This window comes from Clostridium sp. UBA871, from assembly GCF_002295255.1.
Classification (GTDB): Bacteria; Bacillota; Clostridia; order Clostridiales; family Clostridiaceae; genus Clostridium_J; species Clostridium_J sulfidigenes.
Genome location: NZ_DBFV01000002.1, coordinates 1 through 230686, shown reverse-complemented (window position 1 = coordinate 230686; position 230686 = coordinate 1). Strand labels below are relative to the sequence as shown.

The following is a 230686-nucleotide window of genomic DNA, read 5'->3' as shown; positions in this document are numbered from 1 at the left end:
TATGCATACATAACACCATCAATGCCCATTTTAAAACCGTTAATCCATCGATACCCAATATATTATATCCAATATACAATGTATCTATTGGATGATATAAATTCTCCCTAAAACAAACTATTACGGCTATAAGTAAAATTATATGTATAACTTGATCAAATATATATACCATCCATGATTTAATATACTTCTTTACTTTATTCTTTTTACATGCAGTATGAAATATTTTTAAATATCCCTTATATAAATAATATTTTACTACATCGATCAATAAATGAGCTAAGCATAATAATAGTATTAATCCTGTTATCTTATAACTTTTCTTAAACAAAAGTAAAATTAAAATAAATGGAATGCTATAGAATACTGAATGCTTAAATACGCCACCTATTTTTTCCTTCTTTAGCTCTGACATTTCATCATCTTGCAAATAATAATCCCCAACCACATGTGCTATCAAGCACAGTACAATAAATTTAATCTGCATATTTATATTCTCCCCACACTTCCATCAAAACTCTATTCAAACTATGTTTTACATAAATATAATTATAATATCCTGAGCTCTTTAATCTCCTTTGTACGCTTGATTGAACTAAATTTAATTCATTAGCAATTTCCCTTTGAGTTTTATTTGAAAACATTATTTTTTCAATAAGCTCTCTTTGCTTATCTGTCCACTTCTCTTCTATAAAGTAACATAAGCATAAATTATTATTAATTAAACTAACTATATCAGTTTTATAAATCGAACTAACCCCTATATCTGTATTATATTGTGATTTACTGTTTGTTTTATTTAATATTTTAATCTCCTCTATCATTTTTCTAGCATAATGATATGCTGGACCGTCAGCCCCTAATGCCATCTCTTTATTTATATTAGTATAAATATTACCAATCCCAACTCCAAATCTAATTTTTATAGGATACATTTTAAACTTAATTTTATCAATAATATCAAATAAATGAATAGGATTACTTAATAAACCTTGAAATTCATCTCCTAATGTAATAATAAATTTTGCAGCAATGTTTCTTTCATATTCAATATTTATATCTTTTAATATATGATTTAATTTTTCCTGAGCTTCATTTCTATTTAATATCTTTTTTGACTCAACTATATCACCTATAATTGCAAAGTACATGCTTATTACCTCATAATTTCTTAAATATTTCTTTAATTTTAACATTTATTAGATACTTTTTCAATGATGATGCATTTACAATAGCATCATCCCTTTTGATGCACTCATAATAGCATCATCACCTTTGATGCACTTATAATAGCATTATTACTTTTGATGTACTTATATTATATTCTACATTTTTCCTTTTTGGGTCCACCAATTTTACTTATTCAATATTTTAAAATTTAAAAAATGAGGTGTAAAATAACACCTCACCTAACAACATAACTTTAAATATGCATTATACAATCTTCGTCGTCCCACTTTTGTACCTTTATGACAGAACAATAAGCAAAAAAATTAATCAAGATTGTATATAGCTTTGATATCTCTTTTTCCACCTATCAATATTTTCTCCACTTTATCTAACCATTCTGTTCTAGTTAACTCTTTATCATTAGACATTAATAACTCATTTCTCAATTTTAAAATTTTATTATTAATTTCTCTAATGTGTTTCTCCTTATCAGTATTTATCAATTTTAATCTTGCTATCTCATTGTCTATTGATTGAATTTTCACTTCAAGTTCTTTTATTTTTCTTTCAATAACATCTTGCATACTTTCAGATGATGAGATGAAATTCTCAATCAAACTTTCTAACTTAGATTTTAACTTTTCTAATTCAGTTTCTTGCTCTTGAATTTTAAATATTATATTAGAATTAGCATTTTCATCTAACCTATCTAATTCTTCTTGTAAGCTTATGATTTTAAGTTGAATCTGCAATTGTATATTCTTGTAATATACTTTTCTTTGTTGTTCTATATAGTTGTTTAGCATTTCTATATTAATGTTTTCACCATTACAATATTTTTTAGTATATTTCTTCTTATGTGAACAAATCAAATAATGAAGTTGATTTGCTTTATCTGACACTTTAGTTTCAACACATCTAACATATGATGCTCCACATTTAGCACATTTGAGTTTGCCTCTGGTATCATATACTGCAGCATTCTGGCCTCTATTACCTACTCTACATCTGTATGCTAAAGCTTTTTGCACTTGTTCCCATAGTTCCTCTGACACTAATGGGTCTATCCTGTTATTCTGCTGAATAACCCAATCTTCTTTTCTAACATACTTAGTTTTACTTTCAGTAAAAAGGTTGACATTATTAAATTTATTGCGGACATTATAACCTTTATATTTAGGATTAGTTATAAGAGTTTTTATAGTGCTATCTGTCCATAGATTATTTTTCTTAGTCCTGTATCCCATTTGATTAGTTAACTTAGCAGTCATTTTTAGTCCATTCTTTAATGATGTATTAAAGATAAATTCAACAACTTTTGCTTCTTCTTCATTCTTTATTAGTGAATTGGTTGCCCTATCAAAATCCCACCCAAATATGGAGTTATTTCTTATCTTATTTTGAAGAATAGTAGTTTTATTACCTCTCTTGGTTCTTACAGATGTTTCTTTAACTTCATTCTCTGCCATTGCAAAGAACATCTGCAATAGAATCATATCGTTAATATTACTACTATCTTTTTGAACATCAAGAAACTTAACGTTAACCCTTTTATAGTTCCATAGTACTCTTAAAATATCTACAATGGCAATATTTCTAGCAAATCTTGAAGTATTAATAACTACTATCTCATTAAATAGTGGTTGTCTTTCAGCATCAACTTCAAAAACCATTCTACCGTCTTTTAAGTCCTTTGCATTGAGTCCAGTATCATACATAAGTTGCTGAAAACCAGCTCTTTTAAAACTTGTTCCCGTACCCGTATCAGAATACATTAATATCTCTCTATCTTTGTACTGCGCTTCTAGTAGTACCCTTTGCTGTTCTAAAGATTTTTGTTGGTCTGCTTTATCTGTTGAAACTCTTACATAACAAGCAATCTTATTCATTATGCTACCTCTCTTAACTCTCTTAAAATTTTATTTAAGATATTAAGCTGATAAGCATCTTGAATAACTTTTATTGCTTTTTGAACAGTCGATTTAATATCATTATAGCAGTTGCCACAAATTATTAAAACTCCGTCATGGTAAATTTTAATTTTATCTTCAACTCTTATATCAATCATAATAAAAACACCTCATGTACTTTTAATTATGTTATATAAACACATTTCCAAAAGTACACTTGGTGCTAAAAAGTTTTTAAATAATCCATTTTATATGCTATAATTTAATTAGTAATCACTTGGATATTTATTAGATAAGTATCCTATAAGTTGTTTACTATGTTCTGAAAGCTCTCCAGTGTTTTCGTCTATGGGGATAGGGAATAGCACTGGTGAAGCTTTTTCTTTTGTTTTATGAGAATATTTTCTTTGAACATAAACATATCCTTTTTCTTCTAAACCAGTCATAAGTTTTCTTAATGTTGGTTTACTTATTGTTAATTCTTCGCATATCGTAGTTTGATTCTGAAAACATTTGTCTCCAAACCCTTGAAGGTAAATAAAGAAAGCTTTTTCTTGGATATTTAACTCTGTATTCCTCATAAAAGCATTGAAAACTGGAGTATAAAAGTTCTCTTTTGTATATTCTTTCTTTTTCTTATAAAGCGCAAAATCTGATATATTTTTTTCCACATTAACCCTCCTTTCACATAGTTTCAAATACCATGTAATGTAGTATTTATAATATAATTATAACAAAAACTGGAATCGGTGTAAACTAAGGTATGAAACATCTTTTCTAACGTATAAAATATTTTTTTATACCAGTGAATTTCTGTTTACATGGTATAAAACAGAGTTTTTAAGGTTAATAACAGATTTTCAAGATAAAAATACAACTATAAAACTACAATATTAAAATTACAAAACTATAACTCCAAAAGAAAAGATAGGGTATATCTACCCTATCCATCTATTCCTATCGCTGTGTTAATAGTGTCTTCAATACATTTAATCCTTTGAGCATCTGTTTCATCAACATAAATAAAAGTAGCAGTATCCCACACATTTAGTAGTAACTCTATTAATCTTTTTCTACTCAGCCTTTCCACTGCCTTTTGTACTTCTTCATTCCAAAATTGTTCCTTCATTTAAAATCACTCCTATAATTTTATATATGCTTATGTTATATAAATTAATTTTAGAAAGTTCACCTTTAAATAAAATTTTTATTTTAATTAATTTATATGTGATTATGATATATTTATCTTAGTTAATCAATAGCAAGGAGTATATAAAATGAAATTATTATTTGATAAAAATATACAAAAAGATAGTGAGATTGATAGAGGCATCCTTCTTTCACTAGGTAAAAAAAAGATAAAGAAAGTACCCAATCCTTATCATATAGGTTCAAACGTAAATGTAATATATATCTATAGCCTTGTAGATTCAGATATACCTTATCCTAAGAAACCTGGAAAAACATTATATATTGGTGAAGCTAGAAGAGCAGATGCCACAGGAATAAGATTTTCTCAGCACATTTCTCATGATGAGTTTGAAGGATTAAATAGTAACGTCAACTACTCCCTAAATTCCTATTATTGGAACGGTTGTAAAATAAACCTTAAGGTTTATGATATTGGTAACATCGCAGATTCTCAAAGAAGAGATTATGAATCTTTTTTAATTAAATGTCATGTAAAAAAATATGGGTCAACTCCTATTGCTCAAGGTACTAGTGGTGCGAACTATAAAGTTACCCGCATAAATGAATTAGATGAGACTGAAACTAACTCCATATTTTAGCATCCCTATTCTAACTTTAATATTGTAATAAACTACAAAAGTAACCAATTGTATTGTTTATATATATAATAATGTTTTTTCTTTATAATATATAAAATATATATTATTTATATATTCAATACAAAAGGTTACTTTTTGTGTATCAAAATTATTTAATTGCTTTAATGTACTACTATATAGAGCTTTATATAATAAAAATATAAATACTAAATGATTCTAAAATTTTTTAATAAATATTATGTACTATATATACAATTGTATATATATAAATTATAGGTTAATAAAACATATCAAAAGGAGTATGATATTATGCAACAAAATGAAATGATACAATTACAAAGAGTTTTTAACATCCAAATTGCTAGTAAGCTACTATCAGAAGGATTTAAACTTTATGACACACACCCTAATAGAAAAAATACCCAAGTAACAGTTTTTAGATTTTATGATAGTAACAAACTTCAAAATAGATTAAATGAATTAAGAGTACCATATAAAAAAGTAGCTAACTAAAAAATAGTTACTTTTTTCTTTTATATCAACGAAACAAATTTTATAGTAAAAGGAGCGTTTTATATGTCAACAATTTTAGAATCAAAAAAATATAAAAAAAAAGAACTACATATATTGTTTAACTACCAATCCCCTATAAAAAGTACAGGAACTAGGAAAGCATTTGAAAGAAAATTATCAGAATGCTGTAAGTGGAATATTGATGACTGTAACACAACAGAAATCAATGTAATTGAAGTTTATAAACAGCCATTAGAAACAAAATTTGAACATGGTAACAAAGGTAATAAGAATGCAGAAGGTTGGAATGAAAATTCTAATTCTAAATTTGTCGGAGCAGTACTTGTAAATAAGATTTCTTTTTTTAATCAACTTGAAAAAAAAGATTTTCTTACTGTTAAAACTCTATCAGAAAGATGTGGTTTTAAAACTGATAACTTAGAAACTGCAAATAGCATTTATACCGAAATAAGAAGAAATATTGAAAAGCTACAAATACTTAATCTTATTAAAGTTGAAAAAAGATACAATGCTTACACGAATAAGAATTTTGCACTGATTTCAAAGGAAGAATTTAAAGTCTTTAAAGAAATTTCCCAAAAGGTATGGAATAATTTACGCATACCACAAACTAAGAAGTTTAAGAGCTTTTATCAATTTAAATCCTTAATTAATGATGCTTACGTCGAGAGCATTTTTTTAGAAGAACTAGCAAAGGAAACATCAATAGAATTTGTATTTGAAAGTTATAAACTTGAAACTATTGAAAATGAAGAGAACGAAGAAAGATTAGCAGAACTTGCTGACATTCTTTTAGATGATATACCTATACAAGAAAAAATATATAATTATATTGATGAAAAAGAAGATTATTTCAAATCGAAGTTTAAAGAAAAACAGAAACAAGAACAACATAAACCAACTGGATTTGGAAATGGATTTATATACTTTACGCAAAAAATGTACCAAGAAGTTTATGCAGCTACAAATAATGTATCTGTTTTTTAATGTCAAAAATAGGAGGAATTTAATATGTCGGTAAATAAATGCAACAAATTAGTATACTTCAACTTAAATAATGAAGAAGAAGCAGAAATACTTGAATATTTCAGAGATAAGAACTTCAGTAAATGGGTTAAAAGAAAAGCAGAAGAAGAACTTAAATTAAAAAAGGAGCAAAAACAATATGACAGATAAAGAAAGAATAAAACATATAGACACTATATTAAAGCAAATTAAAGAAAATGGTTTTGCACAATGTGTAAATATATACGAAAACAATCCATCTATCGGCTTATTATATTACAGTAGTATTGATATAAAAAGCCTTAAATCTTTAAAGAAAAAACTAATAAGTTTTCAAAACCTAGATAAGCTCCACCAAACTAAAATTGCAATTGGCAAACTTTCAGATAAAAGGTTAGAGGTAGACAAGCCTAAAAAAGTAGTATTAAAACATATAGATTTAAACTCCATAATCTAATAATAAAAAAACTTAATTTATTATGTACAATTTACAACACAATGTATATATAAATTATAACTAATTGGAACAGTTGATAAAATATGCTTTAATGCACTTTTTACCTTTAGATTCCAATTCTTTATTCATTCTCATGAATTTCTTTTTTCAATACTTTCTTTGTAGAGGGGTTTACTATCTCCCCTCTACCTATCTTTTTTAAAGCTTTTTATAAAATAAATTAATAAATTTTAGGGGTGAAAACAAATGTATATAGATAGGCAATACTTGAAAAATACAGTTTTGAAAGTATCACAAGAAAAAAATATAATTAATGCTACGAAAAAAATTCAGCAAATGTGCGGAGTTCCCTGGTACGTTATTTATGACTTCACTAGGAAGGCAACTCCAAACGAAGAATCACTTTTGAAAATAATAAAATGCCTTAATATAGATACAGTTAAACTATTTGTAATAAATTAATGTACAATGTTACACATTGTATATATAAATATAAGTAAAATAAATTAAAAATCTTTATTATGCTCAAAGTACAGATTCCTTGGGTTTATTTTATTGTAAAAATTGTAGCTACGTTAACGACGAACATAGCTATTTTTTTATGTCCATTTTTACTTTTTCATTTTTAATAAGTAGCAACTAGGATTGATTTCGAATCTTAGTTGCTACTTTTTTTATTATGAAAAAATTTAACTATTAAATAAAAAAAATATTTTATTTTAGGAGGTCTCTTACATGACTAAGAAACAACTTTTAGAAAAGAAAAATGAAATTATCGAGAAGATGGAAGCTATCTTAAATTCTGCTGACATAGAAAAAAGAGCTATTTCAGATGCAGAAGAGCTTACTTATACATCTTTAGAAAAAGAATTAAGAGAACTAAACACAATACTTGCTGAAACAGAAAAGCAAGAAAACATAGGAGGTAACGATATGGAAAAGAGAGAATTTGCACAACAACTATTACAAGGTGAAGTTAGATCTGATTCAACAACTCATTCTAATGCAATCCCAGCTAATATAGCTAATGAGATAGTTGAAAAGCTATATGAAGTATCTAATGTTGTTTCTAATGCACAAATGGTACAAGCTAACGGAGATTTAGAATTCCTTGTAGAAAAGGAAGATGGTTTTGCACAAGTACTAGGCGAAACTGATGAAATAACACCAGTTGATTTGAAAGCTTTTGATAAAGTAGTACTAAAAGATAAGAGAATTGGTGACTTAGTTCTTGTATCTAAACGTTTACTAATGAATGCTCCTGCTGTTGGTATTGACTACATAGTTAATACTTTGGCTAAAAGAGTGGGAAGAACTCTAGAAAAAGAGATATTTCAAGCTGATGGTACTGCAACTCATTTAACAAGTGGGTTATTAAAGGGTGATATTGTTAATTTATCTGTTGTTGATTCAATATCAATTGACGATTTACAAAAACTAATCTTAGAAATGAACCCAGTTCTATTAAATGGTGCTAAATTCTATATGAGCAGAGAAACATTTAATAAGGTTGCACTACTAAAAGATGCAGATGGTAAGTTCTATGTAACTAGAGATATGATAAATGACAAACCTAGCTATAAAGTTCTAGGTATTGAGATTGAAATTACTCCATCAGTTGAAGGTTTATCAGTTGTATTGGCTAATGTAAATTCAGCAATAAAAATGAAGTTAGCTGAAAATACTTCCATTCAAGTATTAACTGAAAAATATGCAACTTCAGGACAAATAGGTGTATTAGCTGAATTCTATGGTGATGTTGCACTAGTTAATAGACAAGCTGTAAGGGTTTTAAAATAACCTTTAATTGATAATGATAATTAATCTTGGGTAAGTAATAGCTTACCCAATTTTTTTTAGCAAATTTTAAGGAGGACTTATATGGGATTTTTAAAACAAAAACCAGAAGTGGAAGAACGTTCATTTAAAATGGCGTTAAGTCAGATGTTTGCTACTTCTAACATCTACATTAATGATTCTATAATAGAAAAAATTCCATCTGTTGCAGAAAATATTAATCTTATAGCTGGTACAGTATCACAGATGCCAATATATTTATATGACGAAAATAACTCATTACAAGTAACTAGGAAGAACTCTGATTACAGAGAATTTCTTCTTAACAATGAAAACTCTGAATTTGAAACATCATATAACTGGAAATATAACTTAGTAAGAGATTTACTTCTATATGGTAAAAGCTATTCTTATATTGATAGAAAGGGTTCTAAAATAATCGGACTTCATAGAGTAGAACCTAAGACAGTAACTAAAAAGGAATACGTTGATGATAAAGGCATTATTAAAGATATAGAAATTCACTATACTCTAAATAATAAAGCTTGTATTGCAAATATTTTTGATTTCCTAGTTGTCGAGAAAGGCAATGGAATATTAAATTCAACTAATCTTTTGGAACTATTAATGGAATATGACAGCACAGTTAAAACAGCTCTAAAAAATGTAGTAATTCCAAGTGGAATTTTAACTACAAGTGGTAGGCTTACTCAAGTTGCAATAGATAAACTTAAAACAAGTTGGCAATCCATGTATCAAGGTGGCACTAATGCAGGTAAAACTGTAATTTTAGAAGAAGGTCTTTCATACAAGAATTTAGAAATATCCGTTGAGAAGTTACAACTTCCACAGCTTAAGGCAAATTTTGTTGAAGATGTTGAAAGGCTATTTAATATGCACAACATAGATTCAGATGAAAAATTCTTAAAAAGAGTTTTATCGCCAATCGTATGTTGCCTAGAAAATGCACTAGATAAACATGTCTTGCTAGAAAAAGAAAAAAAACAAAACTACTACTTTAGATTCAATACAAAAGAACTATTAAGACCATCAGTAGTAGAGCAAGCTAATGCAGTGGTACAGCTTGTTAAGGGTGGTCTTTTGACTATTAATGAAGGTAGAGCATATATGGACGAGAAACCTTTCTTTAATGAGGACAATGATAAGTTATTATTATCATTAGGAAATTGTTTAGCAAATAAAGATATGGACATTCAGATATTAAATCTAGGACAAACCATTGATAGTAAAGGGCAGAATATAGCAAAAAATAGTAATATAGATACAGCTACTAATAACTCAAATGCTGAATAGCAGCAGTATCTATATTTTTTATTTGTAAACTTATGCAAGGATAGTAGTGATAGCATATAGTTGTATCTAGTAAGTGTATTGTAATAGTTTATTACTAAAAGTAATTAATATTACTAATTACTTTTATGATACATTTTCTAATAGCTATTGCTACCATCAATAACACTATTATGCCTTCTAGGATATCTAATAATATTTAATAATATAAACTATTAATTACCTTGAAATTATTCATTAGAGTTCATCTTGGTTAATCTTAGATATACTCTAAGATTAATTAAACTATTGCCTTAGAGAGCTTTTAATTGTGATAAAAAAATGGTTTTAAGTTTAATTAATTATTTATATTTACATAAACTAAATAGGTTTAGAATCTAAAATACTACTAGGAACAATTAATGGTAAATGATATAGAACTAACAACTATACTGATACATGACTGGTATAGCCCCTATCAAAACAATACTTTAGATACAAATACAGTAACACAATAACCAGTTTCCGTATTTAAAAAGTACCCAATTGAATATTTTTTTTATGGGCAAATCAGCTAAAAGATAAGCTTATATAAAAATAGTTTATATTTATATTTTATCAAACCTGTTTACAAAGTAAACTACTTTATATGAAAGGGATTGAAAACATGGAAAGACAATACACAACTAATAAAATTGAAATCAGAGAATTAGGCCAAGGCTATCAGCTCGAAATTCTTGTTAATGATTATAGAGATAGCAAATTATTAAATGGCAAGAACGGACAATTTATTGAAAATGTACCACAGGAAACTTGGATAAAAGCTATTGAAGGAAATAATGATATTCAGTTACTTGTTGACCACTCTCCCTATGTCAATGTAGCTGAATCAATAAAATTTGAAGTTAGAAAAGAGGGGGTTTATGCAATTACTACATTAACCGATAAAGCTAAAAATCTATATAATAGCATTAAAGAAAATGGGACAAGTGGTATTTCCTTTGGATTTACAGCCATTAAGGACACTTGGAATGGCATCAAAAGAACCATTAATGAAATGCATCTATTTGAAATTTCTATATTAATGACTAAGCAACCTGCTTATAGCGGTGGATATGCCGAAATAAGAAATATAGAAGTACCTTATAATAATCTTGAAACTCTAAAAAGAAAATTAGACTTTTACAAACTAATATAACAAAGAATTCCTTAATATATCTATATCCACATAAAAAAATATTATCAACCAGTAAGGAGTTTACTTTAAGATTACTTTCATTCTGATAATATATTGTATAAGAAGCATAATAAGCATTAAATAATAAAGAAAGTATCAGGTTGTTTTCAAAATAAAAATCTACCTAATACTTTCCCTTACTAATTTCATATACATGTATCAAAAGAACTCTTATCAATAAAAACAATAATATTTTATAACCGAATATTTATCGAGTTATAAAATTACAAAGATTTATCTGATTATAATTTTACAATACATATTTGCTTGCAACAAAGCTTAAACTTCTATATGCTTAATAATTCGTTGTTTATTTTATTAATTGCTTTAGATTGAAGATTATAAGCTTCTGTTCTTTTTAAATTGGCATTTAAGACCAAATCATTGATTATTTTAAACTTTTCCCTATCTTTTATTACTGGTATATTTATTTCTGAAACATGAGTTGTATCTATTTCATCAACTACAGAACCATAAGTAAATTTCTTTATAAATTCTAGTCCATAATCTGTATCTAGAAAAGCATATATATATCCTACAACAGAATCATCAGCAGGAATTACCCTTATTACATGCTCATTAACAACCCAATTCTCCCAATGCTTTGGTGCTAAAGTCACCTTCCCTATTGTACCACTTCTAGTTATAAGCACCATATTTTCCCTTATTTCAAGCTCATCAGATATACGTTTGCCATGCTTATTTGTAGATAAAAACTTATCTGAATTAGGAGCTAATTCATATATCTGCTTTCCTCCAAAAAATAGAGTGCCTTGCCCCTCTTCGACATAAACTCTTTTAAATCTCCCTGGCAACGTAATATTCTTAGATAATCTTTTATCTCCAAGCTTAATAATTTCACACTTTTCTTTATTAATATTATTAATAATGTTTTGATTTACTGGTATATGATATGATGAATCAAATCTAATATTAAGTGTATTTAATGAAACTTGAAAGCAATTTACTTCACTCTCAAATTTTAAATCCTCACTTATATCATTAAGTTCTAATTCTTTAATTAGAATCCGCTTAGCTAACTCAATCATTTCATTTGATTCATCTCTACATTTAAAAGAATTCACTATCAATTCATTTATTTTATTCTTAAACTCAATATCTGCATTGGGTATTATTACTTCTTTCAAATGTTCTGGTTCTACGTGTGACACTACTGAGCCATACTGATTATTTCTAATTAATGCTAGCCCTACTTTAGTTTTCATAAATGCATATACATACCCTAAATCTATATCATCTTTAAATTTTATTCTTATTACATCATCTGAAAATATCTTATTTTTTAATGTTTCTGAAACTATAGTACAATTTCCTATTGTTCCAGATCTAGTTAATAGTAAGGTTTTTTCTTTTAACTTTAATTCTTCTAAATTACATTTTGTTTTAGATGATATAAATTTACTCGGTTTAGGATTTATCTCATTAATCTGTGATGGCAAATAGAATTCTTCTCCATATTCTTTTTCAACATATATCCTCTTAAACCTATTAGGATAAAAAGCCTCTTCTATTAAGCCATCTTCACCTAATAATCTTACATAACCTAAGCTATTATTTTGTACTATTTCATAAGCATGCTTTGCTTCTATACTAAATACTCCAGCATCTACTCTAAAATCTTTTTCTATTATTTCATTAATCTTTATAGTACACCATTTTAACTTTTCCTCGGGAAGAACCATTGTAATATCATCTGAATTTAAGGGAACATTATTACTTACCATACTATCCCTTCTTTCCTCTTCCATATACTGAATACATTTGCTACATCTTCTGTTTGGTCATCAATAACCTTTTTTAACGAAACTGTCTCTCCTTCAGCTGTATTTTCTTCATATGGAATTAATAGTTCGTTACCGTATTTATCCCTCTTAAATAGTATTGAGCCTCTCTTATCATGACCTATTCTATCTACCATCGCCATAAAAATATTATAGTTTCTGATATTACCTGATTCTAATTCTTCATCTTTCTCAGCTTTAGTCTTCTTTCTAACTATTAAAACAGAACATTGAGTTCCATTTTTAGGTTGGAACGTATCTGCATGTAAATCAATACTCGCAATTAAATAGGTTTTATTAAGTAACCATTCTCTTATATACCCCAAGCTTGGTGAATTTAATATGGCATCAGGTAAAACAATCCCCATTCTACCACCTGGTTTTAATAATTGACAGCATCTTTCTATAAAAAGCTGCTCTGGCGGAACAGAACTTTGAAATCTATCGGTCTTTTCCCATCTACCATCTTGTTTTTCCCATATATGAGCTAAATCGTATTGTTCTAAAATACTCCTATCTTTTATAGGAATTTTGCTTCCAAATGGGGGATTCGTCACAATTACGTCGAAAAACTCTATACTACTTGCATTTCTTAAATCTAATTTATTTATTCCTAATGCCTCAGATAGTTTAGTTTTAAACTCATTCGTCCATTCGTGTGGAGGTAGTAGCGAATCCGTTCTTAAAATATTTCCACTCCCATCATTATTCATTACCATGTTCATTTTAGTTGCCTTAACCAAGTCTGGATTTATATCAAATCCAAAAAGATTATTCTTTGCTATTTCAGATATTCTTTCTTGAAAAATTCTTGTTTCATCATATCCCCAATCATTTTTGTCTTTTCCGTATTCTAAAATTATATCATGCTCTAATTTTTTTATAACATGATTCATTGCTGTTACTAAAAAACCACCTGTTCCACAAGATGAATCCAATATTTTTTCGTTGTCTTTTGGGTTTATCATTTCAACAGTCATTTTCATAACATTTCTAGGGGTAAAAAATTCCCCCCTATCACCTCTAAGATTTGAACCTACTAACTCCTCATATGCCTTTCCTTTTATATCTATATGAGTATTTAACAAACTATACTTTTGTAGTTCACTAACTATATAGGCTAAACTTCTAGGCATTAAACTTATTTCATCATTTACATCAAATATCTTTCCATATTTTCTTTTAACTTTCTCAAAGATTTTATCTATTCTATTTTTAACTGTTAATTGCCCATCTATATTATTTCTTTCCTTAGAAGTTGCATAAAACTCTAATTGGTGCGGAATGTTTCTTTCATCTTCTATTTTACAGAATATTACCTTCAAGAATTCAAAAAATGCCGGTTGTTTCTGCATTCCATCATTTATATATATATAATTATGACATGTTTTGAACACAAATAGTAAATTATCTTCTACTGCATTCTTTAATTTTCCTCTTTTGGGTCTGTCAACATCATCTACTGAACCGTCTGCTGAAGGAATATCATTATAACTTTCAAATATTATAGTACCCCTTTCATCTATGCTCTTTTTTAGTACTTCTTTATACTTACCATTCGTCCACATTCCCCATTCACAGTTAGAGCATACTGACATATATGATTTAAGTTGCTCTATACCATCTTTTTTACTAGATGGTTCTACAGTTTCCTTCTTGCATTCTATAATTAGCTTGATATTTTCTTGCTGCCTGCTATCACTGTCACTTGAAAATATGACTATATCAGCTCTTGGTTTATTACTACCAAGTTTTAATGTAAATTCTACAGCTATATTTTTTTTATTGTATTTATGCTCATTAACTAATCTTTTCTCTACATTTTGTCTTACATATTCTTCAGGTGTATCGTTTCTAAATTTGCCATCTATATAATCACTTATCTTACCTTCTGGTATTGTAGTAGTCCCTAAATTATTCATACTTCCTCCTAAATAGACATATTATTATTACACTACATTATACCATTTTTATTAATTCTGTCACAATCCTTATTTTTACTACAATATTACCAGGCATTAGTGTTATTTCTTAAAATAATAAGCCTAGGCAACACATTACTTATTGCCTAGACTTATATCTAAATCTCTTAATATTTTAATTATGTCTCAACACTTTATCATTTAAGCTATATTTACACGTTATTTATTGTGTGGTTCTTTATCGAGTAGTAATTCAAATTTATAAAAAACTTACTTATGTTATGATTAACCGTTACTAGCAATAATTTTTACTGAATAACTTTATTTAATGTATTCAATTGAATAAGGTGTGTATGAAATAATACTATCAAATCTTATTCAACTTATTTAGTTTATCCAGTTAAATCACCACTTATCAGCCATTAAGTATTTTCCATTTCCTGTATGTTCAACTAACAAACCATCGCATTCCCAATCTATCATCATGCTTTCATAATCAATATAATTTTCTAGGTGTGATGGAATTTCTATAATATCATAATCATTTACATAATCTTCGAAAGCACTTACTTTACTATCGCTTTCTATAACTGTGTAAAATTTTCCTTGTTCAAGTATTTCTATAACTTCACTTTCACCAAAACATTGTAACAGAATACCAACATCTTCAATCCTTGTTTTATATTCTTCTGATATCATAAATAATGAGTGTAAATTATCAATCTTAAAATCATAAGGGTAATCCAGTACTCCAATTTCATAATCATTCATTCCATGATTTGTGGCTTCAAAGATTGCATCTTCTAATTCATCTAGATTTGTAACCGTACAGTAGGTAGTTTGATATGTTCCTAGATTGTAAATATATATTTTAAACATATTGGTAACCCTCCTTGAACTTTATTAAATCATTCCAATTCGGCTCTAATCCATACTGCTTGCATATTTCAAAGTATCTTCTTAATATTTTAATATTCATAATTGTTTCCTCCTTGATTATCATTTCAAGGAATGCTAAAATATAGTTGCGAAGTATATTGGGTGCATTCCTTAGTGAATGTGCCTTTTATTTTTTATAATTATCTTTTGCATATAAATCTTCTTATAAATCTAATTTTAAATTGTCGGCTAAGAAATAATACCCCCTTCCATTATGTTCAACTCTTCCTTGAATCCACCTATTTTTTATCTTTACTGATATTGGGCATCAACAAGATAATTCATTGTTTTATAGAAATGTTTATTTAATTGGTATATTTACATTATATCAAAACTGGTAAAATAAGTAAATAACTTGTCGAAAATAGTCAAAAAAATAAAAGAGATAGCTAACTCTATCTCTTAAACTGCATTTACTTTGTCTCTTTTACCATTTTCTATAACTATATTCATTATTGCAATCCACTCATTAACTGTATTAACTATATTACCTAACCCTGTTAATGTCATACCTGTAACCGAATTAATAAAATAAATATCTAAGAAAGGAAATGAAATATCATTAAATGTAATTCTTAATCCAAACTTCTTAATATATTCTTTTTGATTAATATTATCAAAGATTGAAAACTTATCTTCTACAAGCTTTATCTTACTATCTTTAACTAACTCACATTTTATAACATCATTATATTCAAACTGTCTATGTATTATATTACTCGGATTATCCTTCTTAACTGACATATAGTGAATCTTTTTATTCACATCATCAACAACAAACTTTGAACTTCCATCATAATCCGGTATATCTATGAATTTCGTTACTGCTAATCCGTTTTTATTAATGTATTCATCAAATATTACATTAGATTCTTTTCTTGACTTCTTCTTTGCTCTAGACAATACTATCGGACACATTACAATACAAAGTAAAACAAACAACACAACATACATTACCATATACTCCAATACCTTTATCTATTTTGATTTCATTCTATATTATACCATTTATCCAACATTCTCACCACCTTATACATATTCTGTTTTTATTTTATTAAAACAAAGAGCACCATAATAAATATGATGCTCTTTAATGTAAAATCGACTGTTTCAATTCTGTCATTACACTATTTTTGTTGTCCAATCCTCACAGTTCCATATATCTGTTACTACATCTTTATAAAACTCTGGTTCATGGCAAACTAGTAATATAGTTCCTTTATATTCTTGTAATGCTCTCTTTAATTCATCCTTTGCTTCTACATCTAAGTGATTGGTAGGCTCGTCAAGGATTAGTATATTTGTTTCCCTATTTATAAGTTTTGCAAGTCTTACCTTGGCAGCTTCTCCTCCTGATAGTACCATAACCATACTTTCTATATGCTTAGTAGTTAAGCCACACTTAGCTAAGGCGGCACGGACTTCGTATTGAGTGCAGCTAGGGAATTCCTTCCAGTATTCTTCTATACAAGTATTTTTATTTCCTGATGCACCTTCTTGCTCAAAGTATCCTATTTGTTGATAGTCACCTAGGGTAACTTCTCCACTTATAGGTTTTATGTCTCCCATAAGGCTCTTAAGTAGAGTTGTTTTTCCAAGTCCATTGGCTCCTACAAGGGCAATCTTTTGTCCTCTTTCCATAGAAATATTAAGAGGCTTTGTTAATGGACTATCATATCCTATAACCAAGTCCTTAGTTTCAAAAATAACCTTACCTGATGCTCTTCCTGTTTTGAAGTTAAATGTTGGCTTTGGCTTTTCCTTAGAAAGCTCTATTCTATCTATTTTATCCAACTTCTTCTGCCTTGATTTAGCCATGTTAGATGTAGCAACATTGGCTTTATTTCTTGCAACAAAATCTTCAAGTTTTGCAATTTCAGCTTGTTGCCTTTCATATGCTCTTTCAAGCTGTTCTTTTTTTGCTTCATATATTCTCTTAAACTCTTCATAGTCTCCTACATATCTACTTAACTTTCTATCTTCCACATGGTATATAAGATTAATTACAGAATTTAAGAAAGGAATATCATGAGATATTAGAATAAATGCATTTTCATAGCTTTGTAGATATCTCTTCAGCCACTCTATATGTGCTTCATCTAAATAGTTTGTAGGCTCGTCTAGAAGTAATATGTCTGGAGTTTCAAGTAGAAGCTTTGCAAGTAAAACCTTAGTTCTTTGGCCTCCACTTAAAGCCGTTACATCTTTATCTAGCCCTACATCTAAAAGTCCTAATCCCTTAGCAACTTCTTCAACCTTTGCATCTATAACATAAAACCCGTTATTATCTAGCATATCTTGAATAATAGCAGTTCTTTCTAATGCCTTATTCATTTGTTCTTCGTCCATTTCACCCATTTTCCCATAAAGTTCATTCATTTCAGTCTCTAAATCAAATAGGTATTTAAATGCATCTCTTAGTACATCTCTTATAGTTAATCCTTGTTCTAAAGCTGCATGTTGATCCATATATCCTACCCTCACATTATTAGACCAAATTACTTGGCCTTCATCAGGCATAAGTTTACTAGTTATTATATTCATAAAAGTAGATTTACCCTCACCATTAGCTCCAATTAAACCTACATGTTCCCCTTTTAATAATCTAAAGGATACATCTTCAAATATTGCTCTATCCCCAAAACCATGACTTATATTTTTAACTGTAAGTATACTCATACATTTTCCTCCTATATCCTTCTGACTATCACCATTAAATGGTATGCGTTAAAAAAATTCAAACCAAGAATATTATACTTTACTGCCAAAGATTTTTCTATGGTAAAAATTAAATAATTTATTTGCAAAATCCTCTCTATAAATTTATACTATAAGAGGTCTAAATAAAGTTTAGGAAATTTAATTTTTATATAGAACAATTTTAAATTTGACAATATAAATTATTATTAATAATTTATTGTTTTGATAATAGGAGGATGTAAATGGCTTGTAAATTCTATCTACTAAAGGGAAAAGGAAAAAGTGTGGAGAATGGTCACCTTTGGGTTTACTCTACTGATATAGAAGAATATGATGGTGAATATGAAAATGGAGACATTGTAGAAGTATATAATTGCAGAGAGGAATTCATCGGAAAAGGTTATATTAATGATGTTTCTAAAATTACTATAAGAATTATGACTAGAGATATCAATGAAGAAATTGATGAAGAATTTTTTAGAAAAAGACTTAGAGCTGCATGGGAATACAGAAAAAAGATAATAGATACTTCTAGCTGTAGGTTTTTGTTTGGAGAAGCTGATTTTGTACCTGGACTTATAATTGATAAATTAGAAGATTACTACGTTATTCAATCTCTAGCTCTAGGCATTGATAAATATAAAGATATCATTGTAAAAATTCTAGTAGAAGAATATGGTGCTAAAGGTATTTATGAGAGAAGTGACGCTAAGGTTAGAATCCTTGAAGGCATGGAACAGATTAAAGGCTTTTTAACCGAACCCTTTGATACTATGATTCAGATAGTTGAAAATGGCGTTAAGTACTATGTTGATGTTGAAAATGGGCAAAAGACAGGATTTTTCTTAGATCAAAAGGAAAATAGAGCTGCTATACATAAGCTTTGCAAAGATGCCACTGTGCTAGACTGCTTTACTCACACTGGTTCCTTCGCATTAAATGCTGGTGTTGCTGGTGCTAAATCAGTATTAGGAGTAGATATATCAGAGCATGCAGTAGAATTCTGTAGACGTAATGCAGAGCTTAATAATCTACAAGATGTAGTTAAATTTGAATGTCACAACGCCTTTGATGTACTTCGTGAGTGGTCTGATGAAGGCAGAAAATATGATGTGGTTATCCTTGACCCACCAGCCTTTACCAAATCTCGTTCTACTATAAAAAGTGCTACAAGAGGATATAAAGAAATAAACCTTCGAGGAATGAAATTAGTTAATAAAGGTGGTTATTTTATAACATGTTCATGTTCTCACTTTATGAATCCTGAACTGTTTAGAGATACCATTGCCAGTGCAGCTAAAGATGCAAGGGTTACCCTAAGACAAGTAGAATTTAGAACTCAAGCTCCTGATCATCCAATTCTTTGGAATAGTGATGAATCATACTACTTAAAATTTTATATCTTCCAAGTGGTTTAATTATTTATAAAGAGCTATATAATTTATAATCTTATTTGATTTATAAATTATATAGCTCTTATATTTAAATCTTCTTTACTCTTTCTTTTGACTTTGTTTTACTAGTTGGTTAGCATATACACTAGCCCCAGTAACTAAAACACCCTGAATTATTGCATCAGCACTAAAACTGTGCATAACTCCCATAGATAACAGTATGCCTACAGGAAGCAAAATTACTGGTATATATTTATCATTTATCTTCTCTATTCCTTTTAAAATCATACCAATTATATATAGCACTGGTATTAGTATCAATGCATTCTCTGTAATATAACTAAAGAATTCCATAAATATTCCCCCTTTATATATTTTATTCATTTTATTCTTACATGAGTACATTATTTTATATAAATTCAATAAAATTTTAGTTATTTACTACTAGGTATACTTATGCATATCACTTATGATTTCACTTATTTTTACATATTGTAATTTTATTCTTTGATTTTCTTAAATTATAAGGATAATGAGATATAAATTTGTTGTACAGTTTTTATTGAATGTTAGTTCTAAAAGTGTAACAATAATAATATAGTAATATTTTGTAAAAGGTGATGTTATGAAAGGCTTATCCATTCTAAGATTTGTTCAGATTGTTTTTTGTTTCCCTATAATAATATTGTTTGCTACCTCTAAAATGAATGGTATTGAGCAAATTATTTTCATAGCTCTCTTTACCTTATATACTGTAGTATATGAAGTTATATTTTTAACTTTAGCTAAAAGAAAAAGAACTGCTAAAAGCAGCAGTTCTTAAAATAGATTTCTAAGCCTCAGTAGGAGTAAAACTCCCTCTGAAGCTTAGAAATCTGTTCATTAATATATCTTTATTTCTCCATCCTTGTATTCTGGAACTATATTTATTAAATCCTTTGAAAGGCAATATCTTAAATCTTCATTATACCTGAGATCCTTCATCCTTTTATAATGAAGTGCATCTTTTACAAAACTTATTATACTAGGATTATTTATATATACATATTCTGAAGTTTTTGCTATATCTGTTAAGGTGCAATGGTTTTTCATTATATCTCTTAAACAGTTGATTATATACCCACTTGTTATAAAGTCATCCATAGAGAACTCTCCATCGGTTCCTGCATTTACAAAGGTTACATCCTTATTTAACTTAGCTAATTTTTCTGCTACTACTCTTCCATTTATTAAAGCACCTATAAATATCTTCTCTGCTTCCTCACTATTTTTAATAGCTCTAGTCCCATTTGTGGTAGTCATTATAAGACTCTTACCTTTTACTATATCCTCAATGTAGTCTAAAGGTGAATTGGAGAAATCAAATTTATCTATTTTTATTCCCCCTCTTTCTCCTCCTAAAAGATATTTATTTTTATCTTTACTTGCAATATCTATAGCTTCTTCTATCTCTTTTACAGGAATTATTTTATCACAACCATTATTTAATGCTGTAACCATTACTGAAGTTGCTCTTAAGACATCAATAACAACCACTATCCTATCTTTAAATTTTTCTGGCTTAATATGTTGTGCAGATATAACTACATCAATATTCATGTACTATTCCCCCCTGATTATACATTTAATTAAATCAATCTTCTTTATAATATTTTCCTTGATATAGGTCTTCAGTGACTAACTTATTATCTATGGCGTTTAAGACTTCCCACTTTTTCAAACTCCACATAGGACCTACTAATAAATTTCTTGGAGCATCTCCTGTAAGTCTATGAATTACTATATCCTGTGGTAACATTGTTATAGCCTTAGTTACAAGTTCAATATATTCATCCATTTCTAGTAATGTAATCTTGCCTTCATCTAACAGCTTTTCTAGCCTTGTATTTTTCATTACATGAAGAAGGTGAATCTTAACTCCTTTTATGGGAAGCTTAGAAATATACTTAACGGTTTTTAACATATCCTCTTTACTTTCTCCTGGAAGTCCAAAGATTATATGTGCCACCACATCTATTTTCCTTTTATGTAGTTCCTCCACTGCTTTTTTAAATATTTCTAACTTATAGCCTCTATTTATAAGGGTAGCTGTAGTATCATTGCTAGTTTGAAGTCCAAGTTCTACCCAAGTATATACCCTTTTTGAATAGTCTTCTAATAATTCTAACACATCTTCTTCTAAACAATCTGGTCTTGTAGCAATGGCAAGTCCAACCACATCCTCTTGTGTTAATGCTTCATCATATTTTTTCTTTAATACTTCTACAGGCGCATAGGTATTTGTATAAGCCTGAAAATAAGCTATATACTTACCATCTTTCCACTTTTTATTCATCATTTCCTTTATATTAACAAACTGCTCAGTTATAGATGATAACCTATCTCCAGCAAAATCTCCTGAGCCACTCTCAGAGCAGAATATACACCCACCTTTTGATAATTTTCCATCTCTATTAGGACATGTAAATCCACCATCTAATGATATTTTAAAAGTTTTTTGTCCATTAAACTTTTTTCTTAAAAAATAATTTAAATTATGATATCTCTTTCCATTAAAATCTTTTCTCATTTCTAATCTTCCTATCCTATTCTTCTGTTATCTATTTTAAATATATCCATATAGTAATCTTCTATATTCAATTATAGTTTAACTCTTTTATCTTTCAAAATCCACTAAGACATCTTCAAAAAATAAACAACTCAGAATGCTTGTCTATTTTGTGTTATACTTCTCATCTTTGACTTATTATTTATTTTCAGATACCTAAATGAAAATTTACTAACAATACTTTAAAAAGTTTTCCACATATTAATAGTTTTCCACATATTCTTGTGTGGACTTCAATATAAATATACAAGCTATCATAATTTGGGGGGATAACTTTGAAGAATCTTAAATTAATTTTTCAAGCTGCCACTGTTTTTATTGGCACCATTGTAGGAGCAGGCCTTGCTTCTGGTCAAGAAATAACTCAATTTTTTTCTACCTATGGGTTTTCAAGTTTTTATGGACTTCTACTCTGTGCAGTATTTTACATAATAATAAGTTCCATTATAGTGTCTATAAGTTTAAAATATGACTTAAATTCTTATACTGATTTTATAACCCTTGTAAGCCCTGGTTTCTTTGGAAAAATAACAGATTATCTTACTAGCTTCTTTTTAATCTCAGGAGCTGCTATAATTCTTGCAGGTAGTGGTGCTTTACTTTATCAACACTTTGGAATTCCAAGACTTGTTGGAGTGTTTGTAATGGCTGGAATTGCACTTATTACCTTATTAAATGACACTAAGGGCCTAATAGCTATTAATTCCATAATAGTACCTAGCCTTACTACTATAATTATTACTATATTTGTCCTTTATCTTCTCTTTTCAAAGGATACTATATCTATGGACTATATGAAACAAGTACCAGTATACAAAAACCTTATTATAGATAAACAGTGGATTATATCATCACTTCTCTATGCAGGATTTAACATGTTATCCTGTAGTGGAGTTCTTGTTCCCATTAGTAAAGAAATCAAAAATAAACGCCTTATTATTTCTGGATTAACCATTGGGGCTCTTGTCCTTACTCTACTTGCTTTCTTAATTAATTCAATGTTAATGGCAAATATACCTGAAATCTTTAAATATGAAATTCCACTACTCTTTGTAGCTAGTAAGTTTATCTCTTTAATGCAAATTCTTCTTTTATGTATTATTTGGTGTGAGATGTTTTCTACAGAAGTTTCAGATATATATAGTGTTGGTAAGACCCTTGAAAATAAATACAACATCCCTTATAAGAGAGGTGTTATACTCATTCTTTTAATAGCCCTTCCTATATCTCAAATAGGCTTTAAACAGCTTATAACTTTCTTATATCCCGGTTTCGGAATAGTTAGCTTAGTATTTATAGCTCAATGCATTGGGTTCTACTTTAAAATGAATAAGGTAAAAAAATAATTAAAACTTATATAGGCTACTTCACTTTTTGCTCCTCTTTAATTATACTGATGTTATATAAGATGAACACTACTATGTTAGTAGTGTTTATTTACTTTCAAATATAAATATAGTATTTGCTATGTTTACTATGTAAGGAGATAATTAATTATGAAAGATTTGACTGCTCTCAATAATTGTAATATATGCCCTCGTAATTGCGGTATAAATCGAAACTCTGCAAAGGTAGGCTTTTGTAAAAGTGGAGCTAAAGTAAAAGTTGCTAAGGCCTATGGTCATATGTGGGAAGAGCCCTGTGTGTCTGGCACTAATGGTTCTGGTACAGTTTTCTTTTCAAATTGTAACCTTAGATGTGTATTTTGCCAAAATCATGATATTAGTCAGTCTGACATAGGTAAGGAAGTTTCTATAGAAAGATTAAATGAAATATTTTTAGAGCAACAAGCTAAAGGATACCATAATATAAACTTAGTTAACCCTACTCACTATATACCTCAAATAATAATTGCTTTGGATAAAGCTAAAGAAAATGGACTTAATATCCCTGTAGTTTATAATTCCAATGGCTATGAAAACGTAGAGAGCATTAAAGCTCTTAAAGGATACATAGACGTATATATTCCTGATTTAAAGTATTTTAATGATAAATATGCAATAAAGTATTCTTCTGCTCCTAACTATTTCACCATAGCGTCAAAGGTTATTGAGGAAATGGTGGATCAAGTAGGTATTCCAATATTTAATGATGAAGAAATTTTAATTAGAGGTGTTATTATAAGACATCTAATGCTCCCTGGACTTTTATTCGATTCAAAAAAAATAGTAGATTACATATATAAAACCTTTGGAGATTCAGTATACTTAAGCCTAATGAATCAGTATACACCTATGTTTAAAGCAGCAGAATATGATGAAATTAATAAACCTCTTAACCCTAGTCATTATGACTCTTTAATAGATTACTGTATAGATTTAGGCTTTAAAAATGCCTTTATCCAAGAATGTGGATCTAACTCAACAGTTTATGTCCCAGATTTCAATCTGCAAGGGATTTAAAACTCTAATATTATAAAGCTCTTTAACCGTAATAAAACTAAACAAATAAAAAGCATTCTTAGGTAAAATCTCATGAACTTTACCTTAAGAATGCTTTTATCATTAATTATACATCTAGTGTACTTCTAAAATATTCTGTAATTCTTTGAACCTCACCTATAGCTTCTGTAAGTTTAATCATTTCATCAGTATAGGTATTTACACTGGCACTAACTTCTTGAGATGATGCAGAATTTTCTTCTGCAATAGCTGCTAATGATTCCACATTGTCATACATTCCTTCTATAGCTTTAACTTCTCTACCTAAATCATTGATTGTAGTAATCATTGATTCTGATACTTTATCAACAGCAGTAGTCGTACCCGCACTTATATCTCTAATTCTTTCTAATCCATCAGTTTGTTTTTCAAGGGCTACATACTGTTCATCTATGCTATCTACAGTATATTTAATATCCTCTGCAAATTCTTTAAGATTTAAATTAATTTCTTCAACAGCATCTTTAGTTTGTTCTGCAAGCTTTCTTACCTCTTCTGCAACAACAGCAAAACCTCTACCATGTTCTCCAGCTCTAGCTGCTTCTATAGAAGCATTTAATGCTAAAAGATTTGTCATGTCGGAAATTTGAGCTACTATTGATACTATATTAGTAATATCACTAGCTTTATTGTTTAACTTTATTCCAGTTTCTTTTACTTCTTGGAACTTGTCTAATGTTTTTTGAATATTATTACTTACAGTCTTTATCTCATCAAACCCAGCAGTAATTTTCGTTATAGTATCTTCCATAGCTAATTTATTTTCATTTTCACTGTTTACTAAGTTATTTAAAGCTCTAATATTATCATTCAATCCTGATGCTACTCTTTCTGTATTGTTGGCTTGGTCCACACTAGTTTCTGACATTTGTTCTACTACTGTAGATATTTCTTTAGATGAGCCTTCCATTACATTTGAAATAGCTTTAACCTTATTAAGATATTCTACCATCTCACTAACATTAGCATCAAACTCTGTCATATCCATTGAAGATATATTAGTTCCTGATTTTATAACTTCATATAATCCTTCAAGCTCATCCTTGGTGCTAATAACATCATATGACCTTTCCTTATCTTCTTTTAATCCAGTGATAGCTTTAACAGGTCTTAATAATAAATATGTACCTATAAAGGTTACTACTGTAGCTACAGCTGTAATTTCTAAAGCTGGAACTATACTTTTAACTCCAAGTATTAATGTTGATCCAATAAGAGTTAATATAAAAGTAAATATGGATGCCTTAACTGATAATGATTTTACAAATCCAAGTGATAAGATTTTATTAAATCCATAACTTTTTTTGCTATTTATTTCTTTTTCAAAAGTCACTTCCACTTTCATCACATCTCCAGACTTTTCTAAAATTTCATACTCTAATTGTTCATTAAAATATTCAAAAGTTCCTTCAAGCATACCTAAGAAATAATCAAACATCTTTCTTTTAGATGAATAAGTCATCACCGCTTTTCTTTTAGATGTCTGAACAATATCTACTGCTGGAGGCTTAGCTCCTGAAATTTTCTTAGTTATTGCTATATGTATATCATTTAGTGATTTTAAAAATTCATATGCACTTCTCTTTTTAAAGTATACTGGATATACATTAACAAAGGATTGTATATTGTCTTTTCCTATATCATTCCATAATTTCTCTTTAGTTAAACCTCTAGCTTCTGATAGCTTTGAAATAAACTTAGCTATTACTTTGTCGTCTACTTCTTCTAGTGGAGAAAATATCTTATTTGTCTCCCATCCAGCATGGTTCATAGCTTCATTTACTTGTGAATCATTATAAAGTTTTCTACAAGTATTTAGCCATATTGATACAACTGTGCCCTTCATAATTAATACCCCTCTTTTCTATGGCTATAGTATATTAGCACTGATTTGGCAATTCAAAATAGAATCTTACACCTCTTTTGGTATTTTCAACTCCACATTTACCTTGGTGCAAATCTACTATATTTTTAACAATTGATAGTCCAAGTCCTGTACCACTATCTTTCCTATTTCTTGACTTATCTATCTTATAAAATTTATCCCATATCTTATCAATTTCTTCCTTATTAATAAGCTCACCTGTATTTTCAAAAGATAACTTAGTCATATTCCCCCGTGGGTACATTTTAACAAATATACTTCCCTCACAGGGAGTATGCCTTATTGCATTCGTAAGAAAATTGGTTATTACTTGTTCTATCTTAAATGCATCCCCATAAATTTGTTTCTCATATAGATTCAAATCTATTTTTACATTCTTATTATCGATACTATGATGTAATTTCTTTACAACATTTTTCACTAAATTATCAATAAAAAATAATTCTTTATTAAGGATTACCTTTCCACTTTCCAAAGATGATATTTGAAGCATATCTCTAACTAAATTACTCATCTTATCAGATTCTTCTATAATTACATTTAATGATGAATTCATATTGTCTTCTAAAAATACGCCATCCTTAATACCTTCTGCATATCCTTTTATTAAAGTAATAGGGGTTTTTAATTCATGAGATACATCTGCTATAAATTCTTTTCTCATAATCTCAATTTCTCTTTCTCTGTGGATATCATTTTGTAGTTTTCTATTAACTTCTTTTAATGAATTTAAAGAATTATCCAAGTTTTGTCCTAAAAAATTTAATGTTTCCCCAAGGTTTCCAATTTCATCTTCATATACCATAGTGCATCTCTGACTAAAATCCAAATTACTCATTCTTACAGCCACTTTATTTATTTCTCTTAATGGCTTTGTAATAAATTTCGAATAAATTAATGCTAATATAACTATTACTACTATAGCCCCTAAGTAAAAATACTTATAAAATATCCCTATAACCCCCATGGCTTCTTTTACATATTGTAAAGATGTAAATCCTACTATTATGTTATTCTCATGTAGAAGTGCAGAAGCTAAATATTTAGTGTTCTCGCTGTTCTTAAATGAAATAGTTACCTGTTTTTTATTAATCATCTCGTTTAATAGTTCCGGATCTGTCTTTATAGTTTTAATAACATAATTAAAAATTTCTGTATTTTTACTATCTATAGTTTCTGAGTCAGTTTTAAAGGTCACTATAATATTATTTTCTGTGTTTACCACTCCTATAGATGTGTTATAATTATTCTCAAACTTCTTAATACTCTCTATTATTTCCCTTTCATCCTTTGGATTACTTAGAGTATCCCTAAACTTTATCACATTGCTTTTAATATCATTTTCCTTTTTATCATTATATATCTTTTCAAACAATATTCTCTGACTTAAAAGAGTAATAGTCAAAAATGCTATAAACACCACAGTAGTTACAACAAACATTTTCAATGTAATGCTTCTTTCTATATTTCCCTTTATCTTTTTATAATAATTAATTATTTTATTCATACTAAACCTCTATCTTATAGCCAAAGCCTCTTACTGTTACTATCACTTTATTCATGTGCTTTAGCTTCTCTCTAAGTCTCTTAATCGTAGTATCAACCACACGTATATCTCCTTCAAAATCATAACCCCATATTTTTGTAAGAATTTGCTCTCTAGTAAGAACTATATTTTTATTTTTCAGGAAATATATAAGCAAAGAAAATTCTGTTGGTGAAAGATTAATTTCTTCATCACTTACCATAACTCTATGACCTTCTTCATCTATATAAAGATTCCCTATCACAATTCCCGTACTTTTATCTATACTACTTCCATAGCTCCTCTTTATTAACGCTTTAATTTTAGCTACTAAAACCTTTGGACTAAAGGGCTTTGTTTCATAATTATCTGCACCAAATCCCAATGCTAAAAGCTTATCTTCTTCCTCTTCCTTTGCACTAAGCATTATTACTGGTATATTCCATCTATTTCTTATAACCTTTAATGTCTCAAATCCATCCAAAACAGGCATCATTATATCTAGTACCACTAAATTTACTGATTCATTCTCTATAATCTCAATAGCTTCTTTACCATTAGAGCTATGTAATGTTATAAACCCTTCCTTTTTTAAATAAGCTTCCAACAAGTTTCTAATATTCTCTTCATCATCAACTAATAATACCTTTATATTATCCATATCCGTAACTCCTTGTATTTCTCTTCTTAATAATAATTATACCTTATTTTATACTCTATAATTATTTACTTGAATATTTTATTAAAATATTTTTTGCATGTTGTTTTTATACGCAAAAATGAACTCCGAGATAACTTCGAAGTTCATTAATAGATTATATACTCAATTTTTAGGATATTTAATTCTAGGTAAATCCGTTGCATCTTTATATGGCCAATGTGGAATAAAGTATGAATATTCAATTTCTTCCTCATGAACACTTCTTAATTCTGCGATTTTAGTTACTCCTGTATATATAGCCGAAATCTTATACCATGTAGCATAATCTACTTCACCTGTCTGCGGAAGACCAAATACCTGTTGAAATACTTTTACTTGATTGGCAGTTGTAGAACCATACTTTCCATCAATAGCCACTTTAGGTATTAGAGGATAATTTTGTGCTATTCTATTTAAAAAGGTTTGAGTGGTTCTAACTGGCTCTCCACTGGCTCCCTGTCGTAAAGTAAAACCTGGATATGACCTTGGACTTCCAGAAACCTTTTCAGCTCTTTCAAGAACTATATCACTTCCATAGAAATTTCTTAATATATCATATGGAATCCATCCTTGAGCCCCTAAATCCTTACTGCCCCATTGAGTAAGCCATCCTGGACACTGAACATTTCTACCATCACAGTATTGCGTAAGTAAAGGTTGTTTAGCTCCCGACCTCTTTACATAGGTAGCAAATAACTCATCTACTATCCTACTTATGTTATCAAATATGTTTCTTCCGTAAACAAAAGCTTGATCATAGGCTGTAGAATTTGTTACGTCAAAATTAAACCCCTTACTTCTATACCATTCTGTGTATATTCTATTTAAAGTAAATGAAATGATACAGTATACATTAGCTCTTATAGTTGCCTCTGGCCAAGTTGCATAAATTTCACAGCTGGCTACATTTTTTATATAGTCTGTATATGGAACAGTATAATTTGGTGCTGCTGTATTAGTTGGTGCCCCTGCATGTACGATTATAAACTCTGGTACAACTGGCTCTGGCAAAACTACAAAACCACTTGGTGGAGGTGGCAAAGCTTTATTAGGGTCCTCAGGTATCTTAGGTGGAAAATCACCAAATTGAACATTAGGTGGAATCTCTATAACCCTGACTACCTGTACATCTTCATCCTCTGTGATCTCTCTATTAAGACTTGTTGGAATCAGATTACATATCTGTAACGCTGTTTGTCGCGGCAACACTTGGCATCCTCTTATATTTATTTCATCAAAGCCTTCTGCCGTTACATCTATATCATAAAGGGCATAAGGTATAAGGGTATTATCTGGATTTAATGACCTTTCTATTTCTGGAGTTTCTAATTCTATAGTCTCCGTTTGTCCCTCTGGATTAGTAGTTAGGGTAGTAACTTGCTCTCTAGTTTCTCCATCTGTTCTTGATACCGTAATATTGGCATTACTTATTGGTATAGCTGTATTTACTCTATACACTTGAACCTGCAACCTACCTATGTCTGCCATAAATTTCTCCTTAAAATAATACTTCAATATATATATTATGATGACTATCATAGAAAAGTTACATATTCTTTATAGTAAAATTGTAATTTATTCCTACCTTGAAGCTACTTCATTATTCCATACCCTAAGAGCTCCTGCAAGACATAAAGTACCATATCCCCAACTATTATTAGGATACTGTACATCTACTCTACTTCTATTGGCTCCTTTTAATAAAAAGTATTTTACTCTTTCTCCATACAAATAAGGATCATTTCCTTCTATAATTCCAAATTCCATTAAAAGTCCACATGCCCCTGCCACCTGAGGTGTAGCCATTGATGTTCCTGACCGTGGCTCAAATCCACCTCCCGGAGTAGATGATTCTATATTTTCTCCAGGTGCCACTAAATCAGGTTTTACAGGGTTTAATTCAGCATTTCCTCTTCCAGAGAATGGTGATATAGTAGAGTTTATAAAATTATAACTACCAACGGTTATTACATCTGGTACAGTTCCCGGTATACCTAATGTATTAGCAGTACTAGGTCCTAAGAACCTTGTAGCAATATTTAATCCTTCTGCAATAGGTAACCACATATCATAGCTTCCTAGAACATTTTCATTAGTAGTCATGTTCATAGTCCATATTCCACTAGCTATGGTTTCTTCTCCTACCCCTGAAAGTACAATTATTATTTCGCCATCTATACTAAAAGGTGTTGGCCCTGTATTGAATACAAAATACTCAGTATTACCTATTCTTCCTTGATTTAATGCATTAGTTAATCTTAATTCACCACTACTAGTTCCACTTGGTGATATAAGATTTAAGTTAATATCCTTTAAAAATGATTTAAATAATTGTATTATTAATATTCTCTCATCTATTCCAACATTAAATCGTATTTCTTGTGCTCTACCCAGTTCACCACCAACATGGTGTGCTCTATCCCCTTCATTTCCTGCTGCTACAACTATGTTAACTCTTTGCACTGTAGAAACTATACCTATATATTGCTCTAACAAACTATTTCCAGTATGTGCTCCATCATTCGTGCTAAAACTTATGTTTATAACCAGGGGCTTATTTAATTCATAAGCTTTATCAATTAAGAATTTAATCCCTCTCATTAACTGGGTACTTTTTGCTCCCTGTCCTCCTATCTCTCTTGTCATTTTAACCATGGCTATAGAACTTCTAGGAGCTACCCCATAAAATCTCCTTGGTATATTCCCTCCAGCACATGCTATACCAGCCACATGAGTACCATGACCTGCTCTATCAACGTGAGGTACTAATGAGTATGGGTCTGGACTTCTTAAAGCTGCATTTATCTCTTCTCTTGTATAAATCCTTCTATTTTCATATAAATCATAAATAAAATCAATCCTTGTATCTCCATTGTCAAGTCTAAATGATTGATTTACATAATCTATTCCAGAATCTATGAATCCTATAAGTACCCCTTCTCCCTCTAATCCATAGTTAGTATTTACTTCTGTTATACATGAAGCTCTATTACTAGGTTCAAAGGATAAATATAAATTTTTAGGTAACTCTATATAGTTGATTTCTCTTATTCCTACTAGCTTTTCAACATCGCCTCTTGGTATAGTTATAATTCCATAACCGAAATCTAAATCTTCAAAGGTACCTCCAATAGCATTTATTTTCTCTTCCATTACCTCTGGAGTCCCACTATAAAGTATAATTAATTCAATGTTAGTTTCTTCAACATCTCCAATTCCATATCCATATATAATCTCATTTCTTATACTCTCTGGTACATTTATAAGTAAATTTAATAATCCATCAGCCTTTTGCACACCCATACCTCCAAATTCTTATATAGTTATAGTATGAATGTATATTAAAAATGTTATTAAATAGATTATAGTTGAACTTCTAATCTATTTAACTTTGCAATAACCTTTACCTCTTTAGGATGAGCTGTTTCTGTACGAACCATATTTTTATTACTTATTATTAAAACTTTATTACTATCTAGCTTCTTTAACTGTCTTATCACTCTTTCTCCATTTACATCCATGAGATATATCTTATTATTTTCTATTTCAGAAGTTAGGTTAGCAAATGCTAAATCTCCTTGACAAATTCTAAATCCTAATAAATCATCGTTTTCAATTTTAATATATAGCACCTTATCCTGAGCATATCCTTCTATTTTATTTGATATAACAGGTAACTCTTTTTTTCCTATAGGCTTGTTTAAATCATAGCTATAAATTCCTACAGACTTAAGAACAGAACTAAATGCATCATTCCATACTTCATTTATAGTTTCTTTTACTTTATTACCCTTCGCTACATTATGTGTCTTTAAATTACTTTCTGAAGATTTTCTTTCTTCATAAGCTATATTATCAAACAGCGTAGTCATTTCTGCAAGATCTCCACCTAAAACCTTACCTACTCTTTCTATAAACTTTTCTTCTACAACTTTTCTTCCATTCTCAACATCATTTATATAGTTTTCTGATACTCCAAGCTTCTTAGCAAGTTGCTTTTGAGTCATTCCCTTAGCATTTCTTCCTTGTTTAATTCTTTCTCCAACAGTACTCATTCTTAATTATCCTCCCTGTATCTCCTTAATCTAAATAGAAATCCTCTAGTCCTAGAGGATTTCTAAATTATTAGACTTAAAAATTATTTTTGATAATATTGTCTCTCTTTTACTAAATGATCTATCAATTCATGAAGAGTCATTTTAACAGAATTGGGTGTAGTAGACGCTAATATTGGTTTTGCACCTAAAACTTCTCTAACCTTTTTAACAGCTTGTTGAAGATAAACACCTAAAAATCCATTAAATATAATAACTTTTTCTTCAGGTAGTTTAGTCTCACTATCTGATAAGCTCTCTTCTTTTAATATATGCTCTAAAGTATATTCTCCCATATTTTCATTTATTGATACACATGGTTTTATACATATATCTTTGAATTTTATATTTAGTTTATCTATCTCTTCATCATTAAGCCCATAAGCTATGATTAATCTATCTTTAAGTATATTCATATTAAATACCTTCCATTATAATTTTTCTGGTTCTCCGTAGTTTACATCAAAAGTTTCTACAGTTACAGATTTTATAACTTGATCTTCATATGGTCTATCTCTTCTATCTGTTTGAGAGCTTACTATTTCATCTGCTACATCTTGACCGTCTATTAATTTACCAAAGGCAGCATAGCTTCCATCTAGGTGTGGTGCATCTGCAACCATTATAAAAAATTGAGAACCCGCTGAATCTGGATGTTGAGCTCTAGCCATTGATAAAACACCCTTAGTATGTTTTAAATCATTTTTAAATCCATTTCCACTAAATTCTCCTTTAATTGAATATCCTGGTCCGCCCATTCCTGATTTTTCTGGACAACCGCCCTGAATCATAAAACCTGGTATTACTCTATGGAAAATTAATTCATCATAAAATCCCTTATAAGCTAAGTCTATGAAGTTTTTTACTGTATTGGGAGCTATTTCAGGATATAATTCCGCCTTCATTATTTTTCCGTTTTCCATTTCAAAAGTTACTATTGGATTCATACATCTTCCTCTTTTCTTTCTTTATATTATTTATTCTTTAATTATTTTTATGTAATTTATTATACTGATGATAAACAGAGTTATTTGCTGTTTTTATCTGCATCAAGCAACTTATATGACAATTCTATTAAATTTTTATCATCTTTAGAATTATATATTTTAACAGTACCTTGTTCATTATTAGTATTTAATAAACCTTTTTGATCTAACTTACGCTTCAATTGTTTTACTGTTCCTAAACTACCATCTATAATAGCAACATCATCATTTATAACATTCACTAATGCTTCTTTAATAAATGGATAATGAGTACATCCAAGAACCACAGAGGACACTCTCTCTTTAGGTACATCTTTAAACCTATTTCTTAAATACCCCTCTACAACTTCACCCTTAATATTTCCACCTTCAATAATTTCCACCAGACCATCACATGGCATTGAAATAATGTCAGAAGCCTTATTATATCTTTCTCTTAGTTTACTAAATTTATTCTCAGATAAAGTCATTGGTGTAGCCATTATTACTATTATTCCGTTACCATAATTCTCTACTGCCGGCTTTAAAGCTGGCTCTATTCCAATTATGGGGATTTCTTTATAAATCCTTCTTAATTCATCGATTGCAATACTAGTAGCAGTATTACATGCCACTACTATAGCTTTCACATTCATAGAAATAAGCTTATCTACCATATTAAAGGTTAACTTTCTAACTTCCTCTGGAGTTTTCACTCCATAGGGTGCATTTAAAGAATCTCCTATATATATGTAGTTTTCTTTAGGTAGTAGCTTCACTGCTTCCTTTAGGACACTAATACCTCCAACCCCTGAATCAAAAAATCCTATACTAAAATTAGTTTTGTCCATACTTCATTACACCACACTACTTAGTTTTTAGATATTTCTTCATATATCCTATAACTATAATACTACAGCTAAAAGATTATTAAAAGTATGAGACATGCATTATGTAAAAATATAGTTAAAAAAGAGCATTGTTTATGACTAATTTAGGTCATCTTACAATACCCTTTCTTTAATTAATTTTACAGTATTCTCACTATTGTATTACTTCCTTAATCTTTTCTTTAATATACTCTATTATTTCTATATCTCCAATAGTTGCTTTACCATCCATTAAATCAATCTTTATTCTAAAGAAATTTATAACTAACTTATTTCCTGAGATTATATATTCATCAGAATGTAATGGTGAGAAAATAACTTCTACTTCATCATAATTATGTTTATTTTCTACCTTCTGAAATTCACTTGCTAATGAATCTAAATTTAATACTTTTAGTGGTGCTGCCATTGCATGTGTAAATTCTAAGTCTTCCATCATCCACATATTGTTATTCCAGAACTTCTTTTCTTTTTTAGTCCCATCAAAAGGCTCTCTATTTTTTATAGCGCTTAAAGCACGTCTTACAGATTCTCCATTAAATTCATCATCATAAGCAACAGTTAATCCTGGCATTTTTGCTACATCATAGAAAAATGATTCTGCAATGTTATCCTTTTCAGATGCTGCTTGCCAATAATAAAGCATTGCTTCTACTGCTTCTAAATTTAATCTCACTCTACTTAACATAAAATCTCTCCCTCTCATAATCAGATTAAACCAAACTTCACAGATAATTATACACCATGGCTTAGTAAGTTTCTACGGTTTACATTTTTCTTATTTGCATTACCTAAATGGCTTTTTAATCATATATTATATTAAACTCTTATAATTCAATAAGAATTCATTTTCAAGCGAGGTGAATTTCATGAAAAATGCATCAGTAAAAATCACTTTAAAGCTATTTATCTGTGGTGTGTTGTGGAGTATTCTAACTTTAGCTATAGCAGGGATATTTACACCACTAACTAACTTTTTTTTTAAAGATATTATATTTGTAGAAGGCTTAATCATGTTATTAATGTCTATTACATCAGCTATAAACAGTAAATCTTTAGGTATGTCCTATTATATTTTAAATGAAATATATTCTAAATATATGGACAATAAAGCTTTTACAAAAGATAACATTTTTAATACCCTTAATAATATAAATTTCCATCTTTTCTTAAATTGGATTTCTATAGCTATAGGTGGCTTTATAGACATTCTGTTGATCTTTATTTTATAAGTATTATTGAGACTATAAAATAAAAAGGTAGAGTAAACTTAAATAAATTATTTACTCTACCTGTATTTATAAAAAATTTGTTACTATTTTAAGACTTACATAGGTGTTAGCTAGTAGACTTAATTAACCCTACAGCCTTCCCAATAATATAAGCATTATCCTCTTTAATCTCTATAGGATAGTATTTATCATTTTCTGGCATTAATACTGCCTTATTTCCTTTTAACCATAGCCTCTTAAGGGTAGCTTCTCCATCTATACTTACAGCAACTATCTCATTATGATTTGCCATAGTTTGCTTATTTATAACTATATAATCTCCATCTTCAATATTAGCATTAATCATACTATCCCCTTTAACCTTTAATATAAAAGGTTGTTGTACACCTTTAAGCCAATATATAGGAACATTAAATTGACCTTCTATTTCATCATTAATAGAAATAGGTTGCCCCGCAGCAATCTCATTGTACACTGGAACTTTATTTATTTCCTTATCTCCGATTATCTCACTAGTAGTGTTATGGTTTAAAATAACTTCATTATAACTACTAGTATCTATGGCAAAATCATGAGATATATTATGTTTTAAATCTACATATTTATAGGTTTCAATATATTCATTGTTTTTGACCATTTCATCTTCCTTCAACTCTTTATTAATTTGTTCTTCGATAGTTTGTTCTATAACTTTTTTAGTCACTTTTTTCTTTGATACTTTACTGCAATTAATAATCTTATATTTATTACTATCAAAAATAGTAACATCCTTATTTTGTTTAAAGTATTGGAGCCAAGGTTTTGGTGTGTCAATAGGATTAATATTTTTCACCAAAATAAAGTTACTATAAGTAAAATCTTTTAAAAGTCCACGAATAAATTTTACTTCTTCAATGGTTAACTGTTCTACATTATCTATTATTATATGTGCATACTTTAAATCTTTAAGCTTATGTATATTATCATAAACAATTTTAAACTCATCTATATAATCAATTAGTCCATTTTCATCCATGTAGTTACAATACCATAAATATAATTTATAAATAGCTTCTCTACTATTAGAATTCTTCCGTAATGAAAACCCTCTTTTTTTCCTATTTAAATTTTGATATTCTTCAACGGAGCTTATATTCAAATGTTTTATATAGAAAATTTCATCGAATAAAAAATCTATATTTTTTGTTAATATAACTTTATTTATTCTTCTTTCCTTCTGTCGCAATTCTCCAATTCCTTCTAAAATGAAAGCCTTTGTCACATCCTTATTGCAAAACCTTTTACCTTTCAACGGGTTGCTTGATGTTATATACTGGAAACATTTATTTATTAATTGTTTTTTACTGCAGATCTCAACATTATTATTTAAATATGTAAAGAACGTATTATTTCTATTTACATCTAGTTTTACCTCTTCTAAAGTATCCCCTAAAACCTCATTAGATATAAACAATATATTTTCATTTTCTCTAATGCAATAATTATCTTGTAAAAATATAGCTCTTGATAAAGCTGCTCTAGTTTTCCCTATACCTTCTTTGCCATTGATTATAAAAAATCTATGCTTCTTATCCTCTTTGAATTTACTTAAAGCCTGTTTAATATCCATAAAGTCACCTCCATTCACTGTCTATTCCACTAAAATATATAATTAATATATCTTCTTTTACTACATTTATAATATACCTCATATTATATCATAAACTCTCATATTCTTCCTAAAAAAATAGTAGGTCATCCCTACTTGTTAGACTAAAATGTAATAATGAGTTATAATGTTAAATAATAACATGTATTGGAAGTGATATATTGTCTAAAATCAAACTTAACTATATTAAAGAAGACTCTAAACGAGATAATGAAAGGGTACGTAACTTCAAGTCTATTAGACGGTTATTTGATATCAGACCTAAAACTGAATATTTTCTAGATGAACAAAGTTTCAATGATTTAGATATGAATAGAGTTTATGAAAATTTCGATAGAACCTATAGTAGTGCAGGAGAATCTGCTTTATATTCTATGATAAGGAATATTATTATAGATGAAAAAGAACTTAACAGAAGAAATAATATAATTAGCTTCTTTAAGGATAATGAAGATAAAAAATGCCAGGTTCAAATGCATTTTTTTAATATGGGATTCGATAATAAAGACTGTTTTATAGAAATGCTAGAAACATATCTTAAAGTTAATAAGAGTAAATATTACCTATATACTTTCTTAGGTAAATTTCTTCCTATATTAATAATACTTATATCTATAATGACCAAAAATCCTAAGTATATGTTTGGTTTTGCTATAATTTTATGGGTTAATGCATTTATAAATATGGCTGAAGCTAAAAATATTAAAGATAAAGGATTATTATACCTACGAAAAATAATTGTTGCTGCAAAAAAGTTGAAAAATCTTAATATTTCCGAACTTAAGGACTATAAATTGCAAATAACCAATATCCTAAACAATATAAAATCTATAGATAGGGGAACTAGACTTGTTGGATTTACCACCATGTTTGAAGGTTTCTTTGAGTTCATCTCTGTACCACTTTTATTAGAAGAAGCCGCTTACTATAAACTTAGTAGTGAACTTAAGGAGAAAAAGAATTACCTCTTAGACTTGTATTACATAATTGGAGAAATTGAAGCTTTAGCATCTGTAGCAAGCTACCAAAGTGGGCTTGATACACCATATACTAAACCAAAATTTTATCAGGAACTAAAGTTAAATATTTCTGAAGGAATTCATCCCCTTGTTAAGAATCCTGTTGCAAATTCCATTAATATTAATAAACATGGTATCATTCTTACTGGTACAAATATGTCTGGAAAATCAACTTTCTTAAGGATGCTAGGAATTAACATAGTATTTGCACAAAGTTTCAATTTTGTACTAGCTGAAAATTACGAAGCTAGCTTTTTCAATGTTGTATCTTCAATTAGTCCAAGCGATGATGTAAATGCAGGAAAAAGTTATTACATGGCAGAGGCTGAATCCATCCTTAGAATTATAAAAGCTACTGAAAAGCCTCTTCCTATTTTCTGTGCCATAGATGAAATTTTTAGAGGTACAAACCCTGTAGAAAGAATTGCTTCTTCCGCTGAAATTCTAAAATATATTAACTCTAAAAAAGCAATTTCTATAGTTGCTACCCATGATAGGGAACTAGCTGATATTCTTAAAGATTACTATGATTTCTTTTATTTCAGTGAAGATGTAAATAATAGCGAAGGACTTTCCTTTGACTACAAATTGAAACAAGGCGTATCTCAAACAAAAAATGCAATAAAACTTTTAAAATATATTGGATATCCAGATGAAATTATAGAAAATTCCTTTGAAAGAGCAAAACATATAGAAGGTTTTATATAACAATAAAACATGGGAGGACTCTAAAAAGTGACCTCCCATAAAATTTACCTTACTTTATATTTTATGTATATGCTTATTTAATAATTGTAAATCTGCTTATCTTGTCATCTTTCTAACTAAAGTAGATGTCAAAATTCCTATCATTATAATTCCTATAAGTATTTCTACGCTGCTTAGTATAACCCCCATTATATTATATGGCAATAAATCACCATATCCTACTGTAGAAAATGTAACTAAACTAAAGTGAATACAATAAATTATATTTTTAAATAGCATTTTAACAGAAAAATCACCTGCTAATCCACTAATTCCAATTACTCCGCTGGAGCAGTTTATACCAGTAATCATGTATAATAAAGCAAATATCAAAATTATAATTAAAGATAACATAAAGCTTCTATAAGGCTTTTCGCCATAACCACATACTATATTGGCTACAGAAGAATAAAATTTCTTTCTACCTTTAAGCGTCCTATGAAAAGCTAACTTACTTTGATAAAAACACCTACCATATCTTCCGCCTACATGATTTCTTAAATATTGTTCACCAAAATCCATGTAACTAAAACTAATGTTTAGATAATTACAATTACATATGCAATTACTTGATTCTTTATTATTTCTACAGGTATTATTTTTTTTCATATCCTTATAGTTGAATTTTCCTATATAAGAACCATAATTAAGCTTAGTATAAGATTTCTCATTAATAAACTTTATATCCATGGTTCCTTCCATATCTTTTATTATGCAGTCCATTAAATTACAATTATCTATAAATCTAACCTCATCATAACTATTTCTTACAAAATTACAACCTTTCATAAAGCTATTTTTAAAATCAACCTTATATAATGAACATTCCTTTATATATAAAGATGAAAAATTACAATTATTAATATATATTTTGTCTAAAATACAATTATTAAACTCCAAAAAATTTCTTAAATTTATCTTTCCTCTAATAAATCTACAATTTATGAACTTACAATTAATAAATATAACATTTGAAAAGAAATTATTTTCAAAATTCATATTTTTAAATTCACAATTACTATAACTTACATCCTCTAACTTAATATTAATATAATCTAATTTCGTATTCCCATTAAGTTTTAAATTTTCATAATTAAATTTTAAGATTTTATCGTAATCAACGTATTTACTACATTTCACAGTATAATAACTACTCATATATACTCCCACCACAATTTTAATAGTATTATTTTATGGAAATGTATTTATTATATTCTCTAAGATAATAATAAATGTATTAATAATTAATACAATGTTAAAAATATTCTATTATCTATCTAATTTTCATGATATAATTATTCTGTCGATATATATACTTTCTTGGGATACTTGCTCAAATACTTTATTCCAAGTCAATTAAATATATTTTAAAATCAAGTATAGATATGTTAGGTGATTTGTATGAATGATAAATATGTACTCTCCTGCCAAAGAAATAAATTTATATATGTGTTAGTGAATTTAGCTTTAGGCATAGTTATGTCCTTTAACTCTATCACAGTTTTTGCTACGCCATCAAGTGATACTGATCAATCCCTTTTAAAGTATAAAGAGGTATTAATTTTATCTTCTCAAAGTGAAAATGAACTCTGGGAATCTTATCTCCTCGATAATCTCAAAACTTCACTAACTTCAAGCGACTTAAATATTCATACACGAACAGAATTCCTATCTATAACAAATGATGACAAATCCTATTTAGATAAGCAAGCTGACCTTTGGTCATTAAAATATGAAAATACTAAATTTGATTTAATTGTTACTCTTGATGATGAATCTTTAAATTTTGTAGGAAATTATTACAATACTCCCATGTTTAAAAATGTACCTGTGGTATATGGCGGTATTAATGATGTTAGCAAGCTGTCTTCCTATCCATTTAATAATTTTACTGGAGTAATGGAACCAGTTAATGTCCGTACCCTAGTTGATTTGATTTTACATACAAATCCAAATACTTCTGAAATAAATATTTTATTGGATAATACTATAGAATCTAAGTATATAGAAAACCAAGTAAGAGATACTATTCCCTATTATACTAATGTGTTAAGATTTAATTTTATAAAAAGCGATTATATTGATGATTTATGCTATAAATTATCTCAATACCCTAGCAATACACCTTCAATAATTGTTGGTAATTTCAAAGATACTTCCAACATTATAATTTCACCTAAGAACACAACACATATTATAAAAAACTATTCTAATGGTCAATTATATACTTTTAAGGAAACTTATGTTGGAAATGGAGCTATCGGTGGACATATATTATATGCAAAAAATCACAGCAAAATCATTTATGAAACTGCTATTCGTGTACTAAATGGTACAAAACCAAATGATATCCCAAGTATATACGATCCTGGTAGTACCTTGTTATTTGATGCATCAGAAGTAACAACAAATAATATATCTCGTTCTTCTCTTCCCGAGAATGTTGTATTTATAAATGATAGTTGGATAAATAAAGGCGTATCTCTAGGTATAGTATTTCTTTTACTTCTAATTTTGCTAGTATGCATGATAATGTTAGCTATTCAAACAATCCAAAAAACAAATAATGCAAAAAATATGATTGCTGCAAAGAAAAGATATGATGAACTTCTGATAAGTGATAAAATTAAAACTGAATTTTTAGCTAACTTTTCTCATGAAATACGTACTTTGCTTAATGTTATACTATCTGGGTTACAACTTTTAGATATATATAAAGATAACGGCAAACTTACTTTTGCTAATAAAGATGATGAAGTTAAACTAATATATATACGTCAAAATGGATTTCGACTACTTAAGCTTATAAATAATCTAATTGATATGACAAAAATTGATTCTGGGTTTTATCATGTAGAATTTGAAGTTAAGAATATAGTAGAAGTAGTAGAAGATATCACTATGTCTGTACTTGAATATGCATCTGCTAGAGGAATTTCCATAGTATTTGATACTAACGAAGAAGAGGTTTATATGCCACTAGATTCTGAAAAACTAGATAGAATTATATTAAATCTTCTTTCAAATGCTATTAAATTTACCCCTAAAGGAGGATGTATATACGTAACTTTAAAATGTTTAAAACACTCCATATCTGTTTCAGTAAAGGATACTGGAATTGGAATTCCTAAAGATAAGCAAAGAAGCATCTTTGAAAGATTTACTCAAGTTAAAAATGAAAAATCTAAAAGTGAAGAGGGTAGTGGTATAGGTCTCTCTTTGGTAAAATCTCTAGTAGAACTTTTAGATGGTTCCATTATCCTTAAAAGTGAACCAAACAAAGGTTGTGAATTTATATTTACTCTTCCTATAAAGGGAGTTGATAGGGCCGCTTTAGATGTGGAAAATCATATATCACAAAATATTACTAATAATAGCGAGAAACTCATGGTAGAATTTTCTGACATAGACTCTAACATAAACATATAATAATATCATAGATTAAAAAACTCAGTTAACGTAATTATCATTACATTAACTGAGTTTATTTAATTTCAATAATATTTCAAATTACCTTACTCTATTTATAACATCTTGCACTGCAGAAGGATTTATACCTCCTCCTATCTCGTATACTAAGGATGCTTGTTTTGTACTTAAAACCTGTTTTTGATTGTTACTTAGTTCAGTGTCTACAAGCACTATGGGTGTCTTTAATTTTGCCGCTAATGGACCTGATGTTAATGCATCTGCTAATACGTCTCCCTTAGTAACACTAATCCCAGATTGAACTGAGTTAGTATAAAACTTTTTAATCACAGCTGCATTTGTATCATATCTATTAATACCTGCAACTCTATTTCCACTTACATTTGAAGATGTTATGGAATTCACCTTAGATATTACAGAATCACCTATAATCCCTGTACCACCTATAAAATATGCATTTTGAAGTTTCTCTCCTTTTAACCATTCAAAAGAAGAATCTTTTAAAGAATTGGTTTCTGATAAAATTATTGGTTGTCTCTCTTCTCCAGCCTTTGCTGATATAGATAGGGCATCTGCTTCTCCATATCCATAACATATATAAGCTTTATTTGTATCAATTATAGTATCTAATCTTTTTGCTACTAAAAGAGATGTGTCATATCTAGTTGAACCACCTAATCTTTCAACTGTTATGCTAGATTTTATACTTTTGATTTCATTAATTAGCTTATCATAAAGTACTCCTTTTCCACCAATTAAAATTACTTTGGATGGATTTAATCTCTTTAATTCAGTTTTTGTACTTTCAGGTAAAGTGTCCGCACTTGATAAAAGTATTGGAGCTCCATAAGCCGATGCTAATGGAGTTGCTACAAGACCATCAGCATTTGCATAACCATTTACTAATAGCACAGTATTTGCGCTACTCCAACCTTCTTTACTTACCTTTACTGATGTTTCATATCTATTTAAACCCTTAAGTTGTTTATGTGTAACTTTATTTAACTGTTTTAATTTTGACTGAAGTGTACTATTTTCAGATATAAATTTTGCTCTAAAATATATATTTCCATCTACTTCTGAATTAGCTCTACTATAATTTACTTGTTTTTCTATTTGATTAGCTACCTCAGTTTTAGAAACATCATGTCCAATATAAAGTTTAACATTAGTTCCTTTAACTTGCTTTGCCCACCAATCTACAAGGGTTCCATAAGGAGCTGCACTATTTTCAAAAGTCCAATATATTTGTGGATTTATATAGTCAACCCATCCATTCTTTATCCATGCTACAGAATCACAATATATATCATAGTAGCTTTGTCCACCATTTGTAGCTGAACCAGCCGGATCACTAGATGCATTTTTCCATATTCCTCTTGGACTTACTCCAAAGGATACTGATGAGTTTATACTATTAATTTTAGTATATACCTTCTGAATTAATGTATTGACATTAGCACGTCTCCAGTCATCTTTATTAATTCCATTACCATACTTACTGTAGCTAGTATCATCATTAAAAGATTTACTTGGATAGAAGTAATCATCAAAATGGATTCCATCTACCTTGTAATTTTTCACTACTTCAGCTACAGTTTCTACTAAATAATTTACCACCTGTGGATTGCCTGGATCATAATATAATGCATTGTTATAAGCTATAGCCCAGCTAGGGTTCTTCCTAGCCATATTATTTGATGCTAATGCATTTACGTCTGTACCAGAAGTCGTTATTCTATAGGGATTAAACCAAGCATGAAACTCCATTCCTCTTTTATGAGTTTCTTCAATCATAAATGCTAATGGGTCATATCCTGGATTCTTGCCTTGAGTTCCAGTAAGTATGTCAGACCAAGGATTAAGACTAGAATTATACAAAGCATCTCCCTTAGGTCTTACTTGTACTATAACACTATTTAATCCTGTTGCTTGTAGCTTGTCCAATAGTGTTATAAACTCTTGTTTTTGTTGAGCCTGATTATTTCTAGAACCAACAGTTGGCCAATCAAGGTTCCAAACAGTGCTAATCCATGCGCCTCTCATCTCTTTAGTATCTGCAAAAGCAGTTGTGTTCATAACAGCAAATACTAAAAACATGCCTAGTAAACCAGTTAATATCTTTTTCATACTTCCTCCTTTATTCTTATATACAGTTTTTATACTTGTCCATATATTATTATTAACGCCTTTATACTCTTAAAGTTTATATTAATTCCTAAAAAGTAACAGATAATTCATATATAAACAGCTTATGTATATAACATTAGACTTTATAAAAAATACTACCTCTTAATTTTAAAATTAAGAGGTAGTGTTTTTATTTTATTTTAAAAGAACTTTTTAAAGCTACTATTCTGTTAAATACAGGTTTATTCTCTGTAGAATATTTAAAATCCACATTAAAATATCCATGTCTAAAGAATTGGAAGCTTTCACCTAGTTTTACGCCCCTCATATTATCTTCAACATAACCCAGTAATACTTCTAAGGAATTTGGATTAACACATTCTAGAAAAGTTTTGTTTTCATCAATTTCTTCATCTTTTATTAAAGGTTCATATAATCTAAATTCTGCTGGTATAGCAGAGCTAGCATCTACCCAATGTATTGTACCCTTAACTTTTCTACCTGTAAATCCTGTTCCACTCTTAGTTTCCTTGTCATAAGTACAATGAATCTCAACAACCTTTCCAGATTCATCTTTTATAAAATCATTACACTTTATAAAGTATGCTCCCTTAAGTCTAACTTCATTTCCCGGAAATAGTCTGAAGTATTTTTTAGGTGGCTCTTCCATAAAATCTTCTTCTTCAATATATATTTCTCTAGAGAATTGTACCATTCTTTTTCCCATGGATGGGTCATCTTGATTATTTTCAATCTCTAACATTTCAACTTCACCCTCAGGGTAGTTAGTTATAACCACCTTTAAAGGCCTGATAACTCCCATGGTTCTTGGTGCTTTAGTACTTAAATCTTCTCTAATAAAATGTTCTAATAATTGTTCATCTACAGTACTATCATTTTTTGCTACCCCAATTTCTCTACAGAAGTTTCTTATAGCCTCAGGAGTATAACCACGTCTTCTTAATCCAGCTATAGTTGGCATTCTTGGATCATCCCATCCATCAGCAATACCTTCATCTACTAAAGCTTTAAGTTTTCTTTTACTCATTACTGTATTAGTAATATTTAATCTTGCAAATTCTATTTGTCTCGGAGTACTTTCCATTTCACACGCTTCTACTACCCAATCATAAAGTGGTCTATGATCCTCAAATTCTAAAGTACAGATTGAGTGAGTTATGCCTTCAATAGCATCTTCTAGGGGATGTGCAAAATCATACATTGGATATACACACCATTTATCTCCTGTATTATGATGTGCTGTATGAGATATACGATATATTATAGGATCCCTCATATTTATATTTGGAGAGCTTATATCAATTTTAGCTCTTAAAACCTTCTCACCATCCTTAAACTCACCTTTTCTCATACGATCAAACAAGTCTAAGTTTTCTTCAACGGTTCTATTTCTGTAAGGGCTTTCTTTTCCTGGTTCTTTTAAACTACCTCTATATTCTCTTATTTCATCAGGAGTTAAATCACATACAAAAGCTAATCCTTTTTTAATTAAGAGTACTGCCCTATTATACATTTCCTCAAAATAATCTGATGCAAAGTATAAATCATCCCAGTCAAATCCAAGCCATTTTATATCTTCTTTTATAGATTCAACATATTCAGTATCCTCTTTAGTAGGATTTGTATCGTCAAATCTTAAGTTTGTCTTTCCATTAAACTCATCTGCTAACTCAAAGTTTAAAACTATAGATTTTGCATGTCCTATATGTAAATATCCATTTGGTTCTGGTGGAAAACGAGTAATTATATTGTCATGTTTCTTGCTCTGTAAGTCATCCACCACTATTCTTTTAATAAAATTTGAAGATGTATTTCCTATATTTTCTCCCATAATAATCACTTCCTCTTATTATATTTTATTTAGGTTATTATCAAATAATTTAATATAATGGCATTCATATACCTTCATTATCGAAACATAATTCATATTATCAATAAATTATCTAATTATTTTGACTTACACAACCTTAAATATATCATAATTTGCACTTTTTTTCTATTATCTTTAAAATTATAGTACAATAACTTCTATTTTAAACTATAACCTATTATTCCTTATTGCAACTAGGCTTATACCTATACAAGTAAAGAAGAAAGTGATTCCTTATACATTACATATTGAAGATGTAATGCTCTAGTTAAAGCCACATATAGCAACTTTTTATCTAAGACTTCATTCCTATACATATCTTCATCACAATTATAAACAATGGTTGCGTCAAACTCTAACCCCTTGGTCATATAGCTAGGTATAAGTAAATTATCTATATCTAATTTACTTTGACTCTCTTCTATCAGTTCCCATTTATATTTGGACTCCTTCTTAAGCCTTTTATGTAATTCCTTGCATTCAGTATAGGTTTTGCAAATTATAGCTACAGTTTTTTTATTCTTACTATATATTTCTTCTAATAAAGAATCAATAACTCTTATTTCTTCATCTTCTTTAGCATTAATAACCCTAGGTTCATCTCCATGTCTTAATATAGGAAGAGCTGGTTTTATATTTAACTTTTGCTTTTCTAATACCCTGTTTGCAAACTCTATTATTTCTACTGTAGACCTATAGCTTTGGGATAAAGTTATATAAGTGGCATCTTCGCTAAATACCTTTTCTACTAAGCTTTCCCATGAGTTAATTCCTTTATAATTATAGATTCCTTGCCCTAAATCCCCAACTATAGTCATGGAGTTATTCTTCGATATTTCTTTTAATACATTAAATTGCATAAGACTATAATCTTGTGCTTCATCAATGACAGTATGAATATAATTCTCTCCTACTACTCCTTCTAACTTCAATTGTAAGTATGTTAATGCCGTTAAATCATCGCAGTCTATATTTTTAGTGGCAATATTATTATTTATTTCATCTCTCATATAGTCAGCTAACTTTTTAGGTAAGCAATTATCTGTTACAGATGAAAATGCTTCTTCATCATTATATAGATTTATATAACTATCTACTACACTTATCTTCTTCCAACTACCAAAGAACTCCTTTAATGCCTTACTCCCTTTAGTTTTTAGTCCTGCTATAAGCTCATCTCGTTCATCATAGGTTTTAATTATCTCTTTTCTCTTATCTTCCTCTGATATGTCTTTTCTATCCTTTATATCTTTTATCTTAAAAAAGTATATATCTTCTATCTTTTCTTTAATTTCTTCTATTCGGTTTTTCAACTTACCTTTAAAGTATTTATTTATTTCATCTTTTCTTTTGTTAATAGGTAAATTTTCTAAATCCTTTATATATAGTCTTTTTATTTCCTTTGCTGAAAATAAAATGTATTCATCTACTAATATATCCTCTACTTCAGAACTCTTTCTTTCTAAATATTTTATAAACCTATCCATAATGGTTTTATAGGTCATTGTCCCTTTTATCTTGCTAGATGCAGTAATGTATTTAATTTCTTCCTCATCCTTACATTCCATTATATGTGCAAGCTTTTTATCCTTAGTTATTATTTTATATTTAATGTTTAAAATTGCACTGCAAAGTTCCTCAAAGGTTGACTGTTTTACATTACTAACTCCTAAGTTTGGTAATATATCTGATATATAGTCTAAAAATAATTGGTTTGGTGCAACTACTAGTATGTTTCTATTGTTCATTTCATCTCCATAGGTATACACTAGGTAGGCTAATCTATGTAATGCTACAGTAGTCTTTCCTGACCCTGCGGAACCTTGAATAATTATTGGTTTATTTTTATAGGCTCTAATAATTTCATTTTGTTCCCTCTGAATTGTATTTACTACATCCTTAAGCTTTTTACTCATATTTTCTTCTAGATTTATCTTTAAAAACTCATCTACTAGTTCTTCTCCATCTTCTGATACTGGAACTATTAACTCATTTACTCCCTCATCAAAGATATTTACTATTTTTCCATCTTTAACTTGGAATTTCCTTTTTAATAATAGGTCTCCTTGAATTTCTCCCATGGGGGCAGTATAAGATGCTGCTCCAAAAGTTCCACTATAATATAAATTGGCAAGAGGTGCTCTCCAATCAATGACAACCTCTTCGTTTTTAACTTCATCTATAAGTCCAAACTTACCAATATAAAAGCTTTCTACATCTCTTATCTTTTCCTTGAAATCAATTCTTGCAAAGTATGGATTATCTTTACTTTCATTATACTTATGCAAATCTTTATTTGCGAAGTCTTGAATATTTTGGGCTAAAATTAGCTCTGTACTAAAAGTACCCCTTGAAGATTTTTTAAGAGTTGCTACTTTCTTTTCATACTCTTCACACTTTTTCTCAGTGTTTAAAAGTTGTTCTTCTATCCATTCCTTAGTACTACTGAATTTCATTTCTTCCTTCAAAGTCTCTTCTCTATTAATTGTCATTGTTTTTCACCTCTCACTTCTTATATTTTTGAAAAAATATAGAGGAAAAACCCCTTGGATTCTCCCTCTTTGCTTATAATGTAATATTTTTTGCATTAATCGTATAATTTTCTAAGAGCTTATCATATCATAATGAAATATTTCTTTGTTTATGAGTTGCCTATATATTATACATTAAATTTTTACAAATTCATAGAAGTTTTTAAATATTTGTTATCTATTTAAGTTTAAATGTCTTAGGTGCTAATTTATAAACTAATGTTAATGCTATAATCATATATATTACAGTGAATATGATTACTCCTATACTAAACATATAGGAAGAGCTATCAATTCCTGAACACATATAACAAACTACATACATTACTGTATTAATTCCTCTGAATAGTGGACTTTTAACCTCTAAGTTAGCAGTATATGGCTGAATTATATAATATATGGCTAAATGATGTATAGAAAAAAAGCAAGCCAAGGCTATTATACTTAAAAATAAATAACTTAATTCTAATATTGCCTTAGGGTCTCCAGATGCTATTAGTATGAAAATTATACAACAGCAAATTACTAAAGCAGGAAGAATATTAAAAACAACTACCCTTTTTAACCTAGATTTAAAATTAGAAAATATAGCTTCTCTTTGTCTATAGTACCCATATCTAAGTAAGCTTATATCACAATTAAAAAACATAGCCTTACAAATTCTTTCTGTAGTAGATAAAAAGTACATTACAAATATCCAACTAGAAGTTTTATTCTTGAAAAAATCTATAATACCCCCTTTATCACTTGGTTTCCACAATACAAATCCAATGGCAACTATTGTTACTATAAGGCTTCCTATAATTATATATTTTGAAGACTTTGATAAAAGTTTTTTGTATCTTTTGAAAAATATAGCATTAAGATATTCATAGCCTTGCTTATTTTCATAGATATTGGAATTCAAGTCTTCTACTTTTATCTTCTTCTCGTTTATTTCTACATCTTTAAACTGAACATCTTTTACTAATTTCTGTTTCTCTAAAATATTATCCTTAGTGCATATAATTTTACTAATATCCTTAAACCTTTTGTATTTAAAGATATATCTAAGAGATAAAACTGACAATAAAAATAATAGGATAATAATCCTGTAATCATATATCCACCTATGAAGTCCTATATTAACATGAAAAAATAAAGGAACATAGGCTAGTAAAGGACAAATAATCACCAATGTCCCAATAAATATATCCATATTTGATATCATCTTGTTAAACCTACTAAATACAAATAAATGTATAAACTCCCATATGAACCTAATGAGTATAAACTCAAAGGTCAAAATTAATCCCTTTACTGGAGAAAACAGTACCATCATCACGGGAGTAAAATGTATAAAAGCTAAAATTCTGGTATAAACCATTTCACTTATAAAGTACTTTTTAGCATCCACCCTCATTAATCTTATCATGTTGAAAGGTTTTTCATCTCGTGGCATTAAAGTAGTATTTATAATGGGTCCTAGAATAAAGCTTAAAATAAAAAATATTTGAAGAGCTACTTCCTGTAAATTTCCGCTTTCCTTTGAGAGGTACAGAGCAGGAAGTGCTATCATCACACCAATATAAACAGCTTTTTTAATAAAGCCAAATAAAAAAGACATTATTTCAAATATAATTCCAAGAGTAATTTTAGCCTTTGTTTTACTGTAAAAACTCTCTGGAACTTTTTTACCTATTAGCGGAATCCTCTTGATGAAATATATGAATGTATTTGCACCTTGTACAAAGGAGAATTTGTATGTATTAGTAAAAGTTCTAATCATAATTGTCCTCCTTTAAAATTTCCATGATGCTTTCCTCAAACTTTCCACTTCTTATAACTTCACTTGGAACTTGCTCTAATATTCCATGATTAAGAACTACTATTTCATCACATAAATCCATGGCAAGTTGTAATATATGAGTTGAAAATATAATTATATGCTCACTCTTTATTTCCTTTAATAAATTTTTAATTTCTAGTGCCACAATTACATCAAAAGAACTTAATGGTTCATCTAATAAAATTACCGGCGGTCTACTTATTAAAAAGCATAACATCTGGAGCTTGTTCTTCATTCCGTGAGAATAGGTTTTAATTAATCTATGACTATCGACCCTAGATATTTTTATAATATTTAAATATTCCTCTACGGTCTTAATATCATTAATCTTATCCTTATTTATATCTATATAGAATTTAACAAACTCATAACCTGTTAAAAACTCTGGTAATACTGGATCTGCAAAAACAAATCCTATATTAGAATAATCTAACTCTCCTTCATTACCCAATCCATTCTCTAAGATGACTTCCCCTGAATCTTTGCTTAGCTCTCCACTTATACAATTAAATAAAGTAGTTTTACCTGCACCATTTCTTCCTAATAGGCCATATATCTTTCCTTTTTCAAAGGTAAAAGATGCTCCTTTTAACACCACTTTATTTTCAAAACTTTTTTGTATATCCTTTAATATTAACTCCACTTTTCTCCCCCTAATCTTCTCAAACCCGCATGGGCAGAACAACTATATAAATATGAAAAAATTTTCCTATAAAAATATTTATATAGGAAAATTTTTTCATATATCCTATTAACTATTAAATCACATATTTTACAAATTATCTATTTAAAATTGTAGGTTATTATGAAATAATAGGATAAAGGTTATTCTTATATTATAATTTTCTAAGTAATAACTTAGAATCAAGAATAAATGTTAACTAAGCTCGTTTATGAACATTTTACTTTTAAGGAGTTGTATTAAATGGAGAATTTAGAGAAATTTCGAAACTTTATGAAATCTAGCTTTTCAACAGAAGAGGATGAAGGGGAATATGAGTTATCTGATCAACAAAAAAAATTACCTCAACCACCTTTACAAAAACCATATGATGAAAATGATAAAACTATAGACTTGCCTGAGGTAACAGATAAAATTTTAGTTAGATCTAATATCCTAGACATTATAAATCAAAGGGAAAGTCATCGTAAATTTACTGATGATAATCTAAGCTTAGAGGAGCTATCCTTTCTTCTTTGGTGTACACAAGGTGTAAAAAAAGTTACTGCTAATAACTATGCAACCCTTAGAACCGTACCTTCTGGTGGTGCTCGTCATCCCTTTGAGACATACTTAGTAATAAATCACATTAAGGGCATTAAGAAGGGCTTATACAGATACCTTCCCTTACGCCATAAATTACTTCTTATATTAGAAGATTCTACTTTATCATCTCAACTTTCTGATATAGCTTGTGAACAAACCTTTGTTGGCGATAGTGCCGTAACCTTTATATGGAGTTGTATTCCCTATAGAGGCGAATGGAGATATCTAGATGCTGCCCATAAAGTTATGCTACTTGATGCAGGTCATGTATGTCAAAACCTTTATCTTGCTTGCCAAGCCATAGATTGTGGTACCTGTGCTGTAGGAGCCTATGACCAAAAGCTTATAGATAAATTTCTTGGATTAGATGGCGAAAATGAGTTTGTAGTTTATGTAGCTCCCGTTGGTAAAGTAAGTAAATAGTTCAAAAATAGTATACCATATTTAACAAAGTCTAAAGGATAGCTTAAGTAAAATTTAAGGTGTCCTTTTTATATAAATCAACCATAATTATTAATCATAATTGACATTTATAAGGTGGCATTAATACTTTCTTTCTACATATAAAATGTATCACAATTTAGTATATTGAAATAATTCTATATTTTCTTTTAATATATTCAAAGATATTTAAATAAAATTCAACTTATATTTGACATAAAATTATTATGATGATAACATTTATTAGTACTAATAAGATTTAAACTGTATTTAAATACATATTTATTATGAAATATTAATTAATTCAGCTTATCTCTCTAGGATCATTATTCACATGAATTTATATATTAATTACCCATTTTAATTTAAAATGGCTAATTTTTCTGCTTGATATATCATAATATTTTTTGTATCATATACAAGGTTAATACATAGGACAAATCCAATTGAGGTATAGGTTAAACCCTTCACTTCAATTGTTAAATAAAATTAAATAAGAATATATAGGGGGACTTTATTATGAACAATCTTATCTATGTTTGTATAGTTGCTGGATTGCTTGCTTTAATCTCTGCCTTTTTACTACTATCAAAAATTAATAAAAGTAGTGAAGGTACAGATAGAATGAAAGAAATCGCTTCAGCTATCAGTGAAGGTGCTACTGCTTTCTTAAAGGCAGAGTACAAAGTATTAATCATTTTCTGTGCTATTATTTTTGTATTAATTGGTGTAGGAATAGGTAGCTGGGTTACAGCTGTTTGCTTCTTAGTTGGAGCATTATTCTCAACTCTAGCAGGTTATGTTGGTATGCATACAGCTACTAAAGCCAATGTAAGAACTGCTGAAGGTGCTAGAACATCTGGTATGAGTAAAGCACTTTCAATTGCATTCTCTGGTGGAGCTGTTATGGGTCTGTGTGTTGTAGGTCTTGGACTACTAGGAGTAAGTGTAGTTTACTTTTTTACAAATAATATAGAAGTACTTACTGGATTTAGTTTAGGAGCTTCTACTCTAGCTCTTTTTGGACGTGTTGGTGGTGGAATATATACTAAGGCTGCTGACGTTGGAGCTGACCTTGTTGGTAAGGTTGAAGCTGGTATACCTGAAGATGATCCACGTAACCCAGCAGTAATCGCTGATAACGTTGGTGATAACGTTGGTGATGTTGCTGGTATGGGTGCAGACTTATTTGAATCATACGTTGGTTCTATCATATCTGCTATTACACTAGGTGTAGTTGCTTTTGGATTAAAGGGAGCTATTTTCCCACTTATAATATCTGCAGCAGGAATTTTCTGTTCTATAATAGGTATTGTGCTTGTAAATAATAGCAAAAGCCAAAATCCACATAAAGCTTTAAATAGTGGAACTTACTTAGCTAGTATATTAGTTGTTATATCTTCTGCTGTACTTAGTAAAAAATTCTTTGGAGATTTCTTACCATTCTTCGCAATAATTTCTGGAATTATAGTTGGTTTATTAATTGGTAAGTTAACAGAAGTATACACTTCAAGTGATTATAGATCAGTTAAGAAAATTGCTGAACAATCTGAAACTGGTTCTGCAACAACAATAATATCTGGACTTGCTGTTGGAATGGAATCTACAGCTCTACCTATAATATTAATTGCTATTGCTATACTAGTTGCTTATTCATTCTCTGGATTATACGGTATTGCTCTTGCAGCTGTTGGAATGTTATCAACTACTGGTATTACTGTAGCAGTTGATGCTTATGGTCCAATTGCTGACAATGCTGGTGGTATTGCAGAAATGTCAGGACTTGATTCATCAGTTCGTAAGATTACAGATAAATTAGACTCTGTTGGTAACACTACAGCTGCTATGGGTAAAGGCTTTGCTATTGGTTCTGCAGCTCTTACTGCATTAGCATTATTCGCTTCTTACTCTCAAGCTGTTGGATTAACTACTATAGACTGTTTAAATCCTAAAGTAATTGTTGGATTATTAGTTGGAGGTATGCTTCCATTCCTATTCTCAGCATTTACAATGGAATCTGTTGGTAAAACAGCTAACAAAATGATTGTTGAAGTTCGTAATCAATTTAAAACCATTCCTGGAATTCTAGAAGGTACTGGAAAACCTGATTATAAAAGATGCGTTGAAATTTCAACAGCTGCAGCATTAAAAGAAATGATGCTTCCTGGAGTTATGGCTGTAGCTATGCCACTAGTAATTGGTATCTTACTTGGTACTGAAGCTTTAGGTGGACTTTTAGTAGGTTCTCTTGTTTCTGGAGTTATGCTTGCTATCTTCATGTCTAACTCTGGTGGTGCATGGGATAACGCTAAGAAGTACATTGAAGAAGGTACTCATGGTGGTAAAGGTAGCGATGCTCATAAAGCCGCTGTTGTTGGAGATACTGTTGGAGATCCATTTAAGGATACATCTGGTCCATCAATCAACATATTAATAAAACTTATGACTATTGTTTCTTTAGTTTTTGCTTCTCTATTTGTTTCAATAGGTGGACTTTTATAGAAATCTAATTATAAGTTAAAATATTAAACCTCTTATTCTAGAATTATAATTCTAAAATAAGAGGTTTCCTTTTATATAGTATTTATCTCACATGTAATTACTATGTAATCTTTTAGTAAATCAATTAAGCACCTTAATTTTTAATCTAAAAATTCTCCATCATATTCTTCTAAGAAAGAATGTTTTTGTCCATCCTTTTGCCAACCTAAAATTGCATCCATATTAACATTTTCAGCAGCCTTAAATATAGATTTATCCACATCTTTAAAATTCTTTTTCATTTCTTTTATCATATCCTTTATTTCATGTCTCTTGTTACCAATCTTCTTTGCTGCTACCATGCATGCACAGTTAAGAGGCCATATACCACTACTTTGTATAAAGTTTTCTATGTAGCTTTCCTCAACATAATAAAGAGGACGTATAAGCTCTAACCCTTTAAAGTTAGTTGCTTTAAGCTTGGGAAGCATAGTTTTAAAAGTTCCTCCATAAAGCACATTAAGCATTGTAGTTTCAATAACATCATTAAAGTGATGTCCTAATGCTAGCTTATTGCATCCAAGCCTTTCAGCTTCAGAATATAATGCGCCCCTTCTCATCCTAGCACACATATAACAGGGATAATCCTTTGCAATCTCATCTATAATGTCAAATATTTTTGAATCAAAGGTATGTATTGGTATATTTAAATAATTACAATTATCCAATAAAAGCTCTTTAATCTGTGGATGATATCCTGGGTCCATAGCAATAAATTCTAATTCAAAATTTACTTGCCCATGACGTTTTAACTCTTGAAATAACTTAGCCATTATTATACTATCCTTACCTCCAGATATTCCAACAGCTATCTTATCTCCTTCTTCTACTAATTTGTATTCTCTAATAGCCTTAATAAATTTAGACCATACTGATTTTCTATATTTTTTAATTAAACTTCTTTCTATTTCTTCTAATGGCTTTCTCTCATTAAAAGGGACTAATATTTCACAACCTTCTCCTGCTACACCACTCATTTATTTCACCTCGTATATTTTTTAATATATGTACTTTACATATTTCTAATATTAAGTTTATACTTTTACACTATAAACTTACTTTGATATTATAGCACCTTTATAAATTTTTGTCTTGGTACTTCAATTAAATTAAATACCTATGTCTAGGTATAATACAAATATTAGTCAGCTTAAATTTTCATTTTATAAATACATTTTTTCAAATATTAAACTTGTAACTACTTTTAATACTATAGAATACTATAAATAGATAAACAATTTTTAGGAGCTGTAAGTTTATTAATGGGTAACATAAATATGTATAGGCAGGCTAACCCATGTAAAGACGCCTACCTTAGTGAAGATTATATAAGTCTATTTGTTCAATATGATAGAGATCTTGTTAGTGAACTTAATGACATAGAATACGCCTGTGCTTTTAGAGTATCTGATATAGACTATATTGTGTCTGTAAGAACTATTAATTATGATGATTTTATCCGCAACTTTAAGGATAAATTCACCATAGATGTTAGTTTTCCTTATACTTTATCAGCTGTACAACCAATAGATGCTGCTAATATAACACAATTTCATGGAGAAACATTTTTAAATCTTACAGGAAAAGGTACAATAGCTACAATTATAGATACTGGAATAGATTATTTAAACCCTCAATTTCAATATCCTAATGGTACTACAAGAATTGTGGCAATATGGGACCAAACCATTGAAAGTAATGTAGCTAATAATGACCCTATAGCCTTTTTTGGTACTATTTATAGTCGTGAAGATATTAATAGAGCTATTCAGACATCTATTCAAGGTGGAAATCCATATGACATAGTTCCTTCAAGAGATAATTTAGGTCATGGCACAAATATGGCTGGTTTAGTTGGGGCAAGAGGATTGAATGGCGTAATAGGGGGTGCTCCTGACTGTGAATTTCTAATTATAAAGCTTAAAGAAGCTAAAACTAGCAATCTTAAGTTGGTAGGAGTTAATAATAGAAGAAGTACTCCAATTTTTGAAGGTATCGATATTTATCTTGCCACAAGATTTACTATAAATTATAATGATGTAAACTTATTAAAACCTATGAGTATTTTATTATCTACTGGAACAAATTGGGGTGGTCACGAAGGTTTAACTTCCATAGAACAGGATATCGATTTTTTTTCAACTAGAAAGGGTCTCGTGTTCGTAACTAATACTGGAAATCAAGGTGCTAGTTTAACTCACGTCTCTGGTAGGTTTTTAAAAAGCAATTCTCTAGAGATTATAGAGTTTATTGTAGGCTTAAATGAAGATAACTTAGTTCTTATGCTCTGGATTCAAAGGCCCGATAGAATATCTATAGCTATAATTTCTCCTAGTGGAGAAATCGCCGAACCAGTGCAACCTGAACTAGTAGGTACAGAGTTTGAACAAGTTAACCTAATCCTTGAAAGCAGTGTAATTAATATAGCCTTTACAAGTGCTGAATTTGCTAGTGGAAATGAAGCTGTATATATAACTATAACAAATCCTAAAGATGGACTTTGGCAACTACGGCTTAAGGGAGACTATATAGTTAATGGTGTCTACAATATGTGGCTACCTCAAAGGCCTCTTATACAGTTAACTACTAGGGTAATTAATCCTAGCCCTTATACTACATTGCAAGCCCCTGCTAACGCAAGAAAATCTATAACAACATCCTTCTACGATCAAAATAATAACACCATAGCTGTAGAATCTGGTAGAGGCTTTACTGCCGACAATAGAATTAAGCCTAATTTAACTACTGGTGGTGTTATGGCCTTAACTACTGGACTTAATAATGAAACCATTTTACTTACAGGAGGTTCAGTGGCTGGCGCAGTACTCTGTGGTGCTACTCTTCTTCTGCTAGAGTGGGGAATTGCCCTTGGAAATGACCCTAATATATATGGACCTACTGTTATTTCTTATTTCACCAGAGGTACTAGCAAAAGATCAGGTGATATATATCCTAATCCTCAATGGGGATATGGAATGTTAAATCTTCAGGGCTCCTTTGAAAATCTTAGATCATCTTCCCTGATTAGAAGTTCTAATAAATTCATTACCCCAGGAGAAAATCACCTTCCATTTAACTTTTCTATAAGAATTCCCAAACAATTATATAGAAAAATAGATGAGCTATATAAGGAGGATGTGTAATTTATGGATATTAAGAATTTAAGGGAGACAACTCCACAAATAGATATTCCATTGCAATACAGTAGATTTACAGTTTACTATAGTGGAGATATAACTAGTGCTACTGCTTCTATTCCTCAAATCAACGTTGTAATTCTAACTCCATATTTGGCAGTTATATTTGTAGAGCCCGGATATGAAAATTTACTTGTAACTATACCTAATATTAATATAATTGAACCTTTCAATTACTATATACTTACACAACTATCACCCTTAGAAACTTCTAACATAATTCAATTCACTGAAGGCAACCCAATAGATTTAACTGGTACTGGGGTAATAGTAGGTACCATAGATACGGGTATCGATTACTTAAATGTAGAATTTACTAGAGAAGACGAAACCTCTAGAATATTATCTATTTGGGATCAAACTGATAACACCGGAACCGCACCTTCTGGAATTAATTATGGCAGTGTATATTCACAAGAACAGATAAATGCAGCTATAAAATTAAATAGGGAGGGTGGCGATCCCTACTCCATAGTTCCAAGAATAGACACTAATGGGCATGGAACTCAGTGTGCAGGTATAATTGGAGCTAGAGGTTACGGTGAAATTAAGGGTGCAGCACCTAACTGTGATTTTATAGTAGTTAAACTACTGCCGACAAGAGAGTTAACAACTGCAATAGACCCGTCACTACCTAACATTCCAATTTATCGTAGTCCTGATATATCTACAGCTATTCTTTATCTCTTACAGCAACGTTATATATACCAAAAACCCATGGTAATATTTTTACCTATAAGTAGTAATCAAGGCGCTCACAATGGTACCAGTACTCTTGAAGAGCTCATTGACTACTACTCCTTTTCCTCTAATGTCTCCTTTGCTGTAGGCACTGGTAACCAGGGTAACTCAGAAACTCACGCCTCTGGTTACATTAATAACACTGGTGAAACTTCATCTGTTGAATTTTCTGTAGACCCAAATCAGAAAGATTTAAATATATCTATATGGTGCACCTATCCAGATAAAATATCTTTGGGGCTAACATCTCCTAGTGGGCAAGTAATTTCTAGAGTTCCTGTAAAAATTGGTCTAACTACAACTCTTAATTTTTTATATGAAAATACCACTACTAGATTAATTTACTATTTCCCTGAAATTATATCTGGAAATCAGCTAATCTTCTTGTCATTTTCTAATATTGCCGCTGGTATATGGACTATAAATCTGTTTGGTGATTATATAGTAAATGGATCTTTTAACGTTTGGCTTGATCAAAGGCCTTTATCCAAGCCTGGTACAGCACTACTAAATCCTGATAATTTTACAACCCTTACCATACCTTCTACTAGTAATCTAGCTATTACTACTGCATTTTATAATCAAAATACTAATACTATAGGTTCAAATTCTGGAGTTGGATTCACAGCAAATAATAAAATAAAACCTGACTTAACTTGTGGTGGAATAAATGTATCGACTACAGGCTTAAACAATACCATCACAACTATTTCAGGTTCCAGTGCAGCCACTGCAGTATTAGCTGGTGCTATAGCTCTATTTTATCAATGGGGTATAACTGATGGAAATATTCCTGTATTATCTTCTGAAAGTATAAAAACTTTTTTAATTAGAGGAACTAGAAAAAGACCTAATGAGTCCTATCCTAATCAATTTTGGGGTTATGGTATTCTTGATATGCGAGGAGTCTTTGATGCTATTAGGGGTATTTACGCTCAACAGGATCAACTAGCCCCTCCTATAGTTATAGAGCCAAGGCCTGTTAGTCTTTCAAGATACTGCGATGATAATATTGAAACATATCTGCCTTATGATTTATTTAGAAGACTAAACTATACCAAGGAGTTTTTATTTTAATTGTAACTACTTTATATTACTTAGAGTAATATAGATAGATAAACATTTTTGGGAGATGTAATGTTATTTCTTATTTTACAAGAGGTACTAGCAAAAGATCAGGTGATATATATCCTAATCCTCAATGGGGCTATGGAATATTAAATCTTCAAGGTTCTTTTGAAAATCTTAGATCATCTTCTTTGATTAAAAGTTGTAATAAATTTATTGCCACAAGAAAAACCCACTTTCCATTTAATTTTTCAATAATAGTTCCTAATCAATTATATAAAAGAATAGATGATATGTAAGGAGGATGTGTATTTATGAACCTTAATGATTTAAGGGAAACAACTCCACAAGTAGATATTCCATTACAGTATAATAGATATATAGTTTACTATAGTGGAGATATAATTAGTGCTACTGCTTCCATTCCTCAAATCAGCGTTGTAGTACTAACCCCATATATGGCAGCTGTATTTATAGCTCCCGGATATGAAAATTTACTTATAACTATACCTAATATTAATATAATTGAACCTCCCAACGACTATATACTTACACAATTATCACCTTTACAAACTTCTAATATAATCCAATTTACTGAAGGTAATCCTATAGATTTAACTGGTACTGGGGTAATTGTGGGTACCATAGATACAGGTATAGATTATTTAAATGTAGAATTTACTAGAGAAGATGGTACCTCTAGAATATTATCTATTTGGGATCAAACTGACAATAATGGAACCGCACCACCTGGAATTAATTATGGTAGCATATATTCACAAGAACAAATAAATGCAGCTATTAACTTAAATAGGGAGGGTGGTGATCCCTATTCCATAGTTCCAAGGATAGACACTAATGGGCATGGAACTCAGTGTGCAGGTATAATTGGAGCTAGAGGTTATGGTGAAATTAAAGGTGCAGCACCTAACTGTGATTTTATAGTAGTTAAACTAAGGCCTATAAGAGAGTTAACAGATATAACAGATCCGTCACTACCTGGCATTCCAATTTATCGTAATACTGATATGGCTACAGCTATGCTTTATCTCTTACAACAGCGTTATATACACCAAAAACCCATGGTAATATTTTTACCACTTAGTAGTAATCTAGGAGCTCATGATGGCACTAGTGCTCTTGAAGAGCTCATTGACTACTACTCTTTTTCTTCTACCGTCTCCTTTGCCATAGGCACTGGTAACCAGGGCAACTCTGAAACTCACACCTCTGGTTACATTAATAATACTGGTGAAACTTCATCTGTTGAATTTTCTGTAGACCCAAATCAAAATGATTTAAATATAGCCCTATGGTGTGCCTATCCAGATAAAATATCTTTAGGGATAACTTCTCCTAGTGGTCAAGTAATTTCTAGGGTTCCTGTTAAAATTGGTCTAACTACAACCCTTAATTTTTTATATGAAAATACCACTACTAGATTAGTTTACTATTTCCCTGAAATTATATCTGGCAATCAGCTAATCTTCTTGTCATTTTCTAATATTGCCGCTGGTATATGGACTATAAATCTGTTCGGTGATTATATAGTAAACGGTTCTTATAACGTTTGGATTGATCAAAGGCCTTTATCTAAGCCTGGTACAGCACTACTAAATCCTAATAATTTTACAACCCTTACCATACCTTCTACTAGTAATCTAGCTATTACTACTGCATTTTATAATCAAAATACCAATACTCTAGGCTCAAATTCTGGAGTTGGATTCACAGCAAGTAATAAAATCAAACCTGACTTAACTTGTGGTGGAATAAATGTGTTAACTACAGGATTAAACAATACCACCACAACCATCTCAGGTTCCAGTGCAGCCACAGCAGTATTAGCTGGTGCTATAACCCTATTTTATCAATGGGGTATAACCGATGGAAATATTCCTATATTGTCTTCTGAAAGTATAAAAACCTTTTTAATTAGAGGAACACGAAAAAGGCCTAATGAGGCATATCCCAACGAATTTTGGGGCTATGGTATTCTTGATATGGTTGGAGTGTTTGATGCTATTAGGGGTATTTACGCTCAACAAGATCAAATGGCATCCCCCATAGTTATAGAACCTAGGCCTGTTAGTCCTTCAAGATACTTTGATGATAATGTAGAAACTTTTCTACCAATAAGTCTATTGAGTAGATTAAAGTATAATGAGTAGGCTCAAATTAATAAAATACTTAGTGTCCATCACTTTTTATTTCCCAGTGAATAACAAAGGTTAGTATAGCTCTAAGTAATATTATTGCAGCTAATATGTACATCTCATCAAAATTTCTTACTATTACAGTTTTTAAAATCTCTGCAGCCAATTTAAACTCAAGTGCAAGTGCTAATGCTTGTGCAAAATCTACCTTTATAGAACAATTAATTGGTTTAAATAAGCTTAGAATATATCTATAAAAGGCCTTCATTCCAGCTACTAGAATTACTGTAGTTCCCATTAATTCTAACAATGAAATAACTCTAGGTATTATTATTGCCGTAATAATATGTTCCAATGTTAAAAACCCCCTTATGAATTTGCTATTACTTGTATATTATTATATTTATAGTGACTTGTCCATTTATTAATAACTAGTTATGTAACTGTTTGCTATTAACTTGAAAATTTTAGCCCTAGACTCATATAGATTTCTCTATATAGGTCTAGAGCTATTTTTATTTTAAAATATATGGCTTTTTATTAACTTCATATCACCTATTAAAACATATTCACCTAAATATGCTGGTATTAGAAAACTTTCCAAAATAGATATGTCAATAAATTTTCTAAGTCCTTCATCAACAAAGCTAATTTTACCTTTACCTTCTACACAGGTAAATACAAAAAACTTGTTTTTATCACTAGTTTCACTATAGCTTCCTTTTATATTGTATATATCTATATTAAATTTTTCTGAATTCATATGATTTTGTATTACTAAATCATTGTTTATACATAGCCTCTTAGGTGTACCATTAAAATTAACTACATCCAACGCTTTGTCAATATGAAGTTTTCTTCCTCGGTTATAATCATAAACTCTATAGGTAATATCACTATTTTGTTGTATTTCTGCTAGTAATATGCCTTTTCCTATGGAATGAAGTAATCCAGGTTCTATTATAAATAATTCTCCAGGCTTAACTGATATTTTATTCATGCAATCTTCCACAGTATCATTCTTACAACTTCTTTTGAATTCTTCCTTTGTACATCCTGTTGTACCAACAATTATTTCTGCGCCCTCTTCGCAATCTATAATATACCAAGCCTCAACCTTACCATTATCATTTTCTACTCTATGAGCATACTCATCATTGGGATGTACCTGCACAGATAGATTCTCATTAGAATTTATAATCTTTATAAGTAGTGGAAAATCCCTATCTGTAAATTTATCTATATATATCTTATCTCCTAAAATTAAGTTTTTATATTCCTTAATTATCTCAATAAGTGCTTTTCCTTTATATTTTCCATTACTAATAATACTCATTCCATTTTTATGACAGGCAATTTCCCAGCTTTCTCCTATGTTTCCTTTAGGAAGATTTATTCTATAATCTTCTAGCTTTCTTCCTCCCCAAATTTTTTCATAATATAAATTTTCAAATTTAATAGGATACATATTGCCCTCTAATATAAATGTTTATATTTTAAGGTATGCTATGTATCCTAATAAGGTTAATTAAATATTTTTAATAATGAACTCTTATAAGCCAAAATTTAATATTTTTATCACTCCAACCCAAATCCCAAGGCACATCATTTCTATCAGTATTATGACAAGTAACTAAAGCATAACCTCTAGAATCTGCATTGGTTACAGTAGATATATGTTTAATATCACCTTTTTTCTCATAAGCAACAAAATCTCCTGGCATAAGTTGATAGGAAGCTTTATATACCTTATCATAGGTTCCATGAGCTATTACTGAAGCTCTTCCACTATATACCCAATAACTCTTAAATTTATCCGCATTTACCCAAGATGCTGTAGCTTCTCCTTTAGAATAATTCCATGATGAATTTTTCTTAAATTTACCACCCTCATGCAATATCTGTGAAGCAAAGTTAGCACAATCTCCACCTTCAGGATTAAAATTTCTATAATCTTTATTGTATTTATAACCAAATTCTTCTTCAGTAGCTGCTCCACAATATTTATTGGCATATTCTACAGATGCTTTCCTTCTTTCATCTAAATTTGAGAAATCTTTAGGTTCTTGAGCTAAAATAAATTCTTTTACATCATCTACTTTTATTTTTTCTAAATTTAAAGAATCTGCAAAGGGATCTGTATACCACTCCTTATTTATTAAGAAATTGTCCCCTTTATTTATTAAAGTAAGTACATGATAAGTCCCTATCCTAGCTGCATTAACCTCTTCTAGTCTATCTTCATAAACATACCTATATTCTGTAGAACATGTAAAGTTAACTTTGAATCCATTATCCTTTTCACTTATACGATTTACAACTACCTTAGGAAGTATTTCTGTAATTTTAACCCCTTGTTTCTGTTCCCAATTGTGAAGATAAATCATCTTTTTCTCTTCATTTTCATAGGCCCATGTACCATACTTAGTTCCCATATCATAAACGGACTTAATGCTTTCTTCTTCTCCAGTTACGATGGCTCTATTACGCTTTGCAATAGTTTCTTCAATGAAGTTCTTAATTTCTAGTTTTACTTCTTCATCTACATCTTCAGCATTAGCTCTAGAAAAAAAAATATTTGCAATAATAATAGCTAGTAATATTCCAAATATCAACTTCCATGTAAGTATCTTTTTTATGGATCTTATAATGTTCATAAAGGTCCTCCTCATTTTAGCTCTTTAGTTAATTATTAATTTAAAGTTCCTTCAATAATATTAATATAATTATCTATTTTTATATCTCTTGGTACTTCACCAAACCAATCCATATCTTTGTTGAAGGTTTCTCCAAAGTATTTTGCCTTTATTAACACCTCTGGTCTATATTCAAAATGAAGAATATCAAAATGACCCCATTTTCCACCCCATACAAAGTTATTTTTTTCAAAAGTATCTACTAATTCCTTAGGATAAGATAACATCCTCTTTTCTCCAGCATCTCTAGATGCCCACTTCCAATAGTCACTAGGATTACTATTGATATCAATAGCTATTCCATAGGCATGAGGACTCAGCTTTCCTGTACCTGATATAACTCTATAATTAAAAGTTCCATTAATAGGATTTAAAAGAGATGATACAGCTCCATTTCCTAATGATAATTGTTTTAACTCCTCCATAGCCTTCTTTAAACTTTCTGCAGCTCCATTATTTTTATTGAATTGATAGTTTTTATAAGGTGCAGGAACACTTATAAGGTTAGATGATACTTCTCTTTCACTACCTCCATAAACTTCATTTAAAAGATTATAATTTCTAAATCTACCTGGATCTCTATTTATATCTAAAAGCTTATCAGGCATAGTAAGAGGATAAATATCTTCTAGTATATCTTGAAGGTCTGCATTATCCATTTTTCCGTTAAAATCCTTAGATTGTTTATCATCATAGAGTATTTTCTTTCCTGAATCTGTTATTATAAATACCTTTCCTTCTTCACTTTTTTCAACTCCAGTTATGAACTCCGGATATGCCATCATTAAAGTTAGAATATCTTGTTTCATTGTAGTATTATAATTAATTTCATTATTCTCTTCTATATCATCTGCAAATACTTTCATATTATTAATGAAAGTAACTAATATAGTTAAAATTATAATTCCATATAAAAAAAACTTTTTCATATATATCCTCCTAGCAAAGAACCTAACACAAAAACGACTTACGGTCTTATTTAAAATAAAAAATAGGCTAAAAATATCCTTTAGCCTATTTTGTGTAAATATACAATTATTTATGACTGGTAAATTAATGAGTTTTTTTTAATAAATTATCCTTATTATTTTTTTCAAATTCTAAAAGCTTACTTTTTATATCCATATGATTTCCTGCATATCCTACTAATTTTCCACTTTTTCCAATTACTCTGTGACATGGAATTATTATAGGAAATTCATTTGCTCTATTGGCCCCACCTATAGCTCTTACACCTTTAGGATTTCCAATTGCTATAGCAATATCGCTGTAACTTCTAGTTTCTCCATAGGGTATATTTATAAGCTCCTGCCAAACTTTATTTCTAAATTCTGTAGTCCTTACTGACAATGGTAAGTTAAAATCTTCCCTTTCACCATTAAAATATTCCTTTAATTGAGTTATAGCCCCTAAGCACCTCTCTTTATTATGTTCTAAACTTCCCTTATTAAGGTTATGGTATTCTTCCCATCCATCTTGAAAAAGCTCTATCTTCACAACGCCCTTTTCATCCATAACCACATATATAGTTCCTATAATAGAGTCAAAGTAATCATACCACATAAAATTCCCTCACTTTCGTTATAAACAGAATTCCTAGCTTCTTTGAAGCTTTACTAACAGAATATTCTTAGTGTCAGTATTTTTGATACTTAGAAATCATTGTCCTTTAGGTAAAATCGTTATCCAGGACTAGTCGTCATCAGATAAAATTAAAAGATGTTAATATATATATTAACATCTTTTCAATTACTTTATAACATGTTTTATATTATTATAGTCCTGATTGTAATCTGATTTCTTCTTCTACTTCGGTTTCTATGAGGCATAAATCTAATCTAGAGTTTATATACTCAGTTTTTAATTTCATATAGTTGCCCCAGGTACATATACTACAATCTAAAACATCTATAAGCTCATCTATTAAGCAACCAACTTCCTGTGCTCTTTTAAGGGCATCTTTAATATCCCTTTTGTTAGCAATGGTAATACAGTTCACGCTGCTTGCTGTATCAACTAAGATTTTATAGGAACCTATAAGTCTACATAATTGATCTATAGTAAAACCTAGATCTCTTCCATAACTTTCAATAATTCTTCTCTGTGCCATAAACTCCTACCTTAAAAATGCTTCATTGTAAATATATTATTCCAACCTATAAATTATTATTCTAAATCTCTATTATTTTTAAAATATATTTACTATCCTACTCTATATTCTTCTTTAAGTTTCTAGTAGCCACCACATCTACTCCAGTGCCTAGAATGTCCTTCACTATGATATCTCCCATAGAAATTGGAGCCTCTATTTCTATAGAATTTAATACTTCCATAGCTTTAAAATTTAACTCTTTAGGAATAGGTGTTTTTGTTTTTACTGGTATAACAGGGAGCTCACCATCTTTAACTTTTACTGTGGTAGTTATAACTCTTACAGGATTAGTTACTTCATTTATCCCGTAAATTTCACCTCTTTTGCAAGTGTTTCCTGTAACCTCTTTTGTTTCAGTATTTACCTTTAAATGACATCCCATAGGACAACTTATACAAATTAATTCTTTTATCATATTATTCACCATCCTCTAGAGAAATTGTTATATCTCCTGTAATCTTTTCTAATTGAGTTTTATTAAGTAAAATCTTTTCCATTTCCGATGGTGCTAAGTGATTTCTTTTAAAGCTAGAGATTATATCCTCACCACATCTAACCACAATCCTCTTATTATGATATATATTATTTACCCTCATAAATATGGTTAATTTATCTTCTACAGCCTCTACATTTAATCTTTGGGGAACAGTATAATTAATTCTTTCACCATTTATTATATTTACATAATTCCCCTTGTCATCTTTACCTTTAATATATTTGGCAGCACAAAATCCAGCATGTTTAGATTCTGCACTAACAAAGTCTACTAAATCATGAACATGTACTACATTTCCACAGGCAAATATTCCTTCTACAGAAGTTTCCATGCTTTCATTCACTATAAGTCCATTTGTTCTTCTATCCTTATCAATACCAGCCTTAGAAGATAACTCATTTTCTGGTATTAGTCCTACAGATAATAATAAAGTATCGCAATGAAACTCAATTTCAGAACCTTTTATTGGCTTTTTGTTTTCATCTACTTTAGCAATTACCACTTTTTCTAATCTCTTTCTTCCTACAACTTTAGTTACGGTATGTGATAAATAAAGTGGGATATCATAATCATTTAGGCACTGAACAATATTTCTATTAAGTCCGTTAGAATAAGGCATAAGCTCTACTACAGCCTTAACCTTTGCACCTTCTAAAGTCATTCTTCTTGCCATAATAAGACCTATATCACCTGATCCTAGAATCACAACTTCCTTTCCTGGCATATATCCTTCCATATTGATATATCTTTGAGCAGCTCCTGCTGTAAACACTCCTGAAGGTCTATCCCCTGGCATATTTATAGCTCCTCTAGTTCTTTCTCTACATCCCATAGCAAGAATGATAGCTTTTCCCTTTAGTATTAAATATCCATCTTCCTCATTTATCATATGAATCTCTTTATTTTCTTTTATTTCTAATACCATGGTATTAAGTTTAACTTCAACCCTAGTATCACTTATCATATGGATAAATCTTTCAGCATATTCAGGCCCTGTAAGCTCTTCTTTAAAAGTATGAAGTCCAAAGCCATTATGAATACATTGATTTAGTATTCCTCCAAGCTCTCTATCTCTCTCTACTATTAATATTTTCTCTACTCCATTATTATAAGCTTCATAAGCTGCTGCAAGTCCCGCTGGACCTCCACCTATTACTATTAAATCATACATAAATGTTTCCTCCTACTTAGTTCTTCCAATTAAAATATATGAGCCATCGCTTTCTTGAACTATATCTTCCATTGGAACATTTAACTCTCTTGCAATTATTTCTTGAACTCTAGGACCACAGAAGCCACCTTGGCATCTTCCCATACCTGGTCTACACCTTCTCTTTACTCCATCTAGGGTTACTTTTCCAAAGGATCTCTTTATACTATCTATAATTTCACCTTCTGTTATACTTTCACATCTACAGATTATCTTTCCATATCGACTATCCTTTTTTATAAGTTCTGCCTTTTTTTCACTGGATAATTCCATGAAGTTAATTTGCTTTCTAGTATTTTTAAAATTGTCTTTTAACTCAGCCTTAAGTCCGGAATTTTTTAGAATTTCTACCACATCTAAAGCTACCGCTGGTGCAGAAGACAATCCTGGTGATTTCATTCCTGCCACATCTATAAAGCCTTTAACGTCCTTAGCTTCTCCTACAATAAAATCTCCACAATCTGGATTTGCTCTAAGTCCTGCAAAATTTCTTATACTCTCTCTATAATTAATTTTATCTGTGGTTCTCACAGCAGTATTTTTAATAAACTCTAAGTTTTCAGCTGTAGTTGCAACATTATCTTTATCCTCTACACTTTCTGCATCTGGACCTACTAACAAATTTCCATGAACTGTAGGTGTCACTAATATACCCTTTCCAAATTTTGAAGGACATTGAAATATGGTGTGACTAACTACATCACCTTGGCTCTTGTCCATAACAAAATATTCTCCCTTGATAGGATTTATCTTAAAGGTTTCTTTACAAACTAAATTGTGTATTTTATCAGCATAGACTCCTGATGCATTAATAACATATTTGCTTTCTATAACTTCACCTTCAGCTGTATTTATAATAAAATGTTCTTTCTTTTCTATACCAATTACTTGTCTATTTAATTTAACCTCTCCACCATTTTCTGCTCCATTTTCCACAAGAGCTATTGTATATTCAAAGGGACCAACAATTCCTCCTGTTGGTGCATATAGTGCACCCACAACCTTATCACTTAAATTAACCTCTTTTTCCAGGACTTCCTCTCTATTTAAAATTTGTAGTCCCTTAACACCAATTTTATTTCCATTGTCATATAATTCTTTTATAGTTTCCATATCTTCTTCATCAAATCCAATTACTAAAGAGCCATTTCTTTTAAAAGGTACTGATAACTCATTACAAATTTCTTCAAACATTTCATTACCCTTAAGGTTATACTTTGCCATTAAAGTTCCTACCTTAGGATCATAGCCTGCATGGACAATGGCTGAATTTGCCTTGGTTGTCCCCATGGAAACATCATTTTCCTTATCTATTATTGCTACCTTTAAATCATATCTCATAAGCTCTCTAAATATCGAAGCTCCAATTACTCCAGCACCTATTATAGCTATATCATACATTAAAATTTCCTCCTTTAATCACAAAAAAGACAAGCCAAAATAAGGATATAACTCCTTATTTTGTGCTTGTCTCTAAATCTCTTATCAGCACTAATATTTCATTTACACTTATAGTATATCACTTTTTTAAAAAAGTGTCCATGAAACTGCTCTTTAGTTATTAAACTTAAAGGTCAAATCTATTTTTTATATAACATTTCTACGTGAGGAATATCATCTTCTAAGTACTCCTCTGATACTTGTTTAAACCCAAGACTTCCATAAAATCCTTTTATATAAACTTGACCAGATAATCTAATTTCAGTAGAATTAAGTTTCTCTTCTATAAACTTAATAGCTTCTAACATGATTTTTCTACTTAGACCTTTATTTCTATGAGTCTCCTTAACTAATACCCTTCCAATAGATATCTCATCATAAGAGATTCCCTTATTAACTATTCGCAAGTATCCTACTACTTCATTTCCTTCTTCTACATACAAGTGATATGAATTATAGTCCTTATTATCACAATCTTGATAAATACAAGTTTGTTCTACTACGAATACTTCATTCCTTACCCTTAAAATCTTATACAACTCTTCTGTGGTTAATTCATTAAATTTCTTTATTTTAATTTCCATAGCCTACCTCCATAAAATAAATTTAACTAATCTTCTTCCCATTGTCTAGTCCTTGCTACAGCCTTTTCCCATCCAGCATAAAGTTTTTCTGAAGTCTCTTTATCGCAGTTTGGCGTGTAAGTCTTACTAGCAAACCACTTCTCTGCAATTTCTTCTTTACTCTTCCAAAAACCTACTGCAAGACCAGCTAAATATGCAGCCCCTAAGGCCGTAGTTTCAGATATTATTGGTCTAGTAACTTCTTGACATATAATATCTGACTGGAATTGCATCAAAAATCCATTTCTACTTGCTCCTCCATCTACTTTTAGCTTTTCAATTCTATAGCCAGCATCCTCAGACATGGCATCAATAACAGCCTTTGATTGATAGGCTATAGACTCTAAGGCAGCTCTTATAATATGATTTCTATTAGCTCCACGGGTTAATCCAAAGATAGCTCCCCTTGCATACATGTCCCAGTATGGTGCTCCAAGTCCTACAAAAGCAGGAACTACATATACTCCCCCATTATCCTCTACCTTATTAGCAAAGTACTCGGTATCCACAGCATCAGTTATCATTCTTAATTCATCTCGAAGCCATTGGATAACTGCTCCTCCAACAAATACAGAACCTTCAAGAGCATACTGAACCTTTCCATCTATTCCTATGGCAATAGTAGTTATTAATCCATTTTTACTTCTAATTATCTCATCACCTGTATTCATTAATAAGAAGCATCCTGTACCATAAGTATTTTTAGCACTTCCCTTTTCAAAACACGCCTGACCAAATAAAGCTGCCTGTTGATCTCCTGCTATTCCAGCTATAGGAACTCTAATTCCTCCATTTCCACCTAAGTTAGTGTGACCATATACCTCTGAGGAATTTTTAACTTCAGGTAACATAGATTTAGGAATCTGTAATATATCTAATATTGTTTCATCCCACTTTAATTCCTTAATGTTATATAGCATAGTCCTTGAAGCATTAGTATAATCTGTAACATGAACTCTCCCATTAGTAAGCTTCCATACTAGCCAAGTATCTACAGTTCCAAATAAAAGGTCTCCTCTTTCAGCCTTTTCTCTAGCTCCATCTACATTATCTAAAATCCATTTAATCTTTGTTCCGGAAAAATATGCATCAATTAATAATCCTGTATTTTCTTTTATATATTCACTAAAACCTTGATTTACTAACTCATCACATATATGAGCTGTTCTTCTACATTGCCATACAATTGCATTATATATTGGCATCCCTGTGTTTTTATCCCATACAATAGTAGTTTCTCTCTGATTAGTTATTCCAATAGCAGCTACATCTTTTTGTGATATATTACACTTTGCCATAACCTCTTGAAGCATAGAGTACTGACTACTCCATATCTCCATAGGATCATGTTCTACCCATCCTTCTTTAGGATATATTTGTGTAAATTCCTTTTGACTCACCCCTAATATGTTTTGTTCCTTATCAAAAATTATAGCTCTAGAACTTGTAGTTCCTTGATCTAATGCAATTATATAATCTGCCATTTTAATCCTCCATCCATAAATTACTTAAATATCTATGTTTAAACAGAATTCTTTGCTTCAGAGGGAGTCTTTACTCCCTCTGAAGCTTAGAAATCGTTATCCAGGGACGTAACAGCTCTTTACTCCCACTTTGAAGAAGGTGGGAGTATTAGAGCTGGTAGTCATCGGATAAAATCATTCTTATAAATAATAAAAAGGCACATAAAACTAGCATTCTAGTCTTATGTAGCCTCTCTCATCACTCTTAGCCTACATAGCCCAAATTTCCTCTTTTGTAGTAGATACACAGGTTGCTCCTGATTTTAAAGCTGTAATTATTTCTTCCTTACTTTCAATAAGTCCTCCAGCGACTATAGGTTTATTAGACTTTTCTGCAAGTTTTTCTATAACCTTTGGTATAACCCCTGGTAATATCTCTATAGCATCACAGGCCTCTCCTAGATGCTTTATTGCATTATTTAGTGAAAGAGTATCAAAGATAAATACTCTCTGTATTGCTAATAAGTCATAAGCCTTGGCATATTTAATTACCTGAGGTTTTGTACTTATTACGCCTTTAAACTGAGTTTCTTTCTTTAAGTACTTTATTCCAACTTCTCTATTAGTAATACCATCTACTAAATCAATATGAACTATACCTATCTTATTTTTAGAATTTATCTTTTCACTTATTTCTTTAATATTAAGTATATCGCCAAATAGGACAAATATTACCTGAACATCTGAATCTAGTACTATATCTAGTTCACTCTCATTCTTAACTGCTGCTATTATAGGATTTTCCTCTAATAACTTTATTAAATCCATACTTAACTCCCTTTCGGAACTGTTTTAACATGTTTTTTTAATTATTACATGTTTAAATTTTTTTGTCAATTCAGCTAAAATTTTATTTTGATAACCTCAGAAATTATAATTAAAGTCATCATCACTTAATTATATTCATCATTAAGTGGTTCTGTTGCTTTAGAGTTTCTTATACAAACGATATATTGAAAAAAATCTAACATGCTTGCTTCTAGCTCTTTACCATCAATACTATTAAACATTGGTGTTTCTGAAAAAGGTGTATTCTCACCCGTTAATTTATAAATATTTAAATTGCCTTCCAATAAATTATTAGTTTCCTTGATTTGTGGATAAACAACATGGAGCTCATTGGTGGTATAGCCACCATCTCCTGATTTAGCCATTCTCTCACAACTATCATAATTATATATCACTGTCAAAATCTTATCTTTAAATATTGAGTCATCAGAATTTAAATATGCAGCAAACCACATCTTATCTTTTTCTTTACTTTGAAATGTATGGTTAAGTCCCCACTGTCCATAATATTTCCCCTTAGGTAATTCCTTTTGAAGAGTTTGAAAATTTTCATATATCATTTTATCTCTAGTATTATTCCAATCCACTTGATCTTCAATATGATTATCTATATTCACTTTATTTAATATGTTCAAATTTGCAAGGTTAAAACCAGTAAAGTTTTCTCCAAGATACTCTCTATACATATCTTCCTTATTTTCTATATCCTTTTGCAATTCCTTTGAATATTGAGCAAAAGTTTCATCAAATTTATCTAAATCATTAAATGTACTTTTAATCCTATCTATTACTGCTTTTACTTCTTCAGGAGCTTCCTTTTCTGGTAAAATATCTACTATAAACCTATAGGCATTAATTGGTTGATGTTCTATATCCACACCTATAACCTCTATTCTACTCTCTTTAGGTAGAGTATTATTATACTCATATAATTTCTTCCAATGGTTATAACCATCTTTATTCCATCCAAATGTTCCTTTTAGTGGCTTATATATATCTTCTAATATTTTTATATCCCCAGTATCTAAATACTTATTTATAAAATAAGCATCGCTATAGGGAAGTTCACATAAATAGTATTTAAAATCTGTTTTTTCTTTAAAATATTTTAAGAATTTCATGTTTAATTGTTCATTAGTCTTAGTGCCATGAAGCTCTGCAGTAAAAAAGATTTCCTTTCCCTCTATATCTGAATCCATAATGTCTAAATCTTTAAATTCACTTTCATCTTCTAAATCTATAGCACTATAGTTTTCTTTTAAATACTCTTGCATGATTTTTCTATTCTCAGGTGATTGTTCTAAACTTTTATCAGAGAATTCAATTGAACGCTCCTCTTTCTTACATCCAGTTAATAATATACCTAGTATTAAGAAAATTGACAGTAATCTTAGACTAATCCTTTTCATAAAATTTTCTACCCCTTCAGTATAACAATTTAATAAGTAATATAATCGTTAATAAACGTATACATTTTAAGCTTAATAGGTTGTTAGGATAAATAATTATACCTTGCCTACTAACACTGGCCAATAATCTAATAGAGCATGTACTAAAATAGGAACTATCAAAGAATTACTCTTTTTATATAATAAAACAAATATTGCCCCAACCGCAGTGTATCCTCCAAAAGTTGATATAATAGCACTGAAAGATTGAATACCTGAATAATTATTTAGAATAATTGGAAGAGTAGCATGCATAGCACCCCACATCATACCACTAATTATGACAGCTAAATAGGTAGGTAGCTCTTTATCTAATTCTGTAAATAAGTATCCCCTAAAAATAAACTCTTCTACAAATCCTATAGTAATTAGAAAAAATAATGGTTTATATATACCTGCTAGTGAGAAATCACCTTTAATAAAAAATATTCCTATATAAATTGCAAATAAAATACAAGCAACTATTTTGCCATTTCTCGTTGTTCCAGTTATATTTAGTGATTGTTTTTTTCTAAGCATAATTGATATAATAATTATTACAATAAGTAAGTTAGCTAGAAAATCACCTAATAATTGTATCCCAACATTTGATATAGTGATGTTTTTAACACCTATAAGTAAATCATTATTATAGAAGTATTTTACTAGGAAAAAGAAATACACCATATATATACCTATAAGAGTTATGGGATATATAATTTTTTTATTAATTTTCATCTAAAGTCTCCCCTTTTTATGTATTTTATAATTTAAGTTGGCTTAATTCCAGTGTTGTCAGTTAAAAATAGCACATAAATTTAAGTTACAGCTTAAGTTGAATTTTTACCATGACATGACTTAAATTTATATGAGATTCAATTATTAGATCTAAATTGCTAAACCCCACCTCAGTTTATTATGGATTTTAAATTATCAACTTTTATAAACTTAAATATGTTTTTAATTAAAAAGTATAATTTTTATAAATTAAGTATATGACTTCCATATAAGAATAGTCAAGGCATCCTCTCATTAACTTCCCTTTGCAATTTTTTCTTATACCCCTTCTCTTATTCTTAGCTTCTCGTCTTCCACATTTCTGGCATCCCACTCCATTTGAACCTTTTATACAACTAGGATTAAGCCTTTTAGATAAAAACTACATTGTAATGTGTATATCTTTTTTATTAGTAACCCATCAATCTCAAAGACCATAGGCTACACCTTTAGATATATGTTATGTTATTTTTTCAATAATAGTAATAAATAACTCTCACTAAAATATATTTATCCCCATATTATATATGGTAAAAATTTTTAAGGAGATATGCTATGGAAGCTAAGAATATATATAAAGCAGATTTACCTTATCCAGAAATAGATTGCACGGATAAAAATAAATCTTATGTACACCTAATACAACTTAACTATGCTGGTGCTATTTCAGAACTAACTTCTGTAAATCAATATATATATCACAGCCTAGCTATGTCTGAAAAATTTGAAGATGTATCCCATTGCTTAAAGGCTATAGCTATGGTAGAACTGGAGCACCTAGAAATCTTGGGGAAACTTATCATAGCTCTTGGTGGAAATCCTAGATTTGAAATTAATAAAGGACATTGGTCACCTAAATTTATTGAATATGGCTCAAATCTAGCCTCCATGCTTCGTGAAGATATAGACGGTGAAAAAGCTACCATTAGACAATATAAAGAAACTATAAAATTAATTAAAGATGAAAAAGTTAGGGAAATACTTGAAAGAATAGTAAAGGACGAGGAAGTTCACATTAAAACTTTAGTTTCACTTTATAATGAGGTCTGTAGAAGAAGGTAGGCTACTGCTCTGAATTAAAAAGAGCCTATTATAGAATGTATATAATCACTCTGTAATAGGTTCTTTTTCATTAATCAAAATACTCTTCTTTTTAATTTCAGCTTATGCTAACCCTATTGCTAGAAAAACAAAATATAGTAATATCAAAACAATTGTATTATTACCAATAAAAATATCCAAGATACTTACTATTATGCAATATAATCTACCATAATTAAATATTTTTTTGGATATCTCCTCATGTTTTTTCTTACTTATATTTTTATATCCATTTCTGTACAACAATTTAACAATTTTTGTAGACATATAAAAAATATTACACCAAAAATTATAAGAAATATTTTAATTCCTATAACCATTTTATTCCTCAGTCTAAAATAATATTAATTTCTATTCATTTTCATTAGAATAATATTTGCAAAATAATTAATGTATTTTGCAAATATCAATGAAGTACCTACTGAAAATAATGCAATACCAATAATCAATGTAATCTGTTTATCTCCTCCAATAAACCCTACAACAATACCAATTATGCCCAATAATATAAGTATTATTGAATAAATCATATATTTTTTAATGCTAGCCTCTTTTACTGCTTCTTTACTTTTAATTCTCAAAATAATAAAATGCGCAATACCACTAAGTGCTATATATAATATTAACATAATTGGCCACGACCATTGAAATTGTATTGCAATACCAACAGATATTATTCCTGGAAGTAATGCTTCAAATATAACTCTGATTACTTTCATGCTATCTCTCCTAGATTCTATAGTGTAAAATTGTTAAAATTTAGAGTTGCGTTTGGAAATAATGGGTTGCTGAATGTCTTATTAATCCCTGAATTTTTACTCTACATCCATTAATTAAAAATGCGAATATACATTTCCCAAAACTTCTGGAAAAGCACCTACTGTTTATTTCTTTATTACTGCTTTAGATATTTAGCAAATGCATCTATACTACACATAGTTTTGATTATTCCATTGAATAATTAGGGTAAAATTATATACGAACTTATAAGGGTGGAAATCAAAGAAAAAACAAGCATTGAAAGTACTAAAATTAGCTTTTTCCTAATATTCAATTTTGTTTTCTTTATCTTATATTTGTTCTTCTTATATTTAAAAAACTCTGGCAGACTAAGTATTATCAGTAATGTTATGTATGTTTGAACACCTAATACCCTAGCTTTCCATGGAGTAAAAATACAATTTTTAAGATAGCCAAAAATAGTCAAAGATAAAAAACAAATAAAGCAAAATAAATATACAATTGACATTATATTTTTAAAATACAATACTTCATTGAAATCATCCTTATTAATATTATCACTATCTCATAAGTGTATTGAAAACATAAGTTCATAAAAACAGTAGAAGGTAAAAAAACAAGTTAAAATTACAGTAAATCCTGATAAATAATTCATATTATGATTTTCCTCCTCCACTTAATCTAATATAAATGAGTCTTTAAAATCACTAAAAGTCTTACCATACATGTAGTAATTTATATTACCAAAACATTATCTTATTCTTTATTACTAGAATATATTACATATGTTATCCCTAGTGACATCCCCAATGCAATTGAAAAGCTTTTAAGAAAATCTACTCCCCCTGACTTAAATAAATAGTCAGAGCCTATACCAATAATAAAAAAAATCACTAATAACTTCATAAACACAATAATTTTTTCTTTCACAATTTTATACTCCATTTCATACATAATATTTACTATACTAACTATTTTATTGTTTATAGCTCTATAAATGAAATAAAATATCTATTACCTCTTTAATAATGCCACAACGGCAACTTCTATAAATTCCAATTCCTAACGCTATGGCTCCAACTATTGTTAAAGTTATTCCTAAAGTAGCACTTACCCCATCTTGAAATGCAAAATAAAAACATCCTATTCCTATGAATATAAACACTAAACAAGCCAGTACTTTTTTCATAATACATACCTCACAAATAAATATATGATTTCACTTATAATATATAAACTCCTTAGATTAACTAAATTTATGAAATTATCATAATGTAATAATAATATTATAAGACATGGGGTTATATATTATATGAATAAAAAAAGTCAGAAAAGAACTAGACTTAAATACTAATATTTAATAAATAAAAACATTCAAAAAACCCACAAACTCCCACGGTGCCAACAACTAGTTAACTAGTTAAAAAGTTATATAGTTACCTAGGATCATATTTAACTAGTTTCATAGTTTAAAATATGACTAGTTTCCTATATAAAATTTCGTATATTTAAATAGTTTAATTTTCTTTAATCTTCTCTCGTTGTACGAAAAATGAAGATATTATACTTGTTAACATTCCAACTACAAAAATACCAACGAGTACTCCTGGTACTGGCTTCTTGAATACAACAAATAATAACATTATTATCAATACTGTTATTTCTATAGAAAGACCTAACCACATTACTTTTTTCATTATCTTTTTTCCTCCTTTCAATGGCTAAACTACTAAAATTAAGTTTTTCCTAATGTTAAATTTTGTTTTCTTCATCTTATTTTTTATTATCTATACCTAAACAAATAACCCAAAATATTATATACAAAACTGTGAAAAGCCCTATTATTGTAGTACGCATAGTATCTGTAAATGCAGAATTTGAACATATATAAGCCAACACACTATTTCCAAATACTACTACAACTAAATGCTCTGTACTATCTGTTTTCTTACCATTTTTTAAATGCTTTTTTTTATAGAAAATTTGTGATAATAATACAATAATATATGGGATTAACATGATTATTACTAAATCCATGCTTATAACTCCTTTATACATAATTTTAATCATTATAAAACATAAAGCAGAGAAAACGGATTTCTTGTAAGTTTCAAATTAAACAATCCTTGACCTCTGACATATCTAGCTAAACTACTAAATCTATCTCCACTTAAAGGGTATTGATTTTTATATCCACATTGTAACCTATAATCAGTTTATTTTATAGAAAAATGCACAAAATGGTATATTCTGTGCATGAAATTCCAATTAAATAACAAAATTGGTGAACAAATAATCTTATTCTGCTACGTAGTCTTCAACAGCTTGAATTATAACTTCTCCCTTTATAGATAATGGAGCTATTACACATATGTCCTTCCTAAAAATAATTTGATAGTTTTCAAATTCGTATATCTTATTACCATTTTCTTCATTTACTAGTTCTAAATGTTTAGTCATATCTTTTAATGATGTTTTACCCTTTTGAAATGCATCTTTTATTTCTATTCGATTTGCAAAAAAATCAATAAAGTATGCTTCTTCTAATTTATAGGTATATATCTTATAATCATCATACTCCCCAATAAAATCGATACTTTCATTCTCTTCTATACTTATACATAGATTATTGCTTACTGCTTTATTATTATACTGCTGATGATATGCCGAGGTTAGTATTATAACTAATCCTGCAAATAGCAATGCACATATAACTGCTATTGCAATCAATAACTTAACCATGGTTGAATATTTTTTCTTACATTTTTTAAAATAATGTACTTCCTTGGTATTGTTTTGCTTCTCTTTATCTGTAACAGACATAGGTTTTATCATTTGCTGAAATTCTTTATTACAATCTTTACACTCTTTTAGATGCTCTTCTATATCTTTACATGTTTCATCACTTGTCAAATCATCAACATAACTTGGCAATAAATCTTTTACTATATAGCAATCTAATTTCATTTTGTTAGCTCTCCTTCCATTAACTTCTTTTTCCCCCTATAGAACATTACCCTTGCATAGTTCTCTGATTTCCCTATTATTTCACCTATTTCTGCAAAAGATAGATCACTAGAAATTCGTAAATAAATAACCTCTTTCATATTATCATCTAATTCCCGCAATTTCTTATAAAAGGCTAACTTATCAAATTTATTCATAACCTCATAATTTAGATCATAAGAATCCATTATATCTATTTTTATTTCTTCCATTGAAATAGTTTCACATTTCTTATTCTTTTCAAGGTGTTTGTACCAAACATGTTTAGCAATCTGACAAAGCCATACAGAAGGCTTACAATCCCCACGATATTTATTAATAGTTTTCATAGCCTGATAAAAAGTTTCCTGTGTTAGCTCTTCTGCTAAATTATCATCATGTATCATAGATAATAAATAGTAATACACCTTTTTCCCATGGCTTTTATAGTACACTTCTATATCCTCCACATTTTCACCTCCTATTAGTAAGTCCGTAAAATATTAATTTCGTTACAAAAAAATTAGACGATAAATTCTAGTTCCTACTTTATCGTCTAATCTTTTACTTATAAGGATTATAAACTTACTGCTAATTAACCTTAATATCACTACTTTTTACCTTCATAGAGTTTTGTTCCTGGTAAGATTACCTTAAAACAGTCTTCTGCTCTAGAGTTTATAAAGGTCACATTTTTTTTGAAAGGCTTTTTTATCCTTCCAAATCCACCTTCATTGTTTAAAAATCTTTTATTTTCATCTAGTGTTACTAGTTTTTCATAAAGCCACATATTTCTTCTATTATAGTTAATTCTTTTTCCTGTGGAATTGTTCTGTATCATTTGTCCTGGGCTATTAACTATTGTACTATTTCTAGATATCACCACTTCTATAACTCTATCTATGGAAGAATACTCCCTATAAAGCACTGCATTGTTTATTGCCTCAACTATAGCTCCTATAGGATAATTCTTAGGTAATATTTTTCTTAATATATCTTCGCTTTTATCTATCATAGATAAGAGATTACCTTGTACAACATTTACTCGGTCTTTTCCCTTACCTAAATTATTAGTTATTCTAATCATGTTTTGAGGTATGCAAAGGCTATTGTTATCAGAAAATACTAAAAGACCACCCAAGGTACATTTCTCTTCTCCAGTATCCTTATCTGTATATGATATTCCTGCACTTCTCATAAGAAATTTTTCATTAGAGCTATTAATAACTATACCTTTTTTATGAAAATAGTTTTTTACTATTTCCATATTTATAAGATTTATATCACTTCTCACCACTTGAGAAGTTTCAATAAAAAAGTCTAAATTCTCCTCAAAGGCTTCTACTAGTTCCTGTTTTCTCATAGTATCAGTGGTAGAGCCTCTTCTGATATAAAATGCTCCATTCTCCTTAAGTTGATATGGCTTTTGTTCTCCATCATATATTGTAATTATACAAATCCTTTTTTTACTTATATTATACTCATCTACAGAGATTGGGATTGGTGGCTCACATCTAGAAGATATTATTTGTTGTACTTGTTCTTCTGTGAAAACTTCACTTTCATCTAAGCCTATTAACTCTTTTGTTTTATCCTCAATACCTACAACTATATATCCTCTTCCACCCTTTGAATTAGCAATGGCACAAACATCCTTAGCTAGTTCCTTTTTACCACTTTCAAAATCTAAGGAAAGCTTTTGTTTAAAATCTAACTTTAATCCTTCTTGCCGTTTTATGATAGACAGTATTTTCTTAATATCCATGATCTCACCTCAATTCTCTATATTAATATAATATTAAAAAGGATCCATATATGACTTTATAAACAGATAAGATTTAAGGAATATATCTATTAATACTAACGCTTATGGAGCTTAATTTTAATTATATCCTTTATAATATTAATAGCCTTCTCCTTACTATCATTATTATCTATAGTAATATGAGCATATTTTTTATAGAGCTTATACCTTTCTTTATGTAAGTCATATATCTTTTCTTTTCCTTCTTTTAAAAGAGGTCTATTTGATATATCTAAAGTTTCTATTATTTTTTCTGGTTTTCTGTCTATAAATATTATACATCCACTTTTCCCTAAAGCATCCATGTTATCTTTTCTCTTTATAACGCCACCCCCTGTAGCTATAAGAGTATTTTCTAGTTTAGAAACCTGTTTAACTGCTTCTGTTTCCCTATCTCTAAAGTATTCTTCACTAATGTTAAACATTTCCTTTATGGTCATATTGTTTTTTTCTTCTATATATTCATCTAAGTCAATAAAATTTATTTCTTCATCGTTACTAATTATATTACCTAGACATGTTTTTCCACATCCTGAAAGACCTATTAATATGATATTATTCAAAACTCTTCTCCCTTCTAGAATACCTATATATTATTCTACTGAAGCATCATATCTAAAATAGCAATGGCAGTGACACACTCCACCACTGGCACTGCTCTTTGTACTATACAAGGATCATGTCTTCCCTTAATTTCTAAAATATCATCAGTTTTCGTATCCATATTTACAGTTTTCTGTGGTAAAGCTATAGATGGCGTTGGTTTAAATGCTACTGAAAATGTAACTGGCATTCCACTAGTAATTCCACCTAGAATCCCCCCATTATTATTAGAATAGGTTTTTATGTCCTCACCTTCAATATAGTACTGGTCATTTGCCTCACTACCTCTTAGTGTTGAGATGTTAAATCCTTCTCCAAACTCTACTCCCTTAACTGCTGGAATAGAAAAAAGCATATGGGATAATACACTTTCTACTGAGTGAAACATTGGACTTCCAAGTCCTACTGGTAGGTTAATAACAGCTCCTTCTATAACACCGCCAATAGAATCTCCTAAAGCTTTAACCGCTAAAATTTCTTTTTTCATTTCTTCGGAAATAATCTTATTTAATGTAGGAAATCTATCCTTCCTCAATTCTTGTAATAATTCTTTTCTTATATTTACTTTGTCAAAGCCATGATCTTTTATCTTTCCAATAGACTTTATATGTGCACCTATATACACATCATATTCCTTTAAAATATCCTTACATATTGCTCCTGCAAAGACTAAAAGAGCTGTGAGCCTACCAGAAAAATGTCCACCACCTCTATAGTCATTATATCCTTCATATTTAATCATAGCTGGGTAATCACAGTGGCCTGGCCTTAGCTTTACCTTAAGCTCTGAATAATCCCTAGATTTAGTATTATTATTTTCAATTATGGCTGATAGTGGTGCCCCTGTAGTTCTTTCTTCAAAAATTCCACTTAAAACCTTAGGTATGTCTTTTTCTACTCTAGAAGTAGACAATGAATCTTGACCTGGTGCTCGTCTTCTCATTTCTTCATTAACAAAATCAAAATTTATCCTATGCCCTGCTGGTAATCCATCAATTATAACTCCTATGGCATCACCATGGGATTCTCCAAAAACTGATACTTTTATTTTATTCCCTATAATTGAACTCATTACCTTCACCCCCTAATTTAAAATAATCCTTAAAGAAATTAGGATAAGACTTCTCTACGGCACTAGGATTATTTATGATTACATCACCCTTAGCTCTTGTGGCTGCTATGGCCAAGGCCATTACTATTCTATGATCATTGTGAGAATCAACTTCTCCACCCTTTAATTCATTAACACCTGATATTATTAAAGAATCTTCTAACTCTATTATATTTGCTCCTAGTTTATTTAACTCTTTAGTTATAGCATATAGTCTATCACACTCTTTAATTCTTAGTCTTTTAACATTTACTATTTTAGTTTCACCCTCTGAAAGGCTAGCAAGTACCGTAAGAACTGGAACTAAATCGGGACAATTAGAGGCATCTATTTCTATGCCCTTAGTCTTAGAAGGGTTTACTTTTATACCTTCTTCACTTTCTTCCATATTACATCCCATAGCTTCTAAAATATCTAATATGACCTTATCTCCTTGAAGAGAATCCTTATTTAGACCAGAACATACTATAGAAGAACCTAATGCCCCTGCTATTAAAAAGAAGGCTCCCTGAGAATAATCTCCCTCTACATAATAGTTTCTACTATTATATTTTTGCGCTCCTCTAATATTAAACTCTTCATAATTATTATTTTCTATCTCTATGCCAAAATCCTTTAAAATATCTAAAGTAAGATCTATATATCCCTTAGATTCTAGTTTTGTAGTTATCTGAATTCTAGAATTACCCTCTAAAATGGGAAGAGAAAACAGTAGCCCTGTTATAAATTGTGAGCTTATATCTCCCCTTACTCTATATGTACCACTAGTAAGTTTTCCGCTTACCTTCAAAGGTAAACCGTCCTCTTCCCTTGAATATTTTATACCCTTTTCTTCAAAGATTTCATAATATGGTTCTAGTGGTCTTGAAATTAACTTTCCTTCTCCATGAAATATATAGTCACCATCTTTGGTTAAAGCTAGTGGAATTAGAAATCTTAGAGTTGAGCCAGATTCTCTGCATCTTAAATCTAGTTTCTTTTCATAGGAAAACATCTTTCTTCCATCAATATATAAGTTTTGATCTTCAATATTAACAACTGCTCCAAGCTCCTTCATTATCTCCATAGTAGCTTCAATATCCTTAGAAAGTTGTATATTATCCACCCTAGATATCCCTCTACTTAGAGCAGCTGCAATTATCCCCCTATGCCCTAAACTTTTAGAAGAAGGAACAACTATATTCCCTTTAAGTAACTTGGGTTTTATTATAATTTTATCCATAGCTTTTCCTCCTAAATAAATTTTTCTAATTCTTCATGAGTAACCTTATGAAGAAAAACCTTACCTATGTCTTCAATAAGAATAAGGTTTATAAAATCTCCTATTGTCTTTTTATCTACTGAAATAGCATCAATAATATCTTCCCTGGTCTTTACTTGGAAATCATAGGGCAAGTTAAATTTATCTAGTAGACTTTTTATTCTGTTAGCAACTCCATCCTTACATATATTTAACTCCTCACATCTAAGGGCTATAGAGTACATCCCTATAGCTACAGCTTCTCCATGAGAAACACCCTTATAATTTTCAAGCTTTTCTATAGCATGGCCTATGGTGTGACCAAAATTTAAAATCATTCTCTCTCCTTTGTCCTTTTCATCCTGCTCTACTACCTGTTTTTTTATACTACAGCATTTATATATTATATCTTCTATATATTCAAATAAAGCTTCATAGCTTTCTATACTTTCAAACTTTTCAAAGAGCTCATTCTCCTTTATTAATCCATATTTTATAGCTTCACCTAATCCATCATTTACATATCTCTTTTCTAAGGTTTTAAGCACCTGAGGATCAATATATACTGCCCTAGGATGATAAAAATTACCTATTAAGTTTTTTCCCCTAGGTAAATCTATAGCAACCTTACCTCCTATAGATGAATCGATTTGGGCAAGTAGTGATGTTGGAACTTGAACAAATGGAATTCCCCTTAAAAGAGTAGCTGCGCAAAAGCCTGCTAAATCTCCAATGACTCCTCCCCCTAAAGCTATAATTAAATTTCCCCTATTTAGCTTAAAATCTAAAAGTTCATTATATAGCTTCATTAAAGATTCTATTGATTTACTCCTTTCACCAGGTTTCAAAACCACCTTTAAAACTTTAAAATCATTATCCTCTAAAGACTTTTTAACTATATCTCCATAAAATTTATCTACATTTTCATCAGTAATTAAAGCTATTTTATTTCCTTCATATATCTTTGAAATCTCTTCACCTATACTGTTTATAATTCCTGATTTAATGAGAATTTCATATTGATTATTGAGAAGGTTTATTTGTAAATTTCTCATAATTATCTTCCTTAAATCCCACTAATACTTTATCTCCATCTATAAGTATAGGTCTCTTTACTAACATTCCATTAGTAGAAAGAAGTTCTATGGCTTCATCCTTTGACATGTCTTTAATCTTATCCTTTAAATTCATTTCCTTATAAAGCTTTCCTGAGGTATTGAAGAATTTCTTAATCTCAAGTCCACTTTTGTCAAGCCATAAAGCTAACTCTTCCTTCGTTGGGTTATTCTCCACTATATGTCTATCCTGAAATTCTATGTTATTTTCAACAAGAAATTTTTTTGCCTTAATGCATGTAGTACACTTTGGATACTGAATAAATAATATGCTCATATATGTTCTCTCCTTTTATTTTAAATAGTTACTTACTGTTATTATAAAATATTTATTACTAATTATTATACATTAATGAATTATATTTTCACATATGAATTCATTAATAGAAACCTATGTATTAAATTACTCCTTTTATATTATATATATTGTGAATTAATATATATAGTGTAAAATATAATATAATGTTACATATACATTACTGTGTATATTTTATAATTTTAATTGGGGGATTCTTATGAAATTTTTTAACACACATTCCGTTATGATTGAGGAAGCAAAAAAAGCTAAACTGAAACACAATCCATTTCTCAACTTACTTATATCCTTAGTTCTTATTTTAGTAAGTCAATTTATACTTGTGATTCCTATGGCAATAATAGGTTTTATAAGTGTGATTAAATCCAATGGATTATCTATGACCATAGATAATGAAACTTTAACTCTTATAAATTTATTTGGTACTGGATTTTTAATTATACTCTGTATTTTATATTGCAAGTTTAGTGAAAAAAGAAATCTTCGCTCCATGGGGTTAATAAAAAAAGGTGCTTTTAAAGAATATGTCATTGGATTAATAGTAGGGCTTGTTATGTTTAGTGCTGTTGTATTGATTCTAATGATTTCTGGACACTTATCCTTTGTTAAGGTTACTCTGTCTTCTCTTCCTCTAATTATTATTTTCTTTATTGGTTTTATGATACAAGGTGCCAGTGAAGAATTTCTATGTAGAGGCTTTTTATTAACTTCAATTGCTGCTAAAAATGGAATTATTCTCGGTATTATTTTGAACTCCTGTTTATTTGGGTTTCTCCACATTTTTAATTCAGGATTTTCTATACTACCAATGATTAATATTATTTTAGTTGGTATATTCTTTTCCGTTTATGCCTATCGTACAGATAATATTATTGGAGTATGTGCAATTCATACCATGTGGAACTTTGCTCAAGGTAATATATATGGAATTCTTGTTAGTGGAATGAACATAGGACCTTCTATTTTGAAAGTTAATAGTTTTAGTGACTCTTTACTATCTGGTGGTAACTTCGGAGCTGAGGGTGGTCTTGCTTGTACAATTGTATTAATTATATCTACATTGCTTGTGGTATTTATTCCCAAAAAATCTATTTCTACATCACCAAGTGAATCATATTAAATTATATTATATTATAAGGAGGCTTTTATGGAGACTTTATTTGCTTTTATTCCTATGCTAATTATTTTACCCATAATTTTATTGTTTTGGGGTTTAGGTATTTATGCACTGGTACTTATCATTAAAGCTTTAAAAATTTATATTAATAAAAACTCATAATGTATCTAAATTATAGAAGACCATATCATAACTATGAAATGGTCTTCTAATTTTTTATTCTTGAGTTGATAACTTCTTATAGTTATTATATCTTTCCATAGCATCTGCTTCTGTCTTTGCAAATAATTCCTCTGCTACTTCTGGAAATACCTTGGCTAAAGATGCATATCTAACCTCACCTAATAAGTAGTCTTTAAAGCTTCCATTTGGTGCTTTTGAATCTAAGGAGAATGGATTCTTAGTTCCTTTTAAATCTGGATTATATCTATATAAAGTCCAATATCCACACTCTACTGCTCTCTTCTGTTCTTCTTGTGAATAAGACATTCCAGCTTTAATACCATGATTAATACATGTAGAGTAAGCTATTATTAATGATGGTCCATCATAAGCTTCAGCTTCTGAAATAGCTTTTATAGTCTGATTTTTATCTGCTCCCATGGATACTTGAGCTACATATACATAACCATAGCTCATAGCCATCATTCCTAAATCCTTCTTCTTAGTTCGTTTTCCTGATGCTGCAAACTTAGCTACCGCAGCCGTTGGAGTTGATTTTGATGATTGACCTCCTGTATTAGAATAAACTTCTGTATCAAAGACTAATACATTTACATTTTCTCCTGATGCCAATACATGGTCAAGGCCACCATATCCTATATCATAAGCCCATCCATCTCCTCCAAATAGCCATTGAGATCTCTTAACAAAGAATTCTTTATCTTCTAGTATCTTCTTAGCTATTTCACTATTTTCTTTCTGAAGAACTTGGGTTAACTTAGTTGCTCTATCTCTTGTACCTTCACTCTTATCTATGTTATCTAACCAATCCTGTAACACAGGCTTAGCTACCTCTGAGATATTGCCACTTAGAGCTTCTCTTATATTCTGTGCAATTCTTTCTCTTATGGTTTTAACAGCCATAAACATTCCAAAACCATACTCAGCATTATCTTCAAAGAGTGAGTTAGCCCATGCTGGTCCATAGCCTTCTTTATTAGGTCTATAGGCTGTTGAAGGTCCTCCAGCTGCCCAAATTGATGAACAACCAGTAGCATTAGCTACCATCATTCTATCTCCAAATAATTGAGTTACAAGTTTAGCATATGGAGTTTCTCCACATCCTGCACATGCACCTGAGAATTCAAGGAGAGGTTGCTCAAATTGACTACCCTTCACAGTATTTTTGTTCAATGGATTCTTCTTGTTTGCAACTTTTTCTACAACATAATTCCAGACTTCTATTTGATCATGTTGGCTATCCTGTGGTTTCATAACTAAGGCTTTTTCTTTAGCTGGACAAACCTCTGCACAGTTTCCACATCCAGTGCAATCTAAAGGCGTAACTCCTATATGGAAAAACATTGGAGCTTCTGTTTTAAGACCCTTGGCTTCTAGCAACTTCATATCCTTTGGAGCATTTTCTTTTTCTTTTTCATCTAATAGAAAGGCTCTAATAGTGGCATGTGGACATACATATGAACATTGGTTACATTGAATACAGTTCTCTGAAATCCACTGTGGTACATTTACTGCTATTCCTCTCTTCTCAAAGGCAGTAGTACCTGCCATGAAGGTACCATCATCTACTCCCTCTCTAACCAATGTAGAAACTGGAATATCATCTCCTTCCATCCTATTCATTGGTTCTACAATATCCTTAATAAATGCAGGATAATCCTTCATTATATCTAACTTATCATCCTTAGCATCCTTCCATTTACTTGAAACTTCTATTTTAGCTATAGAATTTATTCCTGAATCAATGGCAGCATGGTTCATATTTACAACTTTTTCACCCTTCTTACCATAGGAAGTTATAACTGCTTCTTTTAAATATTTTACTGCATCTTCAATAGGTATGATATCTGCTATCTTAAAGAAGGCAGCTTGCATTATCATATTTATTCTTCCACCTAACCCAATTTCTTGGGCTATTTTAACTGCATTTATGATGTAGAGCTCTATATTATTTTCTGATATATATCTTTTTAAGTCAGCTGGTAATCTATCTTCCAAATCTTTTTCTGTCCATTGAGTATTTAAAAGGAATTTTCCACCCTTCTTTAATCCTTGTAATAAGTTATAGCTATATACGTAGGATTGGTTATGGCAAGCAACAAAATCTGCCTTGTCAATGGTATAGTGAGATTTAATTGGTTTATTACCAAATCTTAAGTGAGAAACAGTTATTCCACCTGATTTCTTAGAATCATAAGAGAAATATCCTTGAGCATACATATCTGTATGATCTCCAATAATCTTTATAGCACTCTTATTAGCTCCAACGGTACCGTCAGAACCTAATCCCCAGAACTTACACGAGGTTGTGCCTTCTGGCGTAGCATCTATATCCTCCTTTGGCATTAGTGATGAGTTTGTAACATCATCAATTATTCCTATGGTAAATCTATCCTTAGGTTTATCTTCTTTAAGATTTTCAAATACGGCAGCTATATGAGCTGGAATCGGATCCTTTGAACCAAGTCCAAATCTTCCACCTACTACTAATGGAGCATTTGCTTTTCCAAATAGTGCTCTTACTACATCTAGATAAAGAGGTTCCCCTATAGAACCTGGCTCCTTAGTTCTATCAAGTACTGCTATCTTCTTAACTGTACTTGGCATAGCTTTTATAAACTTCTCTATAGAGAAAGGTCTATAAAGTCTTACTTTTACAAGTCCTACCTTTTCTCCCTTATCTCTTAGATAATCTATAGTTTCCTCAACTACTTCAGATACAGAACCCATTGATATGATTATCCTATCCGCATCCGGTGCTCCATAGTAATCAAAACAGTGATATTCTCTTCCTGTTAGTTTTGTTATTTCACTCATATAATTTTCTACTACAGTAGGTATATCTTCATAGTATCTATTAAGTGATTCACACATTTGAAAATACAAATCAGGATTTTGAGCAGTTCCCCTTGTAACTGGATGATCTGGATTTAAAGCATTTTTTCTAAACTCATCAATAGCATTATAGTCTACTAGTTTTGCAAGTTCCTCCTGCTCTATAACCTCAACCTTTTGTATTTCATGGGAAATTCTAAAGCCATCAAAGAAACTAAGAAATGGCATTCTAGCCTTTATAGCACTTAAATGTGCTACTGCTGCTAAATCCATAACCTCCTGAACAGAGCCTTCTGCAAGCATTGCAAATCCTGTTTGTCTTGTAGCCATAACATCTTGATGGTCACCAAATATACTTAAGGATGACGTAGTAAGAGCTCTAGCTGCAACATGTATAACTCCAGGTAATCTTTCTCCTACCATCCTATACATGTTAGGTATCATAAGTAATAGACCTTGTGATGCTGTATATGTAGATGATAGAGCTCCTGCTTGTAAGGAACCATGTAATGCTCCTGCTGCCCCTGCCTCAGATTGCATCTCTACTACTTTAACAGGATGACCAAATATATTTTTTCTCCCCTTAGCGGCCCATTCATCTACTAGCTCAGCCATAGGTGTAGATGGTGTAATTGGGAATATAGCAGCTACTTCTGTAAATGCATAGGATATATGTGCTGCTGCTGTATTACCATCCATAGTCTTCATTTTTCTCATGTTATTACCTCTTTTCTTACAGTTTAAATATATTGATATGAAGGTATTGAGACATATATCTAATGCCTCAATAGCCTTTTGTTACTTTGCTCTAAGTTATAAATCTTTAATTTTTACTCTTATACCATTTATATGTTGAGCTAAATAAGTGGATATTATGTATAGCATTAAAATTTATTAAAGACTTATTACTTAACTATAAGAAAATGAGGCATTCACAAAACAGAGCTATCTATTTTGTAAAAGCCTCATTGGTAAAACTATATAATTTTTAATACTCTATATTGTAGGTTCAACACTATTCATGGACCAACCATCATTTCTTACGTCATGTATATCTATAAACTCATCCTTCTCTTCTATAGCCTTAAGCCTCTTTACTACTCCATAAGGCTCCTTTAAAGATAATTTATATCCTCTGCCTGATATTATCCATAAAGTTCTATAACCTTTTGGAGTAACCTTTAAGTTATCTTCACCTTTACCATCAGTAAAGTATATAAGTAAGTTAGTGTCAGTGTTATTTATATATTCAAATACAGGAGTAAACTGTGTTCCTCCCCCTTTAGTAACCCTTTCTCTTATATCCTTTACAGACTTAACCCTATATGTTCTTCTAATATTGCTATCACACTCTATTATAGTAACTTCACTATTATAATTTTTTACTATTGAAAGTACTTCTTTCATAGCTTGCATAAACTCAGCATCACTTATACTTCCACTTATATCTATAGCTACAGCAATTTTAGCCCTATGACCTCTTAACTCCCCTTTTAAATCTAATCTATTAGGTTGTCTTCGACTTCTTCTTGTTACAGTTTTCTTCTTACTACTCTCTAAGGTTCCCATTATTTTTTTTAAATAAATATTCCATGGGATTTCATTTTCACTTCCCTTTAAAGTGTTTAGCATAGCTTCTATCTCTATTGGAAGCTTTCCTTTACTAGAAAGCTCTGCAAATTTCTCCGTAAAAGACTTCAGAGTTTTATCATCTATATCATCAGATTCATCCCAGGTATCATGAGTCTTTTTAGGATCATATTCATCCTTAGTATCACCTTTAGAATCATCCTCTTCTCCTTCTTTGTCCTCTTCTAACAAATCCAATTCTCCTTGAATTTCTCTCACATAGTACTCCATAGAATTATATGGTTCTAACTTCAAATTATATTTTGTATTTACCCACTCTAAGGTAGTTGCATAGGCAGGTAAGAAATTAACATATTGATTTGCAACTATGTCCATAGCCATATTAACAGCTAAGGTACTGTATTTTTTTCTTAATTCCTTTGCCCTTACTAAATGTAATGCTAAAATATGATGTATTTCATGTTTTATAGTCCCTTGCATCTGACTCAAATTAAGTTGTAAAAATATAAAAGGATTAAAATAAACAATATATTTAGCTCCCTTAAAACTTATGGCTGTAGGTGTAGCTATATCATATCTTATTTCTCTTTTTACCTGAAATAAAAAGTATCCATAGAAATTTTCCTTATCTTCCATCATGGCTAGATTTACTCTATCTACTAGTCTATAAAACTCCAACTTTAAGTCTTCTGGCATATCTACTACAAATTTTTCGCCATCTCTTCTGGCTTTAAACATCTCTCCACCATTAACTATATTAGTTACCCTATTATAAAGCTCAACCCTTAATTCTTCAAAATTCTTACTCATGCCTATCTACCCTTTTATCTCAGTATAAGTTGCAAAGTAATTCTCTACAAAGTCTTCATTTTCTAATATGAAATTATATATTTTTTTTTGACTTTCTCTCATATCCTGCATAATTCCAATCATCAAATCTACTGGATAAAAGCTAAGAAACTCTACAAATCTATCTATAACTCTCTTTATAGCTGCTACTTCTAGCTCTTCAACTTTGCTGCTAATATAATTTATCATATTACTTCCTGTTAAATATAATCTAGTGTGGCTCTCATTGGATATCCTAATTTTAACCTGCTCTGATAAAACTTCTTCTTCAAATACTTCTTCTGGAGAAATTAAAGCAGTATTATCCGACTCCATAAAATCCATAAGTTGCTCTGCAATAATTCTTCCAAGATTCCCCCTTAAAACATTTAAAAATACTCTTCTTGGTATACTATCTTTATTTTCTTTATATAACTTATAACTTTTAGACACTCTTTCAAAGCTTCGTGGGGTAGCCCTTATATCATCTTCGTTAATACTGTGTAGATGCTCTGGAAAAGTAGATATGAATTCTATTACTTTTCTATCAACTTTATTTTCCGAAGCCCATTTAATCCAACCCTTTGCATCACTTTCCATGTTAAGCCAAACAAATCGATTTTCTTGGGCAGCATCCATATCTACTACTTGATAATCAAAGTCTGAGCCGTATTTACTGGATGGATTCATTGCAGCTAATATCTTTACTTTATAATGAAGCTTATATCCATTTATCTCTCTATTTAATATCAAATTCATAAGCTCTTGTTGTACACTATGCTCACACCTATTTATTTCATCTATAAATAAAAGTACATCTTTACCTTCTAAAATAAGATTATCTATTTCTCTAAGCTTTGTATGAATAGCATAGATAGTTGTCTTTTTACTTACTACTCTTCCATGTTCATCTTTAATAGTATATTCTTCCACTGTAGGGAGTCCACCTATTTCACCCTCCTTTAAAAGGTTTCCATCTATAACAACTAAACTCCATTCTCTTTGTCTCGCCAAAGTCTTTGCAAGAGCAGTCTTGCCTATTCCACTCTCTCCTACAATAAGAGGTACTTCATTAGTTTCTATTACAAGCTCTACACTTTTTAATGTATCATTAAAGTTCATTTGCATTATCCTCCTACATAATCTTTAGCTTTTCATCTATAGCAACTCTTTTTGCTCTACTACTTCCATACTTATGAATAAATATAATCTTATCCATAGAAATATTATTATACTTTTTATTTATACTTTCACAATTGATAAAATTTCTTACATATCTCTCTTCTATATCTTCACTAGATAATCTTTCTTTTAATACTCCTTCGAGCTCTTCTATAGAAATATCTTTTATAAGATACTTAATTACTAGTATATTTTCTTTTAAAAATTTTATCATCTTTTCTTTATCTAGATTATGAACAAACTTAATAGCAGCTTCATTATTTCTAATGGCAGATATCTCAGCTTTTTCACTAGGATTGTTAATATACCTTAGGGCATCATAGCTAATATTTACAGCCACTAGCTGCACCTCTTCACAAGGATTTTCTATATACTTAATGGAATCATAATTTTTCTCAATAGCCAACCTCTGAAGATAACAGCTAGGATTCTTTATATACTGAATAGCCCATCCCTTTTGTTCAATCCCTAGATTTACTAGTTCTTCACTAGGAGCATCTATATATTTTAAAGTATTCCAGCTTTCCTTTACTGCATACTCTTTCATTTCTAAGGTAGGCTCATCTATAAATTCAATAGCATTTATATTACTCTTCAATGCTTTTATATTCATTTCCTCTGTTGGATTTTTTATGTACTGTAGAGACATTCCATCCTTCTCTACGGCCAAAAGCTTCATTTCTTCTGTTGGGTTCTTTATAGTTTTTATAATAATTGGATTCCTCTTTACCATTTCTATAGCTCTATTATAATCCATAACCATATTCCTCCTAGGTTCATAGCACACATAAGACTTATAAAATCTTATAACTGCATAACCTTCACTAAACAATAACTTTATTAAGTAATAATAATTCTCCATTTAATTATATCATTTTATAGTATATTTAAAAGCGCTTTTTTCAATAACTTTATTATAATTTCTTCAAGGTATATATGATTATTATCAAAAAATGAATATCAAAATTAATTGATATCCATTTTCTATGTTTTTAAATATGTATTTCAACAGAAAGCATATCGTCGTCTGTTTCTATTAAAATATTGCCTTTATTACCACTCACTATTTTTTGAACATTATGTAGTCCATAGCCCCTACTAGAACCCTTAGTTGAATATCCTTCTTTAAACATTGAGGATATATTTATTTTATTCATATCTTTTACAGTGTTTTTTATAGTGATAACATATCTACCGTTGGTAGAATAATCTTCATCTATATATATCTCAACTAATTTATTTGGACTCTCCTTAGCTGCTTCTATAGCGTTATTTAGTAAATTAGTTAATATAATTACCATATCTGATTGACTAATCTTTATATTATTCAAGCTATTTTTAATGTTACACTTTATGCTTACATCGGCTTTTTCTGCTTCACAAATTTTACTATAAATAAGAGCTCTTAAAATTATATTATCTATTGCCATTAGCTTTGTTAAAGTATCTTTATAAGTTATATCTTCTATATACTTCTTTATTACTTTATTAACTTCATCATAATTTCCCACCTGAAGAGTTGAGTATATCACATTTAAATGATTTTTATATTCATGTTCACTAGCCCTTAACTTCTCAATATACTCATTTAAAATCAAATTATATTTATTTTGAATTTCTAATATTTCATTTTCCTTCATAATTTTATATATATCCCTACACAAAATCATGGTTATTACAATGAATACTAACAATGCTGAAAATAATCCAATTCTTAATCCACTGCCTATAAAATGACTATCATTTATAAATATTAATATAGTTAATATTAGAAATAAATTAACTATTCCTGTTATGATAATTTTAGTACTTATCTTAGGTATAGTTGAAATATTCACCTTAATATATTTAGTAAAGTAATATATAGTACCTAAGGTAATTGTAAATACACCCACTAATGTTAAGGTTAAATTTATACTCTCTGTATTAATATCTAATATACCTACTATAATTCCAACAATACTTTCTGCTATCATTAAAACTAATAACGATATAGTTATCTTTATTAGTGATTTATAAAAAGTGTCATTATGTAAAAATTTATTTATGAATGCATATATTATAGTTAAAGCTCCTATAGTAACTACTGGTATTTTTATAACAATACCAAAAACATATGCTAATATAATAGAAATTAAAACATTTTTAATATTAATTTTATCAAATAAAATATTGCAAATCATACCTAATGTAAACAACTCTAAAAAATTATTTATACTCATTTTCATACCCTAAAATTTCAAATACTTTTTCACAGTAACTTATAGATAAGTCAATAATGTCGCTGATGTTAACAAAATGTACTTTCCATAACTTAGTATACATCTTGTCTATTCTTTTTATATATTTAGTGTTTACAATAAAGGATTTATGACATTGTACTATACTATTTGATTCAATCATACTTAAAAGCTTCCCTAGAGATAATTTTGCATAAATTACTCCATTCTTAACTGTTACAATTTTGCACTTCCTTGGTATATACTCAGCAAAAACTATATCATCATGATAGAGTTTATAGGTTATTTTATTTTCTATAGTTATCATACTATACTTTCGATTGTCATTTTTTTTAACATTTTCTTTCATAAACACATCTATGATTCTTTTAATATCTTTTTTACTATAGGGCTTTATTAAGAAATCATAGCAGTGTATATTTTTAAATGCATCTACCATCTGATAACCTTGACTTGTTATAAATACTATTCCTTTTAATTCACAGCCTTCCATAGCTCTAATTTTTTTAGCTATATCTATCCCAGATCCATCTGGTAAGTTAATGTCAATAAAGAATAAGTCAACATTTTTTTCACTAATGACTTTTAATGACTCTTTAAATGAATGTGCCGTTAGGAGCTCCACATTATTATAACTTTCTTTAATTAGGTTAGACAAATTATCACTTTGAATAATATCATCTTCTATTAACAATAATTGCATCTTCATCACCCCTAACAATTATAGCACATTTTAGATAATTATTACTTTCTTTTTTCTCTTAATTCTAATGGTAATTCAACTTCTCCCCAAAAGAATATAGAAGAAGATTTCAGTGCTGCTTCTCCTACTCCTATACTAGCATTAGTTAATACACCACTCATAAGTTTTCTTAAGTCGAATTTTTTCATTAAATTTTTCATTACAGATTTCCCCCTGTTATTCATATAATATTCATAAATCATATATGTTCCAAATAATAATACAAGATTTATGTACACAGAATCATTTACTACTCTTACTAAAGTATATGTAAATAAATATATGAAGCTTGTCTTTAATTTTAATTTTAAAATTACCTTAGGATCTTCTATTGCTTTAATCTTAGTTCTATATTTAGCAGTAAAAATTGTAGCTATAACAGATACTAATATTAAAACTCTTATGAATCTTGGTATTATTATTATAGAAGATAAAAAATACATACTTAAATATATTCCTGTAGTCTTTATAAAGCATCTTGCAAAGCTTTTACAATGCCCACCTCCAAGTTTAGTTCTAACCCCTAAAATTAATACTGTAATTATGAAAAATTCAGGTAATCTTTTAAGCATAATAGATATTAAAAGTATTATAAAGAATTTGATCCCTTCACTTATAAAAATCTCTACCCCATATCTAATTCTATCAAGATAATATATATCTTCTATATTAGATTCTGTGGCAATAAAATTCACAATTTTTTTTACTAAAATACTAATCATAAAATCCCTTCTTAATTTCAAGTTTTAACAAAATTATACACCATTGCTATATGTTTTATTTTGAATTTTCATGAAATTACTTATTTCATACCTAAAATTCCTTATTTTTCACACTTAAACTTTATTTTACATTAATTCTTAACTTACATGTTCGATATTTAACCTTTCGTTCCAAAAACCACACTACAAGATTATTTTAAGCTATAATCATACATGAATAACACACTTATATAGAGGTGGTTTAATTACAACACCAGTAAAATATTAATAGAAATAATAATCTCAAATTCCTTTCATTAATATATATAAAGCACCTCTATATTCATTTTATACTAAACTTATATTTATATTTATATTTATATTTATATTTAGAATCTTTTATTGTGAGGTGCTTCTGATGAAATCTATCAGAAAAGATTTAAAATTAGATTTGATAGCTTCTATTATAGCTATATTGATTTTCTTATTTTCAGTACCTAGATTAATAAAGACATCTGACCCTACTACCATTGCATTTTTAGGTATTTGTGTATTACTACTCCTTATATGTAACTTGCGTAAAATTCATAGTAATAATTAGGTTATTATTATAATAGATTGTATTCAATAGTTTAACTTAATATATGTAATTAACCAATTTAATTGTAATTGTGACTATAAAGTGTAAAGTCAATGTCCCCTATATAAAAAAGAAAACACAGTAAAGTTTCTAATCTTTTAGCACTTTACCGTGTTTTCCTTTTGTTGATAAATAAAAATAATGAAGCTTTAAATTTAATATATTAGTTTAATAATTAATTACTTTTGAATAAAATATTTTTTTAATAGTCTTTACTACAGAATCACTTTCATTATCTCCTATGATTTGTGAATTATTTTCTTTAACTGTAATAGATGCATTTTCTACTACATATCCTTCATCTGCTACTTCAAGCATAGAACTATCCTGTTCTACACCAGCAAATACAACTACTTTCTCACTTTTAATCATCTCTCTTAACTTTATCAAAGCGCTTCCTCTAGATGTTTTACCACTATACACTTTTAAAATATAGTAATCTTCGTTATATCTTTCATATATAACCTTGATGTTTTTATAATCCCTACATCCTTTAAGCCTATTATGTAGTATTTCTATTTTATCTATCTTGTTAATAACCATGATGCAAATTACGTCTAGCCCTTGTGGTAGTTTACTATATATATAATTTTTCAATGGAAGTACTTTCTCTAAATTATAAAATCTCTTTTCTTCTTCATTAGTAAAATTACCATAATAAATGTGCATCACATTATTAATTATAGTATGAGTAAAGGTATTTATAGATAACTCATCACATATATTTAAGATTCGTTCAGCTATTTCATTATTTATTCCTTCATGGTAAACATAGCTTTTCTTATTAAAATCATATATTGCTGCTCCATTCATTGTAATTACTGGTAACTTAATATCCATACTACTAACTATAGGTGCTACAGTTTCTGGAGTTTTATCTATTACTAATGTCACTAGTGCTCCTTCTTCTATCATTTCCTTTAGTTTTACCTTAGTATAAGCACTAACTTGATTTTTAGAATCCATTAAAGTATTCGTTAGTGTACTTACAAACAAAATTTTGGTATTTCTCTTCTTAGGTAACCTCATAGCATTGACCCCTAACGCTATAAAAATCCCAATTAAAGTGTCTATAATCCTATTAATAGTAAATGCATAAGGAACTACATCATCTCCATGATTTATAGCCACACTTAAAAATACTACACAACTAATATAGGATGCTGTTTGTCTTTCAAGTAATATAGTAGTATATATTAAAGGTATGATAGCTACAGATGTTAATAGATATCTTAGTTGTGGCATAGATTCAGGTATAAATCTTCTTTCTAATAATAACACTATCACTCCAAAGGCACCTCCAATTAAAGTCCCAATGGTACGATTTAAACCAACCTGCTTAGTACTCTCCACACCTTGTTGCATGCATAAAATTGCCGCTATTGCTGAATAGAATGGCATTCCTGTGCCTCTTACTAAATATATTAAAAAACATATAAAGACTGCCACTGCTGATTTTATAATCCTCATTCCTATCCTTGGCATTAAAATCCCCTTCTTTAACTAATAATTTATAATACATTATATCATGAGTATTTATAACTTTTTATATTTAAACGTATTCTAATTTTACATATAAATATTCAAATATTCTTTAAAATCTAATGAATTTTAGTTATTCTGAAGTTTATATACATAATTAATATTGACATTCATCATGTTTTCCATATATAATTATTCCAATTATATGGAATTTGTTGTCATTACCTTTATAAAATAAGTATAAATATAGGATTTTAAGGGGGAGAAACTCATGCTTGAATTTTTTAAACTCATACCTATAATTATTATGATTATATTTCTTTGTCTGGGAATTGGTGTCTTTCTACTTATTAATAAGATATTTAAATGATGTATTTATCTAAGTTTTGATTTGACTTTTATAATGAATAAAGTTATATCTTATAAGATAATATAAATATATAAACTTAATAGGAGGTTCATAAATGAATAGCTTAAATTCTAAAGAATACCTTTTAAAACTAATTGATACTACGGATTTACTTTTATGCTTCTTTACTGGAAAATGTTTTTGAGGAAATGATGACCTGCTTTGTAAAGTAGATGACTTGCTTACTAATTATCCTAAGGTTAAATCTATAAAAATTAGTATTGATGAATTTCCTTCCTTGTGTGCAGAATTTTCAGTTTTTACAGCACCTACAATTTTACTTTTTACTCAAGGAAAAGAAACCCTAAGAGAATCTAGATTCATTGTCATGAATGAGTTAGATAAAAATATAAATAGATATTATAGTTTAATATTTTAATAATATTCTTTTCAACCTTTTAGTAATTTATATAATAACTAAAAGGTATTTTTTATATCTTCACTTAAAATAATTATTAAAATTATTTTATATTTGTATAAACTTCCTTGACTCTATAGTCCCTATAGGGTTTAACCTTTGAAATATAAAATATTGAATTTAGGAGATGATTTTATGAATAAAGAATATTTAAATGATACTATCAAATTATTATGTGAACGTGCAAGTTGCCGAAGCTTTCTAGACAAGAAAATTCCTGATGAACTATTGAATGAGATTATATCTTGCGGCTTACATGCTGCTACTGGAGGAAATCTTCAACCTTACTCTATAATAAAGATAACTGATGATAATACTAAGGAACGTTTAGTTAATGAATGCGATATGCAATCACTAGTTAAAAATGCACCTGTTAATCTTCTATTCTGTATTGACTGGAGAAGAATTCAACGTTGGTGTGAAGCCTCTGATGCTCCTTTTGTAGCTACCAAGAGTTATAGACATTTTTGGATTGCTCTTCAAGATACAATAATATGTGCTCAAAATATTTGTACTGCTGCTGATTCTATAGGTTTAGGCTCTGTATATATAGGCACAGTAGAAAGTTGTTTTATGGAATTAAAATCTATATTTAATATTCCAGAAGGCGTATTCCCTGTAGTTCTTTTAAGTATTGGATATCCAAATCAACCTTTAATTCCTGCTCCAAAGTTAGGCATAGAAGCCATAGTTCATGAGGAAAGCTATAAAGACTTAACTATAGACACTTTAGTAAAACTACAAAATGAAAAATACAATTCTAAAAAATTTCCCCTTAGTCCAACTAATATGGCATCAATGAAAGAAGTGACTTTAGATATAGGTGGCGAAGATTACAGTAATAAGATTATTACATCTATAGAACAGCAAGGTTATATTAATATGGCCCAAAGATACTTTGGTCTTCACTATAAAGCAAATTGGTCTTGTATAGGAAATAAGAATTTTATAGAAGCTCTTAAGGCATATGGATTTACATGGATTATGGGAGAGGACTTTCCTACTGGTGACAAATAAATTTTAAAATTAAAGGATATAATTAGTCAATAAACTACCAATTATATCCTTTAAATATTTCACGATAATTACTATTTCAATAATAGCTGAATCTGTCTCACCCATTCTTCATTATTATCAGATATGTTTGGCCCTATAATTAATTCTTCTATACCGATTCCTTGTAATTCCATTTTAGAAGATTTTATATATTTTAATAAGCTATCATAACTTTCTTTTAAACTGTCCCGACTACCTATATGGTCAATGACTCCATAAACCCCTTCTTTTAATGTGTATTTATTCTTAGAATCATTTAGCTTTTCTTCTTTGCTAAGAGCCAGATAACTTTTAAGATGAGTTTCTCCTTTATCATTAATATTTATTAACCTTGACGGCTTAAACATAACTTCTACACTAATACTACAATTTCTATCAAAACTTACCAAAGACCTTATTACATTATCTATAGTGCTATTTTCATTTACGTCTATTAAATATCCTTCCCTTCTTTCTAATACCATAATTCTCGGCTCTGTAGAATAATTTCCTTCCCTTAAATCATTTATATTTTTTAATTGCTCTTCTACATAACAAGAAACTTTTTTTAAGTTCTCTATGTTTTCATCAATTACATTTTTCAAATTATTAAACAATTTTTCTGTTTCACATATATCTCCACTTAAAACCTTCATAATTTCACTAAGAGATAATCCCGTAGACTGTAATGCTTTTATTTTCCACAATCTCTGACTAGAAGTACTATCATAATATCGATAACCTGACTTAGAATCTACTTCTACAGGAACTAATAATCCAATATTATGGTAGTATCTTAAAGTTTGTATGTTTATATTATGTAGTTTAGCCATTTCACCTATACTAAATTTCACTTCGTTTTCACCTCATATATTAAATAAAATTAAATTATAACCTTATAAGAAAATAGGAGACATATTACTGCCTCCCATTGTTAACACTGCTCTAAAATAATAGTTCTACTCCGGAATCCAAGCCTCTCATAAAACTTAAGTACATCCTCATTTCCTACAGCTACTCCAATTATTTTTTTATTAACCTTGTTATCATCTAGCCATTTAATGGCTCTTTTAATAAGTTCATCACCAATCCCATACGTCCTATATTCAGGCTCTATATATAAAGAACTAACTTCTCCTACAAGACCACTATTTATTGTAGAAATACAATATCCCACATATATTTTTTTATCTTTGTCCCTAACTAGATTAATATTTATATTGTCCTTCTTGTAAATAAGGAATCCATTACTTCTTTCCTTAAATGAGAGCTTCTCATATTTTTCTTTAAAATTTATAGATTTATTTTTATGATGATTATTAAGCTTATCCCACAGTGGACTTACATATTCTAATAGTTCCTTTGAGCCTGAAATAATTTCAATATTTAGCATTTTAGACACCCTCTTTAACTATAATAAATATCTATTTTTTCAAATAAAACTCCATAACATTTTTAACCATAGCTGTTGGTATTCCACTACCGCCTCTACCCTTTACATCTTCTATTATCATAGATATGGCAATTTTAGAATCATCTGTGTTTACAGCTACAAACCATCCATTTTCTTTACCCGATTCATCTTTTTGATCTTTCTTTATCTCTGAAGTTCCAGTTTTACCAGCTATATTAAATCCATTTACTTTTGCAGTGGTAGCTGTTCCATCTGCATCATTTATTACAGCTGAGAAAGCATCTACTAAAGCTGGTACTTTTTCTGCCTTTATAGCATTTTTCAATACTTTTGCTTCTGGATTTTTTCCAATGTTAAGTCTTGGCTGCATTATATCTCCATTGTTTCCTAATGCACTATATGATAATGCAATATCTAATGGTGACATAAGCACCTCACCTTGACCATATCCTGTGTCAGCAAGAAGTATTTCTTTACTTAAAGTATTATCATTACTAATTTGAGAAGTTTCCATTGGGAAATCAAAAGTTATCTCTTCTCCAATACCAAAGTTTTTAGCTCCACTTATAAAGGCATCTGCTCCTATATTCAATGCTACTCTTGCAAAATAAATATTATCCGAGTATTTTGTAGCTTCTTTTAAGTTTATAGCCTTACCAGGATCTTTTACTCTCGTAACCTTATATCCACCCCATGATGAATTATTTTGCCAATCTAATCCCTTAATATCCATAGTTTCTCCTGGATTAAGTGCGCCTGCATCCAATCCTATAGCCGCTGTAACTAGCTTCATTGTAGAGCCTGGTGCGTATACATTATTAAACCTATTGTCAAACTGCTGGCCATCAAGCTTTTTCCACTGCTCACTTAAGGATTTTGTTTTATATGTTACAAATATATTTGGATCATAGGAAGGTGAACTTACCATAGCTAAAACTTCTCCAGTTTTAGGGTCTACTGCAGTAGATGCTCCCTTCTCACCTTTCATTTCACTATATATCTTACTTTGAAGCTCTGGGTCTATTGATAGTTTTATATCCTGACCATTCTTTGCTTCTGTTTTAGCTAAAGTTATTTTTTCTTCTCCCTTTTCAATGTATATTTCTCCACCATCTTGGCCCCTTAATATATCTTCATAAACCTTCTCAAGACCAGCTTTTCCAAGGAGACTTATTTGTGAATAACCCTTATCTTTATTATTTTCTATTTCTTCTGCTGTAATGGCTCCCACATATCCTATTAGATTTCCAAAAGCTTCTCCTCCGGTGTAAACTCTGGAGTTTTTATTGTTTATTTGAACTCCTTCAATAGTGGAAAGCTTATTTAACTTTTCAGAATCAGATTGAAGTACAGATACTATTGGTACAAAATAATCTGGGTTAGTATTAGCTGCTAGCTGTTCTTCTATATATGACTCACTTATGTCTAATATAGTTGCCATAGCTGTTATTTTTTCTGACTTTTTATTTTCAAATTTACTTGGATGAATTCCTACAGACTTTACTATATCATCTTGTGCTAAAAAGTTCCCATTTCTATCTAATATACTTCCACGTTTAGAGTAATAATCTTCTACCCTCACTTTATCATCTGGTTTTTCCATTTGAGGAAATATTAAACTCTCATTCCACTTTACTTTATACCCATCCTCTTCTTTAACTAAAGTTGCTTTATAATCTTTGATATCTACCTTTCCTGCCACTGTATCCATAGTCATAGTAAATGGTATTTCTAATGACTTTTTATCTCTTTCCTTTTCTCCTACTATTTGAATATCCATATTACTAGCTACAATAGCACTATATATATTAGTGTATCTTTCTAAAAATTCTTCCTCGTTTATATATGCTTTTGATTCCACTGAAAGCATATTATACATACTTTTAAAATCTTGCTTAATCCAAGCATTTTTATAAATGTTAAAGGCATCCTTTATTTCATCTTTCTTAGAGCAACCTGTAAATAAAGATATACCTATAATTATAGTTCCAATAATTAAGCTTAGTTTCTTTAAATTATTTTTCATTACTATCCTCCTTATAAAATGTATTTTCTTACTGGGTACTTCACAGTTTAAATACAAGCTTATCTATTCTACTCAATAAATAAACTACTACATCTATTGTAAGTTTATATATACTTTTATTCAATGAATTTTCTTAAAAATAAAAGTGAATCTTTTACAAATTTTTTAAAATATTAATGTATAATTAAAATAGAAAGGATTGGTGAAATCATGATAGATATTGAAAATGAAAGCAAAATTTATCTTCAACGTGAAGAAAGAACTAAATGGTTCCAAGAAGCTAGATTTGGAATGTTTATACACTGGGGATTATATAGTATACCTGCTGCAGGTGAATGGATTATGACTAACCGACAGATGACTGTTGAAGAATATAAACCATACTTTGCTGAATTTAATCCAACCAAATATAACCCTAGACAATGGGCCAAACTTGCAAAGAAAGCCGGCATGAAGTATGCAGTTATGACTGCTAAACATCACGATGGTTTTTGCTTATTTGATAGTTCTTATACTGACTATAAATCTACTAATACAAAAGCTGGAAGAGATTTAATTAAAGAATACATAGATGCTTTCAGAACAGAAGATATTAAAATTGGTCTTTATTACTCACTTCTTGATTGGCATCATGAAGACTATCCAGCCTATGGTGATAGGCACCATCCAATGAGAAATAACAAAGCCTTTAAAAATAAAATTCATAACTTCGATAATTATGTTAAGTATTTTCATAATCAAGTTAAGGAATTAGTTACTGGCTACGGTAAAATTGATATAATGTGGTTTGACTTTTCTTATGATAATATGACCGGTGAAAAATGGAAAGCTACTGAACTAGTAGATATGATAAGGAAATATCAACCTGATATAATTATTGATAACAGATTAGATGATAAAAAAAGTATTAAAAAAGCTAACCTTTCTACTTATACCGGTGACTTTGACTCACCAGAACAAATTATTCCTCCAAGGGGCGTACTTAATGAAAATAGAAATCCTGTACCTTGGGAAGCTTGTATTACGCTCAATAATAATTGGGGCTATGCTTCTATGGACAAAGATTATAAATCTTCAAAACAAATAATTAGGAGCTTAGTTGAATGTGTTAGCAAAAATGGTAATATGATTTTAAATGTAGGACCTAATGCAAAGGGTGAAATTCCCAAAGAATCTGCAGTGATTCTAGGAGAAATAGGAGAATGGCTTGCAGATAATGGAGATAGTATCTATGGTTGTAAAGGTAGCTACCTACCAAAACCAGAATGGGGAAGATATACCCAAAAGGGGAATTTACTTTATGCTCATATTTATGATAGAGGAATCGGTCACACTAATCTGAACAATCTAATGGGCAAAATAAAAAAAGCTAGATTGCTTAAAGACTGTTCTGAAATTAAAGTAGAGTTTCCATGGATGGCAGAAGAATTTGAAGCTGATGCCTTTATACACTTGCCTAGTGCAATTCTTCCTGATGAAAAAGATACAGTAGTAGAGTTAGAACTACTATAAGCTCTATTAAAGTTCAATCTTAACTCATGAAAAAACCCCTTTAGTTAAAATCTAAAGAGGTTTTTATCCATAATTTTTCCTATAACTAACTTTGTATGAATATTTACTATAGTTATTAAACTTTTGCTGCACTATTCTAAACTTTGTAATAAATTATCTAAATTACGTTTAAGCTCCTTTGCTTCATCATTAGATATATTCAATTTGCAAAATACTTCTCCTGGCACATCTAAAATCTCACTTTTTAGCTTTAAGCCAGCTTCTGTTAACTCTATTATGACTACTCTATCATCATTTACGTCTCTATGTCTTGTAATTATCCCCATAGATTCTAATTTTTTTAATAATGGAGTTAAAGTACCTGAGTCTAAGTGTAGTCTTTTACCAATGTCCTTAACTGTCATCTTTTCTTCTTCCCATAACACTAACATAGCTAAGTATTGTGTATAAGTAAGATTATGCTTATCAAGAATGGATTTATACAACTTTATTACCTCTCTAGATGCTGCATATAGAGAAAAGCATATTTGATTTTCTAGTTTAATACATTCACAATTCTTCATATAAATTCTCCATTTCACAGAATGACTTATTAAAATTAATTCTTAATAAACCACATTGTTTGAGATTATTTTACAATTTTAAAATTTATATGTCAATACAACAAATAATTTGAATAACATTATAAATAATTCATACAAATATCTCTTATTTTACTTTTCCTTTGAATCTACATAGGAAACTGCTGATAATGCAGCCACATTTCCTTCCCCTGCAGACTTTATATATTGATAAGGTCTTCCTACTATATCTCCTGCTGCGAAACAACCTTTTAAGTTCGTTTGCATTAGCCTATCAACCTCTACATGATTGTCTACGATTTTTAATCCCGGAACTAATTGACCTGGAGATATGCTATCTCTTAGTATAAATAAACCATCAGTATTAATTTCTTTATTCTTTAAAACTAGCTTTTCCACTTTACCTTCACCAATTATTTCTACTGGTATATCATTTACTACTTCTATAGATGAATGAACATTTACAAACTCTTTATACATAGGAATATAATATACCTTTGATGCTAAAGTAGCAATAAAGTTTGCCTCTTCCTCTTCTTTTTTACTATAGGCTATTATTGTAACTACTTTATTTCTATAAAGTGGTGCATCACAGGTAGCGCAATATCCAACACCCTTACCTAGAAGTTTTTCTTCACCATGGAATAGTTTACCATATTGAATTCCTGTAGCTAATATTACTGATGTTGCTTCATAGGTTTTATCATTTACCATTAAAGCAAAGTAATCTCCCATAGCATATATATTATTTATTTTTTCTTCTGTTATTTTTATATCCATAGCTCTTAAGTGATTGATAAAGGCTTGTTGTATCTCTTTACCACTTTTACCATGGAAACCTAAATAATTATTAATTTCATTAGCTTTTACTAATTTATTTGAAAGTTCATCATTACCAAATATGATAAAATTCTTATTTCTTATTTTTGCATTTAAAGCGGCTGATATTCCTGCTGGTCCACTACCAACTATTGCAATATCATATCTTTCACTCATAGCTTTATCCTCCAAATTTACAGATTAAAAATATAGGAGTAACCTCCTATATTTTTATTATATATAAGCTTCTACAATTTCTTTTATTCTCTCTTTTGGTACAAACCCTACTGTAGTATTTACATTTTTTCCATCTTTAAATACTATTATTGTAGGAATGGATGCTACACTATATTGCATTGATATGTCTGGGCATTGATCCACATCAACTTTTATAAATTTAACCTTGCCTTCCATTTCAGTTGATAATTCTTCAAATATTGGAGCTAACATTTTACAAGGTCCACACCATGTTGCGAAAAAGTCTACTACTACAACACCATCTTTTATTTCATTATTAAATTCAGCTGAATTAACTATCTTTGCCATCTTTTATTCCTCCTAAAATCAATTTACCAAAATATTATTTATCTAAATTAAATTTTGTTCAATTTAATTTGTTAATACTAATTTACATGTTTATATATTAAATGTCAAGTCATTTTAAAAATATTTTTATATAATTACATAATGAAATCTTATGTTTTAAAATTTAATAATAGTAAACCCTCTAATTATATTATTTCATACTTAAATAGGTTTTATTTATTATAATAATATTTTTATTATGAAGTTTTTAACATCTATTTTAATATCTAATAAAAATATATCTCATTTCAAGAAAATATAATTATCTTAAAATGAGATAAAAGTATCAACTTTTCTGTGATATTTACAACATGACTAATAATCTTATAATCCTATTAAAAGTCCTGCAATAGTTGCACTTAAAAGGTTCGCTAAAGTGCCTGCAACCACAGCTTTTAATCCTAATTTTGCAACTTCATGCTTTCTCTTTGGTGCCATTCCTCCAATTCCACCGATTAAAATAGCAATGGAAGATATGTTTGCAAAACCACATAGTGAAAAAGTCATTATAGCTGCAGTTTTTTGCGAAAGGTCACCTATTATAGGTCCTAGTTTACTAAAGGCAACAAATTCATTTAAAATTATCTTTTGTCCTAGAAGAGCTCCAGCCGTTAAAGCCTCATTCCAAGGAACTCCTATAATTGCAACCACTGGTGAGAATATGTATCCAAATATCATTTCTAATCTTAATCCATCTATTCCAATAAGTCCACCAATAAATCCTATTATTCCATTTACTAAAGCTATAAGAGAAATAAATGCAAGTAACATGGCACCTATGTTTAGCGCTAAACCTAACCCTTCTGATGCTCCCTTCGATGCTGCATCTACCACGTTAACTGAACCATCTTTTCCTAATTCAATTTTATCTTCTAAGGCTTTTGCATCACTTTCTGGAAATATCATTTTAGCCATTATCAGTCCTGCTGGAGCAGCCATAAAGCTTGCTGAGATAAGATATTCTAGTGGAATCCCCATAAGTGAATACCCAACTAAAACAGAACCTGAAACTGAAGCTACACCTCCAACCATTACAGTAAATAATTCTGATGTAGACAGTTTATTGATATATGGTTTTATTAAAAGAGGTGACTCTGTTTGCGATAAAAATATATTTGCAGCTGCTGATAAAGTTTCAAGTTTAGACGTTCCTAGGAGTCTTGCTAAAGCCCCACCTATTATCTTTACAATAAATTGCATTATCCCAAAGTAGTATAATACAGAAACTAAAGATGAAATAAATATAATAACAGTTAATACCTGAAAAGCAAAAACCATTCCTCCATTAGTAGGTATAGCTGCTCCAAACAAAAAATTTATTCCTTCATTTGCATACCCGATAATTGAAGTTGCCATTGTGGCTACCTTCTGTAAGGCTTTCTTCCCAACAGCTGACTTTAAAACTATAACTGCAAAACACAATTGAATTAAAAATCCTATAATAATAGTTCTCCAGTTTATTTTCTTTTTATTATTTGACAGTAAGAATGCTACTATAAAAATAAATATAATACCTATAATGCTATTTAATATGTCCATTGAATCACCTTTATCCTTTGTAATTTTTCTATTATATTGTTATCTTCAATATAATCTACTATTCATTTGTAAAAATATTTAATAATTAACCTCCTACAAAATAAATTAAAAAATAGTTCGCATTAGAACACTCCATTTCCTCCGCAAACTATTTTATGTTGAATCATTAAAGATGTCAATTTATCTTATGGGATAATTAATTTATTTAATAGGTAAGAATATTGAAAATACAGTTCCCTGTTTTTTTGATTTTACTTTAATATATCCACCTTGTTTTGAAATAATTTCCCTTGTTAAATAAAGTCCTATACCAATACCTTCAACATCGCCAACATTCTTTCCTCTATAAAACCTACTAAATATTTTAGGTAGTTCTTCTTCACTAATCCCTATACCATTATCCTCAATATCTATCCTTGCAAATATTTCATAACTTTGTATAGAAATATTAATTACTCCGTTTTCTTTTGTGTACTTTACTGCATTCTCTAGAATGTTAAATACACTCTCTATAGTCCAGTTTCTATCATGTAAAATTGTAACTTTTTCCTTTTCATTAAGCTCTAAAATTATATTTTTAAATTGTGCCTTTTTGCGTATTTGACCTATTGCTAATAATATAGTTTCATTTAAGCTTTCATAACATGGCTTTAACTGAATTACACCACTTTCTAACCTAGACATTTTAATCATACTTTCTACTAAAAAACTTAGCTCATTTAAAGAAACCATAATTGTTTCTTGAAAATCTCTTCTCTCTTCTTCTGTCAAATTATCATATTGAAGAAACTCACCATACATCTTTAAATTTGTTAATGGTGTTTTTAGTTGATGCGCTATATCAGAAATTAATGACTTTATTTCATTCTTATCATCTTCTATTTGCTTATTTTGAGCTTTCAAAATTCTAGTTAACTTAATAGTTTGAGATTGAAGCTTTGAGAAAATTGAATCTTCAACTATAGAAAACACTTCTTTTTCCTTCATATCAGTCATTATGGCTAACATATCCGAAAGTTTTATAATTATTTCTATCATATAACTTTTAAATAGTCCTTCATACATATAAAATCCTAAAATAATTATTATTGAAAAAATAGTTGAGATAATAGTTACGTTTAAATTTTTTACTGAAAAAGTTATAAATGCAGTAAATGCTGAACAAATTAATATAATTAATATTTGAATCATATTTTTCATCTTATAAAAATTACTTTTCATATGCTACTCTCCAAACATATAGCCAATACCAAAAACAGTAATAATATACCTAGGGTTTTTAGAATCTTTTTCTATTTTCTTGCGTATACGTCTTACATTTACACTTAAAGTATTTTCATCTACAAAATTACCATTAACATCCCAAAGCTTTTCTAGAAGCATTTCCTTAGTCATCACCTTACCTTTATTTCTAACAAGTAGTTCTAAAAGCTTATATTCAGTACTAGTTAAATTAATTTCATTTTTTCTTTCAAAAACAGATTTTCTATTAAAATCTACTTTTAAATCTTCATACTGAAAAGTATCTTTAGTTTCTGCTGACTGTCTTCTTAATATGGCATTAATTTTATGCTTTAATATTTCCAAGGAAAAGGGCTTTGTTAAATAATCATCACAACCACTTTCAAAACCTTTAACCATATCCTCCTCTGTATCATTGGCAGTTAAAAATACAATAGGAAAGTTGACACTACCCCTAATATCATCACATAGCTTCAGTCCACTGCCATCAGACAAATTTATATCAAGCAATAAAAAGTCAATATCTTTATTTAAAATTAAATTCTTGCCTTCCTCTTTTGTATAAGCCGAGAGTATATTATATCCCTCTTTTCTTAATGCAAAGGTAACACCCCTATTAAGAATTTTATCATCTTCAATTATTAGAATTGTCCTCATCATACCACCTCTTTTTTCCATTATAACAAAAGTGGCAGATTGTATAAATCTGCCACCTAAAATTAATTTTCTGTTTCTCTTATACGTTCTATTACACTTTTCTTTGAAGATGTTTCAAATACAACGCCAGGTGTAATTAAGCATACTAAAAATATAAATACTACTAAAGTTAATAGTGGCACTGTAGGAAATACAAACTCTGCATAATCTGCAATTTTCTTTGTTAACTCTGCTATTCCGTATATAATTCCTATTCCCAAAGTGAAAATAAATAAAGTAGTTATACTTGCATAATATGCTCCTTCAAAAGTAAGCATCTTTTTAATTTGTTTCTTAGTCATACCCACGCTTTCCATCACCGCAAATTCCTTTAGTCTAACATTAACTCCTGTAATCATTACATTTATAAAGTTTAAAATTCCAATTAATATAAGAATACCAGAAATTCCTCCCCCAAGTATCTTCATTACCATTGATGTACTACTAAATTCTTCTCTAATATCACTTTTGGATTCTAACCATAAACCACGATTGTTAGTTAATGTCTTTAATTCTTGTTTAATTTCAGATTCATATGCATCCTCAACATTTATTTGTAATAAGTAATATACTGCATCTTTATCTAATTTCTCCATAGCTGAATTACTAATATAAATTGTTGGTGCACCCACTACTCCACCTAAGCCATAAGGTAAGTCTCCATTAGCATCACTGATAATTTGTGCTTTATATCTAGCAGTAACCCCTGTATCTTTATCTTTCAGATTGAAATTTTTACCTTTTAATTCAGTATAAAGTGACTTATCCTTTCCATCATAAAATCTTGGCTGAATTAAAGCTAAGCTCCCTTTTTTAAATTCTTCTATATCTATTTTATAATCAGCATATTCATTGTATCTCTCTATAATTTCATCATCTATTCCAAGAATCCAACTAGAATATATATTAGGTTCTTCTTTAATTTTATTTAAAAATGCGTTTAATTCTTCTTGAGATATTCCTCTTTTTATATGTTCTTCTTCAATTAAAGGTAAAAAGAAGTTATTAGTCATGTCTAACTCACCCATACTTACTTTTGTTATAGCTACATTTTTAATTCCTTGCAAACTTTTAATATTATCTACTAAATGTTTATCTAACTTCTCCTTATCAGTATTAATATTTTGAATTTCAAAATCATTTTTATTATACCTATTTATAAAATTATCTACCCCAAGGCTATCTAGAAATGTGTTGATACTGAGAAAAGTTATAATACCCATGAATAATGAAAGAAATACAACTATCGCACGTTTTTTATCACGGAAAACGTTATACCAAGCCATTTTATAAAGCTTTCCTCCATTAGTTGATTTTCTACTTTTCTTTTGTTTCTTTACCTTTGTTCCAGAATATCTTAAAGCTTCCGTTGGCGAAATACTACTAGCAACTTTAGCTGGCTTATTACAACTTAGTATTACTGTTAATAGTGCAAATAGTGCCGCTCCAACAAAAATTAGAGGATTAAAGGATATATTAGCTGGCATTGCGCTTTCATTGTATCTTCCATTCTTAAGAGCACCCATAGCTATTGGTACAATAAAAAAAGAAAATATAGCTCCTAGTATTAAGCCTACAGGAATACCCATTCTAGATAATCTTAAAATTTGCCCCTTAACGATTTTCTTTATTTGTCGTGGTGATGTTCCTATAGTTTTCATAAGTCCATAAAAATTAATATCCTTGATTACGGATATATACATAACATTGTAAATAAGTAAGTATCCACTTAGCACTATAAATAATGCTATTATTATTATTGTAATTACAGTTGCAATTGCAGCACTTGATGATTCTTCACTTATATCATAGCTATATTGGAACTCTTGTCCTTGTTTACACTGAATTTTAGAACTTAAAATATCCGGTGCATTATCCTTTTCACTACTCTTTAAAGTCATAAGAGCAATTCCATCATTCTCCAAGGATAGATTGTTTTTGTTTATAAATTCTTCTGAAACCATTAAATATCCTGTATCTTGAACAATATCATAGTTAGTATAATACCCGCTTAACAAAAATTCCGACTCTTTTGCCCCACCCTTTGTTTCATAGGAAACCTTTATTTTGTCCCCTATTTTAGCATCTTTTAAATTCAAAAATTCTAATGCTTTTGTAGATGCCATGATCTGATTTTCTTCATTAGGATATTCTCCTTCAATATCGCTTATACAAGGAGTTATTTGGTTTTCCCAATCTACTTTATCATGATATTCCATATTTATTTTTGTTTTATTCTTCTCTAAAGAATCTGCCTTAACCCTACCTACATTAATTTCATATCCTAAACTTTTAAATATATCTAGTTTCTTTAATTTTTCATATTGGTCATTTGTTGCTCCTTTTAAAGTTGTAGTAGCCGTTGTACCTTGCATACGTAAATTTAGCACCCTATAGTTTTTAGCGAAACTAATGCCTATACTAAAAACTGTGGAAATCATAAAGGTAGTTAAAATTATAGCAGCAATTGCAAATATATTTCTTGTTTTATTAGTTTTAAGAGATCTCTTAGTTATTCTCTTAACTACTTCCTTATTGTTATTTTCAAACATCATTACTTATCACCTCTTACTACTTCCTTACCATCTTCTATTCTAATAATTCTGTCAGCAAGCTGTGCAATCTCTTCATTATGGGTAATCATAACCATGGTTTGATTAAACTTATTACTAGTCATCTTTAAAAGTCCAATAACATCCATACTTGTTTTACTATCAAGATTTCCTGTTGGTTCATCTGCTAATATTATTGCTGGCTTTGTTGCCAATGCCCTTGCAATTGCAACTCTCTGCTGCTGTCCTCCAGATAAGTTATTAGGCATATTAGTAAGTTTTTCTTTTAAACCCAACGTATCAATAATTGAGTCTACATATTCCTTATCAATCTTTACTCCATCTAACTCTATAGTGAGAACTATATTTTCATAAACATTTAAAATTGGAACTAGATTATAGTTTTGAAATATAAATCCTATATTTCTTCTCCTGAAAATTGTAAGTTCTTCATCCTTCATATCACTTAATTTCTTTTCTAATATATAAACATCACCACTAGTAGGTCTATCTAGTCCCCCTAGCATATTAAGCAACGTGGACTTACCACTGCCTGATGTGCCTATTATCGCTATGAATTCCCCTTCATTTATATCTATACTTACATCATCTAGTGCTTTAACTATATTGGGTTCCTCTCCATAAATTTTGATTAATTTATCTGCTCTTAACATACTCATATTTAATCACTCCATAATAATTATTTCCTATATATTGTATATTAGCATTAACTTCTTACAACCTTCTTACAAAATAGTATTTTTTATCTATGTTTATTTTATATTTTTATGGAAAACATAGTATTATAATTTTAATTTTTACGGAGGTTAATTGAGATCATATGAGAATACCAAATCATATTGGAATAATTCCTGACGGCAACAGACGCTGGGCTTTACTTAATAATCTAACCAAAGATAAAGGATATGAACATGGCATAAATCCTGGTCTTGAAGTATTTAAACTTTGCCAAAAAGAAAATATAAAAGAGTTAACATTTTACGGTTTTACTATAGACAATACCAAACGTCCCTCTGAGCAAAAGCTTGCTTTTATACAAGCTTGTATTGATTCTGTCATGCTTTTAACAAAGGAGGATTGCGAAATCTTGGTTATTGGAAATACTGAATCAAGTGCTTTTCCTAAGGCTTTAATTCCCTTTACAACTAGAAAAAAATTTGGTAATGGTGGTATTAAGGTAAACTTTCTAATCCATTATGGATGGGAGTGGGACTTAAATCTATTAAAAGAATCCAAATCCTCTAATAAACATATTCTACCCTACATACATTCAGAGGATATTTCTAGAATTGATCTAATAATAAGATGGGGAGGTAGAAGAAGACTTAGTGGTTTCTTACCAATTCAGTCTGTTTATTCTGATTTTTACGTAATAGACACCTATTGGCCGGATTTTACTTCTACAGACTTCTACAATGCTTTAGACTGGTACAATGAACAAGATGTTACCCTTGGTGGTTAAAATGAGTTCAATAAAATCATAACTACTGATGGGTGGTATTCATTAAGTAAATCAAATAGATGAAAATATAGAAATAACATATTTTCATCTATTTTAATTAAAAAACGCTCTATATATAAAAACTCGCTCTTCAACTTAATCATTTACACATGTCAACTTTAATCATTATTATCCTGTAACTTAAATTCAATATCTTCATATCATAATAGTGAGATACATCTTTATAAATCATATATATTTATATTAGTGTATTTCAAATTCCTTTTATATTACATACTCCCAAAACATAATCTTAGGAGTAAATATAAAAAGTGAGGTAATATATATGAGTAGTCATAGAAGACGTCATTCTAATTGCAAATGTGATTGCTGCTGTTGTTGTAATATACAGCCATGTTGTGACAGATGTCCAACCTCCTGTTGTACAGGATTTACAAACCGTAATTGTAATTCTAATTTTGGTTGTGATTGTGGTAATAACCAATGGCTAATATGGTTGGTATTATTGGGTTGTGGCGGTTTTGGTGGCTTTGGAAACAACTGCTGTAGACGTGGATTATTCTGGTAGTAACTTAAGGAATTTTCACCCTTGTGGTAATTCATAAATCAATATAAAGAAACACCTGATTAGTTAAAATACTATTCAGGTGTTTTAATTTTTCTCTTTAACATTTTATTTCTGACTAACATCTATTTGTATTTAAAATACATAAATCGAACTTATTAGAATTATCTCATTGTAATAATCTTTATATTCTAATATTATAAATATGGGAATATAAACTAACTTAAAGGAGACATTTATGAAGGAGAATGAAATCACAATTGAAGCGTCCAAAATACTAAGCCTTTCCTTAGATATTGGTGAACATATGCTACGAGTTGGTGGTGAAACTAATCGTGTTGAAAATACAATTATTCGTATTTGTAAGGTTTATGAAATTGACCGTATAGATGTTTTCTCAATAAGATCATTAATTATAGCTACTATAAAAACTAGTGATGAAGAAACTCTAACACAAACACGAAGGATTTACTCCTATGGAACAGACCTTAGTCAACTTGAGAAGCTTAACTCCTTATCTAGATATATATGTCAAACTAAACCTTCTTTCAATGAAATAAAGGGAAAAATACAAGAACTATCAGTAAGTGAGCCCAGTATAAGGTGGAGTTCCTGCCTAGGGTACATACTAGCTTCTAGTGGATTTTCTATCTTTTTTGGTGGTAATCTCATAGATGCTGCTGCGGCTGCAATCATTGGTATCCTTATATTCTTTATTGATACTTTTATCAAAAGAGAAAGCATTAATCAATTAATATATACTTTTGTTTGCTCAATTATTACTGGACTAGCTGCAATTTTATTTACTAAAATAGGAATAGGAGCTAATGTTGATAAAATTATTATAGGAGATATTATGCTTCTTATTCCCGGAATTCCATTAATAAATTCCGTTCGTGATATGCTTTGTGGCGATATTATAGCTGGCCTATTACGATTAACTGAATCCATATTAATTGCCATAGCTATTGCCTGTGGTTTTGCAATTTCATTGATTATATTAGGAGGTATATTGCAATAATGAAGTATTTAATTCAAATCATTACTGCTTACATAGGTAGCCTAGGATTTGCCTTATTATTTAATATAAAAAAGGAAAGAATACTCTATGCATCTATTGGAGGTATTATTACTTGGTGTATCTATTTAATTTCTTTTTATTATTGGAATGATATTTTTATATCTAATATGATAGCTTCGATTCTAGGTACAGCATACTCTGAACTCTTAGCTAGAATTCATAAAGCACCTACAACTGTATTTTTATTGCCCTCTATCGTACCTCTTGTACCTGGTGGTAGCTTATACTATTCTATGAGTTATGCTTTAGCGGGAAATAAAATAAAATTTGATTTTTATGCTCTTAATACACTTAAAACCTCCTTAGGGATTGCTGTTGGAATTATTGTGGTTTCAGTTGTTGTCTATCATTTAACCAATTATAAATGTAAGCGCAGTAAAATATAAATTACATACTAAAAATTTTTTAAATAAAAAAGTCTGTTAAAGTTAATTATTTACTTCAACGGACTTTTATGTGTATAGACTTTTTATATTTCTAGTTTGCTGAACTAGCCGCTGCTGAAGTTGCTGCCATAGTTGCTGCAACGGTTGCCATCTGTTGTGCAATAATAATATTAGTAATATTATTAGATATGGTTCCTTCTAATAGATTATTCTTCATATCACCAATATATTGAAGTGCTACAAAATTTGCAGAAAACATAGCACGTTGCACTTTGCTAATGGAAAATGCTCCAAACCCTTTTTTATCTTTTAGGTATTCTGCACCATTCACTAATTCTTCTGCTATAAGGTTCATATCATTAGAAGTCATGGCAAGAACTCCAAGAGTTGACATTGTTCCGTTATAACGTAATTTATACTTTTTATCCTTTAAGTACTTATATAACTGTAAAACCTTATTACATAATTCATCATCGTCATTATCTGCAAGAAGTAACACAAGTGCCAATGCCTGCATATCATTTCCTCCACCAAGAGTTGGCCTTAATCTATCTTCTATTATTACTACACGTCTGATTGCCAATTCCAAATCAATATCTGTCATTGCCACCATTGCAACATAAATATAATCATCTGTACTTGTTAAAAATGGATGTATTTTACGTAATCTATCATAAAATTCCTTCATACGATTAATAATTCTATTGTATTCAGATTCAGTTTTTATTTTAGCAACCTGCATTGCCGCAATGGTAAGATACTCGGAACCCCGAAAATTCTGTTGTTTCATTTTATCATATAAAATTTGAGTTTTCGTAAATAAGCTCTCTGGATTTTCATCTAAAGATAGCATTGTTGCTATTATTGGGAGAGTAGTCCCTTTAAAGCTAGAAAATATTCCTGTATTCTTCTTAATGTATTCTCTCATTTCTTTTATACGATTTGCATCTAATATACGTTCCTCATTAGTATATAGCATTGAGCATAACATATGTGACAGTTTATAATCCCATTTCAGTACTTTACCTAATTGCATTGTATAATCTACAAATATATCTAATCTGTTTTCAATTCTAGTATTCATTATTTTAATCTTCTCCTTTAATTTCTCATATTGACTATAATCCTACTTCCCACTCTATAATAAAATTGTTATAACATTTCTGTAAATAATTACTATATTCCATATAATTTATTATATCATTTTTAACTCTACTCTTCTATATTTTATTCATAGGTATAACTATAGTAATATATATTCTGTATCTATCTATTGACTTCTATATTTTTCAATGATATGATACATAACATAAAATATCGTATTAGGAGATAAGATTATGAATTTAAAAACGAACCTATCAATTTCAAAATTAAATAATAACTCTTTCTTTAGCTTTTTTAGATAGGTTTGTGTCTATATATCAATTATCATAGATACAAACCACACCAATGGAGTGTTTTGTATCTATGATAGCTAAAGAGTTTATGTTGCAATAAATTTAGCCTCATAGATAAACTATGAGGCCTTTTTATATCCTAGGTTAAGGGTCTCATAGTGTAATCTATGAGTCTTTTTTATTATTATAAATATTTTATATCATATTTCTAGGAGGTAATTAAAATTGCAAAATACTAAAAAAAGAGAAAAATTCTCTAGTAACTTTGGTTTCATTCTTTCATGTGTTGGTGCTGCCGTTGGGTTAGGAAACATATGGATGTTCCCTTATAGATTAGGTGAGAATGGTGGGGCTGCATTCCTAATACCTTATTTTATTTTCGTAGCACTACTAGGAACAGTTGGGTTAATTGCTGAGTTTTCCTTTGGTAGGCAGTTTAGAACAGGGTCAATGGGTGCTCTTCAAAAGATATTTAAAGAAAGAAATATTAAACATGGCTCTATTATATCTATAATTCCAACCTTAGGACTAACTGGTATATTTATGTTCTATACAGTTGTTATTGGTTGGGTATTAAAATACTTTTTCATAAGTTTAACTGGTGAGATATTAACTATAAATATAGAGTCTTACTTCACTACTTTTATAAATAGTAATATTACAGTATTTTGGCATGGTTTAGCTGTTCTTATAACTTTAGTAATAGTTAGTTTTGGGATTTCTAAGGGTATAGAAAAAATAAATAAAATCATTATACCTTTGTTATTTATTATATTTATACTTCTAATTGCCAAATCATTAAGCCTACCCAATTCGATAGAGGGTGTGAAGTATCTCCTTACTCCTGATTGGTCCTACCTTTTAAATCCAAGTACTTGGGTTATGGCTCTAGGACAAGCCTTTTTCACTGTATCCTTAACAGGATGTTGTATGGTTATGTGTGGTAGCTATACAGACGAAAATTTTGATATACCTAATTGTGCTATATCTACAGCATTGTTTGATACTCTTGCAGCTATACTTGCTGCCTTTGTAATAATGCCTGCAGTATTTGCTTTAGATCTAAACCCTACCTCTGGACCTGCTTTACTATTTGTAACTGTACCAAGTATATTCAAGACTATGAAATTAGGACAAGTACTAAGTTCTTTATTTTTCTTAAGTATTATTTTTGCTTCTATTTCATCTTCCATAGCTATGTTAGAGGGACCTGTAGAAGCAATTATGAATTTAACTAAGTGGAGTAGAAAGAAAACCACTTATATTACAGCTATATCGGCTTTTATACTAGCTATACCATTAAGTTTAAGTAGTTCTTTATTTAACAACTTCACAAACTTTATTACCATAGTTCTATCTCCATTGGGGGCATTAATTACTGCTGTTATATTCTTCTACATACTTGATAGAGATGAGACTCTATCTCAGTTAAATTTAGGTTCAAAATGTAAAATTGGTATATGGTTTATGAAATTTGGAAAATATGTTTTTGTGCCAACAACTATTATTGTAATAATTTTAGGATTAATATACGGTGGTATTGGTTAATATATAATATAATAAAGCCTATAGTTTATTTTATTAAAGAAAACTATAGGCTTTATTATAATCTTAGCTAAAATTTATATACTTAATAGTAGATGACCACAAGTCTTTTAAATACCTCATTAATATACAATCATATATCTCTATTCACAAGTAGCTTCATTTGCTTTTATCTCTAGATCTTTTGCTAAATCTCTCATGTCTCTAGCTTTATCTTTTATTTTTTGATCCGTCTTGCTTACGATTACTCTTCCTAACCATAGTTTAGCATTTGTATAATCCCCTATTCTTCTATATAACTCACCTATAATATATTGTAAAGAATAAATATTTAATCCGTATATTGGAGTTCGTTCATTTTCATAAGCAATAACAAATCCTTGAAGTGCTCTTTCTAAAAATGCCTTCTCATCTTCTTTATTTTCTAGAAGTCTATACATCCATGCAATTTTCAAGCAAAGCATTGCCTTTGTACTATCTTTAAATTCTCCTAGCACTGCATTTAGTAATGCAAGTTTATAACGTTCAATTGCGATTTCTTCATTATAAACTTGAGGATACTCTTTACCTTGCCATTGATTGCCTATCTTTACAAGTATAACTTCACGTTTATAGGATTGTATTTTCTGAAAATCACTTTTTAATGCTGCATATCCACATGTTGGACATACCAATACTTCATAAAAGTATGGATTTACCCCCTCATATCTTATAAAAGCATCTGTATCTTTTGATTTTACTTTAGGAACATACGCCTTTACAACTCTACATGTAAAAGCTTTTAAACAAACTGGACAAGTAACCTTCTTATCATAAAGTAATGTATTAATATCAATTTTTGTTGATTTTTTATCCTTTGTTTCTTCATCGTATTTATCTTCTTTTTTTGTATATAACTCTATATCGTCTTCATAATTAAGTCCTAAGCCTTTTAACGAAGAAAAAATTTTAATCATACTAAGTTGCCCCCTACTTTAGTAATGTTCTTCATTTATCATACGCTATAGCATTCTATACTAACAAGTGTATTTAAATATATGTAATTCTACTAACATAACTTCATATTATATCAAACTTATATAAGAAAATAAAGGTTTATTTCAACTTATCATGGATTTAGCAGGTGTTTCTAATCACATTAGGTTCAATAGGTTAGGCTTTCCCCTCTTCAACTATATATCTGCATTTATATTTTCAATTTTCATACAACTCTAGTATAATATATTTAGATGGACAAATAAGGGGGGAATATAATGAAGATTAATGCTGAAAGAGAATTTGAACTACTAAAGAAAATCGGTTTTGTAAGAACCAGTGGCTCAGAGGAAGAGTTAAAAGCTGCTAACATTTTATTAGAGGAAATATCCTCAATTGGCTGTGAAGGACACTTAGAGTCTTTCAAAGCTCCTAGCTCTGTAATTAAAAAAGCTACACTAAAGGTTGTAGAGCCCTTTGAAAAAGAATATGAGATTGCACCATATAACTGCTCAATTGGTACATCTGAAGGTGGAATAACTGCAGATTTTGTATACATTGAAGATGGTTTGGATGTAAATTTAGTTGATCTTAAAGGAAAATTTGTACTAATAAATACTCGTCCAAATCCTAAACTTTATAAGAAACTTATGAATGCTGGTATTGCTGGATATATAACTATGTCTGGTACTGCCATGGATGAAGAAGATAAAACTGATATTTCTATAGCTAGAATCCGTGAAAAGAATACACAGCATGGAAGAATACCTACAATTAACATGCGTATGAAAGACTGCTTCCATATGGTTAAGAACAAAGCTTCTAAAATCCATGTAGAGCTAATCATGGAAGATGTAGATCTAGCTTCTCAAAATGTGGTGGTAACTTTAGAAGGTACTAAATACCCTGAGGAGATAATCTCCTTCGGTGCTCATTATGACAGTGTTCCTTACAGTACTGGAGTATATGACAACGGAGCTGGTTCAGTTATTATAATGGAACTTCTAAGACACTTTAAAGAAAATCCACCAATGAGAACTGTAAAATTTATGTGGTATGGCTCTGAAGAAGTTGGGCTTCTTGGAAGTAAAGCTTACTTAAAAGACCATGAGGAAGAGCTTAAGAAACACCTTCTAATGATTAACGTAGACGTGGCTGGCTCTATTCTTGGAAAAGAAATGGCTCTAGTTACTGCAGAGCAAAGTTTAGTTGATTATATTGATCAAATGGCTAAGATTAAAGGTTTCCCACTTAAAGTAGAACAAGACATATACTCAAGTGATTCTACAGCCTTTGCTGATGAAGGAATTCCATCTCTTACCTTCTGTCGTTTTGCACCACAGGGTGGAGCTTTCATCCACACAAGAAATGATGTTATGGAATATTTAAGTGCTGAAGCCTTAGAATTGACTACTATTATAACTAAAGAATTCAGTGAATCAGTTATAAATTCAGTAGCCTTCCCAATAGAGAAAAAGGTTCCAGAGAACATGAGAAAGAAATTAGATGAATACTTTGATAAAGACCCTAAAAAAGAAGAAACATCTGAAAAGAAATAATAGGGAAAAAAGCTTATATCACGAGATGTAAGCTTCTTTATTTATATAATTTATGTTACTTGTGATATTCTTCACCCCGCGTAAATAACGAGGCAATCTCATCCATCACGTTCTACAAAATATCATTAGTATTTTTTGTTTTCACTTTAATCATTATTTCCTCAAAATCTTATCCATGGATTTTCCTTTTGCTAACTCATCGATGAGCTTATCCAGATAGCGAATTTCCTTCATAATTGGTTCTTCAATATTTTCCACTCGTACACCACAAACCACACCTTTAATTAAAACCCTTTCTGGGTTCAGCTTAGGAGCTTCCATAAAGAAGGTCTCATAGGCTATCTGTTTTTCCAATTGAGCTTCTAACTCTTCCTGGCTATATCCTGTGAGCCAACGGATGATTTCATCTACTTCTGCTTTAGTACGTCCCTTTTTCTCCCCTTTTGTAACTAAAAGAGGATAGATTTTTGCTACACTCATTGTATAGATATTATGTTTACTCATATCGCATACTCCCTTATATAATTTTTTATATTATATCAAAAAAAACTCCAACCTATTAAAAGATTGGAGTTACATTTTTACATCATTTATTACTGACTTTCGTAAATTTAGCATTTATTTATGGTACAATTTATCCTATCACACCCAAGTTCAAAATCTATAACTCATCTTATTCTAATAATTATATCTAAAATTTCCTGTCTCATTAGATGTTGATAACTTCTTAGCAACAATAAGAAATCTATGCTCTGTTCCTTCTATATACCCAATTTCATTGAGTTCTCTCTCTACTTTACATAAGTTTTCAAAACAAGTATCAACGGAAAAACTAGGAAACTCCCATTCTATTATCTTTGCAAAGTATACCAACGCTCCTGTATCATAAAAACATATAGGAGTAAAAGCCTCTTCTGACTTAAGAATTTCAAATCCGTTATCTTTAAAAGCTTTAATATTATGCTTCAAGTCATGAGGAGGATATGATGGCTTAAAATTATTGATTAACTTTTCTGATAAATCAACATTATTTTTTACACCTACTTGTTGAGTAATAAAATGCCCACCTGTCTTTAAGATCCGGTTAACTTCACTAATATCATAGGATTCATGCCTATTAATTATTATATCGAAAGAATCATCTTCAAAGGGCAATACTGCGTCATCAAATACCTGCCTAACTGTTATACCAAGTGGTTTTAGTTTCTCCTGACAAATTACAACATTAGGTGGATATGCCTCTGTTACAGCCGTGTTATAAACTGGATGGTCCAAAGTAAGTAGGAATTCTCCTCCTCCTGTTCCCATATCTAAAAGCTTATGATCTGCTTTTAAATAAGATAATAAGATTTTTTTATAATCCCATGGTATATGTTCTCCATCCCATCTACCATCAAGATATGAGAAATCCCATCCCTTAAAACCTTTCTTTTCCTCACTTTTTAAATAGTTTTTAAACTCTCCTCTATTCATTTAACTACTCCTTTTCATAATATACTAAATATGATAATTTAATTTGAAAAGTAATGCAGTTAACTGATAACAAATATCTTATTACCTCAGCACAATCTGCTATCAGATTATATTAACTGCACTGAGTAGTTACCTAGTTTGTTTCTCATAATGAGTCCCACCTCTTCTAAATACTATAAATAATTTTGAAGTTTTAATTTTCTGTAATTTAAGTTGTTTATATAAATTTTATCATGTAAATTATGTTAATACAAACAATTTATAACATAATATTATATAGAATTATAACATCTATTCTGTATTAATTAGTTACTCTATTTTTAACTACTATTCAATGCAGTAAAGCTTTCAATCTTTTATTCCCTCTCACTAAAAAAATCATCACAAAACTTATCCCACTTTAACTTATATTCTTCATGGGATATTAACTTAAGGTCATATGGGGAATAGATTTTTCTTTTCCTTGCTTCTTCCACAAAGCCCTCTAGGTAATCACCTGATTCTGTCAAATAGCCTTTTACCTTAGAATATCCCTTACTTACTGCATAATAAAGTCTAGTATGTCCATCCAAAGATATAAAAGAATCATTGATTTTTGTTAGAGGAATGATAATATCTTCTTCACTTTTTATGAAAGACTCTATGGCTTTAACTTTGTCTATATCAACGAAAAACTGTGAAGGCTGAATATCCTTAATAGTTATGTGAAATATATTATTGGGGGTAAAAGCTTTTATTAATTCCATATTTTCCTCATAGAAATTAATAATGTGTTCAGAATAAAATCTAAATTCATCTATCAATTGAAATATATCAACTTCCTTATCAAATAATACAATAGCAGAATCTTTATTTATTATCTTAAAACTACATTTATACTTTTCATCAACAATAAAGGCACCATGTTGATTTAAAATAGTTTTATCAAACCTATCATCTTCATAGCTATTAATTCTTTGTATTTTATGGTTCATTTTCTCACTTCCTATCTACTGTTATGTCTACATTTTACACAAAAAATCCTATAATTCCAAAGCATTATAGGATAAAACTATATATGATGAAATCATATATATAATACGATCTCATCTAATCTATAAAAGCATAAATTCCTCCATAACTTCTTCAGCTAATTGGTTTTGATGCAGAAACAGATTATTTTCCTTAACATTTTGTAACCATAGCATATTAATACTATTTTTCTTATTTATAGTAGAGTTCTCAATATCGTTGTACTATCAATTTTTTGAATTAGTATTCTTAAATTTAAATCCTAGCCACAACTCTCACAGGGGATGCTTCCGCTTTTATTTTAAGAGGCAATGCAATAATCTCAAATTCATCTACATTCAATAAACTTCCGAGATTTTTCATATTTTCAATAATAAGAATATCTTTTTCTAGTAGCATTTTATGAACTTGAAAAGGGTATTTATCTGGAGATGGCAAGTCCATGCCAATCATCTTAATATTTCTATCTATAAAAAATTCAGCTAACTCTTTTTCCACTATGGGGTGGTTAGTAAAGTAATCATCGCATCCAAATTGGTTTTCAAAGCCGGTATATAGAATCACTATGCTATCCTTTTCTACAATATCTAAATACATCTTTTTCATTTTAATAACATCTTGGTTTCTAACATCAAGTAAACATCCTTTTCCAATAAACTTATCTGCTGGATAATCATCTATTAAAACATTACTATCTAACATGTGGCTAACAACATCAATATGAGTTCCAACATGCATACCAGTTTCTAGTTTCGTGTCATTGTATTTGTCTTTAACCAAAAATCTATTTTGATATAGCTTTAGTTCTTCATCGTAAGGATGAGTACTTAGTCCATTTTCTATGGTATAACTTAAATCAATATATTTAGCCATCTACCTACTCCCCTTTAAAATTGCTAATATAGAATCTACAAACAAATCTCTAATCTCTTCAACCCCTCTTTGTGTAGCATCAATAAGGTAGTCTTTCTAACACCTGGTACGGAGTTTAAAATTATAGCCTTCACTTTACAACATCCTGATAAACAATATTAACTATTTCAGTTAAGCTTAATTCTTTATGTATACATATCTCTGGAATCATACCTATTAAATCTTTTTCATTCCACCATTTTCTCATTTCTTTTTCCCCAAATTCATGTGCATTAGGTTTTTGTTTATGACGATTTAAAGTTTCTTCAAAAGGTATATTAAAGTAATATGCAAAAATTTGATTACCAAACTCATTATGTAAATTTTCAAATAGTTTTCTATACCACCTTGAATTTAAAATACCTTCTAAAATTACAATATTGCAATGCTTTTTCCCATATAGTACAAGTTCATTTAATAATTTAATTACTTCTGTATCAGGACCATCTTTCACAAACAACATTTCTCTTCTAACTACATCCTGTGATATTAACATGGTACCATGCCCAAATTTCTTTTGTAATGCCTTTGCTGTTGTAGTTTTACCACTTCCTGAATTACCTCTTAGTATTATTAACTTAACCTCTTTATCCATTTATTATATTCCCTTTCAAATTGATTAAACTAACATTTCATTCCATATATTAAAAATATAGATTGTATAAACATTATTTACTATTCATTATACCATTTTATTGAAAATTGTATATTAAAATAATTTTTCATACTACTTAAGATAAGGACTATCTCAAAGTATTTTTTAAGATAGCCCTCATAAATTTTCATTTAATTACTTTAGCTTAACATAATTTGAAAGAGGAACATCAGCAGATATGTGAATGTAGGCATCATCTACGTGATCAGCGTCTACTACATAAATAAAATGGGCTTCTTTAGTTTCATTTGGTTCAAAATCGCACAACATAAATTTTATATGTTCATAGAAAGATTTATACTCATCATAATTTTTAAAGCCTAACTTATCAAGCTCTGTTTGATCAATATCTGATTTCTTAGTTTCTTCATGCTTAAGTTGATCAAAATATATTGGTACTTTAATTTTTGCAAGGTCGCTACTAAAATCACGATTATTAGTAAAAGCTTCAAGGGTGCCATCTGGTGTTTTCGTCCTAAGCTCAACTTGTGGATTAATAAATTCGTTTATTAATTTTGTATCAGAATTATTTGTCATGATTACAGTTACGTAAGCAAACTTTAATTTTGCTGTTTCAGTAACTTTCTTCATTTCATTATTTTCCCATTTAATAGAAACTCTTTTATAATCCTTTAATGTTCCATCTTTATTTATCATTTTAGAATACTCATCATAATTATGGAAATCACTTTTATCTAATGCAGGTAATTTATCCATAATTTCAGCGTTTTTTACAATATAAGTTAGAGCAGACTTTTTACTAGTTATTTCTTCTCCCATAGCACGTATACCATCAGCAGGAATTGGCTGCTCAGTAGTGTCTCCTGTTCTATCAATAAATTCATGAGTAGCTGAATTATATTGCACCATGAATTTTCCTGGAATTACTTCGTATTTAATATTTTCTGCCACTTTTTTAAGTTCTTCTAAAGAAATGCCATTAAGTCCACGAACTCTAATAATTTGCCCATCCCCTTCATAACATAAATCGATAGTACTATCTCCAGCTTTGTATGTGGTAATCAGCGCTTTTGCACCACCAATAGTAGTTTCCTCTATACTTTCATACTTTGGAGGTTCATACACATAATCGCATTGATATATTATTATCTCACCACCTCCTGCAGAAGCGTCACCATTAAGAAAATATTTGGAGGTATCTCCTTTATATTGTTTATATCCTTCTGGAAGATATCCGGGAGTTATATTGATTAGTGGTATTCCTTCAATAGGAACTTCTGATTGAGCCTCGACAGTAGTAATTCCTGTTTCTTCGTTCTTAGTTGTTGTAAATATAATTCCTTTACTTATCCCATAAGCTGTTAAGGATAGTGCTAAGGTGGCTGTAATGGCTGCAATAAGCACTATAGTCTTTTTCCTTGTCATTCCTTTACATTTTCTATTAGGCATAGGAATAGGATCTATACTATTTACCTTTTTAATCATTTTCCTCTTCTCACTTTCATATTTTTTTGAGAAACCATGTGGTTCTGTAAATTTATCTAGTTCTCCCATTGCATCTTCTTCACCTATAAGATACGCCATTCTATCAATATCAATTTTATTATCCATACAATTCATCTCCTATCATTTCTTTTTCCATCAGTTCTTTTAGCAACTTTCTTCCACGTTCATATCTTTTAGCTGCTGCCTTTTCACTGATATTTAACAATAGTGATATCTCCTTATAACTAAGTTCGTAATAACACCGATACCTAATTATCTCACGGTATTTTGATGGCAAACTAGAAAGTAAATGTACGACGATTTGTCTATCTTCTACAGCTTTTACATAAGCAATTTCTTTTTGATTTTCACTTATCATTGGTTCGTCTAACCCTTTAGTAAATAGTTCAGATTCTTTACTATTCCTACGATATATATCAATTGCAATATTTTTTATTGTGTATGTTATTAATCGTTTAGTCTGTACACTTACTACACTATTAATATCTCCTAGATATGGAATTAACTTTATAAATGCGTCTTGAACTGCATCCTCAGCTTGACCCACGTTATTTAAAATTGAATATGCTATGCCATACATTTTATGTTCGTAAACATCATAAAGCTGTTCTAACATATTATTTTGAAAATTTTCATTTGACGAAGCTTTCACTTAATCACTCCTTATCCTTTAAGAGTACTCTCAACTAATATAACGAATGAAACTTAAATTTGCGACATTTTTATATTAAAAGTTTTTTCTGATTTACTATAATTATTACATAACCGTTTATTACATTTCTCATTTAATATTACTTATGATAAGGCATTTTAGTCATAAAAATAGCTTTAGCCAATTCATGTCAAAGGCTAAAGCTATTTTTCACATTTATTTATACGGTGTATAAGTTCTGCTCACCAAATTAAAGATTTGGAGCATCACTTACGGTATGGTTCTTAACAACACTCCTAATATAATTTATTTAATGAAATATCATTTTAACTATTTCTTTTTATATTTTTTCCAACCTCAATACCTAAAAACATTCCTATAGGCGTACATATAAGTGCATTCATTATATAATAACTAGAAATAGCGCCGATTACAAATCCAAGGATCATACCTTCAGACATATAAGTTTCCTTATGGTTTTTCTTCATCACTTTTATTGCTGTAACAACAATAGTACACACCACTATAACTGTAAATATTATTTGAATTATGTGTTTCATTTCTATATATCTGCCTCCTCAATCTAAATTTCTAAATCAGTTTAATAATATGATTATATTCCTTTAATAGTAGCGCTTTCTGTAACGAAAGGGTAAGTTTATATCCGTCTATTTTTTTCCAATAATCATTAATTGAGTAGCTCCTGCTAAGCCATACTTGTTCATCCATTCCTTCAGGTCTTCAAAACGTTTCTTTATTTCTTCATACCTTGGTGACTGCTTTATATTTTCTATCCTTTTCCCAACAGCAGTGTATATTTCTTCAAACTCATCTGTATTTGTACTAATCTCATCACTATATTTAAATTCGAAAGCATCAAGAATTTTAATGCCCTGTGATCTTATAATTTCCTTTATTTCTTCTCTTCTATAGGTGTAATTATGATTCATTCGGTTAGTAATCATATCAATATCTGCACCTATATGATGTACATAAACATGTGACATCTGAGCTTCGTTCTGATGATCACAGAACATCTCATTTATAATAAAAATCCCATTAGTCTTTAATACCCGCTTCATTTCTTCAATTACCTTTGTTTTATCTGATAAATGATGTAGAGTAAAGGTCCTCTTTAATAATTCGCACATTACCACTCCTTTTTCTACCATCTTCATAAATTTATCCTTGAGAATTTTGTTTCAAATATTCATGTACTATTATTTGAACATTCTTATTTAAGTCCTCATCTCCATTTAGCAGAAGTACTTTACAAGGTAACGTATTAGCCCATTGTGCATAAATATAATCATCTATATCAAAATAAGGGAATTTAAGTTTTTCTGCAACCAATTTTCCTAATGTTGTTTTTCCAGAGCCAGATGAACCAAAAATAATAATTCCTCTTGCCATTTATTTTACCTCCTTAACACAAGATTCTTATTTGTCTTACATATAAAAATTATTCTTCCTCTTTAATTGTAACATATTTTGTAAATTAGTATTACTTAGGATACGTTATTTCCACTTGCAAAAATAGCCTTAGGCATTCGTATCAATGCCTAAAGCTATAAACCACACTTGGTCTTAATTGAATATTTATAATCAGGTAGTGTAATTTTTTTGATCTCAAGTTAGAAACTGCTTATTCTTTACGGATTTATTTCGCCGTTTTATTGATAAAATCAATTTCATACTGATGTTCACCGTATTTTTTTTCATTGTCAGTAATCGTACCCTCTGTGAGAGAGATACGCAGAACGATTGAGTTAGGATTGTCTTCGTCGCCAACTTCATCGAACCAATCGAAAGTTTTTTTGAATTTCGCTCTGATTTCCGCATTCTTCTCGTCCTTGACCCAACCGAGATTTTCAGCCGTACCTTGGAACGCATACCAATCTAACCCACAGACAGAAACCTGGTTGTTCTTCTCAATTTGTAGCATTTTACTTTTTTTTGCATCCGTAGAAACATAAAATACACCGTCTTCATAATAAGCGCATACCATACGGACAGCAGGACGAGGATTACCGGCAGCGCTTGAGGATAGTGATATTGTCGCAAGGGCAATAACTTCCTCTTTGCCATTTCCACAACGTTCCTCCATAAGTTTCATTGCATTTTCATACTTGCTCATTTTTTAATTCTCCTTTAAATTTAATTATTCTATGCTGTAATTATAGTAAAGCCACTTTAAAAGTTACCCAAGATTTACAATTCAAGCTTTAGCCACAAAGCAGGACGAACACCGCCTGTACATTTGCCATCACTGATGTTACCTTTCAATATATTGTTGCCTTGTATACCTATATTACCGTCAGTCCCGAAGATGTACACGGCTTTTACATTAACGCGACCGGGTGATCGAAGCCACCACCACCAACTCCCTTCTTTACCCAGAAGTTTTGCTATTCGCTTACTGTTGTTTTCATCTTTTCTTTGAAACCAATATCTTTGATTTTTCCCTCGGTTATACAGTTTTGAAGTGCTATCACCAAAATATTTGCACACTTCCTCAATGCTTAATAAAAATATACTGTCTTCCGTATCTGCTCCGCCCTTTGAACCATACCACTGATTATCAAGATTTTTATTTATTACCGGAATTATCCTTGATTTATCAGTTGCGTTGAATTTGTCATAAAATTCACCATTAAGATATTTTCTTAACGCGCAGTCAGCCCATGTTATATCTTTATAAGCATCATGGTAAGGGCGTTGTTCTATAATATCTTCGGTTATAATCAAAGCCGTATTGTTTTGTATGTCAAGCACACGCCAATTATAACCGACCAATGATAATGCTGAGTCGATTTTAATATCTTCCATTTAAGCACCTCTTTCTTTGTAATAGTTAATCTGCCTTACCCTTAGAACTTATTCTTAAGCCTTCTCCTTAATTGGAAACAGTAAATCAAGCTGTAAATCTTCCATTTTACCTTCCTTTTATGCAAAATTATAAAAATTCAACGTTTCTTCAAATCCTTTCCCCGCAATCGTTTCCACGATGTTCAACGTTGGGAATCCAATCATTATCATATTTATCGCTTGAGTTAACTCATTTTTTAATTAATTTATATTTTCTAAGAATTGATTAATAATTATTATATCTCACATAAATGATTTGGTAAATCATTTAAATAGAAAAATTTCTCAACTATGTTAATAATTAATTTACTTCTACAGCTCGGATTTTATGATTTTAACTTCACCTGTAAAACCATCTAACTGAACTTCATCTCCATCCCTAAAGATGCTCATTGCATTTTCTACATTATATAGCACTGGTATATTCAGCTCCCTAGCAAGGATTCCTATATGCTCAAAAGGCGACCCTACTTCTACAACTATGCCTATTACATGGCCAACTATGGGCTCAAGTTCTCCGCATCTTGTGAATGGAAGTACTAAAATGCTATCTTCATTTAAATAAACAGGCAATCCGATTTTAACCTTTCCTTTAACCTTTTTTCTTAGGCCTGGAATCCCTTTTAAAATAATATCCTGTTCACGTAATTTTCCTATGCCATTTTCATCATTTTGATTTTTATAATCTGCCTTTTCAACAGGCGCTTTTCCGATAATAGGAGGTGCTAACAGCTTTTTTTGATAATTAAATAACCCTTTTCTTTCATTAATAAGCTTATTATAATCCCTTCCTTGTATTAGTCCTTCCTTCAATTCATCTATGGTAAGAAAATACATGTCTCCGCTATGCTGAATTTGTTTATTTCTTAATAATACTTTTTCAGCCCCAGTAATAGCCAATCGAAGATATGATCTTGTCATTCGCTCAAAATAGTAATGATGATTATCTCTTGCTAAATATGCTTTTTCTGCTAATTCAAGCTTACTTAGAAATTCTTGAGAATCTTCTTCTCCTAATTGGCTTAGTATAATGGATTTAATCCTTTTTTTATTTTCTAAAGATCTTTCAATAGACCTTTTAAAGCTGTCACTATTAAACTTTAGAAATCTACGAATGTGTCCTATTACTTTGTACGGCGCTTCCATTAATATAGGCTCTAGATAGTCACTATTGATATCACATTCCAAATTACAAATTCCGTACAAAGCAATATAATCATCTATTAATTTAAGCAGCTTTTTGCTCTCTGGGATATTTTTAAGTCTAGCATACAAAAGTTCATCATGCCTGCAGTCTTTAAAGATTTTATTTAATATGAGATTTGAATTCACCTCATCTGCCATCTCAATATAGAATCCTCGTTCTTTATTTAATATACTGATGTTAAAAACTAAATCATATAACTCCTCTACACTAAGATCATTTTGTATTATTCTGCAGTATTGCATAAAATCCTCTAAATAATCACATCCGTGAGTAACTGGTTGATGCTTTTCTGCTAAGTATTCCATGTACTGTAAGGACTTGTCCAAGAACTCTGCTACTTCCCTTTGAGACAAGTCTCTAAATAAATATTTATCCAGTTCCTCTTTCAATATCAATAATTCCGGCAGTACTACATCTTGGAATATATTTTGATTTTTAACATAAAACTTACTTAATGAACTTAAAAAGCTTTGCTCTTGTACCTTATGATTTGGCATTTCCTTATCTCGATAATACCAATATCCATTATGAATACAGTACTCTGTATAAAATTCTTCAAGTCCAGTGTCATAACATCCTCTATTTAATGCCTCTCCCAGGATTATGTTAATCTCATTGATTAACAATTCCAAAGGTTTTTCCCCTTCTCTATGCCAAGTATAATTACCCTCATTTTTATCAGACCAAATAATTTCAAATTTTTTTTCTTTAAAAGTTGTTATAGGCCTAGCTTGAAGAATATATATCTCTTTATTTCTGATAGTCCATTCGATATCTTGATATTTACCGAAGGTTTTCTCAATTCTTAATGTGCACTCATATAGTTCATTTACTAAATTCTTTGGCAGAACGTTACTGCCCTTCGGAAGCTTCTCTTCAAGTATGGCTCCACATTTTTTATAGATTTTATAAAAAGCTGAATTTACTTTACCGTTAACATAATCTTCGCATAAGCCTTTTACAGCATTAATATGCATTACTTCTTCATCCATATCAATAGTATCCACAGAAAAGTTTACTCCAGAATAGCAACCTTCAACGAATTGCTGAATTATTATACACATTTTTAGCTCATCCAAATTTAAATTTTGTTTTATGAAATATGCTATTACCTTATCACTAAACAATGAAGCATAACACTTCTTTATTGCAGTCTTAACTTCTTCAAAAGTATTCAATTTAATAAATGAATCGAACATTCCTGCCATGCTATAGTTATCGCTGTCTTCACACAGAGCAGAGGATCTTACTACATATTTCAGTCCCATGCCTTGTATACAATTAAAAAATTTAAGTAACCCCCTCTCCATATCAGGAGAAAATGAACCTTTTAATATTACTTTGCATATTTCTGCATTATAAGTTAAATAGTCTCCAGCACTATAGGAAAAATTATTATATTCAAGAAACCGCATGAAAAATTCTAAAGATAATGCAAAACCAATTGGAACCTTTTCTCCGCTTCTTATTAACTCTCCTAACGCACTTGCTTTAGCACCATACTGTATCTTGTCACTTTCTCTTAAGTCTGCTAACATTGACAACATAATCAACACCTCAATTTCAATTTACAAATTTCCTAACCAACGAAATTAATTATATTCATTTAGGTTAGTTATTACAAATGTACAAAATACATCCAAATAGGATCCATATATATTATCTACTTAACACTCATTATTTCAAGCTTTTTAACATATTATATTGATAAACCACTGTTTTTTCTATATAATATATTGACTGGTTATGAGATAACTATAATGTAAATCCGATTACAATATGGACTATATATCTTCAATTCTGATTAACGTAGAAAAAGCTACAGATTTTTATACAATCTGTAGCTTCATTTTTTAACCTTAATATACTTTTCATTGCATATCATAAAGGGAATTTCAATACCCTAAACATATATAATATAGAGAGTCATGGTTACTTACGGTACCATTGACCGTAATATTTATGACATTAACCTTTTTATTTGATTTATACACCTAATCTAATGAAATATTATTCTTAGAACTTTTTAGTTTGTTCAGTGCAAAGCCAATATAAATATAAGCTATAGTATGATATACTAACCAATAGAAACTAAAATGTTCTATACTTAAAATTTTCAAGATTGTATTTATTATAAGCGGAGTAGTTAGTGCATAAATGCTTAATCTATACAACTGTCCATATTTCAACTTTGTTTTAAAAATTCCATTGATTATAAGAGCAAATAGAGCTAACAATAGAGCACTTAAGAGTCCACCCAAGAAATATCCAAGAATACTTACAATAAAAATAAATGGTATAATAATCTTCGCGTAAGGTAAATAGCTATATATTATATCTTTATTAATGGTTAATCCTTGTAATGATTTGAATTCGGTTACTTGAGTTTGTAATTGGTTCTCTTTTTGAATCATTTTATCTTTTAGTATTAAAATACCTTTATTATGAGAATTTAAAACATCAGGATTTGTGCTGTTAGTTGTGTCTATAATAATATAATTATCTTCATCTTCTGATAAAACCATTGGCATACTGCCCTCAACACTTAACTCTCCATTTATAAGCTCAAAGTTTGGACAATTGTCATTATATATTTGTATAAGCTCTGATATGCCATTATTAACCTCAATAGATCCTCTTATAGATCCAATAGCTCCAAGAAACAGCGATATTAATAGTAAATATAGTACTGCCTTCCCAGTAGTTTCTTTTAACACATTCTCATAATGCGCTATTCCTTGAATGCTACCTATTATTTTCTTCCAAAAACTTAACTTTATTTTTTCTGTATTATCTTCCATAAAATCCTCCCAAATATATAAATAGTTCTATTTATATATTTATTCGATAATTTTAGGACAATTCCTCTTTGTGATTAGAAAAGAGCTCCATCATTTATGGTATGGTTCTCCGTATCACCTCTAAGTGAGATCTTTATATTATATCTAATTTTACTTCCATACAATTTTCTCTAAATTTATCAATAGATTATGCCATTCTCTAATATCTTCCCAAATTATTCTATCATTATCTGATATTTGTTTGGTACATTGATTATCAAAACAATATTTACCAAGTTTTATTTCCCATAGTAATTCTCCTTGTCTTGAATTTGAATTATATTTATATAAACGCCATACTAATGCATTTGTATAAATTAGATTTCCAAATGTTTTTAATTCACCAAAAAACTGTTCTCCCTTATTCCTTATCTCTAAATCTAAGTTTAAATATACAGCCTTTACTTCAATTGAACCCAAAATCTTGTTTTTATCACTTTTTGAATAGCTGTAACTTGAATCCATTATCAAAAAATCAGAAGCACCATATTCATTTTCACTAATTTTATACATTCTATCTTTTTGATTTTGATGGTTATACACACCCTGAATGTTAGATACATCCCTTATTGAAATATTTTTACTATTATCTCTTTCACGAATAATGGATGAAACAATCGAGTATAGCTCACATTCTAAAGGATTTTGCTTGATTATAAGTTCAATTTCCCTCTTAAAGTCCTGAAAACTATTTGCTAACGACATTTTTAAATTCTCCTTAATTATAAACATATTATTTTTATTCTTCAATAAAATAATCTGTATCTATTCTTTTAACCTCATATATTATTTCTGTTGATACTCCAACATTAAATTCAATCATATATTGTGCTAACTGCATACCATCAATCAAAACTATATTTTTTGTATTTATAGCCTTAACATACGCTCTAGCTTCTTTAGAAAATGTTGAAGTTGTTATGAAAATCCCCTTACTTGCTCCTGGAGTATCTAATGCACCAGAAAATTTTTGAATTTCCGGTCTCCCAACTACTGTATCCTTCCACCTTTTCGCTTGAATATATATACTATCTAAACCAAGTCTATCTTCATTAATTATTCCATCTATACCTTCATCACCTGTTTTCTTAGTTGCTCTTCCTGCCTCTTCTCTTGAACCACCATATCCCATCTTAATCAATAACTCTATTACCAATTTCTCAAAGAATTCAAATGAACATGAGTTGATTTTTTCTAATATTTCATCTGCTAATGAGGTCTTTAAATCTTCAAAAGCATTTGCAATTTCTTCTGATGGTGTTTTTTCATTTAATGCTACTTCATTATTTTCATTATGATTTTGATCTCTATTACTTGAACTTACAAATTCATAAAAACTATCATATCTTAATAAATCTTTAGATTTTAACTGCTTTGGATTTTGTTGCAACAATTCTAATCCTAATTTAGTAATCCTAACCAAACCCCTTTTAGGTGCCTCTACTAGTCCAGCTTTCTTCATATAAGTTTTTGCCCAATTTACTCTATCATAAAATACTCTCTTTTTACCACTTGGAAAGCATAAGTTCATTTCTTCTTCTGTAATATTCAATTTTCTAGCCAATATCTCAATACATTCATTATTAGTATAGATCTCATTACTTCTTAACACTTCTAATAATGGAAGCATTATTCTTTCATATGTTGGTATTGCCATATACTATCTCTCCCCATAGTTTTTTTAAATTTATCTATTTAAATTCCATAAGATAATTATACCATTTTAACTTATATAGCAATCTCTAAATTTAAAGTATTTATTCCAATATTTCTTAAAATAAAACAAGAAGGAGTACCCTTCTTAGATACTCCTTCTTGTTTACTTATATACTCTATTAAATTATCATTTATTTTTAACTTTATTGAATCTATTTCTCTTAGTCTGTTAATGGTTATTTCTGATATTATCATGTGAATTAATAGTTTCTTTTCTTCCCTACTACCACTCTTTTCAAGAAGCATACTAAAGTTTTCTAGTACACTCTTTATTAATTCATAGGGTACTTGTTGCTCAGTATCTTCGCTTATCGCTACTGTGTAAGGTTCTTTTTCTTCTAGTAATCTTTGTATTTTTTCGTTTAATTCTTCCTTCCTACTGAAGAACTCTTCTTTAGAGATTAACTCATCCTCATATGCTTCAAATATTTTTCCCTTCTTTTTGTCTAACTTTTCTAGTTCTTTATCTATTCTTTGAGTTTCCTTTTTAGCAGGGGCAACTCTAGTTTTTCTTTGTTTATTTATATTAGCTACAATAGCCTTTATCATCGTCTCATTAGATAACAGTTCCGATAGCTTTTCAAAAACATACTCATTTGCTTTCTCTACATTTATTGCATTACTATTACATACTGCTGTTCCTTTATTCTTCCATGCTCCACAAGCATAGTATGTTGCTTTAGTTCCGTCTTTTCTCTTCTTACCATTTCTCATTATTACCATTCCAGCACCACACACTGGACATTTTAATATTCCTGTTAATGGATACTCACCGTCATAGATTCTTGAAGGCTTACCCTTCTTTTCTTCCATTATAGCTTGTACCCTATCCCATGTATCCATATCAATTATAGCTTCATGTATTCCATCTACTATTATTGGTTCTGGATTAATATTACGTCTTCTATTCTCACTCCATTCTTGTCTTAAGTTATATCTTATCTTACCTATGTATACTGGATTAGTAAGTATATCTTTAATTGAACCTACTGAAAAATCATTTCCCTTCTTAGTCTTATATCCTAAGTAATTAAGTTTAGTAGTTATAGCTTTATATCCTTTTCCTTCATTAGCATACATACTGAATATTAGTTTAATAATTCTTGCTTCCTCTGGATTTATCTGTAGTTTAGTTTCTTTCCTCTTCTTTTTTTCTGAATCTTCCATGGGAACTAAATCATAACCTAAAACTCTATTTCCACACCAAAGACCCTGTCTAGCTCTTGCACACATTCCCATCTTAACATTCTGTGCTATTGTACCTCTTTCGAATTCCCCTATAAGTGCCATCATCTGAAATTGCATTTTACCTGCTGGGGTATCTGTTTCAAAAGGCTCTGAGTAAGATTTAAATGTAATGTTATTCTTTTCAAAGGTATCTATAATCTTTAATACATCTGCAAGTTTACGACTAATACGATTAATCTTCCATGAAATTACCATATCAAAATTCTTGTCTTCAGCATCCTTTAGCAATTCCTTTAGTGCAGGTCGATGTTTAATGTCCTTACCACTAATACCTCTATCCGAATAACACTTATAAACCTCGTAGTTATTCCTTCTACAATAATCCATCAGCAATCTTTCTTGTTCATCTATACTGTAACCTTCTTCTGCCTGTTCCAATGTAGAAACCCTAGTGTATATTGCTATTATCTTCTTTCTATTCATAACACACTTCCTCTCTTGTACATAGTTAATACTTAGGGTTTCTATAATTATTTTAGAAACCCCCTAACCACATTAATAATATATATTTAATATAATAAATCATTACATCTGCTTAATCCTGCTCACTATAATCAAGTATAATCTTATCTTCATAATTGAAGTTCTTTCTTGAAAACCTTTGATTAATCACACACTTCTTTAGATAATCTTTACTGTTTTTTATTTTTATACTTCCATACTTCAGCAACTTCAATATTTTCATTTTTTATTAGTTGGCATAGGTTTTGCCTTTGTAACTAAGTACTACACTCCACTTTTTCTTCCACATACTCTAGAATTATCGTTGATATAATATCAATGATTTCATCAACTTTTACTTCTTTATCCATAATATTCTTCTCCTTTTATCTATATTTACTAACCTGCTTGCTCCCTTAGTTAATCTGAAAATATCGACATTATCGAAGTATTGAACTGCGATAATGTCATTATTAAATTAGAATTCTATCTCTTTTGGTTCAGCTTTCATTAAATCATTAATTACTGATTTATCCATAGCGGCTTGTCTTTCCATAAGATTCTTCGGACTTTTACGTATTTGAATTTTTCTCCCTGAACTAGTATTACTTGTAGAAAATGTTATGCATTCCATAAGAAGATTAGATTTTAGTTCATTTAACCTCCTACTTAGTACATTAGGTTCTTTTGCCCATAATCTTGATTGAGTATCAATTTTTTCCTCCTCTGCTATAGAATTTAGCACTTCTAACAGTTTTGATGCAGAACCCTCAAATGATTGAGTTTTCTCCATAAGTCTAACTATGGCTACCGCTATTGGATTCGAACTAACTGCTTCATCATTAGCCTTATACTGATTATCAAGATATGCATTTAAAAATCTTTCTCCACCAATTCCACAAGCTTCAGCTATTGCATATCCCCATCTAGTGAAATCAGCCATTCTTCCTAATTTACTTAATTTAACATTTGGGTAAATATCCATAGCCTTAGAAATTGTACTAAATATAGCACCTAACATTTTAGGTTTATCTCTATTAAACTCTTCCCACACTTCGCTTTCCTCCTTTCTTTCATCTTCTGATATTCTCTCTAACCCCAAGAGTAAACTTCTATCAAGTAAATCAGGTCTTGTTGCTACAACATTTATTCCATTAAGAATTACTGGAACTTTATACTCATATATAGTCTCTTCATCATCTGTGTATAGCTTCCTTCTACTAAAGCCTCCACCAGTAGCCGCTGTACATAATATGTCACTTTTTTCAGCTGAAATACTATCTATGTTATCAAAACATGGTAGGTAATTATTATGGAGAACCAATGATAAATCAGTCCCACTCTTAGGCATTGAAATAACATCTCTTGCTGACGGATCTACTATACTTCTATCCATTCTCATTGTAGTTGTCTTTGATGCTCCCTTTTCTCCATGGTAAACCACTATTGGATTTCCTATAGGTAAAAACTTAGTAATGATACTTACAATATGTAGAACTTTATCTTCATCAGTTTTAAACCTACAATGCTTATTAAGTATAGAAATATCATCATACTTCTCAGGTAAAACTTGTTCTTTCATTGTCTTTCGTCTTGTAAATAATATCTGTCCACTATTGTCACTTTCCCAACCATTCTTGGTAATCTTAATAAAAGTCCATTGCTTATCTCCTAAATCATAGTAAATTGCGTTATCTTTTTTAGTACACCTCTTTGCAACGTTAATCTCTTCTCCTTCATATTGAGCTAATGCTTCTAAGACTCCAACAGCTTGATTGATTGAATCTTTTGATGGTGCTTTCTTAGTTTCCTTAAAGAACCTTTTCACTAAAAAAGATTTATAGTCTTGTGAACTAATTTTATGTACTACTGGATTACCGTTACTTTCGATAGCAACATATTTCTCAACTAACTCATCATGAAAGAATATATCTCCTGCTTCCATTGCTAACTCAATCATCATATCAGCTTGACTTTTCTTATCCTCTTTACAATTTGTACCCTTGTCTTTTTTACCTTCATAACGTTCCCTTAGAGTTTTCCAATTCTCATGTAAACAACTATCATGATGACATTTAGCACTAATAGCTCCATTATGAAATTGTGTTATGGAAGCCGATTTATCTGTATGGCTTGAGTTCCAAGGACATTTTTCAAGTACATAACAAGTTCTATCTGACTCCTCTTTTACATGTGATACGTCTATGTTGTATCTTTCAAGCCATTTTTCAATGTTTATACTACCATTTGTAGTATTTTTATTAGTTGAACCTTTACTTACTTTTATCTCATCTTTAACTGTATCACTTTCATTTTCCATCGAGATTACCTTTCTTATTAAATCTTCCTCAACAACATCAAATTCATCAGGACTTTCTATTATTCTTGACCTTCTATGTGGTCTATTCTCTATGCTCTCTCCCTTGCAAGCTATTGTTCCATATAGCTTAGTTATTCTTGAAGCGTTGTAAGTTGTTTTATCTACCTTAGCCTTTTCATTGCTAAACTTCTTATCTAAAGTAACCAAGAACTCCTTGATTAGTTCTGTTACTTCCTTAGTGTTAGGTACATCTAGTTTGTATAAGGCATGACCACCATTGCCACTACAAGCAATTACCGGTTGTGGAAATCCATTATCACTTAAATATCCAACTACCTGTTTTAGTACTTCATTGGCTGATTCAAGTTCCTCATTAGTTGAAGATATACCTGCCGGTCTTTCTGGATCTACATCTATAAGAAGTAACTTTCTTCTTTCTATCTCTTGGTCAGTAGTAGTATTTTTAGCATACTTTAGTAACCTGTTTTTCCCTCTAGCTAATAAGTCCTCTGAAAAATCATTTAGTGTGAAGAAGATGTTATCAACTCCGTCATATCTTTCAATATCACTGATAAGTTTCTCCTTATCTTGATAATACCCACTTCTTGTTCCATCATTAGTCTTAATCATCCTAATTTCTATAGGTCTGTCCATCTTTTCAAGTACTGTTAACCCTTTCATAACCTCATTTTTTAATTCATTATTTCTCTTTATCATCTTTTATTCCTCCTTGGCGTTTACCTTCGTTGCTTACAAGAATTATTATATGATATGGGTATTTTTTTCTCACATCAATGGACTTAATCCAAAATTAAAAGACAGAGGACTATCTCCTCTGTCTTAAATGTTATATATAAAGTCTGAATTTAATATTTTAAAGCGTTTTCTTTGATTTTCTACCATCTTTAGGTATATATCTACCTTCCTGTAATTTTCTGTATCTATATTTTTAATTTTTAATTTATCTAATGTAACTTTTGAGACATAACTTTCAATCTTCTCCACTACAACATTACTTATATCTGCAATTTCCTTATACCGTCTATTTCTATTTTTATCATTATACATATATTGTGCTATGGATTTAACATATTCACCTCCATACTTGCTTTGTAGTAATTCACTATATATGGCCTCACCTACAATAAAATATTTTATATTACTTCTCTTTTTTTGTAGTCTCTCAATATCTTTATCATATGTACTTATAAATACAATATTCTCTCTACTTTCAGCTTCCTTTATCTTATTCAATAATCCATATTTATCATTTGCAATTGACTTTCTCTGAATCTCTTGTTTAATTCTATTTTGTTTATCACTAGCTTCATATACAGTAAATCCCTTTTCTTTATCAACTATTTGTAATTCTGATACAATAACATCTAAATACACTTTTTCATTAGCCATACCAATTACAAGGTTAACATCAAGTACCTTTTCGGTATACTCTCTAATTCCTAATGGCTCTACCTCTAATCTTTTAATTCTCCCAATTTTTATGTAATCTAAGAAAACTATACTACATCCCAATTTTTCCATTTTATCTATGTCACTATAAATCTTGGATTCATAATTTTTTCTATCCACTTTTGTAGCATCTTCCATTAAAGATTTTGCCATCCTTCTATTAATTTCAATCATATATGTACATTTAACATAGTTTATTACCCTGTTTACATTCCATTTAGAAGTATTGTATCCATAAAATATAGGATTATCACTTAACACCTCTAATATTTCATACTGTACCTTTATAGGTATCGTCTCTTTTCTTTTTATAATCCTTAGCTTAACTTCATCTATATGAGAACTAGCTATCCATCTATCAATAGTCCTAACTGTCACTGAATATTTATCAGATAAATAATGTTTATCTATACCTTCCAAATACTCATCTACACACTTATTCCTATCATCTTTATTATCATTTATCTTTGTCATGATTTAATTTCTCCTCTTTATAATTATTGCTATAAAAATTCTTACCTATATTATATAATGAAAATATCATCATTATTGCAATATGAATTTAACAATAACAACGATATTTTACAATAAACTTTTAACAATAACACAATATTTCTGCTATGCTTGTATATTGAATATTATTTTAATAAAAATTACTTCAAAAATAATTTTTATTTTACCTAATTTTATCAAAAAAAATAAAGCTTTATCCATCTATAATGATAAATAAAGCTTTATTAACACTTAGTTATAACTTAAAAACTGTGTTCCACCTGTTGCATAAACTGAATAATAGTATATCAATTCATTATTATCTTTTAAATAAACAGCAACCTTGTAATACTTTCTTCCTACTTCGTTATATTCTGGTGTAGGAATGATTTCTAATCTTGTATTGTCAGTGTTTATATTAGTATCTTTTTCAGCATATTCTTTAGCCATTTCTGGTGTAAATTTTTCATCAGTAGCTTTTAATTCTTTTTCTTCATCTTGTTTCTGCTTTTCTGCTTTTATTGAATTATATTCTCCTATACCTTCTCCCAAACTAAGTTCCAACTGATTTAATTTATTTAAAATATCTTGTGGTAATTTAAGATAAAAGTCTTTATTTCCAACTTCTTTAATGTCGCTTTGAATTTCATCGTACTTCTCATATTCTTTATTCTTAAGTACCTTTTCATATTCAGGAATTTTTCCTCTTAGCTCTTCTATGTAAGTTTCTCTTTCTTTAACCTCGGCTTTTAAATTTTCAACATCTTCTTTTAATGTATCATACTTCTTATACTGGCTATTCATGTCATCTAAGTATTCATTAGCTTTATCAATATTACCTGCATAAAATTCTGTTTGTGCACCTTTGTAACATTTTATAATATTCCATAGCTTGTCTACTTTCTTATTATTGCCATCTACTACACTTCCTAAAGCTTCCTCTGCATAATCGTAGTCCCTTGCCTCTATGGCTTTAACACTATTTTCTATCATTCTCTTTTCTTCATTATTCCCCATTCCTATGTACCCTATGATAAATAGTACTACTATAGTTGCAATAATAATTATTTTCTTTTTCATAGTTCTATTCCCCCTTATTTACCTCTAAACTTGTCGTAAATAAACATTACAATTCCACCTACAACTGCTATAATTAATACAATTTTTATTAAAAACCACAATGTTGAAAATAATCCCCCAACTATCCCTCCTAAAAACTGTACTAAAATTCCTGATATTATAACACAGACAAACCATTCTCCTACCATTGCACCACAACCTACATACCATATATCAAACATTGTATTGATGCCTAAAAAGATTATTGTACCCAATATGATTGCACAAATTACCGTTAATACTTCCATTTTTACTTATCCCCTTTTACTTCTATTTTATTTTTACTTATAATTACTTGTACCCATCTTTCTGAATAATCAAGATTTCTTGCTAGCTTTCTTATATTATTTCCATCATAATTTTCACTTAAGTATCTTAAGACATATTCTTTAGAGTATAATTTCATTGGAAAATTAAATTGTTGTCCTCGAAATAAATTGTATAAATCCCTAGTAATATCTTCTCCCAGATGCTCAAAAATTGTTGAATACACTCCATTAAAATCTTCTTTTTTTAATTGCATACATTAGCTTCACCTCCTTAAAAATAATAACCACTCTGACATGAATATTCATGCGAATAACTCAATGAAAAATTCGCTAAATAATTCTTAAATGATACATTTCCAACCATATCAGAAGCTCCTTTCTTAAATGCCCTAATAAAAAGAGTTAATGCTTCTCTTTTAGAAACATTAACTCTGTTATCAGATTTATAATATATATTTGAACCATTGAGTAAAAACAGTTGATTTAGCCCTTATTGAAGGCTTTGTATGTTGAATTGCACATTTCTTCGCCCTTTTCCAAAACGCTGTTTTCTGATGGTTTATTGTAGTTTTTTGATGTATTTCTGTTGATTGAACTATTCAATTTCATCTGTTTATTCTACTTTCTGACTTAATTCAATTTTACTTCTTAAATCAATATTGAATATCATTACTTGTTAATTGAATATTGTTTCTTAAATAATTATGTTTTTCAACTTAACAATTATTGTTTTCCATAACTATTATATTTATTAATTGATTATATATTTTTAGTTTTTAATTATTGTATCTTTATTATTATTTTAAATTGAAATAGATCCACTATCTATTTCAATTTTTATTTTTCCAGGTTCTTATGCCCCCTACCCCCGTTGGATTTTCCAAGTCCCAATTCCTAATTTCAAGTTCCTTATTTTAATGTTTTGATTTTAGGGTTCTTTTTATTTTTTAGAACATTGCTCTCCTTACTTTTAAAAATGTTGAAACAATCACTGTTTTACTTTCCTGTTTTAAGAAATACTAAGGACAAAAAAATACTACTATTAGTTTATTATAATATCGCTGTATTAAGATTATTAATTCTTAATTACAACGATATTACAATTATTAGTTATTATTGAACACTCATTACTCTTTTTTTCCTATTGCTTCTATTGAAGCAGCTATCACAGTTAATATTGTTCCAACAACTCTTACTACAGTTACTATATCCATGTATCGTCCTCCTATCTTTTATAAGCATATATGTAAGAATAATTATCTAGTACAGGTATTAGCTTAATAACATATTTACCTTCTTTAAGCTCTATGTAAATTAAAGTTTCATTATCATACCCTATTCCATTACATAGATCTACAACTTTATTCAAGTCTTTTATTAACGTGAACTGAATATAATTGAGTTCTTCTTGTAGCTTTCCTATGTCTATTTCATTTCTTTTATTTAGCTCAATTATTAACTCCCTTGGGTTCCACTGATTAGCTAATCTACCATCATAGAAATCAAAACGCATTACTCCCAAAAGTTCCTTACTGTCATAGCTAAAAGGCTTTTCTTTTACTAATGTTCTCATGTTAAAACCTCCTTAGTATTCTTCTGCTAGTAGCATTGTAGAGTGAGTTTTATCATCTATTACAAAAATCTTTGCATCTATAATTTCATCTGCAAATATTCTAAAAACTTTATTATATTTAGGTATCTCTTGACTATGTTCTATCTTTTGAAAGAATAAATCATCTACCCTATCATTGGTTAAATTAAATACTTGTAGATAATCTAGCTTTTCTCCTTTACTCTTTAATTCATCTATGCACCTCCACATAAATAGCTGTAGCTCCAATGGTACTTTTTCTTGTACACCTCTTGTCATATATCTATTATCTTGATTGAACATTTACCTTTACCTCTTCCTTATTATTAGTTTTTATAATCATTTGTCCTTTTCTTATAACTCCAACACATATAACATATTTCATTCTTTTACCTCCCTTGGAACATAGAAAAAGCCTTAATTACTACCATCAATAGCAATTAAGACTTTATAACTTATTTATTTCTTGTTTTAATGATTCAATGAATTCATCTGAAAACACTTTTTCTTTAATTGAATTCTTTAGTAGTTCAATTAACTCTACCTCTGTTACATCAAGACTCCTTGGAATATACCTATTATCAGCTCTAACAGTATCCTTATAAAGACTAAATCTTATTTCTTCCCTTCTTATTGCCTTGACATAAATTTTTTCAATACAATAAGTGTACTCTTTATCTCTAAGTTTTCCTTGTTTCATTATGTTACAGTATTAAGTACTTTTAATTACCTTTTGAGCCATAATTATCACCTTTCAATTAAATACTTAGAAAGTTCTTCTGTACATACCACTATAATTGAATAATCACTTGAAAGTAAAAACAAGGAAGAAGTCCAATTAACTCCTTCCTTGCATTCGATTAAATCAGTGTGTTCTGGTACTAATCCTTGTAATTTATCTTGTTTTAACTCATCTATATCTTTGATATTTTCTACTATTAGTACATATCCACCGAGGTCTTTATCTACATCTCTATTTTGTCCATAATTTTCATCTAATGTTGCTATTACTTCTTTAATATTTTTAATTATTTCTCCAGGATAATTCAATAAAGCCTCTAACTTCTCATTAATAAATATTTTTTTCATTTATAACACCTCCTAAAAATAAAATAGATTCTAATTAGCATTTACACCAATTAAAATCTATCTCAAATATATAATATATATTTGAAAATAACATTTAATTTCTTAATTATTCAACGTTTATTTATCACACATTGTATCAAAAGTGATTTTTTCACTTATATGTTATATATTTTTTATTTTTTCCACTTTTTATATTGACATAAGTGATTTTTTCACTTATTATGTAATTAAGGAGATTAGAGGAGGAAATCTATATGCTTATAAAAGTTAAGATAGAAAATTTTATGTCTATTGGTTCATTACAAGAATTTAGTATGATAGCTGGAAAAGTTAGAGGTAAGCGTGAACATTTATTAATAAATAAAAATTTGAATCTTCTTAGGCTTAGTGCTATATATGGTGCAAATGCTTCTGGAAAATCCAATTTCATTAATGCTTTAGATTTCGCACAGAGTGTTATTGTTAGCGGTATTCCAAAAGGATTTAGTCAAAAATATAATAGATCAAATGAACAAAATAAAAATAAAATTAGTCACTTTGAATTTGAAATCAAGATAAACAATAAGTTTTTTAATTATGGATTTGAAATATTACTTAGTGAAAACAGCATTACGAAAGAATGGTTATATGAAATAAGTAAAGATTTTTCTAATATGATATTTATTAGAGATTTATTAAAAAAAGATTTTTCAATTGGACATTATTTCAAAAAAGATGATATTTTAAATAGAATACACATTTACTTTGATGATACAAAATTAGATGAATCTGTTCTATTCTTAAGTGTTATGAACAGAGATAAATCAGAATTATATAAAATCAAATCAGAATTAATGATTTTTAAAAATATTTTTAATTGGTTTGATGATGATCTAGATATTAATTATCCAGATAAACCATTTTCTAATTATTCATATTTTATGACTAAATCAAATTCTGAAGAAATATTTAATACTATCAATAAATTTAGCACTGGTATAACTAATTTCAATATTATAGATGCCAGACGTGAAGATATTTCGAATTCTATACCTGATGGTTTATTAAAGGATGTACGTGAGGATTTAGAAAAAAAAATTATTCGTTCAAAAAAAGGTGAAATATCAAGAGAAGAAATTGGCATACTTTTGAGAAGCGATAAAGAATTTTTCATATTTGAAATTGATGAAAATTATAATATAGTAACAAAAACAATTGAGTTTGAGCATGGTAATTATGGAACTTTTAATATATGTGAAGAATCCGATGGCACAAGGCGTATTCTAGAATTAATAGAAATACTTTTTTCTGAAAATAATAATAAAATTTATGTGATTGATGAAATAGATAGAAGTCTTCATCCTCTTTTAACATACAAATTTATTGAATCATATCTTAAATCTTTAGCTAAAAAAAATATTCAACTTATTGTTACTACACATGAATCACGACTTCTTGACCTTGATTTATTAAGACGTGATGAAATTTGGTTTATAAATAAAAATTCAAATAATGAATCTGAACTATATTCATTAGAACAATTTAATGAAAGATTTGATAAGAGAATTGATAAGTCATATTTACTTGGACGCTATAATGCAATCCCAAATTTTGATGAGGTATAACTTTATGAATAATGATAAATACTTAGATAAACGTAACTTACCTACACGTAATATATCTAAAAATATTTATATTTTTTACAACAATACTTCAAACGCACTTCAATGTTTACAACATATTTCTAGAGAGCTCTTTAGTATCCATAGTCCTTGGCTTCTAAAGTGCTATTCTTTTGACAATTCTATTGCTTATAAAAGTATACTAAAAGAAATTAATACACCTTATCATAAATATGATAAGGCTCTAGACAAGCTTTGCATTATAGGAATGAAAAACCCTTTGCAAATTGAAAATACTAAAATACAAATTGAACATTTTTCAAATATAGATCTTTTTCAAACATGGTTGTTAAACTATTTAGATATTTCTTAAAATTCCTGTAGTATACTACAGTTTATTATAGATATCATGACTTAATGGAGGTGTTAAAATAAAAATTATATTATTATCTTTAAATATAGTAAAATAGGTACTAATACTGTAAATATTAATACCTATATATTGCTATATAAATTTCTTGAGTATTACAATCATACACTTTAACTCTATCAATTATAGTGTATCATATTCTCAAGAAAAATCAATATTAAATTTTAATCTAAATTATATTTTAACGATTTTTCGTTATTTTGAGGAGGAATTATATGCACTTTAGTACTTTTTTAAATCTTAATATTAGTGGACATGAAGATATTGAATTTGTTGACATAAATTTAAAAACAGATATTAAATTATTTCTTGACCCATGGCTTATTGAAAACATGAATGATTCTTTTTCCAAACAATGTACAACAGTTATAAACAGTTTCTTTAACTACGCTTTTGATTGTTGTACTTCCAATGATAATAATAAACTATTTACACTACTAAATTTTGGTCATGAACCAAATGAAACCAAATTAGGACTTTCTCAAAATCAATCAAGTGGAAAAGGAGCAACTTCAAAAATATTATATAAAGTTTTTAAAGAAATCTCAAAAAAAAGGCTTATTCAAGATGGGTTTATTAAAAATCCAATGGATTTATGCCTCTTTATAGAAAATTTTGCAGAAGATAGAATGTCAGATTTATTAACTAATATACTTAGAAAAAATCTCTATGAATTTACAAAATTACAATGTTCTAAGTATAATATTCCACTTTCAAATACAAAAATAGTGATAGGAAGTTATTGGAATGAAGACACTCTATGCTGGGATGAAATAGAGGATTATCCATTAAAAGTTGATAATCTTATGTTAATACTAGTACCCAAAATATTTGTTCGCTCTAAATACCTTTACTCTGTTAGTCAATATCTTCAACATAAAATTTTAACCCAGAGACAGATATACCATCAAGCTAATGAAACAAGTTTGGCTAAAGTTACTTACGATAAATATGGAAATATTATATTTGGTAAACCATCAAAAAAAAGTATTTATAATTCTGAAATTAAAGGCACTCGTCATAAATTATATGTTGAAAAATATTCTCGAGATAACCCTGATGTATTAGTTGATTTCAGGAAGTATATGACTCAAAAATCATTATCGTCAGAAGCAAGGCTAACAGATGAAGAACTTAATAAGATTGCATATAAAATATCATCTAAAATATCATAATTATAAATATAGTTTAAATCATCTTTAAATTATAACCTATTCATATATTTATTACTTTTAAAAGTTTTAAAGATGTATGATATTTTTACAACAGCTTATTTTCTCTTCATCTATATCTTTCACGTTATTTATGAAGAGAATAAGCTTATTCATCATTTTATTTAACTATTAAAAACGTAAAGTGAATAATACAAATGGAGGAAATCTTATGGGACTATATATAAAACAAGGTATTTGTAATTTAAACAAAATATGTAATCAACTTCAAACTAATATACTACTATTTAACATTGTTCATAATAAATTAAATGCTAATGTAATTTACTTTAAAGATACACTTACATTCCTTATAGGCTTAAAAGACAATAATGTTGGATGGCTAATTCCTGTAAATAGATATCAAAACATAAGCATGATGATACCAAATGAATCATTTAAAATAATAAAATATAATTTGGATGCAATAGGACAAGTTTCAGATGGAGAAAAAACTTATACAAAACATACTACTGAACCTTTTTTTCAATCTTTTCTAAATTCTATGATAAACTTAAAATTTGAAGAAAGTAAAATTCCAACAATGACTGACATTCAAAACGGAATACAAAAAACAAAAACAAATGATAAAAAATATGATGATGAAGGTAATAAGCCATATTTTAAAAATTGGCGAAGAAATGGTATTAGAGAAGTAAGTAATAAAAATCTAAATAAAACATACAGAACTTTCGGAAGTGACATAATGGATATATGTATGAAAAATAATATTACTTCTGTTTGGTCAATTAACCCTACTCCTAATAGTTTTGACTTTATAGATAAAGACATTACACTATCACGACTAAACGGAGGCATCAAATTAAATATCAACGAGTAAAATATTTACAAAAACTTAATTAAAAAAATAGTAGGCACATATTAGAAATCTAATAATTTGAATAAAGAAGGCTTATATCAAATTTCAATATATAAGCCTTTTTAATACCTTTTTTAAACCGCCTTTACTTATGGTACGGTTCACCCTTTATTATCCTATATCCCCTATATATCTGTTCTAGAAGCATTACTCTGAACAATTGATGGGGAAAGGTCATTTTAGAAAAACATATTTTATAATTAGCTCTTTTTATAACTTGATCTGATAGACCTAAGCTTCCTCCTATGATAAAAACTAAATTAGAGTTTCCTTCTAATCCACAGTTATCTATGAAATTTGCAAATTCTTCAGATGAAATTTGTTTTCCTTTTAAATCCATGGCTACAACATAAGCATTATCTTTAATTTTTAATAATATGCTTTGACCTTCTTTATCCTTTATTTGAAGTTCTTCCTTTTCTGATGCATTATCTGGTGTTTTCTCATCTTGAAGTTCTATTATTTCAAGCTTACAGTATCTTGATAATCTTTTAGAATATTCATCTATGGCATCTCTTAAATATTTTTCTTTTATTTTTCCTACAGTTATTAATGTTATATTCACTAAACATCCTCCTAATTTTTTAATTTAACTAATAAGTTCATAATACTATTTGAGCAGTAAAATCTCTGAAACCCGCATGAACAGAACAAATAGTTAACTATTTTTCTAGTTTTATAGTTCCATATTTAAATAGTTTTATATTAATCTATTTGTATAGTTTTACAATAAACTATACTAGCACCACACCAATAATACCTATATTTTACTATGAATAATTTAGAATGTCATAGGTAAAATTATAATAGATACTAATTAAATATTATATAGGTGGTGTCTAAATATGAAAAAATTTTTAAAGATTAATTTATTTGCTTTTTTAACTATAATTCTATCCTTTAATTATGTTGTATGTTATGCTACTCCTATTCCAGATGTAAAGTTAATGGTTGATTCTCCAACTGCTTTTGAATTACCAAAATATTTTAGAAAGAGCACAGATAAAATTACTCCTTCAGAAAATATAAATTTGTCTGGTCTAGATAAGCTTAATATTTCTGGTAGTGGTCAATTTTCTAAAACTGGAGTTCCTTTAATGAAGAAGTCTATAGGTAATGTGCCTATAACTATTATTGACTTAAGAGAAGAATCCCATGGATTTATTGATGGGATTCCTGTAAGTTGGCAAAATGCTAACAACGATGCAAATAGAGGCTTAACAGTAAATGAAATCATTGCTGATGAAAACTCTAGATTAAAATCTATCCCACTTAATAAACCTATTGCTTTAGAGGGTTTTAAAGATGTAATTATACCTTCAAAGGTTCAAAATGAAACTGAGCAGTCTGAAGCTTATTCATTATCTTATATTCGTATTCCTGTAACATATAAAAATTTACCTACAGAGGCTATGGTAAATTATTTTATGGAAGTTGTAAAAAATCAACCTGAAGGCAGCTGGCTTCATTTCCATGGCAATGAAGGACTTGAAAGAACTACGACTTTTATGATAATGTACGATATTATGAAAAATTGTAAAGAAGTTAATCTAAATGATATTATTACTCGCCAAGTCTTATTGTCCAAGATGGATAAAAATACTAGTGATAAATTTTATTCAGGAGAAGTTTATAATTTTTTAAATAATTTTTATAATAATTGTAAGTCCAGCGAATCTAACTCTAATAAACAGACTTCATAGAAACTTTAACTGTTATCTCATTACTTTTATTAAATTTATCAAAGCAATCTATTTTACTATGAAAATAACTCACCATATTAATTATGATGAGTTATTTTTAAATTATATATAATATAACTTATATATTACTTTAGTGCTTTAAGAGCTACAGTATTTAATAAGCTCCATGGTTTATTAAAGTGTGGTTGGAAAAAGAAATCTGTCATTGCCAGTTCTTCTATGGTCATGTTATTTTGAATTACTACAGATAGGGTATTCATGTGTTGAGTTAAATCTTCATCAGAAATAATCTGTCCTCCAAGAATTCTTCTTGTAGCTTTGTCATAAACAAGCTTTATGGTTGCTTCCTTATAGGTTGGCATAAATTCTGGTCTATGATTTTCACTAACCATTACTGAGTCAATCTCCATAGATGTGGTTTTCTTAGCAACCTCTTCTGTTAACCCTGTTGATGCTATACATTTATCATATATCTTTATTCCTGAAGTACCTTGGGTTCCCATATACTTAAGAGTTGGGTTTACTAGGTTTTTAGCAACTAAGGTTCCCATTCTTACAGCATTAGTTGCAAGAGGAATATATCTCTTATCCCTTGCTGGATTATATTCTACAACACAGCAATCTCCAGCTGCAAATACATCTTTAACACTAGTTCTCATATATTCATCTATTATTATTGCTCCATTTGGAAGAGTGTCTAATTTTCCTTTTATTAAACTTGTACTTGGTATAAATCCTATGCAAAGTACTACTAAATCTGCTTCACGACTTCCTTTATCAGTTACTACCTTAGATACTATACCATTTTCTCCTTCAAACCTTTGAACTTTTTCACCTAAAGCTAGTTTTACTCCACGTTTTTTAAATTCATTCTCTGCTATATCTGTAAATTCTTTATCAAGATATTTACTCATTATTCTGTCTTCTGCATCAACTAGGGTTACATTTTTACCTTTCATTTCAAAGGCTTCAGCAAGTTCTACCCCTATATATCCAGCTCCTACAACTGTTACATTCTTAGCATCAGCTGATTTTTCTATAATTGTTTTTGCATGACTATAATTTTTACATAGTAATATATTTTTTAAGTTTCTTCCTTCAAAATTAGGAACTATTGGCCACGATCCTAAGGTTAAAATTAATTTATCATATTTTTCTTTTACTATATCACCAGTCTTTAAATTTGTAGCTGTGATTATTTTTTCATCCATATCAATATCAGTTACATCATAATTCATTCTCATGTTTATACCAAGGTTATTTAAATTTTCTGGGGAATTATAAAATAATTTTTCTGGTTCATTTACTACATTAGATACACTTAAAGCAATTCCACAAGAAAGGAAAGATATATTATCATTTCTCTCATAAACTGTAATCTCACTATCTGGGTAAAGTTGTTTTGCATTTACTACCGCTGCTGTTCCTGCGTGTGTACATCCTATTACTGCAATTTTCATAATACATGACCTCCTATAATTTACACCTAAATAAAATTTATTCTTATATTATATTCTAAAAGTTATTTAATTATAATCTCATAACAACGTTTGTTATTTAACAATCATTATCTAATAATATTTTACCTCAAATATCATTTTATTCAACCATGCTATTAGTATATATAGATAGATAAGCTTTCATTCTCTTAACTTTTCTTTAATTTTCATTATTTTTCATATAGTTATAAAAAAGTGCTTTAGCAAAATATTTTAGACTAACTTATTTTGCCAAAGCACTTACTCTAATATTCGTATTTTAATTAATATCCTAATTCCTCATTCAAGAAAATTACATGTATCCTATCCTTATTTCCCTGTCTTCTTATTATAGTATATTCATTGCAAATTCTATCTTCACTTGAACAATCCATACAATGACCTACCTTTACACAAGGAGTAACTTTATTTAATCTTTTGCAATTTGCAGGTGCTGATACTCTTTCATTTCTCTTAATGGCTTCTTCAATATTCTCTACAATTTTATTTATTCCTGCTATGATTATTACTTTATCTGGACCATATAACATAGCTGCTACCCTATTTCCATTGCCATCTACATTGTATAACTCTCCTTTTTCTGTAATTGCATTAGTACTAGTAAAATATACGTCAGCAGAGAAAGTGTTTCTATATAATTTTTTCAAATCATCCTTACTTAACCCATCCTCATATCTGTCTAGGAAATTATATTTTCCACTTCTTAAATAATCAATAACTCCAGTTTCAAATAGGCTCATTGAACCACCACAACTTACTGTATCACCATCATTGGTAAGTTCATTAATTTTCTCAATGAGTTCTTCATGACTATTTACTAAATAGCCATTCATACCATTCTTTTTAAGTGAATTAATTGTACTATTAACCCTACTTTCCTTTAGCCATTTCATATTTTTATCCATAAACAATCCCCCTGTAAATTTATCATATAATTAATTATATCATAGCCATATATAGAATATCTTACAATAATACATATATAAAAAACCCTAATGAATAAAAAATTCACTAGGGCTAATGTTTATATTATTTTCCGCAACATTTCTTGTACTTTTTACCACTTCCACAAGGACATGCATCATTTCTACCTACTTTAACTTCATTTATTACTGTTTTTGATTCTCTCCAAGTTTTTTGTATCTCTTTTCTTTTTTCTGGTGAGAATATTCTATCCCATTGTGATAATGTATAAAGATAGTCTGCTTTAGAATCAAGCATATTGAAGTATAGTTTTTCATAATCTATTTTGAAGCTAACTTCTGAATCACTTTCTATAGCTTCAAGATCTAATTCTTTATCTATACTTTCATTTATTCCATCTAAGAATCCCATAAAGTAAATTTCATTAACGTCAAACTCTTTAACTAATTCAGAGAACTTTCCACTAATAACACCGCCATCAATTGCTAAGGCTTTTGTATATATTGATTTTTCAACCTTTGCATACTCTTTCCAAAATGCAGGTTCTCCATTTTCTTTTACATACTCTACAACATAATTTGTCCAATTGCTATATATGCTCATGTTATTTTCTCCTTCTTTATAACAAAATTTGTTTATCTATTTTATTAATTATAATAAATTTTTATTTATCTTTCAATAATATATTATTTCTGTATTTTTAAAGTAACTATTTCATCCTTGGTAAATGGTTTTGATATATTATAGTTTCCACCTAAACTTTCAACACCTTGATTATTTACTGTAATCATTATTTTACTCACAGATTTCAACTGACTCAAAGAGTTTGATATAGACTTAAGTATTGTTACTTCTTGAACTTCAGACATTTGAAACATAGCTTCTGGGCTTAAATTAATATTTGCTATGCCATCCTTAATAGAAAAACTTAAAAGTCTTGTTTCCTTTGGTAAAATAGGCTTGCTTTTTTCACTAACTTTAGCTGGCCCTTTGATGAGTTCTTGCATGATCATCTCACCTATTAAATCCTCACTATTAATTAGTCTCTCTTCCTTTATGAGCTCGGACTTTTCAGCATCTCCTCCAAAATATAAAGTTATATCAATATAGCCATCATCCTCTGTAGCTCCTTTAGTATTTTCAAGTTTCTCTTTACTTATTATACTTGCCTTATCTTTCTTTATACTCATAGTTTTTGTAAGGTAAATTCCGCCTACAACTAGTGCTATTACAACTACTGTTATTGTTAATACTAAACTAAAGGTCTTCTTTTTCATTCTACACCTCCTATTACTAACCAAACTTTTTATCCGATGGCTACCCACTCTAATACTACCATATTCTTCAAAGTTGGAGTAAAGAGTGGCTACGTCCCTGGATAACGATTTCTAGAGCTTCAAAGAAGCTAAGAACTCTGTTTATATTTCTGATAATATACTATGCCTATCTCTATTGCACATTTTTAATTCTATATCTTTTTCTACGCTAATATTGTTTTCCCTTAATACACTTGCTACAGTTTCATAAGCAAGCTCCGGATAATTATTTGTTTTACTTAGATGCCCTAAGTATATAGTTTTGTGATTTCCTTTTAAAATATCTACTATAGCTTTACCACAATCTTCATTGGATAAATGTCCTTTTGCACTTAGTATTCTTTGCTTTAATGGATATGGATATGGTCCAAATTTAACCATTTCTATATCATGATTACTCTCTATTAAAATCATATCACTATCTTCTAGTGCCATTTTTACTTCTATAGAAAAGTGACCTAAATCAGTAGCTATACAACATGATTTTTTAGAGCCATGTACTCTATAACCTCTAGGGCATACTGCATCGTGAGGTATAGGAAAATTCTCTATGGTCAAATCATTAATTTCAGTAAACTTACCATCAATTATTTTTATATTTTTCTCCTTAATACTTCCGATTTTCCCATCCATGGCTTCCCAGGTGAGACTTGGTGCATATATAGGAATATCGTATTTCCTTGAAAATACTCCGGCCCCTTTAATGTGATCTGAATGTTCATGAGTAATAAATATACCATGTATAGAATTAGGATTTATACCTATGTCCCCTAATTCTTTATCGATAGCCTTACCTGGCATTCCCACATCCACTAGAATGTTACTATTGTTTTCTGATACAAATATACTATTCCCACTGCTACCACTAAATAATGGGCAAAATTTCATAATTATCTCCTCAATCTAGTATCTAAAATACATATAAAACTTATATATTTACTCTTCTAATATCTGCACCTAAAGCTTTAAATTTTTCTTCTATATACAAATATCCTCTATCTATATGCTCAATGCCTTCAACTTCAGTTTTTCCTTGGGCTGAAAGACCTGCAATAACTAAAGCTGCACCTGCTCTTAAATCTGTAGCTTTAACATTAGCTCCAGATAAATTTTTAACTCCATCTATTATAGCTATTCTACCTTCTATTTTAACATTTGCACCCATCTTCTTTAACTCATCTATATGCTTAAATCTTGATTCATATATACTTTCATTTACAATGCTTCTTCCTTGCGCCATAGTTAAAAGAGTACTCATTGGCTGTTGTACATCTGTTGGAAATCCTGGATATGGTAAAGTCTTTATATTTACACCTTTAAGGTTATTTCCACTTCTAACTATAACTTTATCCTCATCTTCTATAACTTCTACACCCATTTCCAAAAGCTTTGCTGAAATAGATTCTAAGTGTTTTGGTATTACATTATTTAATGTAACATCTCCACCACAAGCTGCTGTTGCTATCATAAAGGTTCCAGCTTCAATTTGATCTGGTATAACTGAATAATTACATCCTGAAAGTTCCTCTACTCCAGTAATCTTTATTACATCCGTTCCAGCACCTTTTACATTTGCCCCCATAGTATTTAAGAAGTTGGCCACGTCTACTACATGTGGTTCTTTTGCTGCATTCTCTAAAACTGTAGTTCCTTCCGCAAGAACTGCTGCAAGCATGATATTTATAGTAGCTCCTACGCTAACTACATCAAAATATATAGTTGTTCCAACTAATTTTTCTGCAACCAGATTTACTGCACCATGTTCTATGGTAACTGTAGCTCCTAAGGCTTCAAATCCTTTGATATGCTGATCTATTGGTCTATCTCCAATAGGGCAGCCCCCTGGAAGTTCTACTCTAGCTTTTTTAAATCTAGATAATAATGATCCTAATAAGTAATAGGATGCTCTCATATTCCTTACTTCTGGGATTGTAGCATTGGTTGTTACTATATTTGTGCTATCAATTTTTATTGAATTACAACTTGATTCTACCTTACATCCTAAATATTCTAAAATAATTTCTAAACAATTTATATCTTCTATATTAGGAACATTCTCTATTGTACAAACTCCCTTAGATGCTAAAATTGCTGCTGGTAAAATTGCTACAGCTGCATTTTTTGCGCCATTAATATTTACATTTCCAAATAATGGATTGCCTCCATTTATAACTAATTTTTCCATACAGGTATCATCCTCACTATTTATATAATGTCCATACTTTACATATGTTAACTTAATTCCATGTCTATCTATATCTATGTCAATTAAACCTAATTCTTAAATGTTAAAATCTCATAATTATAATTATATCACAATGTTCGTATATTTTAATAAAAATTTTAAATTTATAAGTGTAATTTTTAATTTTTATTTTTATATACATATAAAAGTAAAAATATAATTAACTATATATGTCTATTATAACCTATTATTATATGTTATAATACTGTTAATTGTAGCGTTAAAGTATTTTATAATGATATAATACTTTATAATAAAAATCTACATTCGGGAGGAAAAAATGAAATATTATTTAGTTGCATTGGTGGATGATAAATCTGTTGATGACATTATATCTATCCAAAAATTTTTAAATAAGAAATATAAGTTGTATAAAAACATATCTAATTTGTACATTCCTCTAGGTTCTGTCTCTAATACAGAGCTTGATAAATTAGATGAGATAATCTCAAAAATTTTATCTCCTTATAAAAAATTTAAAGTTGGAATTGATAATGACATTTTCATTAACGATACATCTAATACCGTAAACTTAAAAGTTAAAGATAAAGGATACATAAACAAGATATCTAGAAGCATGTTTGACATGTTTAATACTCATGGTATAAGTGTTAAAGATTTCTCAACACTATCCTATTTTAACATGCCTATTTCTAATGCTAACAACGCAATTAGAAAGGCTTATTCAAATGACTTATTTACCTTAGATGAAAATAAAGATAAAACTGATTTGTTTAATTTTACTAAGATAAATAAAATCGAGATTTGGAAACAACTCAACAATAGAAGGGATACCTTAGTTAAAAGTTATGATTTAAAAGAGTTTTAATATTAAAAACAATTTCTTTTCTATGATTTTAACTTTATAATTAATAAAATTAAGCGAAGATATACCCCTTAAATTTTAAATAATTATATCCATATTAGGGTAAGCTATCTTTAAAAGGATGGTGAAAGTTTTTATGTTGGGTATAATTTTCTCAATAATTGCAGGGGTAACTATGAGTGTTCAAGGTGTATTTAATACAGAACTCTCAAAAAAAATTGGACTATGGGAGACCACAGTATTAACCCAAGCTATTGCACTTATAACTGCCCTAATAGTGTTATTCTTTGCAGGTGACGGTACCTTTAGAAATTTAAAAGATGCTAACAAACTTTACCTTTTGGCCGGAGTATTGGGTGCTGTTATTACGTTTACAGTAATTAAGGGTATGTCTAGTCTTGGTCCGGCTATAGCTGTAGCAACTATTCTTATTGCCCAACTTATTGCAGCTGCACTTATCAATCATTTTGGTTGGTTTGGCTCTACTGAAGCTGGATATGGAATACGAGAATGCATCGGTGTTGTCATAATGATAGTTGGAATTATAGTTTTTAAATGGAAAGGATAGCTTCTATCTTTTCTATTTTTTCGTAAGGAGTTTTAACTGTTCTCAAATAGAAATCTTTTTTCATATAAATCGAATTATTAAATCTTAAATTATTATTAATAGGAGGTAGACTATGGATTTTAAACAATTAGAAGCATTTATTACAGTGTCTAAACTTAGAAGTTTTTCTAAGGCTGCAAATGCTATTTACCTATCTCAACCTACTATAAGTTCTCATATTTCTAGTTTAGAAAAAGAACTTAATATTCAATTATTTGATAGAACATCTAAGGAAGTTAATCTTACACCTGTAGGAGAATCTTTTCTACAATATGCTAATGATATTATAAATTTAAGGAATAATGCTATCACCGATCTATCTAACTTCAATAATAATATTACTGGTGTCTTAAACATTGCTGCTAGCACTACTCCATGCAATTCCTTACTACCTACTCTTGTTTCAACCTTTAGTGAACTCTACTCAAACGTTAAATTTAACATTAAAGAACAAGGTTCTGTATCTATAATTAAAGATATTATAGATCTTAAATGTGAAATTGGTTTAGTTGGTACAATCATAGATAATTCAAAAATAAATAGTTATAAGATAATGGAAGATGAACTTGTTATTGTTTCTAATCCTAAATTAAATTTACCTGAAACTATTTCTATTGATGATTTAATAAAATATCCTTTTATAATAAGAGAAAAAGAATCTGCCACTCGACATACTTTAGAATCTCAGCTTCATGCTAACAAAATAGATCCTAAGAAATTAAAAGTTCTTTGTGAGGTAAATAGTGTACATGCTCAACTTAAACTTATTAATCTAGGATTAGGAATTTCTATAATTAGTAAAAGCCTATGTGATGATGGCTTTATTAGTGGTAACATGTGTATAAGTCGAGTAGAAAATGTAGACTTAAGAAGAGATCTTTTCTTAATAGTAAGTTCTAAAAGAACTCTTACTCCTATTGCAAGAGCATTTTTCTCTATGTGTAAGAACATATATAATTTATAATAAAATTTACAAAGCTTTAAAAGCTAAGATTAGAATATAAAAATTCTTAATCTTAGCTTTTATTTTTATAATAAATAAAAGCTTTAACAAATACTCCTAGTTTACATATACTAATAAGTGTAATAAGTATATAAGGAGTATTTTATGCTTTTTAATAAAAAACTTGATCCAACTCTCAAAAATGTGATGGATAATGATATTTATAATAGATATAGAATAATAATTAAATATGGTAGCATTAAAAATTCAATAGAGAAAAACATTAAATCCTCAAAAGGTGAAGTCTTGTATAATATTAAATCCTTGCATTGTTTATGTGTACTTGCTACCAAAAGAGCTATTAAAAGAATTATAGAGCTTCCGGAAGTCAAATATATATGCATTGACGACATAGCATTTTTATGCAACAAAAATATCCTTCATGCCAATGGAATTTTTTTAGACAATAAAAGATTTGAAGTGTTAAAAAATAAAGAGGTTTCCGGTAAAGGCATAGGTATTGGTATTATTGATAGCGGCGTGTATCCACATATAGATTTATCTACCCCATCAAATAAAGTAAAAAAATTTATTGATATAATTAATGGTTCAACATACCCTTATGATGACAATGGTCATGGGACTTTTATTTCTGGATTAATATGTGGAGAAGGTACAAATAAAAAAGTAAAACAGCATGGCATTGCTGTTAATAGCCATTTAGTTATGGTAAAAGCCTTTAATAAGCTTGGTAAAGGGTATATTTCAGCTACTTTATTTGCTTTGGAATGTTTATATAATAGTATTGATGAATTTAATATAAAAATAGTATGTGCACCTTTTGAAATAACTACTTTAAATAAGTTTATTTTATCTCTATATGATAAAATTTTTACTATACTTAGAAATAAAAACATAATAATAGTTGTACCTGCTGGTAATAATGAAGATAAAGAAGATACTATAAAAGGTATTGCTCTATCTGATAAAGTGCTTACAATAGGTGGAATAGATACAAATTCTACTTATAAAATAAGTGATTATTCCTGTTGCGGCTCTAATAAAATATTAAAAAAACCTGATTTTGTTGCTGCCAGTGATGATATTATATCTTTAAACACTGACTGTAATTATATATCTGAGAAAGATGGTGAAAAAATATATCCCCCACCTCTTACATCACCTTATACTATTCGTAGTGGAACCTCTATATCCTGTGCTTTTATAGCAGGTATCTGTGCACTATTATTTGAAATAAACAACGAGTTTACCTTTGATGATATATATACTTTATTGAGAATAAATTCAACCTTGATAAATGATAAAAAATATAAACAAGGTAATGGATATATAAATATTAACAACTTAATTGGTACTGATTTGTCTTCTATTTTAATTAATAAGGATAATAAAAATAAGCATAAACATAAAAAGTAAAGCACCCTCATTTACATGGGTGCTTTACTTTTTTATATTAATTTATCATTTAATAATTCATTTCTTAACATATCTAAAATATTTATAGTAGATTTTTCTCTTATTTCTTGCCTATCTCCAGAAAGGTTTAATTCTTTTGTTGTAACCTTGCCTTTATAATATAATCCTATATATACTCTTCCTACTGGTTTCTCAGCAGTTCCTCCACCTGGACCTGCTACTCCTGTAGTTGATATTCCTATATCAGCTCCTGAAGTCTTCGCTATTCCTTCAGCCATTTGAGCTGCTACCTGATGGCTAACAGCTCCAAATTTCTCAAGAGTTTCTCTTTTTACGTTAATTCTATTGATTTTGGCTTCATTACTATAGGTTACTACTCCTTCAAGTAAACTTTTTGATATACCAGGATAGTTAATTAATCTTGCTACAACCATTCCTCCTGTACATGATTCTGCAGTAGAAATAGTTAAACCCTTATTAACTAGCATTTCTCCTATTGCATCTTCTAGAGCGATCTCTCCTTCTCCATATATACTATCATTTATCATAATTAATATTAATCAGAATTCATAAGTAAATTATAACTTCTGATTAAATTTCTCCCCCCTTAGTTAAACACATTTTCTAAGTTTTTAAATACATCTTTATTTTCTTTAATCTTACCATCATTACCAAGAACCACTATATAATTCATCTTCATAACATCTGCTACTAATTTTGAGAAGTTATTAATATCCTTAACTGTAGTAGATAACACTTCTTTTCTTTCCTGCTGTCTATCCGCCTTAGATATTCTTCTTATATAATAGCTAACTGCTGCATCTCCTGCCATGGATGGAGTTAATTGCATATCTAGTTCACTTATAGTTCCTATAATGTATTTTAGCATCTCTCTATCTGTAGTTGTAAAATTATCCAAGTATTTAGCTGCATTATCATAAGTCTTTAAGGTCTCTTTTATATTAGGGTCTCTATAACTAGCAAACATAAAATTACCACTTCTCACTACATTAGCAAAAGCTCCATAAGCTCCACCCTGTACTCTAACTTTATTCCATAGATAATCCATGCCAATTATAGTTTTTAGCACTAATAACTTTCCTGTGTATTCATATCCTAATTTTTTATAGTTATATCCCTTTGCCACATATTGAACATTAGATGGAGTAAGCATTCCTTCATTTTTGTTTTCTTCATGGAAACTATACTTATTAATTTGTACTTCTTCATCAGATAATACTTCTAATATCTCTGAAACATTCTTCTTTACAGCACTAACTTCTTCATCTTTACCAGTTACTGCCACTATTAAACTATTTTTATTAAATACCTTATTCATTATAGCTTGAAATTTCAAAATAACACTATCTATTCTATCATCAAAGTTATTTTCTATCTCCTTTAAGAATTTATAATACTCATATCCTGAAGTTTTTTCTATATATTCATAAGCAGGAGAGAAATAAGCTCCTAATCTTGTAGTTGCAACTTGATGTCCTCTATCCATAAGCTTCATTTCTATTCTTGATATTAAAACTCTTATAAGTTCTCTTATTCTCTTTTTATCTTCAAAGGATGTATTCTTAATTATATCTGCCAATATTTCTAAAGCTCTTGGAACTCTATCTACTACTACACTACAATGTCCTTCAAGGTAAGTACTATATCTAAGGACATCTTTACTATCGCCATATACTTCATTTTTAAAATATATTCCACCTGTATTAATTAGTATTTCATTAGATAAATCTACATAACTATAGGTTTTAGTATTAATTTTGCCTAGTAGTGTGGTTAATAGACTTAGATAGGAAATATCTTCTTGTGCTATGGTTCTGTTATCAAACATAAAATCTAAGTAAGCAATTTTACTTGTAAATGCATCATGATGAAGTAGCTTCACTCCGGAAGCATCCTCCTCTATAACACTCAATTCTTCAACTTTCTGGTCTATATCATCTATAGATAATACTGGTATTGTTTCTAATATTTCCTCTGGATCAGGAGTATTTTGTCTATTTATTAAAGACTTTGTTTCATTAATTATGTCTTGTATTTCCTCAACAGACAGATTTTCTTTATATTCCTTTAATCCACTTCTTAATTTTTTATCCTTTTCATCTGCTAAACCCCTTTTAGGCGCTAATACTATTAATGAGCTATGATTATTGTTTAATATATATTTTTCAATTAGTTGTTCAAAATAATTTGAAGTTAGTGCTTTCTTTATTTTTTCCATATTTTTTTCATATTTTAAGTGAATTAAAGGATCTCCATCATGTAGCCAGCTATCCATAACTGTCATATAATAGAATAACCCTTTAGGCATGCCCTGAAAATCTGCTTCTCTTAACTTAAATTCTGTAATGTTTATGCATGCCTCTATTAGTTTTTTATCAATTCCATTTTTAACTAAAGATTTTAATGTATCAAACACTACATTCTTAAATTCTTCTTTTTTATTTGCATCACTATTTTTAAGTACTATACTAAATACCGGTTGTAAAATCCCATTATCAAAACTTCCATATACATCCTTTCCTAGATTAGCATCAAGGATTGCTTGTTTTAATGGAGCTCCTTGAGTTTCTAATAAAAGATATTCTAAAACACTTAGACTAATATATAATTCATCATTAGTACATTCTCCAGTAACAAAGTTTAATGCCATGAAAGTTTTTTCATCTTCATTATCTTCATTAGAAATAGAGTATTCTGTTACAACCTCTTTCATTTCTTTAAAAGGCTTCTCTGGTAATATTTCAGCATCAATATCCTTTTTTTCAAAATTGCTTAAGTAATTGTCATTAATAAATGCTAATCTTTCATCTAAGTTTCCATCTCCATATAAGAATATATAGCTGTTAGATGGATGGTAGTATTTACTATGAAATCCTAAAAACTCCTCTTCAGTTAAATCTGGTATGAATTCTGGATCTCCACCTGATTCAAATCCATAGGTATTATGTTCAAATAAAGATTTTTGAATTCCTCTCATTAACACTCCATCTGGTGATGAAAAGGCTCCTTTCATTTCATTATAAACTACACCCTTATAAGTTAGCTCATCTTCAGCATTTTCTAATTCATAATGCCAACCTTCTTGCATTAAAATTTCCTTTGTATTATATATATTAGGATAAAACACTGCATCTAAATATACATCCATTAAATTAAAAAAGTCCTTTTCATTTTTACTTGCTAGTGGATATATAGTTTTATCACTAAAGGTCATAGCATTTAGAAATGTATTTAATGATCCTTTTATAAGTTCTACAAAGGGCTCTTTTGTAGGAAATTTGCGTGAACCACATAATACACTATGCTCTAATATATGAGCAACTCCAGTATCATCGCTTGGTGGTGTTTTAAACCCTATTGCAAATACTTTGTTAGAATCATCATTTTCCAGATGTAATAATTTTGCCCCCGTTTTTTCATGTGTAAAAACTCTAGCTATAGAATTTATTTCTTCAACCTTTTCTTCTCTATGCAACTTAAATCCATGATATATTTTTCCTAAATTATAATTCATCTTTCTCCTCCTGCTATTTTATTGTTTTATCTTTTAATAGTACTACTATTATTTATCTCCCAAACTTTAATATTCATTATTATATTTTAATATAAATTTTAAATAACTTATAAGTACCTTTCCCTATGGAAAAGCGCTATAACTCCTACTTAAAGTATATCTTATATATACTATATATAAAAATATATACTTTTAAGTTTTTATTAATTATCTATTTATGATAAAAGGTATGAAACTAGCTCTCTAATTTCATACCTATAAATTTAATATTATTGATATTCTTTTAGGATTGGAACAATTATTTTACCTAAAGTATTAATAAAATTTAATTCATCATAAGTAAACTCCTTATGATTAATTGATGCTGTTAAGTATATTACTCCAATTATATTTATTTTGTCTTTTAATAAAACTATAATATTAGATTTTAAATCAGGAATGTTTTTAATTTCATCATATTCATCTATGCAATCCCAGTCTACTCCACAAATATTTTCTCCTGAATTTATTGTAGCCTTAATCTTATTGTATTTACGTATTTCATCAAATTCATCCAGTGTTTCATCTATAGTTTTAGAGTATCTATTGACTAATTCCCCTTGTTTTATGGTAAACAATGTACATGAATCTGCTTCAACAATTTCTGTAATTCTATTAATTGTAATGGCAATTTTTTCATCTACATTTCCCTCTGAATTAATTAAATCTATGAATTCAATTAAAGTTGATACATTCTTATAGTCTTGATTTTCACTACCTACAAATATACCACTTAATTTATTTGTAGTGCTTATTTTAGAACCATAGGATTCTTCCCATACTCTAGTAGCATTACGACCACTATTTTTAGCTGCATATAAAGCTTGGTCTGTTTTTTCAATAAGCTCTTCATAGGTAGTCGTATGATTAGGATAATTAGCTACGCCTAAACTTACCGTTACTACTCTTTTATCTCCCATAACTTTTGCCTGATAAATTTTCACTCTAATTCTTTCAGCTATACTCTTAGCTTCCTCTATGCCTGTATTAGGTAATACTATAATAAATTCTTCTCCACCATATCTTCCTACTGCATCATCTTGTCTTATATTTTTTATAATTACTTCACATATCTTACTTAATACTTGGTCACCCATTCTATGTCCAAAGGTATCATTAATGGTTTTAAATTTATCTATATCTACCATTATAGTTGAAAATTCAGAGTTAAAATTAAAAGATCTGTCTATCTGTTCATGAATAAATGATTCTAAATACCTTCTTGTTAATGTCTTAGTCAACTTGTCTATAGTAGAATTTCTTTTTATATTAAGTTTATCAATTATCATATACAAGATTTTACCTATAGTTACACACTGGTGCATTGTCTCCTCATTTATGTTATTTAATTTCCTTTTACTTTCCACATATACATATCCTAACACATCATGATTATAATCATATTTACTCATACCTCTACTGTTTTTAGAAATTTGAGTTATTGGTATACACATAGCTGCTTTTATATCATTTTCGATATCATAACTTAGTATATTCCCATTGGCATCACAAATAACTTTTCTACTTAACCTAATAGGTATTCCCTTATTTCTAGCTATGTTAACTATAGACATATCATTTGGGAGTTCTACATCATTTCCATCACTTGACACTATAGAAAATCTATTATTATTCTCGATTATTATATTAGTTTTCGTTGCTAAACTAATATAACTTATATATTTGCATATGATGTCCATACTTTCTTGACTATTTCCACATAAGTTATTTAGTAAGTCCTCAATACTATCAATATCTGTAAGATAATCCTTAGATGAATCCTTTAAGGATTTTATAAATTCTTCATTTACAAAATCACTCTCTAATATAATTTGAAATAAATCTTCAATATTTTCTGTTGTATTAATATTTATTTGGTCTAACTTTATTCCTTTTCTTTGATTATAGTAACTTTTTATTTGTAATAGTATTCGAAAGCAATCCACCATGTTTCCTTGATTCTGTAAAAAAGATTTTCTATAGTTCTTAGGAATTTGCAATAATATATCCTGTATTATATCACAGGCCTCTGAAATATATAACGCTGCTTTAGCCCTATCTCCATTCTCATAATAGGTATATCCTATTTTATAATATATTTTCCAGGATAAATTAGAATTTTTAATATCCTTATATTGAGCTAATGCCTCTTCTAAGGCATCTATAGGCATACATTTATCTATAACAGCTTCAATATATATTAAAGTCAATTTATTAAGATCAGACTTTATTTCATGTTCAAACTTTTTAATGTAATAAAATATTTCTGTAGCTACACTATTTAAATCTTGATTTAAAAGTTGTAAAACTCCATCGGATAACATTGACACCCTTAAATCTACATATAATATCTTTTCACTAGCCTCAATTACATCTTCTATACTTTTCATTTTTCTCTCTAAGAGTATCTTGTTTATAATACAAAGTAGCTCCATTTTATATTTCATTAAAGAATTCGTATTATCAAAAGCCTTTTTACCTTCTAATAAATAATCCATAGCTTTTTGTCTATTACCAATTAAGGAATTTATATAATATTCCAATATATAGTATGGAACTAATTCTTGCTCAAAAATTGAATTCCTTTCTATATATTTGTTGCATATATCTATATATCTAAAACATTCAGAATACTTTCCTTGTTTATATAATGTAGATGCCATATATACATAATTATAAAAATTCATATATATTAATTCATTTTGAGTAGCTATATTAGAGGCCTTATTTAAACACCTATATGCTTCATCATAATTTACTAAAACATAACTAAAAAATCCCATATTAGATAAAGCTATTACTTCATAAAACTTGTTTTGTTCAATCTTACTTATTTCATAAAGCCTATCAAACCAACTCAGTGCTTCATCACCATATTGATAATAATCACCATATATAACTCCAATGCTATTATATATTCTAGGTAGTGCCTTAGTATAGTTCTTTTCATAACATTCAGTAACTGTTCCTTTTAATATCTTTAAAGCTTCTTCTTCCTTACATTGGGCAATCAGTGCATTACAATAGCTATTATAGAAACCAACTTTATAATCCATATGCTCTTCTTTACAAAGGCTTATTCCTTCCTTACATACATCTTTAATCTTCTCATACTTTCCAGTATTATATGAATTTCTTACTATTATTCTTAAGTATTCTATAGTACCTTTTAAATAATCTACATTTTCTAGTGCTTTTGATATTTTCTTAGTATAGTGCTCAATCTCTTCTTCCATACACAAATCTATGTATATCCAGATCATTTCTACCATAATATCTATATTAGTAATTATCTTATCCTGAAACTTACATAGTTCTTGAGCTTTAATATAATATTCTAATGCTACACTTTTTTCAGATATACTATTGTATAACTTACCTAAATTCATATTAGTTTCTATTTCATCATTAATAAATTCATCTCGATTTTGAAACTTATCAATGATTTGAAGAATCTTAAAACTATATCTTATAGCTTCATTCACACTGTTTATATTCTCTAATCTCTGCTCGTTCTTCTTATAGTAGTATATAAGTTTTCTACTAAGCCCTAAAATCTCAAGATGATAGATAAGTTCTTCTATATAGATATTTAATTCATCATAGCAATATCGTTCAAGTACTACTACAATTTTCCTATGAATATCTTCTTTTATAGATCGCTCTAAATCCTTATATAGATAACTTCTTAAAAATTTATTATAAAAGGTATACACAAATCCATTATCGCCTATGGAACTATATAATATACCCTTGGCAACCAACTGGGCAACTACATTATCTACATCACTTTCATTTGTTGTAAGTACATCTTTTAATACTCTTACTGGCATTGGTGTATAAAAAAATGAAATTATATATAAAATTTCATAGGATAGTTTGTCTACATCTTTTAATTGGGCTTCACAGACCTTTTCCATATTCACTGGCATATACATATCATGGTTATCAGGCTTATACCATCTACCATTTTCTTCGTTTAAATATATGATTTCTCTATTACATAAATCCTTTAAGGACTCTTCAATGAATAATGGATTTCCCATTGAATATTTATAAAATCTACTTATAAATTCATCGGATATCTTCTCAACATTTAATATATTTCTTAGCATCTTTGCAGAATTGCTCTCTGTTAATGATCTAAGGTGAACATTTAACGCAACTTTATCTGCAATGTATTCAATAAACTGTGTAAAATTATTATTATTAAGGCAATCACCATCCCTATATCCAATAATAATAAGCACATTAGTCCTAAAATAGGTTTTGTTCAACATATATTGAATTAAATTTAGTGTTAATGTATCATACATATTCATATCATCTATGATAATTACCCCTGGGTTATCATAGTAATACTCTTGTAAAAATGATGATATCTTAGCTATAAGTATAAGTCTTTCTTTATTTTCTAGTTTAAAATATCCTAAATTTTCATTATTATTATCTCCATAAATGTCTGGAGCTAGCAGCATTATTTCTTTCTTATATTTACTAATTAAATTTTTATCTGCAATACTCACTATTTTTCTTAATAACTGTGCAATAGTAACCTTCGTAGATTCTTCTTTATTACTTTTCATATAAAAACATCTAAGTCTTTTATTTTCTTTAACATTCATAATGTATTTTATGTGTTTTAATAACCGAGTCTTACCTATTCCTATTTCACCATGAATTAATATAATATTTTTAGTTTCATGATATTTAACTATATGATTTATGGACTCCATAATCATTTTTAGCTCTTCATCTCTACCTATTAATGGGATATTAAAATTTAATTCTCTTTTTTCACTATTAATTTGATATTTAAAGTTCATGTTATATATGGAATTAACTTGTTTAATAATATCAAAAATACTATTTATTGAGTTATCTCTACTACTACATAGTTTATCTATTAAATTATATAGTTTTACTCCAAATAACTCTTTATATTCTTGCCCTTCATTACTTTCCATGTGTTTTATAATTATTTTACAAGTTTTAGAATCCCTATATCTTCCTTTATTTTTTAATGAAATATTAATTAATATTTCACATAATCTATTTATATAGTATCTTTCTTCTTTAAATTTATTAGAAGTAACCTCTTCTATGTCTTCTGAATAACTAGCTATGCCTGTTTCTCTTGATTGTAAAAGTGCGGTTAATTTATCTTTTAATTTAACTTTAAAATCTAAACTTACATATATATTGTCATCACTAAATGGAACTACTTTCATATAATTGTAACTTTGATTATGTGCTACTACACATATTTCTAAAAATACTTTAATTAATATTTCTTCAGAAATGCCTTCTACAGCATCTAGCAATAACTTGTAATCACTATATACTTCTGTAGTGTAATAATAATTATCCATCTTATCCTTGTTATCTACACTGTTTACTACACCAAAATCTAAAATTCTTATAACATCATTTTTTATAGTGGGTATTTTTTCATATTCAGATATACAATAATTAATTATTTTATTTTCTATATTAGAATTATTTACAACATAAATGTTTACCATAGACATGTTATTATATATGTCTATGGCTTCATATACAGAATAAATTCTATTTTGGTTTAATAATTCCACTATTTTATATCTTTCATTAATTATCTTCATATTTAGTACCTACCTAATTAAAATAATATTAAGTTTAATGTAGATTATTGTTAAATAACTCATAACTATCTATCTTTATTACATATTATACCATACGACACCATAATAATGTACTTATACATTTTCTTAATGACAAAATAATTTCTTGTATTTTTAGACAAAAATCTTCAATTTAATATTAAAATTTAACCCTCTTGTGTACAAATATATATTAAGTTAATATTTCATAACCATCTTCAGTAACCAGTATGGTGTGTTCCCACTGAGCAGATAACTTGTTATCTTCTGTGACGGCAGTCCAGTTATCATCTAACACAACAGTTTCTGGTACCCCTTCATTTATCATTGGTTCTACTGTAAATGTCATTCCTGGTAGAAGAATCATCCCTTCGCCTTTTTGTCCTATATGAGGAACAAAAGGTTCTTCATGAAATTCATTACCTACACCATGACCACCATAATCATAAACTACAGAATATCCTTTGCTAGTTGCAAGCTGATTTATAGCAAATCCTATGTCTCCTAAAGTATTAAAAGGTTTTATTTGCTCTATTCCTACCTTTAAGCACTCTTTAGCAGTTTGTACCAAATCTTTTGCTTTATCACTAACATTTCCCATGAGAAATGTTCTATTTGAATCACCATAATAACCATCTAGAATACAAGTTACATCAACATTAACTATATCACCATCTTTTATTATAGTTTCTTCGTCTGGTATACCATGACAAACCACACTATTTATAGATACACAGGTGCTCTTAGGAAAACCATGATATCCCAAAGGTGCTGGATATGCTCCATGGGATACTGTATATTCATGGACCCATCTATTTACTTCTTCTGTAGATATTCCTACTGTTATTTTTTCTTCTACCATATCTAGTATATCTTTAGTTAGAGCACAACTTTTTCTTATTCCATCTATATCCTTTTGAGATTTTATAATTTCTCTTGGTATTTTATATCCATACTGTTCACTTAGCTTTTCTAAATACTTATCTTGCTCCATATGACACTTTTTGTATTTTAATCCACTTCCACACCAACAACTATCATTTCTATTTAATTTATCCATATTAACCTCCATCATAATTAACCTCTTACATTCATATATAAATCTATTACAAAATTACTCTATTTTATATACTATATGTTTTACTTCTATTATACCACTTATTCCTTCTTACCATATTTTAATAGTAAATAATAATAAAAAAGTTTTGTAGAAATACATCTACAAAACTTTAAACAATTAAAAATGATAAATATAAATATATCTTCCCTTTTTGTTCTTTAATAATTTTAAGTATTCGTATAAAGATACATGCTTTCTATTCAATGAATGCTGAGCTATGAATAAGTCATTTCTGTTTAATGCTACATTAAACTCTTTAGCATGTACTACTTGAGAATGATATATTTTTTTGTTACTGTCTGCATATTGTATAACATCACCTATCATAATATAAGTATATAGTTCATCAAACTTAGCTATTGCTTCTTCTACTGTTAACTCCTTAAATTCATCTGCCATATTATTTCCTTGGCCATCTTTGTTTCCCCAATATTTTCTAAAGTATTCCGCACTTCTCCATGTCAGGGAAACTTTCTTTAAAGCCATTAGATCTTTAGTATAACAAAACCAATCTGTAAACTTTCTATAATCTGACCCCTTCATTTTCATTCCGCCTGCTACTAAAACTTGACTTATAAAATTAGCACAGTCATTATCCTTAAATACAGGGTATTCTTTTACATTGGGAGTCTCTGCATAAGCTTCAGCATAAGCCTTTGCTCTCGCTCTATTATATACATAGTTTTTTCTATTGATTATCTCATCTTTAAGTTGGGATTTCCTTTTGATCCTTTTGATTATTTTAAGTAATCTTATACTCTTCATAATCAACCTCCCATCTTAAATATTAAAGCTAATTAGGTTGTAATTTAACCTCTATAATACTTATATACTCACAATCTACTAATTTGTTTACTCTTCTCTTCCATTACCAACAAAAAATAGTGCTAATAATCCTGCTCCAGTATGACTACCTATAGTCGGTCCTAAATTATTAATTATACACTCCTTAACTCTTCCGCTTTTTCTACAGAACTCTTCTAACAACTTTGCATCTTCTACACAATCTCCATGAGAAATAGTTATTAGTTGTTCTTCTCCTATGCTTCTTTCCTCAAATTTTTTTACAAGCTCTAGCATAGCCTTTTTTCTACCTCTAACCTTACTAAGAGGTATTAGTTTCCCCTCATTATTCATATGAAGTACCGGTTTTACACTAAGTAAAGTTCCCACCGTTGCAGCAGAACTTGATACTCTTCCACCTCTTTTTAAATGCTTTAAATCATCTACTGTAAAGTAATGATTTATTTTTAGTTTTATTCCTTCCGCAAACTCAACTATTTCTTCTTTTGATTTATTTTCTTTCATCATATCATAAACCTTATATACTAGTAATCCTATTCCCATACTAGCAGATAATGTATCTATTATAGTTATATCACAATCTGGATATTCTTCTTTCACACTTAAAGACGCATTTATTGCATTATTTACAGTTCCTGATAACCCTGAAGATAGTCCTATATAAATAATTGCTTTTCCTTCTTTTACTATATTTTTAAAAGCTTCTTCAAATTTATATACATTAATCTGGGATGTAGTATACATATCTCCAGTTCTTAAACCATCATAAAACTCTTTAATATCCAAAGTCTGACCAAAATAATCCTCTATATCTCGGCCTTTGAAATTACAACCAATAGGTAGACCTACTATGTTGGGTTGATTTATAAATTCAATAGGTAAATCGCTACCAGAATCAACTACTAAAACTACTTTGTTATTCATATATCATATTCCTCTCATTTATAAATTTATATAGCTTTTACTACATTCATTTTATATACTTAATTTTAATTATGGTCTCTTCTATATTATAATAGCTAGTTCAATTATTCATTTAATTATATATTAACAAAATAAAATAAGACCAATTATTATTAGTATTATAATCATTTTACTATAAGTTAAAACAATTTACATCAATACTATATTATAATTAGTCATATATTACCATATTTTATTAGTTTATTCTATATATTTACCTAATTTTCTAAACTTATAATATCTCTTAGTCAATAAAGAGTCTACAGGTTCTTTACTTAATCTTTCTAATACTTCTTTTAAATTTGCTTTTATACTTAAAATCATTTTATTTGAATCTTCCTGTGCTCCTCCTTTAGGTTCTTTGATAACCCTATCAATAACTCCTAAACCTAATAAATCTGAAGATGTTATTTTCATTATTTCAGCTGCCTCTTTAGCTTTAGTAACATCTTTATATAAAATAGATGCAAATCCTTCTGGAGATAAAATTGAGTATATAGAATTCTCAAGCATCCATACCTCATCAGCAACAGCAAGAGCCAATGCTCCTCCACTTCCACCTTCTCCTATAATCATAGAAACTATAGGAACCTTTAAATTACTCATAGTCATAAGGTTTTTAGCAATTGCCTCTCCTATACCACGCTCTTCTGATTCTATTCCACAAAAGGCACCTGGAGTGTCTACAAAAATAATTACAGGTCTTTTAAATTTTTCTGCTTGGAGCATAAGTCTTAATGCTTTTCTATACCCCTCTGGCTTTGGCATTCCAAAATTTCTTTCTATATTTTCTTTAGTACTATTTCCCTTTTGTATTCCAATAACTGTAACACTTTTATTTTCAAATTTAGCTATACCACCTACTATGGCACTATCATCGCCATAGCCTCTATCGCCTTTTAACTCTATAAAATCCTCAAATATACTATTAATATAGTTAAGTGCTGTAGGTCTCTTAATACTACGTGCTATACTTACCTTTTCCCACGAGCTAAACTTGTTATCCATCTACTTCCAACACCTCTATTCCTTGTATCTTCAATTCACATGTATTTTTATAATAGTACTAAGAGTACTCTTCATATCCTTCCTGTGTACAACTTTATCTACATAGCCCTTTTCCAAAAGAAATTCCGCTGTCTGAAAATTATCTGGTAGCTTTTGCTTTATTGTTTGCTCAATAACTCTTCGTCCTGCAAACCCAATAAGTGCATTAGGTTCAGCAAGTATTATATCTCCTATCATTGCAAAACTTGCTGTTACACCTCCAGTGGTTGGATCTGTTAGTACAGATATATATAGTAACCCCCTATCATTATGATAGGATAATGCTGCTGACGTTTTGGCCATTTGCATAAGAGAAAATATTCCTTCTTGCATTCTTGCTCCTCCAGAGCAAGTAAATATTACTATTGGAAGTTCCTCCTTTGTTGCTAATTCTATGGCTCGTGTAATCTTCTCTCCAACTACACTTCCCATACTTCCCATGAGAAAATTACTGTCCATAGCACATATAACTACAGTATTACCATCTATATTCCCTATACCTGCTATAACAGCCTCTTTCATATTAGTAACTCTTTGTATCTTACTTACCTTCTCCGTATATTCTGGAAAGTCTAAAGGATTGTCTGAAATCATATCTGCAAATAATTCTTTAAATGTTCCTTCATCGATTGTTTGCTTAATTCTTTCTCTTGCTGTAAGTCTAAAATGTCCTCCACAAGAATAACACACTTTTAAATTATTTATTAAATCTCCTCTATATATGGTATTACCGCATTTAGGACATCTAATCCACATTCCATCAGGTACTTGTGGTCTCCTTTTTATCTCACCCTCTTTATTGCTCGGTTTTACTTCTATATAAACATTTTTTTTAAATAATGACCTTAAATCTTTCATATAATTACCTCATTTAGATTTAAACTATTTAACTTTATTAAGATATGCTTCTAAGAACCCTGTATCAAAAGTTCCTTCTACAAAACTCTCATTAGTTAAAATATCAAGCTGAAGGTCTATGTTAGTACTAACTCCTTCTATTATGAATTCACTTAATGCTCTTTTCATTTTGCTTATAGCTTCTTCTCTATCTTTACCGTGAACTACAAGTTTACCAATCATTGAATCATAGCAGTGTGGAATTTTATATCCTTGATATACCGCAGAATCTAACCTAATCCCATTTCCACCAGGTACATATAAATTAGTTATTTCACCTGGACAAGGTCTAAAATTTTTATAAGGATCCTCCGCATTTATTCTACACTCAATAGAGTGACCTGTAATTTTTATATCTTCTTGTGAAAAACTTAACTTTTCTCCATAAGCTATCCTAATTTGTTCTTTTATTAAGTCAACTCCTGTTACCATTTCTGTTACAGGATGCTCTACCTGTATTCTAGTGTTCATCTCCATGAAATAGAACTTCTTATGCTTATCTACTAGAAATTCTATAGTTCCAGCATTTACATACCCTATAGATTTAGCTGCTTTAACTGCAGTCTCTCCCATTTTTTTTCTCATACTATCATCTATAAATACTGATGGTGCTTCTTCTAACACCTTTTGATTTTTTCTTTGTATAGAACATTCACGCTCACCTAGATATACTGTGTTTCCATAATTATCTGCTATGAGTTGTATTTCTATATGCCTTGGTTTTTCTATAAACTTTTCTATATACATCGAATCATCGTTAAATGAAACTTTCGCTTCTCTCTTTGCTGCATTAAAATCACTTATAAGCTGATTCTCATTATTTACAATCCTAATTCCTTTTCCTCCGCCTCCGCTAGAGGCCTTTATCATTACTGGATATCCTATTTCTTTAGCTATTACTATAGCTTCCTCTTCATTATTTATAATTCCCTTTGATCCTGGTACTACTGGTATATTAGCCTTTTCCATAAGTTCTCTGGCTTTTGATTTATTTCCCATATTGTTTATATTTTCTGCTGTGGGTCCTATAAATTTAATATTACACTCTTCACACATCTTGGCAAATCTACTATTTTCAGATAAAAATCCAAACCCTGGATGAATAGCCTCTGCACCTTTTAAAATAGTAGCATTTAATATATTATTTTCATTTAGATAACTATCCTTTGAGGCTGATGGTCCAATACAAACACACTCATCTGCCATTTGTGCATGCAAAGCTTCTCTATCACCTTCAGAATATACAGCTACAGTTTGTATTCCCATTTCTCTACAAGCCCTAATTATTCTAACTGCAATTTCTCCTCTATTAGCAATTAATATCTTTTTAAACATACGGCTACCTCTCTTACTTTTATACTCCTACTGCGAAGGTTAATTCACATTCACAAGCTACTACTCCATCAACTGTGGCAATTCCTTTACCAATACCCATTGGTCCTTTTATCTTTATAATTTCAACTTCTAGTTTTAATCTATCACCAGGTATAACTTTTCTCTTAAACCTAGCATTTTTTATCCCACCGAAGTAGGCTATCTTGCCTCTAAACTTTTCATCATAAAGTAATGCAATGGCACCAACTTGTGCAAGCGCTTCTACTATTATCACTCCAGGTAATACAGGTTCTTGCGGAAAATGACCTTGAAAAAAATATTCATTCATAGTTATATTTTTATATCCTACCGCTTTTTTCATTGGTTCTAAACCTTCTATTTGATCTACAAATAAAAATGGATATCTATGAGGTATTATTTCTTGTATCTCTTTTATATTGAGTTTTATTACATCACTTTCTATTGCATCCAACATTATTTATATTACCTCCTTTATATAATCTATATTTCTAAAGTTTTATAGCCATTATAGGCTGACCAAATTCTACTACATCTCCATTATTAACAAATATTTTAGCCACCGTTCCTTCAACTTCACATTCAATTTCATTCATCAATTTCATAGCTTCAATTATGCACAGAATTGACTCCTTTGATACTGAATCTCCTATTTTTATATAAGGTTCTCCATTTTCTGTAGGTGAAGAATAATATGTTCCTACCATAGGTGACTTAACTATAAAGCATTCTTCTAAATTACTCTCTTCAGTAATTATTTCTTCATGCTTTGTTGATATTACTGAAGTATTATCATTTGCATTATTAGTATGATTAACATACTCTATATCACATTTATCTGTGATTTTAGATTGATTTAATCCTCTAGCATCTTCATTATAAATAATTTTGCTAGAATCATTTTTGCTCATCCTTATTCTAAGTCCTGCTTCTTCTAGTTCTAATTCCTTAAGATCGGAATCATTTATTAATTTAATTAGCCTTTCAATTGCTTCATAATTCATAATTTATTCCTCCCATTTCTTAAATAAAAGTGTAGCATTATGACCACCAAATCCTAAGGAATTAGACAAAGCATATTTTAGTTCTGCTCTTCTTCCAATATTAGGAACATAATCTAAATCACAATCTTCATCCTTCTCCTCAAGACCAATAGTAGCTGGAATAAACCCTTCCTCTAAAGCTTTTATACATACAATTGATTCTATAGCACCTGATGCTCCCAATAAATGTCCTGTCATTGATTTTGTAGAACTAACTGGGATCTTATAGGCTTGCTCTTTAAATAAATTTTTAATAGCTATAGTTTCAAATTTATCATTATATGGAGTACTAGTTCCATGAGCATTAATATATGATATATCTTCTAAGCTTACATTTCCTTCTTCTATGGCAAGTTGCATAGCTCTTGCTGCCCCTTCTCCATCAGCACTAGGCTGAGTGATATGATAGGCATCACAAGTAGCTCCATATCCAATAACTTCACCATATATTTTTGCACCTCTTGCCTTTGCATGCTGGAGCTCTTCTAAAATTAAAACTCCTGCTCCTTCACCCATTACAAATCCACTTCTATTTTTATCAAAAGGAATAGATGCTTTTTTAGGATCCTCACTCTTACTTAAAGCCGTTAATGCAGTAAATCCAGCAAGACCTATTGATGTTATAGATGCCTCTGTCCCACCTGTAATCATCACTTCTGCTCTATTTGCCTTTATCATCTCAAAAGCTTCACCTATACTATTAGTTCCTGTAGCACAAGCTGTCACTACAGATAGGCATGGCCCTTTAGCACCATATTTAATAGCAACATTTCCTCCTGCCATATTCTCTATCATCATAGGAATTAAAAATGGTGATACCTTAGTTGTATCTCTTTCTAACATTCTTTTATATTCATTTTCTAATGTATCGAGTCCACCAATTCCTGAACTAATTAAAACACCTAATCTATATTTATCAATACTATCTAAATCTAAATTTGAAGATTTTACTGCCTCCTCTGCTGCTGCCATAGCAAGTTGACAATATCTATCCATCCTCTTAGCTTCTTTTCTATCAATAACCTCTGTAGGGTCAAAATCTTTAACCTCTGCCGCTATTTTAACTTTAAACTTTTCTACATCCATAGATTTTATAAAATCTATGCCACATTTACCATTCTTAACTCCATCCCAAAAGCTGTTAATATCATTACCAATAGGAGTTAATGCTCCCATACCTGTGATTACCACTCTTCTATTCACTTTATATGTCCTCCTTAAATAACTACATTACCATTCCGCCATCTACATTTATAACTTGACCTGTTATATAGTCTCCACCCTCTGATGCAAGAAAAACTACAGTCCTTGCTACATCTTCTACATTTCCAAATCTATTTAAAGGAATTAGTCCTAACATACCATCCTTTACTTTTTCACTTAATACATCTGTCATATCACTTTTTATAAATCCTGGTGCTACAGCATTTACAGTTATACCTCTAGCTCCTACTTCCTTAGCTATTGACTTAGTAAGTCCTATAACACCTGCTTTAGATGCTGCATAGTTTGCCTGCCCTGCATTCCCTACAACTCCTACTACAGAAGAAATATTTATAATCTTTCCACTTCTCTGTTTAAGCATGTGAGACACTGCACTCTTACAAGTATTAAATACACCCTTAAGATTTATATCTATAACCTTATCAAAGTGCTCTTCTTTCATTCTCATAATTAATCCATCTTTTGTTATTCCTGCATTATTAATTAATATGTCTATAGTTCCAAAAACTTTTACCGTTTCATCTATTAATTTTTTTCCTTCTTCGAAACTACTTATATCTCCTTTTACTAAAATAGCATTTCCTCCAAGACTTTTTATTTCCTCGGCAACTTTTTCTGCCTCTGCATCACTACTAACATAATTTATAACCACATTAGCTCCTTTTTTACCAAACTCTATAGCTATAGCTCTTCCTATACCTCTACTTCCTCCAGTAACTACCACATTCTTTCCTTTAAACATATATATATCCTCTCCTATACATGAGCTTCTTGTAAATATTTCAATGTACTATAAATTGATTCTTTATCCTCAACATTTAATATTTTTACATCTTTACTTATCTTCTTTACAAAACCACTAAGGGCTTTTCCTGGTCCAACTTCTATAAAAGTATTAATTCCCATATCAATCATATTTTCTATAGTCTTTTGCCATTTCACAGAAGATTTAACTTGAGCTTCTAACAACTGTCTAAGTTCCATTACGTTTTGTAAAACCTCTCCTGTAACATTAGGTATTACTTCTATATTGCTTTCATTAAAAGTTACCTCACTTAATACATCTCCTAATTTTTTAGATGCATTTTCCATTAATTCTGTATGAAATCCTCCACTTACTGGTAACTTAACAATTTTCTTAGCACCTTTAATTTTTAAACTTCTCATAGCTTCTTCTACTAAGAAATCCTCTCCTGAAATTACAATTTGAGAACTACAATTATAATTTGCTATACCTATTATTCCTTTATCACTAAGTTCATTACATACTTCTTCTATAATTTCTATTTTCCCACCAATGATAGCCGCCATGGAGCCGTTAGTTTTATCACTATCTTCCTTCATGAATATTCCTCTTTCTCTTACTACTCTTAATCCTTCTTCAAAATTCATAATTCCACTTGAGATTAAAGCAGAATATTCTCCAAGGCTCAATCCTGCAACAACCTTAGGATTTATTCCATGAAATTTTAAAATTTCAAATAATGCTATTGAAAGAGTTACTATAGCTACTTGATTATTTTCAGTAGAGGTTAGTTCTTCTATGGGACCATTGAAGCATAACTCACTTATATCTTTATTTAAAATTTTGTTAGCTTTTTCAAATACTTTCTTAGCTTCTAAGAATTCTTCATGTATTTCCTTTCCCATACCTACGTACTGACTTCCTTGGCCTGGGAAAATAAATGCGATATTTTTCATAGTTACCTCTCAACTTTAAAATTTATTTATCATGGATTTTAGTAATGTTTCAGTACCTTCTACAAAATCTTTAATTATTTCTTCACAACTTTCTTCCTTTTTTATTAAAGCTGCAATTTGACCTGCCATAATAGAACCATTATCTACATCACCGTCTATAACAGCCTTTTTAAGTCCACCAACCCCTAATTGTTCTAGCTCTTCAGCTGATGTACCTAACTTTTCAAGTCTTAAATATTCTCTAGATAATCTATTTCTAAGAACTCTTACAGGATGCCCAGTACTTCTACCTGTAACTACTGAATCTATATCCTTTGATTCTATTACCTTTTTTTTATAATTTTCATGAATAGTGCACTCATTCGCTGCTAGAAATCTAGTTCCTACTTGAAATCCATTAGCACCTAATGCTAATGCAGCCAACATTCCTCTAGAATCTCCTATACCACCAGCTGCTATAACAGGTATATTTACAGCATCTACAACCTGAGGAAGAAGTGCCATAGTTGTAAGTTCTCCTATGTGTCCACCAGCTTCACAACCTTCAGCAATTACCATATCTGCTCCACTTCGCTCCATTCGTTTTGCAAGCCCTGTTGAAGCTACTACTGGAATAACCTTAATATTATGATCTTTCCACATATTCATGTATTTACCTGGGTTTCCTGCACCTGTTGTAACAACCTTTACTCCTTCTTCACAAACAATCTTAGCAACCTCATCAGCATTATCACTAAGAAGCATTATGTTTACTCCAAAAGGTTTATCTGTAAGCTCTTTAGCTTTTCTTATTTCTAATCTAACATTTTCTGGAGAGTTATTTCCTGCCGCTATAATTCCAAGCCCTCCCGCATTTGATACGCTACTTGCTAATACGCTATCTGCAATCCAAGCCATAGCCCCTTGAATTATTGGGTATTGTATTCCTAAAGCTTCACATATATCTGATTTGAACATATATACCTCCTATGGTTAAGGTCAGATAGATAGCTATCTGACCTTTTGTTTTAATTAACTTTGCTTTCTATATAGCTTGAAATATCTTGAACATTTTTTATGTTTTCTATATCCTCATTTGGAATTTCAATATCAAACTCTTCTTCTAAACTCATAACAATTTCAAATATTTCTAGAGAATCTATTCCTAAATCATCTGTAAAACTTGCTTGTATATTTAGTTCCTCTACCTCTACACCTAGTTCTTTTGCTATAACTTTTTTTACTCTTTCTAATACCATTTTTTATTCCTCCTATATATTTTAAATTATTTATTCCATTTTAACAGTGCACTACCATAGGTTAGTCCACCACCAAATCCTATAATTACTATGTTACTTCCTTGTTTGATTTGACCATTTTTATTTGCTTCATCTAAAGCTATTGGAATACTTGCACTAGATGTATTACCCTTTTTGTCTAAATTTATAATGAATCTAGATAAAGGTATATCAATTTTCTTACTAACACTTTCTATCATTCTTATATTAGCTTGATGTGGAAGTATAAAATCTATATCATCCTTTTTTATATTGCTTTTTTGAATAATTCTATTAAATTCCTCTTCCATAACCTTAACAGCAAACTTATAAATATCTTTTCCATTCATCTGAATCTTATTATTATTTATAACTTCCTTGGTACATATATTCTCCATAGGAAGTATGTCACAAGTAAGGGATTCACCTTTAGATCCTACACTTTTACAGTTGATATAACTTATATGCTCTTCAGAATCTTTTCCTATAACTACAGCTCCTGCTCCATCTCCAAATAATACACAAGTATTTCTATCTTCCCAATTTACGATTTTAGATAATACCTCTGCTCCAATTATTAAAGCTTTTGTAGCCCTACCTGTTTCTATATATCCCTTAGCTATATCTAACGCAAATATAAACCCACTACATGCAGCATTTATATCAAAAGCCATAGCATTTACAGCACCTATTTCCTTTTGTACATTACATGCAACTGATGGAATTAAACTATCTGGTGAAACTGTAGCCACTAAAATTAAATCAATTTCTTTACCATCTACATTACTATCCTCTAAAGCCTTTAGAGCTGACTTTATTGCTAATTCTGAAGTATCTTCTCCAGTAGAAATTCTTCTTTCCGCAATTCCAGTTCTCTCTCTAATCCAGCTATCTGAAGTATCTACAATATTCTCTATATCTTTATTGTAAACTATATTAGATGGTGTATAAGAACCTGTTCCTAGTATTCTTGAACCAATCACATTTATTCTCCTTTACTTATTTTTTAAGATTGTATTTTGACTTAAAGAAGCTATTTACTTTCTCTAGAGATCTTATTAGCACTTCTTCCTCTTCATCTGTTAAACCTTTTATAGTTTCACTAATCATGTCCTGATGAAATTTTTCATGAACTCTATATGCTAACTTTCCTTTTCTAGTAAGAGCTATCATTACAGATCTTCTATCTTCTTCTCCTCTTGTACGTTCTACATATCCTTTTTTTACAAGTTTCGTTATGGCTGTAGTTAAAGTACCTACTGTAATATTTAAATCATTTGCTACTTCCGTCATTGTTCTTGGATGATACATTCCTATAGCTTCAATAGTATGTATCTCTGTAACCGATAAATCTTTAAGTACTCCTTCTTGTAGAGCAGTTTGTTCAATCTCTAGAATATCATTAAATATAGTTACTAATAATTCATTTAATACGTATTTATTTGAATTTAAGGATTTCATTCTACTTTATTCTCCTTTTGTTTGACTTTCAAATAGTTTGATAATCAAAGTATATTACTAAAGAAAAACAAAGTCAATATATATTTTTTACTTTTATTTTTACAAATAATTTAACTCGTCACAATTTATTCATTTTTACCAAAAATAAAGTCTAGATAAATCTAGACTTTATTAAAAATTTAATATCCAATTATCCCTGTATATCCCAAGGGATCTATTGGAACTCCATCTACTCTTATCTCAAAATGTAGATGTGGACCTGTGCTATCTCCAGTATTACCAACTTCTGCTATAACTTGCCCTCTTAGAACCTGTTCACCTTCAGACACATTTAATTTGCTACAATGTGCATATACAGTCTGCAAGTTATCACTATGGTCGATTATTACTACTTTACCATACCCATCTGCTATCCCTGAAAAGCTCACTGTTCCATCTAATGCAGCTTGAATTTCAGTACCTGTATTAGCAGCCAAATCAATTCCCTTATGATAATATCCTTCTCTCTTCTCACCAAAAGTGGAAGTTAGTATACCTTTTATAGGTGTTGTTATTGAATTGTGTAAAAAAACCTCTCTATTTATTTGGGTATTCCCCCTACTAAGAGGCGTAAAAGCAACTTGCGAATTATTAGTCTTTTGTATATATTTAACCTGATTTTCTTTTGTAACTGTAAAGTTAATTAAACTGTTATCATTTGTATTATTGTATCCTATTATTTTATTAGAAATTTCACTTTCACTTAAAACATCTTCTTTATTACAAATTATTTTTTCATATACTATCTTATTATTTACAGCAATATCTTTAACATTATCTATATTACATGTATCTATATAGATATCTCTTACTTTATTAAGAGCATTGTTACCTGTGGCTTCATCAGCAACTATGCCAATTTCTACACCATCTGATTTCATAACTACTGCCTTTATTTTTTCATTCGCTTTTACATTTTCTTTTGCTTCTACCGGATTCATGGTAATCATAGTTAAAATACATAAGAGTGATACACATACTATGACTAATTCTCGTAGTATATTTTTCATCATTGTATTACCTCCCTACTACAATGATAATATACCCCATTGAAATTATTTTAAACATAATGTACAAAACAATAGTCAATTTTATTATTAATAAAATATTAATTTTATATACTAATATCTATACATTTATTAATTATTAAATTTTACTTTTAATAGGTTTACTATATGATATACTAAGGTTATAATATAATTCTTAATTGAAACTTATTCTAAAAGGTTATAAAAATAGAGCAATAAGATATAACTTATATAACAAATAAATAATTTATTTACTTATATATAATTATAACCTTAGTTTTCAACAAGAGTTTAATGTAATGCTATTACATTACGATAACATGGAAAGGTTGAGATTTTATGAGTACTTTTATGTTTAAAACCAAAAATTTAGATTATACTCCTGTAAGCAATGTGTTTATAGATAACTTCATGGCAAAGGCTAGAGGCGAGTATATAAAAGTTTATTTACTTGGTCTTAAATATTGTGTTAGTGGAGAAATCGGTGTAAACTCAACTCTTATAGCTTCAGCTCTATCCTTATTAGAAACTGACGTAATAAATGCTTGGAATTATTGGAATGACGAAGGTGTTATAAGATTAGTTCCCATAGATAATATGGGAAATTATAATATAGAATTCTTAGAACTAACTAAGGCTCCCGATAACGGAAAATCTGTGAATTTATTAAAAGAACTAGATAATTCTATGGTTAAAGATATGTTGCAAGATATAGAAAGATTATTAGCACGTCCACTTTCGCCCAAAGAAATGACTACTTATCTCGGATGGCAAAACGACTTTAATTTTTCTCCTGAAATTATACTTTTACTTATAGAATATTGTGTTTCTAAAGGAAAATCTGACTATAGATATATTGAGAAAATAGCTGTATCTTGGAGTGATAACAATATAACTAGTATAGACGAAGCACAAGACTTTATAAAAAAGCATGAGGATAAATGGATTAATATAAGAAAAATCTTAACTTATTTAGGTCTGAAAAATGGTGATGTTATGAAACCTCAAGAAGAGCTTTTGGAAAAATGGTTAAATGTATATAATTTTTCTTTAGAAATTATATATAAAGCTTGTGACATATGCTTTGAAAGACTAAATAGAGCCGACTTTAAATATATTGATGGTATACTTAATAGTTGGTTTAAAGACAAAATTAAAACTCTTCAAGATATTGAGTTAAAAGACAAGAAAAAAATTAATTTTAAACCTATTGTTAATGAAGTTTCAAATACCAATACAAAAAAAGGCAAAGGTAAATTTCATAGTTACGATCAAAGGACCTATGATTTTGAAGATTTAGAAAGAAAACTTTTAGGATGGGATAATAATGACTAATAAATATCATTTAGAAATTATGAAACTTTATGATAAAATAAAGGAAAATCAAAAAAATGCTTTAGAATTAAGAAAATCAGAAGTAAAAAAACGTGTTCCTGAAATAGATGATATTGAAAATCATATAGGGAAGCTATGTATTAAGGTTTCCCTAGCCGCCTTTCAGGATGCGCCTAATAGAGAACAACATTTAAAAGAACTAAAGGAAAATATAACTAATTTAAGAGTTAAAAAGACTGAGTTACTGGTATCAAACGGTTATCCTTTAGATTATCTAGATATTCATTATAATTGTAATAAATGTAATGATACTGGATTTATAGGATTACAAAAATGTAGTTGCTATAAACAAAAACTTAATAGTTTTTATTATAGAAATAGTGATTTATTCATAGTTTCTGATGATCATAATTTTGCTAATTTTAATATGGACTTCTATAGTGATAAAAGAATTGGCCGTGAAAAATATAGTCCAAAGGAAAATATGAAAAGCATTGTAAATCAATGTTTTAGATATATAGCAAACTTTGAGTCAACATTAGAAAATCTTCTTTTTTATGGTAATCCAGGCACTGGAAAAACCTTTTTATCTCACTGTATCGCAAAAGAATTAATAGATAATGGATATTTTATAGTGTATAAGACTTCTGAAGAATTGATTAAAAACTTAAAAGATATAAGATTTAATAACAATTCAACTCTAGAAGATCACCTAATTAATTGTGATTTGCTTATAATAGATGACTTAGGTACAGAAGTATCCTCAGAATTTGCTATATCTGAGTTATTTAACCTACTGAATACAAAGCTTCTAAGAAATAAAAAAATGTTAATATCTAGTAACTTTTCTTTAGATGAATTATTATCTATCTATTCAGAACGTATTACCTCTAGACTTTTTGGTAATTTTTCTTTGTTTAAGTTTTATGGTGATGATATAAGGCTTCAAAAAAATTTAAATAGTAAAGCATCCTCTAAATAATTTCATTTGATCAAAGGCATCCTAACTTATACTTATATTAAGTTAGGATGTTTTTTTTATTTAGAAGAATCATAAAGGCCTCCCATCATTAAAAAATCTTCTGCTTTTTCATCTTCTAAGCCCCTTTTATTATTTGAGCTTATAAAGGTAGATCTTATTATGGATGAATCTCCATACTTTTCTCTTATCTTATCTATAGTACTATCTAAGTTTCTTTGTTTATCTATTTTTTCATCATCAAATAAAGATTTTTGATATATACTATTATCACTCAACTTAGTTACTCTGACTCCTAATAATCTTATGGGTTCTCTACGCCACATCTCCTTAAATATTACTTTCACTAATTTAAAAATTTCTTCAGTCGAATCTGTTGGGGTTAAAAACTTTTTCTGATGAGAATAAGTTGTAAATATATTCGACTTTATTGATACAACTACAATACCACATAAAGACTTATTAGCTCTAAGTCTCTTAGCTACGCTTTCAGTAAGTGACAATAATACTTTTAAAGCTTCATCTGTACTTAATATATCCTTGCTTGTAGTAGTTGAATTTCCTATGCCTTTTACATCCACATAATTATCACAGTTTATGGGTGAATTATCTATTCCATTGGCATATTCATAAATTATATTTGCATAGCTCTTAAATATATTTCTTAAAATACTCAAATTATAATTTGCTAAATCTCCAATTGTAAATATATTTAAATCTATAAGCTTTTTTTCTGCTGCTTTTCCAACCATAAATAAATCGCCTACTTTAAGTGGCCACATCTTTATTTTTATTTCTTCTTTAAATAATGTATGGATAGAATTCTTCTTAGAAAAATCACTAGCCATCTTAGCTAATAACTTATTATTTCCTATTCCTATATTTACTGTAAAACCCAAGTCTTCTTCTATTTTTCTTTTAATCTCCTTAGCCTTTTCCATGTAGTCATATTTAAAATGACTTGCTTCCATAAAAACTTCATCTATAGAATACCTTTCAATAAAATCAGAATATGGCTCTAACAATTTATACATATCATTACTAAACCTTGTATATAGTTTATGTTCTGGTGGATAAACTTTTAATTGAGGGTACTTTTTCAACGCAGCTACTATAGGTTCTCCGGTTATTATATTAAATTTCTTAGCTGGAATTGATTTTGCTAAAACTACTCCTCTTCTATCTTCTATACTTCCACCTATTATAGAAGGAATTTTTCTTATATCTATTTCACTTTCTCCACATTTTAATAAATTTATAGCTGTCCATGATAGAAATGCAGAGTTAACATCTATGTGAAATATTATTCTCTCGGACTTATTCTCCACAAATATCACATCCTCAAAATTAACTTATATTCTTATTTTAACGAACAAATATTCGTTTGTAAAGATATAATTATATACCTTTATGACAATAATTTATTTTAAATTAAAATATATCCTTAATATTTATATATTTAATTTTTATGTATTTAATTATTTTTTACTTATGTATTAATTCAAAAAATAAAAAAAGACTCTGAATTAATTCAGAATCTTTGGAGCTGGCAATAGGAATCGAACCTACAACCTGCTGATTACAAATCAGCTGCTCTACCGTTGAGCCATGCCAGCATAAGTGGCGACCCAGAAGGGACTCGAACCCTCGACCTCCGGCGTGACAGGCCGGCACTCTAACCAACTGAGCCACTGGGCCACATTAGATTATGTGGTGGTCGCAACAGGGATCGAACCTGTGACCCCCTGCTTGTAAGGCAGGTGCTCTCCCAGCTGAGCTATGCGACCTAGTATGGTGACTCCTAGGGGAATCGAACCCCTGTTACCACCGTGAAAGGGTGGTGTCTTGACCGCTTGACCAAGGAGCCATATGTCATTTTGCTTTTGTTTTGTGTTTGCCGGTTCATCCGACATTTATTATAATACAAAAATTTTAAACTTTTGTCAACAAAATTTTAAAAATAATTTTTTTTATTTTTTTCTCCAAAATTATATACAGAAAATATATTATTTATTAGATATATTATAATTTAATAATAAACTTATATTATAGTTTTAATATGTAGTATAATTCTATATACTATAGTTAATATATTAGTTAATATGTTATAAAATACATTTAAAGGCTTGAGGTGATTTTATTTTGTATCATGACTTAATTATTGTTGGTGGTGGATCTTGTGGCATAGTATCTGCAATTAAAGCAAAAGATTTAAGTATAGACGTAGCTATAATAGATAGTAGCGATAGAGTAGGTAAAAAATTGTTAATTACTGGTAATGGACGCTGTAATTTAACAAACGAAAAATTATCCTTATCAAGATTTCATAGTGATAATAATAACTTTTTTAAAGATATTATTAATACCTATGATTTAGAATATACCCTTAACTTTTTTAAATCCATAGGAATATATACATGTACCTTAGATTCTGGAAAGATATACCCATTATCTCTTCAAGCATCCTCTGTGTTAGATATTCTTAGAATGAATTTATCTGAAAGAAATATACCAACTTACATGAATGAAAAAGTTTTAAATATCATTAACACAAAGAAGGGTTACTTTGAAATTATTACTTCTTCAACTACATATACATGTAAAAAAGTTCTCTTATGTACTGGAGGAAAAAGTTATACTAAAACAGGATCTGATGGCTCTGGTCATAAACTAGCTAAAAACTTTGGCCATAGATTAATAAACTTAACACCTGGTATAGTTCAATTAAAACTAAACTATGATAGACTTAAGGCCATTTCTGGAGTGAAATTTGAAAGCTCTTGTAATATAGAAGTAAATGGTGAAACTAAAAAACAAGAATTTGGTGAAATCTTATTCACAGACTATGGTATATCAGGTCCTCCAATTCTACAGCTTAGTAGAATTGCTTCTAAAGGAATTATGAATAAGTCATCAGTTATTATACATGTAAATTTACTTAATTCAGATTATGACCATATAGTAGATTTTTTTGAAACACACTTTGCAGTGTTTTCATATAGAAGTATTTCAGACAATCTAGTAGGAATTATAAATAAAAAACTTATTCCTATTATATTAAAAGAGTGTGGAATTACTGACATTCACATGCCTACATATTCCCTAGAGTATGAATATAGATTTAAACTTTATAAGCTTTTATGTGATTGGAAGTTTCAAGTTATTGATACCAACTCTTTTGAAAATGCTCAAGTTACCATCGGTGGAATAGATACTACAGAGGTAAACCCTATAACTTTAGAATCTACACTAACTCCAGGTCTATACTTTGGTGGTGAAATTTTAGATGTTGATGGTGATTGTGGTGGTTTTAATTTGCAATGGTGCTGGAGCTCCTCTAGCGCTGCTGTGAACGCCATTTATAATGCACTAAAGGATTAGGTTTACCTATTAACATAAGAGCTATATTCAAGGTAATTTGTGTGATTTTAAATATTACTTGAATTAATATAAAAAAATAAAACTGATAGGAAATAAATTTATTTCTTATCAGTTTTAAACTTTGAACTAATTTTTTGTAATCTTTAATGCAATGACGTACTTTTAAAGATCTGCGATTCTCATGGTTTGATCTCTCTTTGGACCTACTGATATTATAGATATCCTAACACCAGTGAATTCTTCTATTTTTCTTAAGTATATCTTTGCATTCTCTGGAAGGTCTTCATATTTTCTAGCATCTTTTATACTTTCATCCCATCCATCAAACTCTTCATACACAGGTTCACATTTTGCTAAATCTTCAAGGCTAGCTGGGAAGTAGTCTATTACTTTTCCATCTAACTTATATCCTACACAAACTTGTATTTTATCAAGCCCCGCTAGTGTGTCAATCTTAGTTACTCCAAAACTAGTTAATCCAGAAACTCTAGCAGCACTTTTTAATATAACAAGATCAAGCCAACCACATCTTCTACTTCTTCCTGTAGTAACTCCGTACTCAAATCCTTTTTCCCTTATCCAATCTCCAACTTCATTTTCTTGTTCTGTTGGAAAAGGTCCTTTTCCAACTCTAGTTGTATATCCTTTTACAATTCCTACAGCACTATCTATCATAGTTGGTCCTATACCAGCACCTGTACATATACCACCTGCTACGGTATTAGAAGATGTTACATATGGATATGAACCAAAATCTATATCCAGAAGTGTTCCTTGAGCTCCTTCAAATAACACATTTTTATTTGCTTTTATGCTATCAAAAACTCTAACTGATGCATCATCTACAAACGGCTTCATTCTCTTACCATATTCTAAATAGGCCTCGAAAACCTCATCAAAGCTTAGGGCTTCTCCACCATAAATTTTAACTATTAAATCATTTTTAGCTGGAAGATATTCTTGTAATTTTTCTTTTAATACTTCTGGTTTAATAAGATCACAAACCCTTATTCCACATCTCTCAACTTTGTCAGTATAACAAGGTCCTATTCCTTTTTTAGTAGTACCTATATCGTTTTTTCCTCTAGCTTCTTCCTTAAGAGCATCTAATACTTTATGATAAGGCATTATAACTTGAGCTCTGTCACTTATTATTAATCTCTCTGGTGTTATATTTTCTCCTAATCCCTTTAAATAATCCATTTCTGTAAATAGAGCCTCGGGGTCTACAACCACTCCATTGCCTATTACATTAAGTTTGTCTTTATAAAGTATTCCTGATGGAATCAAATGTAACTTATACTCTTTTTCTCCCACTACTACAGTATGACCTGCATTATTTCCTCCTTGGAATCTAACAACTACATCTGCACTTTCTGCAAGATAATCAGTCATTTTACCCTTTCCTTCGTCTCCCCATTGAGCTCCTAATACCACAAATGATGACATATTCTACATCTCCTTTTTTACTCATTAGTAAAACTTATTATAAATTAAACTAGCTTACTATATTTCTCCTCTAATATTCTAGCAACATAAACACCACTAGCAGATGCTTGTGATAGTGAATGTGTAACTCCAGATCCATCTCCTAATACATAAAGGCTTTTTACTTTTGTCTCTAAGTTATTATCCACTTCTATATTAGAATTATAAAACTTAACTTCTACACCATATAACAATGTATCTTCATTAGCTGTTCCTGGTGCTATATTATCTAGAGCATATATCATTTCTATTATAGCATCTAATTGACGCTTTGGTATAACTAAGCTTAAATCTCCCGGTGTAGCTTTTAAAGTTGAAATAGTAAAACTTTTACTCATTCTATGATCATTAGTTCTTCTCCCCTGTACTAAATCTCCAAATCTTTGAACTAATACTCCGCCACCTAGCATATTGCTAAGTCTTGCTATAGATTCTCCATATTCATTACTATTTTTAAATGGCTCTGTAAAATTATTAGTAACTAATAATGCAAAGTTTGTGTTTTCTGTATGAAGTTCTGGATTTGAATAGCTATGTCCATTTACTGTTACTATTCCATTTGTATTTTCACTAACTACCTCACCATGTGGGTTCATACAAAATGTTCTGACTAAATCTCCATACTTCTTAGTTCTATATACAACTTTACTTTCATATACTTTATCTGTTATGTGTTCAAAAATAGCTGCAGGTAGTTCAACTCTAACACCTATATCTACTCTATTACTTCTACTTTCTATACCTAGCTTAGTACAAACCTTAGATATCCATTTAGATCCCGATCTTCCTGTGGCAACTATTATATCTTTGCATCTAAATTCATCATCCTCAGTTTTTACTATAAATTCTTTACCGTGCTTTTCTATAGCTACAACTTCAGTATTAAACTTCATCTCTATATTATCTTTTATCTTATTATATAAATTACCTAGTATTTTTACATTTCTATCTGTACCAAGATGTCTAACTTTAGCATCTAAAAGATGTAAATCATGTTTTAGTGCCTCAGTCTTTAGTGTACTATCCGCAGTTGAATATAACTTCGCATCACTTCCACCATGATCACATAAAACCTTATCTACATAATACATTAGATCTAAAGCTTCTTGCCTACCCACATATTTATATAAATCTCCACCAAAGTTATTAGTTATATTATACTTACCATCTGAAAGACTTCCAGCACCACCATAACCATTCATAATGTCACAAGATTTACAATGAATGCAAGCTTTTATTTTTTTCCCATCTATGGGACATTTTCTTTTTTCTAGGCTATTTCCCTTTTCTATCATTAGTACTTTAGCCTTTGAGCCTAAAGCTGTTAATTCATAGGCTGCGAAAACACCACTAGCTCCTGCACCAACAATTATAATATCATAATTTTTATACATGTTAATCACCCCATAAATATATTAACAAAGAGATGTAGTATTTTCAATAAAAAATACGAATATTTTATATAGTACATTTAAAATTCTTCGTAAATATATTTCTTTAGAAATTTATTTTTCCCAATATTTATTTACTCTATTCTAACATAGAGCGCTTTTATTATTTCTTGATAATAAACTTTAAATCTCCTAAAATATATTATACAAATGGCTTTATACAATATATTTTGTTAATATAATATATATAATTAGCTTTTTATTATAATTAAATTTATTATAATATTATCTTAAACCATAAAAAGTGTAACATATCCTATAAGAATATATTACACTTTTTATATTTATATTATTCGTATTTATATGAATGATTTGTATATACTTATTCCATCTAAACTATATATTTTTTCAGAGAATTCACCTGGATTTAAATCCTTAGTAGCTTTACGCATATCATACATTCTAGCATCTAATACATCTAAATGATGTAACATTTCTGCTTCTGGTATCATAGGTTTCTTAGGACTTCCATACTCCGGCTCATAGTGATGTGTTAATATCATATGTTGTAATAACATAACTATTTCTTTATCTGCTTTGACTTCCATTGCAGCATCTTCAATTAAACCAATTCCTTGTATTATGTGCCCAAGTAACTGGCCTTCCGTACTATATTTAGATACTATTCCTAGATCACTAGATTCCATCTCCATTATTTTAGCTATATCATGAAGAATTATACCTGAATACAATAAATCTTTATTTAGATAATCATATATACCTAATAATCTTTCTGCCGCATTTAACATAGTGGTTATATGATATAAAAGACCACCTTTAATTGCGTGATGATTGGATTTAGCAGCTGGATAATGCATTAACTTGTAACTTAATTTACCGATAATATTTTCTGTAATATGTTTTATATCTTTATTTTCTATTTTCTCTATATAATCTAATAGAGTTTCAAACATATCTTCAGACTTATAAGGAGCAACTAGTATAAATTCATCTATATTAACATTATCTTCTTCTGTAGCTGGTCTAATTTTCTCTATCTTTAACTGTAATTTCCCTCTATATTCATTAACTACAGCTCTTACTTTTACAAGTATATTATCCTTTATTGAAGCTTCAATATTTTCATTACATTCCCATAGCTTTGCATTTATTTCTCCAGTTGAATCTATTAACATAAGATCTAAATATTTATTCGTAGTACTATTGTTAGTTATTTTACATTCTGCATTTTTTACTAAGAAAAAACTTTCAATTCTATCCCCTTTATTAAACTCACCAATTTTCTTATTTTCCATAACTGTTCTCCTTAATCTTTACTTCTTGTACTATATAAGATGAATATTATCAAATCTATTAAAATTATTCAATAATACTTAAAAAAGATATGTTTTACCACATCTTTTTAATTTTGATCTATGGACTTTTTTCTTTTAACAATTCTACCATATTCATCTGTAAAACTATTTATTATTATAGATACTAAATCTACTATAATCCATATGCCAAAACCACCTAGTGTAAGTAACATTAATATTGCAGTTCCTGCTTTTCCAACATAAAATCTATGGAAGCCTATAAAACCTAAAAGTATACAAAACACTAATGTTGCTCCCCAACTTTTTTCACTACAATCTTTCTCCTTAGATTCTAATATAGACCCTTTATCTTTGTCACCATAAAACTCTTTAGTCTTAATTATTTTTACTTCTTCATTGGTGTTACTAGTATCTCTTATATCTTTCACAATTCCATTATTATACAGACTTACAATGTCATCTTCATGTTCCTCTGTTATAGTAATATCATCTAATTCCGAATGCTTGTGAAAATATGTCTCTTTTCCATTGTTAAACTTATCATCTATTAATTTATTGTTCTTCATCTCATTTACCATGAGTAATCTCACCTCACATAAAGTATAGCTAATATATCTTTATGTAATAAGGCTTTAGTATATGCAATAAATATAAATCATATATAATTATACTTTATTACTAACTTCTACGAAATCTATTTAAATTACTCTGTATGAACTAAGTCTAAGTTTCCAAATTTACTATATTTACCTATCCATGCTAAATTTACGGTTCCAACTTCACCATTTCTATGTTTAGCTAATATACATTCCGCTATGTTCTCATCTTCTTTTTCTTTGCTATAATAAAATTCTCTATATAAGAACATAACTATATCTGCATCCTGCTCAATAGAACCTGATTCTCTTAAATCTGATAACATCGGACGATGGTCTGCCCTTTGTTCTGGTGCACGGGATAATTGAGATAATGCAATTACTGGACATTTCATTTCTTTAGCTAAAGCTTTTATACTTCTTGATATTTCTGATACTTCCTGTTGTCTATTATCAGAATTGCTTCCTGACATTAATTGAAGATAGTCTATGATAATTAAATCTATTCCATGCTCTATTTTAAGTCTTCTACATTTAGACCTCATCTCCATGACAGAAATACCTGCAGTATCATCTATATATATTCCCGCAGATGCAAGTGGTCCTGAAGCCCTTGCTATATTCTCCCAATCTCTATCGTCTAAATCTCCATTTCTAAGCTTAACCATATCTACATTAGCCTCTGCACAAAGGAGCTTATATGCTAATTGCTCCTTACTCATTTCTAATGAGAATATTGCAACTTTCCTACCATCTCTAATAGCTGCATTTTGGGCTATATTAAGACAAAATGTAGTTTTTCCCATAGATGGTCTAGCTGCTATTAGAACCATATCTCCGCTCTGAAACCCTGAAGTTTTTGCATCTAAATCTTTAAATCCACTAGCTACTCCATTTACTTGACCTTTATTATTAAAAATCTTTTCTATCTCTAAAAATCCTCTTTCCAATACAGTACTCATAGGTTCAAAATCACTAGTACTTCGTTTTTCAGATATATTAAATATATTTTTTTCTGCCAAGTCTATTACTGATTCTACATCATCTTGTTTATTATAGCTATTTTCAATTATTTCCGTTGAGCTTCTAATTAGCCTTCTAAGGGTCGATTTATCTTCAACAATTTTTATATAAGAAGATAAATTAGCTGTAGAAGGTACTGAGGTGCTTATCTCCATAATATATGTTACCCCTCCAGCTTGCTCAAGCATATCATTAGATTTTAGATAGTCTACCAAGGTTATCATATCTACAGGTATATCTTTATTATATAAATCTCTAATAGCCTTAAAAATAGTCTTATGAGCATCTTTATAGAAATCTTCAGCTGAAAGAACCTCTGCAGCTTGTGCAATAGCATTCTTATCTATTAACATAGACCCTACTACTGACTGCTCAGCTTCTATATTTTGTGGCATAGTTCTAAGTGAGTCACTCATATTATTACCTCCTGCGATATATTAAAAGAAAACTCCTATATGTACTCTCAAGGAATAAATAATGTAGAAAACATTATTTATTATAAAATCCTTCTCTTTAATTATAATGTAGTTATAAAAAAATCCAAACATTTATAAAATTAAATTAAAACCCTGTATAATCATATTACAGGGTTTTAATAATCAAAATATCTAAAATACTAATTCTATTAGTTCTTCTATTGTTGATACAGCTGTAACTTCTATATTTTTAATATTAGCTGGAACATCCTTCAAGTTATCTTTTGGTATTATTACCTGCCTTATACCTTTTCTTTTTGCTCCATATATTTTTTCAAACACTCCTCCTATTGGTTTTATCTTACCTCTTATTGATATTTCACCAGTAATTGCAATATCCTGTCTTATTGGTTTTTCTAAAATGGCACTTATAATACATGTTGTTATAGCTGCACCTGCTGATGGTCCATCAATTTTTCCACCACCAATAACATTTACATGAACATCATAATCTCTGATTTCCTTATCAGTAATCTTTCTTATAACAGAGGCTGCATTAAAAACAGAATCTTTTGCCATAGATCCAGCAGTATCATTAAATCTAATAGTTCCCTTACCTTTTTCCCTAGCCTCAAAACTTGAACATTCTATTTCTATAGTTGATCCCAAGAATCCAGATACCCCAAGACCAAAAATCTGCCCAACTTCCTTAGAATCTAAATCACTAATATCTTCATATGGTCTTAATCTATTATTAGATGCTACTTCATTAAAATCAGAAATAGTTATAACCACATCATTTCTCTCTTCATTATTTAATAATACATATCCATATACATCTGCAAGTATATTTACAGCTTTTCTACCTTCTATAGTATATCTGCTTATCTCTTTTGCTAAACCATCCTCTAATTTAATATTTAACTTTTTAGCTGCATTTAATACAACTTTTTCTATATCTACAGAAGATAGTGGTTCAAAATAAACTTCAGTACACCTTGATCTTAATGCTGGATTAATCTCACTTGGCTCTCTAGTAGTAGCGCCTATTAGAACGAAATCAGCTGGAGCACCATTGTCAAATAAATACTTAATATATTTAGGTGTACTTTCATCATCTGGATCATAATATGATGATGAAAACTCAACTCTTTTATCTTCTAAAACTTTTAATAATTTATTTTGAAGAGTATAATCTAATTCACCTATTTCGTCTATAAATAAAACTCCTCCATGTGCTTCTGTAACTAGTCCAGTCTTTGGTTCTGGAGTACCACTTTCAGCTAAATCTCTCTTTGAACCTTGATATATAGGATCATGTACTGAACCTAATAAAGGATTTGATATCTCTCTTGGATCCCATCTTAATGTGGTTCCATCTACTTCTACAAACTTTGCATCCTTATCATATGGCGTATGCTTTAATTTCTTAACTTCTTCAAGCGCAATCCTAGCTGCTGTAGTCTTACCCACTCCTGGTGGTCCGTATAAAATTATATGTTGTGGATATGGAGATGCCATCTTAGATATTAAAGATTTAATAGCTCTCTCTTGCCCAATTATTTCTGAAAAACTATCAGGTCTAAGCATACTCATAATGTTTTGAGTTAAATGCTTTGAATCTAAACATTCAAACTCTGCATATTTCTTTAATGTCTTACTATTCTCTGGTCCTCTTTGTTTCTTTATGATTCCTAGTCTTACCTCATCTATATACTTGTCCTGTTTTTCTATAATTTGCTTTTCCACTTCTGCATCTAATTTATTTTGTACATATCTTTTAGCTAGAAGTTCACTTATTTCTAGGCTAGTTTCTTTTAAAACTTCTTCTATATTATTATCACTTGGTGGAACACTAATTCCTTTTCCATTAGTAACTATTTTATTTATAGCATAAAGTTTTCTATACATATCTTTACTATTTAAATGCTTTTGAACCTTAAACTTTACTGCTCTACCTCTAATAGTGCCTTCATCTAAAAGCTTGTACATAACTTCTTCTAAAACTTCTATTTCTACTTCCATAGTTAATTCTTCTTCTAAGCTAAAATTATTTATTTTATCAACTGAATTTATATTCAAAATTATTAGCATAGAAGGACTTTTATACCTTCTATGCTTTCCTCCCCTCGGTTTTTAAAATCTATTGTTGTTCTTTTATAATAACCTTTATTTTAGTTGATATCTCAGGATATAACTTTACTTCTACATCATATAATCCCATAGTTTTAATAGTATTAACTATTATTTTTTTCTTATCTATTGTTATATTTAATTGTTTTTCCATTTCCTGAGAAATATCTTTTGTGGTTATAGCTCCAAATAATCTACCATTGTCTCCTGACTTAGCATAGATAATTACTTCTTTATCCTTAAGTTCATTTGCAACTTTTTGAGCTTCCTCTATTTCAGCTAATTTCTTCTTTCTATCAGCTTCATTTTTCTTATTTAAAATATGCATGTTAACATCATTTGCCTCTTGTGCTAATTTCTTAGGAAACAAGAAATTTCTTGCATACCCATCGGAGGCATTAACAACCTCTCCTTTTTTTCCAACTGATTTTACATCTTGTAATAAAATAACTTTCATTATTATTCACCCTTCCTTAAGTATTTTTCTATAGCATCATTTAATAATTCTTCTGCCTCATCTTGATTAGAATCTTTAATTCTAGCAGCTGCCATTGTTAAATGTCCTCCACCACCTAAATATTCCAATATTACCTGAACATTTATTTCACCTAAGGATCTTCCACTTATATAAGTGCCCTCTTCTATTTTAGCAATAACAAAGGATGCTTGAATACCTGTAATATTTAGCAATTCATCCGCTGCTTGTGCTGGTAATACAGAATTTGATATTTCTGGTGGACATTTCGCTACAGCTATTCCACTTTTAACCTTTGCAGTTTTTATTATATCTGCTCTTGTTATGTAAATATCTAAAGCTTCACTAAAAATTCTTTTTACATCTACAGTATCAGCACCTAGCCTTCGTAAAAATGCTGCTGCTTCAAAGGTTCTAACTCCAGTTTTAAAACAGAAATTCTTAGTATCTAGACAAATACCTGCTAATAGAGCTACCGCTTCTACTTCTCTTAATTTTGGTTTTTCAACCATATACTGAATTAATTCTGTTATTAATTCTGATGTTGATGATGCATAGGTTTCCACATAGCTTAACATTGTACCTTGTATAAAGTCTTTTGTTTTCCTGTGATGATCTATAATTACTATTCTACTGAAGTAATCTACTACCTCCATAGAAAGTACGTAACTTTCATTATGAACATCAACTAATATTAATAAACTTTTATCATTTTTAATATTTTTAACTGCATTTATATTTATAAATGTGTCTTTATAGTTATCATCTTCATCTAATCTGTCCAACATATACTGCACAGCATCATGAGGCTCATCCATAACTATATAACATTCCTTATTTAAAGAACGTATGGTACTATACATTCCTATTGCTGCTCCCAAGCAATCCATATCTGGATTGTGATGTCCCATTATAATTACATTGCTACTTTCATTTATCAGTTCTAAAAGTGCATGACCAATTACCCTAGCTCTAACCTTAGTCCTTTTTTCGACTTCTTTAGTTTTTCCACCATAAAAAGATACTTTTTCAAAGCTCTTGACTACACATTGATCTCCACCTCTTCCAAGAGCCAAATCCTTTGCTATAGTGGCAAATTCATGATTTTGAGCTGGATTTTCTCCACCTCTACCCACTCCAATGCTTAGAGTAACTGTAAGTTTATTTCCACTGCTTACTTCTCTAATTGTATCTAGTATATCAAATTTTTTATTCATCTCAGTTTCTATATTAGCATCTTTAGTTGTTAATACATATTTATTTGATGAATATTTTCTTATTAACGCTTTTAGGCTATTAGCATAGTTATTTATAGTTCTATCTATGTCTGCTATAAGCTGTGGTCTTAAATCTTCTTCTGTAGTCTTAATAACCTCATCAAGATTATCTACCTCTATGAGCATTACACTTTCTTTAGCATTATTAATTTGATTTATCAAATTAACATTATCTGTAATATCATCAAAAGAAATTACTATAAGATTATTATCTTCATTAATTTCATAATCTTGAATAATACTTATATAAATATCATAAATTCTATCCTTAAAAACAACATTTTTATACTCTGATCTTTTTCCTTCTAATGCTAATTTTATATTGAACTCTTTAATTATTTCTTTTATATTTTTACCTACTATATCATTATTTTCTAATCTTAAAGCTAAACTTTCGTTATACCATATTACCTCTCCATTTTCTAATAAAAACATAGTTGGAAAATGCACCTTAGAAAATGCCGTAGACTTAACAGTATCAACCTTGTGTATTATATTTTCAATTTTGTTAGAAAAATTATCTTTCTTGCTATTATCAAATATAATATACAAAAGAGCGGCTGCATATATTAGAAGTAGTATATTTGAAATAATTAACATATTCTTTATAAAAAACACTACTAATAATATAACTAAAATAGTTATAACTATTTTACTTTTTATAAAATTAAGTAGCATTTCTTTAAAATTCTCTTTACTCATATATTACGCCTTTCTGATTCTATATGGATCCAGCTTTCTAAAATCTAACATCATTTCTACAAAACCTACTATTCCTAAAATCTTAGATGATCCTATTATAAACAATAGAATTACTAAAAGTATTCTCATTGCCTTAGGCATTCCTAGTTTCTTTCTAAAATAATAATCAGTTACAGCTGCTCCGTTCACAGCTAATATCATAATTGTTAACATCAAAATAGCATTATATAAAAATAACCCCCCTGTAATTCCCCGACTTCCTACTATTGCACATATGCTAATAACAGCAATTAATGCAGCTCCAACTAGATTAGATACATAAAACTCTGAAAACCTTAAGTATTTTACTTCTTTATATTTAAGTTTTCTAAATATCAAATGTGTAAATAATATGGTTGAATATGCTTGTATAAAGGAAGCTATAAATAATACAGTTGGTATCAACATAGCTAAGAGATCAACTGTAAAGATAGATTCTATCTGTTCAAACATTTGTAGTTGAGTAGCATTCATACCCATGTTACTATAAATTTCTTTAGTTTGAGTTATATATGTCTTAAATTCATGTATATATGTGTTCAATTTATTATTAATAAATTGAATTACACTTATATTACTAACAAGCCTACTAGTTAACCATACATCAACCAGCATTGATATTATACATGCTATAATCAAGGTTATTAACATATTATATGTTTTCTTTTGATTTTTTAAGCAGTGACCTAAGACCGCACCTATTATCCCATAAGACATACCTGAAGTTATAGCCAAAATAGGATTGAGAAATATAGCTACTAATATTGTGCTTATTAATGCAGTTCCTATTGAATACTTCATTCCATTCCTATAATAAATAAGAGCTACTAAAATTGGCAACAATATTAAACCTATTATATAAAACAATAAAATGTATGATGCACTAATGCTTATTATAGTTATAATACCTGTCATCAACGCAGTTTCTATTAAATTTTTTGTATTAATCTTTTGTTCCATAACATCCTCCTTCTAATTCCTTTCTCTTATATGGTCATAAAGCTTACTAAGCTCTTTTCCATTTTTCTCAAGAGGATCACCTTCTACTATACCAACCTTTAATTTTTTCTTCATAGTTTCATCAATTGCTAAATGAGAATATCCTAATTTTTCTGCTAAAATATATAATATTATTATTGCTCCTGATATACAATCTAAAATTGCATCTTGTGCTATATTACTCCCTTTACTTAATAATTTAAAAAAATCACCTACAATACAAACTAATTCTGCCTTTAGTCCTTCTATTATCTTTATATTGGACATAATATTAAACTCTTCTCGTCTCATAAGAATCATCCTTTCTTTAGGCTATAAGTCTATTGTAAATTTTTTTTTATATTTATGCAACATGATTATAGGTATATTTACCTTTATTTCACAGTTATTCTGAGATTAAAATAAAAAACTAGTGAATAACAGCGATTCACTAGTTTTTATTAATTATATATTTGTTTTACCAAATAAATTATTACTATTCAGTTGTGAATGGTAATAATGCTATGTTTCTAGCTCTCTTAATAGCTACAGTTAGCATTCTTTGGTGTTTAGCACAGTTTCCAGAAATTCTTCTTGGTAATATTTTACCCTTTTCTGTAACATACTTTCTTAATTTATTGATATCTTTATAATCTATAGAAGTTGCTTTATCCATACAAAAAGCACATACTTTTCTCTTAGCTCTTTTTCTATTTCCGCCTTTTCTTCTATCATTCTTATCGTTTCTATCATAAGCCATTACTCTTACCTCCTTACCTAATTATTAAAATGGCATATCCTCACCATCATCAATCGGAGTCATATCTCCTCCACCAAAGTAATCTGTTGGTATTGATGAATCATTGTGAGAAACAGCTCCAGTATTCATTCCTGATGTTTTATTGCCACCCCATTCAAGGAAACTTACTTCATCAGCTACTACTTCAGTAACATATCTTCTTCCACCGTCTTTAGCTTCATAAGAACGAGTTTCAATTCTACCAGCTACACTTAAAAGTTTACCTTTACTCATGTAATTAGCAGTACTTTCAGCCTGTTTACCCCATACTACTACAGGTATAAAATCAGCATCCGGTTGACCTTCCTTCTTAAATCTTCTATTAACTGCAATTGTAAATGTGGCTACAGCTGTACCTGTACCTGGAGTAAATTTTAACTCTGGGTCTTTGGTTAATCTTCCGATTAAAACAACCTTATTCATTAATACCACCTACTTGCTTTCTGGATTGATTATAATATGTCTTATAACACCATCTGTAATTCTGAATACTCTGTCTAATTCTTTAGGTAATTCAGCGTCAGCTTTGAAGTTGATTAATGTGTATACACCCTCGTTAACTTTAGCGATTTCATAAGCTAGCTTTCTTCTACCCCAAACGTCAACGCTTTCAACTTCTCCACCATTGTTCTCTATTACACCTTTAAATTTTTCAACGTTAGCTTTAACAGCCTCCTCGTCTAATGATGGGTGTAATATGAATATAGTTTCATATGCTCTCATTAGTTTCACCTCCTCCCCCCGGACTAACGGCTGTGATTTTCACAGCAGGGATTACATCATCAAATTATATCATAGTAAAACTATTAAGTCAATATTGTTATCTTATTTTCCCTCATTCTTAAGAATTTTCTTTACACTCTTTTCAAATTTACTTCTAGGAATCATAACAATTCTATCACATCCGGTGCATCTAATTTTTATATCTGCACCCATTCTAATTATTTCCCACTTATTACTACCACATGGATGTGTTTTTTTAGTTTCTACAATATCATTTAATTCAAATTCTTTCATATTCTTCTCCTATATCATTGTTTCCAAATATTTATATCAATAAACTATATTGTTTTATACTTATTTTTTACCATCTCATATTATGTTAGTCAATATTTAACTCTATTAACTTACTATCAGTAAATTGATAAATAGTTTTGAACTCCATCTTTTTATCTTTTATTATCTCTTTTAAGCTATCTAAAATACCAATATCCGCCTTTAAGCTTATTCCACAACTTTTTGTTATATATGTTGGTGTTGGCATCATAGTAACCTTAAGCTTTTCGTTAATACATACTGATTCAGCTTTCATGGCTTCATGAGTATTATTGAAAGTTACAATTAAAAATTCTTTCATTTCATATATCTCCTAGCACTATTTCTTATAACTTTATAGTTTTTCCTTTATTCATCATTTCAATTATTGCATACATATTACTAATTTCTCCAACTGCAAGATTTTCCTTTAATCCATAAAAATCTAAACAAAGACCACAGCTTTGTACATTTACACCTCTCTCTACTAATCTTTTTAAACTATCAAGGGTAAGTGCTCCTTCAACTACTAACTTTACCCCTGCATTTAAGAATACTAAATTAGTTGGTATAACTTCAGCCTCCGAAAGTGCAAATAAATAACTCTTTATAAGAGCTGTTCCAAGTTCATCATCTCCATTTCCCAATTTATCTGAACCTACAACAATAGTAAAAGTCTCTTCTTTTTCTTTAGAATTTTTTAGATTTAATTCTTCTACTGTAACTTCTCCCTTTATAATTGTTATATAGTATATATTGCCTTCTCTTTCTTCTATTTCATATTCAAATCCATTTCCTTGAGCAAATTTAACCACATTATTTTTGGCAACCTCATTATCTACAACAGTTACTCCTATACCACTTTCTAAAGCATCAAAATATTTTTTTGTATTTACTACTGGAATTGGGCAATTTAATCCTCTACAGTCAATTTCATTTCTAATATTTTCCATAACATTTTCCCCCTATTAAATATTATTTGATAATAATATTTAGTTAATATCTATTAATTAATATGTTCTACTTAATATAATAATATGATATTGTATATATTTATTATAATGTTGTATTATTGTGTTATACCAACTTACTATAATACAATCTTTATTAACATACTAATTATATCAAATCTATAGAATATATCATATCTAAATTTATAATATATAAATTTTACTTATTATATATCTAAATATGATAAATTCAACCTAGGAGGTAATACTATGCAAATTTATGCAGATAATGCAGCTACATCTTTTCCTAAACCAGATTGTGTTTATAATGATATACTAAATTATATGAGAAATATAGGCGGTAATCCTGGAAGGGGTGCATCTACTTCATCTCTAAAAGGAAATAAAGTTATATTCCAATGTAGAAATGCTTTATGTGATTTTTTTAATTTTCCTGATACTAAAAATGTAATATTTACATCTAATATTACTATGTCCTTAAACATTTTAATTAAAGGTATAGTTAAACCTGGATGGCATGTTATAACATCTTCCATGGATCATAACAGTACCCTTAGAACATTAAATGAATTAAAATCTAAAGGAATAATTGAATTAGATATAATTCAATGTAATAAATTAGGTGAAATTGATATTGATGATTTTCAAAGTAAAATCAAGCATAATACTAAACTTGTAACCCTTTCTCATGGCTCTAATATAATTGGTACTATTCAACCTCTAGAAAAAATCGGACAAATTTGCAAGGGAAGTAATATATTTTTCATTATAGATACTGCTCAAACAGCTGGCGTTCTTGATTTAAATTTTCAAAAATTAAACTGCAATGCTTTAGCCTTTACTGGACATAAAAGTTTATTAGGTCCTCAAGGTATAGGTGGCTTTATCATAGATGATGAAATGAATGATATTTGTTCTCCATTAATTGTTGGTGGTACAGGAAGTGTTTCATCAGACATAATTCAACCCAACTTCTTACCTGATAAATTTGAAAGTGGTACTATTAATGCACCTGGTATTGCAGGTCTTCTATCTGGAATAACCTTTATCCAAAATGAAGGATTATCTACAATTAAAGATCATGAAGATTATCTAACACAAAAGTTCATTGATGGTATATTAAATATATCTACAATGAAAGTTTATGGACATCTAAATACTGAAAATAGAACTTCAACTATATCTGTAAACTCTTCTAAAATTGATAACAGTGAACTTGGATTTATTCTTGACTCTCAATATAATATTATAACTAGAACTGGTCTCCATTGTGCTCCATTAGCTCATAAAACTATTGGAACATATCCTAATGGAACTTTGCGTTTTAGTTTTGGATATTTTAATGATGATAAAGATATAGATTATATCTTGTGTAGTATAAATTCTTCTATTAAAAAATTGTAATGAATTAATAATAGATGTATTAAATTTATCTACATGGTAATACTTTCTAATATAGGAGGGTGTTACTCATGGTGGAAAAAGTTATTTTCGATGCTTTATCTGATAATTCTATATATGACATAAGAGAAATTCTTTCAGAAGAACTAACCAAAGTAATTAAAGATAATAGAGATATTGTTATTTTATGCATAGGTACAGACAGATCTACAGGTGATAGTTTAGGTCCACTTGTAGGTTATAAACTCAAATTTTTAGTTAGAGATAAGGTTTTTATCTATGGAAATCTAGAAAACCCTGTGCATGCGAAAAATATTTCTGAAACCAATGATTTAATACTTAAGAATCATAGTAATCCATATATAATAGCTATAGATGCTTCTCTTGGAGGCCTTCAAAATGTAGGTAAAGTTATAATTGAATCTAAACCTCTTTATCCTGGAGCTGCTCTAAATAAAAATTTACCTTCTGTTGGTGATTTAAGTATTGTTGGAATTGTTAATATATCTGGCTCGTTAGAATTTATGGTGCTCCAAAATACTCGATTATATATTGTAATGAAATTAGCTGAAGTAATCTCCTCAGGAATATACCATTCTATAATAAAAACTATAGGTGGACGTAAATCTTCCTCCAAGGTTAACAATAAATATATTCCTAAGGTTTTAGATGCAGACTAGAACTTAAAAGAAGAGATAATAAATGTTTCACGTGAAACATTTATTATCTCTTTTTACTTGTTTAATATATAAATAATTCATTTTATGCTAAACTTGATTATCCACTTTGATTTAATTAACTGTTCTACCTAAAATAAATTGTTCATTTGCATTACTTTATATCAAGTTAAAATACATAAGTTATAATCTTGTTACTATATTTTTATATCCAATTACCACACTATCCAATACTTATACTTATATAGATAAATACTAAATATAAATCTAATAAAATAGATGAGCTATACTACTATAACTCATCTATTTTGTTAAATCTATTCCTTGTTAGTATTGACAGCTTGATGAAGAACATTATTTTCTTCTTGTGATAAATCATATCTAGATATCCCATCATCAATAGGTTTTGCATATGTAATACTCTCATTTCTTGAATAAATACTAGTTATTATTACACCATTATTTCTTCCATCTAACAGAGCAATGGAGTAGCTTAAATCACTTCCAATATCCTCAAAAGCTTTATATCTTTGCATTGCAACCTTTTGAACACAAGATGAAACTTTGTTAGATGTTTTATTACACATATCCTTAACTTCATTTGTTATTTCTTCCATATTGTCAATTTTATCTAATGAGCTTACTAATAATTCTTCTAAATTTTTATTATTAGTCCCCTTCATAATTTTTCTATATTTATCTTTCATCTTACTTGTTGAGACTAGTGATATTATCAAAATAATGATTAATATGAATACTAATATTATTAATCCTATAGTTATAAATACATTATATTCATTGAGAAATTCTATAATTTGTTCCAAAAGCATTCATCCTCTCTAAAAATGTTTCACGTGAAACATTATATATCTAAAATTTCTATTATTCTTTGTAAATCTTCTGGAGAATAATATTCTATTTCTATTTTTCCTTTATTTTTAGAATTATTACTTATACATACTTTTGTATTAAAGTGATTTTCTAATTTTGTTCTTATGTCTTTGTAATATATATCATTTTCTGATTTATTATTTATTTTTTTATACTTGTTATTATCATCTTTATAATAATTTCTAACTAGTAATTCAGTTTGTCTAACATTTAGGTTTTCATCAATAACTTTCTGAGCAACTACATATTGATCTTCTTTATTTTCTAATGCTAATATTGCTCTCCCATGTCCTTCTGATAAAACACCTTCAATTAAATACCCCTGTATTCTTTCATCAAGATTTAGTAATCTTAATGAATTAGCAATAGCACTTCTAGATTTTGAAACCTGTTTACTTATTTCTTCTTGCGTCAAATTAAAATCATTCAATAACTTATTATATGCTGCAGCTTCCTCTATAGGATTTAAATCTTCTCTAATTATATTTTCTATTAAAGAAATTTGTACAACCTCTACATCAGACAATTCCTTAATAATTATTGGTACTTCTTTTAAATTTAATAATTTTGCTGCTCTCCATCTACGTTCACCTGCAATTATTACATAAAACTGATTTTCTTTTCTTACAACAATAGGTTGTATTATACCATGTTCCTTAATAGAATTCGCTAATTCTATTAACTTTTCATTATCAAAATGCTTTCTCGGCTGATCCTTATTAGGCTTAATTAAATTTATATCTATACTTATAACCTGTTCATTATTACTGTCCTGAAAGTCATTTTCAGGAATTAATGAAGATAATCCTTTTCCTAAAACTCCTGTTTTCTTCATGCTATTTTCCTCCTTGTCTACTAATAAACTCCTCCGTTAAAGCTTCAAATGCTTCTGATCCCTTACATTTATCATCATATAGCATGATAGGAAGTCCAAAACTAGGTGACTCTGCTAATTTAACATTTCTTGGTATGAAAGTATCATATACCTTATCATTAAAGTACTTTTTAATTTCTTCAACTACTTCATTACATAATCTAGTTCTACTATCATACATACTCATGATTACACCTTCAATTTCAAGACCAGTATTTAAATATCTCTTAATCAATTGTATAGTACTCATCAATTGTCCTACACCTTCAAGAGCATAAAACTCACATTGGATTGGTATCAAAACTGAGTCAGATGCTGTTAATGCATTAATAGTTAATACACCTAACGATGGTGGACAATCTATAAATATATAGTCATAGTCATCTTTTATTTCATCAATTTTATTTTTTAAAACTTTTTCTCTTTGATCCTGACTTATAACTTCAACTTCAGCTGCTGCTAGAGTCATAGTTGAAGGTGCAATATAGAAGTTATCTACTATTTCACTTTTTTTGATAATTTCTTTCAATGAAACATTACTTGTTAAAACATCATACATAGAACAATGTATTTTTCTTTTATCTAATCCTATACCGCTAGTTGTATTTCCTTGAGGATCTATGTCTATAGACAGAACTTTATATCCATTCATTGCTAAATATGAGCATAAATTTATATTAGTAGTTGTTTTTCCAACTCCCCCTTTTTGATTGAAAATACATATTACCTTCATATTCTCCCCCCTTATCTATCGTAGGTTTTGTTTTAAATTACTATATATTAGAAACTTTATATTACTAATAATTTTAATCATTATAAATTTATTTTACCTATGTATTTATATTATATATTGATACAGGTTTTATTTAAAGTAATTATTACATAAATTAATAAGTATTTATTTTTTTATCAACATATTTAGATTAATTTACTATTTTAGATACTATTGATAATGCTATTGTATAAATTTATTGTACATTTTTCATATAAGTACTTCAATTCATAAATTTGTTGAAATTTCATTTATTCAAACTAACTTTAATTATATAAAATTAATTGTTCAATAAAAGACTACAAAATGTTTCACGTGAAACATTTTGTAGTCTTTTATAAAAGTATTATAAAAATATTATTTCTTTTTTATTGTTATAGTAACTTGTATACTATCATCTAATTCCTTGGATCTATATTTAGCTTCCACCCCATATTTATCAAAAACTTGCTTTACAGTGTTAATATATATAGCTGGACTAAATGATCCTTTTATTCTCTTTTTACCATCTGATGCAACTTCAGTATGAGCTAATTTAAGTAATTCCCTATCTATAAGTTCTTCTGTTTTTTTAACATTTAGCCCATTTTTTATTACAATTTCTAATACTTCATTACGTAACTCATCAGTTGGTATTTTTAATAATGCTCTAGCATGTCTCTCTGTCAATTTATTGTCGATTATTGTACTAATTATTTTTTCATCTAACTTTAAAATTCTAAGCTTATTTGCTATTGTAGATTGCTTCTTACCTATAACCTCAGATAATTGCTCCTGAGTGTAAGAATGTACTTTAATTAAATTATGATATGCTAACGCTTCTTCATAGAAATTTAAATCTTCTCTTTGCAAATTTTCTAATAATGCAATTGCAGCAGAATCCTTATCATTAATATTAGCTATTATAGCTGGGACTTTTGATAATCCAGCTTCTTTAGCTGCTCTTAATCTTCTTTCTCCTGCGATTAGCTCATAATTATTCTCATCTATTTTCCTAACTGATAAAGGTTGAATTATCCCATAAACCTTTATTGATTGTGCAAGCTCTTGTATTGACTCTTCATCAAATACTTTTCTTGGCTGATAAAGGTTAGGACTTATTGAATCAACCGCTATATAATTAATAGTATTTTCCATTTTATACCATCCTTTTATGAAATTCCTTATCTTTAATTAAAATTCTATATTAATCTCAAAATTCCTCTTTATATTTAACAATTAATATAAATATTTCTAGAAATTTATTTTATAGGATTTTTATTTGCTGTTCCAGCTTTTCTTGGATACTTTTTTGGTGTATCTTTAATCTTTTTTATAACTAACAAATTATGTTTAAGATCACTACCTGCAATATTAACCTCTATTATTTCTTGAATATGCCCACCTAATACTTTAAGTGCTACTTTAGAATCTTTTATTTCATCTTCTATAGCCGGTCCTTTTAATGCTACAAAATATCCACCAACCTTTACGAAAGGTAAACATAGCTCTAATAAAACCGTTAAATTTGCAACAGCTCTAGATACAGCTAAATCGAATTCTTCTCTGTATTCTGCCTTTTGTGCAAAGTCCTCTGCTCTACCATGAATTGTTTTAATATCTTTTAACTCTAATTTATCAATAACTTCATTTAAAAAATTTATTCTTTTATTTAAAGAATCTAAAAGTACCATAGAAGACTCGGGCTTTACTATTTTCATAGGAATCCCTGGAAACCCTCCTCCTGTTCCTATATCTATAATTTTCGTAGCTTCTTTTACATATGGATATTCAAATACTTTAATAGAATCAATGAAGTGCTTTTTTATAATTTTCTCATCTTCTGTTATTGCTGTTAAATTAATTTTTTCATTCCACTCTTTAATTAATGCCTTATATTGAATAAAGTTATTATACATTGTTTCATCAAAGATTAATCCTTCATTCTCACAAGCTTCTTTCAACATATCAAAATACTCCATTTTAATCCTCCGTATAATTAAGTTTTATATGTTTTAATAAAATTTTATGTATATATTTCTATTTTAAACTAATACCTACTAATTATAAACCTAAATAATTAGTAGGTATTAATAAATACTTATTTTTTTAATTCTTAAATATTATATATTAATTGTTTATTTTTAAGCTTCTTCTTCTTTGCTCAAGAAATATTAATAGAACATTTATATCTGCTGGAGATACTCCAGAAATTCTAGATGCTTGACCTATATTTACAGGTTTTATTGAATCTAATTTTTGAATAGCCTCTGTCCTTAATCCTTTAACTTCATTATAGTCTAAATCTTCTGGTATAAATTTATTTTCATATTTAGTAAATTGACTAATTTGTTCTAATTGCTTTGTTATATAGCCTTCATACTTAGATACTATATTAACTTGCTCCGTAACTTGTCTACTAAGTTCTTTTCTTTCCGGATCTAGACCCTTAATATTGTAATAGTCTAATTCTGAACGTTTAATTAATTCATATAATGAAGTGGGTTTTTTTAGTTCTGCAGAACCCATTTTAAATAAAAATTCATTTACTTCTTTTTTACCTGTTATTTGAAGATTTTTCAATCTTTCTATTTCTGCATCTATATCCTCTTTTTTCTTAATGAACGCCTTATATCTTTCATCTTTAACTAATCCAACTTGATAACCAATTTCCGTTAACCTTAAATCAGCATTATCTTGTCTTAGTAAAAGTCTATATTCAGACCTTGAAGTCATCATTCTATAAGGTTCATTGGTTCCTTTTGTAACTAAATCATCTACTAAAACTCCTATATAAGCATCAGATCTTTTTAAAATTAAAGGCTCCTTTCCTTTAATTTTAAGAGATGCATTTATTCCTGCAAGAATTCCTTGTCCTGCTGCTTCTTCATAACCAGAACTTCCATTTACCTGTCCTGCTGAAAATAATCCATCTATATGCTTAAACTCTAATGATAATTTTAATTGTGTAGGATCTATGCAATCATATTCTATTGCATACCCAGTTCTCATTACCTCTACATTTTCAAGTCCTTCTATTGTTCTTAAAAACTCTAATTGTACATCCTCTGGAAGAGAACTACTCATTCCTTGAACATACATTTCTTCAGTACTTTCTCCTTCTGGTTCTATAAACAATTGATGTCTTTCTTTATCTCTAAATCTCATTACTTTATCTTCAATGGATGGACAATATCTTGGTCCTGTACTTTTTATCGATCCATTATAAAGTGGTGATCTATCTATATTTTTTAATATTACATCATGGGTTTTACTATTGGTATAAGTTAGATAACAAGATATCTGTGATCTTTGTATATCTCCACTCATAAATGAAAATGGAACTACATCTTTATCACCCTTTTGCTCTTCCATTTTAGAAAAATCTACTGATCTAGCATTAATTCTTGCTGGTGTTCCTGTCTTAAACCTTCTTAATGTAATCCCTAAATCTATTAATGATTTAGATAACTCATTAGCCGGAAATAATCCACTAGGTCCTTCATTTACCACTACTTCACCTATTATTACCTGTGATTTCAAATAAGTACCGCTTGTTAAAATAACTGATTTACAATTAAAGTAAGCTCCATACTTAGTTAGAATACCTTTAACTACGTTGTTTGGTGCATCAATACTTACAACCTCAAGTTGTTTTAAATCTAAATTAGGCTCTGTCTCTATCACATGTTTCATTCTTTCAGAGTATCTCTTTTTATCTGCTTGAGCTCTAAGTGAATGAACTGCTGGACCTTTAGATATGTTAAGCATTCTAGACTGAATGTAAGTATCATCTATATTTCTTCCCATCTCTCCACCTAATGCATCAACCTCTCTAACTAAATGACCCTTTGCGGTACCCCCAATATTAGGGTTACATGGCATAAGCGCTAAACTATCAAGATTAAGTGTACACATTAAAGTTTTTAATCCCATTCTAGCCGTAGCTAAAGCAGCCTCACAACCAGCATGACCAGCTCCTACTACAACTACATCATAATCTCCTGCTAAGTATTTCATTATTTCACCTCTATTTACCTAGACAAAAATCTTTAAATATTTTATCTATAATATTTTCTTCTAATGAATCTCCTGTAATCTCACCTAAAAATGTCCAAGCATTTCTAATATCAATAGATGCAAGGTCAATAGCAAAAGTATAATTTAAAGTATTTATAGCACTCTCAATGCATTCATAAGCTCTTAAAAGAGCTTCTTTATGCCTTGTATTAGTTATTATAACATTGTTAGTACTAATCTCTCCTTTGAAGAACATATCTTTAATAGCTGTCCTAACCTCATCTATACCTTCACCTGTTTTAGCTGAAATACTATATATATTGGTACAATTAATATTTTCTAAATCCTTCTGAGTAATTTTGCTATTTAAATCACTCTTGTTTAATAATATCATATATTTTTTATTACTTATATGATTAATAATTTCCTTATCTTCCTCAGTTAACTCATTGCTAGAATCTAATATAAGAATAATTAAATCCGCATCATTAATTTTAGCTCTTGATCTTTCTACACCTATTTTCTCTACTACATCATCTGTTTCTCTTATTCCTGCAGTATCAATAATCTTTATTGGAATTCCAGAAATATTTATATATTCCTCTATAACATCTCTTGTAGTGCCAGGTATATCTGTAACTATAGCTCTATTTTCTTTAGTTAATGCATTTAAAAGCGATGATTTTCCTACATTAGGCTTACCTACAATTACGGTACTTAATCCTTCTCTTAATATTTTTCCTTCTTCAGCAGTTTCTATAAACTCTTTTATTTCTTTTTTTATTATATCTAAATCCCTTATAGCCATTTCAGATGTTACTTCTTCTAAATCATCTTCTGGGTAATCTACAGTAGCCTCTATATGTGCAATTGTTGATAATAACTTTTCTCTTAATACCCGAATTTCCTTGGAAATTAATCCTTCACTTTGCATTAATGCTGACTTCATACTTAAATCAGTTTTAGCATTAATTATATCAATCACAGCTTCAGCCTGCGATAAATCTATTCTCCCATTTAAAAAAGCTCTTTTAGTAAATTCTCCTGGTTCAGCAATCCTAACCCCTTGCTTTATAACCTGTTCTAAAACCTTGTTTGTAGCAACTACCCCACCATGACAATTTATTTCTATAGTATCCTCTGCTGTAAAACTTCTAGGTCCCTTCATAAAAGAAACTATAACCTCATCAATGTGATTATTATTTTCATCTATTATATACCCATATTTCATGGTATAACTTTTCATATCTTTAATTGATTGACCATTTTTAGCTTGAAATATTTTCTCAACAACATCTTTAGCCTTATCTCCAGAAATTCTTACAATGGCAATGCCACCTTCTCCTATACTTGTTGATATAGCACCTATTGTATCAAAATCCTTCATGTTAGTCCCTCCTTTTTTATATTACAACATAACTTAATATAAATTGTACCCACAAATCACTATTGTATCACACTACTTGAAAATATAAAAAGAAAGCCTCTAGGCTTTCTTTAATTCAATAACTACTCTTCTATAAGGCTCTTCACCCTCACTATGGGTAGTTACATATGCATTGTTTTGCAAAGTTGAATGAATAACTCTTCTTTCATATGGGTTCATAGGTTCTAATTTTAAAGTCTTTCCATTAATTCTTACCTTATCTCCCATTTTAAGTGCCAATTTTTTAAGTGTTTCCTGTCTGTTTTGTCTATAATTAACAGTATCAAGAATTACTCTCTTGTATGTTTCATCATGATTCTTATTAACCACTAAGCTCAGTAAGTATTGAAGAGAGTCTAAAGTTTCTCCTCTATACCCTATTAATACCCCCATATTAGGCCCTACTAAATTAATATTTATTTCATTATTTTCTTCTTTTATATGAATCTCAGCTTTTACATTCATAGCATTAAGAATCTCTCTTAAGAAATTTTTAGCATCACCTATATAATCTCTCTTTAGTGTCACCTTAACTTTTGCTGGCTTAACCCCTATTATATTTAAAAATCCTTTACTACCTTCTTCTAATACTTCTATGGTAACTTTTTCTTCTGTAACATTTAATTCTCTTAAGGCATTCTGTATAGCTTCTTCAGCAGTCCTACCAATTATTTCAATACTTTTCATGCTTTAGATACCGCCCTTCCAATAATAAAATGATTTTATTATGCCGATTTAGTACTAGGCTTTTTATAAATTTTATTTAATATTAAAGATTGTGCCATTTGGATTAAGTTTCCTACTGTCCAGTAAAGTACTAATGCTCCTGGAAATTGTAATGACATAAATCCAAAGAAAATTGACATACCAATATTCATCATATTAGTTTGTTTAGCTGCATCTCCAGTAGCAGGTTGCATAGCCTTACTAGAAAAATATGTTGTTAAACCTGAAACTATTGGTAATATCATTGTTGGATCTTTTTGTGCTAAATCTGGCATCCATAAAAATCCAGCTCCTTGATAATCTATTGATTTAAATACATAAAACAATGCTATCATAATTGGAAACTGAATAAGCATTGGTAAACATCCACCAAACATGGACACATTATTTTCTTTATATACTTTCATTATTTCAGTCTGCTGTCTTTGAGGATCGTTTTTATACTTTTCTTGAACCTTTTTAATTTCAGGCTGAATTGCACTCATTTTAGCCGTAGATTTAGTTTGCTTTAGCGATAATGGTAATAAACATATTCTTGCAAGCAATGTAAATATTATTATTGCAATACCGAATGATATGTCTGGATTTGTTGTAATTAACTGGACAAAATTATGAACCGATTTAAATACTTCTACAAATATACCAGATAAGTAATTCAAATTAACCCCTCCTAATACTTTCTATTTAACAGGGTCATATCCTCCCTTATGGTAAGGATGACACCGTAAAATTCTCTTAATAGCCATAAAACCTCCTTTGATTGCGCCATATTTTTCGATAGCTTGAATTGCATATATGGAACAGCTTGGTTCAAATATGCAACATGGCGCTTTCATAGGAGATATATATTTTCTATAACATTTAATTACTAATAGTAATATTTTTTTCAACATTATTAAGCCCTGATTTCTTAAATAAATATTTAACCGAGTTTTCAATTTCTTTATAACTCTTATCCTTTGAAGCACTTCTTGCAACAAAGACTAGATCATACCCCTGCTTTAATCCTTGTTTATTTAATCTAACACTTTCACTTATAAGCCTCTTTACTCTGCTACGAACTACACTCTTTCCTACTTTTTTACTTACAGATATTCCTACCCTATTAATTCCTTTATTGTTTTTGAATACGTATAACACTAATAAAGATGTAGATAAAGATTTCCCTCTTCTATATACTAATCTAAACTCAGGGTTTTTTCTTAGCCTTTCTTCTTTCATAGTTCTATGTTGCTCTCTTTCTTAATTACAGAAAAAGGCCACATTAGCGGCCCTTATGCTGTCAATTTTTTTCTTCCTTTTTGTCTTCTTCTCTTAAGAACAGTTCTTCCAGAAGCAGTACTCATTCTTTTTCTGAATCCATGCTCTTTCTTTCTGTGTCTTTTTTTAGGTTGGTAAGTCATGAACATGTGCTTGCACCCCCTTCATCTTATATGTCATTTATAGCAATTAAATTATCACTACTTTATAAGTTTCACTATTAGATTATAAATGTAAGTAACTCTTATGTCAAGATAACTATTTATAACATTTTCTAACATTATTAATATGTCATTTTTTTGTGTTTTTAAACACCCTTGTTAATAAAAATTCCACAAAACTATTTTTTTTGTGGATAACTTATTGAATACCATGCAATCTTTTGATATCATTATGTATGGATGTTGATAAGTTATTTTTCGAACAAGTTATACACAATCTGTTGATTATTCTGTGAATAACTCTTATTTTTTCTCTTTTTTTTGTGTTTTTACATGAAATCTTAATGTTTTTCACCACTTTTGCCTGTGTATAACTTATAATTATATATTGTTAGTAAGTATAATTTACTATTTATTAAAACACAAATTATAAACATGTGAATAAAAATTTTAACAATGGTAAACAACTTTATATGTATCTATTATTCTGTTGATACTCTTGTGGATTTTTATCTCTTTTCTATTATTAACTATAGATATAACTATTTTAAGAGGAGGATATAAAATGAACACCTATGTAAATGAAATTTGGGAAAAAGCCTTAGAAATACTTAAAGCTGAACTCACCGAAGTAAGTTTTAATACTTGGATAAAAAGTATTGACCCACTAAAAATGACTGATTCAACTATAACTCTTGGTGTTCGTAATGACTTCACTAAGGATATCCTAGAGAATAGATATAAAGACCTAATAAAAAATTCTATTCAAGCAGCATGCAATAAATCATATTCAATAAACTTTGTTATAAGCTCTGAGGAAGCTTCTGATTTAGATACATCAACCTCTAAGCATACAAATAACAAACATAATTTAATTGTAAATGATGAAATGTCAGCAATCCTAAATCCTAAATATACCTTTGATTCTTTCGTCATAGGAAATAGTAATAGATTTGCTCATGCAGCTTCTTTAGCTGTAGCAGAGTCTCCAGCTAAGGCTTATAACCCGCTATTTATTTATGGAGGCGTTGGACTTGGAAAAACACACTTAATGCATGCTATTGGGAGTTACATACAGACAGTTAATTCAAAGTCTAAAGTAGTTTATGTTTCATCAGAAAAATTTACAAATGAGCTTATTAATTCTATTAAAGATGATAAAAATGTTGAATTTAGGAATAAATACAGAAATGTAGATGTACTTCTTATTGACGATATTCAATTTATAGCCGGTAAGGAATCTACTCAAGAAGAGTTCTTTCATACCTTTAATGCTCTGCATGATGCTAATAAACAAATAATCCTATCAAGCGATAGACCTCCCAAGGAAATTCCTACATTAGAAGACAGGTTAAGATCTAGATTTGAATGGGGACTTATAGCTGATATACAACCACCTGACTTTGAAACAAGAATTGCTATCCTAAAAAAGAAGGCTGATGTAGAAAATTTAAATATTCCTAATGAAGTTATGGTATATATAGCTACACAAATTAAATCTAACATAAGAGAACTAGAGGGTGCTCTTATAAGAATAGTTGCCTATTCTTCTTTAACAAATAAAGATATAAGTGTAGATTTAGCATCTGAAGCTCTAAAAGATATAATATCAAACAGGAATTCAAGGCAAGTTACTATTGAATTAATTCAAGATATAGTTTCTAGTTACTATAACTTAAAGGTAGATGACTTCAAATCTGCAAGAAGAACTAGAAATGTTTCTTTTCCAAGACAAATTGCTATGTACCTTTCAAGAAAGCTTACAGATACTTCTCTTCCCAAGATAGGTGAAGAATTTGGCGGTAGAGATCATACTACAGTAATTCATGCATATGAAAAAATTTCTCAGAATCTAAAGAAAGATGAAAGCCTTCAATCAGCTATAGCTGAATTAAGTAAAAGAATTAATCAAAAGTAATTAATAACATTTGTTATTAATTATTAAAAGATTTATTGTGGATTACTTTTCAAAAAAAATATATTCTTAATACTGTGGATAACTACTGAATTTCAAAATTAGTTTATCCACAATTTATTTTACACAGAAATTGTTGATATCATTGGCCTGGAAGTACTTATCAACAAATCAACAGCCCCTACTACTACTACTACTAAATATTATTTAATTATCTAAGCTATTTATAGTAATTTTATATGTGTATAAGGAGGAGGATTTTTTATGAAATTCTTAATAGAAAAAAGCTTATTACAAGAAGCAATTTCAGATGTTCAAAAAGCTATTACAGGTAAATCAACATTGCCTATACTTCAAGGTATATATATATATGCAAAAGATGGATTATTAACGTTAATTGGATCTGATATAGAAGTTAGCATAGAAACAAAAATACCAGCCAATATTATAGAAGAAGGCGAAGTGGTTCTTGACTCTAAAATATTTGGCGAAATTATAAGGAAACTACCTAACGATATAGTTGAAATAACTGAAATCAATAGTAATGAGGTAGAACTAAAGTGCCAAAAATCTAATGTTCAATTAGTATACCTAAATCCAAAAGAATATCCAACGTTACCGAGCATAGAAGAAGATGTGGTGCTATCTGTATCTCAAAAAACTTTAAAAAATATGATAAAATCAACCATTTTTGCTATTGCTCAAGATGATACAAGACCTATATTGACAGGGGTATTACTTCAAGTTAAAGAAAATAAACTAAATATGGTTGCACTAGATGGATTTAGAGTAGCCTTAAAGAGTGAATCCATGGATTGTAAATCTAATAAGGAATCAGTAATACCAGGAAAAACACTTAATGAAGTTTCTAAAATTCTTAAAGATACTGATGATGTTGTGCAAATTACATTTACAAAGAATCACATATTATTTAATTTTGGAAATACTAAAGTCATCTCTAGATTATTAGAGGGAGATTTTATTAAATATGAATCTATCATTCCTAAGGAGCATAATTTAAAAGTTACGGTTAACAGAAATGAAATTTTAGGTTGTATAGAAAGAGCTTCACTTATGGCGAAGGATGGAAACACTAATCTTGTAAAATTTGATATTTCTGATGATACCCTAGTTGTAACATCGAATTCTCAATTGGGAAAGGCTAGAGAAGAAGTTCAAATAATATTGCAAGGAGAGGGAATAAAAATTGCATTTAATTCTAAATATTTAATTGATGTGTTTAAAACAATGGAAGAGGAAAATATAACCATGGAATTTACATCTACGGTTTCTCCTTGTGTAATAAGAAATCAAGATAGTGATAACAGTGTTTATTTATTACTTCCAGTAAGAGTTGCTAATAATAATTAGGATGTGAGAAATATATGGTAGAAATAAAAATAGATACAGAATTTATAAAGCTAGACTCATTTTTGAAGTTTACTGGAGCTACTACCTTAGGGTCGGAAGCTAAATTTTATATACAAAATGAAGATGTTAAGGTTAATGGTGAAGTGGAAGTAAGAAGAGGAAGAAAGCTATATATAGGTGATAAAATAGAATTTCAAGAAGAAGAATATATTATTATATAAAACGTTAGGCTGATAAGTATTTCAGCCTTTTGAGTTTTATAGTTATTATAATTAAGAGATTCAGCTATATTTATATTTTTACAGTAATTTTCACACTTAGAATGTATATTATGATATAATTTTAGGTGGGTGTTTTTATGTATGTTAGATATTTGAATTTAATAAATTTTAGAAATTATAAAAATGTGGCCTTAGAATTATGTGATGGAACTAATGTTTTTCAAGGTGATAATGCTCAAGGAAAAACTAATATACTTGAGTCGCTATACTATTCGAGTGTTGGAAAATCACATAGAACTAATAAAGATAAAGAGCTTATATATTGGGACAGTAACGAGGCGTATATTAGTGCTTATGTGGTAAAAGAACGTTTAGATAAAAAAATAAATATAAAACTTTTTAAAGATGGGAAAAAAGCTATAAATATAAACTCAATAAAGATAACTAAGCTACAAGATATGGTAGGTGTTGTTAATGTAGTTATATTTTCACCAGAAGATTTAGATATTGTTAAGAATTCGCCATCATTTAGAAGGCGATTTTTAGATATTGAACTTTGCAAACTGGACAAAAAATACTACCATTATCTATCTTCGTATAAAAAAGTTTTAAATGAAAGAAACATTATATTAAAGAAATTTAGCGCTGACATAGATATGATAGATATATATGATATTAGATTAGCTGAATTTGGGAGTTACATAATAGCTCAAAGAATTAAGTATATAGAAAAATTAAATGAATTCTCTAAAAAAATTCACAACGATATAACTCAGGGAAGTGAGTTTATTAAATTTAATTATATAATGCAGCTTAAGGGTATTGATAATCTGCAAGAAGAGTTATATAACCTACTTAAAAGTAATAGAAAAAAAGACCTAGAGAAAAAAATTACATCTGTAGGACCACATAGAGATGATTTTTCTATATTTATAAATGATATAGATGTAAAGATATTTGGATCGCAAGGTCAGCAAAGAACTTCTGTTTTGACGATAAAATTTGCATCATTGCGAATAATAAAAGAATTAATAGGAGAATATCCATTGTTATTACTTGATGACGTATTGTCTGAATTAGATACAAAAAGGCAAGAATATATATTGAGATCTATAAATGGAATTCAAACCTTAATAACATGTACAGGAATTACAGGGATAAAAAAATATTTAAAAGGTAATAACATGAAAATATTCAATGTTGAAAAAGGAAGCGTACAAGAAATAATGTGATGGAGTTAGGGGGAATACTATGTTTTTACACTTAGGCGAAAGTATAGTTGTGCCAATTAAAGATATAATAGGTATTTTTGACATAGAATCTACTATGTATAGTCCAGACACTAGCCAGTTCATAAGGTTAGCAGAAGAAGATGGGTTTGTAGAACGTATAACTAGTGATAAACCTAAATCATTTATTATAGCTGAAGTAAACAAGAAGAGTAAGATTTATTTGTCACCTATATCATCATCTACTTTGTGTAAAAGGACTAATATGTCATACTGTGAACTTTAGGTTAAGTTAGGAGGATAGCTATGGTTAATAATGAAAAATATGATGAAAATCAGATACAAGTCCTTGAAGGACTTGAGGCAGTTAGAAAAAGGCCTGGTATGTATATTGGAAGTACTAGTATCAGAGGCCTACACCATTTAGTTTATGAGATTGTTGATAATAGTATAGATGAAGCATTAGCGGGCTTTTGTGAAAGTATACAAGTTATTATTCATAAAGATAACTCAGTTACAGTAATAGATGATGGAAGAGGAATGCCAGTAGGCATACACCCTAAAATGCATATACCTACGATTGAAGTTATAATGACAGTACTTCACGCTGGTGGAAAGTTTGGTGGCGGAGGATACAAGGTATCAGGAGGACTTCATGGGGTTGGAGCTTCTGTTGTTAATGCACTATCAGAGCTTTGTGAAGTTACAGTAAAAAGAGATGGGCATATATGGTATCAAAGTTTTTCAAGAGGTAAAACTGTTACACCTTTTGATAAAATCGGAAATACTGATGATCATGGAACAATAATTCACTTTATGCCGGATGAAGAAATATTTGAAAGTATTGAATTTGAATATGATACGCTATCTCAAAGATTAAGAGAGTTAGCATTTCTTAATAAAGGGATAAATATCAAAATTACAGATGAGAGATATGAGAAAGAAAATAAGTTTCATTATGAAGGTGGGATAAAATCCTTTGTAGAATACTTAAATAGAAATAAAGGGAAAATTCATAATGAACCAGTCTATATAGAAGGAATAAAAAATACAACTTCAGTAGAATTAGCATTTCAGTACAATGACACGTATAACGAGAATTTATTTTCCTTTGCAAATAATATAGATACAGTTGAAGGCGGAACTCACTTAGTAGGTTTTAAGACAGCATTAACTAGAGTTCTTAATGATTATGCTAAAAAATTTGGATTTTTAAAAGAAAATGATAAAAATCTAAGTGGAGAAGATGTTAGAGAAGGGTTAACTGCAGTTATATCTGTTAAGCTTACAGATCCTCAGTTTGAAGGTCAAACTAAGACTAAGCTTGGTAATAGTGAAGTAAGAGGAATAGTAGAATCAATAGTAGGAGATATTGTAAGTTCATTTTTAGAGGAAAATCCTACTGTAGGTAAAAGTATTATAGAGAAGGGCTTAAATGCAGCTAGAGCTAGGGAAGCAGCTAAAAAGGCACGTGAACTTACTAGAAGAAAATCAGTGCTTGAGAGTACAACTTTGCCAGGGAAACTTGCTGATTGTTCTTCTAAAGATCCATCTGAATGTGAAATTTATATAGTTGAGGGAGATTCTGCGGGTGGTTCTGCTAAGCAAGGAAGAGATAGGCGATTCCAAGCCATACTTCCCCTTAGAGGAAAAATAATGAATATAGAAAAGCAAAGACTTGATAAAATATTAGCATCAGATTCTATAAGATCTATGATAACAGCTTTTGGAGCTGGAGTTGGTAAGGATTTTGATGTATCTAAGATTAGATATAATAAAATAATAATAATGACAGATGCTGATGTAGATGGAGCTCATATAAGAACTCTTCTACTTACATTCTATTATAGATACATGAGAGAGTTAATAGATGATGGTCATGTGTTTATTGCTCAGCCACCTCTTTATAAAGTTAAAAAAGGAAAATTTGAAAAATACACATATAGTGATAGTGAATTAGATATAGTAATTGAAGAATTAGGTGGAAAAGATAACAATACAGATATTCAAAGATATAAAGGTCTTGGAGAAATGAACCCAGAGCAATTATGGAGTACTACAATGGATCCAGCAACTAGAACTCTATTACAAGTAACTGTTGAAGATGCAATGGCAGCAGATGAGATATTTACTATTTTAATGGGTGACAAGGTAGAGCCACGTAGAGAATTTATACAAGAGAATGCTAAAAAAGTTAGCAACTTAGATATATAGCTTTATGCTATAGTGAAGGTAGGTGTAAATATGGACACTATGGATAAAATAATACCAATAGATATAAAACAAGAAATGAAAAAATCCTATATAGACTACGCTATGAGTGTTATTGTTGGAAGAGCGTTACCGGATGTTAGGGATGGATTGAAACCAGTTCATAGAAGAATTTTATACTCTATGCATGAGTTAGGGATAACTTACGAAAAAGGTTATAGAAAATGCGCCAGGATAGTTGGAGATGTACTAGGTAAATATCACCCACATGGTGACAGTTCAGTATATGATGCACTAGTTAGAATGGCACAGGATTTTTCAATAAGATATATGCTAGTAGATGGTCATGGAAACTTTGGATCCGTTGATGGGGATGGAGCTGCAGCTATGAGATATACAGAAGCTAAGATGAGTAAGATTACTAGTCAAATGCTTCGAGATATTAACAAAGAAACTGTAGATTTTACTCCAAACTTTGATGGTGAAGAAAGAGAACCTGTAGTTTTACCAGCAAGATTTCCAACGCTACTAGTAAATGGATCTTCAGGGATAGCAGTTGGTATGGCAACTAACATACCACCACACAATCTTACAGAAGTCATAAATGCTGTAATCATGCTTATAGATAATCCAGAAGCTATAACTGAGGATTTCATGACTGAGATTAAAGGACCAGACTTCCCAACAGGTGGAATAATTTTAGGTAGAAGTGGTATTAGAAGTGCTTATGAAACTGGTAGAGGAAGGATTCTAGTTAGATCAAAAGCTGAAATAGAAGAACATAATGGTAGAAATAGAATAATAGTTTCAGAGATACCATATATGGTTAACAAAGCAAACCTTATAGAATCTATAGCAAATCTAGTTAAGGAAAAGAAAATAGATGGTATATCTGATTTAAGAGATGAATCAGATAGAGATGGTATGAGAATTGTTATAGAATTAAAAAGAGATGCAAATGCAAATGTTGTTTTAAATAGACTTTATAAGCATACAAAAATGCAAGATACTTTTGGAGTTATCATGATTGCATTGGTTAATAATGAACCTAAAGTACTTAATTTAAAACAAATTTTAACTCATTACTTGAATCATCAAAAGGATGTAGTAAAAAGAAGGACTATCTTTGATTTAGATAAAGCTAATGCGAGAGCCCATATACTTGAAGGATTAAAAATTGCACTTGATAATATTGATGCAGTTATATCTCTAATTAGAGCATCTAAAACAACACAAGAAGCTAAAGATGGATTAATTGAGAAGTTTAATCTTTCAGAAAAGCAAGCACAAGCTATTTTAGATTTAAAATTGCAAAGATTAACAGGTCTGGAGAGAGATAAGATTGAAGATGAGTATAATGAATTAATGAAAACAATAGCTTATCTACAATCAATACTTAATAGTGAAGAGATTCTACTTAACATCATAAAAGATGAATTAGTTGAAATAAAGACAAAGTATGGCGATGATAGAAGAACTCTTATAGAAAAAAATCCTTATAGCTTTGAGGATGAAGATTTAATTGATGATGATGATATAGTAATAACATTAACCCATGGAGGATATATCAAGCGTCTACCAGCTGATACCTATAATGCTCAAAAAAGAGGTGGAAGAGGTATTCAAGGGGTTACTACTAAGGAAGATGATTTTGTAGAGCATATTTTAATAACACCAACTTTAAATAATATACTATTCTTTACAAACAAAGGAAAGGTATATAAATTAAAGGGATATGAAATCCCAGAAGGTGGCAGAACTGCTAAGGGAACTAATATTGTTAATATGCTACCACTAGATCCAGATGAAAATATACAAGCAGTTATGTCTATAAGAACCTTTGATAGTGATAATTATCTCTTAATGGGTACTAAATCAGGAATGGTTAAGAAGACATCATTAGATAAGTTTGAAAACATTAGGAAGAATGGACTTAATGCTATTAACTTAAAAGAAGATGACGAAATTGTTGGAGTTAGAATAACTAAAGGTGATGATGAAGTATTATTTGTCACTAAGTATGGATACTCTATAAGATTTAGTGAAAAAGAAGTTAGAAACATGGGAAGAACTACTACAGGGGTTAAGGCTATAACATTAAGAGATGATGATATAGCTGTATCAATGATAATAGCAAAACCAGACGAAGAACTTCTTGTAATTAGTGAAAAAGGATTTGGTAAACGAACAGCTATAGAAAACTACACACTTCAAAGAAGAGGTGGAAAAGGAATCAAGACTTATAAGATATCAGAAAAGACAGGTAACGTGGTTAGTGCTAGGGTAGTTAGAGATGTAGATGAAATTATGTTAATTAACAGTAATGGTATAATAATAAGAATTAACGTTAGTGATATATCTACAACTAGTAGAAATGCTATGGGAGTTACTCTTATGAAAACCGGAGAAGATGTAAATATAGTAGCTGTTGCAAAAATTAACTATAATAGTGAAGAAGAAAAGAATGAGGATAAACAAATGTCTATAGATGGAATTGTAGACAATGAAAATAACTTATCAGAAAACTTAGATGAAAGTGATGACTTAGAAGAGAGTGATGAACTTGAAGAAAGTAATGATAAGACTTTAGAGTAAATTGATTAATTTATTATCAAATAGAAAAGGATTTTCTTAAAATGGAATTATCTATTTTAAGAAAGTCCTTTTCTTTTCTTTTATTTTGTTTTGCAACTTTTATTTTGTTTTGCAATATGTAATTCATATATATTGTTAATTTAAATATAGGTAAGATATCATATGTATATTATTATCTATTCAAATGATACAAACACATATCCAAGTGTATCAATATATGAATAGTTAAGGAAAATAATGAATTTTAAAGAAAAATAGTTATAAATTTAATTAATGATATTTAATTATAAATAATTTACTAAATAATCATGATAAGATATGTTTTGTCGCTGAGCGATACAATGACAGTTAAACATCAAATCAAAATTAAAAGTTTTTGAAAAGTTGTTGACAATATAAAGTTTATGTAGTAAACTAAGAAAGTCGTTAATAGTAAGCGATAAATTAAATGGTCTTTGAAAATTAAACAGAGAAAAAGGTAAAACCAGTTAATTCCGATAGAGAAATCTATCAAATAAATGACTTAACAAGTCAGCGAAAAAAAGAGCATAGCTCAAAC

217 protein-coding genes, 4 tRNA genes and 1 pseudogene (1 of these 222 cut by a window edge) are annotated in these 230686 nt (G+C 29.3%); 55 read left to right on the top strand and 167 right to left on the bottom strand.

Features of this window, described 5'->3' with window-relative positions:
• The 6 genes from B3086_RS01185 to B3086_RS01160 all read right to left on the bottom strand — a co-directional run.
• Positions 1-487 carry the 5' portion of a DUF3307 domain-containing protein gene (locus B3086_RS01185; protein WP_346892675.1) on the bottom strand. It extends 335 nt beyond the left edge of the window, so the window shows 487 of its 822 coding nt (coding positions 1-487); its start codon is at positions 485-487; its stop codon lies off the left edge, out of view.
• Positions 477-1151: a SatD family protein gene (locus tag B3086_RS01180; protein WP_346879856.1), complete on the bottom strand. Its 675-nt coding sequence runs from the start codon at positions 1149-1151 to the stop codon at positions 477-479. The genes B3086_RS01185 and B3086_RS01180 overlap by 11 nt, the downstream gene beginning before the upstream one ends.
• Before the next feature lie 342 nt (positions 1152-1493).
• The gene (locus tag B3086_RS01175) at positions 1494-3059 is read right to left on the bottom strand and encodes a recombinase family protein (protein ID WP_346892673.1); all 1566 of its coding nucleotides are present in this window, start codon (positions 3057-3059) and stop codon (positions 1494-1496) included.
• Positions 3059-3238, bottom strand: a complete 180-nt coding sequence (locus B3086_RS01170; RefSeq protein ID WP_346892671.1) for a hypothetical protein — start codon at positions 3236-3238, stop codon at positions 3059-3061. The genes B3086_RS01175 and B3086_RS01170 overlap by 1 nt, the downstream gene beginning before the upstream one ends.
• A 108-nt stretch (positions 3239-3346) precedes the next feature.
• A complete protein-coding gene (locus B3086_RS01165) occupies positions 3347-3751 on the bottom strand; it encodes a helix-turn-helix domain-containing protein (protein WP_346892669.1) in 405 nt (134 codons plus the stop codon).
• Between the two features lie 272 nt (positions 3752-4023).
• Positions 4024-4209 (bottom strand): hypothetical protein, encoded by a 186-nt coding sequence (locus tag B3086_RS01160; protein WP_346892667.1) that lies wholly within the window; start codon positions 4207-4209, stop codon positions 4024-4026.
• 148 nt (positions 4210-4357) lie between these two features.
• Here B3086_RS01160 and B3086_RS01155 point away from each other — a divergent pair, with 148 nt between their 5' ends.
• The 9 genes from B3086_RS01155 to B3086_RS01115 all read left to right on the top strand — a co-directional run bounded on the left by B3086_RS01155 (position 4358) and on the right by B3086_RS01115 (position 11151).
• Entirely contained in the window at positions 4358-4870 is a 513-nt protein-coding gene (locus B3086_RS01155) for a hypothetical protein (protein ID WP_346892665.1), read from the top strand.
• Between the two features lie 309 nt (positions 4871-5179).
• Complete coding sequence (locus B3086_RS01150) at positions 5180-5383, top strand: hypothetical protein (RefSeq protein ID WP_346892663.1); 204 nt, start codon at positions 5180-5182, stop codon at positions 5381-5383.
• Positions 5384-5446: 63 nt separating this feature from the next.
• Complete coding sequence (locus tag B3086_RS01145; RefSeq protein ID WP_346892661.1) at positions 5447-6391, top strand: hypothetical protein; 945 nt, start codon at positions 5447-5449, stop codon at positions 6389-6391.
• Positions 6392-6415: 24 nt separating this feature from the next.
• Positions 6416-6580, top strand: a complete 165-nt coding sequence (locus tag B3086_RS01140; protein ID WP_346892659.1) for a hypothetical protein — start codon at positions 6416-6418, stop codon at positions 6578-6580.
• The gene (locus B3086_RS01135) at positions 6570-6866 is read left to right on the top strand and encodes a hypothetical protein (protein WP_346892657.1); all 297 of its coding nucleotides are present in this window, start codon (positions 6570-6572) and stop codon (positions 6864-6866) included. Before B3086_RS01140 ends, B3086_RS01135 begins: the two co-directional genes overlap by 11 nt.
• Positions 6867-7112: 246 nt before the next feature.
• Complete coding sequence (locus tag B3086_RS01130; RefSeq protein WP_346892655.1) at positions 7113-7328, top strand: hypothetical protein; 216 nt, start codon at positions 7113-7115, stop codon at positions 7326-7328.
• Positions 7329-7601: 273 nt separating this feature from the next.
• Complete coding sequence (locus B3086_RS01125) at positions 7602-8666, top strand: phage major capsid protein (protein WP_346892653.1); 1065 nt, start codon at positions 7602-7604, stop codon at positions 8664-8666.
• Positions 8667-8747: 81 nt separating this feature from the next.
• Positions 8748-9977 (top strand): phage portal protein, encoded by a 1230-nt coding sequence (locus B3086_RS01120; RefSeq protein WP_346892651.1) that lies wholly within the window; start codon positions 8748-8750, stop codon positions 9975-9977.
• Positions 9978-10620: 643 nt separating this feature from the next.
• Positions 10621-11151 (top strand): HK97 family phage prohead protease, encoded by a 531-nt coding sequence (locus B3086_RS01115; RefSeq protein ID WP_346892649.1) that lies wholly within the window; start codon positions 10621-10623, stop codon positions 11149-11151.
• Between the two features lie 326 nt (positions 11152-11477).
• Here the strand turns inward: B3086_RS01115 and B3086_RS01110 are convergent, their stop codons facing one another.
• From B3086_RS01110 to B3086_RS01090, 6 genes are all read right to left on the bottom strand, one after another.
• Positions 11478-12959: a restriction endonuclease subunit S gene (locus tag B3086_RS01110; RefSeq protein WP_346892647.1), complete on the bottom strand. Its 1482-nt coding sequence runs from the start codon at positions 12957-12959 to the stop codon at positions 11478-11480.
• Positions 12929-14914, bottom strand: a complete 1986-nt coding sequence (locus B3086_RS01105; protein WP_346892645.1) for an N-6 DNA methylase — start codon at positions 14912-14914, stop codon at positions 12929-12931. The genes B3086_RS01110 and B3086_RS01105 overlap by 31 nt, the downstream gene beginning before the upstream one ends.
• 405 nt (positions 14915-15319) lie before the next feature.
• Entirely contained in the window at positions 15320-15793 is a 474-nt protein-coding gene (locus B3086_RS01100) for a hypothetical protein (RefSeq protein ID WP_346892643.1), read from the bottom strand.
• A gap of 223 nt (positions 15794-16016) precedes the next feature.
• A complete protein-coding gene (locus tag B3086_RS18020) occupies positions 16017-16115 on the bottom strand; it encodes a DUF5348 domain-containing protein (protein ID WP_414632263.1) in 99 nt (32 codons plus the stop codon).
• 140 nt (positions 16116-16255) lie between these two features.
• Positions 16256-16807, bottom strand: coding sequence for a hypothetical protein (locus tag B3086_RS01095; protein WP_346892641.1), 552 nt, complete (start codon positions 16805-16807; stop codon positions 16256-16258).
• Positions 16808-16975: 168 nt separating this feature from the next.
• Entirely contained in the window at positions 16976-18532 is a 1557-nt protein-coding gene (locus B3086_RS01090) for an ABC-F family ATP-binding cassette domain-containing protein (protein WP_346876340.1), read from the bottom strand.
• 263 nt (positions 18533-18795) lie between these two features.
• Here B3086_RS01090 and B3086_RS01085 point away from each other — a divergent pair, with 263 nt between their 5' ends.
• Positions 18796-19971, top strand: coding sequence for a class I SAM-dependent rRNA methyltransferase (locus B3086_RS01085; RefSeq protein ID WP_346876339.1), 1176 nt, complete (start codon positions 18796-18798; stop codon positions 19969-19971).
• 75 nt (positions 19972-20046) lie between these two features.
• Here B3086_RS01085 and B3086_RS01080 read toward each other — a convergent pair whose 3' ends face one another.
• Positions 20047-20301 carry a phage holin family protein gene (locus B3086_RS01080; protein ID WP_035134826.1) on the bottom strand — a complete coding sequence of 85 codons (255 nt, stop codon included), beginning with the start codon at positions 20299-20301 and terminating at the stop codon, positions 20047-20049.
• 271 nt (positions 20302-20572) lie between these two features.
• On the opposite strand from B3086_RS01080, the gene B3086_RS01075 reads away from it, so the two are divergent.
• Positions 20573-20770 (top strand): hypothetical protein, encoded by a 198-nt coding sequence (locus B3086_RS01075; RefSeq protein WP_346892639.1) that lies wholly within the window; start codon positions 20573-20575, stop codon positions 20768-20770.
• Between the two features lie 59 nt (positions 20771-20829).
• On the opposite strand, the gene B3086_RS01070 is transcribed toward B3086_RS01075, so the two are convergent.
• Together B3086_RS01070 and B3086_RS01065 are read right to left on the bottom strand one after the other, a co-directional pair.
• Entirely contained in the window at positions 20830-21546 is a 717-nt protein-coding gene (locus B3086_RS01070) for a 2-phosphosulfolactate phosphatase (RefSeq protein ID WP_150845450.1), read from the bottom strand.
• Between the two features lie 34 nt (positions 21547-21580).
• A complete protein-coding gene (locus B3086_RS01065; RefSeq protein ID WP_346892637.1) occupies positions 21581-22516 on the bottom strand; it encodes a TIGR01212 family radical SAM protein in 936 nt (311 codons plus the stop codon).
• 308 nt (positions 22517-22824) lie between these two features.
• Between B3086_RS01065 and B3086_RS01060 the strand changes: the two genes are divergently transcribed.
• Together B3086_RS01060 and B3086_RS01055 are read left to right on the top strand one after the other, a co-directional pair.
• A complete protein-coding gene (locus B3086_RS01060; RefSeq protein ID WP_414632262.1) occupies positions 22825-23901 on the top strand; it encodes a transporter in 1077 nt (358 codons plus the stop codon).
• A 159-nt stretch (positions 23902-24060) separates the two neighbouring features.
• Positions 24061-24957, top strand: a complete 897-nt coding sequence (locus B3086_RS01055) for a radical SAM protein (protein WP_346892683.1) — start codon at positions 24061-24063, stop codon at positions 24955-24957.
• A 106-nt stretch (positions 24958-25063) separates the two neighbouring features.
• On the opposite strand, the gene B3086_RS01050 is transcribed toward B3086_RS01055, so the two are convergent.
• From B3086_RS01050 to B3086_RS01005, 10 genes are all read right to left on the bottom strand, one after another.
• Positions 25064-26842: a heme NO-binding domain-containing protein gene (locus B3086_RS01050; protein ID WP_346879854.1), complete on the bottom strand. Its 1779-nt coding sequence runs from the start codon at positions 26840-26842 to the stop codon at positions 25064-25066.
• A gap of 34 nt (positions 26843-26876) precedes the next feature.
• Complete coding sequence (locus B3086_RS01045; protein ID WP_346848792.1) at positions 26877-28388, bottom strand: HAMP domain-containing sensor histidine kinase; 1512 nt, start codon at positions 28386-28388, stop codon at positions 26877-26879.
• Position 28389: 1 nt separating this feature from the next.
• Complete coding sequence (locus B3086_RS01040; protein WP_346879853.1) at positions 28390-29067, bottom strand: response regulator transcription factor; 678 nt, start codon at positions 29065-29067, stop codon at positions 28390-28392.
• A gap of 162 nt (positions 29068-29229) precedes the next feature.
• Entirely contained in the window at positions 29230-30594 is a 1365-nt protein-coding gene (locus B3086_RS01035; protein ID WP_346879852.1) for a peptidoglycan-binding protein, read from the bottom strand.
• A 93-nt stretch (positions 30595-30687) separates the two neighbouring features.
• Complete coding sequence (locus B3086_RS01030) at positions 30688-32403, bottom strand: S8 family peptidase (protein ID WP_346848789.1); 1716 nt, start codon at positions 32401-32403, stop codon at positions 30688-30690.
• 65 nt (positions 32404-32468) lie between these two features.
• Positions 32469-33161, bottom strand: a complete 693-nt coding sequence (locus B3086_RS01025; RefSeq protein ID WP_346848788.1) for a helix-turn-helix domain-containing protein — start codon at positions 33159-33161, stop codon at positions 32469-32471.
• Between the two features lie 83 nt (positions 33162-33244).
• Positions 33245-33616: a DUF3783 domain-containing protein gene (locus B3086_RS01020; RefSeq protein ID WP_346879851.1), complete on the bottom strand. Its 372-nt coding sequence runs from the start codon at positions 33614-33616 to the stop codon at positions 33245-33247.
• A 15-nt stretch (positions 33617-33631) separates the two neighbouring features.
• Complete coding sequence (locus B3086_RS01015; protein ID WP_346848787.1) at positions 33632-34147, bottom strand: peptidylprolyl isomerase; 516 nt, start codon at positions 34145-34147, stop codon at positions 33632-33634.
• 80 nt (positions 34148-34227) lie between these two features.
• A complete protein-coding gene (gene murI / locus B3086_RS01010) occupies positions 34228-35016 on the bottom strand; it encodes a glutamate racemase (RefSeq protein WP_346848786.1) in 789 nt (262 codons plus the stop codon).
• A 193-nt stretch (positions 35017-35209) separates the two neighbouring features.
• Entirely contained in the window at positions 35210-35743 is a 534-nt protein-coding gene (locus tag B3086_RS01005; protein WP_346848785.1) for a hypothetical protein, read from the bottom strand.
• Positions 35744-35924: 181 nt separating this feature from the next.
• On the opposite strand from B3086_RS01005, the gene B3086_RS01000 reads away from it, so the two are divergent.
• The gene (locus B3086_RS01000; RefSeq protein WP_346879850.1) at positions 35925-36287 is read left to right on the top strand and encodes a hypothetical protein; all 363 of its coding nucleotides are present in this window, start codon (positions 35925-35927) and stop codon (positions 36285-36287) included.
• Between the two features lie 106 nt (positions 36288-36393).
• Here the strand turns inward: B3086_RS01000 and lexA are convergent, their stop codons facing one another.
• Positions 36394-37896, bottom strand: coding sequence for a transcriptional repressor LexA (gene lexA / locus B3086_RS00995; protein ID WP_346892635.1), 1503 nt, complete (start codon positions 37894-37896; stop codon positions 36394-36396).
• 197 nt (positions 37897-38093) lie between these two features.
• Between lexA and B3086_RS00990 the strand changes: the two genes are divergently transcribed.
• Entirely contained in the window at positions 38094-39662 is a 1569-nt protein-coding gene (locus tag B3086_RS00990) for a MutS-related protein (RefSeq protein WP_346879131.1), read from the top strand.
• A 96-nt stretch (positions 39663-39758) separates the two neighbouring features.
• Here B3086_RS00990 and B3086_RS00985 read toward each other — a convergent pair whose 3' ends face one another.
• Positions 39759-40859: an ion channel gene (locus B3086_RS00985; RefSeq protein WP_346848782.1), complete on the bottom strand. Its 1101-nt coding sequence runs from the start codon at positions 40857-40859 to the stop codon at positions 39759-39761.
• A 243-nt stretch (positions 40860-41102) separates the two neighbouring features.
• On the opposite strand from B3086_RS00985, the gene B3086_RS00980 reads away from it, so the two are divergent.
• On the top strand, positions 41103-43130 hold the full coding sequence (locus tag B3086_RS00980; RefSeq protein WP_346892633.1) for a HAMP domain-containing sensor histidine kinase: 2028 nt from the start codon (positions 41103-41105) through the stop codon (positions 43128-43130).
• Positions 43131-43211: 81 nt separating this feature from the next.
• On the opposite strand, the gene B3086_RS00975 is transcribed toward B3086_RS00980, so the two are convergent.
• From B3086_RS00975 to B3086_RS00955, 5 genes are all read right to left on the bottom strand, one after another.
• Complete coding sequence (locus tag B3086_RS00975) at positions 43212-45260, bottom strand: family 10 glycosylhydrolase (RefSeq protein WP_346892631.1); 2049 nt, start codon at positions 45258-45260, stop codon at positions 43212-43214.
• 190 nt (positions 45261-45450) lie between these two features.
• Positions 45451-47112, bottom strand: coding sequence for a glutamine--tRNA ligase/YqeY domain fusion protein (locus tag B3086_RS00970; protein WP_346892629.1), 1662 nt, complete (start codon positions 47110-47112; stop codon positions 45451-45453).
• 245 nt (positions 47113-47357) lie between these two features.
• Complete coding sequence (helD, locus tag B3086_RS00965) at positions 47358-49643, bottom strand: RNA polymerase recycling motor HelD (RefSeq protein ID WP_346879844.1); 2286 nt, start codon at positions 49641-49643, stop codon at positions 47358-47360.
• Positions 49644-49860: 217 nt separating this feature from the next.
• Positions 49861-51450, bottom strand: a complete 1590-nt coding sequence (locus B3086_RS00960) for a hypothetical protein (RefSeq protein WP_346892627.1) — start codon at positions 51448-51450, stop codon at positions 49861-49863.
• On the bottom strand, positions 51443-52153 hold the full coding sequence (locus tag B3086_RS00955) for an ABC transporter ATP-binding protein (protein ID WP_346892625.1): 711 nt from the start codon (positions 52151-52153) through the stop codon (positions 51443-51445). The genes B3086_RS00960 and B3086_RS00955 overlap by 8 nt, the downstream gene beginning before the upstream one ends.
• 282 nt (positions 52154-52435) lie before the next feature.
• Between B3086_RS00955 and B3086_RS00950 the strand changes: the two genes are divergently transcribed.
• Together B3086_RS00950 and B3086_RS00945 are read left to right on the top strand one after the other, a co-directional pair.
• Positions 52436-53200 carry a SagB/ThcOx family dehydrogenase gene (locus B3086_RS00950; RefSeq protein WP_346848775.1) on the top strand — a complete coding sequence of 255 codons (765 nt, stop codon included), beginning with the start codon at positions 52436-52438 and terminating at the stop codon, positions 53198-53200.
• A 537-nt stretch (positions 53201-53737) separates the two neighbouring features.
• A complete protein-coding gene (locus B3086_RS00945; protein ID WP_346879842.1) occupies positions 53738-55720 on the top strand; it encodes a sodium-translocating pyrophosphatase in 1983 nt (660 codons plus the stop codon).
• A 140-nt stretch (positions 55721-55860) separates the two neighbouring features.
• On the opposite strand, the gene B3086_RS00940 is transcribed toward B3086_RS00945, so the two are convergent.
• Positions 55861-56736 carry a tRNA 2-thiocytidine biosynthesis TtcA family protein gene (locus tag B3086_RS00940; protein WP_346848773.1) on the bottom strand — a complete coding sequence of 292 codons (876 nt, stop codon included), beginning with the start codon at positions 56734-56736 and terminating at the stop codon, positions 55861-55863.
• 285 nt (positions 56737-57021) lie between these two features.
• On the opposite strand from B3086_RS00940, the gene B3086_RS00935 reads away from it, so the two are divergent.
• The 3 genes from B3086_RS00935 (at position 57022) to B3086_RS00925 (ending at position 62936) form a co-directional block, all read left to right on the top strand.
• Complete coding sequence (locus tag B3086_RS00935; protein ID WP_346879841.1) at positions 57022-58902, top strand: S8 family peptidase; 1881 nt, start codon at positions 57022-57024, stop codon at positions 58900-58902.
• A 3-nt stretch (positions 58903-58905) separates the two neighbouring features.
• Positions 58906-60774: a S8 family peptidase gene (locus B3086_RS00930; RefSeq protein ID WP_346892623.1), complete on the top strand. Its 1869-nt coding sequence runs from the start codon at positions 58906-58908 to the stop codon at positions 60772-60774.
• Between the two features lie 305 nt (positions 60775-61079).
• Complete coding sequence (locus B3086_RS00925) at positions 61080-62936, top strand: S8 family peptidase (protein ID WP_346879839.1); 1857 nt, start codon at positions 61080-61082, stop codon at positions 62934-62936.
• A gap of 19 nt (positions 62937-62955) precedes the next feature.
• Here the strand turns inward: B3086_RS00925 and B3086_RS00920 are convergent, their stop codons facing one another.
• From B3086_RS00920 to B3086_RS00855, 14 genes are all read right to left on the bottom strand, one after another.
• Positions 62956-63276, bottom strand: coding sequence for a DUF1622 domain-containing protein (locus B3086_RS00920; RefSeq protein WP_346848769.1), 321 nt, complete (start codon positions 63274-63276; stop codon positions 62956-62958).
• A gap of 165 nt (positions 63277-63441) precedes the next feature.
• On the bottom strand, positions 63442-64389 hold the full coding sequence (locus tag B3086_RS00915; protein ID WP_346879100.1) for a type I phosphomannose isomerase catalytic subunit: 948 nt from the start codon (positions 64387-64389) through the stop codon (positions 63442-63444).
• A gap of 70 nt (positions 64390-64459) precedes the next feature.
• Positions 64460-65578, bottom strand: coding sequence for an amidase domain-containing protein (locus B3086_RS00910; protein WP_346879099.1), 1119 nt, complete (start codon positions 65576-65578; stop codon positions 64460-64462).
• A gap of 35 nt (positions 65579-65613) precedes the next feature.
• Positions 65614-66546, bottom strand: a complete 933-nt coding sequence (locus B3086_RS00905; protein WP_346879838.1) for a M15 family metallopeptidase — start codon at positions 66544-66546, stop codon at positions 65614-65616.
• A gap of 124 nt (positions 66547-66670) precedes the next feature.
• Positions 66671-67180, bottom strand: a complete 510-nt coding sequence (locus tag B3086_RS00900; RefSeq protein ID WP_346879837.1) for a methylated-DNA--[protein]-cysteine S-methyltransferase — start codon at positions 67178-67180, stop codon at positions 66671-66673.
• Between the two features lie 211 nt (positions 67181-67391).
• Positions 67392-67727, bottom strand: a complete 336-nt coding sequence (locus B3086_RS00895) for a hypothetical protein (RefSeq protein ID WP_346848764.1) — start codon at positions 67725-67727, stop codon at positions 67392-67394.
• 97 nt (positions 67728-67824) lie between these two features.
• Entirely contained in the window at positions 67825-68184 is a 360-nt protein-coding gene (locus tag B3086_RS00890; RefSeq protein WP_035134767.1) for a DUF1667 domain-containing protein, read from the bottom strand.
• A 1-nt stretch (position 68185) separates the two neighbouring features.
• Positions 68186-69436 carry an FAD/NAD(P)-binding oxidoreductase gene (locus B3086_RS00885; protein ID WP_346848763.1) on the bottom strand — a complete coding sequence of 417 codons (1251 nt, stop codon included), beginning with the start codon at positions 69434-69436 and terminating at the stop codon, positions 68186-68188.
• A 12-nt stretch (positions 69437-69448) separates the two neighbouring features.
• Entirely contained in the window at positions 69449-70876 is a 1428-nt protein-coding gene (locus tag B3086_RS00880; RefSeq protein ID WP_346892621.1) for an NAD(P)/FAD-dependent oxidoreductase, read from the bottom strand.
• A gap of 179 nt (positions 70877-71055) precedes the next feature.
• Positions 71056-71499 carry a GNAT family N-acetyltransferase gene (locus B3086_RS00875; protein ID WP_346848761.1) on the bottom strand — a complete coding sequence of 148 codons (444 nt, stop codon included), beginning with the start codon at positions 71497-71499 and terminating at the stop codon, positions 71056-71058.
• Between the two features lie 26 nt (positions 71500-71525).
• A complete protein-coding gene (glpK, locus tag B3086_RS00870; protein ID WP_346892619.1) occupies positions 71526-73022 on the bottom strand; it encodes a glycerol kinase GlpK in 1497 nt (498 codons plus the stop codon).
• Positions 73023-73271: 249 nt separating this feature from the next.
• Complete coding sequence (locus B3086_RS00865; protein WP_150845407.1) at positions 73272-73829, bottom strand: glycerol-3-phosphate responsive antiterminator; 558 nt, start codon at positions 73827-73829, stop codon at positions 73272-73274.
• Between the two features lie 125 nt (positions 73830-73954).
• On the bottom strand, positions 73955-75259 hold the full coding sequence (locus B3086_RS00860) for a hypothetical protein (RefSeq protein WP_346879833.1): 1305 nt from the start codon (positions 75257-75259) through the stop codon (positions 73955-73957).
• A gap of 96 nt (positions 75260-75355) precedes the next feature.
• On the bottom strand, positions 75356-76015 hold the full coding sequence (locus B3086_RS00855; protein ID WP_346879832.1) for a CPBP family intramembrane glutamic endopeptidase: 660 nt from the start codon (positions 76013-76015) through the stop codon (positions 75356-75358).
• A 594-nt stretch (positions 76016-76609) separates the two neighbouring features.
• Here B3086_RS00855 and B3086_RS00850 point away from each other — a divergent pair.
• The gene (locus B3086_RS00850; protein WP_346879831.1) at positions 76610-77116 is read left to right on the top strand and encodes a ferritin-like domain-containing protein; all 507 of its coding nucleotides are present in this window, start codon (positions 76610-76612) and stop codon (positions 77114-77116) included.
• Between the two features lie 383 nt (positions 77117-77499).
• On the opposite strand, the gene B3086_RS00845 is transcribed toward B3086_RS00850, so the two are convergent.
• The 13 genes from B3086_RS00845 to B3086_RS00785 form a co-directional block, all read right to left on the bottom strand.
• On the bottom strand, positions 77500-77874 hold the full coding sequence (locus B3086_RS00845) for a hypothetical protein (RefSeq protein WP_346848754.1): 375 nt from the start codon (positions 77872-77874) through the stop codon (positions 77500-77502).
• A gap of 778 nt (positions 77875-78652) precedes the next feature.
• On the bottom strand, positions 78653-78826 hold the full coding sequence (locus B3086_RS00840; RefSeq protein WP_346848752.1) for a hypothetical protein: 174 nt from the start codon (positions 78824-78826) through the stop codon (positions 78653-78655).
• 61 nt (positions 78827-78887) lie between these two features.
• Positions 78888-79085: a hypothetical protein gene (locus tag B3086_RS00835; protein WP_346879830.1), complete on the bottom strand. Its 198-nt coding sequence runs from the start codon at positions 79083-79085 to the stop codon at positions 78888-78890.
• A gap of 328 nt (positions 79086-79413) precedes the next feature.
• Positions 79414-79593, bottom strand: coding sequence for a hypothetical protein (locus B3086_RS00830; RefSeq protein WP_346879829.1), 180 nt, complete (start codon positions 79591-79593; stop codon positions 79414-79416).
• Positions 79594-79669: 76 nt separating this feature from the next.
• The gene (locus B3086_RS00825) at positions 79670-79933 is read right to left on the bottom strand and encodes a hypothetical protein (RefSeq protein ID WP_346879828.1); all 264 of its coding nucleotides are present in this window, start codon (positions 79931-79933) and stop codon (positions 79670-79672) included.
• A gap of 261 nt (positions 79934-80194) precedes the next feature.
• The gene (locus tag B3086_RS00820) at positions 80195-80863 is read right to left on the bottom strand and encodes a zf-HC2 domain-containing protein (protein ID WP_346879827.1); all 669 of its coding nucleotides are present in this window, start codon (positions 80861-80863) and stop codon (positions 80195-80197) included.
• Positions 80860-81351 (bottom strand): sigma-70 family RNA polymerase sigma factor, encoded by a 492-nt coding sequence (locus B3086_RS00815; protein WP_346879826.1) that lies wholly within the window; start codon positions 81349-81351, stop codon positions 80860-80862. The genes B3086_RS00820 and B3086_RS00815 overlap by 4 nt, the downstream gene beginning before the upstream one ends.
• Before the next feature lie 140 nt (positions 81352-81491).
• Entirely contained in the window at positions 81492-82646 is a 1155-nt protein-coding gene (locus B3086_RS00810; protein ID WP_346876309.1) for a helix-turn-helix domain-containing protein, read from the bottom strand.
• 95 nt (positions 82647-82741) lie between these two features.
• Positions 82742-83248, bottom strand: coding sequence for a shikimate kinase (locus tag B3086_RS00805; RefSeq protein ID WP_346879825.1), 507 nt, complete (start codon positions 83246-83248; stop codon positions 82742-82744).
• A 35-nt stretch (positions 83249-83283) separates the two neighbouring features.
• Positions 83284-84360, bottom strand: a complete 1077-nt coding sequence (gene aroC / locus B3086_RS00800; protein WP_346879824.1) for a chorismate synthase — start codon at positions 84358-84360, stop codon at positions 83284-83286.
• Positions 84338-85621 carry a 3-phosphoshikimate 1-carboxyvinyltransferase gene (gene aroA, locus B3086_RS00795; protein ID WP_346879823.1) on the bottom strand — a complete coding sequence of 428 codons (1284 nt, stop codon included), beginning with the start codon at positions 85619-85621 and terminating at the stop codon, positions 84338-84340. Before aroA ends, aroC begins: the two co-directional genes overlap by 23 nt.
• 11 nt (positions 85622-85632) lie before the next feature.
• Positions 85633-86694, bottom strand: coding sequence for a 3-dehydroquinate synthase (aroB, locus tag B3086_RS00790; RefSeq protein WP_346879822.1), 1062 nt, complete (start codon positions 86692-86694; stop codon positions 85633-85635).
• Positions 86663-87031: an arsenate reductase family protein gene (locus B3086_RS00785; protein ID WP_346879088.1), complete on the bottom strand. Its 369-nt coding sequence runs from the start codon at positions 87029-87031 to the stop codon at positions 86663-86665. Before B3086_RS00785 ends, aroB begins: the two co-directional genes overlap by 32 nt.
• A gap of 238 nt (positions 87032-87269) precedes the next feature.
• On the opposite strand from B3086_RS00785, the gene B3086_RS00780 reads away from it, so the two are divergent.
• Together B3086_RS00780 and B3086_RS00775 are read left to right on the top strand one after the other, a co-directional pair.
• A complete protein-coding gene (locus tag B3086_RS00780) occupies positions 87270-88190 on the top strand; it encodes a type II CAAX endopeptidase family protein (protein WP_346876303.1) in 921 nt (306 codons plus the stop codon).
• Between the two features lie 27 nt (positions 88191-88217).
• Positions 88218-88349, top strand: coding sequence for a hypothetical protein (locus B3086_RS00775; protein ID WP_346892617.1), 132 nt, complete (start codon positions 88218-88220; stop codon positions 88347-88349).
• A gap of 54 nt (positions 88350-88403) precedes the next feature.
• Here the strand turns inward: B3086_RS00775 and nifJ are convergent, their stop codons facing one another.
• From nifJ to B3086_RS00740, 7 genes are all read right to left on the bottom strand, one after another.
• Complete coding sequence (gene nifJ, locus B3086_RS00770; RefSeq protein WP_346892615.1) at positions 88404-91922, bottom strand: pyruvate:ferredoxin (flavodoxin) oxidoreductase; 3519 nt, start codon at positions 91920-91922, stop codon at positions 88404-88406.
• A 279-nt stretch (positions 91923-92201) separates the two neighbouring features.
• Positions 92202-93605, bottom strand: coding sequence for a VWA-like domain-containing protein (locus B3086_RS00765; protein WP_346879821.1), 1404 nt, complete (start codon positions 93603-93605; stop codon positions 92202-92204).
• 6 nt (positions 93606-93611) lie between these two features.
• The gene (locus tag B3086_RS00760) at positions 93612-94745 is read right to left on the bottom strand and encodes an ATP-binding protein (RefSeq protein ID WP_346876300.1); all 1134 of its coding nucleotides are present in this window, start codon (positions 94743-94745) and stop codon (positions 93612-93614) included.
• Positions 94746-94758: 13 nt separating this feature from the next.
• On the bottom strand, positions 94759-95562 hold the full coding sequence (locus B3086_RS00755; RefSeq protein ID WP_346848739.1) for a hypothetical protein: 804 nt from the start codon (positions 95560-95562) through the stop codon (positions 94759-94761).
• Positions 95563-95797: 235 nt separating this feature from the next.
• Positions 95798-97027, bottom strand: a complete 1230-nt coding sequence (locus B3086_RS00750) for a sensor histidine kinase (protein ID WP_346876299.1) — start codon at positions 97025-97027, stop codon at positions 95798-95800.
• On the bottom strand, positions 97014-97748 hold the full coding sequence (locus B3086_RS00745) for a LytTR family DNA-binding domain-containing protein (RefSeq protein ID WP_346879820.1): 735 nt from the start codon (positions 97746-97748) through the stop codon (positions 97014-97016). The genes B3086_RS00750 and B3086_RS00745 overlap by 14 nt, the downstream gene beginning before the upstream one ends.
• Before the next feature lie 41 nt (positions 97749-97789).
• Complete coding sequence (locus B3086_RS00740) at positions 97790-98509, bottom strand: accessory gene regulator B family protein (protein ID WP_346876298.1); 720 nt, start codon at positions 98507-98509, stop codon at positions 97790-97792.
• 397 nt (positions 98510-98906) lie between these two features.
• Between B3086_RS00740 and B3086_RS00735 the strand changes: the two genes are divergently transcribed.
• A complete protein-coding gene (locus tag B3086_RS00735; RefSeq protein ID WP_150845295.1) occupies positions 98907-99089 on the top strand; it encodes a hypothetical protein in 183 nt (60 codons plus the stop codon).
• Positions 99090-99296: 207 nt separating this feature from the next.
• On the opposite strand, the gene B3086_RS00730 is transcribed toward B3086_RS00735, so the two are convergent.
• On the bottom strand, positions 99297-100613 hold the full coding sequence (locus B3086_RS00730) for an HAD hydrolase family protein (RefSeq protein ID WP_346879819.1): 1317 nt from the start codon (positions 100611-100613) through the stop codon (positions 99297-99299).
• Between the two features lie 584 nt (positions 100614-101197).
• On the opposite strand from B3086_RS00730, the gene B3086_RS00725 reads away from it, so the two are divergent.
• Positions 101198-101398: a thioredoxin family protein gene (locus tag B3086_RS00725; protein WP_346876296.1), complete on the top strand. Its 201-nt coding sequence runs from the start codon at positions 101198-101200 to the stop codon at positions 101396-101398.
• Between the two features lie 174 nt (positions 101399-101572).
• Positions 101573-102454 (top strand): nitroreductase family protein, encoded by an 882-nt coding sequence (locus B3086_RS00720; protein ID WP_346848733.1) that lies wholly within the window; start codon positions 101573-101575, stop codon positions 102452-102454.
• Positions 102455-102525: 71 nt separating this feature from the next.
• Here B3086_RS00720 and B3086_RS00715 read toward each other — a convergent pair whose 3' ends face one another.
• From B3086_RS00715 to B3086_RS00705, 3 genes are all read right to left on the bottom strand, one after another.
• On the bottom strand, positions 102526-103326 hold the full coding sequence (locus tag B3086_RS00715; RefSeq protein ID WP_346876295.1) for a MerR family transcriptional regulator: 801 nt from the start codon (positions 103324-103326) through the stop codon (positions 102526-102528).
• An 80-nt stretch (positions 103327-103406) separates the two neighbouring features.
• Complete coding sequence (locus tag B3086_RS00710) at positions 103407-103865, bottom strand: GNAT family N-acetyltransferase (RefSeq protein WP_346876294.1); 459 nt, start codon at positions 103863-103865, stop codon at positions 103407-103409.
• Between the two features lie 31 nt (positions 103866-103896).
• A complete protein-coding gene (locus B3086_RS00705) occupies positions 103897-105912 on the bottom strand; it encodes a penicillin-binding transpeptidase domain-containing protein (RefSeq protein WP_346892613.1) in 2016 nt (671 codons plus the stop codon).
• Between the two features lie 210 nt (positions 105913-106122).
• Here B3086_RS00705 and B3086_RS00700 point away from each other — a divergent pair, with 210 nt between their 5' ends.
• Complete coding sequence (locus B3086_RS00700) at positions 106123-107424, top strand: alpha-L-fucosidase (RefSeq protein ID WP_346876292.1); 1302 nt, start codon at positions 106123-106125, stop codon at positions 107422-107424.
• A 131-nt stretch (positions 107425-107555) separates the two neighbouring features.
• Here the strand turns inward: B3086_RS00700 and B3086_RS00695 are convergent, their stop codons facing one another.
• The 8 genes from B3086_RS00695 to B3086_RS00660 all read right to left on the bottom strand — a co-directional run bounded on the left by B3086_RS00695 (position 107556) and on the right by B3086_RS00660 (position 116118).
• Positions 107556-107987 (bottom strand): MarR family transcriptional regulator, encoded by a 432-nt coding sequence (locus B3086_RS00695; RefSeq protein WP_346848728.1) that lies wholly within the window; start codon positions 107985-107987, stop codon positions 107556-107558.
• A 150-nt stretch (positions 107988-108137) separates the two neighbouring features.
• Positions 108138-109001, bottom strand: a complete 864-nt coding sequence (locus B3086_RS00690; RefSeq protein WP_346892611.1) for an NAD(P)/FAD-dependent oxidoreductase — start codon at positions 108999-109001, stop codon at positions 108138-108140.
• Between the two features lie 57 nt (positions 109002-109058).
• Entirely contained in the window at positions 109059-109370 is a 312-nt protein-coding gene (gene trxA / locus B3086_RS00685; protein ID WP_035134706.1) for a thioredoxin, read from the bottom strand.
• A 363-nt stretch (positions 109371-109733) separates the two neighbouring features.
• A complete protein-coding gene (locus B3086_RS00680) occupies positions 109734-110948 on the bottom strand; it encodes a NupC/NupG family nucleoside CNT transporter (protein ID WP_346848725.1) in 1215 nt (404 codons plus the stop codon).
• A 201-nt stretch (positions 110949-111149) separates the two neighbouring features.
• Positions 111150-112169, bottom strand: coding sequence for a HAMP domain-containing sensor histidine kinase (locus tag B3086_RS00675; protein ID WP_346876291.1), 1020 nt, complete (start codon positions 112167-112169; stop codon positions 111150-111152).
• A gap of 3 nt (positions 112170-112172) precedes the next feature.
• The gene (locus tag B3086_RS00670; RefSeq protein WP_346879083.1) at positions 112173-112868 is read right to left on the bottom strand and encodes a response regulator transcription factor; all 696 of its coding nucleotides are present in this window, start codon (positions 112866-112868) and stop codon (positions 112173-112175) included.
• A gap of 41 nt (positions 112869-112909) precedes the next feature.
• Positions 112910-115441, bottom strand: a complete 2532-nt coding sequence (locus tag B3086_RS00665) for an ABC transporter permease (protein WP_346879082.1) — start codon at positions 115439-115441, stop codon at positions 112910-112912.
• Positions 115441-116118, bottom strand: a complete 678-nt coding sequence (locus B3086_RS00660) for an ABC transporter ATP-binding protein (protein WP_346848721.1) — start codon at positions 116116-116118, stop codon at positions 115441-115443. The genes B3086_RS00665 and B3086_RS00660 overlap by 1 nt, the downstream gene beginning before the upstream one ends.
• 161 nt (positions 116119-116279) lie before the next feature.
• On the opposite strand from B3086_RS00660, the gene B3086_RS00655 reads away from it, so the two are divergent.
• From B3086_RS00655 to B3086_RS00640, 4 genes are all read left to right on the top strand, one after another.
• The gene (locus B3086_RS00655) at positions 116280-116921 is read left to right on the top strand and encodes an undecaprenyl diphosphate synthase family protein (protein WP_035134702.1); all 642 of its coding nucleotides are present in this window, start codon (positions 116280-116282) and stop codon (positions 116919-116921) included.
• A 325-nt stretch (positions 116922-117246) separates the two neighbouring features.
• Positions 117247-117489 (top strand): hypothetical protein, encoded by a 243-nt coding sequence (locus tag B3086_RS00650; protein WP_346848720.1) that lies wholly within the window; start codon positions 117247-117249, stop codon positions 117487-117489.
• Between the two features lie 235 nt (positions 117490-117724).
• Positions 117725-118507, top strand: a complete 783-nt coding sequence (locus B3086_RS00645) for a threonine/serine exporter family protein (RefSeq protein ID WP_346892609.1) — start codon at positions 117725-117727, stop codon at positions 118505-118507.
• Entirely contained in the window at positions 118507-118953 is a 447-nt protein-coding gene (locus B3086_RS00640) for a threonine/serine exporter family protein (RefSeq protein ID WP_346879080.1), read from the top strand. The genes B3086_RS00645 and B3086_RS00640 overlap by 1 nt, the downstream gene beginning before the upstream one ends.
• 91 nt (positions 118954-119044) lie before the next feature.
• Here B3086_RS00640 and B3086_RS00635 read toward each other — a convergent pair whose 3' ends face one another.
• Positions 119045-120037, bottom strand: a complete 993-nt coding sequence (locus B3086_RS00635) for a DUF4003 family protein (RefSeq protein WP_346848717.1) — start codon at positions 120035-120037, stop codon at positions 119045-119047.
• A 538-nt stretch (positions 120038-120575) separates the two neighbouring features.
• Here B3086_RS00635 and B3086_RS00630 point away from each other — a divergent pair.
• On the top strand, positions 120576-121898 hold the full coding sequence (locus B3086_RS00630; protein ID WP_346892607.1) for a sodium-dependent transporter: 1323 nt from the start codon (positions 120576-120578) through the stop codon (positions 121896-121898).
• A gap of 140 nt (positions 121899-122038) precedes the next feature.
• On the opposite strand, the gene B3086_RS00625 is transcribed toward B3086_RS00630, so the two are convergent.
• The gene (locus B3086_RS00625) at positions 122039-122851 is read right to left on the bottom strand and encodes a DUF2225 domain-containing protein (protein ID WP_084178197.1); all 813 of its coding nucleotides are present in this window, start codon (positions 122849-122851) and stop codon (positions 122039-122041) included.
• A 297-nt stretch (positions 122852-123148) separates the two neighbouring features.
• Here B3086_RS00625 and B3086_RS00620 point away from each other — a divergent pair, with 297 nt between their 5' ends.
• Positions 123149-124429, top strand: coding sequence for a M28 family metallopeptidase (locus B3086_RS00620; RefSeq protein ID WP_346892605.1), 1281 nt, complete (start codon positions 123149-123151; stop codon positions 124427-124429).
• Positions 124430-124582: 153 nt separating this feature from the next.
• Here the strand turns inward: B3086_RS00620 and B3086_RS00615 are convergent, their stop codons facing one another.
• The 27 genes from B3086_RS00615 to B3086_RS00485 form a co-directional block, all read right to left on the bottom strand.
• A complete protein-coding gene (locus B3086_RS00615; protein WP_346876287.1) occupies positions 124583-124933 on the bottom strand; it encodes a DUF2200 domain-containing protein in 351 nt (116 codons plus the stop codon).
• 174 nt (positions 124934-125107) lie between these two features.
• A complete protein-coding gene (locus B3086_RS00610; protein ID WP_346892603.1) occupies positions 125108-125902 on the bottom strand; it encodes a class I SAM-dependent methyltransferase in 795 nt (264 codons plus the stop codon).
• A gap of 356 nt (positions 125903-126258) precedes the next feature.
• Positions 126259-126876 (bottom strand): hypothetical protein, encoded by a 618-nt coding sequence (locus B3086_RS00605; RefSeq protein ID WP_346876284.1) that lies wholly within the window; start codon positions 126874-126876, stop codon positions 126259-126261.
• Between the two features lie 292 nt (positions 126877-127168).
• The gene (locus B3086_RS00600; RefSeq protein ID WP_346876283.1) at positions 127169-127786 is read right to left on the bottom strand and encodes a cyclase family protein; all 618 of its coding nucleotides are present in this window, start codon (positions 127784-127786) and stop codon (positions 127169-127171) included.
• 130 nt (positions 127787-127916) lie between these two features.
• Complete coding sequence (locus B3086_RS00595) at positions 127917-128420, bottom strand: kinase (protein WP_346876282.1); 504 nt, start codon at positions 128418-128420, stop codon at positions 127917-127919.
• A 195-nt stretch (positions 128421-128615) separates the two neighbouring features.
• The gene (locus tag B3086_RS00590; RefSeq protein WP_346892601.1) at positions 128616-130052 is read right to left on the bottom strand and encodes a DUF4367 domain-containing protein; all 1437 of its coding nucleotides are present in this window, start codon (positions 130050-130052) and stop codon (positions 128616-128618) included.
• Complete coding sequence (locus tag B3086_RS00585; protein ID WP_346892599.1) at positions 130045-130599, bottom strand: sigma-70 family RNA polymerase sigma factor; 555 nt, start codon at positions 130597-130599, stop codon at positions 130045-130047. Before B3086_RS00585 ends, B3086_RS00590 begins: the two co-directional genes overlap by 8 nt.
• A gap of 326 nt (positions 130600-130925) precedes the next feature.
• Positions 130926-131159 carry a hypothetical protein gene (locus tag B3086_RS00580; protein ID WP_035134670.1) on the bottom strand — a complete coding sequence of 78 codons (234 nt, stop codon included), beginning with the start codon at positions 131157-131159 and terminating at the stop codon, positions 130926-130928.
• Positions 131160-131267: 108 nt separating this feature from the next.
• Positions 131268-131777 carry a class I SAM-dependent methyltransferase gene (locus B3086_RS00575; RefSeq protein WP_346892597.1) on the bottom strand — a complete coding sequence of 170 codons (510 nt, stop codon included), beginning with the start codon at positions 131775-131777 and terminating at the stop codon, positions 131268-131270.
• Positions 131778-131781: 4 nt separating this feature from the next.
• Positions 131782-132012 (bottom strand): shikimate kinase, encoded by a 231-nt coding sequence (locus tag B3086_RS00570; protein WP_346848705.1) that lies wholly within the window; start codon positions 132010-132012, stop codon positions 131782-131784.
• Positions 132013-132259: 247 nt separating this feature from the next.
• Positions 132260-132736 carry a pyridoxamine 5'-phosphate oxidase family protein gene (locus B3086_RS00565; RefSeq protein ID WP_346848704.1) on the bottom strand — a complete coding sequence of 159 codons (477 nt, stop codon included), beginning with the start codon at positions 132734-132736 and terminating at the stop codon, positions 132260-132262.
• 74 nt (positions 132737-132810) lie between these two features.
• Complete coding sequence (locus B3086_RS00560) at positions 132811-133428, bottom strand: DUF6273 domain-containing protein (RefSeq protein WP_346848703.1); 618 nt, start codon at positions 133426-133428, stop codon at positions 132811-132813.
• Between the two features lie 351 nt (positions 133429-133779).
• On the bottom strand, positions 133780-136221 hold the full coding sequence (locus B3086_RS00555; RefSeq protein WP_346892595.1) for a PEP/pyruvate-binding domain-containing protein: 2442 nt from the start codon (positions 136219-136221) through the stop codon (positions 133780-133782).
• A 447-nt stretch (positions 136222-136668) separates the two neighbouring features.
• Complete coding sequence (locus B3086_RS00550) at positions 136669-137475, bottom strand: DUF1189 domain-containing protein (protein WP_346849207.1); 807 nt, start codon at positions 137473-137475, stop codon at positions 136669-136671.
• A gap of 150 nt (positions 137476-137625) precedes the next feature.
• Positions 137626-138219, bottom strand: a complete 594-nt coding sequence (locus tag B3086_RS00545) for a hypothetical protein (RefSeq protein WP_346892593.1) — start codon at positions 138217-138219, stop codon at positions 137626-137628.
• Positions 138220-138253: 34 nt separating this feature from the next.
• Positions 138254-139171 (bottom strand): restriction endonuclease, encoded by a 918-nt coding sequence (locus tag B3086_RS00540; protein WP_346869876.1) that lies wholly within the window; start codon positions 139169-139171, stop codon positions 138254-138256.
• A 71-nt stretch (positions 139172-139242) separates the two neighbouring features.
• Positions 139243-140901: a recombinase family protein gene (locus B3086_RS00535; protein WP_346892591.1), complete on the bottom strand. Its 1659-nt coding sequence runs from the start codon at positions 140899-140901 to the stop codon at positions 139243-139245.
• 112 nt (positions 140902-141013) lie between these two features.
• Positions 141014-141163, bottom strand: coding sequence for a hypothetical protein (locus B3086_RS00530; RefSeq protein WP_346892589.1), 150 nt, complete (start codon positions 141161-141163; stop codon positions 141014-141016).
• Positions 141164-141397: 234 nt separating this feature from the next.
• Positions 141398-143956, bottom strand: coding sequence for a hypothetical protein (locus B3086_RS00525; protein ID WP_346892587.1), 2559 nt, complete (start codon positions 143954-143956; stop codon positions 141398-141400).
• Positions 143957-144079: 123 nt separating this feature from the next.
• Entirely contained in the window at positions 144080-145183 is a 1104-nt protein-coding gene (locus B3086_RS00520; protein ID WP_346892585.1) for a hypothetical protein, read from the bottom strand.
• 270 nt (positions 145184-145453) lie between these two features.
• Positions 145454-146281 carry a hypothetical protein gene (locus tag B3086_RS00515; protein WP_346892583.1) on the bottom strand — a complete coding sequence of 276 codons (828 nt, stop codon included), beginning with the start codon at positions 146279-146281 and terminating at the stop codon, positions 145454-145456.
• A gap of 14 nt (positions 146282-146295) precedes the next feature.
• Complete coding sequence (locus B3086_RS00510; RefSeq protein ID WP_346892581.1) at positions 146296-146568, bottom strand: hypothetical protein; 273 nt, start codon at positions 146566-146568, stop codon at positions 146296-146298.
• A 2-nt stretch (positions 146569-146570) separates the two neighbouring features.
• Positions 146571-146843, bottom strand: a complete 273-nt coding sequence (locus tag B3086_RS00505) for a Mor transcription activator family protein (protein WP_346892579.1) — start codon at positions 146841-146843, stop codon at positions 146571-146573.
• A gap of 971 nt (positions 146844-147814) precedes the next feature.
• Entirely contained in the window at positions 147815-148162 is a 348-nt protein-coding gene (locus B3086_RS00500; RefSeq protein ID WP_346892577.1) for a hypothetical protein, read from the bottom strand.
• Between the two features lie 12 nt (positions 148163-148174).
• Positions 148175-148483, bottom strand: a complete 309-nt coding sequence (locus B3086_RS00495) for a DUF960 domain-containing protein (RefSeq protein WP_346892575.1) — start codon at positions 148481-148483, stop codon at positions 148175-148177.
• A gap of 145 nt (positions 148484-148628) precedes the next feature.
• Positions 148629-148880 carry a hypothetical protein gene (locus B3086_RS00490; protein ID WP_346892573.1) on the bottom strand — a complete coding sequence of 84 codons (252 nt, stop codon included), beginning with the start codon at positions 148878-148880 and terminating at the stop codon, positions 148629-148631.
• Between the two features lie 47 nt (positions 148881-148927).
• On the bottom strand, positions 148928-149269 hold the full coding sequence (locus tag B3086_RS00485; protein WP_346892571.1) for a hypothetical protein: 342 nt from the start codon (positions 149267-149269) through the stop codon (positions 148928-148930).
• Between the two features lie 254 nt (positions 149270-149523).
• On the opposite strand from B3086_RS00485, the gene B3086_RS00480 reads away from it, so the two are divergent.
• From B3086_RS00480 to B3086_RS00465, 4 genes are all read left to right on the top strand, one after another.
• Positions 149524-150873 carry an AAA family ATPase gene (locus B3086_RS00480; protein ID WP_346892569.1) on the top strand — a complete coding sequence of 450 codons (1350 nt, stop codon included), beginning with the start codon at positions 149524-149526 and terminating at the stop codon, positions 150871-150873.
• Between the two features lie 4 nt (positions 150874-150877).
• A complete protein-coding gene (locus B3086_RS00475; RefSeq protein ID WP_346892567.1) occupies positions 150878-151243 on the top strand; it encodes a hypothetical protein in 366 nt (121 codons plus the stop codon).
• 272 nt (positions 151244-151515) lie between these two features.
• Positions 151516-152475: a hypothetical protein gene (locus B3086_RS00470; protein WP_346892565.1), complete on the top strand. Its 960-nt coding sequence runs from the start codon at positions 151516-151518 to the stop codon at positions 152473-152475.
• 208 nt (positions 152476-152683) lie between these two features.
• Positions 152684-153352, top strand: a complete 669-nt coding sequence (locus B3086_RS00465; protein WP_346892563.1) for a DUF6037 family protein — start codon at positions 152684-152686, stop codon at positions 153350-153352.
• Between the two features lie 124 nt (positions 153353-153476).
• Here the strand turns inward: B3086_RS00465 and rlmH are convergent, their stop codons facing one another.
• Positions 153477-153956, bottom strand: a complete 480-nt coding sequence (gene rlmH / locus B3086_RS00460) for a 23S rRNA (pseudouridine(1915)-N(3))-methyltransferase RlmH (protein ID WP_346849206.1) — start codon at positions 153954-153956, stop codon at positions 153477-153479.
• 280 nt (positions 153957-154236) lie between these two features.
• Between rlmH and B3086_RS00455 the strand changes: the two genes are divergently transcribed.
• Complete coding sequence (locus tag B3086_RS00455; protein WP_346849205.1) at positions 154237-155094, top strand: fused DSP-PTPase phosphatase/NAD kinase-like protein; 858 nt, start codon at positions 154237-154239, stop codon at positions 155092-155094.
• A 125-nt stretch (positions 155095-155219) separates the two neighbouring features.
• On the opposite strand, the gene B3086_RS00450 is transcribed toward B3086_RS00455, so the two are convergent.
• The 6 genes from B3086_RS00450 to B3086_RS00425 all read right to left on the bottom strand — a co-directional run bounded on the left by B3086_RS00450 (position 155220) and on the right by B3086_RS00425 (position 161018).
• Complete coding sequence (locus B3086_RS00450) at positions 155220-156554, bottom strand: FAD-dependent oxidoreductase (protein ID WP_346849204.1); 1335 nt, start codon at positions 156552-156554, stop codon at positions 155220-155222.
• 302 nt (positions 156555-156856) lie between these two features.
• Positions 156857-157498 carry a lactate utilization protein gene (locus tag B3086_RS00445; protein WP_346849203.1) on the bottom strand — a complete coding sequence of 214 codons (642 nt, stop codon included), beginning with the start codon at positions 157496-157498 and terminating at the stop codon, positions 156857-156859.
• A gap of 124 nt (positions 157499-157622) precedes the next feature.
• On the bottom strand, positions 157623-158120 hold the full coding sequence (locus B3086_RS00440) for an SEC-C metal-binding domain-containing protein (RefSeq protein WP_035134596.1): 498 nt from the start codon (positions 158118-158120) through the stop codon (positions 157623-157625).
• An 83-nt stretch (positions 158121-158203) separates the two neighbouring features.
• Complete coding sequence (locus tag B3086_RS00435; protein WP_346849202.1) at positions 158204-158794, bottom strand: GerMN domain-containing protein; 591 nt, start codon at positions 158792-158794, stop codon at positions 158204-158206.
• 141 nt (positions 158795-158935) lie between these two features.
• Complete coding sequence (locus tag B3086_RS00430) at positions 158936-159721, bottom strand: MBL fold metallo-hydrolase (protein WP_346849201.1); 786 nt, start codon at positions 159719-159721, stop codon at positions 158936-158938.
• Between the two features lie 40 nt (positions 159722-159761).
• Positions 159762-161018 carry a UDP-N-acetylglucosamine 1-carboxyvinyltransferase gene (locus B3086_RS00425; protein WP_150844350.1) on the bottom strand — a complete coding sequence of 419 codons (1257 nt, stop codon included), beginning with the start codon at positions 161016-161018 and terminating at the stop codon, positions 159762-159764.
• A gap of 340 nt (positions 161019-161358) precedes the next feature.
• Between B3086_RS00425 and B3086_RS00420 the strand changes: the two genes are divergently transcribed.
• The 4 genes from B3086_RS00420 (at position 161359) to B3086_RS00405 (ending at position 164891) form a co-directional block, all read left to right on the top strand.
• A complete protein-coding gene (locus tag B3086_RS00420) occupies positions 161359-161907 on the top strand; it encodes a hypothetical protein (protein WP_346849200.1) in 549 nt (182 codons plus the stop codon).
• A gap of 133 nt (positions 161908-162040) precedes the next feature.
• Positions 162041-162472: a DMT family transporter gene (locus tag B3086_RS00415; RefSeq protein WP_346849199.1), complete on the top strand. Its 432-nt coding sequence runs from the start codon at positions 162041-162043 to the stop codon at positions 162470-162472.
• A 112-nt stretch (positions 162473-162584) separates the two neighbouring features.
• Positions 162585-163475 (top strand): selenium metabolism-associated LysR family transcriptional regulator, encoded by an 891-nt coding sequence (locus B3086_RS00410; RefSeq protein WP_346849198.1) that lies wholly within the window; start codon positions 162585-162587, stop codon positions 163473-163475.
• Positions 163476-163619: 144 nt separating this feature from the next.
• Positions 163620-164891, top strand: a complete 1272-nt coding sequence (locus tag B3086_RS00405; RefSeq protein ID WP_346849197.1) for a S8 family serine peptidase — start codon at positions 163620-163622, stop codon at positions 164889-164891.
• A 32-nt stretch (positions 164892-164923) separates the two neighbouring features.
• Here B3086_RS00405 and B3086_RS00400 read toward each other — a convergent pair.
• From B3086_RS00400 to B3086_RS00310, 19 genes and pseudogenes are all read right to left on the bottom strand, one after another.
• Positions 164924-165436 (bottom strand): annotated as a pseudogene (locus B3086_RS00400) (nicotinamide-nucleotide amidohydrolase family protein); the annotation flags it as partial.
• Positions 165437-165498: 62 nt separating this feature from the next.
• The gene (locus B3086_RS00395; protein ID WP_346892561.1) at positions 165499-168426 is read right to left on the bottom strand and encodes an insulinase family protein; all 2928 of its coding nucleotides are present in this window, start codon (positions 168424-168426) and stop codon (positions 165499-165501) included.
• Between the two features lie 269 nt (positions 168427-168695).
• The gene (locus B3086_RS00390; RefSeq protein WP_346849195.1) at positions 168696-174089 is read right to left on the bottom strand and encodes a diguanylate cyclase; all 5394 of its coding nucleotides are present in this window, start codon (positions 174087-174089) and stop codon (positions 168696-168698) included.
• A gap of 211 nt (positions 174090-174300) precedes the next feature.
• Positions 174301-175167 (bottom strand): type I methionyl aminopeptidase, encoded by an 867-nt coding sequence (gene map, locus B3086_RS00385; protein ID WP_346849194.1) that lies wholly within the window; start codon positions 175165-175167, stop codon positions 174301-174303.
• Between the two features lie 177 nt (positions 175168-175344).
• Complete coding sequence (locus tag B3086_RS00380) at positions 175345-175992, bottom strand: amidase domain-containing protein (RefSeq protein ID WP_346892559.1); 648 nt, start codon at positions 175990-175992, stop codon at positions 175345-175347.
• An 87-nt stretch (positions 175993-176079) separates the two neighbouring features.
• Positions 176080-176955: a DegV family protein gene (locus tag B3086_RS00375; protein ID WP_346849192.1), complete on the bottom strand. Its 876-nt coding sequence runs from the start codon at positions 176953-176955 to the stop codon at positions 176080-176082.
• A gap of 240 nt (positions 176956-177195) precedes the next feature.
• Positions 177196-178002 carry an acetyl-CoA carboxylase carboxyltransferase subunit alpha gene (locus B3086_RS00370; protein WP_035134571.1) on the bottom strand — a complete coding sequence of 269 codons (807 nt, stop codon included), beginning with the start codon at positions 178000-178002 and terminating at the stop codon, positions 177196-177198.
• 30 nt (positions 178003-178032) lie between these two features.
• Positions 178033-178899, bottom strand: coding sequence for an acetyl-CoA carboxylase, carboxyltransferase subunit beta (accD, locus tag B3086_RS00365; RefSeq protein WP_346849191.1), 867 nt, complete (start codon positions 178897-178899; stop codon positions 178033-178035).
• A gap of 24 nt (positions 178900-178923) precedes the next feature.
• Positions 178924-180273 carry an acetyl-CoA carboxylase biotin carboxylase subunit gene (locus B3086_RS00360; protein WP_035134569.1) on the bottom strand — a complete coding sequence of 450 codons (1350 nt, stop codon included), beginning with the start codon at positions 180271-180273 and terminating at the stop codon, positions 178924-178926.
• Positions 180274-180292: 19 nt separating this feature from the next.
• Positions 180293-180721, bottom strand: coding sequence for a 3-hydroxyacyl-ACP dehydratase FabZ (fabZ, locus tag B3086_RS00355; RefSeq protein WP_414632261.1), 429 nt, complete (start codon positions 180719-180721; stop codon positions 180293-180295).
• A gap of 61 nt (positions 180722-180782) precedes the next feature.
• Positions 180783-181295, bottom strand: a complete 513-nt coding sequence (gene accB / locus B3086_RS00350; RefSeq protein WP_346849189.1) for an acetyl-CoA carboxylase biotin carboxyl carrier protein — start codon at positions 181293-181295, stop codon at positions 180783-180785.
• 3 nt (positions 181296-181298) lie between these two features.
• Positions 181299-182537, bottom strand: coding sequence for a beta-ketoacyl-ACP synthase II (gene fabF / locus B3086_RS00345; protein WP_346849188.1), 1239 nt, complete (start codon positions 182535-182537; stop codon positions 181299-181301).
• Positions 182538-182559: 22 nt separating this feature from the next.
• Positions 182560-183300 (bottom strand): 3-oxoacyl-[acyl-carrier-protein] reductase, encoded by a 741-nt coding sequence (gene fabG / locus B3086_RS00340; RefSeq protein ID WP_346849187.1) that lies wholly within the window; start codon positions 183298-183300, stop codon positions 182560-182562.
• A 14-nt stretch (positions 183301-183314) separates the two neighbouring features.
• Positions 183315-184259, bottom strand: a complete 945-nt coding sequence (gene fabD, locus B3086_RS00335; RefSeq protein WP_346849186.1) for an ACP S-malonyltransferase — start codon at positions 184257-184259, stop codon at positions 183315-183317.
• Positions 184260-184274: 15 nt separating this feature from the next.
• A complete protein-coding gene (gene fabK / locus B3086_RS00330) occupies positions 184275-185216 on the bottom strand; it encodes an enoyl-[acyl-carrier-protein] reductase FabK (RefSeq protein WP_346849185.1) in 942 nt (313 codons plus the stop codon).
• Positions 185217-185266: 50 nt separating this feature from the next.
• Positions 185267-185497, bottom strand: a complete 231-nt coding sequence (gene acpP / locus B3086_RS00325) for an acyl carrier protein (protein ID WP_035134562.1) — start codon at positions 185495-185497, stop codon at positions 185267-185269.
• Positions 185498-185523: 26 nt separating this feature from the next.
• Positions 185524-186498, bottom strand: a complete 975-nt coding sequence (locus B3086_RS00320) for a beta-ketoacyl-ACP synthase III (RefSeq protein WP_346849184.1) — start codon at positions 186496-186498, stop codon at positions 185524-185526.
• Positions 186499-186514: 16 nt separating this feature from the next.
• On the bottom strand, positions 186515-186976 hold the full coding sequence (locus B3086_RS00315; RefSeq protein ID WP_035134559.1) for a MarR family winged helix-turn-helix transcriptional regulator: 462 nt from the start codon (positions 186974-186976) through the stop codon (positions 186515-186517).
• A gap of 179 nt (positions 186977-187155) precedes the next feature.
• Positions 187156-188028 (bottom strand): M23 family metallopeptidase, encoded by an 873-nt coding sequence (locus B3086_RS00310; protein ID WP_346849183.1) that lies wholly within the window; start codon positions 188026-188028, stop codon positions 187156-187158.
• Between the two features lie 354 nt (positions 188029-188382).
• Here B3086_RS00310 and B3086_RS00305 point away from each other — a divergent pair, with 354 nt between their 5' ends.
• Together B3086_RS00305 and B3086_RS00300 are read left to right on the top strand one after the other, a co-directional pair.
• Positions 188383-189378, top strand: a complete 996-nt coding sequence (locus tag B3086_RS00305) for a DnaD domain protein (RefSeq protein ID WP_346849182.1) — start codon at positions 188383-188385, stop codon at positions 189376-189378.
• Positions 189371-190360 (top strand): ATP-binding protein, encoded by a 990-nt coding sequence (locus B3086_RS00300; RefSeq protein WP_346849181.1) that lies wholly within the window; start codon positions 189371-189373, stop codon positions 190358-190360. Before B3086_RS00305 ends, B3086_RS00300 begins: the two co-directional genes overlap by 8 nt.
• A gap of 56 nt (positions 190361-190416) precedes the next feature.
• Here B3086_RS00300 and B3086_RS00295 read toward each other — a convergent pair whose 3' ends face one another.
• The 5 genes from B3086_RS00295 to B3086_RS00275 all read right to left on the bottom strand — a co-directional run bounded on the left by B3086_RS00295 (position 190417) and on the right by B3086_RS00275 (position 192224).
• Positions 190417-191685: a DNA polymerase IV gene (locus B3086_RS00295; RefSeq protein ID WP_346849180.1), complete on the bottom strand. Its 1269-nt coding sequence runs from the start codon at positions 191683-191685 to the stop codon at positions 190417-190419.
• Positions 191686-191898: 213 nt separating this feature from the next.
• Positions 191899-191973 (bottom strand) — tRNA-Thr (locus tag B3086_RS00290).
• A gap of 5 nt (positions 191974-191978) precedes the next feature.
• Positions 191979-192055, bottom strand: a tRNA-Asp gene (locus tag B3086_RS00285).
• Between the two features lie 13 nt (positions 192056-192068).
• Positions 192069-192144, bottom strand: a tRNA-Val gene (locus B3086_RS00280).
• A gap of 5 nt (positions 192145-192149) precedes the next feature.
• Positions 192150-192224: transfer RNA gene (locus tag B3086_RS00275), tRNA-Glu, on the bottom strand.
• A 275-nt stretch (positions 192225-192499) separates the two neighbouring features.
• Between B3086_RS00275 and B3086_RS00270 the strand changes: the two genes are divergently transcribed.
• Positions 192500-193738, top strand: coding sequence for an NAD(P)/FAD-dependent oxidoreductase (locus B3086_RS00270; protein ID WP_346892557.1), 1239 nt, complete (start codon positions 192500-192502; stop codon positions 193736-193738).
• Positions 193739-193900: 162 nt separating this feature from the next.
• Here the strand turns inward: B3086_RS00270 and B3086_RS00265 are convergent, their stop codons facing one another.
• The 16 genes from B3086_RS00265 to yedF form a co-directional block, all read right to left on the bottom strand.
• Complete coding sequence (locus B3086_RS00265; RefSeq protein WP_035135758.1) at positions 193901-195187, bottom strand: adenylosuccinate synthase; 1287 nt, start codon at positions 195185-195187, stop codon at positions 193901-193903.
• A 44-nt stretch (positions 195188-195231) separates the two neighbouring features.
• On the bottom strand, positions 195232-196620 hold the full coding sequence (locus B3086_RS00260) for an NAD(P)/FAD-dependent oxidoreductase (RefSeq protein WP_346892555.1): 1389 nt from the start codon (positions 196618-196620) through the stop codon (positions 195232-195234).
• 356 nt (positions 196621-196976) lie between these two features.
• Positions 196977-197933: a 3'-5' exoribonuclease YhaM family protein gene (locus B3086_RS00255; RefSeq protein WP_346892553.1), complete on the bottom strand. Its 957-nt coding sequence runs from the start codon at positions 197931-197933 to the stop codon at positions 196977-196979.
• A gap of 107 nt (positions 197934-198040) precedes the next feature.
• Positions 198041-198532, bottom strand: coding sequence for a TM2 domain-containing protein (locus B3086_RS00250; RefSeq protein ID WP_346849177.1), 492 nt, complete (start codon positions 198530-198532; stop codon positions 198041-198043).
• Between the two features lie 125 nt (positions 198533-198657).
• A complete protein-coding gene (locus tag B3086_RS00245; protein ID WP_346849176.1) occupies positions 198658-199989 on the bottom strand; it encodes a replicative DNA helicase in 1332 nt (443 codons plus the stop codon).
• Between the two features lie 192 nt (positions 199990-200181).
• A complete protein-coding gene (lonC, locus tag B3086_RS00240) occupies positions 200182-202014 on the bottom strand; it encodes a Lon family ATP-dependent protease (RefSeq protein ID WP_414632260.1) in 1833 nt (610 codons plus the stop codon).
• A gap of 118 nt (positions 202015-202132) precedes the next feature.
• A complete protein-coding gene (gene rplI, locus B3086_RS00235; protein WP_346849174.1) occupies positions 202133-202579 on the bottom strand; it encodes a 50S ribosomal protein L9 in 447 nt (148 codons plus the stop codon).
• A 2-nt stretch (positions 202580-202581) separates the two neighbouring features.
• On the bottom strand, positions 202582-204576 hold the full coding sequence (locus B3086_RS00230) for a DHH family phosphoesterase (protein ID WP_346880493.1): 1995 nt from the start codon (positions 204574-204576) through the stop codon (positions 202582-202584).
• Positions 204577-204579: 3 nt separating this feature from the next.
• Entirely contained in the window at positions 204580-205575 is a 996-nt protein-coding gene (locus B3086_RS00225; protein WP_346849172.1) for a DUF2232 domain-containing protein, read from the bottom strand.
• Between the two features lie 12 nt (positions 205576-205587).
• Positions 205588-205905 carry a MazG-like family protein gene (locus B3086_RS00220; protein ID WP_035132003.1) on the bottom strand — a complete coding sequence of 106 codons (318 nt, stop codon included), beginning with the start codon at positions 205903-205905 and terminating at the stop codon, positions 205588-205590.
• A 184-nt stretch (positions 205906-206089) separates the two neighbouring features.
• Positions 206090-206353, bottom strand: a complete 264-nt coding sequence (gene rpsR, locus B3086_RS00215) for a 30S ribosomal protein S18 (protein WP_035132005.1) — start codon at positions 206351-206353, stop codon at positions 206090-206092.
• 24 nt (positions 206354-206377) lie between these two features.
• Positions 206378-206815 carry a single-stranded DNA-binding protein gene (locus B3086_RS00210; protein WP_035132007.1) on the bottom strand — a complete coding sequence of 146 codons (438 nt, stop codon included), beginning with the start codon at positions 206813-206815 and terminating at the stop codon, positions 206378-206380.
• Between the two features lie 9 nt (positions 206816-206824).
• Positions 206825-207115, bottom strand: a complete 291-nt coding sequence (gene rpsF / locus B3086_RS00205) for a 30S ribosomal protein S6 (protein ID WP_035132009.1) — start codon at positions 207113-207115, stop codon at positions 206825-206827.
• A gap of 102 nt (positions 207116-207217) precedes the next feature.
• The gene (locus B3086_RS00200; RefSeq protein ID WP_346849171.1) at positions 207218-207409 is read right to left on the bottom strand and encodes a DUF951 domain-containing protein; all 192 of its coding nucleotides are present in this window, start codon (positions 207407-207409) and stop codon (positions 207218-207220) included.
• Between the two features lie 85 nt (positions 207410-207494).
• The gene (locus B3086_RS00195; RefSeq protein ID WP_346880494.1) at positions 207495-207749 is read right to left on the bottom strand and encodes a DUF3343 domain-containing protein; all 255 of its coding nucleotides are present in this window, start codon (positions 207747-207749) and stop codon (positions 207495-207497) included.
• Between the two features lie 25 nt (positions 207750-207774).
• A complete protein-coding gene (yedF, locus tag B3086_RS00190) occupies positions 207775-208380 on the bottom strand; it encodes a sulfurtransferase-like selenium metabolism protein YedF (protein WP_414632259.1) in 606 nt (201 codons plus the stop codon).
• Between the two features lie 267 nt (positions 208381-208647).
• Here yedF and B3086_RS00185 point away from each other — a divergent pair, with 267 nt between their 5' ends.
• Together B3086_RS00185 and yyaC are read left to right on the top strand one after the other, a co-directional pair.
• Entirely contained in the window at positions 208648-209802 is a 1155-nt protein-coding gene (locus B3086_RS00185) for an aminotransferase class V-fold PLP-dependent enzyme (protein WP_346849170.1), read from the top strand.
• A 68-nt stretch (positions 209803-209870) separates the two neighbouring features.
• A complete protein-coding gene (yyaC, locus tag B3086_RS00180; protein WP_346876255.1) occupies positions 209871-210479 on the top strand; it encodes a spore protease YyaC in 609 nt (202 codons plus the stop codon).
• Positions 210480-210793: 314 nt separating this feature from the next.
• Here the strand turns inward: yyaC and B3086_RS00175 are convergent, their stop codons facing one another.
• The 12 genes from B3086_RS00175 to rpmH form a co-directional block, all read right to left on the bottom strand.
• Positions 210794-211300, bottom strand: a complete 507-nt coding sequence (locus tag B3086_RS00175) for a DUF4446 family protein (RefSeq protein WP_035135530.1) — start codon at positions 211298-211300, stop codon at positions 210794-210796.
• Positions 211301-211338: 38 nt separating this feature from the next.
• Positions 211339-212202, bottom strand: coding sequence for a ParB/RepB/Spo0J family partition protein (locus tag B3086_RS00170; protein WP_035135528.1), 864 nt, complete (start codon positions 212200-212202; stop codon positions 211339-211341).
• Position 212203: 1 nt separating this feature from the next.
• On the bottom strand, positions 212204-212974 hold the full coding sequence (locus tag B3086_RS00165; RefSeq protein ID WP_035135527.1) for a ParA family protein: 771 nt from the start codon (positions 212972-212974) through the stop codon (positions 212204-212206).
• A 396-nt stretch (positions 212975-213370) separates the two neighbouring features.
• Entirely contained in the window at positions 213371-214150 is a 780-nt protein-coding gene (locus B3086_RS00160) for a ParB/RepB/Spo0J family partition protein (RefSeq protein WP_035135525.1), read from the bottom strand.
• A gap of 104 nt (positions 214151-214254) precedes the next feature.
• A complete protein-coding gene (rsmG, locus tag B3086_RS00155) occupies positions 214255-214974 on the bottom strand; it encodes a 16S rRNA (guanine(527)-N(7))-methyltransferase RsmG (RefSeq protein ID WP_346880495.1) in 720 nt (239 codons plus the stop codon).
• Between the two features lie 148 nt (positions 214975-215122).
• The gene (mnmG, locus tag B3086_RS00150) at positions 215123-217012 is read right to left on the bottom strand and encodes a tRNA uridine-5-carboxymethylaminomethyl(34) synthesis enzyme MnmG (RefSeq protein WP_346880496.1); all 1890 of its coding nucleotides are present in this window, start codon (positions 217010-217012) and stop codon (positions 215123-215125) included.
• A 10-nt stretch (positions 217013-217022) separates the two neighbouring features.
• Entirely contained in the window at positions 217023-218399 is a 1377-nt protein-coding gene (gene mnmE / locus B3086_RS00145; protein WP_346880497.1) for a tRNA uridine-5-carboxymethylaminomethyl(34) synthesis GTPase MnmE, read from the bottom strand.
• 99 nt (positions 218400-218498) lie between these two features.
• Entirely contained in the window at positions 218499-219125 is a 627-nt protein-coding gene (gene jag / locus B3086_RS00140) for an RNA-binding cell elongation regulator Jag/EloR (protein ID WP_346849163.1), read from the bottom strand.
• 38 nt (positions 219126-219163) lie between these two features.
• Complete coding sequence (gene yidC / locus B3086_RS00135) at positions 219164-219823, bottom strand: membrane protein insertase YidC (protein WP_035135516.1); 660 nt, start codon at positions 219821-219823, stop codon at positions 219164-219166.
• A gap of 21 nt (positions 219824-219844) precedes the next feature.
• The gene (gene yidD / locus B3086_RS00130) at positions 219845-220057 is read right to left on the bottom strand and encodes a membrane protein insertion efficiency factor YidD (protein ID WP_414632258.1); all 213 of its coding nucleotides are present in this window, start codon (positions 220055-220057) and stop codon (positions 219845-219847) included.
• Positions 220026-220385: a ribonuclease P protein component gene (gene rnpA / locus B3086_RS00125; RefSeq protein WP_035135514.1), complete on the bottom strand. Its 360-nt coding sequence runs from the start codon at positions 220383-220385 to the stop codon at positions 220026-220028. The genes yidD and rnpA overlap by 32 nt, the downstream gene beginning before the upstream one ends.
• Before the next feature lie 53 nt (positions 220386-220438).
• Positions 220439-220573, bottom strand: a complete 135-nt coding sequence (gene rpmH, locus B3086_RS00120; RefSeq protein ID WP_035135513.1) for a 50S ribosomal protein L34 — start codon at positions 220571-220573, stop codon at positions 220439-220441.
• A 577-nt stretch (positions 220574-221150) separates the two neighbouring features.
• Here rpmH and dnaA point away from each other — a divergent pair.
• From dnaA to gyrA, 7 genes are all read left to right on the top strand, one after another.
• Positions 221151-222503 carry a chromosomal replication initiator protein DnaA gene (gene dnaA, locus B3086_RS00115; protein WP_346849162.1) on the top strand — a complete coding sequence of 451 codons (1353 nt, stop codon included), beginning with the start codon at positions 221151-221153 and terminating at the stop codon, positions 222501-222503.
• A 261-nt stretch (positions 222504-222764) separates the two neighbouring features.
• A complete protein-coding gene (gene dnaN / locus B3086_RS00110) occupies positions 222765-223871 on the top strand; it encodes a DNA polymerase III subunit beta (protein ID WP_346849161.1) in 1107 nt (368 codons plus the stop codon).
• Between the two features lie 14 nt (positions 223872-223885).
• The gene (gene yaaA, locus B3086_RS00105) at positions 223886-224092 is read left to right on the top strand and encodes a S4 domain-containing protein YaaA (RefSeq protein ID WP_346849160.1); all 207 of its coding nucleotides are present in this window, start codon (positions 223886-223888) and stop codon (positions 224090-224092) included.
• A 137-nt stretch (positions 224093-224229) separates the two neighbouring features.
• Positions 224230-225324: a DNA replication/repair protein RecF gene (recF, locus tag B3086_RS00100; RefSeq protein WP_346849159.1), complete on the top strand. Its 1095-nt coding sequence runs from the start codon at positions 224230-224232 to the stop codon at positions 225322-225324.
• Positions 225325-225343: 19 nt separating this feature from the next.
• Entirely contained in the window at positions 225344-225607 is a 264-nt protein-coding gene (gene remB, locus B3086_RS00095) for an extracellular matrix regulator RemB (protein WP_035135503.1), read from the top strand.
• Between the two features lie 20 nt (positions 225608-225627).
• Positions 225628-227535, top strand: a complete 1908-nt coding sequence (gyrB, locus tag B3086_RS00090) for a DNA topoisomerase (ATP-hydrolyzing) subunit B (protein WP_346879035.1) — start codon at positions 225628-225630, stop codon at positions 227533-227535.
• 30 nt (positions 227536-227565) lie between these two features.
• A complete protein-coding gene (gene gyrA / locus B3086_RS00085; protein ID WP_346849157.1) occupies positions 227566-230127 on the top strand; it encodes a DNA gyrase subunit A in 2562 nt (853 codons plus the stop codon).
• Positions 230128-230686: the final 559 nt, after the last annotated feature.

What these genes read in the sequence shown, in the direction of transcription:
- dnaN (WP_346849161.1), top strand. Translation starts at nt 222,765, where the DNA reads ATGAAATTCTTAATAGAAAAAAGCTTATTACAAGAAGCAATTTCAGAT.
- B3086_RS01050 (WP_346879854.1), bottom strand. Translation starts at nt 26,842, where the DNA reads ATGAAGGGCACAGTTGTATCAATATGGCTAAATACTTGTAGAAAACTT.
- B3086_RS01085 (WP_346876339.1), top strand. Translation starts at nt 18,796, where the DNA reads ATGGCTTGTAAATTCTATCTACTAAAGGGAAAAGGAAAAAGTGTGGAG.
- rpsR (WP_035132005.1), bottom strand. Translation starts at nt 206,353, where the DNA reads ATGGCTTATGATAGAAACGATAAGAATGATAGAAGAAAAGGCGGAAAT.
- B3086_RS00160 (WP_035135525.1), bottom strand. Translation starts at nt 214,150, where the DNA reads ATGGAAAATACTATTAATTATATAGCGGTTGATTCAATAAGTCCTAAC.
- B3086_RS00610 (WP_346892603.1), bottom strand. Translation starts at nt 125,902, where the DNA reads ATGAATAGAGGAGAGTTTAAAAACTATTTAAAAAGTGAGGAAAAGAAA.
- B3086_RS00380 (WP_346892559.1), bottom strand. Translation starts at nt 175,992, where the DNA reads ATGAAGAGTATAAGATTACTTAAAATAATCAAAAGGATCAAAAGGAAA.
- B3086_RS00265 (WP_035135758.1), bottom strand. Translation starts at nt 195,187, where the DNA reads ATGTCATCATTTGTGGTATTAGGAGCTCAATGGGGAGACGAAGGAAAG.
- B3086_RS00980 (WP_346892633.1), top strand. Translation starts at nt 41,103, where the DNA reads ATGAATGATAAATATGTACTCTCCTGCCAAAGAAATAAATTTATATAT.
- B3086_RS00250 (WP_346849177.1), bottom strand. Translation starts at nt 198,532, where the DNA reads ATGGTAAATGAGATGAAGAACAATAAATTAATAGATGATAAGTTTAAC.
- B3086_RS00550 (WP_346849207.1), bottom strand. Translation starts at nt 137,475, where the DNA reads ATGGAAGATAATACAGAAAAAATAAAGTTAAGTTTTTGGAAGAAAATA.
- B3086_RS00765 (WP_346879821.1), bottom strand. Translation starts at nt 93,605, where the DNA reads ATGAGTAAGAATTTTGAAGAATTAAGGGTTGAGCTTTATAATAGGGTA.
- B3086_RS00835 (WP_346879830.1), bottom strand. Translation starts at nt 79,085, where the DNA reads ATGAAAAAAGTACTGGCTTGTTTAGTGTTTATATTCATAGGAATAGGA.
- B3086_RS01135 (WP_346892657.1), top strand. Translation starts at nt 6,570, where the DNA reads ATGACAGATAAAGAAAGAATAAAACATATAGACACTATATTAAAGCAA.
- B3086_RS00300 (WP_346849181.1), top strand. Translation starts at nt 189,371, where the DNA reads ATGACTAATAAATATCATTTAGAAATTATGAAACTTTATGATAAAATA.
- B3086_RS00370 (WP_035134571.1), bottom strand. Translation starts at nt 178,002, where the DNA reads ATGGATAACAAGTTTAGCTCGTGGGAAAAGGTAAGTATAGCACGTAGT.
- B3086_RS01080 (WP_035134826.1), bottom strand. Translation starts at nt 20,301, where the DNA reads ATGGAATTCTTTAGTTATATTACAGAGAATGCATTGATACTAATACCA.
- B3086_RS00940 (WP_346848773.1), bottom strand. Translation starts at nt 56,736, where the DNA reads ATGAGTGGTGTAGCAGGAGAAGGTTGTGAAATATTAGTCCCTTTTAAT.
- B3086_RS00535 (WP_346892591.1), bottom strand. Translation starts at nt 140,901, where the DNA reads ATGAATAGAAAGAAGATAATAGCAATATACACTAGGGTTTCTACATTG.
- lexA (WP_346892635.1), bottom strand. Translation starts at nt 37,896, where the DNA reads ATGGATATTAAACAGGCTTTAAGTAAATTCAAAGAGGATAAGAAGCAT.
- B3086_RS00775 (WP_346892617.1), top strand. Translation starts at nt 88,218, where the DNA reads ATGGAGACTTTATTTGCTTTTATTCCTATGCTAATTATTTTACCCATA.
- B3086_RS00595 (WP_346876282.1), bottom strand. Translation starts at nt 128,420, where the DNA reads ATGGATAAAGAGGTTAAGTTAATAATACTAAGAGGTAATTCAGGAAGT.
- B3086_RS00880 (WP_346892621.1), bottom strand. Translation starts at nt 70,876, where the DNA reads ATGTATGATATAGCTATAATAGGTGCTGGAGTAATTGGAGCTTCGATA.
- B3086_RS00825 (WP_346879828.1), bottom strand. Translation starts at nt 79,933, where the DNA reads ATGGATTTAGTAATAATCATGTTAATCCCATATATTATTGTATTATTA.
- B3086_RS00260 (WP_346892555.1), bottom strand. Translation starts at nt 196,620, where the DNA reads ATGTATAAAAATTATGATATTATAATTGTTGGTGCAGGAGCTAGTGGT.
- B3086_RS00930 (WP_346892623.1), top strand. Translation starts at nt 58,906, where the DNA reads ATGGATATTAAGAATTTAAGGGAGACAACTCCACAAATAGATATTCCA.
- B3086_RS00745 (WP_346879820.1), bottom strand. Translation starts at nt 97,748, where the DNA reads ATGCAATTATTGTTAATAGAAGATGATATTATTCAAAGTGATAATTTG.
- B3086_RS01065 (WP_346892637.1), bottom strand. Translation starts at nt 22,516, where the DNA reads ATGAGAAAAGATTTTAATGGAAAGAGATATCATAATTTAAATTATTTT.
- rplI (WP_346849174.1), bottom strand. Translation starts at nt 202,579, where the DNA reads ATGAAAGTTATTTTATTACAAGATGTAAAATCAGTTGGAAAAAAAGGA.
- B3086_RS01000 (WP_346879850.1), top strand. Translation starts at nt 35,925, where the DNA reads ATGAAAAATGCATCAGTAAAAATCACTTTAAAGCTATTTATCTGTGGT.
- rsmG (WP_346880495.1), bottom strand. Translation starts at nt 214,974, where the DNA reads ATGGAGTATTTTGATATGTTGAAAGAAGCTTGTGAGAATGAAGGATTA.
- B3086_RS00305 (WP_346849182.1), top strand. Translation starts at nt 188,383, where the DNA reads ATGAGTACTTTTATGTTTAAAACCAAAAATTTAGATTATACTCCTGTA.
- B3086_RS00245 (WP_346849176.1), bottom strand. Translation starts at nt 199,989, where the DNA reads ATGAGTGACTCACTTAGAACTATGCCACAAAATATAGAAGCTGAGCAG.
- B3086_RS01155 (WP_346892665.1), top strand. Translation starts at nt 4,358, where the DNA reads ATGAAATTATTATTTGATAAAAATATACAAAAAGATAGTGAGATTGAT.
- acpP (WP_035134562.1), bottom strand. Translation starts at nt 185,497, where the DNA reads ATGGTATTAGAAAGAGTAAAAAAAGTTATAGCAAAAGAACTAGGTGTA.
- B3086_RS00985 (WP_346848782.1), bottom strand. Translation starts at nt 40,859, where the DNA reads ATGAGTAGTTATTATACTGTGAAATGTAGTAAATACGTTGATTACGAT.
- B3086_RS00360 (WP_035134569.1), bottom strand. Translation starts at nt 180,273, where the DNA reads ATGTTTAAAAAGATATTAATTGCTAATAGAGGAGAAATTGCAGTTAGA.
- B3086_RS00905 (WP_346879838.1), bottom strand. Translation starts at nt 66,546, where the DNA reads ATGAAAAAGTTTTTTTTATATGGAATTATAATTTTAACTATATTAGTT.
- B3086_RS00530 (WP_346892589.1), bottom strand. Translation starts at nt 141,163, where the DNA reads ATGAAAATATTGAAGTTGCTGAAGTATGGAAGTATAAAAATAAAAAAC.
- B3086_RS01145 (WP_346892661.1), top strand. Translation starts at nt 5,447, where the DNA reads ATGTCAACAATTTTAGAATCAAAAAAATATAAAAAAAAAGAACTACAT.
- B3086_RS00650 (WP_346848720.1), top strand. Translation starts at nt 117,247, where the DNA reads ATGAGTAGTCATAGAAGACGTCATTCTAATTGCAAATGTGATTGCTGC.
- B3086_RS00580 (WP_035134670.1), bottom strand. Translation starts at nt 131,159, where the DNA reads ATGAAACACATAATTCAAATAATATTTACAGTTATAGTGGTGTGTACT.
- B3086_RS01120 (WP_346892651.1), top strand. Translation starts at nt 8,748, where the DNA reads ATGGGATTTTTAAAACAAAAACCAGAAGTGGAAGAACGTTCATTTAAA.
- B3086_RS00830 (WP_346879829.1), bottom strand. Translation starts at nt 79,593, where the DNA reads ATGAAAAAAGTAATGTGGTTAGGTCTTTCTATAGAAATAACAGTATTG.
- B3086_RS00425 (WP_150844350.1), bottom strand. Translation starts at nt 161,018, where the DNA reads ATGGAAAAATTAGTTATAAATGGAGGCAATCCATTATTTGGAAATGTA.
- rpsF (WP_035132009.1), bottom strand. Translation starts at nt 207,115, where the DNA reads ATGAGAGCATATGAAACTATATTCATATTACACCCATCATTAGACGAG.
- B3086_RS00655 (WP_035134702.1), top strand. Translation starts at nt 116,280, where the DNA reads ATGAGAATACCAAATCATATTGGAATAATTCCTGACGGCAACAGACGC.
- B3086_RS00615 (WP_346876287.1), bottom strand. Translation starts at nt 124,933, where the DNA reads ATGAGTAAACATAATATCTATACAATGAGTGTAGCAAAAATCTATCCT.
- B3086_RS00780 (WP_346876303.1), top strand. Translation starts at nt 87,270, where the DNA reads ATGAAATTTTTTAACACACATTCCGTTATGATTGAGGAAGCAAAAAAA.
- B3086_RS00565 (WP_346848704.1), bottom strand. Translation starts at nt 132,736, where the DNA reads ATGAGCAAGTATGAAAATGCAATGAAACTTATGGAGGAACGTTGTGGA.
- B3086_RS00975 (WP_346892631.1), bottom strand. Translation starts at nt 45,260, where the DNA reads ATGAAAAAGATATTAACTGGTTTACTAGGCATGTTTTTAGTATTTGCT.
- gyrB (WP_346879035.1), top strand. Translation starts at nt 225,628, where the DNA reads ATGGTTAATAATGAAAAATATGATGAAAATCAGATACAAGTCCTTGAA.
- B3086_RS00855 (WP_346879832.1), bottom strand. Translation starts at nt 76,015, where the DNA reads ATGAAAATTAATAAAAAAATTATATATCCCATAACTCTTATAGGTATA.
- B3086_RS00445 (WP_346849203.1), bottom strand. Translation starts at nt 157,498, where the DNA reads ATGGATAAAAATATGAAATGGCTAAAGGAAAGTAGGGTTAATAGTACA.
- B3086_RS00705 (WP_346892613.1), bottom strand. Translation starts at nt 105,912, where the DNA reads ATGAAAAATAATTTAAAGAAACTAAGCTTAATTATTGGAACTATAATT.
- nifJ (WP_346892615.1), bottom strand. Translation starts at nt 91,922, where the DNA reads ATGAGAAAAATGAAGACTATGGATGGTAATACAGCAGCAGCACATATA.
- B3086_RS01015 (WP_346848787.1), bottom strand. Translation starts at nt 34,147, where the DNA reads ATGAATCCAATAGTAACTTTTGAAATGGAAAACGGAAAAATAATGAAG.
- B3086_RS00850 (WP_346879831.1), top strand. Translation starts at nt 76,610, where the DNA reads ATGGAAGCTAAGAATATATATAAAGCAGATTTACCTTATCCAGAAATA.
- B3086_RS00895 (WP_346848764.1), bottom strand. Translation starts at nt 67,727, where the DNA reads ATGGCACAGAGAAGAATTATTGAAAGTTATGGAAGAGATCTAGGTTTT.
- B3086_RS00405 (WP_346849197.1), top strand. Translation starts at nt 163,620, where the DNA reads ATGCTTTTTAATAAAAAACTTGATCCAACTCTCAAAAATGTGATGGAT.
- jag (WP_346849163.1), bottom strand. Translation starts at nt 219,125, where the DNA reads ATGAAAAGTATTGAAATAATTGGTAGGACTGCTGAAGAAGCTATACAG.
- remB (WP_035135503.1), top strand. Translation starts at nt 225,344, where the DNA reads ATGTTTTTACACTTAGGCGAAAGTATAGTTGTGCCAATTAAAGATATA.
- yedF (WP_414632259.1), bottom strand. Translation starts at nt 208,380, where the DNA reads ATGGAAAATATTAGAAATGAAATTGACTGTAGAGGATTAAATTGCCCA.
- trxA (WP_035134706.1), bottom strand. Translation starts at nt 109,370, where the DNA reads ATGGCAAAGATAGTTAATTCAGCTGAATTTAATAATGAAATAAAAGAT.
- B3086_RS00760 (WP_346876300.1), bottom strand. Translation starts at nt 94,745, where the DNA reads ATGAACTTTAATGATACATTAAAAAGTGTAGAGCTTGTAATAGAAACT.
- B3086_RS00670 (WP_346879083.1), bottom strand. Translation starts at nt 112,868, where the DNA reads ATGGAAAAAAGAGGTGGTATGATGAGGACAATTCTAATAATTGAAGAT.
- B3086_RS01090 (WP_346876340.1), bottom strand. Translation starts at nt 18,532, where the DNA reads ATGAGTATACTTACAGTTAAAAATATAAGTCATGGTTTTGGGGATAGA.
- B3086_RS00935 (WP_346879841.1), top strand. Translation starts at nt 57,022, where the DNA reads ATGGGTAACATAAATATGTATAGGCAGGCTAACCCATGTAAAGACGCC.
- B3086_RS01105 (WP_346892645.1), bottom strand. Translation starts at nt 14,914, where the DNA reads ATGAATAATTTAGGGACTACTACAATACCAGAAGGTAAGATAAGTGAT.
- accD (WP_346849191.1), bottom strand. Translation starts at nt 178,899, where the DNA reads ATGAAAGATTTAAGGTCATTATTTAAAAAAAATGTTTATATAGAAGTA.
- B3086_RS00710 (WP_346876294.1), bottom strand. Translation starts at nt 103,865, where the DNA reads ATGCTAAATATTGAAATTATTTCAGGCTCAAAGGAACTATTAGAATAT.
- fabK (WP_346849185.1), bottom strand. Translation starts at nt 185,216, where the DNA reads ATGTTCAAATCAGATATATGTGAAGCTTTAGGAATACAATACCCAATA.
- B3086_RS00720 (WP_346848733.1), top strand. Translation starts at nt 101,573, where the DNA reads ATGAATAAAGAATATTTAAATGATACTATCAAATTATTATGTGAACGT.
- B3086_RS00730 (WP_346879819.1), bottom strand. Translation starts at nt 100,613, where the DNA reads ATGCCAAGGATAGGAATGAGGATTATAAAATCAGCAGTGGCAGTCTTT.
- gyrA (WP_346849157.1), top strand. Translation starts at nt 227,566, where the DNA reads ATGGACACTATGGATAAAATAATACCAATAGATATAAAACAAGAAATG.
- B3086_RS00590 (WP_346892601.1), bottom strand. Translation starts at nt 130,052, where the DNA reads ATGGATAATAAAATTGATATTGATAGAATGGCGTATCTTATAGGTGAA.
- B3086_RS00420 (WP_346849200.1), top strand. Translation starts at nt 161,359, where the DNA reads ATGAAATATTATTTAGTTGCATTGGTGGATGATAAATCTGTTGATGAC.
- B3086_RS00395 (WP_346892561.1), bottom strand. Translation starts at nt 168,426, where the DNA reads ATGAATTATAATTTAGGAAAAATATATCATGGATTTAAGTTGCATAGA.
- B3086_RS00200 (WP_346849171.1), bottom strand. Translation starts at nt 207,409, where the DNA reads ATGAAAGAATTTGAATTAAATGATATTGTAGAAACTAAAAAAACACAT.
- B3086_RS00225 (WP_346849172.1), bottom strand. Translation starts at nt 205,575, where the DNA reads ATGGAACAAAAGATTAATACAAAAAATTTAATAGAAACTGCGTTGATG.
- aroB (WP_346879822.1), bottom strand. Translation starts at nt 86,694, where the DNA reads ATGAGAAATTTACAAATAAACCTTCTCAATAATCAATATGAAATTCTC.
- fabD (WP_346849186.1), bottom strand. Translation starts at nt 184,259, where the DNA reads ATGAAAAATATCGCATTTATTTTCCCAGGCCAAGGAAGTCAGTACGTA.
- B3086_RS00470 (WP_346892565.1), top strand. Translation starts at nt 151,516, where the DNA reads ATGCACTTTAGTACTTTTTTAAATCTTAATATTAGTGGACATGAAGAT.
- B3086_RS00865 (WP_150845407.1), bottom strand. Translation starts at nt 73,829, where the DNA reads ATGGATTTAATAAAGTTATTAGAGGAAAATCCTATAATAGCAGCAGTT.
- B3086_RS00600 (WP_346876283.1), bottom strand. Translation starts at nt 127,786, where the DNA reads ATGGCTAAATATATTGATTTAAGTTATACCATAGAAAATGGACTAAGT.
- B3086_RS01025 (WP_346848788.1), bottom strand. Translation starts at nt 33,161, where the DNA reads ATGAGTACTGTTGGAGAAAGAATTAAACAAGGAAGAAATGCTAAGGGA.
- B3086_RS01110 (WP_346892647.1), bottom strand. Translation starts at nt 12,959, where the DNA reads ATGGAAGAGGAAAGAAGGGATAGTATGGTAAGTAATAATGTTCCCTTA.
- B3086_RS00640 (WP_346879080.1), top strand. Translation starts at nt 118,507, where the DNA reads ATGAAGTATTTAATTCAAATCATTACTGCTTACATAGGTAGCCTAGGA.
- B3086_RS01075 (WP_346892639.1), top strand. Translation starts at nt 20,573, where the DNA reads ATGAAAGGCTTATCCATTCTAAGATTTGTTCAGATTGTTTTTTGTTTC.
- B3086_RS00195 (WP_346880494.1), bottom strand. Translation starts at nt 207,749, where the DNA reads ATGAAAGAATTTTTAATTGTAACTTTCAATAATACTCATGAAGCCATG.
- B3086_RS00620 (WP_346892605.1), top strand. Translation starts at nt 123,149, where the DNA reads ATGAAGATTAATGCTGAAAGAGAATTTGAACTACTAAAGAAAATCGGT.
- B3086_RS01175 (WP_346892673.1), bottom strand. Translation starts at nt 3,059, where the DNA reads ATGAATAAGATTGCTTGTTATGTAAGAGTTTCAACAGATAAAGCAGAC.
- B3086_RS00430 (WP_346849201.1), bottom strand. Translation starts at nt 159,721, where the DNA reads ATGAAATTTTGCCCATTATTTAGTGGTAGCAGTGGGAATAGTATATTT.
- B3086_RS00210 (WP_035132007.1), bottom strand. Translation starts at nt 206,815, where the DNA reads ATGAATAAGGTTGTTTTAATCGGAAGATTAACCAAAGACCCAGAGTTA.
- B3086_RS00170 (WP_035135528.1), bottom strand. Translation starts at nt 212,202, where the DNA reads ATGAAGAAAACAGGAGTTTTAGGAAAAGGATTATCTTCATTAATTCCT.
- B3086_RS00490 (WP_346892573.1), bottom strand. Translation starts at nt 148,880, where the DNA reads ATGAAACAAGGAAAACTTAGAGATAAAGAGTACACTTATTGTATTGAA.
- B3086_RS00390 (WP_346849195.1), bottom strand. Translation starts at nt 174,089, where the DNA reads ATGAAGATAATTAATGAAAGATATAAAATAGTGGAATTATTAAACCAA.
- B3086_RS00915 (WP_346879100.1), bottom strand. Translation starts at nt 64,389, where the DNA reads ATGTATCCTATTAAATTTGAAAATTTATATTATGAAAAAATTTGGGGA.
- B3086_RS00475 (WP_346892567.1), top strand. Translation starts at nt 150,878, where the DNA reads ATGAATAATGATAAATACTTAGATAAACGTAACTTACCTACACGTAAT.
- B3086_RS00255 (WP_346892553.1), bottom strand. Translation starts at nt 197,933, where the DNA reads ATGGAAAATAAGAAAATTGGTGAGTTTAATAAAGGGGATAGAATTGAA.
- B3086_RS00230 (WP_346880493.1), bottom strand. Translation starts at nt 204,576, where the DNA reads ATGAGTAAAGAGAATTTTAAAGAAATGCTACTTAATTTTATAAAAAGT.
- B3086_RS00910 (WP_346879099.1), bottom strand. Translation starts at nt 65,578, where the DNA reads ATGAACATTATAAGATCCATAAAAAAGATACTTACATGGAAGTTGATA.
- B3086_RS00755 (WP_346848739.1), bottom strand. Translation starts at nt 95,562, where the DNA reads ATGGATTATAATAGAGCTATAGAAATGGTAAAGAGGAATCCAATTATT.
- B3086_RS01045 (WP_346848792.1), bottom strand. Translation starts at nt 28,388, where the DNA reads ATGAATAAAATAATTAATTATTATAAAAAGATAAAGGGAAATATAGAA.
- B3086_RS00515 (WP_346892583.1), bottom strand. Translation starts at nt 146,281, where the DNA reads ATGAAAAAGAAAATAATTATTATTGCAACTATAGTAGTACTATTTATC.
- B3086_RS00625 (WP_084178197.1), bottom strand. Translation starts at nt 122,851, where the DNA reads ATGATTAAAATTTTTTCTTCGTTAAAAGGCTTAGGACTTAATTATGAA.
- aroA (WP_346879823.1), bottom strand. Translation starts at nt 85,621, where the DNA reads ATGGATAAAATTATAATAAAACCCAAGTTACTTAAAGGGAATATAGTT.
- B3086_RS00645 (WP_346892609.1), top strand. Translation starts at nt 117,725, where the DNA reads ATGAAGGAGAATGAAATCACAATTGAAGCGTCCAAAATACTAAGCCTT.
- B3086_RS00220 (WP_035132003.1), bottom strand. Translation starts at nt 205,905, where the DNA reads ATGAGACGAGAAGAGTTTAATATTATGTCCAATATAAAGATAATAGAA.
- B3086_RS01020 (WP_346879851.1), bottom strand. Translation starts at nt 33,616, where the DNA reads ATGAATATACTTAAAGATAGATTAATCATAGCTTATGGGCTTAATGAT.
- aroC (WP_346879824.1), bottom strand. Translation starts at nt 84,360, where the DNA reads ATGAGTTCAATTATAGGGAATAAAATAAAAGTATCAGTTTTTGGAGAA.
- B3086_RS00785 (WP_346879088.1), bottom strand. Translation starts at nt 87,031, where the DNA reads ATGAGCATATTATTTATTCAGTATCCAAAGTGTACTACATGCATTAAG.
- B3086_RS00945 (WP_346879842.1), top strand. Translation starts at nt 53,738, where the DNA reads ATGAACAATCTTATCTATGTTTGTATAGTTGCTGGATTGCTTGCTTTA.
- B3086_RS00480 (WP_346892569.1), top strand. Translation starts at nt 149,524, where the DNA reads ATGCTTATAAAAGTTAAGATAGAAAATTTTATGTCTATTGGTTCATTA.
- B3086_RS00525 (WP_346892587.1), bottom strand. Translation starts at nt 143,956, where the DNA reads ATGATAAAGAGAAATAATGAATTAAAAAATGAGGTTATGAAAGGGTTA.
- B3086_RS00375 (WP_346849192.1), bottom strand. Translation starts at nt 176,955, where the DNA reads ATGAATAACAAAGTAGTTTTAGTAGTTGATTCTGGTAGCGATTTACCT.
- B3086_RS00665 (WP_346879082.1), bottom strand. Translation starts at nt 115,441, where the DNA reads ATGATGTTTGAAAATAACAATAAGGAAGTAGTTAAGAGAATAACTAAG.
- B3086_RS00820 (WP_346879827.1), bottom strand. Translation starts at nt 80,863, where the DNA reads ATGAAATTAGATTGCTATATAGTAAAAGATTTATTGCCAAGTTATGTT.
- B3086_RS00560 (WP_346848703.1), bottom strand. Translation starts at nt 133,428, where the DNA reads ATGGAAGATATTAAAATCGACTCAGCATTATCATTGGTCGGTTATAAT.
- B3086_RS00660 (WP_346848721.1), bottom strand. Translation starts at nt 116,118, where the DNA reads ATGAGTATGTTAAGAGCAGATAAATTAATCAAAATTTATGGAGAGGAA.
- B3086_RS00950 (WP_346848775.1), top strand. Translation starts at nt 52,436, where the DNA reads ATGGAGAATTTAGAGAAATTTCGAAACTTTATGAAATCTAGCTTTTCA.
- B3086_RS01115 (WP_346892649.1), top strand. Translation starts at nt 10,621, where the DNA reads ATGGAAAGACAATACACAACTAATAAAATTGAAATCAGAGAATTAGGC.
- helD (WP_346879844.1), bottom strand. Translation starts at nt 49,643, where the DNA reads ATGACAATTAATAGAGAAGAGACTTTGAAGGAAGAAATGAAATTCAGT.
- B3086_RS00635 (WP_346848717.1), bottom strand. Translation starts at nt 120,037, where the DNA reads ATGAATACTAGAATTGAAAACAGATTAGATATATTTGTAGATTATACA.
- accB (WP_346849189.1), bottom strand. Translation starts at nt 181,295, where the DNA reads ATGAATTATGAAGCAATTGAAAGGCTAATTAAATTAATAAATGATTCC.
- yaaA (WP_346849160.1), top strand. Translation starts at nt 223,886, where the DNA reads ATGGTAGAAATAAAAATAGATACAGAATTTATAAAGCTAGACTCATTT.
- B3086_RS00900 (WP_346879837.1), bottom strand. Translation starts at nt 67,180, where the DNA reads ATGTGGTATGATTACTTTGACTCTATTATAGGAACTATATATGTGGTT.
- dnaA (WP_346849162.1), top strand. Translation starts at nt 221,151, where the DNA reads ATGAACACCTATGTAAATGAAATTTGGGAAAAAGCCTTAGAAATACTT.
- rnpA (WP_035135514.1), bottom strand. Translation starts at nt 220,385, where the DNA reads ATGAAAGAAGAAAGGCTAAGAAAAAACCCTGAGTTTAGATTAGTATAT.
- B3086_RS01160 (WP_346892667.1), bottom strand. Translation starts at nt 4,209, where the DNA reads ATGAAGGAACAATTTTGGAATGAAGAAGTACAAAAGGCAGTGGAAAGG.
- B3086_RS00495 (WP_346892575.1), bottom strand. Translation starts at nt 148,483, where the DNA reads ATGTTCAATCAAGATAATAGATATATGACAAGAGGTGTACAAGAAAAA.
- B3086_RS00555 (WP_346892595.1), bottom strand. Translation starts at nt 136,221, where the DNA reads ATGTTGTCAATGTTAGCAGACTTAAGAGAAAGTGACAAGATACAGTAT.
- B3086_RS01140 (WP_346892659.1), top strand. Translation starts at nt 6,416, where the DNA reads ATGTCGGTAAATAAATGCAACAAATTAGTATACTTCAACTTAAATAAT.
- mnmG (WP_346880496.1), bottom strand. Translation starts at nt 217,012, where the DNA reads ATGAAATACTTAGCAGGAGATTATGATGTAGTTGTAGTAGGAGCTGGT.
- B3086_RS00500 (WP_346892577.1), bottom strand. Translation starts at nt 148,162, where the DNA reads ATGAGAACATTAGTAAAAGAAAAGCCTTTTAGCTATGACAGTAAGGAA.
- B3086_RS00485 (WP_346892571.1), bottom strand. Translation starts at nt 149,269, where the DNA reads ATGAAAAAAATATTTATTAATGAGAAGTTAGAGGCTTTATTGAATTAT.
- B3086_RS00845 (WP_346848754.1), bottom strand. Translation starts at nt 77,874, where the DNA reads ATGAAAGTAATCAGAGTTATATTTGAAGCATTACTTCCAGGAATAATA.
- B3086_RS01150 (WP_346892663.1), top strand. Translation starts at nt 5,180, where the DNA reads ATGCAACAAAATGAAATGATACAATTACAAAGAGTTTTTAACATCCAA.
- B3086_RS00875 (WP_346848761.1), bottom strand. Translation starts at nt 71,499, where the DNA reads ATGGAAATTAAAATAAAGAAATTTAATGAATTAACCACAGAAGAGTTG.
- B3086_RS01070 (WP_150845450.1), bottom strand. Translation starts at nt 21,546, where the DNA reads ATGAATATTGATGTAGTTATATCTGCACAACATATTAAGCCAGAAAAA.
- B3086_RS01170 (WP_346892671.1), bottom strand. Translation starts at nt 3,238, where the DNA reads ATGATTGATATAAGAGTTGAAGATAAAATTAAAATTTACCATGACGGA.
- B3086_RS00680 (WP_346848725.1), bottom strand. Translation starts at nt 110,948, where the DNA reads ATGGACATATTAAATAGCATTATAGGTATTATATTTATTTTTATAGTA.
- B3086_RS00605 (WP_346876284.1), bottom strand. Translation starts at nt 126,876, where the DNA reads ATGAACCATAAAATACAAAGAATTAATAGCTATGAAGATGATAGGTTT.
- B3086_RS00570 (WP_346848705.1), bottom strand. Translation starts at nt 132,012, where the DNA reads ATGGCAAGAGGAATTATTATTTTTGGTTCATCTGGCTCTGGAAAAACA.
- B3086_RS00415 (WP_346849199.1), top strand. Translation starts at nt 162,041, where the DNA reads ATGTTGGGTATAATTTTCTCAATAATTGCAGGGGTAACTATGAGTGTT.
- B3086_RS00740 (WP_346876298.1), bottom strand. Translation starts at nt 98,509, where the DNA reads ATGATTAGTATTTTAGTAAAAAAAATTGTGAATTTTATTGCCACAGAA.
- B3086_RS00185 (WP_346849170.1), top strand. Translation starts at nt 208,648, where the DNA reads ATGCAAATTTATGCAGATAATGCAGCTACATCTTTTCCTAAACCAGAT.
- B3086_RS00440 (WP_035134596.1), bottom strand. Translation starts at nt 158,120, where the DNA reads ATGAGCATATATAGCAATTGGACAAATTATGTTGTAGAGTATGTAAAA.
- map (WP_346849194.1), bottom strand. Translation starts at nt 175,167, where the DNA reads ATGGATAAATTAAATAGAAATGATAGTTGTTGGTGTGGAAGTGGATTA.
- B3086_RS00735 (WP_150845295.1), top strand. Translation starts at nt 98,907, where the DNA reads ATGAAATCTATCAGAAAAGATTTAAAATTAGATTTGATAGCTTCTATT.
- rpmH (WP_035135513.1), bottom strand. Translation starts at nt 220,573, where the DNA reads ATGTTCATGACTTACCAACCTAAAAAAAGACACAGAAAGAAAGAGCAT.
- fabG (WP_346849187.1), bottom strand. Translation starts at nt 183,300, where the DNA reads ATGTTTAAAGGAAAGAATGTGGTAGTTACTGGAGGAAGTAGAGGTATA.
- B3086_RS00545 (WP_346892593.1), bottom strand. Translation starts at nt 138,219, where the DNA reads ATGTCGTTAGCAAATAGTTTTCAGGACTTTAAGAGGGAAATTGAACTT.
- B3086_RS00465 (WP_346892563.1), top strand. Translation starts at nt 152,684, where the DNA reads ATGGGACTATATATAAAACAAGGTATTTGTAATTTAAACAAAATATGT.
- B3086_RS01125 (WP_346892653.1), top strand. Translation starts at nt 7,602, where the DNA reads ATGACTAAGAAACAACTTTTAGAAAAGAAAAATGAAATTATCGAGAAG.
- B3086_RS00575 (WP_346892597.1), bottom strand. Translation starts at nt 131,777, where the DNA reads ATGAAGATGGTAGAAAAAGGAGTGGTAATGTGCGAATTATTAAAGAGG.
- B3086_RS00410 (WP_346849198.1), top strand. Translation starts at nt 162,585, where the DNA reads ATGGATTTTAAACAATTAGAAGCATTTATTACAGTGTCTAAACTTAGA.
- lonC (WP_414632260.1), bottom strand. Translation starts at nt 202,014, where the DNA reads ATGGAAGTAGAAATAGAAGTTTTAGAAGAAGTTATGTACAAGCTTTTA.
- B3086_RS00885 (WP_346848763.1), bottom strand. Translation starts at nt 69,436, where the DNA reads ATGTATGATTTAATAGTAATAGGTGGAGGTCCAGCGGGACTTGCAGCA.
- B3086_RS00690 (WP_346892611.1), bottom strand. Translation starts at nt 109,001, where the DNA reads ATGAGTGAAAGATATGATATTGCAATAGTTGGTAGTGGACCAGCAGGA.
- B3086_RS00700 (WP_346876292.1), top strand. Translation starts at nt 106,123, where the DNA reads ATGATAGATATTGAAAATGAAAGCAAAATTTATCTTCAACGTGAAGAA.
- B3086_RS00890 (WP_035134767.1), bottom strand. Translation starts at nt 68,184, where the DNA reads ATGATAAAAGAATTAATTTGTATAAGTTGTCCTATGGGATGTCATTTA.
- B3086_RS00810 (WP_346876309.1), bottom strand. Translation starts at nt 82,646, where the DNA reads ATGGATATTAAGAAAATACTGTCTATCATAAAACGGCAAGAAGGATTA.
- mnmE (WP_346880497.1), bottom strand. Translation starts at nt 218,399, where the DNA reads ATGAAGGATTTTGATACAATAGGTGCTATATCAACAAGTATAGGAGAA.
- B3086_RS00750 (WP_346876299.1), bottom strand. Translation starts at nt 97,027, where the DNA reads ATGAGTATAAATAATTTTTTAGAGTTGTTTACATTAGGTATGATTTGC.
- B3086_RS00675 (WP_346876291.1), bottom strand. Translation starts at nt 112,169, where the DNA reads ATGAAAAGTAATTTTTATAAGATGAAAAATATGATTCAAATATTAATT.
- B3086_RS00695 (WP_346848728.1), bottom strand. Translation starts at nt 107,987, where the DNA reads ATGAAGAATTGTGAATGTATTAAACTAGAAAATCAAATATGCTTTTCT.
- B3086_RS00450 (WP_346849204.1), bottom strand. Translation starts at nt 156,554, where the DNA reads ATGAAAATTGCAGTAATAGGATGTACACACGCAGGAACAGCAGCGGTA.
- B3086_RS00435 (WP_346849202.1), bottom strand. Translation starts at nt 158,794, where the DNA reads ATGAAAAAGAAGACCTTTAGTTTAGTATTAACAATAACAGTAGTTGTA.
- B3086_RS01095 (WP_346892641.1), bottom strand. Translation starts at nt 16,807, where the DNA reads ATGTATGTTGTGTTGTTTGTTTTACTTTGTATTGTAATGTGTCCGATA.
- B3086_RS00960 (WP_346892627.1), bottom strand. Translation starts at nt 51,450, where the DNA reads ATGATTAGAACTTTTACTAATACATACAAATTCTCCTTTGTACAAGGT.
- B3086_RS01180 (WP_346879856.1), bottom strand. Translation starts at nt 1,151, where the DNA reads ATGTACTTTGCAATTATAGGTGATATAGTTGAGTCAAAAAAGATATTA.
- B3086_RS00505 (WP_346892579.1), bottom strand. Translation starts at nt 146,843, where the DNA reads ATGCAATTAAAAAAAGAAGATTTTAATGGAGTGTATTCAACAATTTTT.
- B3086_RS00925 (WP_346879839.1), top strand. Translation starts at nt 61,080, where the DNA reads ATGAACCTTAATGATTTAAGGGAAACAACTCCACAAGTAGATATTCCA.
- murI (WP_346848786.1), bottom strand. Translation starts at nt 35,016, where the DNA reads ATGGACAAAACTAATTTTAGTATAGGATTTTTTGATTCAGGGGTTGGA.
- B3086_RS00165 (WP_035135527.1), bottom strand. Translation starts at nt 212,974, where the DNA reads ATGAAGGTAATATGTATTTTCAATCAAAAAGGGGGAGTTGGAAAAACA.
- B3086_RS00310 (WP_346849183.1), bottom strand. Translation starts at nt 188,028, where the DNA reads ATGATGAAAAATATACTACGAGAATTAGTCATAGTATGTGTATCACTC.
- B3086_RS00455 (WP_346849205.1), top strand. Translation starts at nt 154,237, where the DNA reads ATGAAAAAATTTTTAAAGATTAATTTATTTGCTTTTTTAACTATAATT.
- B3086_RS01100 (WP_346892643.1), bottom strand. Translation starts at nt 15,793, where the DNA reads ATGTTTAAAATATATATTTACAATCTAGGAACATATCAAACTACCTAC.
- glpK (WP_346892619.1), bottom strand. Translation starts at nt 73,022, where the DNA reads ATGGCAGATTATATAATTGCATTAGATCAAGGAACTACAAGTTCTAGA.
- B3086_RS00970 (WP_346892629.1), bottom strand. Translation starts at nt 47,112, where the DNA reads ATGGGAGAAAATATAGGAAATACATCTTCAAATTTTATTAAAAGAATA.
- B3086_RS01005 (WP_346848785.1), bottom strand. Translation starts at nt 35,743, where the DNA reads ATGTTAAGTAGAGTGAGATTAAATTTAGAAGCAGTAGAAGCAATGCTT.
- recF (WP_346849159.1), top strand. Translation starts at nt 224,230, where the DNA reads ATGTATGTTAGATATTTGAATTTAATAAATTTTAGAAATTATAAAAAT.
- B3086_RS00860 (WP_346879833.1), bottom strand. Translation starts at nt 75,259, where the DNA reads ATGAAAAGGATTAGTCTAAGATTACTGTCAATTTTCTTAATACTAGGT.
- B3086_RS01130 (WP_346892655.1), top strand. Translation starts at nt 7,113, where the DNA reads ATGTATATAGATAGGCAATACTTGAAAAATACAGTTTTGAAAGTATCA.
- yyaC (WP_346876255.1), top strand. Translation starts at nt 209,871, where the DNA reads ATGGTGGAAAAAGTTATTTTCGATGCTTTATCTGATAATTCTATATAT.
- B3086_RS00540 (WP_346869876.1), bottom strand. Translation starts at nt 139,171, where the DNA reads ATGGCAATACCAACATATGAAAGAATAATGCTTCCATTATTAGAAGTG.
- B3086_RS01035 (WP_346879852.1), bottom strand. Translation starts at nt 30,594, where the DNA reads ATGGCAGACATAGGTAGGTTGCAGGTTCAAGTGTATAGAGTAAATACA.
- yidD (WP_414632258.1), bottom strand. Translation starts at nt 220,057, where the DNA reads ATGTTGAAAAAAATATTACTATTAGTAATTAAATGTTATAGAAAATAT.
- B3086_RS00510 (WP_346892581.1), bottom strand. Translation starts at nt 146,568, where the DNA reads ATGGAAGTATTAACGGTAATTTGTGCAATCATATTGGGTACAATAATC.
- B3086_RS00315 (WP_035134559.1), bottom strand. Translation starts at nt 186,976, where the DNA reads ATGAAATCCTTAAATTCAAATAAATACGTATTAAATGAATTATTAGTA.
- B3086_RS01040 (WP_346879853.1), bottom strand. Translation starts at nt 29,067, where the DNA reads ATGGATAATATAAAGGTATTATTAGTTGATGATGAAGAGAATATTAGA.
- B3086_RS00520 (WP_346892585.1), bottom strand. Translation starts at nt 145,183, where the DNA reads ATGACAAAGATAAATGATAATAAAGATGATAGGAATAAGTGTGTAGAT.